This window comes from Novosphingopyxis sp. YJ-S2-01 (assembly GCF_016093175.1).
In the GTDB taxonomy this organism is placed as follows: Bacteria; Pseudomonadota; Alphaproteobacteria; order Sphingomonadales; family Sphingomonadaceae; genus Novosphingopyxis; species Novosphingopyxis iocasae.
On the sequence record NZ_JAEDAI010000001.1, the window covers coordinates 1,729,740 to 1,955,518 of the forward strand.

Below are 225,779 nucleotides of genomic sequence, written 5' to 3' on the forward strand. Positions count from 1 at the left end.
TCGGGCAAGTTCACCTATCAGTCGCCTATTTATATCAAGAACCTGCTCGGTGTTGCCGTGCCGTTCGAGCGGCAACTGATCGGCACCGAAGTCGAATCAAACGGCGATCGTTGGGGCCGCCGCCAGTTCGACTTTGCAGTGACTAAATATATCAGTCTGCCGTTCCTGTACGATGGCGCGAAAGTGCGGCTGCGCGCGGACGTGATCAATGCGTTCAACGATCGCAATTACAGCAGCTTCAATGGAAGTCCGGGCGACAATACTCGCACGCCCAACTCGCCCACCGTGTTCGGTGAGCGCGTCGGCTACGGCGTCAGCAGCCCGCCGCGTACGTTGAAGCTGTCGGCCGGCTTCAGCTTCTGATCGCAGCGAAAGGGCCGGGCGGTTTCATACCGCCCGGCCCCTGTTTTTTTCCAGTAAACGAGGTTCTTCGATGATCGACCGGCGCAGGCTTCTTGGAACCGGCGGTGTTGCCCTAGCAGGCCTGCTGGGCGGTTGCGCACCGATGGCAGGCATCGCCGCTTCGCCCGCGGGCAAGGCCGGTCTGATCGATGACATTCAGGAGCGGACGTTCCGCTTTTTCTGGGAAACCACCGATCCCAAGACCGGCCTAGCACCCGATCGCTGGCCGACGCCCAGCTTTGCCTCAATCGCCGCCGTAGGCTTCGCGCTCACCGCCTATCCGATCGGCGTGACGCGCGGCTGGATCAGCCGGGCGCAGGCGCGCGAACGCACGCTGGCCACGCTCGACTTCTTCGCCAATGCGCCGATGGGCGACGCGGAAACCGGCACGAGCGGCCATAAGGGTTTCTTCTACCACTTCCTGGACATGAAGACCGGGCACCGCTTCCGGAACAGCGAGCTATCGACCATCGATACCACGCTGCTGCTCGGCGGCGTGCTGTTCGCTGCGCAATGGTTCGACGGCGATCACCCGGACGAGGCGCGCATTCGTGCGCTGGCCGATCGGCTCTACAGCGCGGTGGAATGGACCGCCTTCGTTCCAAACGATCCGGTCGTCACCATGGGCTGGCGGCCCGAAAGCGGCTTCATCCCGAGCGATTGGAACCGCTACAATGAGAGCCTGCTGCTCTATGTGCTGGCACTGGGATCGCCGACGCACGCTTTGCCGCCGGAAACCTGGGATCGCTGGACCAGCGCGTTCGAGGCGAACTGGACCACCGAGAACGGCCCGCCGCGCATCGATTTTCCGCCTTTGTTCGGCCACCAGTACAGCCATGTCTGGGTCGATTTTCGCGGCATCCAGGACCGCTTCATGCGCGCCAGGGGCATCGATTACTTCGAAAACAGCCGTCGCGCGACGCTGGCGCAGCAGCTTTACGCGATCGAAAATCCGGAAGGCTGGAGCGGCTATGGCGAAAATGTCTGGGGCCTCACCGCCTGCGACGGCCCAGGCCATTTCAAGCTGACGGTGAACGGGCGCGAGCGAGAGTTTCGCGGCTATTCCGCGCGCGGCCCATATGAGCGCGACGACGGCACCATCGCGCCCACCGCAGCGCTCGGCTCGATCGCCTTCGCGCCGGAGATCGTGGAGGCGGCGGCGCGCGCCATGGTCGATCGCTACGGCAGCGCGCTTTACCAGCGCTACGGCTTTCTCGACAGCTTCAATCCCACGCTGGAAGGCACCAACGCGCCGATCGGCAAGGGGCAGCTGGTGCCCGGCATCGGCTGGGTGGATAACGATTATCTCGGCATCGATCAGGGGCCGATCGTCTGCATGATCGAAAACCGCAAAAGCGGCCTGATCTGGGAGACCATGCGCAAGAGCCCCGCCATCCGCCGCGGCCTAACGCGCGCGGGCTTTACCGGCGGCTGGCTGGCTTGAGACGCCTCGCCCTCTTGCTTGCCTCCGCCGCGCTGATTGCGGCGACGCCGGGCCCACGTCTGCTCGACGGGTTCGAGCCGCTGGCTCCGTGGGAAGCGGCTGCATCAGACGGGGTGCAGGCACGCATCATCAGCGTGCCGGGGCCGAGCGGCGAGGCCTTGGCGCTCGATTACGATTTCGGCGAGGTCGCCGGTTATGCCTATGTGCATCGCAAGCTGCCGATTGCGTTTCCGGACAATTTCGAGATCACGTTGAAAGTGCGCGGCCAGGGCGGCGCGAACGATCTGCAGATCAAGTTCGTCGACGCATCGGGCCAGAATGTCTGGTGGTATCGCCGGAACGATTTCACGCCGTCGGCCGAATGGCAGACCCTGCGCATCCGCAAACGCGATATCGAATTCGCTTGGGGGCCGACCGAGGACAAGAGCCTGCCCGATACCGCATCAATGGAGATGGTGATCGTGCGCGGGCGCGATGGCGGGGCGGGGCAGATCGCGTTCGACGATCTCGTGTTGACGCCGAAAGCTCCCGTAGCAGAGCCGGGCACAGCGGTGGCGAGCGACCCGCGCGCTATGGACGGCAATCCGGACACCGCCTGGACCGGTCAAGGCGCACAGGCGCTTACCGTCGACCTTGGCGGGCAGAGGCTGCTCGGCGGCGCGGTGCTCGACTGGGCATCGGGGCAGGGGGCGCCGAACTATAGCGTAGAACTGTCCGACAACGGTGAGACTTGGCGCACCGCTTACGTCACCGCCGATGGGGATGGCGGGCGCGATCCCGTGCCGCTGCCAGATAGCGAAGCGGCCTGGCTGCGCGTCTTGCTGCCGGAAGGGGCCCCGCGCGCGACACTGACCGAAATCGCGATCCAGCCCGCCGACTGGGCGCCCGATCTCAACGGTTTCATCGGCTCTCTCGCTAAAGACGCGCCGCGCGGCACGTTCCCGCGCGGTTTCACCGAGCAGCCTTATTGGACGCTGGTGGGCACCGATGGCGGCGCGAACAGCGGGCTGATCGATGAGGACGGCAGCATCGAGGTGGGCAAGGGTGCCTTCTCGATCGTGCCCTATGTCGTCGCGGACGGTGAAACGCATGATTGGGCCGATGTCGCCGAAAGTCAGTCGCTTCTGGACGGCTATCTGCCGATGCCCGGCGTGACTTGGCTGGGCGCGGATTGGCATCTGGAAACGCGGCTGGTGGCGGACGAGACGAGCGCGCGCCTGCTCGCGCGCTGGCGGTTGGTGAACGATGCACGCGAGCGGCGGACGCTGAAGCTGGTGCTCGGCGTGCGGCCCTTTCAGGTGAATCCGCCCGCGCAATTCCTCAGCCAACAAGGCGGGATATCGAAGATTTCGGCGATCGACTGGCAGGATGGCCGACTGAGCGTGACCAACCAGCGCGACGATGGCGCGGATGTGCGCATGCTGCTTCCGCTCGAGCCGCCGGAAGCTGTCGCTACCGCTGCGTTCGCTCAGGGTGCGCTCGGCAATCCGGCGGCACTCGCCGGCGGTGCTTCCTTGCGTGATCCGCACAGTCTCGCGTCCGCCATGTTGGTTTGGGAAGCCGATCTGGCGCCGGGCGAGGCGATCGATGTGCCGATGGCGATCCCTTTCGATGGCAACGCCGCGCCCGTAACCCGCGCCGCATTCGATGCCGCCGTCGCCGCAACGGCTGCCGAGTGGAAGGAAAAGCTCGATCGCATCACGATCGCCGTGCCGCCCGAAAAGCAGCCGATCGCCGATACGGTGCGCACGGCGCTCGCCCATGTGCTGATGAGCCGGGACGGGCCGCAGCTGAAGCCGGGCACCCGCTCCTACAATCGCAGCTGGATCCGTGACGGTGCGATGATGGGCGATACACTCCTGCGCCTCGGAGTCATTGAGCCCGTCCGCGAATTTGCCGACTGGTACGCGACCAAGCTCTTCGACAATGGCAAGGTGCCGTGCTGCGTCGATTATCGCGGGCCCGATCCGGTGCCGGAAAACGATGCGCAGGGCGAGTTCATCCATCTGCTCGTCCAGCTTTACCGCTATACCGGGGACCGCGCGATGCTGGAACGCGCATGGCCGAAGATCGAGGCCGCACTGGGTTACATGGAGCAGCAGCGCCAGTCCGAGCGCACGCCGGAAAACTTGATTGGCGATAATCGCGTGAAATATGGCCTGATGCCGCCTTCGATCAGCCATGAAGGGTATAGCTCCGCGCCGCAATACAGCCTGTGGGACGATTTCTGGGCGCTCACCGGATACAAGGATGCCGCTTACGCCGCGCGCGTGCTCGGCAAGCCGCAGGCTGCGACCATCGCGGCGCAGCGCGAGGAGTTCGCCGTCGACATCCAGAAGGCGATCAGCGCGGCGGCGGCGCGCTTCGACATCGATTTCATTCCCGGCGCGACCAGCCTGGGCGATTTCGATGCCACCTCCACCACCATGGCACTGGACCCCGCGGGCGAACTGGAGGCGCTGGACCCTAAGCTTCTTTCGCGCACATTCGACAAGCAGTTTGAGCGGGTGATGTTCCGCGATGATCCGGACGCGGACTGGGCGGACTATACGCCCTACGAGCTTCGCAACGTCTCCGCTTTCGTGCGTCTCGGGCGGCGCGCGCAGGCCAATGCGCTGCTCGACTTCTACATGGACGACCGCCGTCCCGCCGCGTGGAATGGCTGGGCCGAAGTGGTGGGTCGGAACCCACGCGAAATCCGCTTCATCGGCGATATGCCGCATGCCTGGGTGGCGTCCGACTTCATTCGGGCCGCGCTCGATCTGTTCGCCTATGAGCGAGGGCGCGACGGCGCGTTGGTGCTGGGCGGCGGCATGACGCGCGACTGGCTGGAAGGTGAGGGCGTGGACGTAAAGGGCCTGAACAGCAGCGTCGGCACGATCGACCTCGCGATGAAGCTGGACGGGGGGCGTCTGCTAGCCACTATTGGCGGCAGCGCCCGGCCCGCTGCCGGTTACATTCTGACCTGGCCGCTGGACGTTCCGCCCGGCCATACTACCGTGAACGGAAAGCCTGCCGACTGGATCGATGGCGAACTGGCGATCCAATCGACAGGACAGCCGATCCGCATCATCGCCGATATGGGAGCCATCCAGTGATCCGCCCGCTATTGTCCCTGTTCGCGCTGTTGTTGGCGTGTGTCGTCATGGCCTCCACCGCTTTCGCCGCACCCGCCTGCACCATCGGGACGGCGGGGCAGACGCAGCGGATTTCCGTCGGGGAAACCGGTCGCTCGATGCTGATCCATATCCCGGCGGGCTTCGATGGCACCGATCCTGCGCCGCTCCTATTCCTTCTCCATGGCAGCACGGCGACCGGCGCCGCCATGCTGCGCGATTCCAGGCTGGAAGCCACCTCGGATGCGCATGGCTTCATCCTGGCCGCGCCCGATGCGGGCATTCCGGCAGGCGAGGGGTTCGTCTGGAACATTCCGGGCGTGCCCACCGTCACCGGCGACATTCCGGGGCCGGAGGATGCCGACGACGTCGCTTTCTTTCGCGCGGCGATCGACTGGCTGGCCGCCCAGCACTGCGCCGACCCCGCCCGAGTCTACGCCACCGGACTATCGGGCGGCGGGCGGATGACGAGCTGGCTCGGCTGCGTGGCCTCGGACAAATTCGCCGCAATTGCGCCCGTGGTCGGCCTGCGCGCGGGCAATCCGGATCCCGATGAGCCGCAGCGGCCCGATCCGAAGACCTGTCGTCCGGACAAGCCATTGCCGGTGATCGCGTTCGCCGGAGCGAAGGACAATACGAACCCCATCACCGGCGGCGGCGCAGGCTATTGGCAATATGATATGCACGCCGCCGAGATGCGTTGGGCCGCGCTCAACCGTTGCCGCGCCGCGCCGGTCACCCGCTGGGTGGCGCCGGGCGTCTATGAGGAACGTTATTCCGATTGCAGGAACGGCGCGGATGTGGTCGGTCGGATCACCGTGGACGGGGGCCATAGCTGGGTGGTGGACAGTGAGGAACTTTGGCGGTTCCTTTCGGCGCATCGACGTGGCAAATGAACGTTCACAATAATAAGTGAGAGGGAGCTTCAATGGCACTGGCACCGGACGTTTCGTCCAGCACCGATCCGAGCAAGAAGGAATTGCCGGGAGAACACATCCACGCGCCGGGCCTGCAGGGGTTCGTCTTCGCGCTGTTCCTGATCTTCGGTGGCATCACGTCCTTGAACGACGTGATCATCCCCAAGCTGAAAGAGCTTTTCACGCTCAACTATACGCAGGCGATGCTGGTGCAGTTCTGCTTTTTCACGGCCTATCTGGTGATCGGTATTCCCGGCGCGAAGCTGGTAAAGATGATCGGTTATATGCGCGGCGCGGTGGCGGGTCTGCTCACTATGCTGGTGGGCTGTCTGCTGTTCATCCCCGCCTCTCAAACGGCAACCTATGCGCTGTTCCTCTTTGCGCTGTTCGTCCTCGCCAGCGGCGTCGTGATCGTCCAGGTGGTGGCGAACCCTCTCATCTCGCTGCTCGGCCCGCCAGAGACGGCGCATAGCCGCCTTACCTTTGCGCAGGCATTCAACTCGCTCGGCACCACGATCTTCCCGATCGCCGGTGCAGCGCTGATCCTGGGCAGCTTGGCCGATGTCAGCGCGGCCGATCTGACCGGCCCCGCGCTCGATGCCTATCGCAGTTCCGAAAGCCAGGCGATCGTCGGCGGCTATCTCGCCATTGCCGTGATGCTTGCCGTAGTTGCCTTCGTAGTTTGGATGTTCCGCAACAAGCTGAAGGGCGAGAAGCATGAAGCAAGCGCTGGGCTGGCAGGCTTCGATCTTCTGAAGCGCAAACGCTTCGGTTTCGGGGCGCTGTGCATCTTCCTTTATGTAGGCGCGGAGGTTTCGATCGGGTCGCTGATCGTCAGCTATCTGGAGCAGCCCGGCGTGATGGCGCTAAGCCAGGAGAAGGCCGGTTCGCTGATCGCGCTTTACTGGGGCGGCGCGATGGTCGGGCGATTCATCGGCTCGGCCATCCTGCGGGTGCTCAGCCCCGGCAAGGTGCTGGCCTTCGTCGCGATTGGCGCGATCACGCTGCTCCTTATCTCGACCAACACGACTGGCGCGGTATCGGGTTACAGCCTGCTGGCGATCGGTCTGATGAACTCGATCATGTTCCCGACGATCTTCAGCCTGGCGTGCGAGAAGCTCGGCAGCCGCGCGGCGGACGGTTCGGGCATCATCAACGTCGCCATCTTCGGCGGCGCGGTTGTGCCCCTGCTGACGGGCGTGGTCGCCGATACGCTCGGCAGTTTGTATATCGCGCTGGTGATCCCGGCGATTTGCTACGCGATCATCGCTTGCTTCGGCTGGTATGCGCGAAGGCCCGCGGTCGCCTGACGGCCAGAGACCAAATTTCATCAAAAAAGGGGCGGCTTCCCATTATGGAAGCCGCCCCTTTTTACATGCGCCGTAAAGGCGGCGTCGAATTACTGTGCTTCTGCGTCCGCGGGCGCGGTTTCGCCATCGACGGCGTCACCCATCTGGCTGGCGGTGGTGGCCATGTCATTACCCATTTCGGTGGCACTACTTTCCATGCTGGTGCTCATGTCGGAAACGCTATCCTGCAGGTCATTGCCCATGGCGTTGGCCTTGGCCGTCGCCTCTTCATCGGTGCCATTCTGGGCGCAGGCGCCAAGCGCGGGCAGGACCGCCAGAAAGGCGGCGGAGGCGGCGATTTTGGTGAAAGCTTTCATCATGGTCCCCATGTCTGTTCGGGTTCGAAGATGCGAAGGCTTAGCCGGGCGTAATCGAATTACAAGCGCCCCCGCGAAGGAGTATTGAGCGGTATCCGCTCTCCACCCCGCGCACCTTCCCCCATTGCCGGGCGGCGGTGTATCCCAGATAACCTGTGCCGAAGAGTGCGTAGAGCGGCTCCGGCAGGGCGGCGAGATAGCCGGTCATTCCCTGACCGATCGCCTGAGCGGCATCGGGCCGTACGGCCGCGATCAGGCCCATCGGGATCGCCCAGAGAAACAAGAGATACATGACGTACAGAAAGCTCGGCCGCGCGCGACTGGTCCAGGGATCGGGCGACTGCGCTTCTGCAATGATAGCGGACATGCGCACGCGGATCGCTTCCAATTCCTGCCCGCCCTCAAGACGTAGAAGTTCAAGTTTTGCCTTTTCGCGTGCCTGCTTGTCGGGGATCAGCTTATCCAGCAGGCTGGCGACGGGACCAATCAGCGTATCGAAAACGGGCATAACGAAATCCTCCGTGTGGAAGCTTCGCTCTAACCTATATGGTACATTGTAGGACAGGATCATTTTTCTCGCCGCAATGGCGCGTAAAGGCATATCGATACTGGCTGGGGCCCACCCAATTTGAGCTTACTTCAAATTAACCAACGGCAGGCAGATAGCGGCAGATGACGACGCACTGGAACTCCGGCGAATTTCAAGCGCCCTCGCTTTGGGGTGAGACGGCGGAAGGGCTTGTCGCGCTGCTGCGTTCCGATGCGCTCGACGCGCTGATGGGGCTCGCCAGAGAAAGTTTTCAATGTCTTGCGGCCTCAGTCTCGATCCTGGGCGAGCGACAATGGTTCCTGTCGAGCGCTGGGCATGAGATGGTGAGCAACGGTCGCCAGGATTCGATTTGCACGCGCACTATTGCCGATAATAAACTTACCATCATTCCTGATCTGCGCGAAGATTCCGAGTTTCAGAACAATCCGTTCGTCGCCACCAAGGACGGTATCCGTTTCTACGCCGGTCTTCCGCTGGACCTTGAGACCGACTTCTACTCCGCTCCGGTTGAAGCCGCCTTCTGTCTGGTGGATGACAAGCCGCGGGATTTGAGCGAGCAGGAAATCGAGCGCTTGCGGCAATTTTCGGCGATCGCTTCGAAAATGGTCGAAAGCAGTGTTCGCCTGGCTGGATCGCGCGGGCGTGCGGAGATGCAGGAAAAGCTCGTCGGCAATCTGGTGCGCAAGCAGGTGCAGTTTCGCCAGGCGGAGCAGATGGCACAGATGGGCCATTGGCGGCTCGATCTGTCGACAGAACTCGTCCATTGGTCGGACGGCATTTTCGAAATCCATGACCTTCCCGTGGCCAATACCCCACAGTTGGAACTGGCCCTCAGTTTTTACACGCCCTCCTCACGCACCAAATTGGAAGGGTTGATGGCCCGGGCGATCGAGGAGGGTGAACCTTATGAGGCCGATCTGGAGATCGTAACGCCCGAAGGGCATCATAAGCGCGTGCGCACGCGCGGTGAGGTAGAATATCAGGACGGCCAAGCGGTGGCCTTGATCGGCGTATTCCGCGATGTGACCGACCGTTACGAACTGGAGCGAAAATTGCGCCGCGCCGCGCAGACCGACACGTTGACGGGGCTCGGCAACCGCGATGCCATGCGCGCCTTCGTCGCCAACCGATCGCAGGACGAAAAGCTTGCCGTCCTGCTGCTGGACCTGGATGGATTCAAGCAGGTGAACGATCGCCTCGGCCATCTTACCGGTGACGATGTGATCAAGGCGATGGCCACCACCTTGCGTGCCACGGTGCCGCCGCCGCACTTCGTGGGCCGGTTTGGCGGCGACGAATTTGTGGTCATCCTGATGGAAGACGCGTTGACGATGCCCGCCGAGGATCTGTTCCGGCGCTTGGAACTGGCGATGGTGTACAATGTGGAAGGGCAGGATGATCGCGGCAACGTCACGCTGACCGTTTCGGCCAGTATCGGCATGCACCGCGCGGCGCCCGGCGACTCGCTTGAAGAAGCGCTCGCGGTGGCGGATGCGGCCTTGTACGCATCCAAGCGCCGCCGCAAGACCAAGGCCGCCGCCGCTTAATCGCATCGACACTCTGGCGCGCGCCCCGCCCAGGGCTTATCGCACTCGGGCAGTAGAGGTGCGGAGAGGCGGGTATCGCTATCAGCAGACAGTCTGACGCGGATGGACGTGCGCAATCGCTGCGCTTTCTGCTGCTTTATGCGCTGGCCAATGCCGGCGGCGCGGTGGCCTATGTCCCGCTACTCACCATCCTCCTGCCCCTTCGCGTCAATCTGCTGGCGGGTGAGGACAGTCTCGGCTGGTTGGCCGCGATCAGCTTCGGCGGCGCGATCGCGGCCAGCTTGTCCAATATCTTGTTCGGCTTTCTGAGCGATCGGACCGGCAATCGCACGCTCTGGATCGGCGCGGGCCTTGTCTGTTCCACCGCGCTTCTGCTGGCGATCGGTGCGGTTACGCAGCTAGCGGTGCTGATCGCGCTGGTGATGGCCTGGCAGGTGGTGCTCAACATGATGCTGGCGCCGCTCACCGCTTGGGCGGGGGACTGTGTGCCGGACCGGCAGAAGGGGCTCTTGGGCGGCTTGCTCTCGTTCACGCCGGCGCTCGGCGCGCTGACCGGGGCGTTGATCACGGTTCCGGGTTTTGCGGATGCTGAGGACCGGTTGCTGCTGGTTGCCACAACGGTCATCATCGCCATCGCACCGGTTCTGTTGTTCGGTCGTCCACGCGCGATGCCGCAATTGATGGAAGAGAGCCGAGCGGGGGACCAGCGAGAGGAAGCACAGGCTCCGTTGAAAAGACGGCCGGCGGTCGTGCGGATGTGGACCAGCCGGCTGCTGCTTCAGATCGCAGAAGCGGCACTGTTTGCCTTTCTCTATTTCTGGTTTCTGTCGATCGATTCGCGCATCGACGAAAATGTGCCGGCCACGCTGTTCACGATCGTGCTGTGCGTGGCGATCCCCTTAACGCTGATGGTCGGTCGCTGGTCGGACCGGCAGGACCGGCCAATCGTGCCGTTGACCGTTGCCGCCGGATTTACGGTCGTCGGCCTGGCTGCGATGGCGTCCGCGGATGGGCTATACCCGGCCATGGCAGGCTATGCCCTGTTCGGGCTTTCCGCCTCCGTCTTCATGGCGCTGCATTCCAGCCAGACGCTGCGGGTCCTACCACGCCCGCGTAATCGCGGCAGGGATCTGGGCATCTTCAACCTAGCCAACACGGTGCCGTCGCTGATTATGCCCTGGCTGACGCTGGCGCTGGTCCCGAGCTTCGGCTTTTCCGGCCTGTTCAACGTTCTTGCAGCGCTCGTCCTTGTGGCGGTGGCGCTGCTTGCCTCGATCCAGCGGCAGGCAGCGCGATCGGACTGAGCGATCGGACTGGCCCGGTTTTCAGTCGACCACCAGCACGACGAAGAGCAGCGCCGAGATGAAGCTGGCAAGCGTCGCGCCCAGAACCGGGATGAACGCACGCCAGCCAAGGCGCGCGATCAGATCGGTGCGTGAGCGTAGCGCAGTTGCCGTGACGGCGAGCACGAGAAGAACCTTGGCCGCCGATTCCGCACCATTGGATGCGATCTCCGGCAGCGACACCGCGCTGTTCACGGCCACTGCGATCACGAAGCCGGTAACGAACCAGGGCGGCATCAGCCCGCGGATGGACAGTCTCTTGCCGGACGCCTTGCCTTCTTCACCCGGCTTACCGATCCAAAGAGAGACCAGTAGGACCACCGGCGCCAGCAGGGCAACGCGCGCCAGCTTCACGATGGTCGCCTCGGCACCGGCGGCGTTGGAATAGGAATAACCGCCGCCGATTGCCTGTGCGACATCGTGAATGGACGCGCCGATCAGGAAGCCGGCTGCCCGGTCGCTAAGGCCAAGCTGCGCGGCCAAAATGGGATAACTCGCCATTGCAAGCGCACTCGCCAGGGCGACGCCCACCAAAGTGAGGGCGAACTGCGCCTGCGGCAGCCGATCGCGCCCGATCACGCCGTAGAGCGCCAGCGCAGCGCTCGCGCCGCAGATCGCCGTCGCGCCGCCCGCGAGAATTCCTGCGAAACGGGATTGGCCGGAAAGACGTGCGCCCAGCATGCCGCCCGAAAAGGCGACGGCGGCAATGCAGAGCAGCGCCAGAAAAGGGACAAGGCCGATGCCTGCGATCTGCCCCAGCGTGACCTGAAATCCGATGAGCACGATGCCGATCCGCAAGCCTTCACGGCCGACCAGATCGAGCCCGCGATGCGTGCGCGGATCGACTGCGGCAAAGTTCAGCGCGAGACCCAATAAAAGCGCGATCAGGATGGTAGGCGGCCCGTAATGATCGCTCATCCAGGCCGCGGCAATGGCGAGCGTGGCGCACAGAAGCAGGCCGGGAACGATATTCGTCAGAACCTTCCGCAAGGAGCGGGGTTCATCCCGCTCCGCCTCGGCCAGTTCCATTTCCCCATAGAGATCACCGGCATAATAGCGGTGCCAGTCGGATCGATCCGATGGATCATTCTGGACGTGATCTGACACGTCGCCCCCTCCCTTGGTGGAATTCATCGCTGCTTCCTTCGCGACGGCTTGCTATTCTGTCCATCGTTGTCATACTGATAGTCAACCGACAAACGGGATGCAACCGCCGGAAACATGGCGGTGCCAAGGGAGGATGAGATGCAGGCTACGGGTGAAATCTTCGACACGCATGCCGCCGGCAGGAAAATTCGCATCCTGCTGGTCGGCCTGATTTTCTTCGCGACAGCGCTGAACTATGTCGACCGGCAGGTACTGGCCCTGTTGAAGCCGACGCTGGAGCTGGAGTTCGGGTGGAGCGATCAGGAATTCGCGCATCTCGGCTCGACCTTCCAATTGGCCGCGGCCATCGCGCTTTTGGGCGTCGGATGGTTTGTGGACCGGTTCGGCGTGCGATTCGCTTACGGCTTTGCCGTCGTCATCTGGAGCGTCGCGGGAATGGCGCATGCACTTGCGGCCAGCGTGCAGCAATTCGTCGCGGCCCGGGTAGTCCTGGCAGCTGCGGAAGCGGTCAACACACCGGCTGCGATGAAGGCCGCCGCGGTGTATATCCCGCTGCGCGAACGCTCCCTCGCGATCGGCGCCATCAACACCGCGCCCAATCTAGGCGCGATCATAACACCGCTTCTGATCCCGCCCTTTGCCGTCGCCTTTGGATGGCGCGCGGCTTTCATCGTTACCGGCGCGCTCGGTTTTATCTGGCTGATTTTCTGGATCCCGGCGATGCGCAAGCTGAAGCCGGTGGCCAAGGTGCCGGAACGCGCGCCCGTCAATTGGGGCGCGCTGCTGAGTGATCGGCGCACCTGGGCGGTGGCCGGCGCCAAATTCCTGACCGACTGCGTCTGGTGGTTCGTGCTCTTCTGGATGCCCGATTTCTTCAACCGGGAATTCGGCATGGGACAGGGGGAACTCGGCTGGCCGGTGGCGATCATCTTCACGCTGGCGGCGATCGGCGCGATCACATCGGGCGCGCTCTATCCCATCCTGCTGAGCCGCGGCTTTTCCATCAACGGCGCGCGCAAGCTGTCCATGCTGGTGTTCGCGCTCGTGGTGCTGATCATGCCGTTCGCACTGATTACCGGAAGCCCGTGGCTGGCCGCGATCTTCATCGGGGCAGGGTTGTTCGCCCATCAGGGCTTCTCGACCAATATCTTTGGCCTGACCACCGATGTCGTGCCCGCAATCCGCGTGGGCAGCGTGATCGCGGTGGGTGCCATCGCCGGCAATCTTTCGGGCACGGGCATGATCGAATTTGCCGGTTGGTCGCTGACGAACGGTCATGGCTATGCGCCGATGTTCGTGATTTGCGGAGGCGCTTATCTTGCGGCCCTCGGTCTGGTGCAGCTGATTCTGCCCCGTCTCGAACTGGCCGACGAAGAGGTTTGAAGGGCAGGGCGGGCGCGCCGATACCGGGCGCGCCTCCCAGTAGCTTTTCAAATGTTTTGAGACGCGCTTGTCGCTGCCTGAGGTCCCGATAGAAAAAGCCGGCTGGTCCCAGATCCGCCGGCTTTTCTGTCTTTAGGAGCAGGCACGCAGAGAGAGCGGGCCCGGCCTGAAAGGCGAGACTCGCCCGCATTGGCTGGCTAAAATATCGCCGGGACCGCATCTACCGTTGAGGTTCTGCGCCTCGCCAAAGCTGTTTCCGTGGCTCGTGCGATCCTTGCTGGCAACCTTGGAACGAACGCTCGGGCGAGCGGCCTGCCGCGGCTCTGGCAGGAGCGCCTTTCAACCTGACAGTAGACGCAAAAAAGCCCCCGGCGTGAACCGGGGGCTTTCCGCTTGTCGCCTTGGGAGAGGCTAGGGGATCAGTTGAAGCGGGCCCGCAGGCTGACGCCGAAATACCGGTCCGCGTCGCGCGGGATCTGGAGGCGGGACGCGGCGCCCACGTTCAGCAGCACATAGCTATCGTCCAGAATGTTGCGCGCATGGAAGGTCAGCCGATACTGGTCGGCCGGGTCCGAAAAGCCGATCGAGGCATTCCATAGCCCATAGGCATCGATCAGCCCTTGCTCGCCAAGATCGGAATATTGGCTGCTGGTGTGGCGGTAATTGGTGTTGAAATAACCGATGAAGCTGCCGAGGTCCGCTTCATAATCTGCGCCCAGCGTATAGGTGAACTCGGGCGCCAGCGGCAGCCGGGTGCCGTTGCGGGCGTCGGGCGCGTTGGTGAGCGGATTGGGATTGAACTTCCTCACCCGCGCATCGGCATAGGCCGCATTGGCATTCAAGGTCAGCCCGTCGACGGGCACGAAGAGCAGATCGGCTTCGAAACCCTGGCTTTTCACCGAACCGGCATTGGTCAGGTTGGTGATGATCGTGCCGTTCAGATTGACGAAGTTGTTGGCTTGGAAACCGTCATAGATCACCGAGAAGGCGGCGAGGTTGGCCTGCACCATATTGTTTAAGAAACGGGACTTCAGACCGATTTCATAGGCGTTGGACGTCTCTTCCGAAACCGGCACCGCATTGGCGGGTGCGGTATGGTTGAAGAACACATTGTACGCGGGGCCTTTGTAGCCGCGCGTATAGCTGCCGTAGAGCAGGATGTCATCGGTCGGCTCGAACGTGACGACCGCCTTGCCCGACAGATTGCCGTTGTTCTGCGATCCACTGGAAGTGTTGGTCCCGTTGCCACCGGACGCGATTGTACCGCCTGCCGGATTGCCGCTCACGCCGGGGCCGGTTGCGGGGCGGCCCGTCCGCGCATCGACGCCGGGCGCACGGATATGCGTGAAGGACAGCTCATCCCAGGTGTAGCGAAGTCCGCCGATCAAGCCGAGCGCATCGGTGATCTGCCAGGTGGCCTGACCGAAAATCGCATAGTTGCTGGAGTTGACGTCGCTGTTCGATGTGGCCGTGGGGTAGGCGGTGTTCACCGGATCGGACAGGTTGCACGGCCGCCCGCCCGTCAGCGGATCGATCGGCAGCGTCGATGTTCCACAGGTGATGTCCCTGCGGGTGAAATCCTGCGTGTTGTTCGAGTGCCAGAGGAAGGCGCCGACCTGATAGAAGAACGGCGCCCGTGGGTCCGAAGCCACGCGAGCTTCGAATGACATCTGCTCGGTCGTCACCTCGCCGAAGTCGTGCAGCTGGAACTGCGAGACCAGGGGCCTCGGTGTGAAGTCGCCCTCGCGGATTTCCTCGTTGGCCCAGTTGCGATAGCCCGTCACCACGCTGAGCGTATGCTTGTCGTCCAGCTCGACATCGCCGGACAGCGTGAGGCTCCACTGCGTATCAAGCGTGCGAGTGATGAGGTTGTGATTTACGAAACGCTGGTCCTCGCCAAGCGCCACGCCTTCGGGCAGGCCGAGCTCGGCATCGATCACCGGCCCCGCGCTCACGCCGCGCACATCCGCGCAGCAATCGTCGTCTGCCTTGAAATAATCGGCGATGAACCGAAGATTGGCAATCTGGCCGCGATAATCGACGATGCCGCGCGCACCATAATGTTCGTAGCCGTTCACCTTCTCGTCGTAGAAGACGTTGGTGATGTTGCCGTCATAGGTGCCGTAAAAGCCCGTTAGACGCGCGCTGAGATCGGGCGCCAGCGGGCCGGCCACGGTGCCCCGGAAGCGATATTCTTCGTCGGTGAACGCTTCCGCGCGCACCTCGCCCTCGAAAGTGTCGCTGCCGCCGCGCGAGACGATGTTGACGAGGCCGGCGGACGCGTTCTTGCCGAACAAAGTGCCCTGCGGACCGCGAAGCACCTCGAGCCGCTCCAGATCGACCAGATCCATGAAGGCCTGCCCAGAGCGGGACAGCACGATGCCGTCCACGACGGTCGACACGCTCGGCTCGGCCGCGATGGAGAAGCTGATCGTGCCCACGCCGCGCATCACAATGGCGCTGTTGGCGCTGGTGGTGCCCTTGCGGAAGCTGACCGACGGCGCGATTACGGCCAGGTCTTCTATGCTGTCGACGCCCTTGGCCTGCAGCTGTTCGCCGGTGAAGGCGGAAATTGCGATGGGCACGTCCTGGACGTCTTGTTCCACCTTCTGCGCCGTGACGACGATGGTGTCGATGCCCGCGGGCGTTTCGATCACTTCCTCTTCCGCTTCCTGCGGATATTCGACGGCCTGGGCATAGGCAGCGCCGGAAAAGCTGAGGGCAATCGCGCTGGCGGTCCAGCGCAGAGCGCGCATACGAGTAAGGTGTAAAGTCCCCATATCCATCTCCCATGTCATCACGCCGGGAAACGGAATGCGTTTGTCGCACTTCTCCACGCCCGGGCAGTCCCTTTTGATGCGAGGCTCAATCATTTATGTCAAGCGTTGTCATAACGGGCTTGCCTAATGTAGTCGGAATAGGCACTATTCGTGTCAGGGAGTGGATTTTTGGACACAGAATTGCAGTTTCATGCCGTTCCGGACGGCTTCGAGGTCCGCATTGGCGCGAAGATCGTGCTGCGACACAGGCGGGACTGTCCTGCGGTGGTCATCGCGCGCGGCAAACCCGACATTTCTATGTATCGCGGTAATTTCCGCATCGACGATGCGCCGTTTGATCCGATCGAGCCGACCGAGTTCGCGATGCAGAACGACTCGGTCGAGCTACTCGTCGATGGCCAGTCTCATGTTCGGATATCCGTCTCCGGCAATAGCCTGACTATTGCGTCGCTCGATCCCGCCTTCGATCGCATCCATGTGCGCTTTTTCGCCGAACCCGAGGAATTCGTTTGGGGCGGGGGTGAGCAGATGAGCTATCTCGCGCTCAATGGGCGGCGTTTCCCGATGTGGACCAGCGAGCCGGGCGTGGGCCGTGACAAGAGCACGGAATTGACGCGCCTGATGGACGAGGAAATGGCCGGGGGCGATTATTGGAACACCAATTATCCGCAGCCGACTTTTCTGACGTCACGCTGGCTTGCCGTGCATTGCGCCGAAAGCTGCTACAGCGTGCTCGATTTCAGCGACCCGGCGCATCATGCTGTCGAGCTTTGGCGCGGCTCGGCGCGGTTCGAGATTTTTGCGGCGGATGAGCCTCGCGCGCTGGTATCGCGTCTTTCTACTCGCTTTGGCCGCCAGCCGCCGCTGCCTGACTGGGCGATCGGCGGTGCGATTGTCGGACTGAAAGGCGGTGATCAGAGCTTCGAGCGGCTCGAGCAGTTTATCGATGCGGGCGCTGCGGTAGCCGGTTTGTGGTGTGAGGATTGGGCCGGCATCCGCGAGACGAGCTTCGGACGGCGTTTGTTCTGGGACTGGCAGCTGGGTAGGCGGAGCGAGGAGCGCTTTCCGGCCCTCAAGGCGCGGATCGCCAAGCTTGCCGCGCGCGACATCCGCTTCCTTGCCTATGTGAATCCCTATCTGTCCGTCGACGGAGAGCTGTTCGCAGAAGCGAAAGCGGGAGGCCATTTCTGTCTGTCCTTGGACAGCGACGAGCCGCATCTCGTCGATTTCGGCGAATTCGATTGCGGCGTCCTGGATTTCACGCGCGAGGAAACGAAAGCTTGGTTCGCCGAACGCATCATCGGCCGGGAGATGCTCGACAACGGGATCATGGGCTGGATGGCCGATTTCGGCGAATATCTTCCCACCGATCTGCATTTGGCCGACGGTTCTGACCCGATGGAGGCGCATAATCGCTACCCCGTGCTCTGGGGCGAGGTGAATGCGCACGCAGTCGCCAGCCGCGGCAAAACCGGCGACGCCCTGTTCTTCATGCGCGCGGGCTTCAGCGGCATTCAGGCGCATTGTCAGCTGCTCTGGGCCGGCGATCAGTCGGTTGATTTCACGCGGCATGACGGCATCGGCACGGTCATCACCGCCGCGCTGTCGGCAGGACTTGTCGGCAATGCCTACAGCCATTCCGATTGCGGCGGTTATACGTCGCTGCACGGCAATATCCGTAGTGAAGAGTTGATGCAGCGCTGGTGCGAACTGGCCGCTTTCGCGCCGGTCATGCGCACGCATGAGGGCAATCGACCGGACGATAATCTGCAATATGATTCTACGCCGGAACTGCTGCAATGCTTTGCACGCTGGAGTCGCATGCACGCCCATCTTGCCCCTTATGTCCGGGAATTGTGCCGCGAGGCGCAATCCACCGGCCTACCCGCACAGCGCCCGCTGTTTCTGCATCATCCGGACGACCGGTCGCTCTATGATGTGCAGGACCAATATCTTTACGGGGAGGACCTGCTCGTCGCGCCCGTGATCGAAGAAGGCGCGGACGCGCGAAGCGTCGTCTTTCCCGGAAGCACAGCGTGGATTTGCTGCTGGACCGGCGAAGAACATGCGCCCGGCACGCGGCAGGTCTCCGCACCGATTGGCCGGCCGCCGGTATTTTACCGCCGCGAAAGCCAATTTGCCGATCTGTTCGCAGACATGGCCGGGACGCTGGCCGCATGAGCGAGCGAGCCAATATCAAGGACGTGGCCGAGCGGGCGGGTGTGGCGGTGAAGACCGTCAGCCGGGTGCTCAACGACCACCCTTATGTTCGCGACGAAACCCGCGCGAAGGTTGAGCGGGCGATGAAGGAACTGAACTTCCGCCCCAGTGTGGCCGCGCGGATCTTGTCCGGTGCGAAATCGAACCAGATCGCGCTGATCTACGACAATCACAGTCCCTATTATATGTTTCAGATCCAGTCCGGATGCTGGAATTTCTGCAAGGAAAACGGCATCCGTCTGCTCGCCCAGCCGGTGGACGTGGACGATCCGGCAGTGGGTCAGCAGGTGCGCGGGCTGATCACCGAAACGCAGGTCGACGGCATCGTGCTTTCGTCTCCGGTAACGGACTGCGAGGCGGTGCTGAACGTGCTCGACAAGCTCGACATTCCATTCGTGCGTATTTCGCCCGGCACCAATCACGCGCTGACCAGCTCGGTCTTCATGGACGATGCGCAGGCAGCGGATGACATCACCACACATCTCATCAATTACGGCCACCGCCGGATCGGCTTCATCAAGGGCCATCCGAACCATATGGCGAGCGAAGACCGGCTGTTCGGCTATCGCCGCGCGTTGGACCGGGCGGGGATCGCCTTCGAACCGAGTCTGATCGAAAATGGCGAGTTCGATGTGGAAAGCGGCATCGCCGCCGGGCGCAAATTGCTGGGTCGCCGCGATCCACCCACCGCTATCTTTGCTTCCAATGACGACATGGCCGCTGGAGTGCTGAGCGTGGCGCATGAGCGCGAGATCAAGGTGCCGGATCAGCTGTCCGTTGCCGGGTTCGACGATACGCCTCTGGCCCGCACCGTCTGGCCGCCGCTGACCAGTATCCATCAGCCGATGGCCGAACTGGCCCGCGCCGCGACCGAAATTCTGATTTCCGGGGGCGATATTACCCATCGGCGCCTTCCGCATGATCTGATCGAGCGCGGCTCCGTCGCGCCGCCTTTTTCAAAGGACCATGAATGACTGACCTGACCCCTCCCGCAGCCGAGCGGCATCTCGGCACCAGCGACATCGCCATCTCTCCCATCGCCTGGGGCATGTGGCGGCTGGCCGATAATGGCCGTAGCGCCGGCGAAGCCGCGCGGCTGGTGCATGCCGCGCTCGACGCCGGTATCACCTTGCTGGATACCGCCGACATTTACGGTTTCGACGGGGAAGGCGGCTTCGGCGACGCCGAGAGCCTGCTCGGCGAGGTGCTTACGGCAGAGCCGGGACTGCGTGGCCGGATGGTGCTCGCCACCAAGGGCGGTATTCGCCCGCCTCTGCCTTATGATCAGTCGCCAGCCTATCTGGCCGAGGCGATCGATGCCTCGCTGCGCCGCCTGAAGGTGGAGACGATCGATCTGTATCAGATCCATCGCCCCGATATTCTCGCACATCCCCAGGAAGTCGCCCGCGCGCTGGAGGATGCCGTGGCCTCCGGCAAGATCCGTGCGCTGGGCGTGTCCAATTTCACGCAAAGCCAGATCGAGGCGCTGGTCCATTTTCTGGATCCGCCGCTCGTGACCACGCAGCCGGAGATCAGCCCGCTGCGGATCGATTGCTTTGAAAATGGCGAGCTTGATCAGGCGATGCGGCTCGGTTTGACGCCGATGGCCTGGTCACCGCTGGGCGGCGGACGCCTGCTCAATGCTGAGAGTGAGCGCGACAAACAGGTCGTCGCTGCGCTGGATTTGGTCGCGAATGCGCAGGGCGTCAGCCGCGCGGTCGCCGCCTATAGCTGGCTGATGGCGCATCCCGCCGGGATTGTGCCGATCATCGGATCGCAAAGCGCGGAACGGATCGCCGAAGGTGCCGAAGCGCTCGGCGTCCGCTGGACGCGCCAGGATTGGTATGCGGTGCTCGTCGCCGCGAGAGGAGAGGATTTGCCATGACAAGCCAAGACAAGCACCAGTGCGAGATCGCCTGGTTTTCCGCGCTGTGCGATGACGATTATGAATTTCTGGGCGTGCCCGATGCGCAGCTCGCCTCCAGCTGGGAGCATTGCCGCAATCTCGTGCTGCGCGCAGAAGAAGGCGGGTTCGATAATATCCTTCTGCCGTCGGGTTATCAGCTGGGCGTCGACACCACGATCTTCGCGGCTGCGGTCGCGCCCTATCTGGAGCGGATGAAGCTGCTCTGGGCCACGCGCATGGGGGAAGACTGGCCGCCGCAGCTTGCCCGCCGCATCGCCACGCTCGACCGTATTCTGGGCTGGAACGCGGACAAGACCGCGGGCCGCCTGAACGTCAACATCATCTCCTCCGACATGCCGGGGCAGAAGATGGAAAGCGAACCGCGTTACGCCCGCGGCACGGAGATCATGAAGATCGTGCGCACGCTGCTGAACGGCGAGCATCTCGATTTCAAAGGCGAGTTCTACCAGATGGAGCTTGAGCCGCCGCGGATCACCACGCTTTCGGGGAAATGTCCGCCTTTCTATTTCGGCGGACTGAGCCATCCGGCACGCGAATGCGCGGCCGAGGCTTGCGACGTCTACCTGATGTGGCCCGACACCATGGATAAGGTGCGCGAAAACATCGCCGATCTGACCGAGCGCGCGGCGAAATATGGCCGCACCCTCAAATTCGGCTATCGCGCCCATGTCATCGTGCGCGAAACCGAGGAGGAGGCGCGCGCCTATGCCGATCGGCTGCTGTCCAAGCTTGACGATGAGCAGGGCAGGGCGATCCGCGAAAAATCGCTCGATGCCAAGAATTACGGCGTCCAGCGCCAGCAGGAACTGCGCGGCGCGGCGGGTGGCGACGGCTTTGTCGAGGACAATCTCTGGACCGGTATCGGGCGGGCGCGCTCGGGCTGCGGCGCGGCAATTGTGGGCAATCCCGACCAGGTGCTGGCCAAGCTGCGCGCTTATCAGGATGAGGGGATCGAAGCGTTCATCCTGTCGGGCTATCCGCACGCAGCGGAAGCCGACCTGTTCGCGCGCCACGTTCTGCCTGAGATCGAACATGGTCCGTTGAAGTTCTAGGCCGGACCAGTTTCCACGATGCCTGAAGCCGCCCCGCAAACCGCTATCGACGACGAGGACGTCTACGACATCATCGTCGTCGGTGGAGGCATCAACGGATGCGGGATCGCGCGTGACGCCGCCGGGCGCGGCGCGCGGGTGCTGCTGCTCGAAGCGCGGGATCTGGCCAGCGGCACGTCTTCGGCCTCCTCCAAGCTGATCCATGGTGGCCTGCGCTATCTGGAACATCGCGAATTCGGGCTGGTGCGCGAGGCATTGAACGAGCGCGAGAGGCTGTGGGGCATCGCGCCGCACATCATCCGCCCGATGCGCTTCGTCCTGCCGCACGTAAAGGGCCTACGTCCGCGCTGGCTCCTGCGCCTTGGCCTGTTCCTCTATGACCATATCGGCGGGCGCAAGAAGCTTGCCGCGACCGAGACGATTGATCTGCGCGATCACGCCGCAGGCGCACCGCTGAAGGCCGAGTTTTCCGATGCCTTCGTCTATTCGGATTGTTGGGCAGATGACGCACGGCTCGTCGTCCTGAACGCGCGCGATGCTGCCGATCGGGGCGCGGACGTGCGCACGCGGTGCCGCGTCAACGGGTTTCGCCGCGAGGAAGAGCTCTGGCGCGCCGACACCGAACAGGGCAGTTTTCGCGGCCGCATACTCGTCAACGCCGCCGGGCCGGGCGCGCTCGATCTGCTGGCGGCGGGCGGGGTAAACGAAAAGCGCGGCATGCGCCTCGTGCGCGGATCGCACATCGTGGTGCCGAGCCTGTTCGATCACGACTTTTCCTATTTTTTCCAGCTGCCGGACGGGCGCATTTTCTTCGCCATTCCTTATGAGGATGATTTCACGCTGATCGGCACCACCGATGCGGATCACACCGGCACGCTGGATCAGGTCGCCGCGAGCGAGGAGGAGATCGCCTATATCTGCGAGGGTGCGAACCGCTTCTTCGCGCGATCCCTCGCTCCGTCCGATGTCGTGTGGAGCTATGCCGGCGTCCGCCCGTTACTCGACAACAGCGCGGACAAGCCCGAAGCGGCAACGCGCGGCTACAGCCTGGAGCTTTCCACCGAACAGGACGGCGCGCCGCTTCTCAATGTGTTCGGCGGCAAGCTGACCGTTTATCGCCACCTCGCGGAGGACGCCGTCAACCAGCTGGCCGAACGGCTTTCCCTGCCCAACCCCAAGTCCTGGACGGGAACCAAGCCCTTACCGGGCGGTGAGTTCGGGGCTGGAGAAATAGACCGCATTATCGGCGAGCTGGGTGCCCGCTATCCGTTCTTGGATACGTTCACCTGTCGGCGCATGGCACGGGCCTATGGCACCGATGCCTTTACTATCTTAGGGGAGGCGGCAACGCTGCAGGATTGCGGCATCGATTTCGGCCACGGCCTGACCCAGCGCGAGGTAGACCATCTGGTATCGCGGGAATGGGCACGCACGGTCGAAGATATCATCTGGCGGCGCACCAAGCTCGGTCTCCGTCTGACCGACAACGGCCGGGAAAAGCTACAAAACTATCTGGAAGAGCGGAGAGCAGCATGAGCGTTAGAATCGTGGCCATAGGGGGGACGGTGTCCAGTCCCAGCTCGACCGAAATGGCCCTGCGCGCCGCCACCCAGCCTGCAATCGAGGCGGGCGCTCACGTCGATGTCTTCGGCGGGGAATATCTCAGCGATCTGCCTTTTTATCGCGGGCCGGGCCATGCGAAGGACACGGGCCGGGAGATGGTGGAGGCGGTTCGCCAGGCCGACGCCCTGATCCTGGCGGCGCCGGGTTATCACGGCACGGTGTCGGGGCTCGTCAAAAACGCGCTCGATTATCTGGAGGATCTGGCCAAGGATTCGCGGCCCTATCTGCACGGCCGCTCTGTCGGTCTGATCGCCACGGCCTATGGCGACCAGGCATCGATGAGCACGCTGCTCACCATGCGCAGCATCGTGCATGCCCTTCGCGGCTGGCCGACGCCGATGGGTGCCACCGTGCGGACCTATCCCGGCCTGTTTTCCCCGGAAGGCGAGTGCCTGGACGATCGCGCCCGCATGCAGCTGCGATTGGTGGGCGAGCAGTCCTTGAATGGTGCCAAGTCCCTTCAGGGTTTTCCGGAGCAGATGTGATGGGCGATCTTCAAACAGCCCTGGACGCACTGGGCCGCGGAGACATCATCGTCATCACCGGCGACAGACTTCGCGGCGGCGATATCGACTTCTGCACGCCCGCCAGCATGATTACGCCGGACAAGATCAACTTCATGGCCCGCTACGGCCGCGGGCTGATCTGCCTTACGATGACATCGGAGCGCGCCGTCAGTCTCGGCATAGCGCTGATGAATCCGACGGCACACAACCAGACCGGACGCCCGTTCGGAAATTCAATCGAAGCGACCGACGGCATCACGACCGGCATTTCCGCCGCGGACCGCGCGCGCACTGTGGAAATGGCCGTAAAGCCTGGTGCAACCGCCGGCGATCTGGTGAGCCCGGGCCATGTTTTCCCGCTGATCGCCCGAACCGAGGGTACCAGTGTGCGCATGTCTGCTGTGGAAGGCTCCATCGAACTGTGCCGCCTGGCCGGGGTGGGCGATGCAGCAGTGATCTGCTCGATCATGCGGGACGACGGCGAAATGGCGCGACTCAACGATATCGAGGAAATGATCGACGAGCATGGCCTCACGGTCGCGAATATCGGGGACATCACAACCTAGGCCATGATCAGACGAAGGGCGAGGCGCTGCCGCAGCTATTGCTCCAGCGGCCACGCCTCCGCGTCGGCATGCATGGCATCGGCAGAAGTGATGCCGTCACCCATGCGGCGCAGCGTATCGATCAGAAGGCTACTACGATCGCGCATGGCGCTCATCGAACCGTGCACGTCTCCAAAAATCGCTGCCATCGGCTGGTCGTCGATCGGTATGCGAAGCAAGACCGCGCCCATTCAGGAGACAGCCGCGCGTCCGCAAGCCGGGCGGGCGGGGAACGTTCATGCTGTGAGAAGGCTAAGCGGCGCTGACGGGTCGCCGAAAAAATGGTCGGGACGATAGGATTCGAACCTACGACCCCCACACCCCCAGTGTGATGCGCTACCAGACTGCGCTACGTCCCGACCGAGCGGCGGCCTATAGGGCGGACGAAATGCTTGTGCAAGCCTTCCGCGTAGGATCTTGCATTGCCGCCGCGGGTTTTCGATCGGCGTTGCGCGGCGGGGCTTGGAGTGATAATCGCCCGCCCGATCCTATATGCGGCACGCGCGGTCGCCAAAAACCGCTGCCCGCTTATCTTTCCTAAAGGGAAATTCGATGACTTCCATGCTTGTCAACGCCCAGGCCGCTTCCGGCGGTGCCGGTGCGATCATGCAGATCCTGCCGCTCGTTCTGATTTTCATCGTGTTCTACTGGTTCCTGATCCGGCCCCAGCAGAAGCGCGCCAAAGAGCATGCCGCCAAGGTTGCCAGCGTGGTTCGCGGTGATGAAGTGGTTACTGGTGGCGGCCTGATGGGCAGAGTGACCAAGGTGTCCGAAGACCATGTCGAGATCGAACTGGCCAAGGGCATGACGGTGCGCGCGGTGAAGTCCACCTTGGCCGATGTGGTGCCGAAGAACCCGGGCAAGCCGGCGAACGACTGAGTCGCCGCCTTTCCGGTCCCTTCGCGCGCCCACTTCTGATCAGGCCACCCATCCATGCTCGAATTCACCCAACCCAAGCGTATCTTCATCACGCTGCTGCTGATCATAGGCGTCATTCTGGCGCTGCCCAGCCTGCTGCCCGCCAAAACGGTGGCCGCGCTTCCGGACTTTCTGCCCAAGCAGACCATCAATTTCGGGCTCGATCTGGCCGGTGGTAGCCATCTCTTGCTGGAGGCGGACCCCGTGCAGGTGCGCGAGCAGCAGCTGGAGAAGATGGAAGAGAATGTCCGCGCCGCGCTGAAGGATGCAAATGGCGTCGATTATGGTGAAATCTCGCGCACCGGCGGTCAGCTCAGCTTCACCGTGGCGGACCAGAGCCAGGTCGATGCCGCGCGCGAAGCGGTGCAGGGCCTCACCACCGGGGCGGGCCTGACCGGCCAGCGCGACTGGACGATCCGCGTGCTCGACGGAACGCGTTTCGTCATGACGCCGTCCGATGCGGGCATTTCGCGCAATCTGAATGATGCGATGGACACCGCCACCGACGTGATCCGCCGCCGTATCGATGAACTGGGCACGCGCGAGCCCACGATCATCCGGCAGGGCGATGATCGCATCGTCGTGCAGGTGCCGGGGCTCGACAATCCGCAGGCGCTGAAGGACCTGCTCGGCCAGACTGCCAAGCTCGAATTCAAGATGGTGGATTATCAGAACCCGCCGGAAGATACGCAGGTCGGCAAGGCGCGCATTGGCAGCCAGGCCTTCCCGCTGGAAGACGGCAGCGGCTATGTCGCCGTGCGGCGCCTGGGCGGCATTTCGGGCGACAGCCTGACGGGCGCGCAGCAGAGCTATAATCAGGACAACCAGCCCGTCGTCACCATCCAGTTCGACACGACGGGCGGCCGGAAGTTCGCGCAGCTGACGCAGGCCAATGTTGGCAAGCAGTTCGCGATCATCCTGGATAACAAGGTGCTCAGCGCGCCGGTGATCCAGGAACCGATCCTGGGCGGCACGTCGCAAATCTCCGGCAACTTCACGGTGGAGAGCGCCAACAACCTCGCCATCGCGCTGCGCTCCGGCGCGCTGCCGATCGATCTGAAGATTGTGGAGGAACGCACCGTCGGCCCAGATCTGGGTGCTGATTCCATTCGCTCCGGCGGCATTGCCGCAGCGGTTGCGACCTTCGCAGTGCTCGCCTTCATGGCGCTGACCTATGGTCGTTTCGGGCTCTATGCCAACGCCGCGCTGATCATCAACCTGCTGCTGATCCTGGGGATCATGAGCCTGTTCGGCGCCACGTTGACGCTGCCGGGCATCGCCGGCTTCGTCCTCACCGTCGGATCGGCGGTGGACGCAAACGTGCTGATCAACGAGCGCATCCGCGAGGAGCAGCGAAGGGGCCGCCGCGTCATCCAGGCGATCGAGGTGGGCTACCGCGAGGCGAGCCGCGCGATCTTCGACGCGAACCTCACCAACGTCATCGCCGCGGTGCTGCTGTTCCTGTTCGGTAGCGGGCCGATCCGCGGCTTTGCCGTCGTGCTCGTTATCGGCATCGTCACCTCGGTGTTCACCGCCGTCACCGTCACGCGCATGTGGGTCGCCGGCTGGGTCCGCCGCAACCGCCCCACCGAACTGCACATCTGAGGATCGAAACCCATGCGACTGCTGAAACTCGTTCCGGACGATACCAATATCGATTTCATGAAGTGGCGCTACATCGCCACCGGCCTGTCCGTGCTGCTGATGATCATCTCGATCGTCCTGGTGGCGACGCGCGGGCTGAACTTCGGGGTCGATTTCGTGGGCGGCCAGATGATCCGCGTCACCTTCACCGAAACCGCCGAAGCCCCCGTGTCCGAATTGCGCGATACGGTCGGCTCGCTCGGCTATGGATCGCCCTCAATCCAGCGCTTCGGCGCGCCCAACGAAGTCTCGATCCGCATGCGCCTGCCGCAGGAAGCGGAGGGCAAGACGGGCGCGGCCAACGCCATGACCAACGCCATCGTCGGCGCGATCCAGAAGGATTATCCCGGCGCCCGCGTGGACGGCGTGGACAGCGTGTCCGGCAAGGTATCGGACGAATTGTTCCAGAAGGGATCGATCGCGCTGCTTGCCGCGATGGTCGCCATCGCGATCTACATCTGGGTGCGATTCGAATGGCAATTCGGCGTTGGGGGGCTGGCTGCGCTGGCGCATGACGTGACGCTGACCTTCGGGTTCTTCGCGCTCACCCAGCTGGAGTTTGATCTCAACATCATCGCCGCGCTGCTGACCATTATCGGCTATTCGCTGAACGATACCATCGTGGTGTATGACCGTATCCGTGAGAACTTGAAGAAATACCGAAAGATGGAGATCGGGGAGCTGCTAAATCTCTCGGTCAACGAAACGCTGTCGCGCACGGTGATGACCAGCTTGACGATGGTGATCGTGCTGGTCGCGATGCTGCTGCTCGGCCCCGAAACCATCTTCGGCTTCACCGCGGCGATGACGCTGGGCATCGTGGTCGGCACCTACAGCTCCATCTATTGGGGCGCGCCGATCCTGGTGTGGCTGAAGGTCGGCCCGGACAGCTTCGTGCCGGTGGGCGACAAGCCCGGCGCCGTGCCGAAGGACCGCGAGGGATATACCCGCTGATATGGTCGAGATGCGTCAGGAACAGGGCGCGGGGCCGCAGGTCACCGGCTTTTCGGGCACCGGCTTCAAGGTGCGCGATGCCGTCTTCCCGGACGGTGTGATCCTGACTCAGGAAGAGGCGCGCACCTGGACGCCGCCGGCGATCGATGCGCTGGCGGTGGCCGATCTGGGTGATGCGCTGGAGAGCGAACCCAGGCCCGAGTTCCTGCTGCTCGGCACGGGCGTCAAGCTCGTCCAGCCGCCTGCCGCCTTTCGCCGCGCGATGGAAGAGCGCGGCATCGGGATCGAGGCGATGGACAGCCGCGCCGCCGCCCGCACGCTCGCGCTGCTGCGCGCCGAAGAACGCTGGGTGGTCGCGGCGCTGTATCCACTGGGCTGAGGACCGACTGTTTGCCGATGAATCCGTAGCCCTGAGCTTGTCGAAGGGCGCTTCTCGTCGAAGCCAAACGTCCGTCGACCCTTCGACCAGCTCAGGGCTCAGGACTTACGGATACAGAGCAAGCGCCCGCCTGAAAAACCCCTCCAATTCCTCGCCATTCCGGTCCCAGCTGAACCGCTCCACCGTCGCACGCACCGCCGCGCGATCCGGCTTGTCCGCAAGCAACTCGCGCACCGCCGCAGCGATCGCGGCGGGCTCCTGCGCCGTCACGCGGCCCGCCACCGCACTCGACACCAGTTCACGCGCGCCGCCCGCTTCGCTCACCACCACCGGCGTGCCGCAGGCAAGCGCCTCGACCCAGGCATTGGCCAGCCCTTCGCTATCTGATGGTGAGACCAGCACGTCCGCCGCTGAAAGCCATTCAGGCAGATCGTCATGCGGCACCGCCCCGACGAAATGCACCCGGTCCGCCACCCCGCGCGCCTGCGCCAGCGCGCGATAGGCTGCTTCCCGCTCACCCTTGCCGATCAGAAGCAGCGTGACGCCGGGCAGCGCGGCAAGCGCCTCGATCACCAGATCCTGCCGCTTGCGCTCGATCAGCGCACCAAGCGTGGCGATCACCGGCCCGTCGATGCTGAGCCGCGCGCGCAGGCCGGTGCCGTCGACAGGCCGGAAACGCGTCTGATCGCAGCCGGTATAATGCACCGTGATGCCGTCAGAAGGCATGCCGAGCGCGGCCATATCGTCCTTCAGCGCCCCGCACACCGCCAGCAGCCCCGTCGCGCCCCGCGCCGCCTCCAGCACCGCCTCGCGCGATCCCTCGCGCCGGCCCCAATGGTGGATATCGGCGCCGCGCGCCTTCACCGTATAGGGAAGGTGCAAAGCCCCCGCGATCGCCTGCGCCGCGGGGCCGTCGGGATAGAAAAACTCCGCATCGATCAGATCGAACGGACGCTTTGCATTTAGGTCGCGCACCAGCGGCAGCACCGCGCGGGCGATGGCCGCAGGGTTGCGGTCCGGCAAGCCCGGCAGCAGGCGGAAGCGCGGGCGATGCACATACAGATCCCGCCACCGCTCATGCCGCGGCAATCCACGCAATGCCCGGTAACGCGGATGGCGATCGAGCGGGAAGGGCGGGAGGCCGATGGGGTTCACCACCGTCACCTCCATCCCCTCCCGCGCGGCCAGCGCCGCCGTTTGCCGTTCGACGAAGATGCCGAAATTGCGCGCGGCAGCATTCGGGAACAGCGAGGCAAGGGTGAGGATGCGGAGGGTCATAACGTGTTTTCTAAAACCTTCCTCAAGACGCCGTAATCTCGGTTTATGAAGATCAGTTAGCGGGCAACCCCGCTCCCCGTTCGCCCTGAGCTTGTCGAAGGGCCGTACTTCCCGCGATCTCTCTCAGGACTGGAAAAACAGGACGGGGCTTCGACAAGCTCAGCCTGAACGGATCGGATAAAAGCGGCGCTGACCTACAATCCCCGCACCAGCTTCGTCGCCACGCCGATCCATGGCGGATCGGCCACCACCTGTTGTCGCCCGCCTGCGCCAAGCGGGAGCAGGTGCAGCTTGCCGTCTTCGCGGCCGATCAGGCGGCCGAAGAGGAAGCGGCCGGCGGGGCGGGGGAGGAGGACGTCGCGGTTGAGCGCGCGGCCATAAGATTCGGGCGCCAGCGTCTCGATCCAGATTTCATCGCCCGCGCGATAATCGCCGATGCCGGTTTCCACCACCACCGCCTGGGTCGATCCGCCGGGTGCGGGCGGAGCGAGGGTGGCGGTTTGAGTCAGCGCGCGGGCGCCTTCGGCGGTAAGGCGCGCGGCGACGGGAATGTCGGTGCGATCGGGCAGCTCCACCAGTTCGCTGGATTCGACGCCGAGCGCCTCTGCAATCCGGTTGAGCCAGTCCAGCGACAGCGTGCGGGTGCCGGTTTCCAGCCGCCCGATGGTCTGCGCGGTGGTGGGCGGCATACAGGCGCGGGCAACCTCGTCCAGCGTCAGGCCCTTGGCCTTGCGAACCTCACGGATGCGGTGAAGCATAAAAATAATCTCCTGTCCGGTTCCTTTTCCGCTGTCCTACATCGACGGACCCATGGCAAGCCAGAAATAGAACCAAATGGGAGAATATCATGCCGCGGAAACAGCCGAAGCTACATGACGATCCGCGCCCGCTGGCCGAACGCGGCCTGCCGGGCGGGCGGCGGCTTGCTTCCGGTCGCCCCGCTCGCAGCGTGACCGTCAACCAGGCGGAGTCCCCGCTCGCCTGGCTACACGCTCGCGGGCATCTAACCGATCGACAGTTCGATGCGGGTGAAAAGCTGCGCTTCGACTATGAAAGCGCCTCGCTTGGGCCCCGCGTCACGATGGGCTGGAACCCGGAGCCGCGCGGCAAGGGGCGGCGCGGGCCCGCCGATCATCTGGAGCCCGGCGAACGCCAACTGGCCGCCAAGCAGCGCTTCGACGGCGCGCTGGCGGCGCTCGGCGGCGAACTGTCTGACATCGCCTGGCGCGTGGTGTGCGATGGACAGAGCATGGGGCCGGCGGAACGCGGCTTGGGCTGGCCCGCGCGTTCGGGCAAGCTGGTGCTGCGCATCGCGCTCGACCGGTTGGCGACGTTCTACCGGCTGCCGGGGTGAGTATCGACGTCATTGCGAGGAGCGAAGCGACGCGGCAATCCAAGGCCGTTGCGGCGCTGCATACGCTCTGGATTGCTTCGTTGCCCTTCGGGCGCCTCGCAATGACGGCATGCTTGGCGGGAACCGCTCGAAGCGCCCGCGCGCTTGGTTTGCACGAACCACAAACGGAGCATCCCCCCATGAAACTCTATTACTCCCCCGGCGCCTGCAGCCTCGCCAGCCACATCGCCCTCGTCGAAAGCGGTGAGGATTATCAGAAGGAAAAGGTCGATCTTTCCGAACATAAGACCGAAAGCGGCAAGGACTTCTATGAAATCAGCCCGCGCGGTTATGTGCCCGCGATCGAGACCGAGGACGGTTTTCTGACCGAAAATCCGGCGGTGCTGACGCTGCTCGCCGATCGCTTCGGCACCGCGCCGGATGGACGCGCGCGGTACAAGATGCTGGAATGGATCGGCTTCATCGGCACTGAAATCCACGGCGCTTACGGTCCGCTGTTCGGCGGCGCGGAGGGCAGCGAAAAGGAAGCGGCCAAGCAGACCGTCGAAGAGAAGTTCAAGCTGGCCGAGAAACTAATGGACGGCGGCGACTGGCTGGTCGGCGACAAACCGACGCCGGCGGACAATTACCTCTTCGTCACAACGCTTTGGGCGGACAAGTTCGGCGTGAATCTGCCGCGCACCCTGCAGGATTATCGCGCCCGGCACAAGGAACGCCCGGCCGTGCAGCAGGCGATGAAGGAAGAGGGGCTGGCTTGAGGAGAAAAAGCCTCTCTGGACTGTGTGAAGCAGTGTGAAGCTAGCCGTCGAGCGCTTCGGCCTCGGCGGCCAGCTCCAGCCAGTGTTCCTCCGCCGCGTCCTTCTCAGCGCGCTTGGCGTCGAGCGCGTTGGTCAGCCGCTGGAACAGGCCCGGATCGCGCGTGTAGAGGTCCGGATCGGACAGCGCCGTCTCACCGGCCGCGATGTCGGCCTCCATCGTCTCGATCAGCCCGGGCAGCCGGTCGAGGTCGCGTTGGTCCTTGTAGCTGAGCTTGCGCGCCTTGGGCGGCGGCGGAGCAGGCGGCGGCGGGGCGGCCTTGGCGGCGGACGCAGGAGCGGTGCGCGGACGACGCTTCGCCTCCCAGTCGGCATAGCCGCCCGCCACGATGTCGACATGGCCCGATCCGTCGAGGCCGAGCGTGAGGTTCACCGTGCGGTCCAGGAAGTCGCGGTCATGGCTGACGAGCAACACGGTGCCCTCATAGTCGGCGATCACCTCCTGCAGGAGGTCGAGCGTCTCGAGGTCGAGGTCGTTGGTCGGCTCGTCGAGGACGAGGAGGTTGGAGGCGCGGGCGAACTCGCGGGCCAAGAGCAGGCGGCTCTTCTCCCCGCCAGAGAGGATGCCGACCTTGGTCTCGATCACGCCCGGATCGAACAGGAAGTCCTTGAGGTAGCCCTGCACATGCTTGCGAACGCCGCGTACGTCGATCCAGTCGCTGCCGTCGGCCAGCACGTCGCGCACGCGCTTGTCCGGCTGCATCAGGCTGCGCTGCTGATCGATGACGACGCCCGAGAGCGTAGGTGACAGCGTGATCGAGCCCTCATCCGGTTCCAGCTCTCCGGTGAGCAGCTTGATCAGGGTGGTCTTGCCCGCGCCGTTCGATCCGACGATGCCGATCCGGTCGCCGCGCTGTACCCGCAAGCTGAAGTCGCGGATGATGGTCCGGTCCTCGAACCGTTTCGTCACCCCCTCGGCGACGATCACCGACTTGGTGCGGCTGTCATCGGTGGCGATGGCGAGCTTGGCGGGACCGGTCGGCCCCAGCATTGCGGCACGCTGCGCGCGCATCTCGTAGAGCTTCGACAGCCGCCCCTGGTTGCGCTTGCGCCGCGCGGTGACGCCGCGTTCCAGCCAGTGCGCTTCGAGCTTCAGCTTGGCGTCCAGCTTCTCGGCAGCGCGCGCGTCTTCGGCGGCGATCTGCTCCATCCACGCCTCGTAGCCGCCGAAGCCGACGTCCTTGCGCCGCAGAGCCCCGCGGTCGAGCCACAGCGTGGCGCGCGTCAGCCGCGTCAGGAAGGTCCGGTCGTGACTGATGACGAGGAAGGCGCCCTTGAAGCGGTTCAACCAGTCCTCCAGCCACTCGATCGCGGCGAGATCGAGATGGTTGGTGGGCTCGTCGAGCAGCAGCAGATCGGGTTCGCTGCCCAGCGCGCGGCAAAGCGCGGCACGGCGCCGCTCGCCCCCGCTGGCTCTCGCCGCCTCGCGGCCGAGGTCGATGCCGAGCTGGTCGGCGATGGCGAGCACGGCATGCTCGGGCGGGCCGTCGGCCCCGTGGACCGCGAAGTCGAGCAGCGTATCGAACGGGCCGAAGTCCGGGTTCTGCTCCAGGAAGACCACATTGGTGCCCGGCACCACGGTGCGCTTGCCCCGGTCCGCCTCGATCCGATCGTCGAGCAGCTTCAGAAGCGTGGTCTTGCCCGCGCCGTTGCGGCCGATCAGCGCCAGCCGGTCGCGCGGGCCGATGTGGATGTCGAGATCCTGGAACAGCCAGCCGGCGCCTTGCACCAGGCCAAGGCCTTCATAGGAGAGGATAGGAGGTTCGGCCATGTTCGCGGGGAGGTAGGCCGATCCCGGCGGCGCTTCAAGCTGGTCTTCCGCCTTCGGAGCGGCAATAGCGAAGCCCATGACCCCGCGCGAACTGATTGACACCGCGCCCATACCGGGCGGCAATGAGCTGAAACTCTATCGGCGCGGGGGCGATCATATCATCGTGCTCGATCGCAACGAGCTGATGAACAGCCGGATGAGCGGCAGCGAGGAGGCGCTGGCGAGCCTGGCGGCGGAGCGGCTGGCGGGGCGCAAGAGCCAGCGCTGGCTGATCGGCGGTTACGGCATGGGCTTCACGTTGCGCCGGGCGCTCGGGCTTGTGGAACAAGATGCGAAAGTCGACCTGGTCGAACTGGTACCTCAGATCGTCGAGTGGGCGCGCGGGCCGATGGCGGAGTTGACGGGCGCGTGCCTGGACGATACGCGCCTGTCCTTGCGCCTCGGTGATGTCGGCGAAACGATCCGTGGCGCACAGGAATGCTATGATGCAATCCTGCTGGATGTCGACAACGGCCCCGACGGGCTGGTGCGTGCCGGCAATGATGGACTATATGGTGCGGCGGGAATCGCTGCCGCAGGGCGCGCGCTCAAGCCGGGAGGGTTGGTGGCCTATTGGTCCGCCGCGCCGGACACGGCATTCACCAAGCGGTTGAATGCCAGCGGCCTTGCGGTGGAGGAGCAGATGGTACGCGCCAGAAGCAACGGCAAAGGTCCGCGTCACACCATCTGGCTGGCGAGCCGTTCGAAGGCACGGTGACGGCCTGAGCGCGTCCGCGCAGCAAAGTGGCCGCGTATCGTTCAGACTTCTCCCGGAGCTGCTGGTTTAACCGGCGACGCCTTGCCATTGCTGAAGGTAAGCAGCGCCCGGCTGGCCGCGGAAGACTGCGCCGAACGAAGGACATGCGCGTATGATCGATCCTAAACATGTTATGACGGAACTGACGAGGAAGCTGCTTGGCGCGAACCCGGCTGACCCTGAAGAGCAGCGCGTGGTCGATCATATCGAACGCCGCGCCCCCATCAGCCGGGACGTTGGCGACCTGGCCGATGCGCAGGACAGCTTTTGGGATCGCCTGGCCGATTCCGTCGCGCGTATTGGCGGCTCCTGGCCGTTTATCGGCATGTTCTTCCTGTTCCTTCTGGCCTGGACCGGAACGAACAGCTTTCTTCTGGCCAAAGGCAGCGCCTTCGATCCCTATCCGTACATTTTCCTTAACCTCATGCTGTCGATGCTGGCCGCGATCCAGGCACCGATCATCATGATGAGCCAGAACCGGCAGGCCGAAAAGGACCGGATCGCCGCCGCCCATGATTATGAGGTGAACCTTCGATCAGAAATCGAGATCCTGGGCATGCAGGAAAAACTCGATCGCCTGCGCGGCGAGCAGCACGAAAGAATTTTCGAACGCCAGGAGTTGATTCTGAAACAGCTCGAGCGGATCGAAAAGCGGCTGCCGTAACCGAATGTGCGGCCAGCTCAGCCGCTACGACCGGAACATGGAAAAGGTGGTGAGCCCTGCTGGGTTCGAACCAGCGACCTACTGATTAAAAGTCAGTTGCTCTACCGACTGAGCTAAGGGCCCCACCGCCGCGTCCCCTATAAAGTGCGTGGGGCTCGGTCAAGCGGCTTGGGGTGATTGTGGCGCAAGAGCAACTGGCGGACCGACAGGCCAGTAGCCGGATCACGCCATTCAGCCGCGATCTGGGCAGCGGGTTTCAGGACGAAAGAGCGAATGCGGAAGGCCGGATGAGGGATCATGAGCGCAGCGTTCCGGTACGCACCGCCTGACCACATAATGATGTCGAGGTCGATCACGCGCTCACCCCAGCGGCGGCCCCGTCGCCGGCCGAAATACCGCTCGATGGCTTTCAGTTCGGCGAGCAGCCTGGGTGGATCAAGGTCGCAGCGCAGGAGGATCGCCGCGTTGGCGAAACGACGGCGCGAGGGGCCAAGGGGTTCGGTTTCGACGATATCCGACGCGCGCTCCAGCGATCCGAGGCGTTGAAGAGCCAGCATTGCCGCCCGCACGTTGGCGCGTGGATCACCATGCTCGGCGCTCATCCGGTTCGACCCGAGCGCGATGCAATAAAATTCAGCACCTTGAAAATCAGCGGATTGCAGCTGTCGGCTCACTTTCGCTCCTGCGTCGGTTCTGGAGGCTGGCATGGTGGCGGCGTGGGCGGTAGGCAAGTCTGCATGACACGAAACGCACCTGTCGATATCCCGCTCGCCGCGACTGAACCGGACCGCGACTGTCCGCTCTGCCCCCGGCTGGTGGCGCTGCGTGAGGAACTGCGCGCCGAGCACCCGGACTGGTGGAATGCGCCCGTTCCGGCTTGGGGCGATCCTGCCGCATGGCTCGCCATCATTGGCTTGGCACCCGGAAAGCATGGTGCGAATCGAACCGGGAGACCGTTTACGGGCGATTATGCGGGTGACCTTCTGTTCGAGACACTGTCGAAGATGGGACTAGCCCGCGGGAGTTATGGGTCTGCGGCGGATGACGGGTTCGAGTTGGACGGGGCCATCATCATCAATGCGGTGAAATGTCTGCCGCCCCAGAACAAGCCGACTTCCGCGGAAATCAACCAATGCCGGCAATTTCTTTCCCGGCAGGAGGAAGAGCTGCCCAAGGCCCGCATATTCATCGCGCTCGGGCGGATCGCGCATGATAGCTTCGTGCGGCACTGTGGCGGGCGGCTGGCGGATTTTCCCTTTGGTCACAACCGCAGTCATACGCTGCCTGACGGGCGCATCCTGATCGATAGTTATCACTGCTCGCGATACAATACGAATACCGGCCGGCTGACGCCCGAGATGTTCGAGGCGGTCTTCGAGCAGGCGAAGGACTTGCGCAGAACGTAACGCATTGTGCGAAAGCGGGGCGGATCCGTGTGCGGTGCCGGCCTCTGTTTTTGCAGGTGAAACGACTAAGCTACTGAATCTTCACGATAGCGTCTGTTTCTTGGGCGAAGAAGCCGTGACAGTAATGAAACAATTCGACGCTTTTCGCTTGCAACTGGCCGACCACATAGCGAAGTTGCGCGCCGATCGAGCGGCGCATGCCGCGATCAACTAGGGAGATTAAAATGCGTAAATTGGTTCTGGCCACCGCTCTGCTGAGCTCGGCCACGTTGATCACTGCTTGCCAGAGCAAGGAAGCTGATGCCGTCGAAGACAACGCCGAGGCACAGGCCGACGCGATCGACGAGCAGGCCGACATGGCGACCAACGAAGTCACCGAAGATGCGCTCGAGAACAAGGCCGACAAGGTCGAGGAAATGGGCGAAGAAAAAGCGAACGCCATGGATGACAACGGCGAAATCGCTCCCAGCGAAACCGGCGTTGGCGACACGCAGAACTAAGCTGCAAAGCCAGTTTGAAGAGCGGCCTCGGAGCGATCCGGGGCCGTTTTTCTTTGGGCATCGCTCCGGGAAGCCGCGTCTGGCCGGGTTGATCGTCCTTCCGGCGCCTCAGCGATCCTCACTAAGGCGGCCGTAGAGATCGGGGCGGCGATCACGGAAGAAGCCCATGCCAGCGCGGTGCTTGGCGGCCAGCGCGAGATCGACCGTGCTCACCAGGACGCCGGTTTCCCCGCCATCGAAGCGCTCTACCAGTTCGCCCCACTCATCCGTTATGAAGCTGTGGCCGTAGAAGGCTTGCCCGTCTTCCACGCCGATCCGGTTGGCGGCAATTACCGGCATGCAGTTGGAAACCGAATGACCCTGCATAGCACGCCGCCACATATGGCGCGTGTCCAGCGTGGCGTCATAAGGTTCCGAGCCGATGGCGGTGGGATAGAACAACAGCTGCGCGCCCATCAGCGCCATCGCCCGCGCGCATTCGGGATACCATTGGTCCCAACAGATGCCGACGCCGATGCGCGTCCCGTACAGGTCCCACGTCTTGAAGCCGGTGTTGCCGGGGCGGAAATAGTATTTTTCCTCATAACCGGGACCGTCCGGGATGTGCGACTTGCGGTAGACGCCCATCAGTTCGCCCTCCGGGCCGATCATGGCGAGGCTGTTATAATATTGCTGCCCGTCTTGTTCGAAAAAGCTGGTCGGGATCGCCACCTTGAGCGAGGCCGCCAGTTTCTGCATCGCGAGCACGCAAGGATGCTCGTAAACGGGGCGGGCGGTGGCAAAGAGCGCCTCTTCTTCCACCTTGCAGAAATAGGGCCCTTCGAACAGTTCGGGCGGCAGGATCACCTGCGCGCCGCGGCCCGCGGCCTCTTCCACCAGATCGGAAACGGCGCCGATATTGGTTTCGATATCGGCATTCAGGGCGAGTTGCAGGGCGGCGACGGTCAGCTTGGTCATGGGCGCCTTATTTGCCGCCCTTCAGCGCGAAGTCCACACTCACCGTCACCGTGCTCGTCGTCGTACCAGGCTGCAACGCCACCGATGCCTGCTCGGCAACCGGTGAGGCAGGGCGCACAATCGGCGGCGGTGCATAGGGCACCGGCCCGTCCTGCAGCGCGCTGTCGCGGATCGCGAGCACCCGTGAGATCTTGAGGCCCGCCGCACCGGCATAAGCCTCCGCCCGCGCCCGCGCTGCCTTGTACGCGTTGGTATAGGCGCTCATGCTTGCCGCCTCTGGATCGGACAGGCGCAAATCAGGACCGGACAGTAGGTTCGCCCCTGCACCAGTGGCTGCCGTTACCACTCGGGCGGCCCGGGCAATATCGCGCACGCGTACTTCTACGCTGTTATTCGCTTCATATTGCCCCTCCTGCTTGCCGTAACCGATGCGGTTTACGCTGATCGTCTGCGTCCGCAGGTCCTTGTCCGCCACACCCTGAGCCTTCAGCGCGGCGATCAGCTTCCCCATGCCCTCCGCATTGGCTTGATTCGCGGCGGCGGCGCTGGGGCGGATCGTCTGGATGCCTGCGGTGAAGCGCGCTTCGTCCGGCTGGTTTTCGGCGCGGCCGGTAGCCGAGACGGTCAGCAGCGTTTCGTCATGGTCTACACCGCGTGCATCGGGCACGCGCTCCGCGCAGGCCGATAGGCTGCCAAGCAGCGCAATCGCGGCGAGGGGTGCCAGCTTCCCACATTCCCGAGTGACCAAAGATTGAGATATTCGCCGCCGCGCTACTGCGAGGACCTGAACCGGGCGGTGCGAGTCGAAAGCTTTGGAAAATTTCATGACCGACCCGATCCTCAGGAACGCAGCGCAGAACGCACGCAGCAGTTCAGCATGATACACGGTTTCATTGTCGTCAATCCGCGTCGCTCAACCGGATCCTCAGCGCAAAACTCGCCTTCAGCTTTTCCTCTTCGGCCACGGACCCATTCTGCTGCAAAAACGTTACACTCGCGTCATCATCAATAGGGGCGCCTATGCGCAACCTAATTTCTCTTGCATCGTCCGGCTTCACCGCCACCGTCTCTAAGCGCGGAGCGGAGTTGCAGTCGCTGGTCGATGGGGAGGGGCGGGATCTCCTGTGGCATGGAGATCCTCGTTACTGGAAAGGCAGAGCGCCGATCTTGTTCCCGGTAATCGGGACGCTCCACAATGGTGGTTATCGGTTGGACGGTCGGCATTATGACATGCCGAAACATGGATTCGCGCGCGACAGGCTGTTTGAGGTTGCACAGCACCAGCCCGGTGCCGCCACCTTTACCTTGCGTGACGATTCAGAAACCCGCGCACTCTATCCGTTCGCCTTCGTGCTGGAAGTACATTTCGTCCTTCAAGATTCGGAGCTGTCGATTACCGCAACGGTGAGAAATACGGGAGAGGATGCCATGCCCTTCTCCTTCGGTTTTCACCCTGCTTTTCGCTGGCCGCTGCCTTTCAATGCGCCGCGCAGTGCCCACCGGATCCGTTTCGGAAAGGGGGAGATTGTCCCGTTGCGCCGCATCGATGCGGAAGGTTTTCTGCGTCCCGAAGCTCTGCCAACCCCTATCGCTGATAATATCTTGGCCCCGGATGATCGCCAGTTTGAAGAGGATGCGATGATCTTCAGCGGCATCGAAAGCCGCTTTGTACGCTATGGCGCGCCGGGCCAGCCTGCGCTGGATATAGCCTTTCCGGACATGGATGTTCTCGGCATCTGGACAAAACCGGGTGCGCCGTTCCTGTGTATCGAGCCTTGGTCCGGAATTTCCGAGCCGCAGAATTGGGAAGGTGATTTCCGAGAGAAGCCGGCCAGCCGGTTGCTCGCGCCGGGAGAGGATCGCCGTTTTACAATGAGCATTGCCCAGCAGGACGATTTCGACGCCGACTGAACGTCAGGCGTCTGTAGCGTCGACCCGGTTCGGCAGAAAGCAAGATCGTTCAGGCCGCGGCAGGCAGCCAGATCGCTGGTTTTCGGGTTTGACGGTCTGATAGATTGAAACGCGGTCGCGACCCTGCTTCTTGCTGCGATAAAGAGCATCATCGGCCTCGGCCAGCACCTGCTGGACACTGGTTCCACTCCTAATTGGCGCGATGCCAAAGCTGGCGCTGACAGCGCCTGCTTCGGGCAGGTCGGAGCGAATAGCGATCCGGAATGCCATTCGCGCTGCCTCGGCGGAATGCAGGGCATCGCCCATGGTAGCGCCGGGCAAAAGCAGTGCAAATTCCTCTCCACCAATGCGGGCGGCAGGGCCGCGCTGGCTGGCCAGGATTTGCGAGAGACGACAAATGACCCTGTCTCCGACTGGGTGCCCGAAATTGTCGTTGATCGATTTGAAATGATCGATGTCGCACAGGATAAGTGCGCCGTCCTGGCACGCTTCCAAATGTTCATTGAAGGCAACGCGATTGAGCAAGCCGGTAAGGTCGTCGCGCTCGGCGCGGCTGCGATAACTGGATACCATTCCGCCGACCACTTTGGCGATCAGCAGCGCAACGGATATCGGGCCGAGGATCGCCCAGGCGGTCAGCATATCGCTCAGAAGCGCATCCTGCGTGGCCGTAGAGAAGTGGGAATGTCCGCCGAGGATCGGTGACAGGATCGGGACGCGCAGCAAGAGCATCAGCGCGACACAGATTTGTGTGACCACGATCGCGCCGTCGAGAAACGAGCTGCGCCGCTGCGCGATGCAGCGCGCTCCGTCGCACACTGTGATCACCGCCGCAATCTGAAAGGGCAGGGTCTGCCAGAAGGCGTCGGCCCCGGCTGCCAACATTGCCAGCGACAGGCCGATCAATGCGGCAATCGCGCCGTTCAACCACCTGCTCGACAGCCCGGCGTTCACCGTCGCACGCAGAGCCTGGGCGAAACACCAATGCGCAATCGGTACGGTAAAGGTGATTATGGCGACGATGACGGCGCCATAATCAATAATTTTCATCGCCTGCATTTCAGCGGCGCCGATCACCAGCGACGCGGCCAACCAAGCCAAGGCCCAGCGACCCCGCATCACGGCGAAGCATATGCAGGCGAGCACCGCGAGCGCGGCAATCAGCGCCGTCATGACATCGAAGAAACTAACCGTCAGGGCCAAGGGCCGCTCCCCATGAAACAGGCCCTCGGAGCTAACCCTGATTGGTTAATATGATTTTATCGTGGGCGTCAGGGCCGCTTGCGGAAGAGCAAAGTCATGCGATCGCTTTCGCCGATCCCTTCATATTTCGCGCGATCCTGATCCTTCAGGGCGAGGCTAGGGGGCAGCGTCCAGACGCCGTTTTCCCAGTCCGCGCTATCCGCGGGATTGGCATTGGCCTCGCTCTTGCCGACCAGTTCGAAGCCTTGCGACTGGACGAAATCGATCACGTCCTGTTCGCGCAGATAGCCCTTGGTGCCGTTCGCATAGTCTGCGCTGGCATCGGGTTTGGCACGGTGCTGGACGATGCCGAGCATGCCGCCCGGCTTCAGCACGCGGCGCCATTCGGCGAGTTCGCGGTCGGCGACGCCCCAACGCATCAGATTGTGCATCATGCGGATGACGAGAACGCGGTCCACCGTATCGTCGAGGCTTTCGGGCAGATCGCCGCCGACATAGGACGGGATACCTTGGGCGGAGAGGCCGGTGCGCTCCGCCAGTTTGCCCGGGAAAGCAGCGGCGCCCGCAGCGGCGTTCTTCCGATAGCCCTCCGGCACGCCATCGGCATCGGGAAGCTGCACTGCGATAAAGCGGCCCTTTTCCGCCAAATAGGGCGCCAGGATGTCGCTGTACCAGCCGCCGCCCGGGGCGTATTCCACCACGGTCATGTCGGGTTCGACATCGAAAAAGGCTAGCGTTTCAGCCGGGTGGCGATAGACGTCGCGCGCGCTGTCCTTGCTCCGCCATTCGCCGCGCAGTACCTGATCGAGCTGATCGCGCGCTTCGGCGGACATGGTGGGGGTGACGGCGTCCTGCGCCTGCGCCCCGGCTAGCGGGATGGCGGCGAGCGCCGCGGCGATGATCCAGTTCTTCATGGGCTTTCCTCTCAACTGTCCTTTTCCGCCCGTGGCTATAGCGCGGGAACTTGCTGGCTGCAGCAGTGAAAGGAGCCGCCGCCGCGAATGACGCCCTGTGCGTCCACGCCGACGGCTTCGCGGTCCGGAAACAGCGCGCCGATCGCGCGGACCGCGGCATCGTCATTGGGGCGGCCATAGGTGGGGACGACCACGGCGGCATTGCCGATGTAGAAGTTCATGTAACTGGCAGGCACGATCTCCCCGTCGTGTTCGAACCGGCCGGGCGAGGGCAGGGTGGTCACCTCCACGCCGAAGGCGCGGGCGCGGCGGGCGGCATCGGCATAAACGTCCCGGTTGGGATCGGAGCTGCCCGCGGGCTCGGGAATGGCGAGCACGCCAGGCGCCACGAAGCGCGCGAGATTGTCGACATGCCCGTCGGTATGATCGTTCATGAGGCCCTGGCCGAGCCAGAGGAGGCGATCGATGCCGAGGTCGCTCGCCAGCCAGCGCTCGATATCCTCCTGCAGCACACCGGAATTGCGGTTGGGGTGGAGGAGGCACTGCGCGGTGGTGACGGCAAGGCCGGTGCCGTCGCCGTCGATGGCGCCGCCTTCGAGGATCCAGTCGTTCGCGTCGAACGGAAGGCCGGCGCGTTCGCTGAGCGTTTCGGGCACGATCTCGTCGCCCGCCATCACATATTTGCCGCCCCAGCCGTTGAAGCCGAAGCCGCGCGCGCGAAGGCTCGTGCCGTCGCTCACCACGATCGGCCCGGTATCGCGCAGCCAGATATCGCCGAAGGGGATGACGGAGACGTTCACGCCCGGGCCGACGAGCTTTTGCGCGGTTTCGGCATCGGCATCGCTGCGCGCGATCAGCTCCACCCGCTCGCCCTTGCCGCCCGCATGGACGGCATCGGCAAAGGCCGCGACGTTTCTCTGCGCTTCCGCCAGCTCTGCGGGCCATTCTTCGGGATTGCCGGGAAAGCCGATCCAGACGGCGTCATGCGGGGCCCATTCGGCGGGGGGGAGGAAGGTGGAGGTCATAGTCAGATTGGGTCTCTACTTACTGTTCGCACGCCCGAACGGCGCCGAGGGTCGTTATTTTCGCTGGTCCGCCGTCTCGTCGCGGGTGGCGCGGAATTCGTCTCCCGGAACCCAGTTCGGCCAGTCGCTCGTCATCGCCAGTTCGCGGCCGATGCGGTAATAGAGGCGCAGGTCCGCCATCACGCCCGCCCAGTTCCAGTTGGGATTATATTCGTCCTTGGGCCCATGATAGCGGTTTTCGACATAATCGGTGGCCGCCGCCGCGCCGGCTGCGCGGCCGCCGTTCACTAGATCCTCGCCGCCCTCGAAATAGACCATCGGCACGCCTTTTTTGGCGAGGCTGAAATGGTCCGATCGGTAGTAATAGCCCTTCTCCGGCGTCGGCTCCGCTTCGGGCGTGCGGCCCTCGGCCTGCGCGGCGGCGTTCAGATAGCGATCGAGATCGCTCTTGCCCATGCCGATAACTGTGAGGTTTTTCGCCGGGCCAGCCATGGAGAAGGCGTCCATGTTTACGCCGCCCACTGTCTTCGCCAGCGGATAGATCGGGTGATCGGCATAATATTGCGAACCGAGCAGGCCCGATTCCTCGGCGGTGACGGCCAGAAAGACGATCGAGCGGTCCGGGTGACCGGCCTTCGCCTGCGCCTCGGCCAGCGCGACCAGCGCGGCGGTGCCGGTGGCGTTGTCGACCGCGCCATTGCAGATATCGTCGCCATCGGGTGCGGGCTTGCAGATGCCGAGATGATCCCAGTGCGCGGTGTAGAGCACATATTCGTCGGGCCGCGTGGCACCGGGCAGGATGCCGACGATGTTGTTGGACAGGGTGCGCTCGATATCGTTCTCGAACGACAGCGAAGCGCGTTCTCCCAGCGGCACCGCCTGGAAGCCCTTTTGCCGTGCGGCCTGCATCATCTGCCCCAGATCCTTGCCCGCATTGGCAAAGATTTTTTCAGCCGCCGCTTTCTGGATCCAGCCGTTCACCTTGGTCTGGTCTGCCCCGCCATCGTCCGACTGGGCGAGATATTGCGGGCCCGTCCAGCTGGATTCCACCACGTTCCAGCCATAGGCCGCGGGCGCGGTATCGTGGATGATCAGCGCCGCCGCCGCACCCTGATGCGCCGCCTCTTCGAACTTGTAGGTCCAGCGGCCATAATAGGTCATCGCCCGCCCGCCGAAGGGGCCGTCCAGGCTCTCCGTGCCGAAATCCGCATCGTTGATGAGGATCACCGCCGTCTTGCCGGTCATGTCGATCCCGGCATAATCATTCCAGCCGCGCTCCGGCGCGTTGATGCCATATCCGACGAACACCAGCTCGCTATCGTTCAGATCGATCTGCGGCTTCTCCCGATAGGTGACGGCCACGAAATCGCTGCCCTGTTGGAAGCTGAGCGGCTGCTTGCCGCCGGTAACGGTGAGCGGGGAGAACTGCTTGGCGGCGATCTCCACCAGCGGCACTTCCTGAAACCAGCTGCCATCGTTGCCCGGCTGCAGACCGGCTTGCCGGAAGCGCTTCACCAGCAGCGCCTTGGTCTTTTCTTCGCCGATCGTGCCCGGCGCGCGGCCCTGATATTCATCCGAGGATAGCTCGCGCGTCACATCCTTCATCGTCTGTTCGGACAGTTGCGGCGGCGCAATGGTGCCTGCATCCGCAACCTCCATATCGCCGCCCATCGGGGTGCGGCCGGTAAGCTGATCGAGGCTGGCGGTGGCGGCATCGGGCACATGGGTGCAGGCGGCAAGCGTCGTGACGGCGGCGGCGGCAAGCAGATGGGCTTTCATGAATTTCCTCTCAGGAGCGATAGCGCTTTGCGCCCAATCTGGCAGAGGGCGGGAAGGGGAGCAAGGCGCGCGCGCCGGGCTTAAGTCGTTCGGCACACCGCCGCACGCCGCCGCGCATCTGCTCAAACGAAAAAGGGCGGCCCAAGCGGACCGCCCTTTGTAATCTCGGTGTGGAGCTGATCAGCGCGAGTAGAACTCGACGACCAGGTTCGGTTCCATCTTCACGGGGTAGGGCACCTCGTCCAGCGTGGGGACGCGAACGAAGCTGACCTTGTCGTTGCCGCTGGCCGAAACATAGTCCGGCACGTCGCGCTCGGCGAGGCCCTGCGCTTCGATGACCAGTGCCATTTCCTTGGCCTTGTCACCCAGGCTGATCTCGTCACCGACGGCGATCTGACGGCTGGCGATGTTGCACTTCACGCCATTCACGCGGATGTGGCCGTGGCTAACGAGCTGACGGGCGGCGAAGATGGTGGGGGCGAACTTGGCGCGGTACACCACCATGTCGAGGCGACGCTCGAGCAGGCCGATCAGGTTCTGGCCGGTATCGCCCTTCATGTTGCTCGCATCGGTATAGGCGCGCTTGAACTGCTTCTCGGTCACGTCGCCATAATAGCCCTTGAGCTTCTGCTTGGCGCGCAGCTGGATGCCGAAGTCGCTCAGCTTGCCCTTGCGGCGCTGACCGTGCTGGCCGGGGCCATATTCGCGGCGGTTGACCGGGGACTTCGGACGGCCCCAGATGTTCTCGCCCATACGGCGATCGAGTTTATACTTCGAAGATTTGCGCTTCGACATAATGCATCTCCAATATGCTTTGACGTTGGTCCCGGTATCGCACCGCCCTGCCAGAAACAGAGCGCGGCCGCCGCTTCACCGGGGTGCGGAGCCCATTGCGAAGGCGCGCGGATAAAGCGCGCGCGCACAGAAGTCAACGGCAGGCCTGAACGAGATGCAGTTCGATATGGCGTGTCAGGGCGTAGGATAGACTTCGGTGCGATATTGGAGCCTGGGGTAATCCCGAACGCTGGGCCCAGTTTCGTCCATGTTTTGATCGACAGCCTTCCATTCATCACGGGTGAGGCAAATCCGAATAGCCGATTTCCCGAAGCGTCGATGCTTCGGCCGCCCCTGGTAACACAGCGCCTCGACGTCGGAGCTCTCATTGATGATGGCCGCTCTCGCCGCGGGCGAAACAACAAGACGATAATCTGAACCTTCTTCGATTGCGTCAGGCGTAGCGGGCATTTGGACCATTCCTGCACCTGCGAGCAAAATAAGCGACATTAGCATGAGCATCATCCTCCTAGTACCAGGAAGACAGTACGTATTCGGGCTATGAAGGTCAATTTACTTGCTCCGCTCTCCCTCGACATCGCCTGCTGCGATGCTAGAGGAATGCCCATGACCTTGACCGAATTAACGATCGATCCTGCGGACTGCACCACCATGGTGGAGGTACGCGAAGGCGTGGATGCGGTGGACCGCGCGCTGGTGGACCTGCTCGTCCGGCGCTTCGGTTATATGGATGCCGCGGCTCGCATCAAGCCGGAGCGCGGCGCGGTACGAGACGAACCGCGCAAGGCGGCGGTCATCGACGCGGCAGCGGAGCGTGCGGCGGCTGCGGGTTTGCCTGAAGACGTGATCCGCGCGCTGTGGGATCAACTGGTCGAAAGCTCGATCGCTTATGAATTGAAGCGTTTCGACGCGCGTTAGTCGCTCTCGATCGGGCGGCGCTCCAGCCTGCTGAGCACGCCGCGCATGGAGCGTACCTGGCCGCTGTTCCAGCACGGCTGAGTCAGCAACGTGCGTAGCATGCGCCGCGTGGCGGGCGCGCGGTCGATCGGCTGGAAATAGCCGCGTTCCTCCAGTAAACCGTCGAGATGGGCGATCAGGCCTTCTAGTTCCTCCTGCGGGGCAGGGGGCTCATCCTCCACGCGCGTGGGCTGCGCCAGCGACGCGTCGTGCTTGGACCATTCATAGGCCGTCAGGATCACCGCCTGCGCCAAATTGAGCGATCCGAACTCCGGATTGATCGGCACCGTCACGATCGCGCGGGCGAGCGCAAGATCCTCGGTCTCCAGGCCGGAACGTTCGGGGCCGAACAGGATCGCGCTGCCGCCGCTGGCACCAATCCATTCCTTCGCCGCCGCCTCGGGCGTCAGCACGGGCTTGGTGACGCCGCGCTTGCGCACAGTGGTAGCGTAGACATGCGCGCAGTCGCCTACCGCTTCGGCCACCGTGTCGAAGACTTGCGCGCGTTCCAGCACCACATCGGCCCCGCTCGCCGCCGGGCCGGCGGACGGGTTCGGCCAGCCGTCGCGCGGCGCGACCAGCCGCATGTCGGTAAGGCCGAAATTCAGCATGGCCCGCGCCGCCTTGCCGATATTCTCGCCCAGCTGTGGGCGGACGAGAACGATGGCAGGCGGCGCTGGGCGGTTCGGGCGAGGCGTATCGGTCATTCGCGCGCTATGGCGCAAAGCTGCCGATCAACCAACAACCATTGCGGCGGGCGTCACAGCTGCCCGCGGATCGCGCCGTTGGGATAGTCCGCGGTGTGCACATTGACATAGTACATGGACGGATCGGCGATGATCGATGCCGCCACAGCCTTGTCCACCTTTAGGCACCCGCTTGAGGCGCCATTGGTGGGCGCATCGAGCGTCAGCACGGGCGGGCCTGAAACACCGCGTGCGCCCTTGTGGATATGCGCAGCCGTTGGGCGGCTGATGTTCTGAACGGTCAGATCGTAGCAGACCTGGTTCAGCGTCGCGTCCGCCGTCACCTTCGCGGTGCCGGTGCCGTCCGGATCGCCGGGGCCGGGCACCTCCTGCTGGCCGACGAGCGCGGTGTTGTAGCTCTCGCCCACCGTATCGGCCAGCGTGGCGCAGCCGCCAAGGGCTGTCGCCGCGCCCAGGATGCCGAGCGCCAGGGCGCCCTTTGTCGTGATCGTCATCTTGCTATCTCCCGCTTGGGTGGCCCGCAAAGGGGCCGGTGGTTACGGATCGGCAACGGCCCGCCCGCACCACCGGTTCCCGCGCGCCGCTCAGGCGTCTTCGGGCACGCCCACTGCAAAGCCGTTCAGCGTCATCGAGACCATGCAGTAGAGCCCGACGAGATAGACCATCTCGTTCGCTCCATGCTGGCCGAACAGGTTCACCGCCTGGTCCCAGGCCGGGCGGGGCAGGGTGCCGCCGTTCACCAGCGCGAAGGCAACGTCGTATCCCGCGCTTTCCTCCTTGCTGAGATCGCCGGGCTTGATGCCGCTGCACAGGCTGGCGAGCCGCGCGTCCTCCATGCCCACCTTTTCGGCGACGGCGATGTGGGCATAGAGCTCATACGCCGCATCGAAATGCGCGCCGACCACCAGAATGACGACCTGCCGCACCGGTTCCGGCAGGCTGGCCTCCGCCGTCATCGCCTCGGTCAGGTCCCAGATCGCGCGGCCGATGCGCGGTTCGTGCAGCCAGGGGTTCCACGGGCCGATCAGCGCGCCCTCGTTCGGCCCGTCCTGCACCATCGTCTGGAAGGCGGCGAAGTCACTGGAGATGCCCTTCTTCATGTCCTCATAGAGCGGCTTCTGCTCCTCGCTGAGCTGGGCCGGGGGGATGAGGGGAAGGCGTACATTGGTGTCGGTCATGGGGAGAGGCTCCTTTGGGTGGATGCCCGTCTTCAACGCGTGGGCTACCCGGACGGCTCCCGCCCGCTTCACACGGCTTCACACTGTCCAGAGGCGCTTTTTCATGAGGCCCATCCCCGCCCGCCTCGGCCCCGTCCAGCCCGAAGGCGGCGCGGCGCTGCGCCTCGGCCCGCGCGAGGCGCTCGTCCGCCGCCTCCTCGTCGCCGATCGCTTCCAGCTCTTCCTCGCTTAAAGAACGGCTGTAATCCTCATCGCCGTAACAGCCCTGTTCATAGCCGTCGAAGTCCGGCGGCGGGGGATAGTCGGTCCACCATTCCCCGTCCTGCTCCCAAATCAAATGCGGGTCCTCTTCCTCGGCAGCCGCGCCAACGCCACTCCCTGCCGCAACCCCGGCCCCGGCGGAGCGCGCGTCCGCCTCGGGCGCCTCCAGCAGCGCGCCCGCATCCTCGCCCGCGCCAATCGCATGCAGCAGATCGTCGAACCGCTCCGCACCCAGCGCCGCCGCCCGGCTTTCCGCGCGCTTGTCGAGCCGGCCGAGCAGCGCCAGCAACAGCCGCCCGTCGAACCGCGTGCGCGTGTCTACCACCTCGCCATGATAGGAAAGCTGTTCGACGATGCCGTTCAGCGCCTTGTCCTGCAGCACGTCCTCGGCCAGCTCGCGCGCCTGCACCAGCGCCCCTTCCCAGGCGAGCGCGAACGCCCGGTCCCGCCGCCGAAGCTGATACGCCCCCTCCCGGCTCATCGAGACGAAGGCGGCCGCATTGCGCACATTCCCGCACCGCGCGAGCGCCTCCAGAAACATCCGCTTCGATTGCGGCGTCCACCCCGTCAGCCGCATCTCGCGGGGGGTTCGGTCCAAAGTGGTACTTTGGCCCGGTTGGGTAGCGGGGAGCGGGTGGAGCGTCGATCCGGCGCCACCGCGATCCGCCCCAAGCGAACCACCCGGCGGCAGCGCGTCCGAGCCGGCGGCAGCATCGGCGATGACAGGAAATGACGGCATGATTGGTCCTCCGGAAGCTCAGGGGACCGACCATATATTACGGTATTTGGTCTGTAGGACAGAGGAAAATTGTTGGCGGGCGGCCGATGCCCGACTAGTTATTTGGGCATATCAGTTGGGGGGAAAAATGGACAAGACCAATGTGTTGCCGGCAAATTTTTTGTCGGAAGAGAACTCGATGAGGTATAAATCCCTCCTGTCGGTACTTGATGAAATTATCACGCAGGGTGAAACCGATACTACGAAAAAAATTTATGCTGAGGCATTCTATAGTATCACTAATCTCGTCAGAGCCAGATCAGTCGCTTACATCCATAGTTATTTGAGCGCTGTTAAAGGCATACTATCCTTCAATGATAGAGAGGCTTTGATCACCGACGGTCCTGGTGATGGAGGCGTCGATGGATATTTCATCGACCACGAGCAAAAGTATGTCGAGTTTATCCAGTCAAAGTTTGGTGCAAACTCCGATAACTTTGAAGAAAAATCGATCGGATTGGATGATATCGCAAAGATGCATATCGACCGGATTTCCGAAGGTCACCAGACAGACACCTTTGGCCAAGAGTTTAATGGAAAAATAAAGGGACTCATTCGAAATATTTGCAATATAGAGCACTTAGCAGAGTATAGTTTCAAAGTTGTAATTCTTGCAAATGTTAGAGAGCGTCATAGAGAGGCCATAGAGGCTCTGTTCAAGCCATTTGAGGTAAGCATTTTCACCTTCGAGCATGCTTATCAACTAATTGTTCTCCCAACTTTGACGGCTGAGCAGCACTACAGTTCTACGATAACTTTCGAGTTAACCCTCTCGGATATCGCTCAACAAACTGCTCTGCTAAGGACCGTAACTACAGAATTTGGAAATTGTAACATACTGTTAGCGCTCGTGCCTACTGCTCAGGTAGCAAAGCTGGTGGCTAACCAAAAGAATGCAATACTAAGATACAATCCAAGATCTTATTTAGAATACCAGCAGCAACGGACTAACGAGGGCATCCGTGACTCCATCCTCTCAAGCAGGTTCGGAGAGTTCGCGTTACTGAACAACGGTATCACTATGATAGCTCGCTCTAGTTCGTTCACAGACCGCATAGGGAAGGTTGGAAAGGGGAAAATCACTATTTCCTCACCGCAAATTGTGAACGGAGGTCAAACAGCATTCACGCTTGCGCAGATATATAGTTCGATCGAGGAGAAAGAAGTTAACTCCGCTTTTGCCGGAAAGGAGGTCCTACTCAAGGTTATCGATCTAAAAAATATAGACCTTTCGAATCATCATGATCTTATAAAGAAGATATCGGTCGCTACGAACACGCAAACTAGCGTTATTCGAGCAGATCGAGAAGCCGACATGAACATTCAACGCGAGATAATGTCGAGAGTATTTTTGCGAACGGGTCTGCTTTACGAATACAGGACCGGCCAATTTACCGTTCCCGAAAAAGAAGGTCTTATAGACCCGATGCAAATTATCGATAGGGCGCTTTTTAGAAGACTGGCATTGCTAGCGGATGGAAACTTAGCTAAAGCTACGGATAAATCAGTTACGAAAAAGGGAAAAAACCAATTTTCGGAAGTGATCTCGGACTATACCATCGATAGGATTGCGTTGTTGTGGAACTTGATAATTGCGGCCAGCGGGGGGTTTTCCAAATCTGTGATCGCGAATCGACCTGAACTATTTGCAAAATGTCTATTTGGGATAACACTTTGGGATATCAGGAACAAGCCAAAGACAACTGAATCTTGGAAGAGCATCGTTAACGCAGCGCAAGAAGAATGGGCTCATTTTATTGAATGGGCGAAGGGCGGCAACGTTCCCTATTTTAATCTTGAAATGGGTGACGAGGTGGGGAACTACCGCTCAGCTTATTTAGAAAGTCAATGGTTTAAAAGTGGTCGGTTTGAACAGGACGTTAAACGGTACTGGTCGTTTAAGGAAGCAGCATGATCAGACTGAGTAGAGTGGAGTTTAACTGGCGATATTGTTAGATAGTTAATATTTCCACTGGCTGCGCGGGCGCCTGCCGGAGGAGGTGTTCGCGGTTTGCCGAATGGAGTGCGCGTAAAGCTCCATCCGTTGACTATGCTTGGTGCCTGCCTTAGCGTTTCACTTCATGGAACTGGCACAACCTTCCAAGTCGACCATCGCTGGCACTTCCTTTTCCTTGGAACGCTCGGCGCGTGGTGAGCGGCTGCGGATACCGGCGCGGTTGCTGGCTCGGCAGACGGTTCTGACATCGCTGGTTGTGCTTCTCGCTTTGGTGACAGGTTTGATGCAATTGTGGCCGGGCGAGCCGGACGGGCTCGATATGGCTCGGTTCGCGATGTTCATCGTGCCGCTGTCGCTCGGCCTGATCTTCGCGGCGCTATGGCGCATGGGCGGGTCGGTCACGCTGGAGGTGGCGGACGGGCGGCTGCGCGTCACGCGGTGGCTGTTCGGGCTGCACCATGTCACCGATCATGCCGTGGACGCGATTTCCGACATGGCGAGCAAGATCGGCCCCGACGAGGCGGGCGTGCGCGATGTACGCGCGCAAGAAGGCTTCTACTCCCGGCCCGATCAAGGCGCGGTGCAGTTCGAATATCGCGGCAAGACCATCTCCCTCGCGCCCGGCTATGGCGAAGCGGAGGGCGCGGCTATCGTCCACTGGCTGCGCGGGCGGCTGCCGAAGGGGGCGTTCGCGGTTTAGGGGGCGCGCTGCGGGCGGTGATCCGCGCTTGCTTCGCGCGCCGTTCTACTTCCCGAGCATGTGTTCCAGATACGCGCCCGTAAAGCTGCCTTCTTCCGTCGCCACCTGTTCGGGCGTGCCTTCGGCGACCACCTCGCCGCCGTTGACGCCGCCCAGGGGGCCCATGTCGATGATCCAGTCGGCGGTCTTGATGACGTCCAGATTGTGCTCGATCACCACCACGCTGTTGCCCTGTTCCACCAAGCGGTGGAGCACTTCGAGCAGTTTGCGCACATCCTCGAAATGCAGGCCGGTGGTCGGCTCGTCCAGGATATACAGCGTCTGCCCGGTGGAGCGTCGGGCGAGTTCCTTGGCGAGCTTCACGCGCTGCGCCTCGCCGCCCGAAAGCGTGGTCGCCTGCTGGCCCACCTTGATATAGCCCAGGCCCACTTCGTACAGCATCGCCATCCGGTCCCGGATCGGCGGCACGGCCTTGAAGAACTCGACCGCGTCTTCCACCGTCATGTCCAGCACATCGGCGATGGAGTGGCCCTTGAACTTCACCTCCAGCGTTTCGCGGTTGTAGCGTTTGCCGTTGCACACCTCGCATTCGACATAGACGTCCGGCAGGAAGTGCATCTCGATCTTGATGACGCCGTCGCCCTTGCACGCCTCGCACCGGCCGCCCTTGACGTTGAAGCTGAAGCGCCCCGGCGTATAGCCGCGCGCCTTGCTCTCCGGCAGGCCGGCGAACCAATCGCGGATGGTGGTGAACGCGCCGGTATAGGTGGCGGGGTTGGAGCGCGGGGTGCGGCCGATGGGGGACTGATCGATGTCGATCACCTTGTCGCAATACTGCAGACCGGTGACCTTCCGGTGCGGCCCCGCGATCACGCGCGCGCCGTTCAGCGTGCGCGCGGCGGCGGCGTAGAGCGTATCGATCGTGAAGCTGGACTTGCCCGAACCTGAAACGCCGGTAATGCAACAGAAGGTGCCCAGCGGAACGGAGGCGGTGACGTCCTTCAGATTGTTGGCGGTGGCGCCGTGGACGGTGAGTTTTTTCCCGTTGCCCTTGCGGCGCGTCTCCGGGACGGCGATTTCGCGCTTGCCGGTCAGATAATCGGCGGTGAGCGAACCCTTTGCCTTCAGGATCTGCTTCAGCGTCCCCTCGGCCACCACCGCGCCGCCGTGGACGCCGGCGCCGGGGCCCATGTCCACAATATAATCGGCTGCGCGGATCGCGTCCTCGTCATGCTCCACCACGATCACGGTATTGCCGAGATCGCGCAGGCGTTTGAGCGTTTCGAGCAGCCGATCGTTATCGCGCTGGTGCAGGCCGATGCTGGGCTCGTCCAGCACGTAGAGCACGCCGGAAAGGCCGCTGCCGATCTGCGAGGCGAGGCGGATGCGCTGGCTTTCCCCGCCCGACAGCGTGCCGCTGGTGCGGTCCAGGTTCAGATAGTCGAGGCCGACATTGTTGAGGAATCCGAGCCGCTCGACGATCTCCTTCAGGATGGCCTTGGCGATCTGGTTCTGCTGATCGGTCAGATGCTCGGGCAGGCCTTCGAACCATTGCAGTGCGTCGACCACGCTGCGGCGCGTGCTGATCGAGATATCCTCGCCCGCGATCTTCACCGCCAACGGCTCGGGCCGCAGGCGCGCGCCGTGGCAGGTTTCGCAGGGCTGCGCGGTCTGGAACTTCGACAGTTCCTCGCGCATCCAGGCACTTTCGGTCTGGATCAGGCGGCGCTGGAGATTGCCGATCACGCCTTCGAACGGCTTGTCGACGCTGTAGCTCTTGCGCCCGTCCTTGAAGGTGAGCTTCACCTTCTTGCCCTTGGTGCCGTGCAGGATCACCTGCTGCTGTTCATGGCTGAGATCCTGCCAGGGTGTCTCCAGATCGAAATCATAGGCTTTGGCGAGACTGCCGAGCACCTGCATATAATAAGGGCTGGGCGGGTTGGACTTGGCCCAAGGCACCACCGCGCCCTTTTTCAGCGTCAGTAGCTCATTGGGCACCACGAGCTGCGGATCGAACTCCTGCCGCTCGCCCAGCCCGTCGCAGGCCGGGCAGGCACCTTGCGGTGCATTGAAGGAGAACAGCCGCGGCTCGATTTCCGGAATGGTGAAGCCGGAGACGGGGCAGGCAAACTTTTCGGAGAAGACGATGCGGTTATCCGGCACGCCGGCGCCTTTCATCGCACCGCCCTTTGTCTGCGCTGCCTCTGTATCTGCATCCGGGCCCGCGCTTTGCTCTAGAGCCTCCGCCACCGTGCCATCCGCCAGATCGACATAGGCCAGCCCCTCGGCCAGCCTTAGCGCTGTCTCGAAGCTATCCGCCAGCCGCGTTTCCTGCCCCTCGCGCACCACAAGCCGGTCGATCACCACCTCGATGTCGTGCTTGTATTTCTTGTCGAGGCTCGGCGCGTCCTCAATGTCGTAAAATTCGCCGTCCACGCGCACGCGGGTAAAGCCGGCCTTGCGCCACTCGGCCATTTCCTTGCGATATTCGCCCTTGCGCCCGCGCACCACGGGGGCGAGCAAATAGAAGCGGGTGCCATCCTTCAACGCCATCACCCGGTCGACCATCTGGCTGACTGTCTGCGCGGTGATCGGCTCGCCGGTCGCCGGGCTGTAGGGCACACCCACGCGCGCCCAGAGCAGGCGCATATAATCGTAAATCTCGGTTACCGTCGCGACGGTGGAGCGCGGGTTGCGGCTCGTCGTCTTCTGCTCGATCGAGATGGCGGGGGAGAGACCCTCGATATGCTCCACATCCGGCTTCTGCATCATCTCCAGAAACTGGCGCGCATAAGCGGAAAGGCTCTCCACATAGCGCCGCTGCCCTTCGGCATAAATGGTGTCGAACGCCAGGCTGGATTTGCCAGAACCGGACAGGCCGGTGATGACGATCAGGCTGTCGCGCGGAAGATCCACGTCCACGCCCTTGAGGTTATGCTCGCGCGCGCCGCGCACCTGAATTGTGGTAAGTGCCATGGGAGTTGCGTGTTCCGCTTATGTTCGCAAATGTCAACCGGCGGAGCGGGCGCCCGCGCCGATGATGAAGCGCGCAAGATGGGAACGCGTTCCGGTGATCGCTAGGGCGGGGCTGCGCAAGTGGCGAAGCTGGCCGTAGGAGGAACCGGCTAAAGCAGCGGTCCGTTGCAGGCGACATGGCTCGAAATGCATTTACCGCGCTTGCTGTCCTGATCCTCGCCGCCTGTTCGGGTGGCGATGGGGCCGGTGGTTCGGATGGGGCAACGAGCGCTGCGTCTCCGCAGATTCCCGGACCGGTCGCCGCTTCTCCGGATGATCCGGCAAAGCCGGGCGGAGCGGAATTGCCGCCGATGGATCATCGCGTATCTTCGCCCGACACTCCGGTGGCCTTGCCGTCATCCGACAAAAATGACGGCAGCCCGCAAACCGCGGTGACGGTTCCCGAGCGCTTTCGCGGCCTCTATGCGCCCGACCGCAAGGCCTGCGCAGGTGACAACACCTACAATCCCACCTTTCAGAATGTGGAAGTGAAGGCGCACGAGGTTCGCTTTTTCGAAACAGGCGGGCCGGTGACGCATGTAGGGATCGATGGAGATAAGGCCGCCATCACCTTGCAGGAGACAGTCGGCGACCGGGAGGCTGCTCGTGCGATCTTTCTGGCGCTGACGGGGACGGCACCGCACGATATCACTCGGTCCAGGGGCCGGTGCAGACAATGATCCGTTGCGACGCGCCCGATCCGCGCTAGACCGCACTTTTTATCATGACGGGATCGCGATCATGCGGCACGGCCTTCTACTTCTGGCAATTCTGACAGCCTGCCAGCCAGCCGACACCGGGTCCGATCAATCCGCCGATGTCGATACGTCAGGCTCGCCCGATCCGGGTGGGCCGCCGATCGATGAGCCGACGAACGAAGCTGCCGAGGCCGAGCCGGAAGCGCAGCCCGTGCTGCCGGTGCCATTCCTTGGTCGCTGGGCGCATGAGATTGATGATTGCGGCGGCCGGCCGGGCCTGGACCGGATCGTCATCGGCGCATCGGAAATTCAGTTTCCGGATGCCAATGCTGAGCCGCTTTCCGTGCTCCAGCTGAGCGACAATGGCATCATCGTCGATCTGAGGATCACGGCCTGGGGCGGTGCCTCCACGCTGCGGCGGGATCGGCTGGCGGTCGATCCCGACGGCAATTCGATGGTGTATTCGCGCGGCGGCGATGCACGGCGATACGATCGCTGCCCGGTATAATATCTCAGCGTACTGCGCGCATGGCCGGGTCTTTCCAGCTGCCGCTTGCCTGATATTCGGCCTTGATGCGGCTGTCGGGAAGATTCGTGGCGGCAAAGGCCTGTTCGCCGCCACGCGCCTTGGCGGCATCCGAATATTCTGGAGCGGCGAAGCTGCGGGGTTTCAGCGCTTGAGGCTTGAGGGCGCTGCCATTGCCCACGCCTGCCGAAGCAAGGTTGCGGGCCTGGAGTTCGGCTTGTTCCTTGGCGGCGGCAAACTGGCGTTCGTAATCGCGTTGCAGCTCGATAGGATCGGGCAGATCGCTTTCCGGCGTGGGCCGGGGCAGGCGGGCATGCGGACCGGGCAGCGGTTCGCCGCCGACATAGCGGCGCAGGAAGGCGCCCTCGGTGCCGGCCTGGCCGCGGAATCGATAGAAGCGATGCGCGCCGATGGTGCCGATGAAATGCAGGCTCGGCGCCCAATAGGGATGCACCTCGGTGGTGTGATAATGTGTGGCGAGTCCGGCAGGGGCGAAGACCGATCCGTTCAGCGCCTTGGCTGCAACGGCGCGGGCGCGATTCCAGTAGAGCGGCACCCGGCCGCGCGCCATCGATCCGTCGCAGCTATAGCTGAACTGGCAACCGGTCCAGCGCTCTGATCCCTGATAGACGACGCCGCAGACGGTGCCGGGATAGCTGGGATGCCGCACGCGGTTGAGGATGACCTGCGCCACCGCTTCCTGGCCTGCATCGGGTTCCAGCGCCGCTTCATAATAAATCGCGTCCGTCATGCATTGGAGGGCCCGGCTGTAATCGCTGGTGCCCGCCTTGATGGCGAAGGGCTTGGCGGCTCCGGCGGGCAGAACCGGCAGATCGCTTGCGGTGTCTTCGCTCTTGGCCGCGACGGCTTCCTGCCACTGTGCGGCGGAGGGAATGCTGTCCTCATCCATGAAAAAGAAGGCGGAGCCGGGGAAATTGGTTGCTGCCTTTTCCACATCGCCCAGCGGCGGTTGTGCCGGGGCGACCAACGCCTGATCATCCGCGCTCATCTGCGCAAAGCCGGGCACGAAGGCGAGGAGCGAAAAGGCGATGAGCGCGATGATCAACTCGCGTGCGCCGATGGTGGGCTGGCGAGGCCCCACGCCGGCTTTCGTCAGTCTGATTTTCGCTATGCGAATCACGCTTTTCCAACTCACCCAATACTGCTGGATGTTTCTCTAGGCGGCAATTTCGCACCCCGCGCGGGCCATTTTGTTGCTGTGCCAGTGCGGGACGCAGCCGGTGGACCGCGTTAAGATGCCGTCTTCAGGTAGATGCCTTTGATAAAATACCGCTTCCGTCGTCCGCGGCGCTTCAATCTGCGGGCATGGGTCGCTAGGGTCCTGCAAAACGCGCCGAACGGGAAAATTGAAGATGAAGACCAGGTTGTTGATCGCCTTGCCGCTGCTGACGGGCCTGGCAGCATGCAATTTTTCGAGCGAGGACGAGGGCGCGCAGCCTGCCGCCGATGAGCCGACCGCGGCGCAATCCCCCCGTGTTGAGGACAGCATGACCAAGATGGAGGCCGACAATCAGGCGCAGCGTTTCGCCCGTCTGGCGCTCGACTGCGTGAACAAGCAATATCCCAACAAGATCAGCCATGTCCTGAACGGTCCGAATGACGTGCAGTCGCCGCAGCAGCTGCATCCGGCGTTCTTCGGCTGCTATGACTGGCACAGCTCGGTTCACGGTCATTGGCTGCTCGCGCGGCTGTGGGGGCAGGACAAGCTGGGCGCGATGGGGCCGGACGCGGAAGCCGCGCTGGAGCGCAGCCTGACGGCGGAGAATATTCAGGCCGAGGCCAAATATCTGATGGGCGAGGGGCGTAACAGCTTTGAACGGCCCTATGGCATGGCCTGGTTCCTGCAGCTCTATGCCGAGCTTGAGGAGATCGCGGCGCGCGGTGGCCCCAAGGGCGAAAAGGCCGCGCAGCTGGTCCAGAACCTGAAGCCCCTGGAATCCGTCATCCTCAACAAGCTGAAGGACTGGCTGCCGAAGCTGGCCTATCCGATCCGTGAAGGCACGCATAATCAGACCGCGTTCGCCTTCAGCCTGATGCTCGATTACGCGCAGGAGCATGGCGATGCAGGCCTTGCCAAGATGGTCAAGGACAAGGCGATCGAGTTCTACGGCGACGATGAGAATTGCCCGATCGGCTACGAACCCTCAGGCGAGGATTTCCTCTCGCCCTGCCTGGAAGAGGCGGATCTCATGCGCCGCGTGCTGCCGCGCGATAAATATCGCGTATGGCTGACCGCGTTTCTGCCGGGGATCCCGAGCGACGGTTCGACCGACTGGCTGGAAGTGGGCGAGGTGCGCGATCCCACCGACGGGAAGCTGGTGCATCTGGACGGGCTCAACCTCTCGCGCGCCTGGGCGCTGCGCGGCATCGCAAGCGCGCTGCCGCCCGGCGACACGCGCCGTGCGGCCCTGCTGGCGACGGCCAATAAGCATGCCGAGGCCGGCCTGAAGAATGTCAGCGGCAAGAATTATTCTGGCGGCCACTGGCTGGCGAGCTTCGCCACCTATCTCACCACCGGACGCGGCATTCGCGACGGGGCGACCGATGTGGAGAAAACCGGCTCGATCACGCCGGTCGACAAGGCACCGGCCGCGATGCCGAGCGGCAAGCTGGCGCCGGCCGCAAAGGGGAAGGCGCAGTAAGAGGGGCGGGCGCTACCGCCTGCCGGCCGATCGCTTGCGCATCTTTCTGTGATAAAGAAAAGCTATCGCCGGGCGCGCTATGCGTGGGCGCGGGCATGATATAGATTGCAGCCAAAGGCGCGGGGTGACGCGCGAAATAGGGAATGAACGATGACGACGCAGTGGACACCGGACAGCTGGCGCGAGCATGAGGGCATCCAGATGCCCGACTATCGCGACGGCGCAGCGCTCGCTGCGGTCGAAGGCTCGCTGGCCAGCTATCCCCCGCTCGTTTTCACCGGAGAGATCGATGCACTGAAGGCCGATCTGGCGAAGGTGCAGGCAGGCGAGGCGTTCCTGCTGCAGGGCGGCGACTGCGCCGAGAGCTTTGCCGAATTCCACCCGGACAATATCCGCGACAGCTTCCGCGTCATCCTGCAGATGGCGGTGGTGCTCACCTATGCCAGCAAGCTGCCGGTGGTGAAAGTGGGGCGCATGGCGGGCCAATTCGCCAAGCCGCGCTCCGCGCCGACGGAAGTGCAGGGCGATGCCGAGCTGCCGAGCTATCGCGGCGATATCATCAACGCGATCGATTTCGAGCAAGGCGCGCGCGAGCCCGATCCGCAGCGCATGCTATCCGCTTACAGTCAGGCGGCGGCGACGCTCAACCTGCTGCGCGCCTTCGCCGGGGGAGGCTATGCCAATCTCGCCAAGGTGCACCAGTGGACGCTCGACTTCATGGGCCAGGGCAAATGGGCCAAGGCTTATGGCGAAATGGCAGACCGGATCGATGAGGCGCTGGCCTTCATGGCCGCCTGCGGCATCGATCCCGATCGCATTCCGCAGCTGCAATCGACGCCCTTCTACACCAGCCATGAAGCGCTGCTGCTGCCCTATGAGCAGGCGCTGACCCGCGCCGATCAGCGAAGCGGCGCGCATTATGACACCAGCGCGCATTTTCTCTGGATCGGCGACCGGACCCGGTTCGAGGGCTCTGCGCATGTCGAATTCATGCGCGGCCTCTCCAATCCGATCGGCATGAAATGCGGGCCAAGCCTGGAGCCGGACGCGCTCATTCGCCTGCTCGATGTGCTCAATCCGGAGCGTGAAGCGGGGCGCATTACCCTCATCAGCCGGTTCGGTCACGATACGGTGACATCCGGCCTGCCGCCGCTCGTGCGCGCGGTGGAGCGTGAGGGGCATAAGGTGGTGTGGTCCTGCGATCCGATGCACGGCAATGTCGTCAAGAGCCCGAGCGGCCTGAAAACGCGGCCATTCGAACGTATTCTGGGCGAAGTGCGCGGCTTCTTCGACGTCCATCGCGCGGAAGGCACGCATGCCGGCGGCATCCATATCGAGATGACCGGCCAGAACGTGACCGAATGCACGGGCGGCGCAGCCGAGGTGACCGATGCCATGCTGGCGGACCGTTACCGCACCCATTGCGATCCGCGCCTCAACGCCTCCCAATCGCTCGAACTCGCATTCCTGCTCGCAGAAATGCTGAACGAAGAGATGGCGGAGCGGCGCGCTGAGGCAGCCTGACCGGGCTGCCCGGGCGGCGACAGACGGCATTCGCTCAGAGTCTTGTGCGCTGTACGCGGCACGCGCGATTTGCTATAGGTTCTTGCATCGCTAGGAGCGGCGCGCTTCGTTCTAAGGGATTGGCGCGCCGGGGGAATTTGATTTGGCCGAAAAGCAGCGTCTGAAAGCGCTCTACGCGACCGGACTGCTGGAGAGCGGGGCCGAGGAGCGGTTCGATCGGATCGCTCGATTGGCTGCCAACACGCTTGATGTCAAACTCGCCTTCGTGTCGCTGATCGATAGCGACACCCAGCATTTCAAGGCGCGGCACGGCACCGACATTGCGCAGACCAGCCGCGACATCGCCTTTTGCGATCACGCCATCCGCAACCCTAATGACATGATGATCGTGCCCGACGCGCGCGAAGACGAACGGTTCGCGAACAATCCGCTGGTCACCGGAGAAGCGGGACTGCGCTTTTATGCGGGGCAACCGCTGGTGACGGGTGGCGGCCATGCCATCGGCACCTTGTGCGTACTCGACGACAAACCGCGCGCAGGCTTTGGCGAGCGGGAGCGTGCGATCCTGGCCGATCTTGCCGCCTGTGCGATGGTGGAGATAGAGCAGGGCCAGGCGATTGACGATCTGCAAGTCGTCAATGCGGAACTGAAGCACCGCATGGGCAACATGTACGCGCAGATCGCTTCGCTCGTGTCCCTGATCGGGAGGGATGCAAAGGACAAGGATGCGCTGATCCGCAAGCTGCAGGAAAAGATCAGCAGCTTCGGCGCGATGCAACAACTGCTGGCGGATCAGGAGTGGAAGAGCGTTCCGCTGACTGAACTGGTCCAGCGCGTTCTGGCGGGGTATCGCAGCGATCGGCCAAGCCATCGCATCACAGTGCAACAGGACGACGTCCTTCTGCTTTCTCCGCGCGGGGCCTTCATCGTGACGCTGATGATCGGCGAACTTGCGACCAATGCCATCAAGCATGGCGCACTGGGCGCGGATGTGGGCGAGGTGGACTTTACCTGGCACCGCACCGATGATGGGATGCAGGTGTTCGAATGGCGCGAACGGTTCGAACGCGGCGATCGACCCGTGGTCGAAGGGAAGGGCTTCGGCACCGATATTCTCCGCCGCATCGTGCCGATGGACATGCGCGGCACGGCCGACATGGAAATCACCGGCAACGGCATGTGGTACAGCGTCACGGCGCGGCCGGAGCGAATCGCCGACATCTGAGCAGCGCTATTCGCGCGCTTAAGGCATGGCCAACCTTCGAAGCTGGCTTTCCAACCGCTATGGCAATTGCGCAACAGAATGTCCGAAAATCGAGCGGGACTGCGGCTTAGGCTTGTGCCGTCGCCGCTTCATGGCTAGGCGCAGGGAAACATACCGAACGCCTGAATCATGCAGGCGGCGGCTTTACGAAGGAGAGATGCCACCATGCAGACCCGCCCTTATGTCCGTTTGCGCCACGCGCTGACCGTTTCGACCGCTCTGGCAGGCCTCGCCTTGCCGGGTGCCGCTTTCGCTCAGGCTGCACAGACTGCGCCGGCGCAGGATACGGTCACGCAGCGCGCCGATGTTGCGCCGGACGATAACGGCGTTGCCGTAGCGCAGGCCGATGACGGCAGCGTTATCATCGTTCGCGCACAGGGGCGCAGCCAGTCGCTCAACGACGTTCCGATCGCGGTCAATGCCGTGTCGGGCGATCAGCTCGAAAAGTCCGGCGCCAGCGATATCCGCGAACTGAACCAGGTGGCGCCGTCTCTGCTGGTTTCTTCCACCGGTAACGAGGCGAACGGTTCGGCCCGTATTCGTGGTATCGGTACGGTGGGCGACAACCCCGGCCTTGAAAGCTCGGTCGCGGTGTTCGTCGACGGTGTGTATCGGTCACGTTCGGGCAATGCGCTCAGCGAACTCGGCCCGATCGACCGTATCGAAATCCTGCGCGGCCCGCAGGGTACGCTCGGTGGCCGTAACAGCTCGGCCGGTCTCATTTCGATCTATACCGCCCCGCCGGAATTCGATCTGAGCGGCTATGGTGCCTTCACCTACGGCAATTATGACGCGATCCGCGTAGAGGCAGGTCTCAACGTGCCGTTCAGCGATACGCTGGCGGGCCGTGTCGATGGCGTCTATTTCAAGCGCGACGGCTTTTACGAAGATGTCGTCAACGATGTGCGCGTCAACGACCGCGATCGTTATCTCGTTCGCGGCCAGCTCCTGTTCGAACCGAACGAGCTTTTGACTGCGCGCCTCGTGGGCGATTATTCCGAGAAGAACGAAGCCTGCTGCGCCGCCACATTCGTGCAGACCGATTTCGCGCCACTCGCGCGGCTCAGTGATGACCTTCCTGCAACCTCTGCAAATGCTAAGTTCGATAGACCGATGGGCACTCCGCCGCTCACCAGCACGGCGAACCCGATTATCCCAGTGCTGCTCGGCCTCGGGCAGAATCCGGCCGCCCTCAACAACGGCACGTTCGACCGCGACATCTACGTGACGCCCGGTCGCAGTTTCGAGGGGCAGACGAAGGATTACGGCGTTTCGCTCGAGGTGAATTACGATCTCGGCAATGTCGATATGACGTCGATCACGGGTTACCGCGAGTATAACAACTATCAGGGTTCGGACACCGACTACACGCAGGTCGATATCCTCTACCGCGCGCCAACCGAAAATGCCGGCGCCCGCCAGTTCCATACCTTTACCCAAGAACTGCGCTTCCAGGGTTCGCTGTTCGATAACAAGCTCGACTGGCTCGTTGGCGGCTTCTACGCCAATGAAGATCTCGTGGTGCGCGATAATCTGCGCTTCGGCACGCAATATGGTGCATTTGCGCCGTGCCGTATCATCAACGCCATCAACCCGGCACTTGCGGCGCCGGGCAGCAATGCCTGCCTCAGCGCTGGCGGACGTGCGCTTCTCGCCGGTCAGGTTCCCGGGCGCCCCGCTGCCTTTGGTCCCGCAACACCGCTCCTTCTGGCGGGCCTCGACAATCTGGCGCGTGTGAACGATCTCGGCTCGACCGGTGATATCTACAAGCAGAACAGCGAAAGCTTCGCCGCGTTCACACACAATATCATTCACGTCACCGACAAGCTCGATGTGACGCTGGGTCTGCGGTACACCAATGAAACGAAGCGTTTCGATGCGTTGATCGGCAACGACAACACGATCTGTCCGCAGAACCGCGCACTGCTTTCCGGCCTTCTGGGCGTGCCGTCTCTGGCAGGCTTGGCCGGTGGCATCATCTCGCTCACTTGTCAGGGCAACAGCACTTCGGAGCTTAACGGTGCGACGTTCAACGATCGCCGCAACGAAGAGGAACTGACCGGCACTGCCATCGTCAGCTACAAGCCGACGCAGGATCTGCTGCTCTACGGCAGCTATTCGCGCGGCTATAAGGCGGGCGGTTTCAACCTCGATCGTTCGGCGATCAGCGGGACCTTCTACTCGCCCGCCGATACGCTGGGCGCCAGCAACATCTCGGTCATCGTCGGGCCGAATGCGCTGGCCGATGCTTCCAACCTGCAGTTCGCGCAGGAAACGGTGGATGCCTTCGAGATCGGTGCGAAATATGGCACGCGCGAGTTCTCGCTCGGCATCGCCGCGTTCCGCCAGCAATTCTCGAACTTCCAGCTGAACACGTTCAACGGCTCGGTCTTCCTGGTGCAGAACATCAACGCTTGCAGCACCAATCTGGACGGCGCGGACGAAGACGCCTTCGGCCTCACCGGGTCGTGCAGCCCGGACGATGTGAAGTTCGGCGTGCTGGCGCAGGGTGTCGAGCTGGAAAGCACGATCAACCCGAGCCAGTATCTGAACTTCACTGCAGGTCTGACCTACGCCGATACGCGCTATGAGGACAACTTGATCGGCACGGACAGCGGTGCTCCGCTGGATCCGGCCCTCCGCCTGCTGCCCGGCGAGCGTCTGTCCAATGCCCCGGCCATCACTGCCACGGCCTCGGCAAGCTGGACCCCGCCGATCGGCAACAGCGGCTGGAGCGGCCTTGCCTATGCCAACGTCCGCACGGTGAGCGATTACAACACCGGTTCGGATCTTCTGTACGGCAAGGAGCAGGACAGCTTCACCGTCGTGAACGCCCGCATCGGCGTGCGCGCACCCGACAACCAGTATTCGATCGAACTGTGGGCGCAGAACCTATTCAACATTGATTATACGCAGGTGGCGTTCAACACGCCGTTCGTGGCTGAACAGCAGACCTATTCGGCCTATCTCGCCGAGCCGCGGACCTACGGTGTCACGGTGCGCGGCAGCTTCTGATCCGCCACCCAATCGAATGGTAAACAAGGCGCGCCCGGCCATCCGGGCGCGCTTTTTTTTTGGGCTCGGCAAGCGCCGTTAACGATTTCCGGTCTATCGTCCCCGCCTGACACGGCTGCGCTGGCCCGATTGGCAGAATCGTGCCAAACTGTCATAGTATCGGAATGGCCATCATGAGACTTGCCCGGTTCGCGCTTCAGATGCTGATTATCCTGCCGATCCTTTTCGGCGTGACATTCGCGCTGGTCAGCATGACGGGTGATGAAAGCGCCGAAGCGCAGACGCGCGCGGGCCAGGACCGGTTCATTCACGAGACCGCGGGCCAACCCGCACAGCGCCCGCGCCCCGCCAACCGCCAGATCAACGAGCAAGCCGCCGGTGCCGGCGAGCAGCGTCAGCTTCAGGCACCCGCGGCGAAGCCCGCCAAGGCCAAGCCGTCTGCTAACAAGGGCGAGTTTCAACCCACCACCGTGCGCACGCTGCCCGCGCCGCTGAAGTCCGGCGAATGGATCTGGGATGAAGGGCGCGCGCCTGCCGGTCCGCTACGTCTGGTCGTCGATATCGATAGCGAACAGATCTACGCCTATCGCGGCGGATATGAGATTGGCCGCGCGACGATCATTTATGGAGCGGATCATAAACCCACGCCGCTCGGCACCTTTCCGATCCTGGAAAAAGACATCGATCACGTCTCGAACCTGTACGACGCGCCGATGCCCTATATGCTGCGGCTGACCTGGGACGGCGTCGCCGTCCACAGCTCCGAAGTCGATAACCGCTATGCCACCCATGGCTGCGTTGGCGTGCCGGATGGATTTGCCGCCAAGCTATTCGCCAATGCGAAGCTTGGCGACATCGTCACCGTGACGAAGGGGTGGACGGAGCGCTGGGGGTAAACCCGGCGCCCGCCACTATTCCGCCCCGCCTCAGCGCGGCTCATCCAGAAACGGGTAGTCGGTGTAGCCCGTCTCGTCACCGCCATAAAAGGTGTCCGGATCGGGCTCGTTCAGCGCCGCATCGCGCCGGTAACGCTCGGGTAGATCTGGGTTCGCGATGAACGGCCGTCCGAAGGTGACCGCGTCGGCGTTCCAGCCTTCGATTTCCCGAACCGCGCTGTCTGCATCATAGCCGCCATTGGCAATGTACACGCCGTCATATTGTTCGCGCAGCCGCCGGATCAGCGCATGCTGCTCGCTGTCCCCATCGCTGCCCGGAAAAGCCTCGACCACGTGAAGGTAGGCGAGGTCGCGCTCCGACAGCATCTGGTAGACCGCGGAAAACAGCTTTTCGGAATTGCTGTCCGAAATGTCGCTGGCCTGCCCAAGCGGGGACAGCCGCACGCCAATCCGCTCTTTCGGAAATTCGTTCATGACGGCATCGAGCACATCTTCAAGCAGGCGCATGCGGTTCTCGATCGATCCGCCATATTTGTCATCGCGCCGATTGACGCCATCCTGCAAAAACTGATCGAGCAGATAGCCGTTGGCGGCATGCACTTCGATCCCATCGAACCCCGCGCGCGCCGCGCAATGGGCGGCGTTGCGATAATCCTCGATCGTCTGCGCTATGCCCTCGTCGTCCAGCGCGACCGGTTCGCTCACCTGTTCGAAGCCGTTGGCGGTGTAGGTCTGCGCGTCGGCCTGCACCGCGCTGGAGGAAACCGGCTGCTTGCCCTCCGGCAGCAGGGAGACATGGCTGATTCGCCCCACATGCCAAAGCTGACAGAAGATGCGCCCGCCGCCCGCATGCACGGCATCCACGATCTTTTTCCAGCCCTCGACATGCTTGTCGGTGTAGATGCCGGGCGTATCGAGATACCCTTTGCCCATCGCGCTGATCTGCGTGGCTTCGCTGAGGATCAGCCCGGCCGCTGCGCGCTGGCGGTAATAGGTTTCGGCCCATTCCTTGGGCGTGCCGTCGCCAAGAGACCGGTTGCGGGTGAGCGGCGCCATCAGCACGCGGTTGGGCAGGACAAGATCGCCCATGCGAAGCGGTTCGAACAGCAAGCTGCGGTCGGTCATTAAATAGGCCTTTCGAATGTCAGGAGACTTGCCTGTCCAAACAGACGATGCGGTTTCCCGTTCCGCTGCGTTGCAGCGGGGCGCGGCATTTCCCCGGCGATTGCGCGGCAGCACCGGCGTTCCCATATCCGGTGCAGTAACAGGAGGCTGCGATGGCAGGTGGATGGGCGCGCGACGGCGCCGTACAGGATCAGATCGACGATACGGTGAGCGATGCTGTCGCCGAGGCGCGCTCGCGCATGCCCAAGGGCGAAAGCGCAGAATATTGCGATATGTGCGGGGAAGACATTCCGGAAAAGCGCCGCTTAGCGCTGCCCGGGGTGCGCACCTGCGTGGAGTGCCAGGCCAAACGCGACAAGGCGAGGGGGGCCAGCGGCTTCAATCGCCGCGGCAGCAAGGACAGCCAGCTGCGCTAGAGTGCTTCAGGAATATCCCGCCTTCACCCGCATCTCGATCGCGCCCAACTCTACGATCTCCATTCTGACGAGGTCGCCCGCTCTTTTTCAACGAGAAGGGTCAGCTGCCATCCGTGTCGGGTAGCAAGTCGTCGGGCTTAAATTTTATCGAACCCACAGCGTCACGAAATAATCTAAAGCTGCCCTGCTGTAGGCGAAACCGGGTCTCCCAGAAAATGGCGTTGATAAAGGCGAACCCAAATCGTGTAGAAGAAAATGGCGAGTGGTCCCGCGAAGAACAGGCCGAAGGTGCCAAATGCATATCCGGCTCCCAGAATGAGAAACATGTAGATTCCCGGCGGCACGGATACGAGCCGGCTGGTGAGCAGCGGCGTGATGATGTTCGCCTGCACAATCCGGGCAATCAGATAGGTGAGAATTACGCCCAGAAGAGATCCCTGCCCGGCGAACGCCAGCAGAATCGCGGGAATCATTGCGAGAATTGGTCCCACATAAGGGATGAACTCGCTGAGCCCACCCAGAACACCCAGGGCGCTCGCGGCTGGCACTCCGGAGAGGTGAAGTCCGATCGTAAAAATGATTCCCATAATCACCATCGATGCGGATTGGGTCAGCAACCAATAGGAAAGGTTGTGGCTGAGATCTCTTGCCGTTCTCGCAGCTAGCGGCCGGGCGGGGCGTGGAAATAGCGCTATGAAAATATGGCGATAGCGGCGTGGCGCCGCCGCGAAAAATACCCCGCCCGCGATCACGATCAACAGATTGAAAAGGACTGTTACGCTGCCTTCGGCGATGGCGCGGGATTCATTCGTGATAAAAACGATGGTGTTTTGAGATTGTAGTGAGTCCACCAAAACCTTGCCCATGGGATTTTGCGACAGGCTGCGGGACCAGCGTTCCCAAGCCTGGGGCACCTTCTGCCCCAGATCGCCGATCTGCGTCACTACCTCATGCCCGAACAACCAACCAAGACCCCCCAAAAAGGCAATCAGTAGGATCGTGGCCAGCAACACGCCCCATTTGTAAGCGAGGCCAATTCGCTGCCGTAGCTCATTCGCTGTGACGCTTAGGAGCAGGCCAACCAGCATGGCTCCGAACACAAGCAGCAGTAGCTCGAACGTTCGGTAAATCAGCCAGGCCGCCGCAAGAAATAGCAGTACGAACAGAAGGATACGGACAGTGAGCGGTAGCGCGGAATTTGGGTTTTGGTTCTCCACCGGGCCCATCTGCACGCTAATGGGTGTTTCGGCAACAACGGCAACGTGCCTTGTACACATAGATCGCCGGCAGACACCGTGGTCGGCAAGCTGGGGCTGCGACAGGGTGGAAGCTAGATCTGGGGCTAGCGGCCGACGCATTCATTCCGACGCAGCTGGCGCGTTTACGCAATCCACTGAAGTCCCATGAGGCCGAACGAGCCGCATTCTCAGGCAGCCAGGGGCACAAGCCAAATGTTATCAATTAATGAAAAATGGTGGACGCACTAGGGCTCGAACCTAGGACCCGCTGATTAAGAGTCAGCTGCTCTACCAACTGAGCTATGCGTCCCCATGGCCGCGGCGCCTGTTGGGGCGCGCTTGGGAAGGCGGCATTTGGTTCATGGGAGCCGCATTGTCAACGCTTGAATGCGCTGCGGCAGCGAAAAATTTTGAAGGTGCCGGAGAGAGGGTGCCGCTGCGGCCTTTCACGCTACTAGGTCCGCTGCGATTTCCTACGAAAAAGCGCCGCCGCCCCGGCCGGGCTTGCGATCGACTGACATGATGAGGCCGATGCAGATCATGATCGTCAGCATGGAACTGCCGCCATGGCTCAGGAACGGCAGCGGAATGCCCACCACGGGGGCGAGGCCCATCACCATCATCAGGTTGATCGCGACGTAGAAAAAGATGGTGGTGGTCAGCCCTGCGGCGACCAGCTTTCCGTAGCGCGTGTTGGCGCGCAGCGCGACCGCGAAGCCCCAGCGGAACAGCAGCGCAAAGCCGATAAGGATCGCGATGCCGCCCATCAGTCCCCATTCCTCGCTCATCGTGGCGAACACGAAGTCGGTATGGCCTTCGGGCAGATAGTTGAGGTGGCTCTGCGTGCCGTTGAGGAAGCCCTTGCCCCACAGCCCGCCCGATCCGATCGCGATCTTGGACTGGCTGATATGATAGCCCGCGCCCAGTGGATCGGCCGACGGATCGAGGAAGGTTGTCACGCGCCCGCGCTGATAATCGTGCAGCACGAAGAAGAAGGCGAGGGGGGCGATCACTGCGATCGCCGCGCCCGCGCCCACGAACAGGCGCATCGGCAGGCCGGCCATGAAGGCCACGGTGACGCCGCCCGCGACGATGGTGATGGTGGTGCCGAGATCGGGCTGCAGGAGCACGAGCGCGCTGGGCAAACCCATCAGCACCAGCGGCGGCCAGATCGCGTCGAAGGTGTAAAGCTTGCTCGGTGGCAACCGATCGAAGAACAGGGCGACCGCGAGGACGATGGTGGGTTTCATCAGCTCGGACGGTTGCAGCGTGATAACGCCCAGATTCAGCCAGCGCTGGCTGCCGCCGCCGATCTGGCCGAGCAGCTCCACCAGAAGCAGCATGCCCAGCACCGCGCCGTAAATAGGAAAGGTCATGCGCTTCCAGAAATCCGGCGAGAAGCGCGAAATGACGATGGCAAGGCCGAGGGCGACCGTGAAGCGCACGAGATGCGGCGCAGCCCAGGGCATCAGATGGCCACCGGCTGCGCTGTAGAGCACCACGCCGCCGAAACCGGCCAGGCAGAACAGGGTCAGGATAAGCTTCCAGGGAAGCTCCGCAATGGGGGCGGGGACGATGCCGCCGGGGCGCGTGCTCATGTCGTCTGCTCCCCGTCCTTAGTGTCCGATTGCGCTTCACCGCTTTGGCGGGCGCGGAAAAGGGCGAGATCGCGCGCCATGCGCTGTTCGATATCGCCGCCCCACTGCTTTTCCAGCGCGAGGAGCGAATCCATCGCCTTCTGACGGTCATAGAGATACAGCAGAACGTCGCGGGCCACCGGATAGGCCGCGCCGGATCCGCCGCCATGTTCGATCACCGTGGCGCAGGCATAGCGCGGGTTGTCGAACGGCGCGAAGGCGATGAAGAGGCCGTGGTCGCGATATTTCCAGATGGTGTTCTTGCCGTCGCCGCGCGACAGGCTGACCACCTGCGCGGTGCCGGTCTTGCCCGCCAGTTTGACATTGTCGAGCGGCAGGCGCGCACGGCCGGCGGTGCCGGGGCCGTTCACCACGTCCGACATCGCGTTGCGCACGCGAACGATATGGTCTTCGGGGAAACCGAGGCTGGCTGGCGGCGGGGCCTGCTGATCCATGACGAGGTGCGGCATTAGTTTCTTGCCGGTAGCGAGCCGCGCGCACATCACGGCGAGCTGGAGCGGATTGGCAAGATAATAGCCCTGGCCGATGCTGGCGTTCACCGTGTCATAGGTCTGCCAAGGTTTGCCGAACTTCTTCTCCTTCCAGCTTGGGCTGGGCACCGTGCCGTAGAACTGGCTGGTGACGGGCAGGGGGAATTCCTGCCCCATGCCGAGCTGGTCGACGAAGTTCGCGACCTTTTCGAAGCCGACCTTCTGCGCGAAGTGATAGAAATAGCTGTCGCAGCTCTGGTAGATGCCCTTGGCCATATCGACCACGCCATGATTGCCCCAGCAGTGGAAGAAGCGGTTGCCGATGCGTCGTCCGCCGCCGCAGATGATGCTCTCGTCCGGATCGATGCCGTTCTCCATGAACGCCATCGCGTGGCTGGGCTTCACGGTGGAGCCGGGCGGATAGAGGCCCTTTAGCGCCTTGTTGCGCAAGGGAACGTGATCGTCAGCCTGCAGCCACTTATATTCGCTCACGCCGATGCCGTCGGAGAAGCTGTTGGGATCGAAGCTGGGCATGGACGCCATCGTCAGGATGCCGCCGGTTTCGCAGTCAATCACGACCACGCTGCCCGATTCCTGACCCAGGCGCCGCGCGGCATAGTGATGCAGATCGATGTCGAGCGCGAGCTGCACGGGCTTGCCCGGCACGTCGGAGCGGGTGGTGAGTTCCTGCACGATCTTGCCGCTGGCCGTTACCTCGACGCGCTTGGCGCCGGGCTTGCCCTTCAGATCCTGCTCGAAGGCCGATTCCAGCCCGTCCTTGCCGATCTTGAAGCCGGGCGTGATGAGCAAGGGATCCTTGCTCTCGTCATATTCTTCCTTCGACGCGGTGCCGACATAGCCGATCAGATGGCCGACCGCGGCGCCCGCGGGATAGCGGCGCGAGAAGCCCTGGCGCGGCGACACGCCGGGCATGTCCGGCAGACGTACCGAGACGGCGGCATAGCGTTCCCAATCGAGCCCGGAGGCGACCTGGACGGGCTGGAACCCGCTCTTTTCGTCCAGTTCCTTGTTGATCCGGGTCACTTCCTCACCGCTGAGGTTGAGGAGCGTCGCCAGTTCGCGCACGGTGCCTTCCCGGTTGGCAAGGCGCTCGGGAATGATATCGACGCGGAAATCGGCGCGGTTGTCGGCGATCGGCTTGCCATAGCGATCGATGAACCAGCCGCGGCGCGGAGGCAGCAGCGTCAGGTTCACGCGGTTGCTTTCGGAAAGCAGCTTGTAGCGCTCGTTCTCGGCCACGGAGATATACGTCATGCGCGCGGCCAAGGCGAGGCCCAGCACGCCTTGCACGCCGCCGACGAACATCGCCCGGCGGGTGAAGGTGAAGTCCTGCTGCGCGCTGTTGATCGTCTTGGGCGGCTTGGAGCGTTTGCTGGTGCTGCGGCGGCGCCTGCGGAAGGAAATCATGCCGACAAACGCCACCTGTCCAGCGCGGACACAATGCGCGCCACGATCGGAAAACCGAAGATCGAAAGCAGAATTTGCGGCACCAGCGGCTCCAACCCGGCCGGTTCATACACCAGCCCCACTATCAGCATGCCCCCAATGATCGCGAATATAAGGCATAAAGCCGCAACAAGCCAGTCCTGCCAGTAATCGCGCCAGTTGGTGCGATCATTGATCAGGCTGAGCGCGATCACCACGACGGACCACAGGAACGCCGCGCTTCCGATCGGCTGGCCGGAGAACAGATCGTCGAACAGGCCGAGCGGAAAGCCGATCCAGATCGGCCACAGGCCGGGGCGCAGCTGGCGCCAGGCGATCAACATCATGAGGCCGAGCGGCGGGAGCAGCGGCAGCGCGGTAAGGATGGGCAGGGTGGTGACGAGCGAGGCGACCAGCACCGAGATGATCGGCACGGCATTCGCCTTCAGCGGCGAGGCGCGCCGGTTCAGCCTTGATCGGTAACGGCGGCGCTTGGCGACGGGATAGGCATTGGTGACTGTGGAACGGCGCATGGCGGCTTATTCGCCCGCCGCGTCATCCGCCGGCAGATCGGAGGCGGGGGCCTCCGGCGCCTTGGGCGGGGCCACGGGAATGAAGACGCGCTGCACCATCGCATAGCTGGTGTCGGCGGGCTGCGCGAACGGCCGCGCCACCGCGCCGTCCGGCGTCAGGCGCAGCACCTGCGCCACCGGAATGTCGGGCGCATAAAGGCCGCCATTGCCGCTGGTCACCAGCACATCGCCCGCACGGAACGGGTTCTGCCCCGCATTGATCGCGCGAATTTCGACATTGCCGTCGGCAAGGCCGGTGGAAAAAGCGGGCAGGCCGTCGCTTGCGCGGCGCACCGGCACCACGTTCTCCGGATCGGTGATGAGCAGAATGGTCGCGGTGCCTGCGCTGGCGTTCAGGATGCGGCCGACCAGCCCTTTGGGGCTGCGCACCGGCTGACCCGAGCGCACGCCGCGCCGCGTGCCGACCGATAGCGTCGCGAGGCGGCGCGTGGAGGAGGCGCTGGTGCTGATGAGGCGGCCTACTGCGACCCGTTCGGCGGTGTTCTGGACCAGGCCGAGCATCTGATGCAGACGCTCGATCTCGCGCTCCTGCGAGCGGGCCTTGATCAGCTCCGCGCGATAGGCATCGACCTGCCGCTGCAGTTCGGCATTTTTGCGTCCGGCGTTCACATAAGCGGCGATGGTGCTGCCGGCGCCGCCCACGGCGCGGCGGCCGCCGTCCACGCCCTCGGCCACCGGCGCCGTCGCCTCACGCCCGATCGAACGGAGCGCGGCGAACCCGGTTGGGTCGATCAGCGAGATGGCAAGCAGCAGCAGTCCGCCCAGCGCACCGGCCACCGCCAGCACATAGCCGGCGAAAATGCCATATTGCGCCTTGCGGGAAAAACCCGGACGCCGGCTCGGCGGCGTGGCCATGTCGGTCGCTCCCCCCTGATGGACGGCGAATGGTGAACGGGCGGGCTCAGGCGGTCGTCAAAACCCCGCGGAAGATCGGATCTTCCATCGCGCGGCCGGTGCCGATCGCAACGCAGGTGAGCGGATCCTCGGCCACCGTCACGGGCAGGCCAGTCTCGTCGCGAAGCTGCTCGTCGAGGCCCGCCATTAGGGCGCCGCCGCCGGTGAGCACGATGCCCTGATCGACGATGTCCGCGGCCAGTTCCGGCGCGGTGTTTTCCAGCGCGATGCGCACGCCTTCCACGATCGTGCCGATCGGTTCTGACAGCGAATCGGCGATCTGGCCCTGATTGATGGCGATTTCCTTGGGCACGCCGTTCACAAGATCGCGGCCCTTGATGTGGATCGTCTGGCCGATGCCGTCGGCAGGGGCGCGGGCGATGCCATATTCCTTCTTGATCCGCTCCGCCGTGGCTTCGCCGATCAGCAGATTGTGGTGACGACGGACATAGGAGACGATCGCCTCGTCCATCTTGTCGCCGCCGGTGCGCACCGAGGTGGTGTAGGCAAGGCCGCGCAGGGACAGCACGGCGACTTCGGTCGTGCCGCCGCCGATATCCACCACCATGGAGCCGATCGGTTCGGTCACCGGCATATCGGCGCCGATCGCAGCGGCCATCGGCTCTTCGATCAGGAACACTTCCGATGCACCCGCATTGCTGGCGGCATCGCGGATCGCGCGGCGTTCCACGCTGGTGGAGCCCGACGGCACGCAAATGACGATCTCGGGATAGCTGAACATCCGGCGCTTGCCGTGCACCTTGTGGATGAAATGCTTGATCATCTGCTCGGCGACATCGATGTCCGCGATCACGCCGTCGCGAAGCGGGCGGATCGCCTCGATCGAATCGGGCGTCTTGCCCATCATCATCTTGGCGTCGTCGCCCACGGCGCGCACCTTCTTGATGCCCTGCAGCGTCTCGATCGCCACCACCGAAGGCTCGTTCAGGACGATGCCCTGGCCGCGCACATAGACCACCGTGTTCGCGGTGCCGAGGTCGATCGCCATGTCATGCGAGTTGAACTTGAAGAGACGAGAGAAAACCATGACTATTCCTGTGCCTTGGGTGGGGCGGGTCCCTGTTGGCAAATCCTATAGCGGGTTCGAGCCGCCGTTTCGGCAGCGAAACATCCTATCGCGCTATGGGGAGTCGCCTGATGCGTGCGCTTCGGCTAGATCGCCCCCCATGTCAATAAGAAGGCTTCCCGAATCCCTGGTCAATCGCATCGCCGCCGGAGAGGTGGTGGAAAGGCCCGCCAGCGCTCTGAAGGAGATCGTCGAAAACGCGATCGATGCGGGCGCGCAAAGCATTGCGATCCGGCTGGGAAGCGGCGGTCTGGGCCTTATCGAAGTCACCGACGACGGCTGCGGCATGGTGCGTGCGGAGATGGAACTCGCGCTGGAACGGCACGCCACGTCTAAGCTGCCCGAGAGCCTGCTGGGCGAAACCGAAGCGCTGGAACTGGTTGAAACGCTCGGCTTTCGCGGTGAGGCGTTGCCGTCGATCGCCTCGGTCGCGCGGCTCACCATCGAAAGCCGCACGAAGGACGGCGAGGGCTGGTCCCGCACCGTCGACCACGGCCTGCTGGCGGAGGAAGGCCCGGCGGCCATTCCGCCGGGTACGCGGGTGCGTGTGGAGGAGTTGTTCGCCAAGGTGCCCGCGCGGCGCAAATTCCTGCGCAGCGCGCGATCCGAATATGCCGCCGCGCTCGATGCGGTAAAGCGCCTCGCCATGGCGCGGCCCGAAATCGGCTTCACGCTGGACCATGACGGGCGGCGCACGCTCTCGGTGCAGCCGGGCATGACCGGGCCGGAACGGGTCGCCGCGCTCACCACGCCGGGCCTTGTCGAAAACAGCGTCGCGGTGGAGCTGGAGCGCGAGGGCGTAACGCTGGGCGGGGTCGCCAGCCTGCCCACCTTCAACCGCGGCGTGGCCGACCACCAATATCTGTTCGTCAACGGCCGCCCGGTGAAGGATCGGCTGCTGACCGGCGCGGTGCGCGGCGCCTATGCCGACATGCTTGCGCGCGATCGCCATGCCGTGCTGGCGCTGTTCCTCGACGTGCCGCCGGAAGCGGTCGATGTGAACGTCCACCCCGCCAAGACCGAAGTCCGCTTTCGGGAGCCGCAGATGATCCGCGGCATGATCGTCTCGGGGCTGCGGCGTGCGCTGGAGGAGGCGGGCTTTCGCTCTGTCAGCCGCCCGAGCCAGTCGAGCGAGCAGCTCTGGCAGCAGGAACCGGTGCGCGAGCCCGAACGCATGCTGTGGTCGCAAGGCAGCGCGGCGCTGTCCTCCTCCCATATCCAGGAGGGGCTGGAGGTGGGGTCGCCCAATGAATACGCCGCCGCTTCCAGCCTGGGGCATCATCCCATGCCCACCCCGCCGAGCGAGGGAGAGGGGAATAGCTTCCGCGAGGATCCCACCCCCTTCGCCCCCATGGGCCGCGCCGCGCCGGCAATCGAAGCCGTGCCGCAGGCGGCCGATCATCCGCTCGGCGTTGCGCGCGGGCAGGTCGCGAAGACCTATATCGTGGCAGAAGCAGAAGATGGGCTCGTGATCGTCGATCAGCATGCCGCGCATGAACGGCTGGTGCTGGAACGCATGCGCGCCGCGGCGGGCGAGGGGGCTGTGCCAGCACAGCGCCTGCTGATGCCCGAGGTGATCGAGCTGGAAGAAACAGCTTGCGACCGGCTGGAAGCGCGCGCGGACGAACTCGCCGCGTTCGGGCTCGAGCTGGAGCGCTTCGGCGCGGGCGCTATGCTGGTGCGCAGCGTGCCGGCAATGCTGGGCGACGGCAATGTTCTGGGCCTGATCGAAGACCTCGCCGACGAACTCGCTGCCTATGACGAGGCACTGAGCCTGAAAGAACGCATCGACCATGTCGCCGCCACCATGGCCTGCCACGGCTCCGTCCGCGCGGGCCGCGTGCTCAACGTGGCCGAAATGAACCAGCTATTGCGCGACATGGAAGCCACCCCCCGCTCCGGCCAATGCAACCACGGGCGGCCCACCTGGGTGAAACTGGGCCACAAAGATATCGAGAAGCTATTCGGGCGGAAGTGAGCTGATGCGTCGAGCCGTTCTGATGACGTTTTAAGGTTTCGCGGGACCAAAAGCCTGCAGTCGCTAAAGCGCCCCATTGCGATCGTTTATTAATTATCTAACGACGGGGTCCATGGCACTTAGAGACGTACGGGCAATCGCCGCAGCGGCTGTCGCGGCTCCGCTTGCCGGAACGCTCTGGTGGATGCTCTTGGACGAGATATCGTTCACTCAGGCTTTCAGTTCTCCGATCCCGTATTTTTTGACGGCCGTAAGCTGGTTTTTGGCGACTCCTATCTATGTCCTCGCCGAGTCTTGGATAGCTGGACGGCTATCGCGGTTGTTGGTTCTCTCGACGATCGGAGCTGCCCCTTTCGTGATCAGGGCGCTCACCTATTTTTTAACCCCAAGAAACATTTTTGCCTCTGTTCTGATTTTGACAGTTGCGTGGTTGGCGACGGCGACCTTTTTGGCCGTAGAGCAGTTGTTCCGGCGGCGGACTCAAACCTAGACCCCTTGGCTTTCAGGTCCGCGAACGCGTCATCTAATTTGATGAAAGGGGCCTCGTTGCTTGCCAACAGCGTCATTATCCGAAGGGGTAATCGACGGGCGGCGGTCGCTCATGTCAGGTACGGGCAATGGTCACGGTGCCGAGATACTGGATGAAGCAGAAACGGGACATGTCGCCGGAGGCCGTAGCCATCACCATTGCGGGATCGGTCGGCCTCAGCGGAAACGATCTGGCGGTCGGGTTGCTCGAAAAGTCAAAAGACTGCGTCAAGCTGCTAAGCATCGACGGCCATCTGGATTTCATGAACTGCAACGGCCTCCTTGCTTTGGAGATCGACGATACCGCCGATGTGATCGGCCGCCTCTGGTGGGACTTGTGGCCCGAGCCCTCGCGTCCTTTCGTCGAAGCACGGTTCCGTATCGCTGCGCAAGGCGGGGAAGCCGAGTTCGAGGCGGACTGTCCCACGGCGAAGGGCGCACTGCGGCGATGGTCCGTGAACCTGCGGCCGCTATGCGCTGCATCCGGACAGGTGGTTTCCGTCCTGTGCACATCGCGGGACGTAACCCGCTGAAGCTGCACGCCAGACGGCACGGAAAGCCACTTCCGAAAATCGATCGGGCAGTATCGTCGGACCGCAATCGACGCAACCGGGGGCGCAATGCGCCGCAAGAGCATTGAATTGCAGCGCTCCCGCACTTAGCGCATCGCCCCATCGATCCATGCGAATCGAGGGAGATCCCTATGCACCTGCGCCTGTCCGTCGTCCTGAGCTTGACCGCCGCCCTGCCGCTCGCGCTGGCCGCCTGTTCGGACAAGAGCGAGGAAGAGATCGCCAAGGAAAACAACACTTATCTGCCCGCCGATGCGCCGCCGACGGCGAAGGAGCGGCCGATCGTGCTCGATGCGCTGACCCAGGCCGATTATGAGGCGCGGCTTGGCAGCGGCCCGACCTGTCGTTTCACCAGCGCGGACGGGCGCGAGCTGTTCGTGGCTGCCGGTCCGGCAAATGGCGCGGCCAAGGGCAAGGGGCTGTTGAAGCTGGGCGGCGATTTCCGCACGCTGCAGGCGGATACGGCCGGGGGGATCGAGGCGATCCAGAATGGCGGTCGTTTCTCGGACGGCAATGTCATCGCGGTGATCGAGGCCGCGGGAGGTCAGGGCGATATGACGGTGGCGATCGCCGACGGCAACGAGGCGCGCTTCGACGACGGTCTGTGGACCTGCGGCGCCTGAGCCGATTTAGCGCGCCATCGCGCCTTTAAAAACAGGCAGCAACGGGCTATCTCCGCCTGCATGAAAGCCTTTCTGTTTATTGCCGCTGCCCCGATCCTTCTGGCATCTTGCGCCCGTACCGTTCCCGTAGATGAGTTCGAGCCGGATCGCAGCGTAGCCGAACTGGCGCAAACGACGTCCGGCCCATCGCTAGGTGCGTCGCCCTCTCAGGCGGAACCGGCACAGAGCAGCCAGGCCGCACTCAATCTGCAGGCCGTTACCGCCGCCGATTTCGGCGGAGCGATCGATCCCTTGCAGAGCTGTTCGTTCACCTCCGCGGCAGACGAACTGCTGCTGGTGGCAGCCTCCCCGGCGGGCGCGATGGAACGCCCGCGCGCGGTGGTGCGGCTGCCCGGCGGGGTCGTGCGCCTGGATGGCATGCGCGGCGGCGGCTATAACTACCTCACCGAAGGCCCGGCCTTTCAGAATCAGAAGGGCCTGACGATTACGATCGTGCGGGACGATACCGCCTCCGCCCCGGTCACGGTGCCGACTGACGCGGCTAATGGGGAGCCAGTGCCAGGTGCAGTGGAAGCGAATGCGCAGAGCTGGCCGGCGACGCTCACCGTCATTACCGAGCAGGCCGAGCAGCAATATCCGCAAGGTGTGTATACCTGCGGCATCTGACGGCTGCGCGGGAAAGCTGACGACCTGGAAGCCCTGCTTAGACCTGCGAGTGCCGGTCAGTCGTTCGCTTCCGGATCGCGCACGCGGATGAGGCCGTTCGCGATCATCGACAGAACCGGTTCGTCCTTTTGATTGAAGGTGGTCTGCCGCGTTTTCGTAATGCCCATTTCAGGGCGCGAGCCCGAGCGGCGCTTTTCGATCAGTTCGCTTTCCACCCGCAACACATCACCCGGGTAAACCGGGCGCAGCCAACGCAATTCGTCAATGCCTGGTGAGCCGAGCGAGGCCTGCGCCTCATCCTCCCAACTATCGACCATCATCCGCATGGTCATGGCGCAAGTGTGCCAGCCGCTGGCGGAAAGCTTGCCGAAATAGGTTTCGGCCGCCGCCGCATCGTCAAGATGAAAAGGCTGTGGATCATAGGCGGTGGCGAACTGCAGCACCTCCTCGCGTGTGACTTCGTAGCGACCGAATTTGCGCTGCGAACCGACGATCAGGTCTTCGTAAAATTGCATGGCCGCAATCTTCGGTCACGTCCCGGCAGATGGCAAGCGATTAAGACGCCTCACAGGAAGCGGTGAGGCCCGGCCGAACGCCCTTCCTTTTGGCGCCCGCGGTTACTTGCGTGTCAGCGCCTTGGCCAGATTGTCGCTGCCGTCGCTTTTCAGCGGCTCGATACCGATCAGGCGGGCGAGCAGGGGATAGATATCGACATTGTCGAACGTGCCCTTGGCTTCCCCGGTGATGTCCGGGCCGCTGGCGGCGAACAGCGCAAGCATGTCGGGGTCCTGATTGTCATAGCCATGCGCGCCGCCCGAAACCGGGTAGGGCGGATCGCCTGCCAGGATCGTCCAGCCGGGCTCGGCAATGCAGATGATCGCTGCGACGCGCGGGTTCTCACCGTAATCGAGGCGACCCGGCAGGTCCTTTTTGCGCCGGCAATCCATATGGTCGTGCGCCTTCAACAGTGCGTCATAGACAATGTCGTCGGTGCCCGCGGCAGGCTCGATCGCGGCATAGGGCCCGCCTTCGACCATGATGAAGCTGTCGAGCGGCAGCAGATCGGCAAGCTGAACCACCTTCGCCGGGTCCACCGCGCGCATGCCGTGATCGGCGACCACGACGATGTCCGCGTTCACGCCCATGGCGCGCAGGCCTTCGCGCAGATAGCCGATTTCGGCATCGACGTTCTGGATTGCCGCGTTCACTTCCGCGCTGTCCGGACCGTAACGGTGCCCGGCGGTGTCCACCGTATCGAAATACAGCGTTACGAAGCGCGGACGAATATCAGCCGGACGGCGCATCCAATCGAGTACCGCATTCACCCGCTGACGACCGGTTACCGCCTGATCGAAGCGCTGCCAGTCCTGCGGCCGCTGGTCATGGATCGCGACTTCGCTGCCGGGCCAGAACATCGTGGCGGTGCGCACGCCCTGCTTTTCGGCAGTGACCCAGATCGGCTCCGCCTCGTCCCACCAGAAGGGGTCGAGCGACTGCTTGGGATCGCCCAGCGAGAACATCACGCCCGGTCGGCGCGGGTCGATCATCGAGTTGCCGACGATGCCGTTATTGTCGGGCCGCTTGCCGGTGACGAGCGTGTAGTGATTGGGGAAGGTCTTGGTGGGAAAGCTTGGCCGCATCGGCGCGCTGGTGCCCTCCGCCGCGATGGCCGAGATATTCGGGCTGATGCCGCGGTTCAGATAATCGGCGCGAAAACCATCAATGCCGATCAAGATAACAGGGGTGGGCGCATCCTGCGGCGGCGGCGCTTCCTGCGCGAGCGCCGGAGCGGCGATCAGCGCCAGGATCAGCAGAACCAGTTTCTTCATGTTATACTCCGTCACCCGGCGCGGGCATCAGCAATCCAACCGCCTGTGGATTGTAGAGCCGAAATGTTACGGCTGTGCGCCGATCACACGTTGAACTTGAACAGCATCACATCGCCGTCCTGCACCAGATATTCCTTGCCCTCCTGGCGCAGGCGACCGTGTTCGCGTGCGCCGGCTTCGCCCTGATATTCGACATAATCGTCATAGGCGATGGTTTCGGCGCGGATGAAGCCGCGCTGGAAGTCGCTGTGGATTTCGCCCGCCGCTTCGGGGGCCTTGGCGCCCTTGTGCACCGTCCAAGCGCGCGCTTCCTTGGGGCCGCAGGTGAAGAACGTCTGCAGATTGAGCAACTCGTAACCCGCGCGGATGATACGGGCGAGGCCGGTTTCCTCCAGCCCCATTTCGGAGAGAAATTCCATCTTCTCCTCCTGGCTCATGCCGACAAGGTCCGCCTCGATCGCGGCGGAAACGATCACTGCCTCCGCGCCTTCGGCTTTCGCCTTTTCGAACACGCGCGCGCTATATTCATTGCCGTTCGCCGCCGCGTCTTCTTCGACATTGCAGACATAGAGCACGGGCTTCGCGGTGAGCAGCTGCGCCTGCGCGAACAGCCGGGCCTCTTCCTCGTCTGCCGGTTCGGTAAGCCGTGCGGGCTTGCCGTCGCGCAGCAGATCGAGCGCCTTGGAGAGAACCGCGGCGGTGGCCTTGGCTTCCTTGTCGCCGCTGGCCCCGCGCTTCTGCAAATTGGGCACGCGCTTTTCGAGGCTTTCGAGGTCGGCGAGCATCAGCTCGGTCTCCACCGTCTCGGCATCGGCGATGGGATCGACCTTGTTCTCGACATGCTGGATGTCGTCATTCTCGAAGCAGCGCAGCACATGGACGATGGCGTCCACTTCGCGGATATTGCCGAGAAACTGGTTGCCCAGACCCTCGCCGGTGGAGGCGCCGCGCACCAGGCCGGCAATGTCCACGAAGCTGAGCTGCGTCTCGATGATCTTCGCGCTGCCCGCGATGCCGGCGATCTTCTGCAAACGCGGATCGGGCACGGCGACCTGGCCGACATTCGGCTCGATCGTGCAGAAAGGATAATTGGCCGCCTGCGCCGCCTGCGTCTCCGTAAGCGCATTGAACAGCGTGGACTTGCCGACATTCGGCAGCCCGACGATCCCGCATTTGAAACCCATGAGATACTCGTCCTGATGTGATGCCAGCGCATCTAGCGCCGCAAGCGGCAGATTTCCAGTGGCGCGCGGGGGGGCGATGCCGCGTCTGCGCGCGCAGCCCGCTTGAAGGGATGGGGCGTCAGCCCTGCATCCGCAGCGCGACCTCATTCATGAAGCGGGCATCCTCGTCCTTCGCCAGCCACTCTGCTTCCGCACCGATCGCGCCGAGCATGTCCGCAAGATCGTTCATTTCAGTCTTGGCGAAATTGCCGAGGACATGGCCGTTCACGCGCTCCTTGGAGCCGGGGTGGCCGATGCCGATGCGCACGCGGCGGAAGTCCGCGCCGATATGCGCGTCGATGGAGCGCAGGCCGTTATGGCCGGCGTGGCCGCCGCCCGTCTTCACCTTCAGCTTGAATTCCTGGAGGTCGAGCTCGTCATGGAAGACGGTGACGTCGGCGGGCTCCAGATTATAGAAGCGCATCGCCTGGCCGACGCTTTGGCCGCTCTCGTTCATGAACGTCGCGGGCTTCAGGCACAGGATCTTCTCACTGCCGAAGCGCCCTTCGACCAGCCAACCGGAGAACTTCTTCGAAGGCGCGGGAAAATCGTGCAGTTCCGCAATGGCGTCCAGCGCCATGAAGCCCACATTGTGCCGGTGCAGCGCATAGCGCGGGCCCGGATTGCCGAGGCCGACCCAGAGCTGCATGACGGATGCCTCCTGATTGAGTGCGTCTGATGAGAATGCGCGTCAGGGCGCGGCAGGATCGAGACCCTGATCGAGCTGCTGGGTAAAACCATCCACCGAGCTGTAGACGGCGGTGCAATTGGTCAACTGCGCCTCACGTTCGGCCGGCGGCATGACGACCACCACCTGCTTTCCGCGGTTCAGCATGGCGAGCGCGCCTTGGGCGGAAAGCTGGCTGATGCGCCCTTGAAAGAAGGCGATCAGGATGTCGAGTTGGCGGAGGCGTTCGGCCTTCTGGGCCGGCGGGATGCGCTGATTGACCGCGATCGCCTGCGCCTGCGACGTCAGCAGGGCATAGCAGGAAAAATCGCTCTGTGCGGTTGGCTGCTGCTGCGCGGCAGCCGGGGCAAGCATGAAGGGGGCGGCGATGAGCGCCGCCCCGATCAACGTCTTGCGACAGCGTCCGATCATTCGGACGGCTTGTCTTCTTCTTCGCCTTGCTCGCCCATGACGGTCTCGGCATGCTGTTCGGTGACTTCGGTCTCGGTGACCTCGTCTTCGCCGGATTCGCCTTCATCGCGCTTCAGCGCCGACGGAGCGACGATGGTGGCGATGGTGAAATCGCGGTCGGTGATCGCGCTTTCCGAGCCCTCGGGCAGCGTGACCGCCGAGATGTGGATCGAATCGCCGACTTCCAGGCCGGTGACGTCGATTTCGATCTCGCCGGGGATCTTGTCGGAAGCGCAAAGCAGTTCCAGCTCGTGACGCACGACGTTCAGAACGCCGCCGCGCTTAAGGCCGGGCGATGCTTCCTCATTCACGAATACGACGGGGACGTTCACGTCGATCTTCGCGTTCTTGTCGAGACGCAGGAAGTCGACATGCATCGGGCGATCGGTGACCGGATCGAAATGGACGTCCTTGGGCAGCGTGCGCTCGGTAGAGCCGTCCAGCGTCACTTCGACAACGCTGTTCATGAAGTGGCCGGTCATGAGGAGCTTGAACAGCTCCTTTTCGGACACGTGAATGGACGCGGCGTCCTTCTTGTTGCCGTAGATCACGGCGGGAACGCGGCCTTCACGACGCAGTGCACGGGAGGCTCCCTTGCCCGCCCGCTCGCGCGCTTCGGCCGACAGGGTCAGCTGATCGCTCATTGTAATTCTCCAGTTGGTTGTCTCGTCCGGCACCCTCCAGGGATGAATATGCCGCACGAAGGCGCGCGCTATAGGGGGGAAGGGGGATAAAGGCAAGGCCGAGCCATTGGTAGGCGCAGTCCAGTGATCTGTGCTTGCCAAGCGGCAAACTTACTGCACCCGCACCACCTTATATCCCTTGGCCGCGAGAAACTCGCGCACATTGTCCGGACCCACCAGATGCCCGGCACCCACTGCGACGAACGGATGCTCGTTTTTCTTCAGCATTGCATCCAGCCGCTCCGCCCAGGCGCGGTTGCGCGCGACCAGCACCGCTTCGCGAATGCGCGGCGTGTCCATCATGCCGCCCTGCGAAGCCTTGATGAGCCCGGATTCATTGCCGCTCGCCCAGGCCTGGAGCAGCTTTTCGAATTCGGCGCGCGCGTCCGACGTATCCGACACCACATCCTTCAGCATCTGCCGCTGTTCTGTCTCCGGTAGCGTATCGAAGGCGCCGAGCTGTTCTTCCATCGTCTCCAGCCCGCAAATCGGCTTGTCGGCCTTTTTGAAGTGCGCCTCGACCACAGTTTCCACGCCGTCCGCGCGGTCCAGCCCCAGCTTTTCGTGCTGGGCGGACGCCAGTGTCAACGCCGCGGCCCAGCTTTCCATGCCGTCCAGCATCATGCGGGCAAGGCCGATGCCATCCTTCGCCTGTTCCAGCTCCGGTTTCAGATCGGCGGGCAGGCGTTCCTCGACCGGGGGCAGATTAGGGGAGAAGGCGAGCGCCTTGAATGCGCCGGCCAGTTTCTGCGGATCATCCGCGCCCAGCACTTCGATCACCAGCGCATCGGAGCGGTCCATCGCCTTGTCCAGCGCCGGGCTCTGCCACTCCACGCCCTCGGGCAGCAAGTGGACCGTCCCGAAGAGATAGGCTTGAGGGCCGCCGTCCGCGCCTTCCACCGCCCAGAGCGCAGGCTTGGCGGAAGGGCTGACGTCATAGGTCGGCGCGGCGTCGGAGCAACCATAGAGCGCGACGAGCGAGAGCAGGGCGAGGAGGAAGCGCATGGACCAGACCTATGATGCGCCGGGCTTAAGCAAATGCAAAGGGGGCGCATCTTCGCCCAACTTTCCATCGCAATCACATGCGGCTAGCTTGCTCGTTCCTCCAGTTACTCTACCCGTACCGCGTTCAGTCCGTAACGTTTCAGCTGATCCTGCACGCTGTCGGCGCCTGCAAGGTGCCCTGAACCCACAGCCAGAAACACCGTGCCGGGCTGCTCCAGCCGATGATCGATCCACTTGGCCCAGTTCTCGTTACGCTGGGTCAGCATCGCCTTGCGCAGCACCGGATCGTTCATGCCCTCGTTGAGGAGTTCGGCCAGCTTCTCCGGCTCGCCCGCGGCCCAGTCTGACACCATTTCGTCCATCGCCTCGTCCGCATCGGGCAAGGTGTCGACGGTCTCGTTCAGCCATTTCACTTGGCTCGTCATCGGTAGGCTGTCGAGAAAGCCGAGCTGTTCCTCGATGGTTTCCAGCCCGATCATCGGCTTGGCCGCGGCCTTCGCCTTGGCCTGTAGGATGCTTTCGACACCGCTATTGGGATCGAACCCCGCCTTGGCAAAGCCCAGCAGCGACAGATTCATGGTCGCCAGCCACGGCTCGAAGCTGTCGAAGGTGGGGTAGGGGATGCCGAAGCTGGTGAGCGCGGCTTCATACTGGCTGCGGTCCTCGCCCTCCAGCCGATCGCGCAGCTTCACGCCCGTCTGATCGGTTCCGAGCCGCTGAAAAGTGGCCACCGTCGCTGCCTGATCGTCGCCCGGCAGCACCTCGAACACCGCGCTGTCGCTGGCATCCCACGCGGCCTTCACGGGGCCTGCAAACCAGTCGATCCCCGGCTTCAGCATGTGCACTGTGCCGAACAGATAGATCTTGGTGTCGTCATCCTCCACCAGCCACAAGGCTGGATCGGCCTGCACCGTTGCGGGTGCGCTGGCCGGGGCGGCCTCGCCCTGCGCCGCCGCCGCGCCAGGCTGCACGGCCTCCTGCGCATTGGCCGCACCGAAGCCGATCAAGCCAAGGCCAAGGGCGCCGGCCAGGGCGGATTTGCGGAGAGTGGCGAAGGTCATGGAAAAGCTCCTCTGAAAAGGCTTCCGTCAAGATAGGAACCGGCGGTGTCGGTTGCGATATTGCGGAAGCGTTCGGCTCACCGATATTTTTGCCAGATCCATACGCCGCCCACCGTGAATACGGTAATCAGATAGAGCGCAATGCCGTTGACTTCAGGCACCCAGCCGCCGCGCGAGAGCAGCCACCATGTCGGCGCGCCAATCATGTATACGTAGATGCCCGCCAGGGCGCCTTGCTTGTAGGCCTCCATTTCCTGTTCATCGACCGCATAGCGATGCCAGTAATAGGACAGAGCAGGCAGCAGAATCGCGACGATGGCGGCAAGGGCAAGGGCGATGCCGGACGGCAACGGGCCGCCTGCGAAGACCGCATCCGCGCCGCCTGACGCTATGAGCGCGGCAGCGATAAGACCCCCGAGTGCGCCGGATGCGATCAGCACGTTGCGGTTCAGCCGTTCCTTGCGCGTCGCTGGCGCTTCGCCGTTGCCCGGGTTCAGCGAGCGGACGAGCAGCACCACCGCACCGGCAATCAGTACCAGAACGGCCGCCAGCACGGCATATCCTGCCGTGCCGGGAGAGCCGCCACCATGCTCCAAATGTGCCGACAAGAAGCCCGCGCCGATGCCGAGGAGAAAGATCAGCGCCAGGCAACTTGCCAATATCCAGAGGCCCCGTTTCAGCCCGGAGCGGCTGTCCTCCTTATCGATCATCTTCACTCCTCCACCCATCATCGAAAATCTCCTCTATGCTCTGTTCGAAAAGTCGTGCGATCTTGAAGGCCAGCGGCAGCGACGGATCATATTTGCCGGTTTCGATCGCGTTGATCGCCTGGCGCGAAACGTCGAGCTCCTCGCCCAGCCGCGCCTGGCTCCACTCCCGCTCGGCGCGCAGCACCCGCAGTCGGTTCTTCATCGTGCGGTGCGCACGCGCAGGAAGAGGTAGCAAAGGCTCCAACTGCCGAGCAGAGTGGCTAGCCCCTGATTAAGATCTGGAAACTTAAGCCAGTCCACCCGGCCAAACAGTTGTATCCAGAGCGCGATCGCGAAAAACGTGCTCAAATTCCCCGCCAGCGCCGCCTGGCTCATCAGGCGGAAGCTGTAATCTTCCGCAAAACGCCGATCCAGTCCGGTCAGCGCCGTGCCTAGAACACTGGCAGCGATGAGTCCGCCGGCAACGATCAGCGCCGCAGCGCCGAGATGAGCGGTGCCGAGATGGGGCTGGATCAGCACATTAAGAAACGCAGCCGTGGCAATGCCGAAGAAGATATCGAGCCATGGTGCGCGATATATTTTGTACGAGCCCCGGACCATCCGCTCCAAAGTAAACTTCGCCATCATCTGCCTCCCTTATGTCAGCTTTCCCTGACGAACTGTCACGATTCGCTGTCTATGTCAATAAGACCTGACCAACAGTCGCGTAGGGCTGACATGGTGTGCGAGCGGTCTTCGGCCCGGCTTGACCGTTCCGGGGCCATCCGCCAAGGCGGGCGCCGTCATCCATCTCGCGCGTGCGAAAGGAAAACCGTGGCCGCTACGCCGCCCGAAAAGCCGCTGAGTTTTCAGGACATGATCCTGACGCTCCACAATTACTGGAGCGCGCAGGGCTGTCTGATCCTGCAACCCTATGATCTGGAAATGGGCGCGGGCACCTTTCATACCGCGACCACGCTGCGCGCGCTGGGGCCGGACCCGTGGCGTGCCGCGTTCGTGCAGCCCTGCCGCCGCCCGACCGACGGGCGCTATGGCGAGAACCCCAACCGGCTGCAGCATTATTACCAGTATCAGGTGATCCTGAAGCCATCGCCGGAAAATCTGCAGCAGCTCTATCTGGACAGTCTGGTCGCGATCGGCATCGATCCGCTGCTCCATGATATCCGCTTCGTGGAGGATGACTGGGAAAGCCCCACGCTGGGCGCATGGGGCCTGGGCTGGGAAGTCTGGTGCGATGGGATGGAAGTGACGCAGTTCACCTATTTCCAGCAGATGGGCGGCTATGACTGCAAGCCGGTGTCCGGCGAGCTGACCTACGGGCTGGAGCGGCTGGCCATGTACATCCAGGGTGTCGACAGCGTCTACGATCTGGATTTCAACGGCCACGGCGTGACTTACGGCGATGTCTTCCTGGAAAATGAGAAGCAGATGAGCGCCTGGAACTTCGAACATGCCGATACCGAGGCGCTGTTCGATCTGTTCCGCAAGGCGACGGCGGAGAGCGAGAACTGCCTCAACGCCAAGCTGCCGATCCCGGCCTATGAGCAGGCGGTGAAGGCCAGCCATGTGTTCAACCTGTTGCAGGCCCGCGGCGTCATCTCCGTAGCCGAACGCGCCGCCTATATGGGCCGCGTCCGCGATCTCGCGAAGGGCGCGTGCGAAGCGCATATCGAGCGGCACACGCCCGACTGGACGGCGCGCTATCCCGACTGGAGCGTGGCATGACCGATTTCCTGCTCGAACTGCGATCGGAAGAAATTCCGGCGCGCATGCAGAAGGGTGCGCGCGCGGAGCTGGAGAAACTGTTCCGCGCCAAGCTCGGCGAGGCGGGGCTCACCGCATCCGCCATCACCGTCTATTCCACGCCGCGGCGTTTGGCGTTGATTGCCAAGGACTTGGCGGACGAAACGCAGGCGGTTTCCGAAGAGCGCAAGGGCCCGCGCGCCGATGCGCCGGACAAAGCGATCGAGGGCTTTCTGCGCTCCACGGGTCTCACGCGCGATCAACTGGTCGAGCGCGAGGACAAGAAGGGCAACGCCGTCCTGTTTGCGGTGATCGAAACGCCCGGCCGTGCCACGCGCGACGTTCTGGCCGAGGCGATCCCGGCGATCGTCCGCGAATTCTCTTGGCCGAAATCGATGCGCTGGGGCGCTGCCTCGCAGACCACCGAGTCCCTGCGCTGGGTGCGTCCGCTTTCCGGTATCGTCGCGCTGTTCGGCGAGCAGGTCGTCGAGTGTGAGGTCCATGGGGTGACGTCCGGCGCAGTGACGTTGGGACACCGTTTCCATCATCGCGGCGACATCACCATTGGTGACGCGGACGACTATGCGGTGAAGCTGCGTGCAGGCCATGTCATCGTCGATCATGAAGAGCGCGAGGCCATCGTGCGCGACGGCGCGGCGGAGGCGGCGGCGGACGCGGGGCTTTCGCTGGTTGCGGACGAAGGGCTGGTGGTGGAAAATGCCGGCCTCACCGAATGGCCGGTGCCGCTGCTCGGCCGGTTCGACGCAGCGTTTCTGGATGTGCCGCAGGAGGTGATCCAGCTCACCGCCCGCGTGAACCAGAAATATTTCGTCTGCGAGGACGGGGAGGGCCGCCTTGCCAACGCCTTTGTCTGTACCGCGAATATCGAAGCGACGGACGGCGGGGCGGCGCTGGTGGCGGGCAATGAAAAGGTGCTCGCCGCGCGGCTTTCGGACGCGAAGTTCTTCTGGGATCTGGACCGCAAGACGTCGCTCGCTGTGCATGCCGAAAAGCTGAAGGACATCGTCTTCCACGAGAAGCTGGGCACCGTCGCCGACAAGGTGGACCGCGTGGCCAAGCTAGCCCGCTGGCTGGTGGAAGAGGGGATTGTCGGCGACGGCGAGCCGGAAACCGCCGATCTGGCACAGAAGGCTGCCGAGCTTTGCAAGGCCGATCTGGTGACGGAGATGGTCGGCGAATTCCCCGAACTTCAGGGCCTTATGGGCGGTTATTATGCCGCAGCCGAGGGCCTGGACCCACGCGTGGCCGCCGCGATCCGCGATCATTACAAGCCGGTGGGGCAGGGCGACGATGTGCCCATCGCGCCAGTGACGGTGGCGGTGAGTTTGGCGGACAAACTGGATACCTTGATTCAGTTTTTCAGCGAAGATCTGAAACCAACTGGCTCGAAAGACCCCTTCGCCTTGCGGCGGGCGGCCTTAGGGGTAATTCAAATAATCGAAACGTCACACGTTCGATTGCCAGTCTTTGAAACTGCGCTGAGGGGCCTCGATTCAAACTGGAAAATTAAAAGCCCGGTCGATTTTTCAGCCTTTGCCGATGCTGCGCGAACGGCATTCAAAGACCGGCTTACGTCACGGTATGATGGTGACGAAAATCGTTATCTTCAGCGAATTTGGGATTTGCTAGATTTCTTCGCAGATCGCCTGAAAGTTCAGCAGCGCGAAGCAGGCGTCCGCCACGATCTCATCGACGCAGTGTTCGCGCTTGGCGGGGAGGACGATCTCGTCAGGCTGCTCGCCCGGGTGAAGGCGCTGCAGGCGTTCGTCGAGACGCCCGAGGGCACGGACCTTATAGCCGGATATAAGCGCGCGGCCAATATCCTGAAAAAGGAAGGCACTGAAGCGGCGGCGGAACAGCAAAACCTGTCCTACACGCCTGAAGCTGCGGAAAAGGCCCTGATCGATTCGCTGGCCGCAGCCGAGCCGCGCGCCCGCTCCGCTGTCGAGGCGGAGGATTTCGAGGGCGCGATGGCTGCGCTGGCATCACTGCGCGATCCGATCGACCGCTTTTTCGAAGGCGTGACGGTGAACGATGAGGACGAGACCAAGCGCGCCGCGCGCCTCGCTCTGCTGTCGCGTTTCCGGGCTGCCGTGAACCAGGTTGCCGATTTTTCTAAGATCGAAGGGTAAGGTTTTGAAAAAGGGGCGGGCGTCTGTCCGCCCCTTTTCGGCTGTCGCCGGTCTCAGCCCGGCATCTTCACGGATGAAGACAGCCGCGACATGACATCGGCGGCATTGAAATAGGTCTTTCCGCCCGCGCTGTTCGTCAGCCGAATGGTGGCGTGGGCATCGTAATTGTTCACGCTGGTCACATCGACGCTATTGTCCCAATTCGCCGTCGTCCACGGGTTCCATTCATAGGCACCGAACGGCCCGTACAGCGTGTAATAAGGCGAAAAGCCGGGATAGAGCCCACGGCCGATGGCGGGCGTCACGTCCACCATATCGGTATCGTCCGTGGTGGCATTCATGAGGGTGAACCCGGCAAAGCCCTTTTGCTGCGCGAGCTGCGCGGCGCGATAGAGCAGATAATTGTCGACCGTGACCCGGCTGGTCAGATTATTGCCCTTGAAATTGACCTGATAGACATTGTTGCCGACCATCATGTCGCTGTAGCCGTCCGCCATCGCCGATGCGCTGGCCGGCTGATAGGGGGTGGCCGCACAACCACCGAGAAGCGCCACGGGCAAGGTGGCAGCAAGGAAGAGGGTAAGAGTCTTCTTTTTCATTGTTATGACCTTTCATGCCTTGGCTTTGGCCAATTCATGCGTTGGCCGCAGCCGATACAATAAATCTTTATTTCGACTGTTGGTTCCTGTCCGTCAGCGGTCTTTTGTTCTTTCTGGTGCCGCAAATTTGCCAGTCCTTCCGGCACTGGCTAGGCCGGGAATTTGCCAGTGCCCCCGACACTGGCTAGGGCTGTCCACCGGGCAGTGGACAGGGGGGCAAAAAACCTGTCCTACACGCCCGTAAATGCGGCAGAAGATCAGGCTGATTCGATTGCCGCGGACGCGTCGCGCGCGCGTTGGCGCTGCCGTGGGGAATGCGAGGAGATGACGGTGAACGATAAGGATGCAGACCGGCGCACCGCGCGCGTCGCCCTTTTCCCGCCGCCCGCCCTCGGCACAGGCCCCATTGGCGCAATGCGGCGCCCGTTTATGAGCGCCAGGTTTCTCCCTCAGGCCAGATTTCTCCCTCAGGACAGTGTGAAGCGTGTGAAGCTGCGTTGCACCGGCCCGACCAACCCGAACTCCCAAAGCACAGACTCCAAAGGAGCCGACCGATGACCGACCAGAACTCTCCCCAGCGCTATGTGTACCGCTTCGGAGGCGGCGTGGCCGAGGGCGGCACGGGCGACAAGGCGCTGCTGGGCGGCAAGGGCGCGAACCTGGCGGAGATGGCCTCGATCGGCCTGCCGGTGCCCCCGGGCTTCACCATCAGCACGGACATGTGCGCGCGCTTCTACGATGAGGGCGAGACGCTGCCCGATAGCCTGCTGTCAGAGGTGGCGAACGGCATCGCGCATATCGAGGGCGTGACGGGCAAGGGCTTCGGCGATGCGGCCAACCCGCTTCTCGTCTCGGTCCGCTCCGGCGCGCGCATCTCGATGCCCGGCATGATGGACACGGTGCTGAACCTGGGCCTGAACGACGAGACGGTGGAAGGCCTCGCCGCGATCTCGGAAGACGAGCGCTTCGCCTGGGACAGCTACCGCCGGTTCATCCAGATGTACTCCGACGTGGTCCTGGGCCTCGACCACGGCCTGTTCGAGGAAGCACTGGAGATCGCCAAGGAAGACAAGGGCTACTTCAACGACACCGAGATGACCGCGGCCGACTGGCGCGCGCTGGTGGCGCAGTTCAAGAGCATCGTGGCGCAGGAGCATGACCAGCCCTTCCCGACGGACGTGAACGATCAGCTGAACGGCGCAATCGCCGCGGTGTTCGGCAGCTGGAACGTGGAGCGCGCGCGCGTCTATCGCCGCATCAACGACATCCCGCATGACATCGGCACGGCGGTGAACGTGCAGGCAATGGTGTTCGGCAACATGGGCGAGACGAGCGCCACCGGCGTCGCCTTCACCCGCGATCCCTCGACCGGAGAGCACGCCTATTACGGCGAGTATCTGATCAACGCGCAGGGCGAAGACGTGGTCGCGGGCATCCGCACGCCGCAGTACCTGACCAAGGCCGCGCGCGAGGAGGCGGGCGCCAAGCCGCTGAGCCTGGAAGAGGCGATGCCGGAGACGTTCGAGGAGCTGACCGCCGTGTTCGAGACGCTGGAGCAGCACTATAAGGACATGCAGGACATCGAGTTCACGGTGGAGCGCGGGCAGCTGTGGATGCTGCAGACGCGCACCGGCAAGCGCACGGCCAAGGCGGCGCTCAAGATCGCGGTCGACATGGCCGCCGAAGGGCTGGTGGACCGCAAGGCGGCGATCGCGCGGATCGATCCGATGCAGCTCGACCAGCTGCTCCACCCGACACTCGATCCCGATGCGCCGCGCGATGTGGTGGCGCGGGGCCTTCCCGCGTCGCCCGGTGCGGCGTCCGGCACGATCTGCTTCGATGCCGATACGGCGGAGCGGCGTGCGGCCAATGGCGAAAGCGTGATCCTGGTGCGCGTCGAGACGAGCCCTGAAGACATTCACGGCATGCACGCGGCGGCAGGCATCCTTACGGCGCGCGGCGGCATGACCAGCCACGCTGCGGTGGTGGCGCGGGGCATGGGCCGCCCCTGCGTCTCCGGCGCGGGCGAGCTGCGGATCGACGCCAAGGCGCGCACGCTGACGGTGGCGGGACGTACCTTCGATGAGGATGATGTGATCACCATCGACGGCGGCAACGGGCAGGTGATGGCGGGGCAGGTGCCCACGCTGCAGCCCGAACTGGCCGGCGACTTCGCAACCCTTATGGAATGGGCGGACGATCTGCGCGGCCTGAAGGTGCGGGCGAATGCGGAAACGCCGCTCGATGCCAAGACCGCGCGCGAATTCGGAGCGGAGGGCATCGGCCTTTGCCGGACCGAGCACATGTTCTTCGATGCCGGCCGCATCAGCGCGGTGCGCCAGATGATCCTGGCCGACAAGGAAGAAGGTCGGCGCACGGCGCTGGCCAAGCTGCTGCCCGAACAGCGCAGCGACTTCGCGGCGATCTTCACCGAGATGGCGGGCCTGCCGGTCACGATCCGTCTGCTCGACCCGCCGTTGCACGAGTTCCTGCCGCGCGAGGATACCGAGTTCGAAGGACTGGCGAGCGAGCTGGACGTGTCGGTCGATACGCTCAAGCGCCGTGCGGACGAGCTGCACGAGTTCAACCCGATGCTGGGCCATCGCGGCTGCCGCCTGGGCATTACCTATCCCGAAATCTACGAGATGCAGGCGCGCGCCATCTTCGAGGCAGCCTGCGACGTGGAGGCATCTTCGGGCGAAGCGCCGCTGCCCGAGGTCATGATCCCGCTGGTCGGCACCCGCCGCGAGCTGGAGATCACGCGCGAGATCGTCGATCGCACCGCCAAGGCGGTGTTCGAGGAGAAGGGGCGCGAGGTTGCGTACCTCGTCGGCACCATGATCGAACTGCCGCGCGCCGCGCTGATGGCGGGCGAGATCGCCGAAGTGGGCGAGTTCTTCAGCTTCGGCACCAACGATCTGACGCAGACCGCTTTGGGCGTCAGCCGCGACGATGCGAGCCGCTTCCTCGGCGACTATGTGGAGAAGGGGATTTACGAGCGCGATCCGTTCGTCAGCCTGGACCTCGCGGGCGTAGGCCAGCTGATCGAGATCGCGGTGGAGCGTGGCCGCAAGGCGCGCTCGGGCATTAAGCTGGGCATCTGCGGCGAGCATGGCGGCGATCCGGCGAGCATCGCCTTCTGCGCCAAAGCCGGCCTCGATTACGTCTCCGCATCGCCTTACCGCGTACCGATTGCGCGGTTGGCGGCCGCTCAGGCGGCGTTGAAGGGGAGCCAGGGCGGCTAGGAGCGATCGCCGCCTTTGATCCCGCCGCCGCTTCGTTATAGAGAGCGGTGATGCGCCCCACCGCAGCTCCTAACCGGATCGCCGCATGAAACCGATCACCCGCAACCGTGCCCGCGCTATGATGCGCGCGCATGGGCCCCAATCGCTGGTCTTCCGCCGCCGCGTCGCGATCGGTGCCGGTGCGATCGCGATCGGCGTGGTGGCGCTGCTGTTTGCCGATGTAAGCGACTGGGTGGCGGGCCGGTTCACCGCGTTTCACGAAGCCTACCCCTATGTACCGCTGGTCACGACCCCCTTGGGCTTCATCGTTCTGGTCTGGGCCACCAACCGTTTCGCACCGATGGCGCGCGGATCGGGCATTCCGCAGGTAATCGCGGCGAAGTCCGCCAGCTCCGGCACCATTGCGGCGCTGGTCTCCATGAAAACCGCTATCCTCAAGGCGCTGCTGACGCTCGGCGCGCTGCTGTGCGGGGGGTCCATCGGCCGGGAAGGGCCAACGGTACAGCTCGCCGCAGCGGTGATGGCGCAGTGCCACAAGATCATGCGGATACCGATGCGCACCTCGATGTACATCGCAGGCGGCGCGGCGGGGGTGGCCGCGGCGTTCAACACCCCGCTTGCCGGAATAGCCTTCGCGATCGAGGAACTGGCCGCCGCTTACGAACAGCGCGTGACGCTGCTCGTGATGACCGCGATCCTGATCTCCGGTATGGTCGCGCAGGGGCTTTCGGGGGACTATATCTATTTTGGCGTCAACGGAGCAGCGCTTTCTTTCAAGAGCGCGCTCATCGTCGCACCGCTGGCCGGCGCATTGGGCGGGGTCACGGGCGGCTGCTTTTCGCGGCTCCTGATTGCCGCGTCGCAGAGCACCAGCCGCCTGGGATCCCAGATCGCAAAGCGTCCGCTTCTGGCCGCCGGCATTTGCGGGGTCATCGTGGCGGTGCTGGGCGTGGTCACACAGCTGACCTGGGGCACAGGCTATGATCCCGCGCGCGCCATGATCGAGGGGCGCAGTCTGCCTTTGTGGTTCGGTTTCGCCAAATTTGCGGCGACCTTGGCCACAGCGGTTGCGGGGCTGCCGGGGGGCATCTTCTCGCCCAGCCTCTCGACGGGTGCAGGCTTCGGCAACATGCTGCGCTTCATGTTCCCGGGCGAACCCGCAAGCGCGGTCGTGCTCCTCGGCATGGTCGCCTATTTCACCGGCGTTGTGCGCGCACCGCTGACGGCCGTGATCATTCTTGCTGAAACCACCGTCAGCCGCGGCCTGATGATGCCCATGCTGGCGGCGGCACTGATCGCGAACCAGACCAGCCAGCTTGTCTGTCCGGACAAGCTTTACGAGACGCTGGCCCGCGGCTTCACCGGGCGATCGGAAAACTAATGCAAAAAGGTTGGAATTAGTCCTTGCAAGGATGGCATCTGGACCGTATCAGCCGCCCTTCCAAGCGCCCGTAGCTCAGCTGGATAGAGCACCAGACTACGAATCTGGGGGCCGGAGGTTCGAATCCTTCCGGGCGCGCCACTTTCCTGACAACGATCCAGTATAGCGCGCCGGCCAGATCGATCGGCACATCGCGGATCGTTGCACCTTATCGAGGCCCATGCCCTTCAACGATATCGCCGCCCCGCTTGCCGAGGCGCTTGCCGCGCGCGGCTATGACAACCCCACCGCCGTGCAGGCCGCCGTTCTGGAAGACGAGGCTGCCGGGCGTGACCTGGTCGTTTCGGCGCAGACCGGCTCGGGCAAAACCATCGCTTTCGGCCTCGCCATGGCCGCCGAGCTGATGGGTGAGGACAATCGTCTGGGCGTTGCTGCCGCTCCGCTAGCACTCGTGATCGCGCCGACCCGTGAGCTGGCTTTGCAGGTAAGCCGCGAACTTGGCTGGCTTTACGAAAAGGCCGGCGCCGTCATCGCTACCTGCGTCGGCGGCATGGACCCGGTCAAGGAACGCCGCGTACTGCGACAGGGCGCCCATATTGTCGTCGGCACGCCGGGCCGTCTGCGCGATCATTTCGAACGCAACGGTCTCGATCTGTCCGATCTTCGCACCGCCGTCCTCGATGAGGCCGACGAGATGCTCGATATGGGCTTTCGCGACGATCTTGAGGAAATTCTCGACGGAACGCCGGATCAGCGCCGCACGCTGCTCTTCTCGGCTACCATGCCCAAGCCCATCGTGGCGCTGGCCAAGCGTTATCAGCGCGATGCCCTGCGCATCTCGACGGTGGGCGAGGATCGCGGCCACGGCGATATCGCCTATCAGGCGGTGACAGTCGCGCCCCACGAAATCGAGCATGCGGTGGTGAACCTGCTGCGTTTTCACGACGCCGAGACGGCCATCGTCTTCTGCGCCACACGCGAGAGCGTGCGCCGGATGCACGCCAGCCTTCAGGAACGCGGCTTTGCAGTCGTGGCGCTGTCGGGCGAGCATTCGCAATCCGAACGCAATCACGCCATGCAGGCGCTGCGTGACGGGCGTGCGCGCGTCTGTGTGGCCACCGATGTCGCGGCGCGTGGCATCGATCTGCCCGCGCTTAGCTTGGTGATCCATGCGGAGATTCCGCGCGATGCGGAGACGCTGCAGCACCGTTCCGGCCGCACCGGGCGTGCGGGCAATAAAGGCACCGCGGTGCTCGTGGTGCCCTATCCGCGCCGCCGCCGCGTCGAATCGATGCTGCGCGGTGCCAAGGTGCAGGCGGACTGGATCGATGCCCCCACGCCGGAGGCGATCCGGGCGCAGGACCAGGAACGCCTGCTCACGGCTTTGCTGGAGCCGGCCGATTATGATGAGGAAGAGCTCCGCCTGGCAGATCGACTGCTGGCCGAGCGCAGCCCGCGCGATATCGCGGCGGCACTAGTCCAGATCCACCGTGCGAAAATGCCAGCACCAGAAGAACTGATCGAAAACTCGCCCGAGGCGCGCAAGGAGGCGCAGAAAGAGCGCCACCGTCCCGGCTTCGAGGACATCATCTGGTTCCGCATGGATGCGGGGCGGCGGCAGAATGCCGATCCGCGCTGGATCCTGCCGCTTCTGTGCCGCCGCGGTCACATCACAAAGAAAGACGTCGGTGCCATCCGTATCGGACCGGACGAAACCTTCTTTCAAATTCCGCGCGCGGTCAGCGGCGATTTCGAGGCGGCGCTTCGCCGTACTGCCAATTCGGACGAGCAGGGCGATCCGCGCGACGACATTACGATCACCCAATCGCCCGAAGGTCCGGCAGAGCGGACCCGCCCCGGTCGCAAACCGAAGCATGAGGGCAAGCCCGCAAACGCAGGGCGCCCCAAGCTGCACCGGAAAGAGGGCGGGGGAGATTCGCAGAACCAGCCCTCGGGCAAGGCGTTCAAGCCGAAATTCGCCAAGGGGAAGGGCGGCGCAGGCAAACCCTTCGACAAAGGCAAGTTCGATAAAGGCAAACGCGGCGGCGCTCCCAAAGGCGGTGCGAAGCCGTTCGCCAAAAAAGACCGGTAGGGCTTCACCGGCAGGTCAAGGCGCTGGCGGGCTGACAGCTCAAAGCCCGTTCGGGCTGCGCAAGCCCTTGCCCGACCGAGACTGGCGCGATAGCGCTGCGGGTCGGAAAAGGAGCGTGAAATGAGCGAATTCGATCATGCGGTAGACGGCGATCTGGTGCGTGCGCCGGACGGCAAGATAGCGGTGCCGCAGGATGTTCAGGACGCGATCCGAACGCTCATCCGCTGGACCGGCGACGACCCGGATCGCGAGGGTCTGCTCGATACGCCAAAACGCGTTGGACGTGCTTGGAAAGAATATTGCCAGGGTTATGAGGAAGACCCGGGCGTGCATCTCTCGCGCACGTTCGAGGAAGTGGGCGGCTATGACGAACTTGTCCTGCTGAAGGACATTCCGTTCCAGTCGCACTGCGAACACCACATGGCCCCGATTATCGGCAAGGCGCACATCGCCTATATGCCCACGGACCGAGTGGTCGGTATCTCCAAGCTAGCGCGCGTGCTGCACGGCTATGCCCGTCGTTTGCAGGTGCAGGAGCGCCTGACGGCCGAAGTGGCGCAGTGCATTCAGGATCAACTGAACCCGAGCGGTGTCGCAGTGGTGATCGAGGCAAGCCACGCCTGCATGACGGCGCGCGGTGTCCGGACGCCTGGCGTGTCGATGGTCACCAGTCGGCTGCTGGGCGTGTTTCTGGACGATCAGCGCAGCCGCAAGGAAGTCATGAGCTTGATGGGCTATTGATCCGCTGCGTTTGGGGTTCACGCAAGGCGCGAGCCTTAGCGAAAAGTTAACGTGGGCCGGGAACCTTAGCGACTTCGCTTCCGTTCATCGCACGTCAAGCAAATGACTTGCGCACGAGAGAACAGGAAATGCTGAAGAATATTCTCCCCCTTATCATGTCCGGCGGTACGCTGCTCGCCGTTGTCGCCGCGATGGCAGCGACAGTCTAGAGCGCGTTCAAACCCGCCCGGAAGGCCCGGAAGGGCCACGTGAAAAGGCGCGAGAACCGGTGGGTTCCCGCGCCTTTTCTGTAACTTGTAACGGGGGCATTGCAGCCCCCGTCGCTTATGCGTTGGCGTCGGACGGCGGGCTGGTGCCCTCGTCGCGCGGTGCGGTGCCGTCTTCGGCCTGTTCGACCGAAGCTTCCTCGAACACCTCGGCAGCGTCGGCTGCGCTCGGCACGCCTTCGTCGCCAGCGTCGCCGTCGCCGGTGACTTCGGCGGCAAGCTCGCGCAGCTCGGCCTGATCGTCCTCGAACATCTTGGCGATGACGTCGACGCCGCTGCGCTGCAGCTCGGCTTCGTCTTCGGAGCGGGCGACGTTGACCTTTACGATCGAAACCACCTCGGGGTGCAGCATGACGCGCACGTCATACATGCCGATCGACTTGATCGGGCGTTCCAGCACGATCATCGACTTGGTGATCTCGGCGCCCTGTTCGTTGAGGCCGTTCTCGATGTCGCGCACCGAGGCTGAACCGTAGAGCTGCCCGGTATTGGAGGCGGCGCGGATCAGCGTTACTTCCAGACCGTCGACGTCCTTGGACTTGGTCTCGGCGTCGCTGCGCTTCGAGGCGTTCTCGGCCTCGATACGCTCACGATTGGCTTCGAACACCTCACGGTTCGCCTTGTTGGCGCGCAGGGCCTTCTTGTTGGGAAGGAGGAAGTTGCGCGCATAGCCGTCCTTCACGGTGACGACGTCACCGATCGTGCCCAGCTTCTCGACGCGTTCCAGCAGAATGATATCCATGATCTGGCTCTCCTTACTTCACGACATAAGGGAGCAGGCCGATGTGGCGTGCACGCTTGATCGCACGCGAAAGCTCGCGCTGCTTTTTGGCGGAAACCGCCGTGATCCGGCTAGGGACGATCTTGCCGCGCTCGGAAATATATCCCTGCAGCAGCTTGGTGTCCTTGAAGTCGATCTTCGGCGCATCGGGCCCGCTGAAGGGGCAGGTCTTGCGGCGACGGAAAAAGGGTCGTGCCATGGCTTAGTTCCTTTCGTCCCGGTCGCGGCCGCGGCCGCCATCGCGTCCACCGTCACGGCCGCCCTTGCGGTCGCTGCGCTCGTTCTTGCGCATCTGCACCGACGGCTCGCTCTCCAGCTCATCCACGCGGATGGTGAGATAGCGGATCACGTCTTCGTTGACGCGGGTCTGGCGCTCCAGCTCTGCGATCACGCCTGCGGGCGCATCGATGTTAAGCATGACGTAATGCGCCTTGCGGTTCTTCTGAATCTTGTAGGCGAGGGACTTCAGGCCCCAGGTCTCGGTCTTGGTGACCTTGCCTTCATTGTCCTCGATGATCTTGGTAGCGTTCTGGGCGAGCGTATCGACCTGAGCCTGGCTCAGATCCTGGCGCGCCAGGAACACATGCTCGTACAACGGCATGAGTCATATCCTTTTCTTACCGATCGCTGACGCCGCACCGTGCGAACGCCCCTCCGGCCTTCTTCTGTCTCCCGCGGGGCGAACCCCCGGCGGAAGCGGCGCTCTTAGGCGAGCGGGCGGAAGAAGGCAAGGGCAGGTGAGCGAGAAAGGCCGGGAGAGCGGATTGGGCAGGCTTCAGGCGATATCCGGAAAGTCGCACCGATCCGCAGACACCCCCCTCTCAATTCGGACGAACCGAGTGGTACCGCCGACGAGTGGAGGGCGGTTTTCCGGTGAGGAGAGCGCGATCCTGCATCATGTCCGATGTAGCAGATCGCCCATGCTGTAGGGAAGGTCGCAGGCGTTGCGCGCTATCCGGCATGCAAGCGAATGCGACATTCCACACCCTCCCGGCGGAACAGCAGGTCGGCTGCGTCGTCGCCCGAAAGCGATTTCGAGATGAGCGTCGATCCAAAACCGGGTTCGGGCGCTTCTTCCACCGGCGGGCCGCCGCTTTCCTTCCAGATCAATTCCACGACGTCGGCCTCGCGGTCGATAGTGACGTCGACCCGTCCACTCTCATTGGAAAGCGCTCCATATTTGAGGGCGTTCGTCAGAAGCTCGTGAAGAACTAGGGCAAGACCCTGCGCCGGGGTCGCTCCCAGCCGGATTTCATCCACCACGGAAATGCGCACCTGGCTGGTGGTCCCGTCGAAAGCGGAAAGTTCCGCCTTGAGGATCTTGCTGGGCAACATCGTCTCGGTTGCGCCTTCCACCAGCAATTGGTGCGTGCGGGCGAGGGCGGCAACCCGGCGTTCCAGCGCCTTGGCGAAGCTCGGCAGGTCGGCCGCCCCTTTGGCCGATAGCCGCACCATCGACTGGATCATGCCGAGCATGTTGCGCACGCGATGGTTCAGCTCGTTGGTGAGCAATCTGAGCATGGCTTCGGACCGTTTGTTTTCGGTCACGTCGATGACATTGCCGATCAGCTTGACCGTCTTGCCGTCCTGATCCTGCACCGGACGACCGGCTGCCTGAATCCATCTTTCCTGGCCGCCCGCCGTCGTGATGCGGCATTCGAAATTCCAGTCACGATTTTCCGCGATGGCGCTTTTCTGCAGCTGATCGACGCGCCCCCGATCCGCCTCCACGACATGGTCCAGGAACAAGTCGTAATCCCATCTGTCCAAGCTGCCGGAGTAACCGAAGATTTCGTCATGGACTTCGTTTCTGACAGCCGCGCCGGAGTGGAGATCGAGCTCCCAAATTCCGATCTGGCCCGTCCGCAGCACGAGGCGGAGATGGTCCGCACTCTGTTCATCGAAAGGTTTCAAATCGGGCATGTCGAACCTGTGTTTGGCCTGTGCTTGGGGCGCGAACGTTATTTACGCTTGCATGAGATATGAGGCCTCGCCCGGCAGCCTTCAACGAACGGCCCTGACCCCAAGCCTTACCATCAACCGGTGACAGTGCAGCGTCAATCGCGAGCTTCAATCCGCCGGATCAGGTCTTGCGCGAAGTCGATCAGCGTATCGTCGCGCGCGCCCATGATGACGATGCGATCTCCATTCTCGGCCAATTGCACCAGCCGCTCACCCACCTCTTGGCGCTCGGCAACATAGTCTGCAGTCCCGCCCGCTTCCTCGATCCTCCCGACAATCTCTACGCTACTGACGCTGCGATCCGTGGTGCCGCCGAAATAAACCGGATCGCACAGAAAAAGCCGGTCGTCTGCGTGCAGTTCCGTGGCGAACATGGCGGCGAGATCATCACCCATGACGCGCAAGGGCCCGTAGCCATGGGGCTGGAAGAAGACGAGGAGCCGTCCAGGAAAAGCCTTCAGCGTGCGCAGCGTGGCAAGGATCTTTTCCGGATTATGCCCGAAATCGTCGATCACCGTCACGCCGCCCGCGGTGCCGACCACGTCGAAGCGGCGGCGCAGGCCTTCGAAGCGACCGATGGCAGCAACCGCGTCTTCGATCGGCACGCCGGCTGCTTCCGCGGCGGCGAGTGCGGCGAGCGCGTTGGCGATATTATGGCGGCCGGGCACCTGCAGCGTGACCGGATAGCGCTTGCCGCGCGCATCCAAGGTGAACCGGCTGCCGAGCGGCTGCTCCTCCACCTCGACCGCGCGGAAATTGGCACCGTCCGAAAAGCCGAAGCCGGTAACGCCGGTGATTTGTAGTCCGTCGATCAGCGCCGCGCTTTCGCGGTCGTCGGCATTCGAGATGACATGGGTCGCGCGCCGCGCGAATTCGCCGAACAAATCGCGCAGCTCGTCCATTGATTTATGATCGAGGCTGATATTGGTGAGCACGGCGATGTAGGGATCGAACAGCGCGATCGATCCATCGCTTTCATCCACCTCGCTCACAAAGGGGGCCCCGGCTCCCACACGGGCACTGGCGAAACCACCTTCCTCGCCTAGAAAATTCTTCATCACCGCGCCGTTCATCACGGTGGGATCGCGGTCGCAATCGGCCAGAATCCAGCCGGTCATGCCGGTGACGGTGGACTTGCCGCTGGTGCCGCCGACGGCGATCGGCAGTTCTGCCGCGTTGAACAGCCGTGCAAGCAGCTGCGCGCGCGTAAGCCGTTCGCAGCCGAGGCGCTTGGCCGCAGCGATGTCGGGCACCGTGTCCTCGATCGCGGCGGACGCGATCAGCGTCTGGCCTTCCGCCAGACCGCTACCGTCCTGAGCAAACAGCGTGATGCCGCGCGCGCGCAGCCATTCGAACTTGTCTTCGCTGCGGCCCTGATCGAGCGCACGATCCGATCCGGCGACGTTCGCGCCCTTAGCCCGCAGGATGGTGGCGAGCGGCAGCATGCCGCTGCCCCCGATGCCGCAAAAGAAATAGGAATTGTCCTTGGTCATCTGCGCTGGCTATGCGTGGCTGCAGGCTTTGGCAATGCGGGAATGGACGGAACCATGCGGATCGGAATTTGCGCCCCGGCAACGCCGTTGAGCCGCGAGCAGGCAGGCGAGGTCTGGTCGCTGGCCAAGCAATATTATCCCGATGCGGATTTGGTGTTTGATCCGCAATGCTTTGAAGAGGACGGCCATTTCGCCGGTAGCGATACGGACCGCGAGGCCGCATTCGTGCGGATGGCGAACGATTCGACGCTGGAGGCGGTCTGGTTTGCCAAGGGCGGCTATGGGTCGTGCCGCATCGCGCAGGCGGCAGTGGCGCAGCTGGGCGATGCGGCGAAGACCAAGCAGTATCTCGGATATAGCGATATGGGCTATCTGCTCGGCGCGCTCTACCGGGCCGGGATCGGCCAAGTCACGCACGGGCCGATGCCCACCGATATATCGCGCGAGGGCGGCAGCGCGGCGGTGGCCCGGGCGCTCGGCTGGCTGGTGCGGCGCGATGCATTGGCTTTGGCGCCCTCGCTGCAGGCAGGGCAGCGCTATGCCTGTTTCAACCTGATCACGCTGGCGATGATGACGGGCACGCCGCTGATGCCGGACCTGTCCGGCCATGTGCTAATCTTGGAGGAGACCGGCGAATATCTCTACGCGATCGACCGGCTGTTCTTCCATGTGACCAGCGTTCTGAAAGACGCGGGCCTTACCGGCATCGCGTTGGGCGAGGTCACGGCGGTGCCCGAGAACGATCGCCCCTTCGGGGCCACTGCCGAGGAGATTGCGCAGGACTGGTGCGGGCGGGCCGGCATTCCCTATCTGGGAAGGGCCGAGGTTGGCCACTCGATCACCAATCATGTGGTGCCGTTCGGGCTGTTCCAGCCGCTCGAAGCCTGACCCTGCATCGCAGGATCGGGCTTCGGGAAGACGCTACGCCTTGGCGGGCACCGGGATATTGGCTTCGGCCTTTTTGAAAGCCTCTTCCCAGCCGGTGAGATTGTTCTTGGCCTCGCGCACGAAGGGGCTGGCGCGAACATAGGCCATGATCGCTTTGGACAGCCAACTGCCCGGCGCGCGCATCGGGCGGGCGACCTGGCAGAGCAGAATGATCCGCGTCTCGTCCGTGTTGTTCCACACCTCATGTTCGTAGGTGTCGTCAAAGACCACCCATTCGCCTTCGCCCCATTGCACGCGCTGGTCTTCGACCTCCATCGTGCAGTTTTTTGCATCGCTGGGCACTTTCAGGCCCAGATGCGCGGTGATGAACGCCTTCGTCACGCCGCGATGGCGCGGGATGACGGTGCCAGGAGCGAGGATGGAGAAAAACGCGCTATTGAGACCGGGAATTTTCTCGGCAAGCGCGGTGGTGCGCGGTGCCCGGGCGATATTTTCGTGGATACGCTCGCCATAGCCGATCAGGAAGAAGCTGCGCCAGCTATCGTCCGTGGCGATACCGGCATGGTCGGGCGATAAGTCCTTGAGCGGCGGGATCGCGTTATGGTGGCGGTAGATCGCCATCGCTTCCTCGCGGATCACGTCGGCATGCTCCGCCAACGCCGCGGTCCAATCGAAATCTCCGGCATCGAGCACCGGCGTGTTCGGAATGCGCGAAAAGCCCGCCAGCCAATCGTTGATGCCGTGGCGGTGCTTCTGGAAGAATTTGAACAGGAAGGAGCGCTTGGGTTCTGCCGCGCCCGCGTGCGCCTTTGGCTGAAAGCTGCTGCGATCGGTCAGGGTTTTGGACATTGCTATCTCTTCAATTCGTCACACCGAGTCCCCACCCGCTTGGACAAGCTGGGACCCAAATGTGGCGAATTTTCGAACGAAGCATGGCGCGGGTTACGGCATTAACCGCCTTATTTCCTTGCTTTTACTCTTCGGGCAGGAAGTCGGGCACCGAGAGGTACCGCTCGCCGGTATCATAGTTGAATCCGAGCACGCGGGCGCCAGCAGGCAGGTCCTTCACCTTCTGCGCAATGGCAGCAAGCGTGGCACCGGAAGAGATGCCCACCAATATGCCTTCTTCCGAAGCGGACTTGCGTGCCCATTCCTTCGCGTCGGCTGGATCGACCTGAATGGCCCCGTCGATCGACTGGGTGTGCAGATTGTCCGGAATGAAGCCCGCGCCGATACCCTGAATGGGGTGCGGACCGGGTTTGCCGCCGGAGATGACGGGAGAGCCCGCGGGCTCCACTGCATAGGCCTTGAACTCAGGCCAGGCGTCCTTGAGTACTTCCGCGCAGCCGGTGATGTGGCCGCCGGTACCGACGCCGGTGATCATTACGTCGATCGGGCTATCTTCGAAATCCTTCAATATTTCATGCGCCGTAGTGAGCTTGTGGATCTCGAAATTGGCGGGATTGTCGAACTGCTGCGGCATCCAGGCGCCGTCGGTCTGTTCGACCAGTTCCTTCGCGCGGCTGATCGCGCCGCCCATGCCGCCCTCCTTGGGCGTCAGATCAAAGGTGGCGCCGTAAGCGAGCATCAGGCGGCGGCGTTCGATCGACATGCTTTCGGGCATGACGAGGATGAGTTTGTAGCCCTTCACTGCGGCCACCATCGCAAGGCCCACTCCGGTGTTGCCGGATGTGGGTTCGATGATCGTGCCGCCCGGCTTCAGATGGCCGTCCTTTTCCGCCTTTTCGATCATGGCGAGGGCGATGCGATCCTTGATCGATCCGCCAGGGTTCGATTTTTCGGACTTCACCCAGACTTCGTGGTCGGGAAACAGCTTGGACAGACGGATATGCGGCGTGTTTCCGATGGTCTGGAGGATGGTGTCGGCTTTCATTAAGGCGTCCCTTCGGCTTTGCTTTTCGTTTCCTGTTCAACCTTTGGTCCCGCCCCTCGTTCCATCGCGTCCGGCTCGGAGGCCAGAACCTCGTCCGACGGATCAAACGTCTTGGCCCCGGCCAGTTGCGGGAACAGGCGAATCCAGACGGCGGTGATCGCCATCGCGCCGATGCCGCCCGCCACCACCGCCCAGACCGGCCCGATCAACGCGGCGAGGAAGCCGGATTCGGCCTCGCCTAGTTCGTTGGAAGCGCTGATGGTAAGCTGCGACACCGCGCCAACCCGCCCGCGCTTGTCGTCCGGTGTGTTCAGCTGGATCAGCGACTGGCGGATATAGACGCTGAACATGTCCGACGCGCCGACGACGAACAGGCACAGCATCGAGAACCAGAGCAGGGTCGAGAAACCAAAGGCGATCGTCGCGCCGCCGAACACGAACACGGCGACGAGCATTTTGACGCCCACATTGGATTTCAGCGGCACGATACTGAAAATCGCAGCCACTACGGCGGCGCCCACCGCGGGCGATGCGGCCAGGAGCGACAAGGCGTGCTCCGGGCTGCCGCGCACCCAGTCCCCGACGGGGCCACCGATCAGGTCCGCGGACCAATCCAGATCGATGATGTCGCGCGCGAAGACCGGGATCAGCGCGGTTGCGCCGGCAAGCAGCACGGCAAACAGATCGAGCGTGATCGCGCCGAACACCAGCTTGTTGCGCCACACATAGCGGGCGCCCTCGACGATCTGCTCGATCGGTCCGGTGCGCTTGGGCGCGCTGCGCGGCACATCGCCTACAAAGAACATGCAGATTGCCGAAGCGGCGTAGAGGATGGCGGACAAGGTGTAGGGCAGATGCGGCGCGATGCCGTAAAGCGGACCGGCGATGCCCGGGCCCACCAGCGCGCCGAATTGCCACGCGATGGTGCTGAGCGCGATGGCCTGTGGCAGCACCTCCTTCGGCACCAAATTGGGGGCGAGGGCGCCCTGCGCCGGCCCCAGAAATGCTCGCGCCGTGCCCAGTAGGACAGCCATGAAATATAGCAGAGCGAGCGTCATGGACTGGCTGTAGGTGAGCAGCGCCAGCGTGCCCGCGATGGCCGCGAGCGCGGTCAACACGATCCGCACCACCCAGCGCCGGTCCATATGATCGGCGACCCAGCCGGTGACCGGTGTCAGGCAGAACAGGGGAATGAACTGGAGGAGCCCGATCAGCCCCAGCCGTGCCGAAGCCCCGGCGATGCCCATCGTCTCACGCGCCAGATTATAGGCCTGCCACGCGACGATCAGCATCATCGCATAGACCGCGAGCATGCTGAACAGGCGCGTGAACCAGTAGAAGCGGTAATTCGCGATGCGGAAGGGGTGGGGGGCGGCGCTCATCGCCGCACGCTATGGGGACGGCGGCGGGGCAGGGCAATATGGCGTGCGATTGGGCGCGGGATAGCCGCGCTATTTTCCGGGGCGCAAGCATCGCTTGGTCTCCGCCCGTCCCTGTGCCAGTCTCCGGTCATCAACAGGAGAAGAGTCCATGAACCTGCCCCGTCTGCCCCGGCTTCGCCATATCGCCGCGCTCGCCGCTTCCACCGCTGCGCTCGCCGCCTGTCAGACGGCGAGCACGGCGCCCCCCGCAAACAGCGCGGCGGCGTCCACCGGCACCACCCTTGATCAAGGCAAATGGGCCAATTTCCGCGATGCCTTCCTCACCGGCTATTTCAACCAATACCCCAATTTCGCGGTTTATCAGGGCAAGCATCAATATGACGGCATGCTGCCAGACTGGAGCCCGGCTGGACTTGCCGCGCAACAAGCCTTTCTGAAGACGACGATCCGCGACGCGAAGGCGATGACCGGCCTGACCGAGAAGGAACGGTTCGAGCGGGATTATCTGGTGCATGTAGCACAAGGCCAGCTGTTCTTTCTGGAAGATGCGGACTTCCCGCACAAGAACCCGGCTTTCTACGTCGGCGGGCTCGATCCCAATGTCTATATCGCGCGGCCCTATGCGGACGAGAAAACGCGCATGAAGGCATTCATCAAATATGCCGAAAACGTTCCGGCCGCCGCGGCGCAGATCAAGAACAATCTGAAACTGCCGCTGCCCGAAACCTTCGTCAAATATGGCCAGGCCGGGTTCGGCGGGTTTGCGGATTATTATACCGGCGATGCCAAGGAAGCCTTCGCCAGCGTGAAGGACCCCGCTTTGCAGGCGCAGTTCGATGCGGCGACCGCCAAGGCTGCTGCGGCGATGCGCGATCTGAGCGACTATGTCGGATCGCAGCCTGCCACGAAAGGCGGCTTCGCCATCGGCGCGCGGAACTTTTCGAAGATGATCCTGACCAATGAAGGCGTCGATACGCCGCTCAATCAATTGGAAGCGATCGGCGAGGCAGATCTGGCGCGCAATCAGGCCGCGCTACGCGAGGCCTGCGGCCAGTTCGCGCCGGGCGCGAGCATTCCCGATTGCATCGCCAAAATGTCCGCCGACAAGCCGGAAGGCGGACCGGTGGCCGAGGCGCGTCGCCAGCTGCCGATGCTGCGCCAGTTCATCATTGAGAACGATATCGTGACGATCCCCGGCACCGAGCAGGCGAAAGTCGAGGAATCGCCGCCCTATAACCGACAGAACAGCGCCTATATCGATATTCCCGGGCCCTATGAGACCGGCTTGCCCAGCGTCTATTACATCTCGCCGCCCGATCCCAACTGGGATGCGGCAACGCGCGCGGCCTATATTCCGGGCGTAAAGGATTTGCTGTTCACGTCGGTGCACGAGGTGTGGCCCGGCCACTTCCTCAACTTCCTGCACTCCAATCGATCGGACAGCATCTTCGGCCAGCTGTTCGTCGGCTATGCCTTTGCGGAGGGCTGGGCGCATTATACCGAAGAGATGATGTACGATGCGGGCCTCAACGATTTCGATCCGGAGACGCATATTGGGCAGCTCTCCAACGCGCTGCTGCGCGATTGCCGCTTCCTCTCCGCCATCCGTCTGCATACGGGCCGGATGACGGTGGAGCAAAGCTACGACCTGTTCCGCAACGAATGCTATCAGGACGAAGGCAATGCACGGCAGCAGGCGGCGCGCGGCACCTATGATCCGCAATATCTCAACTACACCATGGGCAAGCTGATGATCCGCAAGCTGCGCGAGGACTGGACCAAGGGCGATCGTTCGAAGTGGAAGGCCTTCCACGACGAGTTTCTGAGCTATGGCGGCCCGCCGATCCCGATGGTGCGCGCAGCCATGCTGAATGAGCCGACAGCGCGCGCGGTGTTCTGAACCGCGCGTAGTTGAAATACCCCCCAAGGGTATGCATGTAGCGGTCTGAAGTTTCGAGGACCGCTTCTTATGCCGATCACCCTGTCGCGCCGCCAGCTTATCGGCGGCACCACTCTGGGCGCTGCCGCAATGGCGGCGCCTGCCTGGGCGCGTGGCGGCGATCTGGCTCATAACGGATTGCTGCGGGCGGGCTTCGACGAGGTGCACGGGCGGGAGATTGACCTCACCATCGGGGAGGGCCACCGCATCGTGCAGGGCCGTCGCGGCCACGCCGTTGCGGTAAACGGCAGCGTGCCCGGGCCACTCGTTCGCCTGAAAGAGGGCGAGCCGGTGCGTATCAACGTCACCAACATGTTGGACACCGGCAGCTCGATCCACTGGCACGGCCTGTTGCTGCCCTTTCAATATGACGGCGTGCCTGGCGTCAGCTTTCCCGGCATTGGCCCGGGCGAAACATTCACTTACGACATTCCGGCACTGCGTCAGAACGGCACCTATTGGTGGCACAGCCATTCCGGCCTGCAGGAGCAGACGGGCCATTATGGGCCGATCGTGGTGGATCCGAAGGGCAGCGATCCGGTATTGGCAGACCGCGATTATGTGCTGCTGCTGAGCGAATTTACGCCCCGCCATCCGCATGAGATCATGGCCAAGCTGAAAAAGGGCGAGGGCTATTTCAATTATCAGCAGACGACCGCTACCGACGATTACCCGCTGAGCGGCGCGGACCGGCGGATGTGGGCGCGCATGCGGATGATGGCGACCGATATTCTGGACGTGACCGGATCGACCTACACCTACCTCCTCAATGGTCGCGGCCCGAAGGAAGGCATGGAATTTGCGTTCCAGCCGGGCGAACGGGTGCGGCTGCGCGTGATCAACGGATCGGCGATGAGCTTTTTCAACCTGCGCATTCCCGGACTTCCGCTGACGGTAGTGGCCGCAGACGGACAGAATGTGCAGCCCGTGGAGGTGGACGAGTTGCAGATCGGGGTGGCGGAAACCTATGACGTGCTGGTGGAGCCCGGCCGGCTTGCGGCCTATACCATCGTCGCCGAGGCGATGGACCGGTCCGGTATGGCCGTTGCGACGCTCGCTTCCACGCCCGGTGCGCGTGCCGCCATTCCGCCGCTGCGCGATCCTCCGCTGCTCACGATGGCGGACATGGGCATGAACCACGGTGCCATGGGCGGCGGCGATGGCATGGCGGGCATGGATCACGGCGCAATGGACCACAATTCGATGGGGCATGGCGCGATGAACCATGGCGGCATGGATCATGGGGCCGCCTCGTCCAAAGATGGCGCCATGGCGGGTATGGACGGAATGGACATGTCGGGCATGGCGATGCGCGACACCGCGGTGCTGCCCGATGACGTCAAGGTCGGCCCCGGGATCGACATGGTTTCGATGAACCCGGTCGATAAAATGGGCGATCCGGGGATTGGTTTGGACAAGGTGGACCACCGCGTCCTGAACTATCGCAAGCTGCGCGCGCTTTCGCCCAATCCGGACAGGCGCACGCCCTCGCGCTTCATGGAAATCCACCTCACCGGCAATATGGAGCGCTATATGTGGTCCTTCGACGGCCGGAAGTTCACCGCTGTCAGCGACGATCCGATCCGCTTCGCCTATAATGAGCGGGTGCGGGTGAAGCTGGTGAACGACACCATGATGGCGCACCCGATCCATCTGCACGGCCATTTTTTCGAGCTGGTGAATGGTGCCGACAGCGCGCACCAGCCGCTGAAACACACCGTGATCGTCCAGCCTGGCGGCAGCGCGCAGTTCGATCTGACCGCGAACGAGCCCGGCGATTGGGCCTTTCACTGCCACCTGCTCTATCACATGCACGCAGGGATGTTTCAGATCGTCAGCGTCGCAGCGCCGGAGACGGCGGCGTGACGCGTGCGATCGCTCTGCTGTTCGCACTCGCCGCCAGTCCTGTCGCGGCCCAGCATGCAGGCCATGGCGGCCATGCTGGTATGCAGCAGGCCGAGCCGGAAAAGGCCCCCGCTTCCGGGGCCGACCCTGCCGACGGGAAAGCGACCGCCAAGGAAAATGCCGCTTCGGGCCATTCCGGCATGGATCACGGGACGATGAATCACGGCTCCATGAACCATGACGCCATGAACCACGGCTCGATGGATCACAGCTCCATGAGCCAAGGGACCATGGACCACGGCACCATGGACCACAGCGGCATGGATCATGGCAGAATGAATCACGGCGCGGTGGACCAAAGCCGGATGACGCCGCAGGCCGCCGACAACGTCGCGCCCGCCCCCGGCGCCGCCGGCGCTGGTGGCGCTCCGTCCACCGGCACCGTCCCCACCTCCGAAGCCCCACCGCCCGCTGCCGCCGGTAGCGGTCCCGCCCGCGCCGCCGACGCCATCTGGGGCGCCGATGCGATGCGGGCTTCCCGCCAGCAGTTGAAAACCGAAAATGGCGGACAGCGTTTTTTCTGGTTCATGGCCGACCGCGCCGAATATCGCGCCCGCGATGGGCGCGACGGCTATCTATGGGATCTGCAAGGCTTCTACGGCGGAGATATCGACAAGTTCTTCTACAAGAGCGAGGGCGAGGGCAGCTTCGGCGAGCGCCCCGAAAGCGCGGAAGTGCAGGCGCTTTGGAGCCACGCCATCGGCCCGTGGTTCGACCTGCAGGCCGGGGTGCGGCAGGATTTCGCACCACGTGATCGCACCTACGCCGTGATCGGCGTTCAGGGGCTGGCCCCTTACCGCTTCGAAGTCGATACCGCTTTGTTCCTTTCGGACACTGGCGATCTGACCGCTCGTGCCGAGGCGGAGCTGGACCAGCGCATCACCCAGCGCCTGATCCTGCAACCGCGCGCTGAGTTCAACTTGGCGGCGCAGGACGTGCCGGAACTGGGCATCGGTGCAGGGCTCGACCGCGCAGAGCTGGGCTTGCGCCTGCGTTACGAAATCGCCCGCGAGTTCGCGCCATATATGGGCATCGAACAGGAATGGCGTGTAGGTCGCAGCGCCGACTTTGCCCGCGCGGAAGGCGAGCGTCCGTCGGCGACCAACTTTGTCGCCGGGGTGCGCTTGTGGTTCTGATCCCGACCGGGATCAGAACTCCACGCTGGCTCTCGCATAGAGAAAACGCCCGTTGAAGCCGGATGGCGAGAACGAGCTGTAGGGCAGAAAATAGCCGTTCAGGCCGTAATTCTCACCGCCATCCAGTCCGAAGCGGACCCGATCGGGATAGGAATCGAACAGATTGTTCGCGCCGACCGCGAACTCGAACGGTGCTGGCTTCACGCGCAGTTCCAGATCGGCCACCCATTGCCGCCCCAGCGTCTGATCACGCGCCTCCGTCGGGCCCGGGATCAGCACCGTGCCGAACTGGTTCGCGCGCGCGGTCAGGCCGAAGATACCATAATCATAGTCGACGCCAAGATTGAGCTTGGTGCGCGGTTGGCCACGCGTCAGCCGCAGCGATTCCTGCCGGCCGAACAGGGTCAGTCCCGGCAGCGTCGCAAGGGCAGCCTGATCGATAATCTTCGTTTCATTATAGCTGTAGCCGCCGGTCAGGGAGATTGATCCGGAACCGAAATCGGGAAGGCGATAGGTACCCACAATCTCCACGCCCTGGGTGCGCGTATCGATCCCGTTGACGAAGAAACGCGCCGACGTGATCGAATTGAAGCCGGCGGAACGCAGTAGGCTGACGACCTGTGGTCCTTGCAGGTTTTCCGTCACCACGATGCGATCATCGATGCGGATATTGTAATAGTCCGCGGTAAGGTTGAACCCTCGCAGCGCCGAGAAGGTGATGCCGCCTGACAGGTTGGTCGACTTTTCCGGGCGAAGTTGAGTCGCACCCAGTGCGACCGCCACGGGACTGGAAACCGGGAAGGTGCCGATTTCAACCAGAGTGCCGTTGACATTGTTGGTCGATGTCGTGGCGTAGAATTGCTGCTGCAACGAAGGGGCGCGGAAGCCGGTGGACGCCGAACCGCGCAGCGCAATGCCGCTGATCGGCTCGAACCGAAGCGCCACCTTGCCGTTCGTGGTGTCGCCGAAATCGCTGTAATTCTCGTACCGCCCGGCAAGTTGCACGGTTAGCATATCGAAGAACTTGGTCTCCAGTTCCCCATAAACCGCTTTGGAATCGCGGCTGGCGTCCACTTCGTTCGCCGGACGGAAGCCGGGGAAAACCTGCGCGCCTGCTGGCCCGTTGAACGGTGCGGAGGCGAACGGCCCGGCGGCATAGCTCTGCACGTCGCCAGAGAAGATGCGGAAATTCTCTTTGCGATACTCACCGCCGAAGGCGACGGAGAGGCCGTCGCCAATGCCCAGATCGAACGTCTTCTGAAGATCCAGATTGGCGGTGGTCTGGCCGAACGCCAGCTTGCCCGCATCGAACCGGCGTTGGCTGGCCTGTCCGAACGAGGTGTTGAAGCTGTTCTCCACATAGAAATGGAAGAAATTCTCACCGTGGACGACAGAAAGGTCATAGTTCAGCCCGTCGACATCGCCGCGTACACCCACCGCGCCGGACAGATCGCGGATGGTGGAGACGATCAGCGGTAGAAAGCCATCGGGGTAGAAGGGCACGAAGCTCGTCTGGCTGGCGCTGAAATCCCGGTTCCGCGAGTCGAGCGCGCGGCGATAAAAACCGGCACTTTCTGCATCGCGAATGCCGAACATTCCGAACGCATAAAGCTGCGCCGAGGGCGCCAGATCATAGCCCGCGTTCAGGAAGAAGTTGAGGTCCGACGTCGAAGCGTCGCCATAACGGTGGTTGTAGCGATCGAAAGTCAGCTCCCGCGGGTCAATCCGACCGCCGATCAGGGGATATTGCTGACGCGGATCGGCAGCGGCGCGATTGGTGAAGTCACGATCCTGATACTGCGCAGTGAGGTTAAGGAAACCGCCCGCCCCGACGGGAAGCCCGATATTGTAGGCGAGGGTCAGCGTGTCGCCGTCCCGGCGTTTACGTTCCTCGCCAGTGTCATTCAGCTGATAGACGCCGCCGGTGCCGGCTTTGGGATCGAGCACAGGCTGACCATTGGCGTTCACCACGGGTCCGGATTGCTGCAGCACGCCGTCCATCGTGGTCACATATTTGCCGAACGTCGCCTGCGCGCGGCCTCCCTCCGCTGTGCGCAACTGAATGTTGATGACGCCCGCAATCGCGTCCGAACCATATTGGGAGGAGGCGCCATCGCGCAGCACCTCGATACGCTGAATTGCCAGCGGCGGGATCGCGTTGAGATCGACCGCTGCCGATCCTCGTCCGACCGACCCGTTGAGGTTGAGCAGCGCCGAGGTGTGGCGGCGCTTGCCGTTCACAAGCACCAATGTCTGATCAGGCGAAAGACCGCGCAGGGTGGCGGGGCGCAGGGCGTCGGTACCATCCGTGATGGAGGGCTGCGGGAAATTGAAGGATGGGACCAACTGATTGAGGATCTTGTTGGTCTCGGTGTAACCGGTGTTGTTCAGTTCGTCAGCGGAAATGATGTCGATCGGGACGGGACTGTCGGCCAGGGTGCGGTCCTGTCTCCGCGACCCGATGACAACGATCTGATCCTGAGGCGCAGCCTCACCTCCCGCGATATCCTCGGGAAGATTTTGCGGATTTATCTCAGACTGGGCGGAAGCGGAGCTTGCGGCGGCAGTGGCAGCGGCAAGAGCGAGACCGGAAACGGAAATGCGGCGAACAAAACATCCAAAAAACATATCGTTGTCCCCTGTATGACAGCGGTGTTTCAATATTATTCTGATGAGTGTCACGCTATCGTAAAATTACGCGGAATATGTTTTTGCGGGGCGTGGCGAAAAGTGCGCTTCCCGTGCAACAGTCGGCTGTCGGTGGGGTCTGTCGCGTCAGTGCAGCTGATGCTTGTTACGCGTGGTGACGCGCGAACCTTCGGGATCTAAGTACGTGCCTGCCCATGCAAACATATTCCTGTCGGAGGGCTTGGGCGGCTTCGGACTCGCTGCCTTCCTGATGAACACGGTGTTACGTCCTGCTGATTTGGCATCGTAGAGGGCCAGATCCGATCGCCTGCTGAGATCCGAAAGCTGCTCGCCTGGCTGATACTGGGTCACGCCGAGGGAGGCGGTTACTGGCTCGATACTATCGCTGCGCACGCGCAGCTTTCGGGAAATGAGGCTGCGAATATTCTCGGCAGTCACGCCCGCCTGATCGGATGTTCGGCCCGGCAGGAGGATGGCAAACTCCTCACCACCCACGCGCGCGACGATATCCTTGTCGTCCACCGCATCTGCCAGAAGCTGACCCAGGTCGACGATGACCTCGTCGCCTGCCGCATGCCCAAAGCGATCGTTGATGGATTTGAACCGATCCAGATCCAGCGTGATGAACGATACCGCTGTCCGCTTGCGCTGCGCCAGTTCGATCAGCCGTGCGGCCTGTCGTTCGAAACCGCGGCGGTTGAGGGCGCCGGACAGCGGATCGGTTTCCGATCGCACCATCATCTCCAGCATCGTATCGCGCATGATCACGAGCAGCAGAATGAGAGCGAGCGCAATTAGCGTCACTGAACCCATGGTCTGGGAAACGGCGGCATATTGCGAAGCCATATAACCTTGCGGGCCGGTCGCAGTACCGGTCTGCCAAGCAATCGCAGGTTTGAAGAGGCAGGAAAGCGCGGCCAACCCACTTACCACCATGAGAAGCCGATCGAGGGCCTTTCGTCGGCCCGATCGAAACACGACCCAGATCATCAGGACCTGCAGCGCTGCATAGGGCAATTGATAGAGCAGGAGGCGCGGAGTCGAGCCGTAAGGCAGCGTCAATATGATCGGCAGAGCCCCCAGGGCCATCGCCCAGATCAAGCTCAGTAGTCGGCGCGGCGAGCGCACCTTGTAATGGCTGGCAACGCCGAGAACACCGAAGCTCAGCGCTGCCAAATAGGTTATGTAGATGCCGACGACAGCGATATTCGGATGGACGAGCCAGGGGAGGCAGAACTCCAGGGCAACGTCGACCACTCCGATGCCATAGGCTGCTGCAAGCCAGCGCGCACCGCGAATGGATGGGTTAGTTGCCGCAACCACCGCGAACGCCGTCGCAAAAAGCGCCGCGACGAACATGTTGATGCTGAGGAGAAAGGCGGCTGTCATGCTTCTCACTTGGAAGTGGTGGCAGGACGCTAGGATCGAAGTGCAAATCTTTGCTTAACAGCGTTTAACATACGCCGCAGTAGATCAGCAAAATCGTCCGACTTATAAATGTATTCTGGCATACACGCGCTGTCGTGCGTAGAAACAAGTGCCTCGACCAAGAAGCTTAACTCCGTCGCCTATAATAGCTCCAGCAAGGATTTCTCCAAAACCTGCGTCCTGCTGCTCAAGCTACCTCCACAAAGGTATCCATCACGCGCTTGCGGCCGGACTGTTCGAATTCGATCTCCAGCTTGTTGCCTTCGATCTCCTCCACTTTGCCGTAGCCGAATTTCTGGTGGAAGACGCGCATGCCCACGCTTACGTCGTCGCGCCCCTGGCCGCCCAAGCTGACCGCGCTGCGGTGATTTTCGGGGAGTTTGCCGTCGGCCCCGCCGCTGCCGCCTGCCGCCACCGCCCGCTTCCAGCCGGGGCCGCGACCGGTCCCGCGGGACACGTTCGCAAAAGGATCGGCCTCCGCGCTCCAATTGGCGCGCCACAGGCTTTCGCCGCCGGCCATGGTCTTTTCTTCCTCGATATGCTCAGCTGGCAATTCATCGATGAAGCGGGAGGGGATGGAGCTGGTCCACTGGCCATAGATGCGGCGGTTGGCGGCATGGAGGATGGTGCAGGTCTCGCGCGCCCGCGTGATCGCGACATAGGCAAGGCGCCGCTCTTCCTCCAGGCTCGCAAGCCCGCCTTCGTCAAGCGCCCGCTGGGATGGAAACACCCCGTCCTCCCATCCGGCGAGGAACAGATGCGCGAACTCCAGACCCTTGGCGGCGTGGATCGTCATGATGGTGACCTTGGGCGAATCGGCCCCGGCGTCGCTGTCCATCACCAGGCTGACATGCTCCAGGAATTCTCCGAGGTTGCCATATTCCTCCATCGCGCGGGCGAGTTCGACCAGGTTTTCCTTGCGCCCCGCGGCCTCGGGCGTGCGATCGGCATCCAGCATGGCGTTGTAGCCGCTTTCGTCCATGATTTGCCGGACCAGTTCCGCCGGGGAAAGCTCGGTCGAAGCCTTGCGCCAGCGCGCGATATCACCCGTGAGCGCGGCGACGCTGTTTCGGGCCCGGCCCGTCAGCTCGTCGGTATCGGCAAGGCGCGCCGCGCCAATCGATAGCGGCACATTTTCGGCGCGGGCGGCGCGATGGATGGTCTCGACCGCCTTCTGGCCGAGTCCGCGCTTGGGCGTGTTGACGATGCGCTCAAATGCCAGATCGTCCGCTTCCTGATTGACGATGCGCAAGTAAGCGATGGCATCGCGGATTTCGGCGCGCTCATAAAAGCGAAAGCCGCCGACGATGCGGTAATCGAGGCCGATCTGGATGAACCGATCCTCGAACTCGCGGGTCTGGAAGCCGGCGCGCACCAGAATGGCAACTTCGTCCAGCGAAACGCCGTCGCGCATCCGGTCCTCGATCGCAGAGCCGATATGGCGAGCCTCTTCCGGCCCGTCCCATACGCCGACGACCTTCACCTTCGGGCCCTCTTCGCCCTCCGTCCACAAGGTCTTGCCCAGGCGGCCGCTGTTCGCGCCGATCAGCCCAGACGCGGCGGCCAGAATCTGCGGGGTGGAGCGATAGTTCTGCTCCAACTTCACCACCTTGGCGCCGGGAAAATCCTTTTCAAACCGCAGGATATTGGCGACTTCTGCTCCGCGCCATGAATAGATCGACTGATCGTCATCACCAACCACGCAGATGTTCTTGCGGGCTTGGGCAAGCAGCCGCAGCCAGAGATACTGGACGGCGTTGGTGTCCTGATATTCGTCGACCAGGATATATTTGAAGCGGCGCTGATAGCCCTCCAGCACATCGCGATGCGTCTTCAGGATGACGAGATTGTGGAGCAGCAGATCGCCGAAATCGCAGGCGTTCAATGCCTTCAGCCGGTCCTGATAGGTGCGGTACATCATGCGGCCCTTGCCGTTGGCAAAGGCCTCATTCTCTCCCTCGTCCAGATCGGACGGGGAGAGGCCCTTGTTTTTCCAGCGATCAAGCAGCGAAGCGAGGCTGCGCGCGGGCCAGCGCTTTTCATCAAGATTGGCTTCGCGGATCAGCGTCTTCAGAAGCCGCAGCTGATCGTCGGTATCGATGATCGTGAAATTGGATTTAAGGCCCACGAGCTCGGCATGGCGGCGCAGCATCTTGGCACCGATGGCGTGAAAGGTGCCCAGCCAGGGCATGCCCTCGACCGTATCGCCCAGCATACGCCCAACACGCTCGCGCATCTCGCGCGCGGCCTTGTTGGTAAAGGTAACCGCCAAGATCTCGCCTGGCCAGGCAAGGCGGGAGTGGATAATATGCGCAAGCCGCGCGGTCAGCGCAGCGGTTTTGCCCGTGCCAGCGCCCGCCAGCATGAGAAGCGGCCCCTCGGTCGTCAGCACTGCCTCTCGCTGCGGAGCGTTCAGCTTGGCAGCATAAGGGGGCAGGGGGGCGGTATCGATGGCGGGCGCTTCGGACATAAGCGAACAGGTAGGGAACGTGCGCGCATGCGGCAAGCGCGTCGTGCGCGTGAAAGGCGTTGCGGATGAGTTGTGCAGCGCTTGCGGCAAGGCGTTCGAGTCGATGGTCCAATCAGGCCGGATCGGCAGGGAGGCGGAGGAACTTCGTTTCGCTTCCGTTGGTTGTTGCGGCGGAGTTGGAAGAAATCAGACGTCATAGACGGAGAGATATTATGAGAAAGATCCTACTGACGAGCGCCGCTATTCTGGCCTTCGGTTCGACGGCCGCTTACGCGCAGATGCAGAACGACGATATGTCCAGCGGGCAGATGGAAGCGCAGGGCAATATGGCCATGCAGCAGCAGTCGCCCACCATGAACCCGCAGCAGCAGGCCATCTACAACGGCCTGACAGCGGAGCAAAAAGCCAGCTTCGATAGCTGGGATCTGCAGCAGAAGGGCCTGTATTTCGCGCTAAACGCAGAACAGCGTTCGCAGCTTTGGGCTCTGCCGCAGGCGCAGCGCGACCAGGCCTGGATGCAGATTCGCAAGGCTGCCGGCCTGCCCGCGACGCCCCCGGCGCAGAGCGCAACCGGTGCGACCGCGAGCACCCGCGGAACCACCGGCGCGATGGCCGGTCAGGGCAACAATATGAACAGTTCCATGCGCAAGCCGGCCGGAAGCATGGGTTCGGGCACCAATAGGGAAGCCATGAGCGGCGCCGCTGCGAAGCCGCCAGCGTCCGCCATGAACAAGGACTATCCCACCTGCAGCCGCACGGTGACCGACAATTGCGTCAATCCGGGCCGCAAGTAATTTTTACATCGATCCGGTAAACGGCCGGATCAACTGTCGGAGGGCGGCGGGCGCAGCAGCGTCAGCCGCCCTTTTCCTATTGTGCGTTCACTTTCGACTATGAAACCGGGCGCATTCGCGGCTTCCGTCTTCGCCGTTTCCAGAGCGATCCAGGCGGATGGGGCGATCCAGCCTTGCCGGTTTAACTTATCCAGCGCCACGCCCCCCGCGCCGCTTCCATAAGGCGGATCCAGCAGTACAATATCGTAAGCGCGCCGGGCCTGCCCCAAGGCCAAGACGGATCCGGCGCGAACCTCCGCATTCTTTGCGCCCAATGCCGCGATGTTAGCCTTCAGCGCGTCGAGGGCGGCGCGGTCCTGCTCCACGAACAGGCAGGAGGCTGCGCCGCGTGAAAGCGCCTCCAGCCCCAGCGCGCCCGATCCCGAAAACAGGTCTAGCACCGCCAACTCATCGAAGCTGCCGAGGCGGCTCGTGAGCATGGAAAATAGCGAATCGCGCGTACGATCGGCGGTGGGGCGTGTGGCATCGCCCTTGGGAGCGGCGAGTTTGCGACCGCGATACTGTCCGGAAATGATCCTCATGGCTTTGCCGCTAATCTTCTGTGGATAGCCGCGCAAGCTTGGGCGGCTGTTAACCTTTGCGCTGCCATGCAGTTGCTCATGGGAGCGAGGCGATGAACGCGCACAGCAAGGATTTTCCGCACGGACAAGCTGCGGCCGAGGCTGATGCCTTATTGCGCCGGATCGCTGAGGCGCTGCGCGAGGCCGTACCGGAACAGGAAGCTGAAACGCCTGAGCCGCTGGAGGTGGACGTCGAAGCCGCCATGAAGGCAATCGCCAGGGCGATGCAGCGCGGACGCAGTTAAAGCCGGTCTCTTCCGTTCGCGCTCAGCCTAGGTCTTTTACGAACCGTTCCAGATCGCCGCGTTTGATTTCGCTGACGTCGCCGGGCTGTAGATCGCCGATCGTGAACGGGCCGTAGCGCGTGCGGATGAGGCGGGAGACCTGCAGGCCGAGATGTTCGAGTACCTTGCGAACTTCGCGGTTCTTGCCTTCGGTCAGCGTCATTTCGATCCACTGGTTACGGCCGGTGCGCCGTTCCAGATTGGCGTCGATCTTGCCGTAGCGCATGCCGTCAACCTCGACCCCGTCGATCAGATCTTCGAGCTGTTCCTGGCTGATGTCGCCGAAGGCGCGCGCGCGGTAGGTACGCTCAATCCCGGTCTTGGGCAGCTCCATCAAGCGCTTCAACTCGCCATCGTTGGTGAGCAGCAAAAGCCCCTCGGTGTTGAGATCGAGGCGGCCGACCGGCATCACGCGCGGCAGATTGGGGGGCAAGCGATCGTAGATGGTCGGGCGCCCGCCCGGATCGCGCGCGGCGGTGAGCAGGCCGGAAGGTTTGTGATAGGCAAATAACCGTGCGACCTCCGGCTCACCCACCGGTTTGCCGTCGACTGTCACCCCGTCGAGATTTTTCAGAAGCGTAGCGGGCGTTTCCAGAAGCTGGCCGTTCAGAGCAACGCGTCCGTCGGCGATCATACGCTCGACTTCGCGGCGGGAGGCCACTCCCGCGCGGGCCATCAGCTTGGCGATACGCTGTTCGTCCTTGGCCTTATCCAGCGGGCCGCCGGCTCCGCCAAGCGGAGACCATTCGGCCTTTTCACGTGGCCCCAGCTGAACCGCAGCCTTCTGCGCCGCCTTACCGCTAGCCTTGGTGCCGCGCTTGGGAGATCGCCGGGGCGCGTCCTTGCCATCCCGCTTTGCTGGCCCGCGCGGTCCATCGCCGCTATTTCGCTTGCGTCCGTCGTTCATGCTCGCGCAATGGACGAGGGGAGACGAACGGACAAGAGGCGGTAGACCTCGCCAAGCCATCGAAGGGGACGCGTACATGACCGAAACGGTGGAATATACAGGCTGGCGGCGCAGTCTGCCCGAAGGCGTGCGGCCCTATACCGAGGGTGCCCCGATCGCCGCTTTGTTCCTCGGCATCTCGTCCGGCTTCCCCTTCGCCATGATCGGCGCGACGCTGACCACGCGGCTGGCGCAGGACAATATCGAAAAATCGGCGGTCACCGCCTTTGCGCTGACATTCCTCGCCTATAATCTGAAATGGGCCTGGGCGCCGGCGGTGGATCGCTTCCGCATTCCGCTGCTGGGGCGGATCGGCCAGCGGCGCAGCTGGATGCTGCTGATCGGCCTGCTCGTGATGGCTGCAGTGGCTTTTTTGGGCAATATCGATCCCACGGGATCGCTGCCTTTGGTCGCGCTGGCCGCCATCATGGTCGGCGTGGCCGGCGCCACCTTCGATATCGTGATCGATGGATATAGGATCGAACTGCTCGAGCCGCGGCAACTCGGCGTCGGATCGGGCATGAGCCAATATGGCTGGCGGATCGGTGCGGCGGTGGCCGGATCTCTGGCGCTGGTGATCGCCGCGCGGATGGGCTGGGGCGCGGCCTATGCCGCTTGTGCGCTGCTCGCGCTGCCCGCCGTCGTGACCGCGCTGGTGATGGGCGAGCCGACCCGCAAGGTCGATCGCTTCTGGCCGCAATATATGGACCGCTGGCCCTATGCGCTGTTCATCCTGAGCTTTCCGGTCGCTTATGGCTTGGCGCTGCTGCTCGACCGGGTGCTCGACGTCGAAATTCTCAGCCTGATGGTGATCGTCGGCTATCTGTTTCCCTTTTTCGATCTGACCGCGCGGCGCGCACGTGACATAGGGCGATCGGGCCATATCAACTGGACGCTGTTGCCCGGGCTCGCCGCGCTGCTTGCGGTGCTGCTTTGGGGTTGGTCACCGCTGACCGAAACAGGCGGGCAGACACTGGGCCTGATCGCCATCGCGGCGATGGCGCTGGGCGCGGCGATCCTGATCTGGCTGATGGCGTCGAGCGGAAAGAAGGCGGCGAGCGGGGAGAGCATGCTGGCCGACTCCAAAGTGGTCGGTCCGCTGGTCGAGTTCTTCTCGCGCCACGGCGCCTGGACCGTGTTGATCTTCGTGCTGCTGCACAAGATCGGCGACACGCTCGCCAACCTTACCTTCCGCCTGCTGTTCGACGATCTTGGCTACAGCAATGACGAGATCGCGCTCTACGATGTCGGTCTGGGATTCTGGGCGCTGCTCGCGGGCGTGTTCGTCGGAGGGTTTCTATACGCCAAGATGGGCATGAAACGCTCCGTCCTGCTCAGCCTGGTGCTGATGGCGGGGTCCAACTTCAGCTTCGCCGGCCTTGCCGCCCTCGGCCACAGCAATTGGGGCATGGCCGGCGCGATCGGGTTCGAGAATTTCGCCAGCGGTATCGGCGGGGTCTGCGTCGTCGCCTATCTCTCGGCGCTGTGTGATCTTAAATTCACCGCCACCCATTTCGCTTTGCTGTCGGCCGCCGCCAGCATCCTGGGCCGCTTCCTGACCGGGACGACCGCGGGCGCGCTGATCGAGGGTCTGGGATATGTGAATTTCTACCTGCTCACCACGCTCGCCGCTCTGCCCGGCGTGTTCCTGTTCTGGTGGATGATCCGCACCGGGCTTGTTGACAGGTCGCTCGGCACCGCCGGCGCGGAGGAAAGCGACCAGATCGTGCAGGAGGCCGAAGCGCAAAGCTAGGCGCGCGCTCCAGCGAGCTGATGCGTCAGACATTCGGCGATCTGCTGGGCGTGCGCTGCATCCGCGCCGCCCAGCAGCGCCGTCAGCTGCGGCGCTGACGTTTCAGGGTCGTCCAGCACGGCCAGGATTGCCGCCTCGTCCGCCGTCATACACGGCGTGCAGCAATGCGCGATGGTGATGTTGCGTTCGCCTTTCTGCGCCAGCTCCAGCACGAAGGCGCGTAGGAGAATGAGCGGCGCGCGGAAATGCGCACCGAAGTGGCCCAGCATCCTCTCCGCCGCGACGGCATCGCGCAGGCCATGCTGCGCCATGCGCCGAAACGCGAACAGGAGCATGCGGGTGGTTTCGTGCGCCGGTGCAGGGTGCGGAAGCATGCGGCAGTGGCGCGGTGTGTGCCCCTTCGGGCCATCAGCATGGCTGCGGTTCGCTTGAACGGATTTCGGGCGTGGGCGGTCGGTCATGAGGCCTCCTTGCGTTGGAAGCTCCTTGAACCATCATTCGCTATTGCAAGTCAATCGCAATTATTGGGAGTTCAGCTTGGCGCCTGCTCGTTTTGCCGCAGCACGTCGCCGGCAAGATATAGCGATCCCGCGATAAGCAGTTCTTTCGGAGGATCGGCTATGAAGAGCCGCAGCGCGGATTCGATGTCCGCCGCTTGGGTGACCGGAACCGGATATCCGCCGAATGCGGAAGCCGGATGCGACTCGTGCCCCGGAACGGGCAGCGCAACGATCCCCGTCGGCTTTAGATGCGGGAGCAGCGCGTCCGGATTCTTGTTGGCGAGCATGCCGATCACGATGGGCATGGGTGCGCTCCGCGTATTGAAAAAATCGCCCAACGCTTCGCCCGCATTGATATTATGGCCGCCATCGAGCCAGATGCGCGTATCCGGCAGGAGATTGGCGAGTGGACCTTGCTGGAGTCGCTGCAGCCGCGCGGGCCACTGTGCCGCTGTGATCCCACGCGCGATTGCGGTGTCCGCGATGGTTATCGATCGCTGATGCCGCAGCATGGCGGCGGCGAGCGTGGCATTCTCCGCCTGATGGCCACCGGGCAAGTTGGGGAGTGGCAGGTCCAGCACCCCTGCCGCATCACGATAGCGCAACCGGCCTTCCTGAACCTCGGCGGTCCAGTCAGCGCCGCGCCGGAAAAGCGGGGTGCCGGTGCGTTCTGCCACTGTACCGATGGCTTCGATCATATCCGGCGCGTAGAGCTGTGTGACCAGCGGTGTGCCCGTCTTGGCGATGCCCGCTTTTTCCCAGGCGATGCGGGTCATCGGATCGGGCGGGCTCCCCGGTTCTTCGGAAAGCAGAAACGCTTCGTGATCGATGCCCAGCGCGGCGATGCCGCAGACGGCGGGGGCAGGGATGACGTTGGTGGCATCGAGCCGGCCGCCCAGACCGACTTCGATCACACAGGCCTCGGCGGGGGTTCGGGAGAATGCCAGGAAGGCCGCGGCGGTGGTGACTTCAAAGAAGCTGGCACCCAGATCGCCAGCCTGATCGAGCACCTCCTCCAGCAATTCGGTAAGAAGCGCGTCCTCGATCAGCGAGCCACCCAGCCTTATGCGCTCGTTGAAGCGCACGAGATGCGGGCTGGTGTACACATGAACGCGCTTGCCGTCCGCCTCCAGCATTGCGCGCAGAAACGCGGCGGTGGAGCCTTTGCCGTTGGTGCCGGCGATATGCAGGACGGGAGGCAAGGCCTTCTCGGGATGGCCAAGCCGCTCCATCAGAACGCGCATTGCATCCAGTCCGATGCGACCCTGCGGCAGGGATAGCGCGTTCAGCCGGTCGAGCTGGCGCTGGACTGCGGCATCGGAGGAGATGGCACCGTCGAGATTAGCCAACCTTTCCAACCTCCGTTCGGGCTAAGCTTGTCGCAGCCCTGCTTTTTCATGCGACGAAGAAGTAAGGCCCTTCGACAAACTCAAGGGCGAACGGACTTGGTGAGACCTACCGAGCGGGTTACGCCGCCTTGTCCTGCCGGTTCGCCATCAAATAGCCGATCAGCGTGGACATTCGTTCGCGCAGATCATGGCGGTCCACGATCATGTCGACCATTCCGTGATCGAGCAGATATTCGCTGGTCTGGAAATCGTCAGGCAGCTTTTCGCGGATCGTGTTTTCGATCACGCGGCGGCCCGTAAAGGCCAAGGTGGCGCCGGGTTCTGCCAGATGCAGATCGCCCAGCAGCGCATAGCTGGCCATCACGCCGCCCGATGTGGGATCGGTCAGCACGACGATATAGGGGAGGCCCGCTGCCTTCAGCCGCTCCACGCCCACCGTCATCTTGGGCATCTGCATCAGCGACAGGATCCCCTCCTGCATCCGGGCGCCGCCACTGGCGGTGAAGATGATATAGGGGCAATTGTTTTCGATCGCCGCCTTGGTGCCCAGGATGAACGCTTCGCCAACGCCAAGACCCATGGACCCGCCCATGAAGGCGAAATCCTGCACCCCGATCACGGCCTTCTGTTTCTCGATCTCGCCGATCGCGTTGATCAGCGCGTCGCTTTCACCGGTGGCCTGCCGTGCCTGCTTCAGGCGATCCACATAGCGTTTGGAATCGCGGAATTTCAGCGGGTCTTCGCGCACCATCGGGGTGGGCAGTGTTTTCCAGCTACCCTTGTCGAACAGCGCCTCGAACCTCGGTTCGGGACGAATTCGCCCGTGATGCCCGCATTTGGGGCAGACATTCTGATTGTCCTCATATTCCTTGAGGAACACCATTTCGCCGCAGCCCTTGCACTTGTGCCAGAGATGTTCGGACGTCTCGCGCTTGGCGACGAAGGGAATGGCGTTGCGAACGCGGTTGAGCCAGCTCATGGGCGGATTCCTGCGGCTGAAAAATTAGGCTTGGGCGGAGCGTATAGCTTCGGAGAGGCTGCGGACATAGTCCTTAACCTTTGCCGGGGCGTGGTCGCCATGTTCGGCGATCAAATCGACGATGGCGGAACCGACGACAACGCCGTCCGCATGGCGCGCCACTTCGGCGGCCTGATCGGGCGTGCGGATGCCGAAGCCGACCGCGATGGGAAGATCCGTGGCCGCCTTCAGCTTTGCTACCGCTTCGTTGATGCTGCCGCCGGTCGCCTGCTGCTTACCGGTGACCCCGGCGACGGAGACATAATAGAGGAAGCCGCTGGCGCCATCGAGCACGGTGGGCAGACGACGTTCGTCAGTGGTGGGCGTGGCGAGGCGGATTGGTGCGATGCCCTTTTCGCGCAGCGCGGGGCCAAGTTCGGCGTCCTCTTCAGGCGCCAGATCGACGCATATCACGCCATCGACGCCCGCTTCGGACGCTGCCTCGGCAAACCATTCGGGTCCGCGACGTGCCATCGGATTGGCGTAACCCATCAGGATCAGCGGCACCTCGGGATGACGCTGCCGGAAAGCGCGTGCGATGTTCAGGATGTCTGCGGTGGTGGTGCCCTTGGACAGGCTGCGCAGGTTCGCCGCCTGGATCGCGGGACCATCGGCCATCGGATCGGTGAACGGCATGCCCAGCTCGATCACGTCCGCGCCGCCTTCGACGAGCGCATCGAGGTTCGCGGCGGTATCGCCATCGCCCGCCGTAACGAAGCAGACGAGCGCGGCGTGGGTCTTGGCGAAGGCGTCGGAGATGCGGGTCATATTGCCACACCCAGCGCGTCTGCCACCGTGAAGATGTCCTTGTCACCGCGGCCGCAGAGATTGGCGAGGACGATCCGGTCCTCATCCATGTCGCGCGCGGCTTCGATCACCTTGGCGATGGCGTGGGCGGGCTCCAGTGCAGGGATAATGCCCTCGGTCTTGCACAGAAGCTGGAACGCGCAGAGCGCTTCCTCGTCGGTGGCGGACACATAATCTACGCGGCCCGAATCCTTCAGCCAGCTATGTTCCGGGCCGATACCGGGATAATCGAGGCCGGCGCTGATCGAGTGCGCCTCGGCAATCTGGCCGTCTTCATCCTGCAAGAGATAGGTCTTGTTGCCGTGGAGGATGCCGGGCGCGCCGCCTGCGAGGCTGGCGGCGTGCTTTTTCTCCAGGCCTTCGCCCGCTGCTTCCACGCCGAGCATCTTCACATCGGGATCGTCGAGAAACGGATGGAAGAGGCCGATAGCGTTGCTGCCGCCTCCGATCGCGGCGACCAGCAGATCGGGCAGGCGGCCGGTGCGCGCCTGCAGCTGCGCCTTGGCTTCGGTACCGATCACGCTCTGAAAATCGCGCACCAGTTCCGGATAGGGATGCGGACCCGCCGCGGTGCCGATGATGTAGAAGGTGTCGTGGACGTTCGCGACCCAATCGCGCAGCGCCTCGTTCATTGCATCCTTGAGCGTGCGCGCGCCGCTCTCGACGCCGATGACCTCTGCCCCGAGCAGCTTCATGCGGAAGACATTGGGCGCCTGCCGCTCCATGTCGCGCGCGCCCATATAGATGACGCAGGGCAGGCCGAAGCGCGCGGCGACGGTGGCGGTGGCGACGCCATGCTGGCCCGCGCCAGTTTCCGCGATGATACGCGTCTTGCCCATGCGGCGTGCGAGCAGGATCTGGCCGACGCAATTGTTGATTTTGTGTGCGCCGGTATGGTTCAGCTCATCACGCTTGAACCAGATTTGTGCGCCCTTGCCGGCAGGGGCGCTCTCGCGAACATGTTCCGTCAGCCGCTCGGCATAATAAAGCGGGGAGGGGCGGCCGACATAATGTTCGAGCAGATCGTCGAACTCGGCCTTGAAAGCAGCATCCTCTTTGGCGGCGCGATATTCGCGCTCCAAATCCAGGATCAGCGGCATCAGCGTTTCGGCGACATAACGGCCGCCATAGGCGCCGAAATGACCGCGCTCGTCCGGGCCGGAGCGGAAGCTGTTGGGGAGAGGAGTCTCGGTCATATCACCATCTTGTTCGTTCGCTTTAATATTCGAACGATCCTAATTTCGCGGGGCGTCGAACGCGCGGACCGCTTCGCAGAAGCGCCGGATCAAGTCTATATCCTTGACGCCGGGCGCACTTTCCACGCCGGAAGACACGTCGACCAGCGGCGCGCCTGTTGCAGCCATCGCCTCGACGACGTTTTCGGGATCAAGACCGCCGGCAAGCCCCCAGGGCAGATGATGATCGTGATTGGCAACGATCGACCAGTCGAACCCCTCGCCGTTGCCGCCCGGCAGCTTCTTGGCGGGCGCATCATACAGCATGCGGTCCGCGGCCTGATCGAACTGATAGGCGTTGGCGATCTGCTCGGCATCGCGCACGCCGAAGGCCTTCCAGATTTCCATCGGCAGCTTGCCGCGCAGTGCGGCGAGCCATTGCGGTGCCTCCCGCCCGTGGAACTGGATCACATCCGGCTGCACTTCCTGCACCGCCTTTGCAGTCGCCATCGGATCGGCGTTGACGAGCAGCAGCACCACCTTGACCTCGCTCGGCGCGCGGCGGCGCAGCTTGACCGCGTCTTCCAGCGAGACGTGGCGTGGGCTTGGCTCGAAATGGACAAGGCCTACGTGCGTCGCGCCGGCGTCTACCGCGGCATCGAGGGTTTCGGGCGTGGAAAGGCCGCAGATTTTAATGTCGGTCATGAACTCATCTCGCAAACTTTATGTCCCCGACAGAAGCGGGGTCGGTCACGCGTTCCCATGTAGGACCACGCGTAAGATTGCAAAGGTGGCGCGGGTTACGCGCAGCGCCCTAAACGGGAGCTACAGCGTGCCAGAGATGGCGCGCGCGGCGGCGGCAGGGTCATCGGCCTTGGTAATCGGCCTGCCGACGACTAGTACGGAAGCGCCCGCGTCGCGCGCGGCGCGCGGCGTTACGGTGCGCTTCTGATCGCCTTCATCGCCGTTGGCCGGACGCAGGCCGGGAACCACGAAAAAGCCGTCCTTCCACGCCTGATGCGCGGCCTTCACCTCATGGCCCGAACACACGATTCCGTCGAGCCCGGCCTCTGCCGCCAGATCGGCGAGGCGGCGGACCTGATCGTGAGGCGATCCGCCGATGCCGGTAGACGCCATGTCTTCTTCATCGAGGCTGGTGAGCAGCGTCACCGCCACCACCTTCGTGGAAACGCCGGCGGCGGCCTTCGCATCCTCCATCATTGCGCGGCCGCCCGAGGCGTGAACGGTGACGATGGCCGGCTCCAGCACATGAATAGCCTGCATCGCCTTGGCGACGGTGTTGGGGATATCATGCAGCTTGAGGTCGAGAAAAATCGGCATGCCGAAATGGGCGATCTCATGCACGCCATGGTGGCCGTTGGCGCAGAAAAATTCGAGGCCCAGCTTCAGGCCGCCGACCTGGCCTTTCAGTTTTCTGGCCAGATCGCAGGCATGATCCAGATAAGGCGTGTCGATCGCGGCGTAGAGCGGGTTGGTCATATTGCGGCAGGCCCCCGCTGGATATCCGTCTCCCGGTCGATGGTCGATGCGGGCCTTGCCGGTTCGCTGACGGGAGCGGTCTCGTGCTCATAATGCGTCGTGACCGGGCGGTTTGCGGCCTCAAGCGTCGCGATACGGCGGCGCATCCGCCAGAGCATGGTGCGATAGACAAGGTAGAGAGGCAGGAAACCGACCAGAAACGCGCCGATCACCAGCACGGGCAGCTTGGTATCCATGCGCAGGCCACCCCACAGCCCGATCGACACCGGCTCCCAATTATTGGCCGAGAACACCACCAGCGCCACTGCCAGCGCCACCCAAAAAAGGGTCTTCAGAAACTGCATTCCATCTGCCTCCGCACATTCGACGCCGCGAGCATAGGAAAGCGCAGATCAAAGCGCCAGTGCTAGGTCGGGGGGCTATTGAGAATGGCTCGCAAGTCGTTGCCGCGCCGGAACAAACGGCTGGCTCTCTCATTGACCGGACGACAGTTCAGTCTCGACACGAAAACGGAGAATTCCCCATGGCTTTCACGCTTCCCGATCTTCCCTATGCGAAGACCGCCTTCGGCGACACGATCAGCGAAGACACCTTCGATTATCATCATGGCAAGCACCACAAGGCGTATGTCGACAAAACCAATGCCGCGATCGAGAAGACCGGCCTGTCCAGCCCGAAGCTGAGCGAAGTAATCCTTCACGCCAAGAGCCAGGGCGACAACGGCCTGTTCAACAACAGCGCGCAGGTTTGGAACCACAGCTTCTACTGGGAATGCCTGGCACCGGAAGGCGGCAAACCGTCTGGTGAGCTGAAGGACGCGCTGGAGCGCGATTTCGGTTCGGTCGAAGACTTCAAGAAGAAGTTCAAGGAAGAGGCGACCGGTCACTTCGCCAGCGGCTGGGCATGGCTCGTGCTGGATGGCGACAAGCTGGAAATCACCAGCTTCCATGACGCCGACACCCCCATCGCGCATCAGGGCAAAAAGCCGGTGTTCACGCTCGATGTGTGGGAGCATGCTTATTATCTCGACTATCAGAACGCGCGCCCCGACTATGTCGACGCACTGTTGGACGTCGTCAATTGGGATTTCGTCGGGAAGAATCTCGACGGCAAGGGCATCGAGCGGGCCGACCAGAGCGCCTGAGCCTTACCCTAGTAAAGCAGGAAGGGCCGTCCCGCGGGGCGGCCCTTTTTCTATCAACAGGCTCGGTCAGCTCCGTTCAGGTCGAACTTGTTGAAGCGTCGTCCTCTTACTCCCCGCAGCGAGAAGGGAGAGCAAAGGCGGTCCTTCGCAATAAGCCGGGCAAACAGAATATCGTACCGAGGTCAGGTTCACCCCTGCGGCGGGACTTCGACCGCTTCCTCCTCGTCATCCACTTTCAGGCCGTGGCGCATCAGCATGGGGACGTTGGCTACCGCAAAGATCAACGTAAGCGCCGTGACGCCCCAGACCTTCAGGGTCAGCCAGGTGTCGAAATCGAACAGCGCGATGATCGCCTCATTTGCGATGGCGAGGAACAGGAAAAACAGCGCCCAGTTGCGAGACAGCTTCATCCAGCCTTCGTGCGACAGTCCTTCGAAGGCATATTCCAGCAAATAGCGGATGGCCGGTTTGCCCCGAAGCAGCCCGATGAAGATGGTGATAGCAAAGAGCGCGTAGATGCCTGTCGGCTTGTGCTGGATGAACGCAGGATCGCCGAAATAGATAGTGAGGCCGCCAAAGCCGATGACGAGGATCGCCGAGAGCCAGAGCATCGGCGATATCTTGCCCAAAAGCACCCATGACAAGATTAGCGCGACGACGATCGCGAGCATGAACACCCCGGTCGAATAGACCGCGGCGGACACCGGATTGTCGCCCGGATCGAAAAGGCGATAGGACAGAAAGAACAAGAGCAACGGCCCGAAATCGAGCGCGAAGCTGAGAAGGCCGTTCTTCTTCCTCGGCGGCGCGGCGTCGGTTGCCGCGGCGGGGCCGTGCGCGTCGGTCACTGCGTGTCCCCGGCGATTGCAGCCGCCAGTTCGTCCGGATCAAAGGGTTTCAGGTCGTCCAGCGTCTCGCCAACGCCGATCGCGTGGATCGGCAGACCCTGCGTTTTGGCTGCCGCCACCAGCACGCCGCCACGCGCAGTGCCGTCCAGCTTGGTCATGACAAGGCCGGTGACGTCCGCCACTTCCTTGAACGTCTCGATCTGATTGATCGCGTTCTGCCCGGTGGTGGCGTCCAACACGAGCACGACATCATGCGGTGCTTCCGGGTTAAGACGGCCCAGCACACGGCGGATCTTGGCCAGTTCGTCCATCAGCTCGCGCTTGTTCTGCAGGCGTCCGGCGGTGTCGACGATCAGCACGTCGATGCCCGTCGCGGTTGCTTCTTTTACAGCGTCGTAGACGATGCCGGCCGCATCGCCGCCTTCCTTGCCGCTGATGATGGGAATGCCGATCCGGTCCGCCCAGATCTTCAGCTGGCCGATCGCGGCTGCACGGAACGTGTCGCCCGCCGCCAGCATGACGCCATAATCCTGCTCCACAAAATTATGCGCGAGCTTGGCGATGGTGGTGGTTTTGCCCGATCCGTTGACGCCAATGACCAGGATGACCTGCGGACGAGGAAAGGCGTCGATCTCCAGCGGCTCGGCCACGGGGCGCAGAATGGCGGCGATCTCTCGCTCCACCACCTGCATGACGGCATATTCGGTCACGCCGCCTTCGAAGCGTTCGGCGGCCAATTTGTCGCGGATCTGCGCGGCGGTTTCGGGGCCAAGATCGGACATGATCAGCGCGTCCTCGATCTGGTCGAGATCGTGCGGCTCCAGCCGCCCGGCACCGACAATGCCGGCGAGGTTGCCGCTAAGGCGCTGGCTGGTGCCCTTCAGACCACCGAACAGCCGGTCGCGCCAGCTTGGCTTGCTGCTCATGCTGCTTCTCCGATGAGGGTTTCGTTATCGATGTCGGTGACGCGCAGCGGCACGATGCTGCCGATCCGCGATTGTTTATCTTTAGGAACGCGCAGCCTGGCGAAATTGGGCGCGTGCCCGTGCCCGTCCTTCTCCACCACCACAGGCTGAACGCTGCCGATCAGCGAGCCCAGCCATGTCGCGCGGCGGCACTCCACCGCCTGGCGCAGCTGCGCGGCGCGCTGTTTGATTGCGGTTCCGTTCACCTGTGGCATGCGTGCGGCAGGGGTGCCGGTGCGCGCCGAATAAGGAAAGATATGGCCGTGGACGATCTCACACTCTTCCACGATCCGCAGGCTGTTTTGGAACATCGCCTCGGTTTCCGTGGGGAAGCCTGCGATGATGTCCGCGCCGACCGCGATCTCGGGCCGCGCCGCTTTGAGGCGCTGGACGAGGTCGATCGCCTGCGCGCGGCTGTGGCGGCGCTTCATGCGCTTCAGGATCATGTCGTCGCCCGCCTGCAGCGAGAGATGGATGTGCGGCATCACGCGCGGTTCCTGGGTCAGCAGCGCAAACAGCCGGTCGTCGACCTCGATACCGTCGAGCGATGACAGGCGCAGACGAGGCAGTTTGGGGACGGCGGCGAGGATACGCTCGACAAGCTGGCCGAGATTTTGCGTGCCGGGCAAATCGGCACCGAAGCTGGTAACATCCACGCCGGTCAGCACGATCTCGGCAAAGCCGTCGTCCACCAGCGCTTTGACGCGGTCTACGACCGCTCCCGCGGGCACCGATCGGCTGTTTCCGCGACCATAGGGGATGATGCAGAAGGTACAGCGATGGTCGCATCCATTTTGCACTTCGACGAAGGCGCGGGCGCGGTCCGAGAAGCTGGCCGCCAGATGCGGCGCGGTCTCTCGTACAGCCATGATGTCGCTTACGCGGATCTTGGCTTCGGTCTCCAAACTCAGAGCCGTAAGTCCTGAGCCTGTCGAAGGGCGGTGCTCGGCAGCTGAAAAGTCCCCGCCCGATGCACGTCCTTCGACAAGCTCAGGACTAGCGGATGCTGGGCGAGGGTAAAGGCTGGCATCTGCCTTCTCCGCATTGCCGATCACGCGCGTGACTTCCGGCATTTCCGCAAAATGTTGCGGCGCGATCTGTGCGGCGCAGCCGGTCACGACAATCCGCGCATCCGGGCGGCGCTTATGGGCGCGCCGGATGGCTTGCCGGGTGCGGCGCACGGCATCGTTCGTGACCGCGCAGCTGTTCACCACGATCAGATCGTCGCGCGTGCCGAGCGATGCGGCAATCGCGTCGCTTTCCGCGATGTTGAGCCGGCAGCCGAGCGAAATCGTCTCGGTCATGCGAAGCGGCTCCAGTCGGTGCGCCCGTCATAGACATAGGTGGCGGGGCCGCTCATCCGCACCGCTTCGCCCTCGGCCCAGGAAATGGTAAGGACGCCGCCGGGCAGATGGACCGCGACGGGGCTTTGCACCTTCTTCTGCCGGATCGCCGCGACGCCCGTGGCGCAGGCGCCCGAGCCGCAGGCGAGCGTCAGCCCCGCACCCCGCTCCCACACCCGCAGGTCGATGCCCCCATCGGCGCGGATAGCGGCGACGTTCACATTAACGCGCGCCGGGAACAGCGGGTCATGCTCGATCTCCGGACCAAGAGCTGAGAGGTCGACCGCGTTGACATCATCGACAAAGAATATGGCGTGGGGGTTGCCGATATTCACCGCCATCGGGTGCTCCAGCGGGCCGTAGCCGACGGGCATCGCGGCGGTATCGACGGCATAGGCCAGCGGAATGTCTTCCCAGCCGAAACGCGGAACGCCCATCGCCACGTCCGGCAGATCACCGGTTGTTCCTTGAAGCGTTCCGGCACTGGTTTCGATTTCGATGTCGCGCCCGATCAGCGCCACCACGCAGCGCGTGGCGTTACCGCAGGCCTCTGCCTCGCTGCCGTCCGCATTGTAGATGCGCATGCGCAGGTCTGCCTGCTCGCTCTGTTCCAGCACGATAAGCTGGTCGCAGCCGATGCCCTGATGCCGATCGGCGATGGCGGCGGCCATGGCGGGGGAGGGTGCGAGATCCTCTTCGCGCGCATCGACGATGACAAAGTCGTTGCCGAGCCCGTGCATCTTGTGAAAGCGGCCATTGTGCATGGCCCGCGCTTTAGGTTCGCGGGGCTCTCAAGTCCAGCGGTGCCGGGGCATCAGGTCAACCGGCGGCGCGGCGCTCGTCATCTTCCCTGAGAGCCGCGGTCTCGCGCTGCGCATCGGTGATGATGGGCATGCCGTAATCGCCCAGCAGGCGGCGTGCGCCTTCGATGCCGACGGGGCGGCTGTAATGATAGCCCTGGCCGATCTCCGCTCCCATCTCGCGCATTCGCTGCGCCGTATCAGCATCTTCGATACCCTCCGCCGTGACGGGTAGACCCAGACTATCGCCAAGCCCCACCACCGCCTTCACGATCGCGCGGCTGTCGGCGCTTTCGGCCATCGAGAGCACGAAGCTCTTGTCGATCTTGATCCGGTCGAACGGCAATGCGCGAAGATGGGACAGCGAGCTGTAGCCCGTTCCGAAATCGTCCAGCGCCACGCGGATTCCCTGATTTTTCATGCTTGTGACGATCGTCTGCGCCAGCTCCAGATTCTGGAACAGGGAGCTTTCGGTGATTTCCACCACCAGCCGCCGTGCGGGAAAGCCGGTTTCAGTCAGCAACTTCACGATCTTCTGCGCCATCCATGGATCTCGCAGCTGGACGGGCGAAATATTCACCGACAGCGAGATATGGTCCGGCCACCCGCGCGCCTCGATCATCGCCTGTTCCATAATCGCGAGGGAGAGGCTTTCGATCAACGAGGTATCTTCGGCGATGGCGATGAAGGTGTCCGGCTCTACCAGCATGCCGTCATGCATCCATCGCGCCAGCATCTCGAACCCGATCAACTGCCCGCTGGCAAGATCGATCTGCGGTTCGAAATAGGGCATGAATTCGCCGAGCGGGATGCCGCGGCGCATGGCCAGCTCGACATCATTGCGAGCATGGAGCTCGTCCTCCATGCCCGGCTCGAACCAGGCAAAGCGATCTTTGCCCAGCCGCTTGGCGGCATACATCGCGATATCCGCGCGCCGCATCAGGATCTCGACGCTTTCCGCGCCGCTCTTGCTGCTGCTGATGCCGATCGAGGTGGTGATATCGAAGGCGTTCTTTTCATGGACGACGGGGCGCGCGATGCTCTCAACCAGATTCGACGCCATCGTCTCAACCGTTTCGGGGGCATCCGCATCATAGAGGATGACGCAGCCGAATTCATCACCGCCAAGCCTTGCCAGCAGCGCTTCAGGCGGCGTCACCTCACGCATGCGCGCAGAAATCGCGCTGAGAACGGCGTCGCCCGCTTCGTGCCCGTAAAGATCATTAATCCGTTTGAAATCATCAAGATCAAGCATGAGGAAAGCAAGCTGCCGTTGGGATTTGCGGGCTTGCATGAACAGTTCCGCGGCATCTTCTGCGACCCCGCGGCGATTGGCGAGGCCGGTCAGCGGATCGGTAACAGCAAGCTTATTCGCCCGGTCTTCCGCCGCGATCCGCTCGCCCATTTCACTCATCAGCTCACGGTAGCGGCGCCAGCCAAATATGATGAGCGCAATATTCAGCAATAACGCGGTGACCATCAGGTTGTCGGTTTCGCCCACACCCTGCAGCTGACGCACCACGGCGGAGACGACCGACCCGCCGGTTCCCACGAACAGGATGATGGCGGCAAACAGGATTCCACCGGCGATGACGTCGCGCTGAGCGCCTCGCGTGGCGCGGAGTCCGCTGTTGCTGTTACTTTGATTCATGGGCGTCCCCCCGACGGTGAGAGCCCTCCTTGCCGGAAACGTCCGAAGATAAGGTTAATAGAACTTAACGTCAGACTGCGTTGACAGCTTACAGACGCGTCGCTCGCGTAACGGCGTTGCAATTGCCCGCGCACCACGCTAAACGCGTATCGCTAGGCAGCCTTTCGGGGCAGCCATCAAGCTATCCGGTTGTCATACGCAATCGCGCTGGTCGGCGAGTTCTCGCCCACCGGCGATTTTTGCGTTTGGCGCTGGGCTGAAAGGTTTTTGGGTTATGTTCGAGAAGCTGAGCGACAGGCTCTCCGGCACGTTCGACCGCTTGAAGGGCCGGGGCGCGCTGTCCGAAGCGGACGTGCGCGCGGCGCTGCGCGAGGTGCGTATCGCGCTGCTCGAAGCGGACGTGGCGCTGCCGGTGGTGCGCGAGTTCGTCGAGTCGATTACGGATGAGGCGATCGGCCAGTCGGTCCTGAAATCGGTGACGCCGGGTCAGATGGTCGTGAAGATCGTCAATGACGGCCTCGTCCGCATGCTCGGTTCCGAAGCGTCCGATCTGGAAATCGCGGTCACGCCGCCCGCCGTCATCATGATGGTCGGCCTGCAAGGCTCGGGCAAGACGACGACGACCGCCAAGATCGCCAAGCGGCTGAAGGACAAGGATCGCAAGAAGGTCCTGATGGCCTCGCTCGACGTCAACCGTCCGGCGGCGCAGGAACAGCTGGCGACGCTCGGCACGCAGGTTGACGTGGCGACGTTGCCCATCGTGGCCGGGCAGCAGCCGGTCGATATCGCTAAGCGCGCGATGCAGGCGGCCAAGCTGCAGGGTTTCGACGTCCTGATGCTCGACACCGCGGGCCGCCTGCACGTCGATCAGCAGTTGATGGACGAGATGCGCGCGGTGTCCGATACCGCGCAGCCCGCCGAAACGCTGCTCGTGGTCGACGCGCTGACCGGCCAGGATGCCGTCAACGTCGCGCAGAGCTTTACCAATCAGGTGCCGCTGACGGGCGTGGTGCTGACCCGCATGGACGGCGATGCGCGTGGCGGCGCGGCGCTTTCGATGCGCGCCGTCACCGGCCGCCCGATCAAGTTCGTCGGTACGGGAGAGAAGCCCGAAGCGCTGGAGCAGTTCCACCCTGAACGCGTGGCTGGTCGCATTCTCGGCATGGGCGATGTCGTGGGTCTGGTGGAGCGGGCCGCCGCCTCGGTCGAGGCGGATGAGGCCGAAGCGCTCGCCAAGAAAATGGCCAAGGGCGAGTTCGATCTGGACGATCTGCGCTCCCAGCTGCGGCAGATGACCAAGATGGGCGGCCTCGGCGCGCTCGCGGGCATGATGCCGGGCATGAAAAAGGCCAAAGCGGCGATGGCCGCCAGCGGCGCGGACGACAAGATGCTGGTGCATATGGACGCGATCATCTGTTCGATGACGCGCGAGGAGCGCAAGAAGCCCGGCCTGATGAACGCCAAGCGCAAGCGCCGCGTGGCGATCGGATCGGGCACCACGGTCCAGGACGTCAACAAGCTCCTGAAGATGCATCAGGAAATGGCGCGCGCGATGAAGCGCATCCGCAAGATGGGCGGATTGAAAGGGCTGGCCGAGATGTTCGGCAAGTCCGGCAATCTGGAAGAGGCGATGGGCGCCATTGGCGGCCCCGGCGCGGGCGGCATGCCCGGAATGGGCGGGGGCGGTTTGCCGCCCGAGCTCGCCAATCTCATGAACAAGAAACGCAAATAACTCAAACAAACGACTGACGAAGAAGGAATATATCAATGGCAGTAGCAATGCGTCTTTCGCGCGGTGGCTCCAAGAAGCGCCCTTATTACAAGATCGTGGTGGCGGATTCGCGCGCCGCGCGTGACGGCAAGTTCATCGAGCGGATCGGCAGCTACAACCCGCTGCTCCCCAAGGACAGCGAAGATCGCGTGAAGCTCGACGTCGAGCGCGCGAAGCACTGGATCGCCGCCGGTGCGCAGCCTTCCGATCGCGTGATGCGCTTCCTGGATGCCGCCGGCGTTGTCGAGCGCAAGGCTCGCAACAATCCGAAGAAGGCCGAGCCGGGCGAAAAGGCCAAGGAACGCGCCGAGGAGCGCGAGGAAAAGGCTGCCGCCGCCAAGGCCGCCGAGGAAGAAGCGAAGAACGCGCCTGCTTCCGACGAAGCCAAGGAAGAGACCACCGAAGAGGTGGTTGCCGAGGCTATCGAAGGCGAAGAGAAGGCTGAGGGCTGATCGCCGTCTCCCCTCCTGCTTGCGGGAGGGGCAGATGTCCGGGTTTCGGATGGCCCTCAACGGGGAGGGGAGCCGCGCTCTCCTCCCCGTCTGATGCCTGCACTGCCAGAAGTCTGCGCTCACACATCTCATGAACCCGTCCGACAAGCCCGTCACTCTGGCCGTCGTCACCGGCGCGCATGGCGTGCAGGGAGAGGTGCGGCTGAAGCTGTTCACCGAGGACCTGGCGGGCCTGAAGCGTCACAAGAGTTTCAATGGCGGCAAGCTGACGCCATCGGGCATACGCCCTAACAAGGGCGGCGCCATTGCGCGCTTTGCTGAAATTCCTGATCGCAACGCCGCCGAGGCGCTGCGTGGCACCGAACTTACCGTCCCCCGCTCAGCGCTGCCGGCGCTGGAAGAGGGCGAATATTATCATGTCGACCTGATCGGGCGGCCCTGCACCACGCCGGACGGCAAAACCATCGGCACCGTTCTCGCGGTGGAGGACTTCGGCGCCGGCGATCTGATCGAGATCGATCTGATCGAAGGCAAGACGCTGCTCGTCCCTGTCGCGCAGACCGAAGAGTCCGCGGAGGCGATCGTCATTCCGTCGGCGTGGCTCGACGACGAGGCGTGACCTTCGCCGCGCAAATCCTGACGCTGTATCCGGAGATGTTTCCCGGGCCGCTGGGCATCAGTCTGGCGGGACGGGCGCTGGCGGACGGGCGCTGGTCTTGCTCGCCCATCCAGATCCGCGATTTTGCCGAGGACAAGCACAAGTCCGTCGATGACACGCCCGCAGGCGGCGGCGCGGGCATGGTGCTGCGCGCCGATGTGCTGTCACGCGCCGTCGATCATGCGCTGGAGGCGCAGCCCAATGCTCCGCTGCTCGCTATGACACCGCGTGGACGCCCGTTGTCGCAGACGCGAGTGCGCGATCTGGCGGCGGGGCCGGGCGTCTCCATCCTGTGCGGGCGGTTCGAGGGGTTCGATCAGCGCCTGTTCGATGCGCGGCCGATCGAGGAAGTGTCGATCGGCGATTATGTGCTCTCGGGTGGCGAAATCGGCGCATTTGCGCTACTGGACGCTTGCATCCGGCTGCTTCCCGGCGTAATGGGCGCGGCTTCCAGCGGTGAGGAGGAGTCCTTCGAAGACGGCCTCCTTGAATATCCGCATTACACCCGACCTCAAATATGGGAAGGGCGCACGATCCCTGAAGTGCTGCGATCGGGGGATCATGCGAAAATCGCTGCCTGGCGCAAGGCCAAGGCGGAAGAGATCACACGGTCACGGCGGCCGGATCTATGGGAACGCCACAGGGGTGTTCCGGATCGGTCGCCCTCTGGCGCGCGGCGCGAAACGAAAGAGGATTGATGCCATGAACATCATTCAGACACTTGAAGCCGAAGCGATCGAAGCACTCGGCAAGGATATTCCGGAATTCCGCGCGGGCGACACGCTGCGCGTCGGCGTGAAGGTGGTTGAGGGCGAGCGTAGCCGCGTCCAGAACTTCGAGGGCATGTGCATCGCGCGCTCGAACCGCGGCATGGGCTCCAACTTCACCGTTCGCAAGATGAGCTTCGGTGAGGGCGTCGAGCGCGTTTTCCCGCTCTACTCGCCGAACATCGATTCGATCGAAGTGGTTCGCCGCGGCGTCGTGCGTCGTGCGAAGCTCTATTATCTGCGCGGCCGCACCGGCAAGCGCGCACGTATTGCCGAGCGTCGCGATCCTCGTCCTGCCAAGGGCGCATAAGAACCAAGCCAGCCTTGCGCGGCAACGCGCGGCTGCTAGCATGAAGGGCGTACGGAGCGATCCGTGCGCCCTTTTCCTTTGTCTCCGGGACCGTTCATGAAGCGCACCGCCGTTCTGGCACTTCTTGCTGCCACCAGCCTTACCGTCTCCATCCCTGCCACCGCCCAGACCACGGATACCCAGCCGATGCCGCAAGTCTCCGTTCAGCAGCAGCCGCTGACGCTGGAGCGCATCTTCGGCAGTCCGTCGCTCAGCGGGCCGATGCCGCGCGGCCTCAAGCTGGCGCCCGACGGATCCATGGTGACGCTGCTGAAGAACCGCGAGGATGAGAAGGAACGTTACGATCTGTGGGCCATCGACCTGGATACGGGCGAGAGCCGCATGCTGGTCGACAGTGAAAAGGTCGGCTCCGGCGCGGCGCTGAGCGAGGCCGAAAAGATGCAGCGCGAACGTGCGCGCATCGGCAGCCTGAAGGGCATCGTGTCCTACGAGTGGTCGCCCGACGCACAGTCGATCCTGGTGCCGCTCGACGGCGATCTTTACCTCGCGGGCCGCGACGGCGAGGTGCGCCGCCTGACCGATACGCCGGAGGGCGAGCTCAACCCGACGCTGAGCCCCGGCGGCGGCTATCTCAGCTTCGTGCGGGACGGGCGGTTGATGGTGCAGCCGATGGACGCGAGCACTGCTAACGCCATCACGCCGGAAGAACCAGCCGATGTCGAATGGGGCGTCGCCGAGTTCGTGGCGCAGGAGGAAATGGACCGCGACACCGGCCAGTGGTGGGCGCCGAACGACAACCGGATCGCGGTGGCGCGGGTCGATAACCGCCCCGTCGGAGTGGTTACCCGCGCGGCCATCGGCGCGGACGGGACCGAGGTGTATGATCAGCGCTATCCGGCCGCCGGCACACCCAATGCGATCGTCGATCTTTACGTCATGAACCCGGACGGCAGCGACCGTGTGAAGGTCGACATGGGGGCCAATTCCGACATCTATCTGGCGCGCGTAAACTGGGCGCCGGATGGCAAGACGCTGTATGTGCAGCGCCAGAACCGGCCGCAAACCGAGATCGATCTGCTGAAAGTGGACCCGGCGACGGGCGCCAGCGAGGTGCTGTTTTCCGAGGAGCAGCCGCGCTTCACCAACCTCTCGAGCAATTTCCGTGCGCTGAAGGACGGCAGCCTGCTGTGGTCTTCGGAGCGAACCGGCTACAACCATCTCTACCGTTGGAAAGACGGCAAGTGGACGCAGCTGACGAGCGGCGATTGGGTGGTCGGTTCGGTCATCGGGCTGGATGAGGACAAGGGCCTCGTCTGGTTCACCGGCAATCGCGAAACGCCGTTGGAAAACCATGTCTATCGCACGCGCCTCGACGGCAAGGGCAAGGTGGAACGCCTGACCGAAGAAGGCTGGTGGAACGGCGCGAACATGGACGGCAAGGCCCGCGCCATGCTGGTGACGCGTTCCAGCCCCACCCAGCCGCCGCAAACCTATCTGGCGGATGCCGATGGCAAGCGCAGCTTCTGGATCAGCGAGAACAAGCTGGATGCCTCGCACCCTTACGCGCCTTACCTCGCCAGCCACGTCGTGCCCGAATTCGGCACGCTGAAGGCAGAGGACGGCAGCACGCTCTATTACAAGATGATGAGCCCCAAGCGCGAGCCTGGGAAGAAATATCCCGTGTTCGTGCAGCATTATAACGGCCCCGGCGCGGGACGGCAGGTCAAGCGGGACTGGGTAAGTCCCTTGCAGGAATATCTGGTCGATCAGGGATGGATTGTGTTCTCGATCGACGGGCGCGGTTCGCCGGACCGCGGCAAGGCGTTCGAGGACCAGCTCTACAAGAAGATGGGCACAGTGGAGGTGGAAGACCAGCTGACGGGCGCGCGCTGGCTGAAGGAACAGCCCTTCGTCGATCCCGAGCGCGTCTCGATCTACGGCTGGTCCTATGGCGGCTATTTGACGTTGAAGCTGCTCGAGGCCGCGCCCGGTTTCTACGCCGCGGGCGTATCCGGGGCGCCGGTGACCGATTGGACGCTATACGACACGCATTATACCGAACGCTATATGGGCATGCCGAGCGAGGGCGATAATTATGAGCGCGCCGGAGCGCTGGCCAATGCGGAAAAGATCGGCGATCCGCTCCTGCTCATCCACGGCATGGCGGACGATAATGTCGTGTTCCAGAACGCCACCCAGCTCGCTGCGAAGTTGCAGGGCAGCGACACGCCGTTCGAGATGATGTTCTATCCCGGCCAGACGCACAGCGTCGGCGGACCGAAGATCAGCCCGCATGTGTGGCACACGATCCTGAACTTCCTCGATCGCCGCGGGGTTGGACCGAAGGAAGAGGGCGCGGCGCAATAGCGACGCACGAATTCGGCTCTGAAGCTAAATCCCGGCGGCGCTGCCCGGCACCGCCGACCGGGAATATACCCCAACGCGGAATGAAGGGCGAACCAACGCGCCGCATGGTTGTTTAACATATCCCAGCTTAACCGATGATCGGCAATGCTGCGCAAGGACGGAGCGTGAGCCGATGGCATCTGAAAGCGACAGCAAGCCTCATAAGCTCAGCCTGAACGCCTCCTGGTCGATGGCAGTGGGCGGCATGATCGGTGGGGGCATCTTCTCCACCCTCGGCGTGGTCATTGCCGTTGCTGGTTCATGGGCCTGGGCGAGCTTTCTGATCGGCGGTCTGATCGCACTCGCCACCGCGCATAGCTATGGCAGGCTTACCCGCCATCATGGCAGCGCGGGCGGGGCGTTTGCCTATTTGCATGAGCGCGACCATCAGAGCGCGGCGAAGGTTGCCGTGTGGATGCTCTTTATCGGTTATACGCTGACGGTTGCGGTCTATGCCTACACTTTCGGCGCCTATCTCGCCGATGCGCTGGGTGGGCCGGAGTGGCTGAAGCCAGCCTCCGCCGTCGCCGCCATCGCGATCCTGGCGGGCGTCAATCTGATCGGCGTGAAGGAAAGCGCGGGCGTGGAGATTTTCGCGGTTTGGGCGAAACTCGCCATCCTGCTGGCGCTCGCAGGGATCGGCCTTTTACAGTGGGCGCCGGACCAGTTGGCCGCCAGTGCGGGGGCGGCGTCGCATCAGTCGCATATCCTCGGTGCGGTTGTCGGAGCGGCCAGTGTGTTTATGGCCTATGAGGGCTTTCAGCTTCTCGCCTATGATTATGACGAGATGGAAGATCCCGATCGGAACGTGGAACGGGCGATGATCTGGGCGGTCGCTTCGGTGATCCTGGTTTACATTCTGGTCGCGCTCGGCACGGCGATGCTGATCGGCGCGGATGCCATCATCAAGAACAAGGAAATCTCGCTCGCCATTGCGGGCCGCGCGGCGGCGGGAACGCCGGGCTTCATCGCCGTAACGATTGCCGCAGTGCTCTCGACCGCGTCCGCCATCAATGCGACCATTTTCTCGACCGCACGGCTCGGCAAGCGCGCGGCGGAGGAGGGCGGCATGCCCGGCGTCTTCAACAAAACGCTTGCCGATGGCGTGCCCTGGTTCGCGACGGTGCTTATCGCCGGAGTGGCGGCGCTGCTGGCGCTATTCGGCGGGCTCGATCCGCTGGTAAAGGCGGCGAGCTTCGTTTTTCTGACGGTGTTTGCGCTGGTCAACATACTCGCGGTGCGGCGCGGTGCGGGTGAGACCTGGATATCGATAGCAGGTGCGGCGGGCGCGATCCTTGCCGCGCTGGTGCTTGCGGCGCATCTCGCCGGTTTGGTCTGATCGCTTAGCGCAGCATCCGTTTGCCAAAGCGTTGCTTTTGGCCGTGCACGTACCACTTTGTTGCTATGCAGCAGGTTCTCCGGCATGCGCTCGCCGGACGAGAAGGAGATGAAAAGTGGGTTATCGGGTGGCCGTGGTCGGCGCGACGGGAAATGTCGGCCGGGAAATGATGAACATTCTGGCCGAGCGGGAATTCCCGATCGACGAGATCGCCGCCGTCGCCAGCTCGCGCTCGGTGGGCAGCGAGGTCGAGTTCGGCGAAACCGGCAAGATGCTGAAGGTGAAGAATATCGAGCATTTCGATTTCGCCGGATGGGACATCGCCCTCTTCTCTGCTGGATCGGGCGCCTCCAAGACCTATGCGCCGAAGGCTGCCGCCGCCGGCTGCGTCGTGATCGACAACAGCTCGCTCTATCGCATGGACCCGGACGTGCCGCTGATCGTGCCGGAAGTGAATGGCGACGCGATCGACGGGTACAAGGCGCGCAATATCATCGCCAACCCAAATTGCTCGACCGCGCAGCTCGTGGTGGCGTTGAAGCCGCTGCACGATGCCGCGAAGATCAAGCGCGTGGTGGTGGCGACCTATCAGTCGGTTTCCGGTGCGGGCAAGGCGGGCATGGACGAGCTGTTCGAACAGACCCGCGCGATTTTCGTCAATGACGAGAAGAGCCAGAACGTCTTCACCAAGCAGATCGCTTTCAACGTCATTCCGCATATCGACGTCTTCCTGGAAGACGGCTCGACCAAGGAAGAGTGGAAGATGGTGGTCGAGACCAAGAAGATTCTCGATCCCAAAATCAAGATGAGCGCAACTTGCGTGCGCGTGCCCGTGTTCGTCGGCCATTCCGAGGCGGTGAACATTGAGTTCGAGGATGAGATTACGGCGGAGCAAGCACGCGATATCCTGCGTGAGGCGCCGGGCATCATGCTCGTCGATAAGCAGGAAGACGGCGGCTATGTCACGCCGGTGGAATGCGTGGGCGACGGCGCGACCTATATCAGCCGTGTCCGCGAGGACTCGACCGTGGATAATGGCCTGTCGCTGTGGTGCGTCTCCGACAATCTGCGAAAAGGCGCCGCGCTGAACGCGGTCCAGATCGCCGAACTGCTCGGTCAGAAGCACCTGCAAAAGGCCTGAGACTGGGGCAGCTCGGTCACGCCGAGGGCAGCCACAGCCAAAAGACGCACTTTTCCAGCGGCGCGGTGGATTTCATCGCCGCCGCTGGTTAGGTCTTCTGGCATGACCAAGACCGCCACCAAAGAAACCGTGCCCTCCTTCGACGGCACCGAGCTTGCCGTCCATATCATGGGGGAGGGGCGGCCGGTTATGCTGTTGCACGGCCTGTTCTCTGAAGCGCAGACCAACTGGATTCGCTTCGGCCATGCCGAAAAGGTGGCGGCCGAAGGTTTCCGCGTGATCATGCCGGACTTTCGCGCCCATGGCGAAAGCGCCGCGCCACCCGAAGCGGAAGCCTATCCCGAAGACGTGCTGGTGCGCGATACCGAGCATCTGATTGCGCATTACGGCCTCGAAGACTTCGATCTCGGCGGTTTCTCGCTTGGCGCGCGCACGACGGCGCGGTTGCTCGGCAAGGGATTGAAGCCGGGCAAGGCCATTCTCTCGGGCATGGGCATGGAAGGCCTTTCGGGCTGGGGCAAGCGGCGCACCTTTTTCGTGGACGCGCTGGCAGCCTATGAGACAGCCAAGCGCGGCGATCCGCACTGGATGGCGATCCAGTTCATGAAGACCCAGAAGATCGATCGCGGTGCGATGGGGCATCTTCTCGCCTCGATTCCTGAGGCTGCGATCGAAGACTTCAGCAATATCGACACGCCGGTGCAGGTACTGTGCGGCCGCGATGATCGCGACAACGGCTCGCCCGAGGCGCTGGCCGAGCAGTTGCCCAATGCCACGCTCGACTGGATTCCCGGAACGCATATGTCCTGCGTAACCAAGCCGGAGCTTGGCGAGGCGATGGCGCGCTTTCTGGCGGCTTGACGGCCCAACCGGCAGGCGGCACGGTCCGGCGCATCGAAGACAGCGCAGCCAATGCGCCATCCAGGAGAGTATTTCCCGTGACCAGATTTCATCGCAGCATTTCGTTCGTAGCGCTGGCCGCCGCCAGCCTGGCCGCGGCAGCCCCGGCTTATGCGCAGGCCGTGGGCCGCGGCGGCAATAATGGATCGACCACCAGCGAGGCCCCTGCGCCGGATGCAGATGCTGTCGTGCCGAGCAAGGCCGAGGCGGAGGCGTTCGTGGAAACGGCGGAAACGAAGCTTGCCGAATTCTCGCTTCCGGCAGCGCAGGCCGCCTGGACCAACGCGACCTATATCACGGACGACACCGATGCGCTGGCGGCCTATTTCGGCACCATCGGGACCGAAATGTCGGTCGGCTTCGCGAACGACGCTGCGCGCTTTGCCGATGTGCCGGGCCTCGATTACGATACCAAGCGCAAGCTCGATACGCTGCGTGGCGGCATCGTACTTCCGGCGCCGACCACGCCGGGTGCAGCGGCGGAGTTGAATACCATCTCTACATCGCTCCAGTCCCAATATGGCAAAGGCAAGGGCACGCTGAACGGTGAGCCGATTAACGGTAGCGACATCGAAGCGGCTATGGGGACCAACCGCAACCCTGCCGATCTGAAAGAGATGTGGACCAGCTGGAACACCAATGTGGGTGCGCCGATGCGCGACGATTACATCCGCATGGTTGCCATCGCCAATCAGGGCGCGACGGAACTGGGCTATAGCGATGTCGGATCGATGTGGCGCTCTGCTTATGACATGCCGCCGGAAGACTTTACCGCGCTGACCGACAAGATGTGGAATGACGTAAAGCCGCTTTATGACGAGCTGCATTGTTATGTCCGCACCAAGCTGAACGAGAAATATGGCGACGAGGTGCAGCCCGCCACCGGCCCGATCCGGTCCGACCTGCTCGGCAATATGTGGGCGCAGGAATGGGGCAATATCTACGACGTCGTGGCGCCCGAAGGTGCTGGCGATCTTGGCTATGATGTCACCGAACTGCTCGAGGCGAAGGATTACGATGCGCTGAAGATGGTGAAGACCGGCGAGGGCTTTTTCACCTCGCTCGGCTTTGAGCCGCTGCCGCAAACTTTCTGGGACCGTTCGCTGTTCACCAAGCCGCGCGACCGCGAAGTGGTGTGCCATGCTTCGGCATGGGATCTCGACAATGTCGACGACCTGCGAATCAAGATGTGCATCAAGGTGAACGCGGATGACTTCGTCACCATCCACCATGAGCTGGGCCATAACTTCTACCAGCGCGCCTACAACAAGCAGCCCTTCCTCTATCTCAACGGCGCGAACGATGGCTTTCATGAAGCGATCGGGGACATGATCGCGCTGTCGATTACGCCGGAGTATCTGACCCAGATCGGCCTGCTCGACAAATCGCAGGTGCCGAGCGCGGACAAGGATATAGGCCTGCTGCTGCGTCAGGCGATGGACAAGGTGGCGTTCCTGCCCTTCGGCCTGCTGGTCGATAAATGGCGCTGGGGCGTGTTCGACGGTTCGATCCCCAGCGATGGCCTGCAAAAGGGCTGGGATGATCTGCGCTTGGAATATCAGGGCGTCACCCCGCCGGTGCAGCGGACCGAGGCGGATTTCGATCCGGGCGCGAAATATCACATCCCGGCGACTACACCCTATATGCGTTACTTCCTGGCGCGCATCCTGCAGTTCCAGTTCTACAAGGCTGCTTGCGACGCCGCCGGATGGAAGGGGCCGCTCCACCGTTGCAGCTTCTACGGCAACAAGGAAGTCGGCGAGAAGCTGAACGCAATGCTGGAAATGGGCGCCTCGCGCCCTTGGCCCGATGCGCTGGAGAAATTCACGGGCAGCCGTGAAATGTCCGGCAAGGCAATGCTGGAATATTTCGCGCCGCTTCAGTCCTGGCTGAAAAAACAGAACAAGGGCCGTAGCTGCGGTTGGTGAACCGCGCGCCGTTACACGCTCAATTTTCAGTCACCGAACAAAAAAGGGCGCCGTCGCGGCGCCCTTTTTCTTTATAAGATCGGTCGATCACTTTTTGTCGTGATTGACCTTGGTCGAGCCGCTGCGCATTTCCGGCATGCCGACCTTGTCGACCTCGGCGCGCGCGGCGTCCTTCTTTTTCTTGTCCTTGTAGACCTTCGTACCGACCACTGCCGCCGCAGCTGCCGCTGCCACGCCGCCTACGACGGCTGCGGTCTTGCCGGGGTTGGCCTTCACGGTTTCGCTCGTCTTCTGAGCGCCGGCCTTGACCGACTCCGATGCCGACTTTGCCGACTCGCCGACCTTCTTACCGGCCGCCTTGCTGCTGTCGGACACTTTCTTGCCAGCAGACTTGATGCCGTCGCTCGCCTTCTCGGTGGTCGACTTCTTGGCCGGGGGAGTGGTCGTGGTGCTCTTCGCGTCTACCATATTTGGTCTCCTGTTCGTTCAATCTCGCTCAATCAATGCACGAGCGCGCGACTTGTTTCCAAACGACAACAAGTCGATGACGCACCTGCGAAAAAGTGGCGAGATTGCCCGAGACCCTAGCGGAACGGCGGCTCGTTGAAGGCACGCAGCTTACGGCTGTGCAGCTGCGCTCCGGTTGCGCGCAGCTTGTCGCAGGTTGCAATCCCGATCTGGAGATGGGCCGAAACCGACTCTTCGTAGAAGCGGTTGGCTTGGCCCGGCAGCTTGATTTCGCCGTGCAGCGGCTTGTCCGAAACGCATAGCAGCGTGCCATAGGGTACGCGGAAGCGATATCCCTGCGCGGCGATGGTGGCCGATTCCATGTCGATCGCGACCGCGCGGCTCTGCGAAAAACGCAATGCACTGGCCGAGAAGCGCAGCTCCCAGTTGCGGTCATCGGTGGTCACGACAGTGCCGGTGCGCATCCGGCGCTTCAACTGGTCCCGGTCAATCTCCAGCGTTTCCTCTGCCGCCTCAGCCAGTGCCTGTTGCACCTCGGCAATGGCCGGGATCGGAATTTCGGTGGGCAGCACATCGTCCAGAATATGGTCATCACGCAGATAGGCGTGGGCCAGCACGAAGTCACCGATCCGCTGCGAGGGACGCAGGCCGCCGCAATGGCCGATCATGAGGAATGCCTCGGGCCGCAGAACGGCCAGATGATCGGTAATCGTCTTCGCGTTGGACGGGCCGACGCCGATATTGACCAGGCTGATGCCGCTGCGGTCTTCCCCGATCAGGTGGTAGGCGGGCATCTGGTGCTTGCGCCAGGTGCTGTCGGCAACAAGATCGCCCGGTGCATCATGCGACTGGTCGATCAACAGCCCGCCAGCACCCGCCAGCGCGCTGAACCGTCCCTTACCGACCTGCTCACAGCCCCAGCTGACGAATTCGTCGATATAGCGGTGATAGTTCGTGAACAGCACGTAACGCTGGAAATGTTCCGGCGCGGTGCCCGTATAGTGGCGCAGACGCGCGAGCGAGAAGTCGGTGCGCAGGGCATCGAACAATGCGAGCGGCGACGGTTTGCCAAGCGCTGCCACAAAGAGGCCGTCTGCGGCTTCATCTCCGATATCGGCAAGATCCGTGGTCGGAAAATGGCGCGCCAGTTCCAGCGACGCAACGCCGCCCAGTTCCAGCCCGCTGCCTGCGTCCAGCACATAGGGATAGGGAATTTCTTGAGAGCTAACGCCGATATCGGCTTCGATCTCATATTGCGCATCGAGCAGTTTCAGCTGCTCGGTCAGATAATCCTCGAACAGATCGGGCCGGGTTATGCTGCTGGCATAGCTACCTGCGCTCACCAGCCGCCCGAAGGATGTGGTGCGATGTCGATCCCGCTTTTCACCTTCATAGCGGATGGTGAGCTCGGGATAGGCGTAACGCCCCTCGGCCCGTGCAGAAGGTGAGGGCGCGGTACCGTCCTTGATATAGGCGATCAGGTCGGCGCGCAGGTTCGCGACGGCGCTTTCATAGCGCCGTCGCAATTCCTCGATGATCTTTTCCGGAGTAATGGCTCGAACCTCCCTCGCTTATAGCTGCTCGAGCATGTGATCGGCAGAGCTGACGCGGAAATCGCCGGGCTGCTCGACATTCAGTTTTGTCACGACACCGTCGTCCACGATCATGGAGAAACGCTGGCCACGCGTGCCCATGCCATAGCCGGTGCCGTCCATCGTAAGATCCAGCGCCTTCACGAACTCGCCATTGCCGTCGGCGAGCGGTGTGATGTCCTTGGCATCTTCGGTCCACTTGCCGAGCACAAAGGCGTCGTTCACGGCAGTGACGGCAATTTCATCGATGCCCTTGGCCTTCAGCTCGTCCGCCTTGTCGACGAAGCCGGGCAGATGACGCGCCGAGCAGGTGGGCGTGTAGGCGCCGGGCACGGAGAAGAGCGCGACCTTGCGGCCCTTGAAGAACTGATCGAAATCGACCGGCTGCGGGCCGTCATCGGTCATGGTGATGAACTGGGTCTTGGGGAGGGTATCGCCTTCCTTGATGGACATGCCTGTTTCCTTTCTCGGGACTCTAGGGAGCGTTGCATATGGTCCTTGGCGCGAAACTTTCATCCCCGCAATGCCCGCCGCAAGCTGGACGCTTGCGCTACGGCCCCTATGTTGAACTGCTATGACTCAACCCATCTACTTCACTGGCCGCTGCCTGCTTGCCATGCCGGGCATGGGCGATCCGCGCTTTGAACGCGCGGTGATCGCCATGTGCATGCACGATGAAGAGGGGGCGCTCGGAATCGATCTGGGCCGCACGGTGGATGGCGTGAGCGCCGCCGAAGTGTTTCGCCAGCTCGATCTGGAGGCCGCCGGGCCGGCAGAAGGGCAGCCACTGCTACAAGGCGGGCCGGTACAGACCGAACGCGGCTTCGTGATCCACAGCCTGGATTATCAGCGCAGCGATACAGTGGATGTTGCTGGCCGTTGGGGCCTGACGTCCAGTCTCAGCATTCTTACGGACATTGCAGAGGGCAGGGGACCGGAAAACTGGCGTCTCGCTTTAGGCTATAGCGGCTGGGATGCCGGGCAGCTGGAGGAGGAGATGACCCGGCCCGGTTGGCTGCTTGCCGATTGCGATACTGATGTGCTCTTCGGCGAAGGGCCCGAGCATGTCTGGAGCGCGGCCTATCGGAGCGCGGGCATTGACCCCGCCATGCTGTCGAGCGGCTTCGGCGCGGCCTGATCGGGCCGCCGCTCACCCACATATAAAGTTTTCTTTATATTTGCCTGCACAGCCGTTATGGAGCGCACCATATCGGCTGTGCGCGCCCCGCACGGCCGCGAATCACGCCTCTCCAGGAGACATATCATGGCAACCGCCGCTCAGGATTATATCGTCGCAGATCTTTCGCAGGCCGATTACGGCCGCAAGGAAATCGCCATCGCCGAAACCGAAATGCCCGGCCTGATGGCTTTGCGTGAGCGTTACGGATCGGACAAGCCGCTGAAGGGCGCGAAGATCGCCGGTTCGCTGCACATGACGATCCAGACCGCCGTTCTGATCGAGACGCTGGTCGCGCTCGGCGCGGATGTGCGCTGGACCACCTGTAACATCTATTCCACGCAGGACCACGCCGCCGCCGCGATCGCCGATCAGGGTATCCCCGTGTTCGCTGTAAAGGGCGAAACACTCGGCGAATATTGGGACTATGTCGCACGTATTTTCGATTGGGGCGATGAGCCCTGCAACATGATCCTGGACGATGGCGGCGATGCCACGATGTTCGCGCTGTGGGGCGCGCGCATGGAAGCGGGCGAGAGCATGGACGCGCCGGAAAATAAGGAAGAGCGTGAAATGCAGCGCGCCCTCAAGGAATTCATCGAGAAAAAGCCGGGCTATCTCACCAAGACGGTCGAGGCGATCCGCGGCGTTTCCGAAGAGACCACCACGGGCGTCCACCGCCTTTATGAGCTGTCAAAGGCAGGAAAGCTGCCTTTCCCGGCCATCAACGTGAACGATTCCGTCACCAAGTCGAAGTTCGACAATAAATATGGCTGCAAGGAATCGCTGGTCGACGGCATCCGCCGCGGTACCGACGTGATGATGGCCGGCAAGCTGGCTTGCGTCGCGGGTTACGGCGATGTCGGCAAGGGCTCTGCTGCCTCTCTGCGCGGCGCCGGCGCCCGCGTGCTCGTGACCGAGATCGATCCGATCTGCGCCCTGCAGGCGGCGATGGACGGTTTCGAGGTCGTCACCATGGAAGAAGGCGTGAAGCGCGCTGACATCTTCGTCACGACGACGGGCAACAAGGACGTCATCACTATCGAGCACATGCGCGGCATGAAGGACATGGCGATCGTCGGAAACATCGGCCACTTCGATAACGAAATCCAGGTCGGTGCCCTGGAAAACATGAAGTGGACCGAGATCAAGCCGCAGGTCGACATGGTCGAATTCCCGGACGGCAAGCGGATCATTCTTCTGTCCAAGGGTCGCCTACTCAACCTCGGCAACGCGACCGGCCACCCCAGCTTCGTGATGAGCGCGAGCTTCACCAACCAGGTGCTGGCGCAGATCGAGCTGTTCACCAAGCACAAGACCGGCGAATATGAGAACGACGTCTATGTGCTACCGAAGCATCTCGACGAGGAAGTGGCCGCGCTGCACCTTGAGAAGCTGAACGTGAACCTCACCAAGCTGACCGAGGCGCAGGCGAAATATATCGGCGTCGAGCAGGAAGGCCCGTTCAAGCCCGAGCATTACCGCTACTGATCGGACGATCCTCGCCGTATCTTGCGGCGAGATTTGCCGAGCGAACATGAGGAGCCGCAGGCCCATCGCCTGCGGCTCTTTCGCGTTTGGGCTGCGCATCAAGAAACCGGTTTAGGAGCTTGAGCGGGTGCAATGCCTGCGCATCCCTCTTGACCTGCGCAGCGCTTCGCCTAGCCCGGCAAGGATGAGCGATGCATTCTCGATGGCGGCGGTCGGCATCGTCCTGGGGGCGTGGTTGCTCGGCGGTGCCTGGGCTGTGTGGACCGGCATGGCCATGCGGCGGCGCGCCGAAGAAAGCCTGCGCCAGACCGCACGGCTGGGCCGCCTGATCGAGACCGCACCCGCCATTCCGCTGATCGTTCGCCTGGACGGCAAGGTCGATACGCCGGATCGGCTGCTCGGATGGCTCGGGATCGAGAGAAAGATCGGCCATCTTTCCGACCTTTCGACCGAAGCTGGTCCCGGCGGCTTCGCGCCCGAGGATGTCGAGCGACTGTCCAAGCAGGTCGGCCTCGTCCAGCGCACCGGCAAATCCTTCGAGGCAAGCTTCGCGGTAGAAGGCAGCGACCGGGCGCTGGGAATCAAGGGAGCGCTCGCCGACAGTCAGATCTATCCGAATGGCGCAGCGCTTCTGTGGTTTTTCGACCGTTCCGAATCCCATCGCGATCAGGCGCGGCTAGCCGCCGAAGCGGACGCTGCCCGGCGTGCATTCCATGCTCTGTCCGGCCTGATCGAGGCGGCGCCGCTGCCGATGTGGCACCGCGCGCCGGACGGCTCGCTGATGCTGGTGAACGATGCATTCGTGCAGGCTGTCGGGGGGGCGTCCGCCGAAGATGTAGTGGCGGCCAGCGCCGAACTGATCGAGACGGTGGAAGGGCGTTCGCCCGCCGCAGTCGCGCAGGAAGCCATGGACAAGGGCAACACCATTACGCGCGAGCTCGCGGTCACGATCGAGGGCGATCGGCGCCACATGATGGTGGTCGACGTGCCGATCGGCGATGTCGGCGTGGCAGGCTATGCGATCGAAATGCAGGAGCTTGCCGAAGCGCGGGCCAAGCATCGCAGTTTCGTTTCCGCGCAGCGCGACATGCTGGACGCCATGAGCTCCGGCGTCGTCCAGTTCGACGGCGACGGCAGCGCGGTGTTCGCCAATCTGCCGTTCCGACGGATGTTCGGCATGGATGAGGAATGGCTGGCCGACCAGCCTGATTTCGCCCGCGTGCTGGACAGAATGCGTGATGCCGGACGTTCTCCCGAGGTCCGCGATTTCGGAGCCTGGCGCAGCGAGCGGCAAAGCTGGTTCCAGTCGGCCGAGCCGGTGCAGGAAAACTGGCTGTTGCCGGACAACACACATCTGCGCGTGCTCGCCCAGCCCACGCCCGACGCCGGGCTGTTGCTTATTTTTGAGGACCGTACCGAACAGGCGCGGCTCGCCAGCTCGCGCGATACGCTGCTGCGGGTGCGTACGGCAACGCTCAACAATCTGTTCGAAGGCATCGCCGTGTTCGGGTCCGATGGAAGCCTCAATCTTTGGAATGAGCGCTTTGCCGAGATATGGGAGACGGACGAAAAGGCGCTCGCCGGGCATCCGCATATCGACAAGCTGATCGCTTCGCTGGCACGCCGCCTGGTCGATCCGTCGAAGGCCGCGGTGATGCGCGAGACGGTTCGCGCGGCGACCGAGCGGCGGGCGCGGCGGGATGGCGCGCTGGAGTTTTCCGACGGACGCTATTTCCGCTTTTCGACGCTGCCGCTGCCGGACGGCAACGCGCTTTTCGCGATGCTCGACATTTCGGACAGCCATCGCATCGAGCGGGCGCTGCGCGAACGCAACGAGGCGCTGACCGAGGCGGATGCGATCAAGGGGCGTTTCCTTGCCAATATGAGCTATGAATTCCGCACGCCGCTCACGTCGATCCAGGGGTTCGCTGAGATGCTCGCCGCCGGTCTTGCGGGCGAATTGGGCGAGCAGGCAAAGGAATATGTCGGCGCGATCCTGCAGTCGGTCGAGCGGTTGTCGGGCCAGATCAACACCGTGCTGGACCTCAGCCAGGGCGAGGCCGGGGCGCTGCCGATCGACAAGCGGCCGTTGAAAATCGCGGACCTGCTCGGTGCGCTGACGAAGGACCATCGCGCCGATGCGCTGGCGGCAGGGATCGATCTGCGGCTGGATATCCGGGGCAGTGCAGGCACGGTGCCGGCCGATCAGCGCCGCCTGCGTCAGGCGCTCGATCACGTTCTGGGCAACGCGCTCGCTTATGCTGGCACCGATGCCGCCGTGCTCGTTTTCGCGGACGGCAGCCAGCACAGTGCGCGCATCGTCATTTCGGACAACGGACCGGGCATGGATGCCAAAGCGCAGGCGCGTGCGCTCAACCGGCTGGAGGCAGACGCCGCCGCCGGTTCGGGCGGGCTCGGCCTGCCCTTTGCACGGCAGCTGGTGGAGGCGCATGGCGGAACGCTGGAGCTGATATCGCAGGAAGGCGAGGGCACCATGATCACCATCGAACTGCCACGCTTGTGACCAGGAAGATGAACATTTCGGACGAGGCGGAAATGCTCATGCTGGGACGCAGCCTGGCAGGTCAGCTTCGGCGGGGAGACCTCATCGCGCTGTCCGGCGATCTGGGGGCGGGCAAGACGGTTCTTGCACGCGGTATCCTGCAGGGGCTCGGTCATCATGGCGAAGTGGCCAGCCCCAGCTACGCGCTGGTTCACCCTTATGACCCGCCTGCGGTGCGCCTGCCCATATCGCATGTCGATCTCTATCGGCTAGACGATCCTGCGGCACTGGAAGAGCTCGGCCTGGATGAAGCGCGCTCCTACGGCGCGCTGATCGTGGAATGGCCTGAGCGTGCGGACCCGCGCTTTGTTGCCGATGCGCTCCACATCCGCATCGATCGTGATGGCAGCGCTGCTCGGCGGTTGACAGTGGACGCGGCGCGTAGTTGGGAAGGCCGATGGCCACCGCGATGACCCCGCCCGCAGGCGCTCCGCATTTCCTCAGCTCTGCCGGCTGGACCGGCGCTCGCATCGAACCGCTAGCCGGCGATGCCAGCTTCCGGCGCTATTTCCGTGTGGAGGACGAAGCAGGCAACCGCGGCGTCCTGATGGACGCGCCTCCGCCGCACGAGGATCCGGCGCCGTTCGTTGCCATCGCCGATTATCTTACAGGCCACGGTTTTCGCGCGCCAAAGATTATCGCCAGCGATCTGACACGCGGCCTCGTCCTGCTGGAGGACCTGGGCAATCGCCGGATGCGCGAGCATCTTGCCTATCATCCCGAGGAAGAGGCGGCCATTTACGAGCAGGCAATCGACGAATTGATTGCCCTGCGCGATGTGCCGCCCGCCAATGTGCCGGCCTATGACGAAGCCAAATATCTGGAAGAGACTGCGCTTCTGCCGGAATGGTTCGCGCCCGCCGCTCATTTGAAGGTGGACCGGGAAGGCTATGATGCGCTGTGGCGTCAGCTGCTGGCGCCGGTAATTGCCGCGCAGGAAAAGCCGGTGACGGTGCTGCGTGATTATCATGCCGAAAACATCATGTTGATCGGTGAGGATCGGCTGGGGCTTCTGGATTTCCAGGATGCGCTCGCTGGTCATCCGGCCTATGACCTCGTCTCGTTGCTGCAGGATGCGCGCCGCGATGTTTCCGAGGAGCTGGAGGCGCGCATGTTGGATCGCTATTGCGAGCTGACGGGCGAGGGCGAGGATTTCCGCACGCATTACGCCCTGCTCGGTGCGCAGCGTAACGCCAAGATCATCGGGATTTTCACGCGTTTATGGCGCCGCGACGGCAAACCGCGCTATCTCGGCTTTTTGCCGCGCATGTGGAAACTGTTGGAGCGCGATCTCGCGCATCCCGCGCTGGATCCGATGCGCCAGTGGTTCGACGATAATGTGCCCGAAGACCGCCGCTCCGAACTGGTCGCCGCCGGATCGGAAAGCTGAGATGGCAAGCGAAGCCTCCAAAAAGGTAACGGGCGCGATGGTGATGGCTGCGGGGCTGGGCAAGCGCATGCGCCCGCTTACCGCCAGCACGCCGAAACCGCTGGTGCGCGTCGCCGGGCGGCCGCTGATCGATCATACGCTGGAGCATCTGGCCAGGGCAGGCGTCTCGCATGTGGTGGTCAACGTCCATTATCTCGCCGACGCGCTGGAGGGCCATGTCCAGACGGCTCCGTTCGGTATGGACTATACGGTCTCGGACGAACGAGAGAAGCTATTGGAAACCGGCGGCGGCCTCGTAAAGGCCCTGCCGCAGATCGCGTCCGATCCTTTTTACTGCGTGAACAGCGACAATATCTGGGTCGATGGGCCGCGCTCGGCGCTCGTTCAGCTGGCCGAGGAATGGGACGGTGAGCGCATGGACGCGCTGCTGTTGCTGGTGCCGCATGCTCGGGCGCATCATCATGGCGGCAGCGGCGACTTCCACCTGGATGGCGCGGGCCGCATTTCGCGGCGTATGGAGCGCAAGGTCGCGCCGTTCATCTTCACCGGCGTGCAGTTGATGGCAAAATCTCTGGTCGAAGGCCCGGACGGCGAGGCATTCAGCACCAACCGCTTCTGGGACAGGGCGATCGAGGCGGGCCGTCTTTACGGCAGCATCTTTGACGGCGAGTGGTTCGACATCGGCACGCCCGCCGCCATCAAACCGACCGAAGCCTGGTTTGCCAATGGCTGAGCGGGGCTGATCGAAGGGCCGATGGGCAGTAGGGCCAAGCCAGCCGTTTACACCATTCCGGCGCATCGCGGTTTCGCCGACGCCTTGGCGGCCGGAATGCTGGACCGTTTCGCCGAGGCAGAGCGCGGGCTTTCGGGCGGCATGGTGCTGGTGCCCAACAACCGCGCCGCGCGGGCGATTACCGATGCGTTCGTTCGCCGCGCCGCGCCTGGCCTGCTGCTGCCGCGTATGGTGCCGGTGGGGGACCTCGATATCGGGGAATCGCTGGGGCTGGCGCTGGATCCGGTCGGCGCAGATGTGCCGCCCGCGGTCGATCCGCTGACACGCAAGCTGGCCGTCGCGCGCATCGTCCAGCGGCGCATGCGCATCGACGATGAGCGAGTGAGCGCGCCTGAAGCGCTGCGTCTTGCGGATCAATTCGCCCGCGCGCTCGATCAGCTGATGATCGAGCGCAAGGACGCAGCTGCGCTGGATGCCCTGCCGCTCGCCGAAGAGTTGGCCGATCATTACCGCCGCTCGCTGAAGCTGTTCGCCGATGTGGCAGGCGATTGGCAGAGGCATCTTAGCTCCATCGGGCGCATCGACGTTGCCGACCGGCGTAATCGCCTGCTGGACGGTGTCGCCGCACGCTGGCGCGAAAGCCCGCCGCCCGGCTTCGTGGTTGCTGCAGGCGTCACCACTGCGGCTCCGGCTGTCGCAGGGCTTCTTCGCGCGGTGGCCGAGCTGGAGCGCGGGCAGGTGGTGCTGCCCGATCTTGATATCGCGATGCCGGATGAGGAATGGGCCGAAATCGGCCCCCACGCCCCGCGTGAGGAAGGGCTGACACCCGAACCTTCGCTGGAAACCCATCCACAATTCCACCTGAAACTTCTGCTCGATCGCATGGGTATCGCCCGCGATGAGGTGATGCGCTGGGTCCGCTCGGGCGAAAGCGATGCGTCGCCGCGCCGTGCCCACGCCATCAGCAACGCCTTTGCGCCCCCTGAAGCGACCGGGAAATGGCGCGATCTGCCATCCGAGCGTCGTAGCCTGGCGGGTGTACGCGTGCTCGAAGCGCCCGACAGTGCGGCCGAAGCGCAGGCGATAGCGATCCTGATCCGCGAAGCGCTGGAAGAACCGGGCAAGCGGGCAGCGCTCGCCACGCCCGATCGCGAACTTGCACGGCGGGTCGCAGCCCATCTCAAGCGTTGGGGGATCGAGGCGGACGATAGCGCCGGGCGGCCCTTGTCCGAACAACCGGTGGGAACGCTAATGCTGGCGCTCGCTGAGGCGGCTGCGCAGGATTCCGCGCCCGTGGCGCTGCTCACGCTGCTGAAGCATCCGCTCGTCCGTAATGCGGACGAGGCGCAGCGGCTCGCCTGGCTGGACCGGGTCCGGACGCTCGATTTGCTGCTGCGCGGCCCGCGATCGGCGGGCGGTCTTGGCGGCATCGCTGAACGGATCGACCGGCGGATAGCGGATGATGAAGAGCGTGGGCTGGATACGGGGAAGTGGAAACAGCTGAAAGGCTGGTGGTCCGAACTGGCGCCGCAGCTCGCTCCTCTGCGGCAGGCGGGTCGCTCGGTAAACGCGGCCCTGGAAGCCTTGCGCACGGTGGGCGAAGCACTCGCGGGAGATCGCGTGTGGCGCGGCCGAGAGGGCCGGATGCTGGCCGAACTTTGGACCGATCTGGAAACCGGTGCCGCGTTCGGTCCTGATCTTGCCGAGGCCGAAGAATTGCCGGCCTGGATCGAAACCCTGCTGGCCGACATTGCGGTGCGCCCGGCCTATGGTGGCCATCCGCGCGTTGCCATCTACGGTTTGTTGGAAGCGCGTTTGCAGCAGGCGGACCTCGTCATCTGCGGCGGATTGAACGAGGGCACTTGGCCCACGCTGCCGCAGCCCGACCCATGGCTTGCCCCGCGGATCCGGCGCGAACTGGGCCTGCCCGCGTTGGAACGCTCGATCGGGCTGGCCGCGCATGATCTTGCCGGCTTGATGGGCGCGCCCGAAGTCGTGCTGAGCCGCGCGCGGCGGGATCGGGGCGGGCCGGGCGTCGCCTCGCGCTTCCTGCTCCGATTGCAGGCGATGGCGGGCAGCAATCTGCGATCGGATGAGCGGGCCTTGGCGCTCGCCGCGTCGATCGATCAGCCGGAAAATGTTACACCAACTGAACGTCCCGAACCGCGCCCGTCTGCCGACCAGCGGCGCGTCCCGCTCAACATCACCGATCTTGACCGACTGAAGGCGGACCCGTTCGCTTTCTACGCGGGCCGCATTCTGGGGCTGCGACGCCTTGATCCGGTCGATGCAGACCCGACGCCCGCCTGGCGCGGCACGGCGGTGCATGACATCCTGGAGCTGTGGGCCAAGGAGGATGGCTGCGATCCTGCCAAGCTGCACGAACGCGCCGTCGCGCTACTCGGCAGTCAGGGGGCTCATCCGCTGATGCGGGCTTTGTGGGAGCCGCGTCTGCTGCAGGCCATCGACTGGATAGCCGAAGAAACCGTGCGGCTGCGCGACAATGAGGGCCGCGCGATCGCCGCGATCGAGAAACAGGGGCGTATCGATTATGAAGGCGTGACGCTGAAGGGGCGGGTTGACCGGATCGATCGCTGCGCCGACGGATCGCTGGTGATCGTCGATTACAAGACCGGGAAACCACCCGGCAAATCGCAGGTGCGCGCGGGCTATGCGCTGCAACTGGGCCTGACCGGCCTGATCGTCGAGCGCGGCGGAGTGGAGGGCCTGTCCAGCCATGCAGGCGGCTTTGAATATTGGTCGCTCGGCAAAGCACCGAGCGGCGCGCGCAAGGGCGAGCTCGGCTATATCGAGACGCCAATCGGCGGACGCGGCGACGATGCGATCACGGCCGATGATTTCGTCGCACATGCCGCGCATCATCTGCGCGAGGCGGTCGAAACCTGGCTCACGGGAGATGCGCCCTTTACCGCGATGCTGCACCCGGAATATTCGCCTTATGGCGATTACGACCATCTGATGCGTCTCGACGAATGGTATGGAAGGGGCGCTTCGTGACGGACGGCCTTCTCCATCCGCTGCGCGGCAATCAGCGCGAGGCGGTGGCACCGGACCGCGATGTCTGGCTGAGCGCATCGGCGGGCACCGGCAAGACGCAGGTGCTCACCGCGCGCGTGTTCCGACTGCTGCTGGCAGGATCTGCTCCCGAAAACCTGCTCTGCCTCACCTTTACTAAGGCGGGTGCAGCGGAGATGGCGAACCGCATCAATGCGCGCCTTGCCGCGTGGGTGCGGATGAAGCCCGAGCCGCTCGCCGCGGACCTCAAAGCCATTGGCGCCCCCTTCGGGCCGGAGGATCAAGAGCGGGCGCGGCGACTGTTCGCCAAGGTGCTCGACGCGCCGGGCGGGGGCCTGCGTATCCAGACGATCCACAGCTTCTGCCAGACCCTGCTCGCCGCCTTCCCGGCAGAGGCCGGTCTGGTGCCGGGCTTCGCACCGCTGGAAGAACGCGATCAGTTGCAGCTGCGCCGTCAGGTGCTGGCCGATCTGGTGTCCGATGCGGCGGGTGAGGGGCGCGCCTGGCTGATCGATGCGATCCAGCAGCTGAGCCTACGTCTTGGTGAACAGGGGGCGGAGAGCTTCCTCATCCGCTGTGCATCCGCGCCCGATGCGATGGCGCTGGTTCCTTACAGCCTGGAGGGCGCGGAAGTCTTTGCGCGCCGCATCGCGGGGGTCGAGATCGAGGGCGATCCGGAAGCCTGGCTTGCCAACCAATGTGCCGCCGTCGATCAGAATTTGCTGCGCAGCATTCGTGCGCACAATGCGGATTGGAAGGCAAAGACGGGCGCGGAGAATGTCGCCAAAATCGATGCCTGGATGGCACTTGACGCTGCCGACCGCGCGGCCAGACTGGCCGATCTCAACAGCGTATGGGCCACCCAGAAAGGCGAACTGACGAAGCGCGCGCCCAAGGCGGACGGTTATGCCGAAGACGCGCAGGCGATGCTGGACTGGTGCGCGCATTTGCACGCGCAGGTCGGCCTTGCCCGCTTTGCCGCCCTTTACGCTGGCGCGCTCGCGGCGGGGCGGGCCTATTCGGATGCCTATGCGCTGGCCAAGCGTCGCCGCGCCGTCGTCGATTTTGACGATCTCATTCGCCGCGCGGCACGCCTGCTCGCCCAGCCCGGCATCGGCGAATGGATCCGCTTCAAACTGGATGCGCGCATCGATCATGTGCTGGTGGACGAGGCGCAGGACACTAACCGCGCCCAGTGGGACATCATCGAAGCGGTAACCGAGGATTTCTTTACCGGCGTCGGCGCGCAGGGCGGTCGGCTCCGCACGGTGTTTACCGTTGGCGATTTCAAGCAGGCGATCTTCGGTTTTCAGGGCACCGATCCGGAGCAATATCGCGACGCGCGCGAGCGGCTTCATCAACGGATCGAGCAGCTTGCCACTGATCCCAATCGCGACGAGCCGCGCGAGCTGGCGCGGCTGGACCTAGCCACTAGCTTCCGTTCGACCGAGCCGATCCTGAAACTGGTCGATGCACTGGTTGGTGAGCGCGGGCATCAAGCCTTTGGTCTGGAGTCGCCGGTCGCTCCGCATATCGGGGTGAAGCCGGATGTGGGGGAGGTTCTGTTGCTGCGGCCCGTCCGCCCCGTCGACGATGGGCAGTCCGAGGAGGATGAGGAGAGCTGGCTGGCCGAAGAAAAGCTGGCTTATGCGCGCAAGCTGGCGGCGCAGATCAAGCAGTGGTTGAAAGAGGAACCGGTTCTCGCCACCACCGGCAAGAAGCTGGCGCCCGGCGATATCATGATTTTGGTGCGGCGGCGCTCCGAGCTGGCGTCTCTCCTGGTCGCCCGGCTCTATGCGGAGGGTGTACCGGTGGCGGGCGTCGATCGCCTGCGCCTTGGTCAGCCACTGGCGGTGAAAGACCTGCTTGCGGCAATCCGTTTCGCTGTGCAGCCGGAAGACGATCTCAACCTCGCCGAATTGCTGGTATCGCCGCTGATCGGCTGGAGCCAGGACGATCTGCTCCGTTATGGTTGGCGTGGGCCGGGCGCGCGGGGCCGCACGCTCTGGCGCCATCTGCGCGAGCAGGAGGAGCTGACGGACAGGATCGCGCCGCTACGCGATCTTCTGGCGCGGGCGGATTTCGGAACGCCGCACGAGTTTCTCGAGAACATTCTGTCCGGCCCGATCGATGGTCGCCGCCGCCTCGTTGCTCGCCTGGGGCGCGAGGCGCTCGATCCGATCGGGGAGCTGATCAACGCCGCCTTCCTGTTCGAGGCGAACCATCACGCTTCTATTCAGGGCTTCCTCGATTGGTTCGATCGCGGCGATGTCGATGTGAAGCGCGAGCAAGCCGGGGTGAGCGGTGAGGTTCGCGTGATGACGGTACATGGCTCCAAGGGACTGCAGGCGCCGCTTGTGATCCTGGCGGATACGACCGCGGATCCCACGAAGACACCCGATCGCAGTTTTGACCTTCGGCTCGACGATGCCGACCTGCCGGTTCTGGCGCTGCGAAAGGAGGAGCGGGCAGGGCGGCTCGCGGAAGCGGCTGCGATGGCCGAAGCGCGTGACCTGGAGGAGCATTGGCGGCTTCTTTACGTGGCGCTGACGCGGGCGGAGGAGCGGCTGGTGCTTGCCGGTTCGCTGGGGGTGCGCGCCAAAGACGTGCCCGAGCATAGCTGGTACGCCGCGCTCGACCGCGCGATGGACGGCATGGGGCTGGAATGGGAAGAGGATGCCGATTGGGGTGCGGTACGGCGCTTCGCGGGTAGCGATGTCGCCAAGGAGAAAGGGCCGTCTGCAACGGACGATCTGCCGCCCACGCCCTTGCCCGCCTGGCTGCATAGTCCTGCACCGGAAGAAAGCCGTCCGCCGCGCCCGCTTGCGCCATCTGGCAGCGGAGAGGACGATGCCGCCGCCGCGCCGCCCGATCCGAAGCGCCGGGCTGCGGCAGAGCGCGGGCGGTTGCTGCACGGACTGTTCGAGCATCTTCCCAGCGCCGATCCTGACCGGCGCCATGAACTGGCGCTGGCCTGGCTCGCCCGCCGCGCGCCGGAGCTGGCAGAGAGACAGCGCAGCGAGATTTACGAAAGCGCGGCCCGCGTGCTGGACGATCCGCGCTGGTCCGCCATCTTTGCACCCACCGCACTGGCCGAAGCGCCGATCGCCGCGGTTGTCGGCGAAAGCGTGATCGCGGGTACGGTGGACCGGCTTCTTATCGAGCCGGAGCGCATTGTGGTGATCGATTTCAAGACTGGCGCTGCAATTCCGGGAAGCGTGGATGCGGTGCCCGCGGCCTATAAGCGGCAGATGGCCCGCTATGCCGCCGCGCTGGGCACCATTTTCCCCGATCGCCCAGTGGAAACGGCATTGCTTTACTCGCACGGGCCAACCTTGATCGAGCTGAGTCCGGCGCAGCTTGCCGAACACAGCCCGGCTTGAGCCTGCCCAAGCTTTCATATCGCCAGCGAAACTTGTGCGGACCGCTGCGCGTTTCTACCTTCGAAACAACCCATTCAAGGAGTAATGATCATGGCCACCAAGGCAGTTGGCGACGACAATTTCGAACAGGACGTCTTGAAGGCTGACGGGCCCGTGCTCGTCGATTTCTGGGCCGAATGGTGCGGACCGTGCAAGATGATCGGCCCTTCGCTTGAAGAGATCAGCGAAGAGCTGGACGGCGTTACGATCGCCAAGCTCAACATCGACGATCACCCCAACACGCCCGGCAAATATGGCGTTCGCGGCATCCCGACGATGATCCTTTTCAAGGATGGTCAGCCAGTGGAAACAAAGGTTGGTGCTGCGCCCAAGGCGCAGATCAAGAGCTGGCTTGAAGGCGCGCTCTAAGCGCCACGTCTCTTGGAGACCGTAAGTCCTGAGCCTGTCGAAGGACGTTTCTCGGCTGGGCGCTAGTGCGCTTTCGAGAGGCGGGCTTCGACAGGCTCAGCCCTTTCGGCCTTGGGTATTGAAACGCGCGCTTAGCGACGCTCCCTTGGAGGCGCTACAGTAGGACGCGCACTGCCTCATCCCACAGATCCGGCGTTGCGGCGGCAAGCATGCCGGTCATCTCCGTCTGATCGGGCCGGTAAGCCGTGCCATCGAAACGTGCGACCTTGCCGCCCGCCTCGCTCAGAAACAGCGCACCAGCGGCATGATCCCAGGGAAGCGAGCGGCGATAGATCGTGATGTCGTGCTGGCCGGTGGCGAGCATCGGATATTGCTCGGCCGCGCACATCGGCGGGGGCACGATCTCGAAATGGGCCGCCGCCGCGGCGTCGACGCGAATGCGTTCTTCGCCTTCCATGAAGCTGGTGTAAAGCGCGATGACGGGCTTGTCCTTGCCGCTTCCTTTCGAATGCAGCGGATCGCCGTTGATCCATGCGCCGGCCCCGCGATGGGCATGGCACAGGCGCTTCGATACCGGATCATAGATCCACCCGGCTTCCGTCTCTCCGCCGCGCACCAGCGCGATCAGGATGCCGAAGGGCGATCGGCCCGCGGCGAAATTCCCGGTGCCGTCGATCGGATCGATCACCCAGCAGACCGGCTCATGAATGCGGTCCATCACCGAAGGATCCGCCGCCGTCGCCTCTTCACCCAAAATGGCGGCGTCCGGCAAAAGCTCGCTTAGCCTGTTGGTGAGGAAGCGCTCGCTCTCGCGGTCCGCCACGGTGACGAGATCGCCGGGGCTCTTTTCCTCGATCTGGTCTTCGGAGAGATCGCGGAAGCGGGCCAGGATGATGGTTTCGCCGCACTCGCGCATGATGGCGGCGACGGGTTCGTAAAGGTCGTGCATGCCGCTTGTCCTCATCAGCTCCGGTAATCGGCGTTGATGCTGATATAGCCGTGAGTCAGATCGCAGGTCCACACGGTGGCGCTGCCTTCGCCAAGGCCGATATCGACGCCGATGGCGACTTCCTGGCCCTTCAGATGTTCCGCCACCGGTGCCTCGTCATAGCCTTGGACGACCATGCCCTTGGCGGCCACCTCGGTCGCGCCGAAGCGGATGGAGAGCAGATCGCGCTCGGCAGGCTCGCCCGCTTTGCCGACCGCCATGACCACGCGGCCCCAATTGGCATCTTCACCCGCGATCGCCGTCTTGACGAGCGGTGAGTTGGCGATCGACAGACCGATGCGCCGCGCGCTTTCATCGCTTTCCGCGCCGGTCACCGTTATTTCGATGAATTTTTGCGCGCCCTCGCCATCGCGCACGACCTGATGGGCCAGGCTGCGGCAGACCTCTTCCAGCGCGGCGTAGAAAGCGTCCGCGCCGTCATCGTCCCAATCCGACAGCACCGGGCCACCCGTCTGTCCGGTTGCGAAAACGAGGACGGTGTCGCTGGTGGAAGTATCGCCGTCCACGGTGATGGCGTTGAATGTGCGCGCGTTCGACCGGTCGAGCATTTCCTTCAGAAAGGGGGCCTCGATCGCCGCGTCGGTAAAGATATAGCCCAGCATCGTTGCCATATCGGGCGCGATCATGCCCGATCCCTTCACGATCCCGGCAAGCTGTACAGTGGCATCGCCGATCACCGCCGATGCGCTTGCGCCCTTGGGAAAGGTGTCGGTGGTGCCGATTGCAGTTGCCGCGTCTTCCCAACCGCAGGGCTGGGCGGTGAACACCTCTGCAAGCCCCGCCTCCGCCTTGTCGATCGGCAGCGGAACACCGATGACGCCGGTGGAGGAGACGAACACATCCGACGGCTGGCAGCCGAGATGATGGGCCACGCGCGCGATGATCGTTTCCACCGCTTCACGGCCGCTCAGTCCCGTAAAAGCGTTGCTGTTACCCGCATTCACGATCAGTGCCCGCGCATGGCCGAGCAGCGCGGTCTCCTTGCCCAGTTGCACTTCGTAGGACGGGCAGCGGCTTTTCGTGAACACACCGGCGACGGTCGTGCCTTTGCTCAGTTCCGCATAGGTCATGTCGAAACGCTGTCGGCGAGTATAGCCGGCACGAGCCGTGCGTAGTGTCACGCCGGCGATGGCGGGCAGTTCGGGAAAGCTTGAAGGGGCAAGGGGGGAAGGGGGGAGCGCCAAGGGCCAGTTGCCTTTCGGTCTGTTTTTGATAGGAGACGCCCAAGGAACGTTCCCGCGCGGGTCTATCGATGAAGTTTACCTTTGCAAGTCTGATGCTGCTACTGGCGCACGCCATGATGGGTGTGCCGCTGGACGCGCAGACCTTGCGGGCGGCTGCTTCTGCCGAGGCGGACAGCGGCGATGTTGCAGCCGAAAGCCGCGCCTGCAACGTCCTGACCGCTCTTTCTGCCGAGCGGATCGGCGCATCCGCCATTCCCGCTTCGGTCGCCGAACATACGGATGATGTTCGCGGCGGCTTCTCCCTCACGCGAAGCTTCGGTTACGCGGCTGCGCTTCCTTTGCGCTGGGGCGCGGGCGATCGCCACGCCCATTTTACGGGCAAGCCCTGACGCGCTGACCTGCCTGACGGGTGCACCCGTCCCGGCGCATCCGGTTGCGATGCGCGTATTTCTTACCATCTTTTGCCGTAAAGCCCGGTGCCGATGCGCCGGGCCGGCCATCATAGCTCAACGGGATCATCCTATGCTCGGCGCCATTGCCAAATCGATTTTCGGTTCGTCCAACGAACGCTACATCAAGTCCATCTATAAGATCGTCGACAAGATTAACGGTTTCGAACCGGATATCATGAGCCTCTCCGACGAGGATCTGAAAGCGCAGACCGCTCGCTTCAAGGAGCGGCTGGAGGCCGGTGAAACGCTGGACGACATCCTTCCCGAAGCCTTTGCCACGGTGCGTGAGGCATCGAAGCGCGTCTTCGGCATGCGGCATTTCGATGTGCAGATGGTCGGCGGCGTGGTGCTTCACCGCGGCGAGATTGCCGAGATGCGCACCGGTGAGGGCAAGACGCTGGTCGCGACGCTGGCCGCCTATCTCAACGCCCTGCACGGCAAGGGCGTCCATGTGGTCACGGTGAACGATTATCTCGCCCGCCGCGACGCGGAGTGGATGGGGCAGCTATACGGCTTCCTAGGTCTTTCGACCGGCATCATCGTCCCCGATCTGGATCAGCAACAGCGCCGCGACGCCTATAATAGCGACATCACTTACGCGACGAACAACGAGCTCGGCTTCGATTATCTGCGCGATAATATGAAATATGACCGCGCGGACATGGTCCAGCGGCCGTTCAATTTCGCGATCGTCGACGAGGTCGATTCGATCCTGATCGACGAGGCGCGGACCCCGCTGATCATCTCCGGCCCCACCGACGACCGGTCCGAACTTTATGCCGCCGTCAACGCGATCATCCCGCGGCTGGACGAGGAAGATTACGAGAAGGACGAAAAGTCCAAGAAGGTGCTGCTGACCGAAGACGGCACGGAGAAGGTCGAGCGCCTGCTGGAGGAGGCTGGTCTTCTCGAGGGTACGAACCTGTATGATTTCGAGAACACGCTGGTGGTCCACCATCTCGAAAACGCCATGCGCGCGCATCTGATGTTCAAGCGCGATACCGACTATATCGTCAAGGACGGCAAGGTCGTCATTATCGACGAATTTACGGGGCGCATGATGGATGGGCGCCGCTGGTCCGACGGTCTGCACCAAGCGGTGGAGGCCAAGGAGGGCGTCGACGTGAAGCCCGAAAACCAGACGATGGCGACCATCACCTTCCAGAACTATTTCCGGATGTATCCGAAGCTTTCCGGTATGACGGGTACAGCGGCTACCGAGGCGGCGGAATTTTACGAGATTTATAAACTCAACGTCGCTGAGATGCCGACCAACCTGCCGGTCCAGCGGATCGATGAGGACGACCAGTTCTACAAGAACACGAACGACAAGTTCGCTGCCATCGCGGCGGCGATCAAAGAGAAATATGATACCGGCCAGCCGGTGCTGGTGGGCACGGTATCGATCGAGAAGTCCGAGCTGCTCAGCGAGTTCCTGAAGCGCGAGGGGGTGAAGCACAACGTGCTGAACGCGCGCATGCACGAGAGCGAGGCCCATATCGTGGCCCAGGCCGGGCGGCTCGGCGCGGTTACCATCGCCACCAACATGGCCGGGCGCGGCACCGATATTCAGCTTGGCGGCAACCTGGAATTCCGCGTCGAGGAAGAGCTTGCGGACATCGAGGAAGGCCCGCGCCGCGACGAAGAGATCGCCCGCATCAAGCAGGAAATCGCCGCGGAAAAGGCAAAGGTGCTGGAAGCGGGCGGCCTGTTCGTGCTCGGCACGGAGCGTCACGAAAGCCGCCGCATCGACAACCAGCTGCGCGGGCGCTCCGGCCGTCAGGGCGACCCAGGCCTGTCGCGCTTCTACCTCTGCCTGGAAGACGATCTGCTGCGTATCTTCGGCAGCGAATCGCTGTTCGCACGGATGATGAATTCCAGCCTGGAAGATGGCGAGGCGATCGGCGGCAAGTGGCTGTCGAAAGCGATCGAGACCGCGCAGAAGAAGGTCGAAGCGCGTAACTACGAAGCGCGCAAGCAGGTCGTCGAGTATGACAACGTCATGAACGATCAGCGCAAGGTGATCTACGAACAGCGCGCGGACATCATGGATTCCGACACCGTCGAAGAGGTGGTGGAGCATATGCGCGTGGACGCGATCCACGCGATCGTGAACGATCACTGCCCGCCTGGCACCTATCCCGAGCAATGGGACATTCCGGGCCTAAAGGAGAAGACCGCGCAGCTTCTGGGTGAGGAACCGCCGATCGACGCCTGGCTGGAAGAAGATGCGATCGAGCCGGAGATGGTGGCCGACCGGCTGGTCGAGCGTACCGTCCAGAAGATCGAGGAGAAGATCCAGGGCATCGACGAATCGATGTGGCGCGATGTGGAAAAGAGCATTCTCCTGCAATCGCTCGACCATCACTGGAAGGAACATCTCTCCACACTCGATGCGCTGCGCCAGGTGGTATTCCTGCGCGCCTACGCCCAAAAGACGCCGCTGAACGAGTATAAGCAGGAGAGCTTCGCGCTGTTCCAACGCATGCTCGATCAAATCCGCGAAGATGTGACCCGCACCCTTGCGACCAGCGAATTCCGCGCCCAGGCACCGATGCCCATGGCCGAATTGCCGGACCTGCCGGACTTTTTGACCACGCATATCGATCCGCTGACCGGTATGGACGACACCAACGATACCGATGCAGGCACGCGCGGTCTGGTGGACACGCTGCCGCCACAGCAAACGGCTGAAGCGGATATGGAGGGGCTGACCAACAATCCCAATATCAGCCGCAACGCGCCGTGCCCTTGCGGTTCTGGCCGCAAGTACAAGCATTGCCACGGGCAGCTTTAGGGCCGCACGGCAGGCCGGGAAGAACGTGAAACGGATGGGGCCCAATGCCGCGAACGATTGCGACATGGGGCCCCAGGCTGCATTTGTGAGCCGTCTCCGCGGACGATTACAGCCTTATCGGATCGCGGGAAAAAAATAGCGCGACACAAGGCTTGCCATTCCCAAAAAGCCGCTGCTATAGGCGCGGCCTGCCCCGGGGGACCGGGGCTGCTCCCCGATAGCTCAGCGGTAGAGCTCTCGACTGTTAATCGAGCGGCCGTTGGTTCGAATCCAACTCGGGGAGCCATTCACCATTCCCAACCAGTTCCAGACAGGTCCAAAAGCCTTGCAATAGCTCGGCATTGGGGAGAATGGCGTTCCCATGCGGTTCCGCGCCATCCTGCCTAAGCCTGACATTTTTGGGGGTATTTTCGGGGCATCGTGCTTCCAGGATGGGGGCATCGAATGCTGACCGACGCTCAGTGTCGAAAGGCCGGGCCGCGGGAGAAAGCTTACAAGCTTTCGGACGGCAAAGGTCTTTTTCTGTTCGTGACGCCGACGGGCTTCAAGTCTTGGCGTTGGAAGTACCGATTCGAGGGCAAGGAAAAGCAACTCGTCATCGGACCCTATCCGGAGTTCTCGCTGAAGCGAGCCCGCGAACTCAGGGAGGATGCCAACCGTCGCCGACTGGAAGGCGAGGATCCTGCAAGGACGAAGCAGACAAGCGGCGAGGAGACGACTGCCACGTTCGAGACATTTGGTCGGCGCTGGCACGAAAACCAGAAACGTCTCTGGTCGAAAAAACATGCCGCAAATGTGTTGGCGGGTCTGGAGAACGAGGTTTTCCCGACGATCGGCGCAAAGCCTATCGACAGCATTTCATCCGCCGATATCCGGAAATTGTTGCTCGCCATCCAAGACCGGGGTGCGGTGGAGACTGCGCATCGGCTTCGGGGAAGGATATCGTCAGTTTTCAAGGTCGCCATGGCCTCAGACGCAGTCCAGAACGATCCTTCAGCGGGAATTGTGGCCGCACTCGCCCCGGTAAAGAAGGGGCGGCATCCGGCGGCAACGAAGCTGAAAGGGGCAAGGGCCGTTTTGCAGGCGGTCGAAAATCTGCCGGCACACCCCGTTACTCGATTAGCATCTCGATTTTTAGCGCTCACGGCCGCCCGTCCTGGGATGGTGCGCTGGGCCGAGCACGCCGAGATCGAGGGGATAGACACGCACGAACCATTGTGGCGCGTACCCGCCGAAAAGATGAAACTTGTATTGAAAGAAAAAGAGCTCGGCGAGGCGATGGAATTTGTAATTCCGCTTGCACCAGCGGCCATCGATGTGGTGCGCGTTGCCCGCACATTAAGCGGCAGCGCCAGCTATCTCTTCCCTTCTGTCAGACATTCCAATCGCCCAGGCAGCGAGAACGCACTCAACAGCTTCTATCGCCGTGCTCCGGAGGCGCATGGATACCATGTGCCTCACGGATGGCGATCGAGCTTTTCGACCATCATGAACGAGCGCGCGATGGATATGGACCGGCCAGGCGATCGAGCAGTCATCGATCTAATGCTGGCCCACCAAACTCCAGGCGTCGAAGGGCGCTACAACAGGGCAGCTTATATGACCAGAAGGCGACAGATCGCCGAAGAGTGGGCGGAGCTTTTGCTGGAGGGCTTCCCGCCTGCTTCCGCCTTACTGGAAGGTCCGCGCCGCTAAAATTGACCGGAGGTGCGGCATGACCGGCCTCGCGATTGGAGCAGCTCTCGGCTTCACGCAGCACAAGCGCTCGCGCAGTATCGATCCGAACACTGGCGCTTCATTCAAGATTTGGCGGGAGAGCTTTAACGAAGGTGAGCGCGAGCACACGGTTTGGAAACCGATCGCGGAGGGTGACACGCGAAAGGCGCGGCGATGGTGTCGCAAGCTTCTTCGCTGCGCGCGCGAGATGGAGGTGAAGACGCGCTCCGAACGGCAGGCCGTGAGCCCGAAAGCTCGCAATGGTATGCTTGGAGGGGCAATCGGGTTGGACGTGCTCGAATATCTCCTCCTTGAGGCGGTGCGGTACAGTAGCGGCAAGCTAGAGCCTGCGGTCGCAACGATTGCGGCCGCGCTGGGCTATTCCTATTCCGCCACACACAGAGCGCTGTCGTTACTACGCGAGGCAGGGTTCATCCGATGGATTCGGCGAACACGGCCGACCGGTTCGAGAGAAGGCCCGCAGATCGAACAGATCCCTAACGCATATGAACTGCTGGTGCCGGCCGAAGCCACGGCCATCGTCAAGGCCTACACAGAAGGTACGATGGAGCGGGACGCGCACGCCAACTGGTACAGCTGGCTGAAGACGCTCGTCTATACAGCCCCAAAGCCCGCCCGCCTCTCGGCCAAAAGCTCATTGGAGCAGGCCTTGGCACGCCTCGGTTCTTCGCTAGAGCGCGAATCTTCGACACGGAGAGAATGCTGACCATCTCTTCGAGATAGACATAAAAGGAGTGCCTTCGGCACGCGTGGCTAGAACTGAACCTTGTGGATAACTTCCAACTCCAACCACCCCGGCGCATTCACGCACTGGAGGACGGAGCGGCTTGCGCCGCTCCGGGGCCTGGCGATGGCCAAGGGGCAAGGATAATGCCAGTTCGCGGCCTTCGAGTGCAAGGAAGGAACGGAGCGCGTCTACGGGGCTATTTCGGCAAGCTCATTGCATTCGTGAGTAAACAGCGCACGGAGGCTTTTTCCTGCATCGGAATGCGTCATCATGTTCGCGCGCCATTTCATTCGTTCGACAAGTACGGGCTTTTCCCAACAGCCGTCAGGCCCGCGCGTCAAAAGCGACAAATTTGGCCCGCGGGCGGGGTGGGGAGTTCAGCGCGCGGCGCGGGTGGCAAACGCAATGGCTTCCGCGTGTTCCCATTATGTTCCATATCCGCAGGATGGACGGCGGCGATGATTCGAGATTGATGCGAATGGCACTCAACGCGCTCGAAGAGGCGGTTCGGGCGGCGGAAGATCGACCGGTCCGCCGCAGCTGGTCCATCCGGTTGGCGCTAGCCTACCTCGCATCACGCAAGGATTGCGAGCGCTGGCCGTTCACCGCCTTCTGGCGCAGCCTGGAAATCAAGGACGACAAGGCGCGCCGCGTGGTTCTGAACTCCAACCTCAACGGTATCTACCGGCAGGTCGGCGTGCTGCGCGGCAACGAGCCGACCGCCGCCGTCCCCTATGAGCGTGACACCCGCAAGCGACAGAGCCGGCACGGCCCGGACGATCGAGGCGAGCGTAACTGGGGCGGCGACGTCGGCCGCGGTTGATCGTCAGGCGGGGGAAATCAAAAGCTCACCGAACAGCTTGGATTTGTCCATGCCCGCCAGTGTGTAGCGTGCCTTCATCGTCTCGATCGAGAATCCCCCGAAGATCCGGCGCACCTCCGGATGGTCGTTGATCGAAAGCAGGAAGCGGCCCTTCCTCGCTCTCAGCAGAGCCGCCATCTCCTCGAACTCGCACCGGTCGAACATCGCGCTCCCATAGTCGTCCTCGCTGCCGAAATAGGGCGGATCGAGATAGAACAGCGCGCCGTCGCGGTCGTACCGACGAATAAAGTCCGCCCACGGCATCCGCTCCACCGTTACCCGCGCCAGTCGCTCGTGCACCGCCTCAATCATCGGCGCCAGCTTGGTCACATCGAACCGCGCCGCGCCCGCCGACACTCCGAAGTTGCGGCCCTCGACCTTCCCACCGAACGCAAGCCGCTGCAGGTACAGAAACCGCGCCGATCGCTGCAGGTCGGTCAAGCAAGATGGCTCCAGCGCCGCCAGCTTTTCGAAATTCGCGCGCGAGCTGATCTGGAAGCGCAACATGTCCAGGAACGCGACATAGTGATGCTGCACCACGCGGAAGAACGTCGCCACATCCTCGCTCCAGTCGTTGATCGCCTCGGCTTTCGGGCACTTGTCGCGCCGCAGGAAAATGCCGCCCATGCCGACGAACGGTTCGGCATAGGAACTGTGCGGGATAGCGCCGATCCGCGCCACTATGCGCTTCGCCAGCAGGCGCTTGCCGCCGATATACGGCGCCGGCGGCCGCACTGGCCGAACGGAATTCAGGGTGAGGGGAGAGATTGCATTCATGGGCGTTTGACTCCTGTCACTTGTTCTCTAAACGTTCCGCCGCCCCGTGCGGGTTGGGCGGGACGAAAGCCGGCGCAGGCCGGTCGGTTTTCGTGGCAGGAGTCACTGCCGGTGGGGCCTGTTGGCGCAGGCCCGCCCCCGCCCATGTCGGGCGCCGGACGTGATACTTCAGCTGGTTTGGCGTTCGGCAAAATCGACGACGGTGGCGCCTAACGCGTCGTTCAGGTCCATCAGTTGGTCCTGCAACGGCAGAATCTCGAGCTGGATGAAGGCGTCCACCGCCTTGCTCGTATCGCCATAACCACCGGTCACGCCCGGCACGACGCCGATCAGCTGATGCGGCACCCGGTGCGCGGCCAGCACGTCGTCGCGGGTCACGTTCTTGATCCCAAGGAATTCGTCCTTCGCCGCCACCTCGGCAATCGGGATCAGCTTCACCTTCTCCTTGTTCGTGCCCTCGCCGTTGGAAACGAGCAGCATGTTGCGGAAATTGCCAACCCCGCGCGATCCCTTCAGCGCATCGCGCACCCCGTCCACGGACTTTTCCTCGAATTGCCCGTCGAGGTGAAGGATGAAGCCGGCATGGCTGCCGTTCAGATAGTAGCGCCGCCGGAACAGCGTCGCGTTTTCGTTCAGGAAGGCGGATTGCAGCGCGGCCAGATATTCCGGGATGCCGTAGATTTCCTGATCCAGGCAAGGCATCTTCACATGCGCAATGCTGCCCGGTGTGAATTCATGCTCCAGCTGCCAACCACGCACCTGGAAGAAGCTCCCTTCGGCGCCGATCCGCATATATTTGCCCAGCGTGTGCTCGAACCGCGCGGCGCCGCCGATGCGGTTCGGCAACTCTTCGAGATAACCATTGCCCAGCACGAGAAAATCCAGCGCCAGTGCCGAAAAGGCGCGCCGGGAGAGCAGGCGAGTAGGACGAAAGCTGCTGGTGAGCAGGTTGCGCTTCAGCCGTAGTGCGCTTTCGTGATGTGGGCTGGCGTGGAAGGCGCGGGTGAGCCCGTCGAGCGGCACCGGCGGATTGAACCAGCGCCCCTGCCAGCGACATTCCAGCATATCCATGATCGCCGCGCGCCGGTTCAGCACACTTTCCGGCTCGCCGAACTCTACCGCCATCAGCTTTGATTGCGCGGGCGGTTCCACCCGCTGCAGCTGCACTTCAGCGCCGCCGTCGCCTTCCGCCTCGAACATCGGCAGCTCGTTCGTCTTACCGGCCATCGTCGCCTCCCAAAATCTCGATCGTGCTGCGCGCCTTCGGCTTTCCGTCCAGCGGTTCGTTGTCCAGGATGTGCATGATCGACCAGGCGACGTCGGCATGGCCGGTCTCCTTCGATCGATCCGCTTTGTAGGTCAGTTGCCCGCCGCGCGGCGTCAGCACCTTCTTGATCGCGAGGAAGCTCTGCGCGATGTCGGTCCAGCCCGCGTCCCACTGAATGCGTCCGGTGCGGATCACATTCTGCGCCTTCATTACCAGGCGCTGCTTCGCCTCCAGCGAATATTCGATCTTCGTGACCCTCGGGAACCAGTCGCGCACCAGCTGATAAACCGCGGCGCCCACGCCGGTGGCGTCGATCCCGAAATAGGTGACGTTGTACTTTGCGAAGACCCCCTTGATGAAGGCGCTTTGCTGTTGGAAGTCGAAGCCGCGCAGCTGGTGCCGTTCGATCACGCGGAACTTGCCACCCGGTGCCTCGGGAGGCAGCGCGATCACCAGCGCGGCATTGTCGCCTTGCTCGCTCTCCTGCGGATCGTAACCAGCCCACACCGCGCGGTTGCCGACGGGACGATCCTTGAGCGGCTCGAAGCCATCCCACTCGACCCAGCTGTCGCAGTGGCAGCGCACCAACTGGTTGAAGCTGAAGGCGGACAGGCTGTCGTCGACGAACTGGCATAGCAGCAGGTTGGCATATTCGTCGGGCGCATAGTCGTCGCGCAGCTCGTCGATGTCGAACAGGTCGCAGCCGCCCGCCTCGGCATCATCGATCGTGACGATCTGCCGCCACACCTTGTCCTCGCACAGCCGTCCCGCCTGCAGCGCCTCGTGGCTGACATCGATCGACAGGCGATCGGCCTTCTTGCGGTTCCGGTTCTTCCGTTCCCCAGTCCAGTAGGGATAGGCTTCGTGCCCCACCGTGCTGGGCGTTGACATGTAGGTGCGGCGATATTTCTTCTGCATCGCCATGCCGCTGGCCACCTTGTTCAGCTGCTCGAAGCCGAACACCCAGAAAAATTCGTCGAAATAGAAATCACCGTGATAGCCCTGCGCGGTGCGCGCGTTGGTGCCTAGGAAGTGCAGCTCGATGCCGGTCTTGCCTTCATCCACCAACTCGGATGTGACGATCATCGGATCGCCCTTCAACGCCACGCCCACCTTCGCACCGAACTGCGCGATGTAGTTTTTGAAGATGTGCGCCTGCGCCTTGGAGGCGGAGAGGAAGATCTGGTTGTTGCCGGTCTCCAGCGCCGTCACCAGCGCTTCCAGCGCGAAGAAATAGGTCGCGCCGATCTGGCGAGACTTTAGGATCATCCGCGTCCGGCGGCTGCGGTTTTCCCACCAGCGCAGCTGATATTCGAAGGCTAGGTCTTCCAGCAGCGCGCGCAGTTCGGCCACCTGCGCTTCGTTGAAATGGTTCGCCTTCAGCTTCGCCCGCGCGGCCTTGTTCCGCTTGGAAACCTCCGGGTTCAGATGACCCTCGTGCCCGCCCGGCTGCTCGAACCGTCGGATGCGCGCAAGCCGCTCCGCCTGGCGACCGAGCAGATCGATCTCCTTGATGTCGCCGCCAGTCTTTTTGTCCTTCTCGACCAGCGTGCAGAAGCGCGCCTGTAGCGATTCCTCCATCCAGCGGATCGCGGGCGCCTCGTGCCATTTATGCCGGTCTCGCCAGCTCTGGACGCTGCTGCGCTTCAGACCCAGTTCGCGCGCGATCTGCGTTACGCGCCACCCGCGCCAGTACAGGCTGCGCGCCTCGCGATAGTAATCGTCGCGCAGCGCTTCGGCGTCGCCTTCGGCTTCCGGCGAACTGGGCAGGGTGGCGGTCTCGCTCATCGCGGCAGACCTAAGCCGCTGCCGCTCCGCCTTTCGATGCGGGGCAGCGCGGAAATCGGATTTCCGCGCGGCGCTTGCTTGAAAATAGCCGGCATTCGGTGGCCCTTGGCCGCGATAAGCCGGGATCGCGATGCGCGCCGGCCAACTGGAAACTGGAGCCCGAACCCCATGACCAATCCCGTGACCGACTGGACCCGCGTCGCCATCGAGGGCGAGACCATCGACGGCCGCCGCATCAGCCGGCAGGAGATCATCGACTGCGCAGAAACCTTCAGCGTCGAGACGCTGAAGCCGCGACTGTTCGTCGAACATTTGCGCGGCGTGACGCTGGACAGCGCGTTCAACGCCCTCGGCGACATGGTCGATGCCAAATGGCAGGAAGACGAGGTCCAGATCGGCGGCAGTCCTAAAAAGGTCGCCGCGCTCTACGCCCGCATCGAGGCGCTGCCGCCGCTCATCGAAGCGAACAAGCAGGGCAAGAAGCTCTACACCTCGATCGAGATCAAGGCGAACCTCGGTGGCAGCGGCCGCTCCGGCCTGATCGGTCTCGGCGTCACCGATAGCCCCGCCGTGCTCTGTAATCAGGCTATGCGCTTCTCGGCGCTCTACCCGAAAGACGTCAGCATCGCTGCGCCGCACGAGATGCAGTTCAGCATCGCAGAACCAGCACCCACCGCGGACCAGCAGGAAATCACCGGCATGCTGGGCGAGATGAAGAAGTTCTTTTCCACGCTCGCCGGCGGCAAGTCCGATGATCCGGCGCCGGTAGCAACTCCGCCCGCGCCCACGCCGCGCCCGTCTCCTGCACCTGCATCGCCACCCACTGCGCCGGGGCAGCCGAGCACGCCCGAAACCGAGGCTTTCTCGGCCGCGATGACCGGCATGGGCGGTGTGATGGAAAAGGCGTTCAGCGCCATCACCGCGCAGCTCGAAAAGTCCGATGCCCGCATGGCCGCGCTGGAGCAGCGCCTCGAACGCGAACCGGACGAGAAGAAGTTCAGCCGGCGCCCGCTTTCCACCGGCGGCCGCGCAGGCGGCGACTTCGTCTACTAACGCCCGTCCTCAGACAGCCGCGCGCCCGCGCCGTTTCCTCTTCTCCTGGAGCCACCCGCATGAACATCCGTCCCGAAACCGAAGATCGCTTTTCCCGCTATGTGGAAGCGGTGCTGGAAGCCAATGGCCGTGATCCCGGTGCCGATCCGCTCACCGTCGCCGCGCGGTCCTTCGCCGTCGATCCGACCGTGCAGCAGCAGCTGCTTGATCGCATCCAGCAGAGCGATCTCGGCCTCTTCGCCAAGTTCAACAACATCCTGGTGAACGAGATCAAGGGCGAGAAGATCTTCATGGGCACGAGCGGCAAGGTCGTCGCCTCGACCACCGATACCGATGTGAATGAACGCAAGCCGGTCAGTCCGATCGAGCTGGCCGACGACCAGTACGAATGCACCGTCACCGACTGGGACACGATCATCAAGTTCGCCTTCCTGGACAGCTGGGCCAAGTTCCCGGATTTCGAGGCGCGCATCGGCCGCTGGCTGGTCCGCGCGCAGGTGGAGGATCGGCTGAAGATTGCCTTCAACGGCACCCATCGCGCTGCCACCAGCAACCGCGACGCGAACCCGCTCGGCCAGGACGTTAACAAGGGCTGGCTGCAGCACATCCGCGAACAGGCGCCCGCCCAGAACATCACCGAGATTCAGGGCGGCTCGGGCAAGGTCACCTACGGGGCCGGCGGCGACTATCGCTCGATCGATCAGCTGGTGCTGGAAGCCTATCACGACGTGATCAGCCAGCCTTACCGGGCCAGCGGCAATATCGTCTGCTTCATCTCCGAAGGCCTGCTCAGCGATCGCCATTTCAAGCTGGTCGATCAGGACAAGCCAAGCGAGGAAATCGCGGCGGACCAGATCATCCAGACCGCGCGCGTCGGCACCCGGCCCGTAGAGATCGTGCCCTGGTTTCCCGAAGGCACTATCCTGCTCACCAGCCATGAAAACCTGTCGCGCTACGAGCAGGAGGGCTCCCGCCGCCGCAAGATCGAGCAGGCGCCGCAGCGCCGCGGCTTCGTCAACTGGGAAAGCTTCAATGAGGCGTTTGTCGTCGAGGAGTACGGCAAGGCCGCGCTCATCGAGAACATTGCGCCTTTCGAGGCACCGGAAGCCTGATCGCTCCCCCCCCCTGAACCCGTCTCACGCTCGCGCCAGCCAGGACCAAAGTTATGAAGTCAAAACTTCGCCAGATTCGCGAACGTAAGCTCGCCGAAGCAGCCATCGCCAATGCGCCGATGCCCATCGCGGCAACGCCGGCGCGGCGCGATCCCGCGCAGGCGGCTGCGGATCTGAAGCTGGTCCAGCTGACCGAGGATCTAAAGCGGTTGAAGACGATCGAATCGATCGAGAAGAAGATCGATCTGAAACGCGAGCTGCTGCCTGCTTACACCGATTGGGTCTTCGGCCTAGCCGCGCATCCCGACAGGCTGCCGCAGGGTGAGAAGAACGACGTCTTAACCAACATCCTGATGTGGGCGATCGATACCGGCGCTTGGGAAACCGCGCTGCCGCTCGCCGATGTAGTGGTCACCCGCCGCATCCCGCTGCCGCTGCGCTTCGATCGCAGCGCGCCCTGCGCGATTGCCGAGGAAATCGCCGAGGCCGCGCTGGTGGCCCTGCGCGATGGAAAGGCGTTCGATGCCGACATCGTCGACACGGTGCAGGACCTGGTGGCGGAAGAGGACATGCCGGACGAGGTCCGCGCCAAGCTCTACAAAGCAGAGGCGCAGCTCAGCGCCCGCCGGGCTGCCGAGTTGGAAGGCGAGGGCGGTGTTTCTGCCGACGGCGTGGCCGGCGCCTATCGCATGTTCCTCGAAAGCGCTCGTGCCGCCGCCCAGCGCGCGCTGGAGCTCGATTCCAACTGCGGTGCCAAAACGCTGCGCCGGGATCTCGACCGCAAGATCGAGAAACTGCTGCCGAAGACCGAACGCGAAACCGAACCCGCTGCCGATACCGGCAGCTGAGCGAGCTGCGCTCCCCAGCGCCGGGGGGCGGATGGCAGGCCGGGAACATCTCTCTCCCCCTCGGCCGTGCCTTCCCCACCCCCCGAACCACCTAAGCGGCGCGTGCCGCGACCACGAACGGAAGAGGGACGAACAGCGATATGCCTTCCTCGCCGATCTCCGTCATCGCACCGCCGCTTGCCGATCGCGCCGTCGATCCGGCTGAAGACGCCGTCACCTGCGGCCCGTTCTGGCCCGCGCTATCGATCGCCGCTTTCCGCAAGGTCCAGCGACTCGATGATGCAATTACGCCCGAACGCGCCCGAGCGGCGCTGCAGGGCGCGATGCAGACCGCGCTTCTCGATCTCGCCGAATTCGCGCTCGCCGCCGTCGCGATGAACCAGCTGACGCTGGCCGAGATCCCGGCAGCCGAAATCGACGGTCAGAGCTTCCTCGTCCTAGCCTGGCAGCGCGCGATCCATGCCTTTGCAAAGGCGGAGCTGATCGAGAGCCACCGCGATTATGATGCCACGGGCAGGGGCGGCGTGGATCCGGAAGTCGCCGATCGGCAGGTCGCTCGCCTGCGTGCCGACGGCAAACTTGCCGTCCGCGACATCCTCGGTCGTCCGCGCCTTCGTGCGGAGCTGATCTGATGGCAGACGTTACTCTCATGGCGCTGGACGGCGATACGCTCGATGCGCTGATCTGGCGTGAAGCGGCGCTCGGCCCCGCTGCCTTGCAGCCAGTGCTCGCCGCCAATCCGGGGCTGTCGACCAACGTGGAACTCGCCGCCGGCGCGCCAGTGCGCTTACCCGCTACGGCGGACACCCCGCCCGTTCGAACCATCCGACAGATTTGGGACTGACTGCCGCGATGTTGCCTACCGAAACCAACGCGCTGGTGGCGCTGTTCCTGGCCGCGCTCGGCATTGCCGCGCCACTGCCGGACTTGACCGGCGGGCTCTTCCTTTCGCTCGCCTGCGCCTATCTCGTCATGGCGCTGACGCCGCCGGAGCGACGTCTGGCCTTCTGGCTGACGCTTGCGTGCTGTCTGATTGCATCGACCATCACGGCGGCGATCTGGACCCGCATCGTGCCGGACTGGTCGCTGCAACTGCTGATGGCTGCCGCAGGCGCCCTGTCGCGCCATCTGGCGATGGGAGCGATCGAATTCGGCAATGCGCTGCAGGATCAGATGGGCAAGCTGCCTTTGGAGCTGAAGGATCGCCTGCTGGCAAAGTTGGGCAGGGGTACCTCGAAGGACGACCGCGATGATTGATTTCATCGAACCTCTTCACAGCCGCGTGATCGGCATTGCCTATCTGCTGCTTGCTTTCGGCTTCCTCCATTTCGCGCTGCCCGCGGTGATAAAGTCGGGCCGCTGGCACATCGTAAAATTCTGGTGCTTCGCGATTGCGCTGGGCACCTTCGGGCTAGGTCGTTTGTTCGGCCCGATCTACCTGGAAGCGAATGCCTGGATTTACGCGCTCGGCCATTATGGCCTGTTGACCTACGCCACCTTGCGCCTCGGCCATATCATGCTGAGGCACAAATGCGACTGGTGGAACACGCCGTGACTTTCCCGCAACCGAACAAAGGAGTGAGCGGATGAAGCTCTCCGAACATTTCACCCTCGCCGAGATGACCGCATCGCAGGTCGCCGCTCGGCAGGGCATCGACAATTCGGCCGGGCCGGACGAGATCGCGGCGTTGCGCCGCCTTTGTGAGCGCGTGCTCGAACCCGTGCGTCGCCATTTCGATCGTCCGGTGATTATCTCTTCCGGATATCGTTCGCCCGCGCTGAACCGGGCCATCGGCGGTTCGGCAGCCTCGCAGCACAGCTTGGGCGAAGCGGCGGACTTTACCATCCCCGGCGTTCCGAACATCGAGGTCGCGCGCTGGATGGAGACCCATCTGAATTATGATCAGCTGATCTACGAATTTGGCCCGGCAGGCTGGATCCATGTCAGCTATCGCCAGCCTTTCCGAAATCAGGAGCTCAGCGCTGTCCGCCGCCGCCGCTTCGGCCGTTTAGGTACGCTCTATCTGCCGGGCCTGGTGGCATGATCGAAGTCGCCGGTTTCGGTGTGAAGCTTGCGGGCGCGCGATCCGCGCTGATTGCGATTGCCTGCACCGCCGCGCTCTGCCTGCCCACTGCCTACTGCAAGGGGCGGGATGACGGTGCGGCGAAAGCCGAAGCTGCCCGGGCCGTTGCGAACGTCGAGGCGCTCGAAGCCGACGCGGTCGCAGCCGGTGCGGCGGCCGAAGAACGGTTGGCCGATGCCCTGCGGATTGACGACAAGGAAGAGGAACTGATCGATGCGATTGCCGAACTGCCGGACGCGGCTCCCGATCCTGTGCGCGTGCGCCTTGGCTGTGAGCGCCTGCGCGCCCAGGGAACGCCTGAAGCCGATCTTTCCGCCCTCTGCGGATCTTGAGGCGGCGACCGAACCCAAGCCGATCGCGCCGGTCGCCATCCTTACCAGCGCAAAGGCCGCGGCCGAGTACGACATCGCGGTCGAAAACTGGGGCGAGCGCCTGAACGCCGCCGGCGGCCGCATTTGCCGCTGGGCCGTACGCAACGGCGCGGCGCTGCCCTTCACCTGTCCACAACAGCTCTCCGCCCCCGAAAGGACCGAACCGAAATGAACGATCGCAAGACGCTCCACATGCTGCGCCATGGCCGCGATTTTCCCGCACAGTTCCTCGACGCGGCTGAGACGCGTGCGCTGGAACTGGCAGACGGTAGCGCTGCCGAAAAGAAATTGGGCAGCGATATCGCCGCCGCACTGGCCGATGCGCGCCCGCCTGCAGCCGCAAAGTCGCGCGCCCCGAACGATGAGGCTGCGGTCGAGGCCTGATGCGCAAGGCCGATTCCTTGCGGGACTGGCTGCTCCGTTCGGTCACTGGCCTGTCCGGCAGTCCGGAGCGGCTTCACGTTTTCGTCTCCGACGGGGCAATCGACTTCGCGCGCGGCTCCAGCCTGTCCTTCGGCTATCGCTACCGGCTGACGATTGTCATCCGTGATTTCGCGCAAGGCCTCGATCAGCTGATGGTGCCGCTGGTCATCTGGTGCGCCGAGAACGAACCCGCTTTGATCGATCAGAGCCAAAATCTCGGCTTCGACTGCGACATCGTCGACGACAGCCGCAGCGACATCGAGATCCGCCTCGAACTGCGCGAGCCGGTGGTGGTCCGGTCCGATCCCGAAAATCCCGATGGCTTCATCGCCGAACATCCCGATCCGCAACCCTTCCCGGATCGGTTCGAAGGCGTAGGGGAGGCGTTGCTTTCCGATCTCTGGTTGGACGAGTTCGGCACCGATCGCTTCCTCGCGGCCACCCGCCGGGCGTCATGAGCGATAATCTGGACGCCGAACTGGCGCGCATGGAGCGCTGGATCGGCGGGCTGATCGCCGCGCTCGGTTCCGGCCCCCGCCGAAAGGCAGCCGGCAAGATCGCCAACGCCATCCGCGGCAGCCAGGCAAAGCGCATCGCCGCGCAGCGCAATACGGACGGCACGCCCTTCGCACCGCGCCGGAAGGCGGCAGGCCCGCCCGTCGTCAACCGCGCCGTCAGTTTCCTCTATCCCGAAGGCGGCAGCGGCAAACCGCGCAAGGTGACTATGAAAAGCTGGAAGAAGGACGGCGGCCTAATGACCGGGTACGATATCGAAGCGGGCGGCATCCGCAGCTTCGAACGCGTCGCGATCATCCGCTTCCTTCCCGTCGACCAGGCAACCGCAAACCGCAGCGCCCCGCGCCCCAGCGGCCGCGCCACCGTACGCCAACGCCAAATGTTCAGGGGCCTGCGCACATACCGCCTGCTGCACCGCAAATGGAGCGCCGAGGATGTCGAGATCGGCTTCGACGGTGCATCAGGCCGCATCGCCAGCATCCACCAAGACGGTCTGTTCGAAAAATCAACGCCTAGTTCGCCAGCGGTTCGCTACCCAACTCGGCAGCTTTTGGGCCTAACCGGTTTGGACGAAGCTAGAATTAGCGAGATCATGTTCGATATGCTGGTCGGGAGTGCCACCCTCTAAAGTCAAGTCAGATCACTCGATGGTGAGTAGAAAGACCGAGATCTAGTGTGAACAGTAATTTTGGATCTAGACGTCCAGTCTTATGGCTGGCATTCAGCTTGCGTGGACATTACAGAGCTTTCAAATCGCAACTTATCCAGTTGGGATGCCGCCTCACTTTTTAGGCCGCGTCCGCCAGCGGGCACGCGAGAGATTACCATACCGTCCAATGGCGGCAGTGTTGCGATATGGGTGCCTGATAGATTTCGGGCCCGACTTCGTGGTCAATTGTTGAGCGAATCACGCTCCATCTTGCTCAAGGCTAGGAAAGTAGCAAACAAAGTTACGTTAGCGTACACGCTTGGCGGGTCAATTGGCGGCACAATTGCGACGGGTGGACTTGTAGCGATTGCTACAGGGGCTGGACCTGTTAGTTTAGTAGGGATCGCAATAACAGGTATCGGTGCCATTGTTACTGGTTCGGGCTTGTGGGTTGGGCATCGGCTTAATGACATTCGCGCCGAGTACGACTATGAGATTGAACTGCTTCGGGACGCCGTGGAGGAGTTGAGGTGATTTTCAGCCTTACGCAAACTGAATTCGCTGCTCTTATATTGGGCGTCGTAATTTTCATTGCAGCTACTGTCTTGGCAATACTCTACAGTGTTTGGCGCCGAGCAGTATACGACTTCAAGAAGACACGGAGAGATCGCGCTGAGCAAACCGCCGAAATGTGGGCAGCAATGAACCTGCCTTGGGATTAGGTTACTTCCTACATATCTCTATTTGGCGCGCCGGTGTGCGTTAGTCAGTCAATTCATGATAAGCCTGTCTGTTAGTTCTCCCGGCAATTTCTGCTTTTTGCCCGCAAGTTCGGCAAGTGAGAACGATGTCTTCGTTTAGGGTTTAATGTTCTCGCGCCTACTATCCGACGTGTAAGCGGACTAAATGCTTTTTGACCCGCGCAAGTTGAGGTGAACAAGCATATCGATCTGCGCGTGCCGTTGGCGGTTCGGTCCGATCCAGAAAATACCGATGCCTTCATTGCCGAACATCCCAATCCGCAACCCTTCCCGGATCGGTTCGAAGGGGTAGGGGGGCGTTGCTTTCCGATCTCTGGCTGGACGATTTCGTCACCGATCTCTTCCTCGCTGCCCCCCCGCCGGGCGCCATGAGCGACGATCTCGGCGCCGAACTGGCGTGTATGGAGCGCTGGATCGGCGGGTTGATGGCTGCGCTAGGCCGCGGTCCCCGCCGAAAGGCAGCTGGCCGTATCGCCAGCGTCTACCAGGACGGCCTGATAGAAAAACCGGCGCCTAGTTCCCGCCCGGTCCGCTACCCGGCCCGCCAACTTCTGGGCCTGACCGATCTGAATGAAGCTGAGATAAGCGAGATCATGTTCGATATGCGAGCCCAATGTGCTGGCGCCAATCGGACAGCGTGGCCAACTGTCGAATACGACCACATCGAAACCCGTGCCGGTAAAGATCGCTTCAGATCAGCTGCCAGGGACCAGATCGGCGGCCTGAAAGGCATCGATTAGCGGCTGGGTATCATCGAATTCGGTTTCATAGCTAAGTGCAGTTGCCAGCGTGGCCCATGGCAGCGCCGATCGAGTGAATATTTCACCTACCGGCCGTACCCATTTGTGGTTGTCCAAGGTGGTAGGCCGCAGGATGATGATTTCGCTGGAGCCTTCGGCAAGCGTGTGGGTCCAGCCAGCGCAATTGGGGCAGCTATACTGATGGCTGGGCTTGCCGCTGTCAGCAATCTTGGTCCAAATCCGCGGCTCACCTTTGGTCACTTCAAAACTGTCTCGCGGCACCGTCAAGCCCAACGAAAACGCGCCGGAGGTCAGCTGCTGGCAATCGGTGCAATGACAGGCAAAGGAAAATAATGGAGCGGAGCGCGCAACATATCTGATCTCCCCGCAGCGGCAGCCTCCCTTCAATGCTGGTTGCTTGGTTTTTGCAATTGGCATGGCAGCCTCTTTCGAAAGGGTTCTAAGTGTCGAAAAATAGTGTGTGCTTTAGAAGGATAAGACCGCTAGTCGCTCGTTAGCGCCGCCGATGCCTCTCTATTTCGAGTGATGTTCCGAATAAGGCCAACCTGGCTTGCCCCCATCGTCCCATTCGGTAAGCACATTGCCAACCGCCGGAATACCGCCCGCCTCCTTCAGCATCTTGGCCATATGCATCAGATTGAATGCCATGAAGGTGGTGTTGCGCTGCGTAAAAGCATTGTCGAAGCCGACGCGGCCTGCGCCATCTTCCTGCTTGTCACCATAGGATGGTCCGGGCCCAATTTCGCCGAGCCAGCCGCTGTCGGCTTGCGGCGGGATGGTGAGGCCGACATGTTGCATCGAATAGAGCACGCTCATACCGACATGCTTCACACCATCCTCGTTGCCGGTAACAAGGCAACCGCCAACCTTGCCGTAAAACCGGTACTGTCCTGCATCGTTAACCTGCCCGCTGTGGGCGTATAGCTTTTCGATGAAATTTTGCGCCACAGAGCTTGCCTGCCCCAGCCAGATCGGCGTGCCGAGCACGATGATATCCGATGCAAAAACCTTGTCGGCCAAGGCGGGCCAGTCATCCGTGGGCCACCCATGTTCGGTCATATCCGGATAAACGCCGGGCGGCAGATTATACTCCGTAAGGCGAACGCGATTTACCTCAACTCCTTGATTGCGAAAAATTTTGTCTACCGCATCGAGGAGCGTATCGGTATGCGAAGGCTGCGAGGGATGCTTTAGCGTGGCGTTGAACAACATGGCCTTGAGGCCCTGAAAACTGTCGTTTCCACTGTTACTAATTTGCTTCTGAGTGTCGTCTGGCATGGTTTTTCCTGTTCGCTTGCGGCTTGTCGGAAGCGTCAGATAAAAGACGCCTATCGTGCTTGATCGATCCGTCGATTGCATCAAGTAAGTGCAATCATGTCTCGGCCAGGATCGGTTTGCTCGTCCCTTTCGCAGGATACGCGCCCTCAACCCGCTGCGCTTTGCCGCATGACCAGCAGCTATTCCCGGCGGCCCAGCTCATGATCCTCGTCCTCCATCCTGAGGCAGCACGAGGATCTGCGCGAGGACTTGAACCTGCGGATCGGTAGAACCGTCGGCAGTCAACGGTGTCTCGCAGCGTTCTGAACCAGTCCACCTTTCGTCCGGTTTCAGGCCTTTTTACACATGACCAAAATGTCCGGCTTTGGGGCGCAAAGCTGCCATCGGCGGTTGATCATGAAGGGTGATTCTCCCGCCTGACACAGCCGCCACTGTCCTCTAAAGAAACCGAATGAAATTTATCCTCGCCATTTCCGCTCTGGGTTTGCTCAGCCCGTCTTCCGCTTACGCCTGGGGCCAGAACGGCCACCGCATCATCGGCCAGATCGCGCAGGACAATATCGACGGTCGGGCCCGCGCGGCGATTGTGAAGATTATCGGCGATGAAGATCTGGCCACGCTGTCCACCGTCCCCGACGAAGAGCGTTCGAACCCCGCGCCGTTCTGGCAGAAGACGGCCTCGCCCTGGCACTATGTCACTATCCCGGAAGGCGAAGCCTATGCCGATGTCGGCGCGCCGCCCGAAGGAGACGCCTACAGCGCTCTCGAACGCTTCTCGGCCGTGCTGCGCAATCCCGCCGCGTCGCAAGAGGACAAGCGTACCGCGCTGGCTTTCGTCGTTCACCTGGTCGCCGATCTTCACCAACCCATGCACGTCGGTGATGGCACCGATCGGGGAGGGAACGACGTCCGCGTCACCTTCTTCGGCGATCGCACGAATCTGCACAGCGTGTGGGACACTGCTCTGATCGAGGGGCAGAACCTCAGCTACACCGAATATACCAACCGTCTCGAAAACGAGATGACGCCACAGGACGTCATCGACTGGTGGACGCCCGATCCAATGGTCTGGATCGCCGAAAGCGTTGAAGTTAGGAAGCAGGCCTACCCACCCGCCAACGCAGACGGAAAGGCGCCGTCCCTCAGCTACGATTACCAGTATCGGCAGCTGCCCTTTGCCGAACGGCGTCTGAAGCAAGGCGGCATCCGGCTTGCGGCATATCTCGAGTGGTTGCTCGCTGTTGACGAGCGATAATTGTCACTTCTCCGGTCGCGGGATCAATGCCGGTTCGCCTGTAATCGAATTTACTGGATCCAAACCGTGGTAAAACTCTATTGCAAGACTTCTTCCACTAGTCCTTTTGACAAAAGTAGAACCTAATGCAGCGGATCGTGAGAATATAAGGGCTAATTAACTTACCTCATCCCTACTCACTTGAAGTCAATGGTGCATCTTTCGGCCAATCATTTAAAGCAAAAGCAGCTAACACCTCGCCAGCAATTTCTCGCGTCATTGCAGCCAATTGCCCAGCTTGCCACGGCAAAGAGCCATCATCAGTACTGTATTGCTGTCCAGTCTGTTCGTCTTGCATCACGAAGCCGCCCCAGCTCGAAGGGCTGTCAATCTCATCAAGGATGGCCGGAAATTCCTCTAGGCTATGTGCCCCCCTATGGTTGCGTAGGAACTGGATTACTTGACGACGATTTAATCTCTCTCTGTCAGCATAGGGAACGCTAGGACTTCCGTTGACTGGGATCATCCCAGGGGGCGTTCCAGGCAAGGCTGCAGAGGCTCGGAATACAACCTCGTTCCACCAAACACTAAACTTCAGCCGCCTCCACGATGTGGATGACATTTCTATTACCGGCTTAAAAGAGCCCAGGAGCGGTTCGTTTTGAAGCCTGATCGCTGTCAGCGGAAAGTATGCCGACAAGATCTTCGGATTATCTTTATCTTCAGGCGAGGGGAAGGTTACCTTGCCACGCAACTCGACAGCCCTTCGACCCTCTGTGAGAATGTTCTGCACTTCCGTTGCGATCAGAAACACATATTCAATCCTGCCTTGATCATAATCTTCGCACAGACTTTTCAAGGTTTGCAGTTTCGCGTTGTGATCGGCGACAGCTTGCTCGTCGGTTCTTCTGCGCATAAGGCCTTGATAGCCTTTGCCTTTCCTAGCCATTCTTTCTCACTCCTCCAGCCACGGGATCATCACCAGCTTGTCCACCTCGATGCCCCACGGCTCGAGGTCTTTCGTATCGATCGGCTCACCTCTGCACATCCGCTCCAGAAGCTGGCCCAATCCGCGGCTTCGCGCCTTGCGCACACGTTCGGGATCGAAAGCGATCGTCCTGATTTCTTCGGGCATATTTAGCTAACCCATCCCCAGATGGTGCTGCCCAAAATGATAAGCAGAATTGCGGCGCAAATCACGGTCGGCAGCAAATCCGGAAACCGGATTGTTCTTTTTCGCGGACGATCGGCAATGCGATCGGACCATTCCCTCAGCATCCCGTTGCCCCTCAGTTGTCTTCACAGATTTCGCAAAGCGAAACCTCATCGGTGATCAAGCCTTCGCCAAGGCCGAAAGGGCGACCGCAATGAACGCACTCCGTTATAGGCCGGGCGTTGAAACTCGGAGCAATCAAGCCGGTCTCAGCTTCCCGCCGGCGTTTGTTTTCACGCCAGGCACGCCTTTCTCCTTCAGTGAACGCCATGGTTCCATCCCCCCATCCACGGCCGCGACGTTGTCCTGATGGGATTTCGAAGCTGCACCGGTCCTTGCGAATATGCCGTAAATCGCACGTCGGTCAAAGCGCGGAAATCGCATTTCCGCGCAGGGCTTCGTTGCTTTGAACCCGGCCATCCGCGTCATTGGCGCGCATGGCGATCTCCGGTGAAAAGTTTGATGGCGTGGATCTCTCGCGCTTGCCCGCGCCACGGGTTGCTGAAGCTGTCGGCTATGACGCCGTGCGCGCCGCGATCATCGCCGATATCGCCGCGCTGTTCCCGGAGTTCAGCTCACTCAGCCCCGCCGATCCGGCGGTCAAGCTCGCCGAATATTTTGCCTATCGCGAACTGCTGATCCGGTCCCGCATCGACGAAGCAGGGCTCGCCGTGATGCCCGCCTTCGCTTCCGGCCCGGACCTCGATCATATCGGCGCGCTCTACGGCGTGGAGCGCCAGATCATCATCCCTGCAGATCGCGCGCGCGGCGTTCCCGCCGTGCTGGAGAATGATGAGGATCTGCGCGCCCGCATCGTCCGCGCGCCGGAAGCCTTCACCGCCGCCGGTTCAGTCGGCGCCTATGTTTCGCTCGCAACCGAGGCAGACGCCCGCGTACGCCGTGCCAGTTGCATCAGCCCGGCACCCGGCGAAGTGCTGGTGACCGTTCAGTCACGCCAGGGTGACGGCAGCGCATCGGCCGATCTCGTTTCCGCCGTCGCAGCGTTTCTCTCTGCTGAGGAACGGCGTCCGCTAACCGACCGGCTCACCGTACAATCCGCCAAGATCCGCCCCTACGTCGTCACTGCGTCGATCCGGACCTATGCCGGTCCCGATTCCGGGCTGTTGATCGAAACCGCGCGGGAACGGCTGAGCGCCTGGCAGGCCGCCAACCAGCTACTGGGCCGGGACATCACCCTCGACGGCATTCTCGCCCAGCTGCGCGTCGAAGGTATCAGCCGCGTTACGCTGCATGGCTGGAAGGATGTCATCTGCGAAGAGACCGAGGCTGCGTTCTGTACCGGTATCGCGGTCCATGCGGAAGGCATTGGCGAATGAGCCTGCTGCCGCCTTCCAGCACACCGCTTGAACGTGCGATCGAGGCCGCGCTCACACGCCGCATGGACGCGGTCGAGGTGCCGATCCGGGACCTCTGGAAGCCGGACACCTGTCCCGCGCACCTGCTCCCCTGGCTCGCATGGGCGCTGTCCGTGGATCTGTGGGATGATGGGTGGAGCGAGGCACGCAAGCGCCGCGTCGTTGCCGATGCGTTCTTCGTGCACCGGCACAAGGGAACGATCGGCGCCGTCCGCACCGCGCTAAAAGCGCTCGATATCGGTCTCGACATCGTCGAGTGGTTCGAAAGCGGGGACGCGCCGCACACCTTTCGGATCACGGCATTTGCGGAGAGCATCTTCGCCGCGGGCTTGGGCATCGATGAACGGCTGCTCGCGATGATCGCCGCGCAGATCGACTATGTAAAACCCACCCGCTCGCATTACAGCTTGCGCATAGGCGAGCATTTCGATGTCGCCCTGCACCTTCGCACTGGTGTCCGCCGCAGTCACCGCCAAGCCGGCATGCTCGTGCCGCAGCCGGAGGCGCAGGGCGTCACCGCTTCGGCATCGGTCCGGTGCGGCTTCCGGCACCGTCAAATAGACCGAGCCGTGCAGATCTTCGCGGAGGCTGCGTAATGCCCACCGCGCTGATCACCGACATCGGACTTACCAAAATTCGCACGGCCGCGGGCTCGGCGGGGCAGGTGGCCATCTCCCATGTCGCTCTCGGCGACGGACTCGGCGCGGTCTACAGTCCATCCGCAGCGCAGCAGACCCTGAGGCGGGAGCTCGCTCGCGTGCCGATCACCAAGCGCCAGCCTCTCGGACGGAGCAGTTGGCGCGTCATCGCCGAATTTCTCTCCGACACGCCGGCATTCGATGTTCGGGAAATGGGCTTCTTCGATACCGACGGCGCGCTCGTTTCGATTTGGGCAGGGCTGGACATCGCGCCGCGTCGCACCGGTGCGATCGATTACATCGTCGAGCACGTGCTCGATTTCAGCCGTGCGGCGGAAGGCCTCGTCATCGTCGATGCGCCAGATGACGAGCTCTACGCCTTCGCCGTCCAAAGCCTTCGCGCCGAGGCGATCACCGCCAACGAACTGCACGCGCAGCGCCTTGCCATCACGGCGCTGCGGAAAGGAAACTGATCCATGAGCGTCGAAGACATCACCCTCGCGGCGCAGGCCATGAACAATCTGCGCGAACAGTTCGGAGGCTTCTACACCGCCGCCGATGCGCAAATCGCGCAGCGTCGCGGTGCCTATGATGCGCTCGCGGCGGACCTTCGCGGCGTTGTTGCGCAGCAGTTGAACTTCACCGCCACCTGGGATCCGACTGCCGCCGAACCCACCAATGTGCGTGGCGGTGTCTTCACCAGCCTGGCCGCGCTGATTGGTGCTGCGCCTAAGGGCGCTCTGGTCACCGCATACGTCACTGCAGGAAGAACTCTCCACCTCACCGAAAATATTACCTTGGGCGGTCGCAGGCTGCGTTTGGAAGCGCAGGGTGCCGGTGCGAAGCCGCGCATTACCGTGGACACCCGCATCACCGGAGGCACTAACCTGCATTATTACATCGTCGCCGGCGCGCTCGGCGATGGGCTGGAAATTGTCGGCTGCGTGCTGGACATCGCCGGCAAGGTAGACGCCGGGCTTCCTTGGAACGGGTACGACAGCGTTGTCGCGCCCGTTTCGAACGGCAACGCGCCGATGATTTTTCGGGGCAATCGCGTCGATTTCGTTGCGACGGACACGGCCGTTCTTATCGATCCGGCTTTGGGATCAACGGTCATTTTCAACACTGAATATTGCACCGCGAGCGGGCCGATCACGCTTGTGAAGAACGCGGCGAGCAACGTGATCCTTTCCGCGCATCAGGCCCTCACACTCTCCAACGGTGCCGTGAAGCACAACGGCGGCACCTCCGCCGGCAACATCCTGACCATTTGAACGGGGACGATCGATGCGTTTCGATATTGAATTTGAAGGTCGCCAGACGATCAACGTCTCGCGCGGGGAAGCGGCGGATCTCGGTTATCCGGAAGAAGCAATCGACGCTGCCGAGCAGGCAGCCCACGCGGCGGCCGATCGTTCAAAGCTGCGCGAGCGGATCATAGCCGGGGCAGGGGATACCGATTCACTTCTTGGCACGGTGGCGGACGTTTCGACCTTAATGCTGGCCCAGTTGGCGCAGCTCGCCGCTGCCCTGTCGACGGCGCAATCCCTCGCCGAAATGCGAGCCGCTGCACAGCCTCTGGCCGACCTCACCAATGATTTGCGCGCGCGCATCGATTCCGGAGAAATCCATTTCCCGCACCAGGCCAAGGGCGCCGATGCGGTCATCGGAGAAGCTGGCACGCGCTTTACCGCGATTGCCGTTCTGATGGACGAAGCGGAAGAGGCTGGCTGAATGGCGCGCACCGACGCCAGCGACCTGATCCGGATCGGAACCGTGTTCGAGCGCGATCTCGATGCCGCAACCGTGCGCGTCAGGGTCGGTAGCGTGGAAACGCAGGCCATCCCTTGGAATTGCATGCGCGCAGGATCCTTGCGCATCTGGTCGCCGCCTTCGATTGGCGAGCAAGTCGTGATCGTCTGCCCGGACGGAGACTGGTCTGCCGCTTTCCTGCTCAGCGCGCTTTTCTCCGCGCAGCGGCCCGCACCTGATGCCAGGGATCAAACCTTGCTCCAGTTCGATGACGGCGCAGTCTTCGCCTACGATCATGAAGCGCACCGTTGTACCGTTGATTTGTCTACGGCGGGTGGCGCGGTTGCGCTCGTCGCTCCCGGCGGCGTTTCGATCTCTGCCGATGTCACCATCGTGGGGACTGTAACCGTCACGGAAGACGTGATCGCAAGCGACATCAGCCTCGTGCATCACATGCACGGGGGGGTTGCTGCCGGCGCCGCCAAGTCCGGATTGCCTGAATGACGGCCCGGCTCGCCACGATTTCGGGCATGGATCGCAGGAACGGTCGAACGATCGCGGGACTCGCGCATGTCCGGCAGTCGATCGAGGATATCCTGTCGACGCCCATCGGCAGCCGCCTCTGCAACCGGAACTATGGCTCGCACCTGCCGGACCTGGTCGATGCGCCGCTGAACGATGCCGGACGCCAGGCCATCTTTGCCGCCACCGCGCTTGCCATCGCCGCTTTCTATCCCGCGCTCGTGCTCACCGCCATTGCCATCGAGCAACCGGGCCCTGGCACCATTGCCGTGCAGCTGACCGGCCATGAAGCCGCCAGCGCGCCGAGCGCCGAGACCGTTACTCTGTCGATCCCGCTCACCCAGAAATCCAGCTGAAAGGACCGCCCATGCCGCTCCACCACGGCGTCAAGCTAGTCGAAGCCACCGAGGGCGCTCGCCCGCTGCGCACTGTTTCCACCGCCGTGATTGGTCTGGTGGCCACCGCGGACGACGCCGATGCGCAGGTCTTCCCCCTGAACGTGCCGGTTCAGTTCACGGATCTCGCTCCCGCCATCGCCGCTGCGGGTACCACCGGTACGCTGCGCGCGACGCTCGAGGCGATTGCCGATCAGGTCCGAACCATCGTGCAGATCGTTCGCGTGGCCGAAGGCGCCGATAGCGCGTCCACCAGCGCTAACGCGGTGGGTACGGTCGACGGTGACGGCAGACGCACCGGCGTCCAGGCGCTACGCGATGCCGAAAGCCTGCTCGGCGTCCGCCCACGCATTCTTGGTGCGCCTGGTCTCGACGATCAGGCGGTAACGGCCGCGCTCGTTTCGGTCGCCCAGGAACTGCACGGCTTCGTCTATGCAGAGGCACCCGGACCGGCGAGCGCCGATGCCATCGGGTACCGCGCCAATTTCGGCCAGCGCGAGTTGATGCTTATCGCCCCGCGCGTAAAGGTACTGGGCAGGGAAGGGGCCATCGCAGATGCGCCCGCCACCGCCTACGCGCTCGGCCTTCGGGCGAAGATCGATCAGGAGGTTGGCTGGCACAAGACGCTGTCCAATGTCGCCATCAACGGCGTCCTCGGGACGTCCCGTCCGATCGGTTTCGATCTGCAGTCCTCCGCTACCGATGCCGGCATCCTGAACGATGCGGACATTACCACCGTCATCCGCCGCGATGGCTTCCGCTTCTGGGGCAATCGCACTTGCTCGGAAGAGCCGCTGTTCGCTTTCGAAAGCGCTGTCCGCACGGCGCAGGTGCTGCGCGATACCATCGCCGACGGCCTGATGTGGGCGATCGACAAGCCGCTGCGCCCCGGGCTGGTGAAGGACATTCTCTCCACCATCAATCACAAGGTTGGCCAGATGAAAGCCCAGGGCCTGCTGATCGGCGGCGAGGCACGGTACGATCCCGCGAAGAACGACAGCGCCTCCCTGTCCGCAGGCCAGCTCTTCATCGATTATGATTTCACGCCGGTCCCTCCGGCGGAGAGCATCCACCTCACCCAGACCATCACCGACACCTACTTCGCCGACTTCGGGAAGCTGGCGCAGGCGGCCTGATCGCCGCTTGCCGCCTGCCCTGCATCGCCAACTGAAAGGACCGCCCCATGTCGCTGCCCACCGATCTGAAGGATTTCGCCCTGTTCGCCGACGGACGTTTCGTAGGCGAGGCGACGATGAGCCGTGCGCCCAAACTCAGCAGGAAAATGGAGGAGTGGATCGCCGGCGGGATGGCCGCGCCAATCGAGGTCAACCAGCATCTGGAGAAGATCGATTGCGAGTACGAAACCCGTGGCTTCTCGATCGCCAGCTTCGAACAGTTCGGCATCACCGGTCTGGGCGATCTCGGCCTGCGCTTCGTCGGAGCCTATCAGCAGGGCAATGACGGCGCCGTGACGCAGGTCGAGCACGTCATCCGCGGCAACCACAAGGAACTTGAGGCGGGCGAGCATAAGCGCGGCGAGAACGGCAGCACCAAGGTCTCCTGCGCGATCACGGTCTACACGCTGCTCGTGGACGATCGCGAAGTGATCCATGTCGACAAGCTTGCCGGGATCGAGCGCTACAACGGCACCGACGTTCGCGCCCCGATCCGCGCCGCGCTTGGCCTCTGATTGCCGCGCCGCCCATTCACTGAGCAATGAGGAAAGAACACCACATGGACAGCCAGAAGAAGGCGGAGATCGCCGCCGCCAGCGATCGTCCGCAGCCCGTCACGGTCACGCTCGATTATCCGTTCGTGCGCGGCGAAAGGCAGATCGATCAGGTGGTCCTGACGCCGCCAGCCGGCGCCGCACTGAAGGGGCTTTCTCTGTCGCGCCTCATCAACGAAGCGGACAGCGATGAGCATGCCAAGCTGCTGCCGCGGATCTCCAGCCCGGTGATCAATCGGGCGGACATCGATGCGGGCAACCTGGCCCCGTCTGATTTCATGCAGATCGTGGGTGAGGTCGTCGGTTTTTTTATTCCGAAGGCGAAGCGGGCGGAGATTGCGTCGAACGGGTAGAGGACGCGATGGCCGACATAGCGGCTGTCTTCCACTGGCCCCTGTCCGATCTGGAGCCGCTCTCCTTATCCGAATTGATGAACTGGCGCGCGCTGGCGATCGATCGCTTTAGGGCGATGCAACCGCGCGAGGCCGATTGAGGAGCAGACCGTGGACCGCGAACTGAAACTGCGCATGATTTTCTCCGCCGTCGAAAAGGCGACGGGGCCGATGCGCGCGGTGCAGGAGGGCGGCCGTGCCATGGGCAAGGAGCTGAAATCTTCGCGCGATGCCTTTCGCAAGCTCGAGCAAACCCAGAACGCGCTCGGTTCCTTCCGCAAGGTGAAGCGGGACAGCATCGAAACCGGGCGCGCTTTGGCCGATGCACGGTCCGAGGTGACGCGCCTAGCCAGCGAGGTGGATGCGGCGGACAAGCCCACGCGCGAAATGATCCGCGCGTTCGAGAAAGCGAAGCGGGAAGCGTCCAATCTGGGCAACGAATTCGACGACCAACGGAGGGAGCTGCATCAGCTGCGCGGTACGCTCGGCGAAGCCGGTATCTCGACGCTGGATCTCGGCGACGGGCAGCGCCGCCTGAAGCGCGACATGGAAGCCGCTAGCCGCTCGATCGACGATCAGGAGCAGGCGCTGGAAAGCCTCGCCAACCGGCAGAAGCGCATGGACGGCGCCCGCGCCCGCATGGACGCTGCGCGTGATCGCGGATCGAGACTGACGGGCGCTGGCGCTGCCACGCTTGGTGCCGGCGTCGCGGTCGCTGCGCCCACCTTCGCGGCGTCCAAGACCGCGATGGATTTTCAGGGTCAGATGGTCGACGTGAAGAAAGTCCTGAATGACGTTTCGCCCGCCGGGCTGAAGGCGATCGAGGATGGCCTCATCGAGATCGGTGCGCGCGTGCCGGTGCCGATCGAAGGCCTAGGTCAGATCGCAGCCGAGGGCGCACGCGCCGGCGTTGCCGCAAAAGATCTGCTCCCCTTTGTGGACAACAGCGCGAAGATGGCCGCCGCGTTCGATATCACTGCTGATAAAGCCGGATCGATGATGGCTACCTGGCGCAAGGGGCTGGGCCTCACATTGCCGCAGACTGTCGAGCTGGGCGACAAGGTGAACGCGCTCACCAATACCTTCGGCGGCGCCGCGCCGGAGATTGCCGCGATGGTGACGGAGGTTGGTCCGCTCGGCAAGATTATGGGCGTGGCGAGCGGCGAGGTCGCCTCGATGGCGCAGTTGATGAATGCCATCGGCGTGGAAAGCAGCGTCGGCTCCACTGGCATCAAGAATTTCATGCTCACCATGGCGGCGGGCGAAAGTGTCACGAAAACGCAGGGAGCCGCTTTCCAGGCGCTGGGTCTCGATGCTTCGAACATGGCGCAGCGGATGCAGACCGATGCGCGCGGTGCCATTCTGGAGGTGCTGGACGCCATCGCAAAGCTGCCGAAGGATCGCCAATCCGGGATGCTCACCAACCTGTTCGGTCGCGAATCCGTCGCCGCGATCGCGCCGCTGCTGGCCAACCTCGAAGATCTGAAGGCGAACTTCGCCCTCGTCGGAGATGCGCAGAACTACGCAGGCTCGATGGGGCAGGAGTTCGAGACGGCTATGTCCAAGACGTCGAACAAGCTCGAAACCGCAACTAATGGCGTCATCGCTATGGGCATCAGCTTCGGCAAGCAGCTGCTGCCGGTGATCGATCGGGGCGCCGCGCTGATCTCCACCGTCGCCGGCAACATCGCGGCTTGGGCGCGCGAGAACCCGGCTCTGGCTAAAACCATCGCCGTCGCCGCTGCAATTCTTGGCGGACTGCTCGTCGGCGTGGGAGCCCTGGCGATCGTCATCGGCACCGTCATGGGGCCGCTCGCTATGGCGCGGTTAGCGCTGTTCGGCCTGAAGGAGGGCGGCATCGCCGCTGGCGGTGGACTGGCGATGGTGAAGAAGGGCTTCATCGGGGTCGGCAAGGCGATCTTCACAGCGGGGCGGTTCTTGCTGATGAACCCGATCGGGCTCGCCATCACCGCCATCGCGATCGGCGCCTTCCTGATCATCAAATATTGGGACAAGGTCGCCCCCTTCTTCGCTGCACTTTGGAGCGGCGTGGAGGCGGTCTTCTCCGGCGCCTTCACCGTGCTGAAGGCATTGCTGATGACGTTCACCCCGCTCGGCTTCGTCGTGAAGCACTGGCAGGGCATCAGCGCCTTCTTCGCCGGCATCTGGGACTCGGTCGTGGCGGTGCTTTCAAGCGCGCTCGACATCGCAAAGACGCTCTTCGTGAATTTCACGCCGCTCGGCCTGATTTTCCGGCACTGGGATGTCGTCAAACCCTATTTCGCAGCGTTGTGGGAAGGAGTGAAGGATCTGTTCGTCGGCGTCTGGGACTTCATCCAGGGGGCGGCAGATGGTCGCTACAATCCGGCAAACATCCTCTACGAAAAGTGGAGCCGTATCACTGGCTTCTTCGCCGGTCTCTGGAATGGCGTGAAGGGCGTATTCTCGGCGGGATGGGCGGCGATCGTCGCGCTCGCCACAAGCTGGCCCGCCCGCATGCTGACGATCGGCGGCCAGATCATCGCGGGTCTCGTCCGCGGTATCCGCGCCGCGCCCGGCGCGGTCTGGAACGCGCTGAAGGACGTTGTGCTGGGCGGCGTAAACGGCGTGAAGAAGCTGCTCGGCATCCGCAGCCCAAGCCGTGTGTTCGCTGCCATCGGCGGCCACGTCACCGACGGTCTGACGCTGGGCATTCGCCGCGGCACCGGCGATGTGCTGGGCGAGATGGGTGGCCTCGCCAACCGCCTCACCGCAGCGGCTGCTTTTGGCTCACTGTCCTTCGCGCCGCTTTCCGCCGCTTCGGTTCCCCGGCTCGGTTCGGTCGAGATCGCGCGGGAACCGGCGCCGTCCGCTCTGCCGCAATTCGAGATGCCGGCTCGGAAACCAAGCGCGTTCCGCCCGGCAATCCGGCACGCCGATCCTGCGCCGCCCGCGTTCGGTCGCCCGCCGCGCGAACGCCGCGATCCGCAGCCCTCCGCAAGCTATCATTTCACGATCAACGGCAGCGATCCGCAGGAGATTGCCCGCCGCGTCCGCCAGATCATCGAGCAGATAGAGCGCGAGCGCGCCGCAGATCGCCGCTCCGAATATGAGGATGACTGATCGATGCTGATGAGCCTCGGCCTCTATTTTTTCTCGATCTCCTCGCTGGCTCATCAGGACATCGTCCACCGCCGCTCGGTCCGCTTCGCCCGCAACGAACGCATCGGCGCGCCGGATGCGTGGCAGTTCCTCGGTCCGGGGCCGGAGGTCATTACTCTGTCCGGTACCACCGCCTTCGGCGTCGGCGCGCCGGAGGGCGGGCTCGCCACCTTGAACCGCATGATGCAGGAAGGCGCGGCGCAGCCTCTGGTGGACGGGCTGGGCAACGTATTCGGCCGCTACGCCATCCTCGCCCTCGATACCAAGAAAACGGTGCTCGACCGCTTTGGCCAGGCCCGGCGCAACGAATGGGCCATGGATCTCGAACGCGTGGACGATCCCGGCGCGGCCATCGGCAACTTGCTCTTCGATAAGCTGGCAGGCGCCGCGCCGGGCTTGGCCTCGCTCAAGGGCGATGCACTCAGCATCGCTCGCATCGCAAAGGGGCTGTTCTGATGCAGCCCATCGCGCGCCCCGCGTGGCGCATCGCCCTCGATGGCCGCGATCTGTCAGACCGCTTGCGTCCCTATTTGATGTCGATCGCACTTCAGGAGCGGCGCGAGGACGCGGCAGACCAGCTCACCGTAGACCTCGACGATAGCGCAGGCGATCTCGCGCTGCCGCCGGTTGGTGCCACCATACAGGTGCAGCTGGGCTTTGAAGGGCAGGACGGCGGCGTTGCGGCGGGCCTGTTCGACAAGGGGCTTTTTACTGTGGACGAGGTTACTCATTCCGGACCGCCGGATCGGATCACGCTTCGCGCCCGCAGCGCGGACTTCACATCGTCCTGGCGCATGCGGCGGGATCAGAGTTGGCAGGATGTGACGCTCGGTGCGGTGCTGCAGGAACTGGCCGGTCGCCAGGAAATAAAAGCCCGCATTGCGGCGGCGCTGGCCTCGCGCCAGTTCGCAACGCTGGTGCAGAGCCGGGAGAGCGATCTCGCCTTCCTGCGGCGCTTGGGCAAGGAAAACGATGCCGTCGCCACCGTGAAGAACGGCACGCTCCTCTTTTTACCCCTGGCTGGCGGCCAGACTGCCGGCGGAGAGAGCCTGCCTCCCGTCCGCATTGCGTACCGGGATGGCGATGGTCATGATTATCGGATCGCCGCGCGCGAGGAGTATTCCGGCGTCACCGCCAAATGGCACGACAAGCAGGCGGCCAAAGAGAAAACGGTCAAAGCACGCGCAGCGAAGGCGAAGGCGGAGCCTGAAGAAGCCCCATCCGTCACCACCGGCGATGCCGAAAACCCCAAGGTGCTGCACAAGATCTTCGCTAGCGAAGAGGAGGCACAGCGCGCTGCCGATGCCGAATGGGCCCGCATCCGCCGCGCCCCGCGCTCGCTATCTGTGAACCTTGCCTTCGGGCGGCCCGAAATCGGTGCCGAACAGCCGGTCACGCTCACCGGCTTTCGCGCGGAGATCACAGCCGAGAATTGGATCGTCGCGAGCGTCGCCCACAATCTAGATCCGCGCAGCGGCCTCACCACTAGGCTGGAATGTGAGGTGCCGATTGCAGGCGCTGGATCGATCGGTTAGCAGGAAGACGGCGGGAACTTTAGGGGAACAAGGGATGGGAGTATTTGTAAGATGGCCGGAAAATCCTCGGACCCCAAGATCGCTTGCCCGGTCTGCGAAAGTGCCGCGCGCGTCGTACGCGGCCGCAACATTACGCCGCTCTACCGCGAGGTAACTTATGACTGCACGAACGAAGCATGCGGCGTCCGCTTCGTCTGTTCTGTCGAACCCCGCCGCATCATCGGGCAGCCGGCGAATGTTGGTGACTGTGGTCTGCCGGTGGTTGCACCGGGTTCAGGCGACGCCATCAACTTTCTATGTCCGATGGCTGCCTGATGATCGCACGAGCGAAGCATGTGCCGCATTACGCTTAACCATAAAGGATTAAATCGCTTAAGCGATCACTGGTATCCCTACGCAGTGCGGCGCCAGACCGTCAGTTCTGTAACGAACCAAACCCTTCAGATTGACTGAAACTTCAGCCGAATTTTTCTTTTTAGAGAACCATTCTTGCACAGCTGCAACCATCTGATGGAGGAACGTTTTAATATCTAGTTGTAGTGCAGTTTCATCCGAGCCTCCATTACCTTGACAAACGAGCTCATGGATTAACGCCGGTGACGGCAGCGTAAAAATGATCCGATCGTACTTTGCTTCTCTATTTCCATGCAGCTTTCCATTGTGAAGAACGCTGCCGCGCAGGGCCCAGCAATCGACGGGGTCGAATGTCGAAAACTTCGGCTGAAGATAAATTTCACACCAGCGTTTGTAACGGGGCCCTATGGGGCTGTTCTTTTTCGCAGCGCTGAGTTCAAGCGAAGAGCATATATCGGGAAGAGACAGCGAAAGGGCCAACGCCGCATAATAGAATTTGAACCCAAAAAGGCGGTCAATTTCGTTGATGATCGGATCCAAAGCCGAGTCGGTAAACTTCAAGACCTGAAAATCTTGAAACGTCGCTCCCGGCGGAGGATTGAGAGGATCTTCCACGATCAGCACGCCCCTGCCTGCTCAGCCCCGTACCGCGCTTCACTGTTCGTATATTTCTCGCCAGCGCTAGAGGAGAGCTGCTCGATCAACCCACTACAAGAAAAGCCGGTGAGATCGAGATACTGCTTGGCGGATCGCACGGCCTGCTCGTTCCAGTCGACATTCAAGCTATCGACTGCGACCGTGGCGTCCGCCTCGTCATACCCTTCCCCAGCATCGGAAGAAAGCTGGTTGATCAAACCAGCGCGCGAAAAACCGGTCAATGCCAGATAGCTATTCGCGCTACGCACCGCGTTGCGCTGTGGTCCGGTCAGGCTCGGCTCTGCTGGTTCGATGGTGGCCGCCGGTTCTGCTATATCCTCATTGTTATCGGTGCTGGCAGCGGGAGCCGCCATGGTTTCAGCTTCGATGTTTGCCAAGTCAGCGGTTGCCTCATCTGGATCGGGGCTAGCAAATAGACCTATGACAAACAGTAGAACGAAAATGCTAAGGCAGCCCAACCCCAACTTTTTGGCTTTGGATCCACTCTTCTTCGGTTCGGCGACGGTCCCGCTCGCGAAAGTCGCGCCGCAGTTGGAGCAGACTTCCGCGTCCCGTGGGTTTGCGGTCCCGCATTCCCGGCACAGTTTCGTACCGTTTGCCATGTAATCCCCCCCCCCTCGGTCTGTTCAGCCGAACACTTTTTCGTTGATGAATTGCGCTACTTTCGAAACGTCGACGCCCTTCGTGAACATCAGTTCACAGACGCCCCAACCCGAACCGCAGATCTTCAACTCGGCATCAAGGTCGAACGTGCCACTGTTTTCCAGGGAGAAGGCCGTGATCGCCTTCCAGGGAAAGCTGCTTACGGAGACTTTTTTGCCCCGCAGCCCCTGGGGATCGATCACGAGCATACGCCGGTCGGTGAAAACGGCCGCGTCACGCAACCCTTTGAACTCCATCTGCACTTGCTCGCCGGCCATCAGAAAGTTCTCGTACCGGTCAGCCGACGTGCCAATCGAAGTCGGATTACCGACAAACTTTTTCGATAGAAACGGATGTACTAAATCAGCCATATTTTCCCCCTCATTCCTCTCCGGCCAGCTCGTCCGCTGGCAAGTCGAGAGAGACCAGCTTCCAGCCAAGGCCGTCTCTTTCGAATAGGAGTGCCGCACCGGTTTTGTCGCCATCGGGGCGCGCTCGGAAACGGTCGAACCCATTTCGATCGATCTTCCAGTTCACCGGCGATGCATCCTCGGTGCTCACCTCCGATGCGCCAGCGCTGTCCTTCTTTTCGGCTTTACCCTTCTCGATCATGGCTGCCATGAATTCTGGCGTGACCAAGCCGTCGATCATCGGACCGACCATGCCCATGGCTAGCGCACCACCCAAGGCTGCAAACCCGTCGCTGGGTTCTTCGGCCATCTTGCGTGCCATCATAGCAGACATCTGAGCTTTCATGGATTCGCGTACAGCCGGGAAATCGATCCGGTCACGCAATTCCTCGGGATCGCCTTCTTCGGCGGCGTCCTTCAGCTGCATCATCGCATAGCTGGGCGACGCGAAATACCATGCTCCAAAAAGCACTGCGGCCAGCACGGCCGCCCCAATCATCCACTTCTTCATAATCTCCCCCCGGATATAGCTACAACTTCGCCACCCTAGCGACCACACGGCCGATCAGATGCAGTTCGTCATCTACCGCACGGTCTTCCGGCACGGATGGATTGTCGGAAAGGATGGCCACGCTGCCGTCCGGGCGCGGACGCAAACGCTTGATCATACCCACTCCGCCGAAGCTGAACGCCCAGATTTGATCGGCCATGCGCAGATGATTGTCGCTCTGGTCGATCAGCACCAGATCATTGGTACCGATCGTTGGGGCCATGCTGTCGCCGATACCTTCCGCGAACACGATATGTTCCGGACCGGCCTTGGTGTAGCGGCGGATGAAAGAGGTCGAGAACGGCTCGTGGCGCACTTCCGGATCGTCGTCCTCCAGGAACGTGCCGCCCATGCCATAGGCAAGATCGAGCATCGGCACTTCGATGATGTCGTCGCGCTCTGGAAGAATTGGTGGTGCGCCAGCGGTAGGATCATCGATATCGCCAGTCAGGTATTCCGGCGAAGTCCGAAGCTCGCGCGCAATCCGGTGAAGATGGATCGAACCACGAGCCTCTCCCCGAATTAATTTTCCGATAGTCTGGGGTGTGACGTTGACACGGCGCGCCAGTTCAGATTGCGATAAATCCGCGCTTTTCATCCGCTCAGCGAGGCGCTCACCCAAACCCATTGGCACTACCTACAACCTAGGTGACAAGTTGGAATAGTATTTTGGTGCTTGACTTGTAACCACCAAGGTTGCAGTCCTAGCACCATGGTTGCAACGCTTTCCTTTCAGGCTCTTATGCGTGCAGTGGAACTGGCCGGTTCAAACAGCGCGCTCGCAACAGCGATCGGTTGCTCGGCGACGGCCGTCTGGAAAATGGTGAACAAGGCCCACCGCCTCTCCGTCGATTACGTCCTGACGGTCGAGAAGCTTTACGGCATCTCACGTCACGATCTCCGCCCGGATATCTATCCGCGCGAACCTCAAACTCCCGCCCACCCCCCAGGTGTCTCGAAGCCGGTTACGCATTCTGGCGACGGGACAGGCGCTGGCGTCGCTCAAGCGAAGGCGCTGGCGCACGGGAGCGGTTCCGGATTCCCCTCCGGGACAGGCGAACCGGGCGGAGGGGCCAACCCGCCCTCCGTCCGGGGAGCCATCCAGTTCGATCAACCAAGGGAAGGGGCGGCGCGATGATCCCGTTCGTCCGTTCATGGGCGCAATCTGCCGGGAACCGGCAGGCCTGTCAGGGCATCATACTCGCTGTCTTTTTCCCCATGCGAAGCAGGGGAGGGGCCGATGCGTGAACTCGAAGGCAGCTTGCCGGCGGAAGAGCAGCGCCAGGCGCGCGCCGTCCGTCAGGCGATCGAGGCCGCAGGGGGCTTCACTCCATGCGCGCAGGATACCGGAAAGAGCGAGAGCCTCCTCTCCCGCGCCGCCTCGCCCAACTATCATCACAGCCTCACCATCCGCGATGTCGAGATCATCGAGAGCGCGGGCCACGGCAAGGCTGGCCACCCGCACATCACGCGGCACCTCTGCCGCGCCAATGGCGGGCTTTTCGTGCCGCTGCCCGATGCGGCGGGCGGGGAGGAGGCTCTCCTGAAAGGCGTTACCGCCATCGCCGCCGAGTTCGGTGACGTCAGCCGCGCGGTGTCCGAAGGCTTGGCCGACGACGACTTCTGCGCGGCCGACGCGCGGCGCGCTCTGATCGAGCTGGATGAAGTCGACGTCGCATCCGCCAGTCTGCGCTTGGTGCTGAAAGGCATTGCGGAAGGATCGGCATGATCGGCCCTTCGCTCACCGAGGTTCAGCCGGCCGCCCCCTGATCGGCCCGCCCCGCGGCCTCCCCCCATCAAAGTCCGAAATTCAAACCGCTTCGGTTCGCGCACCCGCGCTTTCCGAAACGGCTCCCTGCTGCCCGAACGGAGCACCCGACATGAACATGATGAGCACAATGGAAGCGCCGTCGCTGGATGGGTTCGCCCAGCCCGATATCGCCGCGCCGGTCACCACCGCGATGTCACCCGGCACCTATCTGCGCAAACGGCGCGAGGCGGCAGACAGGACGCTCGAAGACGTCGCCCGAACGCTGCGCCCGAAATGGGGCGTCGCGCAGATCAACTGGATGGTTTCCCATCTCGCCGAACTGGAGAATGATGAGGCCTACGTTACCGGCGTCGTCGTCAGAAACATCGCAGCGACGTTCCCGATGGACGCGAACGTCTACAACGCTCTCGTCGCGATCCGCTGCGGCGTCGAGCTCGATGAACCGCAGCTCTGCCGCGAATGCGCCTGCAGCGCGCACGATGCGTGCATAGACGCGCTTGGGCATGGCTGCAGCTGGGTGGAGGGAGATCCCACGCTCTGCACCAACTGCCGCGAACCTGAACCGGTGGAAGGTGCCAATGCGATCGAAGGCCGGGCTCGTGCGGCATGAACCGGCAACCCCCTTCGCGCAGCGGCAACGGCACCAGAACGACGGGTGCCACACTCTTCGCAGGACGTCGCATCCGCGCCTCGATCGCGCCGTTCGCCGCGCCTGCATTGCAGTCGGATCAATCGCGTTCGCGGCCCTCCCGGGTCGCGCTCTGCTCGGTCTCTTCGGAATCGGAGTTTGAAGGAATGCTTTACTTTCATCCCCATCACTGCCGCTGCCCCCGATGCCGCCCCCACGGCCCGGGCGCCCGCCGCCCACTCCGCGGCTTCGCCATCGTGCTGGCCCTGCTCGTCCTGACCGGCCTTTGCGCCGAGGCCTACGCGCTGCTCACCGGAGGCAGACCATGAGCGGCCCCGGTCACAATAGCGGCGACCGCGCTCAAGCAGTCGAAGACGATAGCGCGGAAGAGAACGCCACCACCACCGACCAACAGCTCCGCCTCTTCATCGAGCGCGTCGAACTCTTGGAGGAAGAAAAGAAGGGCACCGGCGACGATATCCGCGATGTCTACTCGGAGGCGAAGAGCCAAGGTTACGACGTCAAGATCATGCGCCAGATCGTGCGCCTCCGGAAACTGAAGCCGGAAGAGCGCAAGGAAATGGAGCTACTCATCGAAACCTATAAAGCCGCGCTGGGGATCGGCTGATGACGGCGTTCGATAGGTTCGAAGACATCACCCCGGTGAGCTACGGCATGATCCTAGCCGATCCGCCTTGGTCGTTCGCCTTGCGCAGTGCGCGAGGGGAAGCGAAGTCACCCGCGGCACACTACGGCACCATGTCGTTCGAAGATCTGCAGGCGCTGGATGTCGCCCGACTGGGGCAGGGCGATTGCCTGCTCTTCATGTGGGCATGTTGGCCGTCGCTTCCGCAGGCGCTCGAAACGATGAAGGCGTGGGGCTTCCGCTATGTGACCGGCGGCAGCTGGCACAAGCTGACGCGCCACGGAAAGTCCGCCTTCGGCACAGGCTATGTCATGCGCTCGGCAACCGAACCGTTCCTGATCGGCACGCTCGGCTCGCCTACCACGGCGCGGGATGTCCGCAACGTGATCGTCTCGGCAATCGACGGCGCCGGCATCGACGCCGAACGCCGCGAACACAGCCGCAAGCCGGATAGCCAGTACGAGATCTGCGAGCGCCTGGTTCCCACCGCCGCCCGCCGCCTCGAACTCTTCGCCCGCACCCGCCGCAAAGGCTGGGACTGCTGGGGCGATGAAACCGAAAAATTCAGATCTGAGCAGGTGACAGCATGAGTGCTTTATCAAGCGAACAGCCCATTTCCCAGCAAATGGTCCAGCGCCAATTCTTGCAGCGCGTCGCTGACGATCCCCTGCTGACCCGTCTGCAGGTCGAGGCTGAGACTGGCCTGAGCAAGACGACGCTATATCGAAAGATGGAAGAGGGCTCCTTCCCCCGTCCGCGGAGAATCGGACCAAACTCAGTCCGATGGCCTCTCTCCACCATACGCGATTGGAAAGCTGACCAGCCCCAAACCTAAGTCTCCCCCAACCCCGCCAAGCAACGCTTCGGCGGGGTCATAAATGGGGGCATCGAACCAAGGCAAATCACAAAAACCAACGCAAAAAGGGGCGTTAGAAGATATGTTCGACAGCAACTCGGGGAGCCACTTTTCAGCACTGATATCAGTGCATGCCGTCCCAGAACGGTGCTTTCGCTCAAACCTGACCAATTCGGCTCGGCCATCCTTGACCTGCCGTCTGCCCTTGCCAATAGTGGCTTGTGGTGACAGGCCTGCTGGGAGGGGAAGTGCCATGAAAGTCAAACGTTTGGAGGAAGGCGAGCGGGCGCTGGAGGCCGAGGCTCGTATTCGGTTGATCCCTATCGGACCAAACCGGTTTGGATGGAACTGTGAACTGATTCACGGCCTCCTTTCCGTTTGCGCGCGGCATCGCGGCGAATATGTGAACGACGTTACGGCGGAAGCCGCAGCCTTGCGCTGGGCTGAAGGGCAAGGCGCCTTGTCGGCCATCGTCGAGATTGCTGACTCGCCGCGAAACTATCCTGCCGCGCGCGATGGCATGGCTATCGATGCCAAGGACAAGGGGCGTGACGGATTTGACGGCCTTGCCCCACCGACTATTCAGCTTGACGGAAAGGGCGACCGCCGCGGGCTTTAACAGGGTGTACGCCGCCGTTCAGGTGGCGAACTGTTCCATCGCGATCCGCTCATCAAGCGCATGTTCCGGATCGAACAGTAGCGTAAGCTGCCGGCTGCGATCGATTTCGATATCCACGCGGGTAATATCCCGCACTTCACGTTGATCCGCAACGGCGGATACCGGGCGCTTGTCGGCATTCAGGATACGGAAACTGATGCGGCTGCGGTCCGGCAGGATGGCCCCTTTCCATCGGCGCGGACGGAACGGGCTGATCGGCGTCAGGGCCAGCATGGCGGAGCCTAGCGGCAGGATCGGGCCGTTCGCCGACATATTATAGGCGGTCGATCCCGCCGGCGTCGCAACCAGCACACCATCACACACCATCTCGTCAATCGTCACGCGGTCATCGATGCGCACTTCGATCTTGGCAGTCTGGCGCGTCTCGCGAAGCAGCGACACTTCGTTGATGGCGGGCAGAATACGGGTTTCGCCGCTGGCACTCGTCACGCTCATCCGTAGTGGCGCGACGGAGAAGCTTTTTGCTTTCGCCAGTCGGTCGGACAGGTCATCCGAGCGCCAGCTGTTGAGCAGGAAACCCACTGTGCCGCGGTTCATGCCGAACACCGGTTTCAGGCGGCCATTTTCGAGCATCTGGTGCAGCACCTGCAGCATATAGCCGTCTCCGCCCAGCACCACGACGCGCGCGGCATCTTCCAGGTCCACGAATTCGTAGCGGCCGAGCAGTTCTTCGCGCGCCTCGCGGGCCATCCGGGTGGGGCTGGCGAGCAGCGCGGTGCCTTCGATCATGCCGATGCCTCAAGAAAAACGTTCATTGCAGCGCCAGACCCTCAAGGTCGAGATGACAGGAATTTAACGGTCCCGCGCTTAGGGAACCGTGCTAGGGGGCGCGATGGTGCGGGGCAAGGGTTGAACGCGATGAACGACAGGCGCGAACATAAGGCAGCGCGCGACGATGAGCGGGACTGGATCACCGGTCTGGCGACCGGCAAGGCCGCGCGCTTGCGGCTGGAGGATGCCGTTCTGCCGGGCGCGATGCTGCTGATCGGACTGGCCGGCTTTCGCAACGTCAACGTCTCCCATGGCCGGGACGGCGGCGACCGCGCATTGGCTGACGTAGGCGAGCGTATTCGCCGCTTCCTCCGCGTGATCGAGGGGCGCCCGCCCTTTGCCGCGCGCACCGGCGGCGCGGAGTTTCTCATCGCGCTGGATGCCGCCGCGTCCGCGCCGCTTGTCGCCCGCCAGCTGGTGGCCGAGCTCCACCGCCCCGTCGAAATCGAAGGCAGTGCGATCCACTTGAGCCCCCGCATCGGCATTGCGGAGAAGCATGACGCGGAAGATGGCGCTGCCTATATGCGACGTGCCCGCATGGCGCTGGAAGAAGCGATGCGGGCCGATACCCGCACCATCGTCCAATCCGAGGCAGGGCGCCTTGATGAAGCGCTGATGGACGAGACGCTGGGCCGCCACATGCGCCATGCACTGGACCGGGGCGAGATCGCTATCCTGTTTCAGCCGCAATTCGCGCTGCACGACGGGCGCATGACAGGTGCGGAGGCCTTGGCGCGCTGGCAGCATCCGGAGTTCGGCACGCTTGGGGGTGAAGCGCTGTTCGCCGCCGCCGCCCGCAGCGATTTCGTTCTGGCGCTGTCGCGGCACATCCAGGAGCGAGCAATCGATCTGGCGGCAAGCTGGGGCGGGGCGCTTCAGGACCTGCGGTTGTCGATCAATGTCACCGCGCAGGATCTGGCAAGTCCGGACATGGCGGATCGGCTGCTGGGATATCTGGCAGACCATGGTTTTCGCAAGGACTGCCTGACCGTCGAGATTACCGAAAGTGCACTGATCGACGATCTGGAAGCGGCAGGGCAGCAGTTCGGACGTCTGCGTGCCGAGGGGCTGCGGATCGCGCTTGACGATTTCGGCACCGGGTACAGCTCGCTCGCCTATCTCAGCGCGCTTCCGCTCGATTATCTGAAGCTCGACAAACGCATGACAGGGGAGCTTCAGGGCTCTGAGCGGGACAGGATCGTTGTGCGCGCCATCATTGCGATGGCAAAGGCGCTCGGGCTCGAAGTGATCGCGGAAGGGATCGAGAGCGAAGGCCAGCGCGATCTGATCGCTGACGAAGGATGCGATTACTGGCAAGGCTTCCTCCGCGCAGGCGCTCTGGAGCCTGACGCCTTTCGCGAATTTGCGCTGGCCGCGAACCGCTAACGGCTCGCTAAGCCTTCGCTAGGCGTTGAGCCGATCGGCCTTCGCTCTCAGCACTGCCTAGCGCGGAGAAAAGCGCCCGACGCGATCAGCCCGAACAGCTCTGGCTGCGACGGATCAGCCTTTGCCTTGCGCCATTTTGGCAAGGCCGCGTGACAGCTGCAGCGCGCCGTGGAGGCGGCTCTTGGGATCGCGCCATACGCGGTTGATGACGAGCTTGCTGTCGGGCCGCAGCTTCGCCACCTCGCCCAGCCGCTCCACATAGCGCATCAGCGCCGGCACGTCCGGCGGGTTGTCGTTGTGGAAGCTGACCAGCGCGCCGCGCGGACCGATTTCGATCTTCGCGACCTGGGCCGTCAGCGCATTCAGCTTCACCCGCATCAGTGTGAGCAGGTTCTCCGTTGCATCTGGGAGATCGCCGAAGCGGTCGATCAGTTCGGCGGCGAAGCCTTCGATGGCGTCCACCTGATCGATCTCGTTGATCCGGCGATAGAGGCCCATGCGTAAGGAAAGGTCCGGCACGTAGAAATCTGGAATGGAGATTGGCGCATCGACGGTGATCTGCGGGCTGAACTTCTCGGACGGAGCATCCATACCCATGTCGCCGGCCTTTGCGGCGATGATCGCCTCCTCGAGCATCGACTGGTAGAGCTCGAAGCCAACTTCCTTGATGTGGCCGGACTGCTCATCGCCAACGAGATTGCCCGCGCCGCGAATGTCGAGATCGTGGCTGGCGAGCTGGAAGCCCGCACCCAGGCTATCGAGGTCTGACAGGACCTTGAGGCGCTTTTCCGCCGTCTCGGTCAGCACCCGGCCTTCAGGCGTGGTGAGATAGGCATAAGCGCGCGTTTTGGAACGACCGACGCGGCCGCGAAGCTGATAGAGCTGGGCAAGGCCGAAGCGGTCCGCCCGGTGGACGATGAGCGTGTTGGCGCTGGGGATATCAAGCCCGCTCTCGACGATCGTGGTGGACAGCAGCACGTCGTAACGCTTGTCGTAGAAGGCGGTCATCCGCTCCTCGACATCGCCAGCGGACATCTGCCCATGCGCGACGACGGCCTTCACCTCGGGCACCTCCTCGCGCAAAAATTCCTCGATATCTGTGAGGTCCGCGATGCGCGGGACAACGAAGAAGCTCTGGCCGCCGCGATAATGTTCGCGCAGCAGAGCCTCGCGCATCACCACCGGGTCCCAAGGCATCACATAGGTGCGCACTGCCAGACGATCGACCGGCGGGGTCTGGATCACCGACAGTTCGCGCAGGCCTGACATCGCCATCTGCAGCGTGCGCGGGATCGGCGTCGCGGTGAGCGTCAGCATATGGACGTCGGTTTTCAGAGCCTTCAGCCGCTCCTTGTGGGTCACGCCGAAACGCTGTTCTTCATCGACGATAACGAGACCGAGACGCTTGAAATCCACCGACTTGGCAAGGATCGCATGGGTGCCGATGACGACGTCGATCGTGCCGTCTTTCAGCCCTTCGCGTGTTTTCGTGGCCTCGGCCGATGGTACAAGGCGCGAGAGGCGGCCGACTTCCAGCGGGAAACCGCGGAAACGTTCGACGAAATTGGTGTAGTGCTGGCGTGCGAGCAGCGTGGTCGGTGCCACGACGGCCACCTGCATCCCGCTCATCGCCGCGACGAAGGCGGCGCGCATCGCCACCTCGGTCTTGCCGAAGCCGACATCGCCGCAGACGAGGCGATCCATCGGCTTACCTGCCTGAAGATCTTCGATAACCTCGCCGATCACGCGGTCCTGATCTTCGGTTTCCTCATAAGGAAAACGATCGACGAAGCTGGCGTAGCTGCTGTCTTCCACCTCGGCGACTTCGCCGGGCTTCAGAGCGCGGGCTGCAGCGGTTTTCATAAGCTCACCCGCAATCTCGCGGATGCGCTCCTTCATCCGCGCCTTGCGCCGCTGCCACGCCTCGCCGCCCAGCTTGTCGAGCGAGGCACCTTCATGATCGGCGCCGTAGCGCGCAAGTACGTCGATATTCTCGACCGGCACGAACAGCTTGTCGCCGCCCGAATAGGCCAGCGAAACGCAGTCATGCGCGCTCTTGCCGACCTCGATCTGGGTCAGTCCCTCATAGCGCCCGATACCATGATCGGCGTGAACGATGAGGTCACCCACCGCCAGCGCCTGGATTTCGGCAAGGAAAGCATCCGCGCTCTTGCGCTTCTTGCGCCGCCGGACCAGCCGGTCGCCGAGCATGTCCTGTTCGGTAATGACCGCGATGTCAGGGCCCGTGAACCCGCTGTCGAGCGGCAGGATGGTGAGCGCGGCGCTGCCATCTGCTGCCGCTCCCTGTGCCTCCTGCCAGTTTTTGGCGGCCTTGGACTTCTTGAGGCCGTGGTCCTTCATCAGACCGGTGAGCCGCTCCCGCGCGCCGCGCGAATAGCTGGCCAGAATCACGCGCTTGCCGTCCTTCCGCAGCGCATCGATATGCTTCACCGCCGCTTCGTAGACATTGGCGTTCTGGGCACGCTCGGGCGCAAAATCGCGCGATCCGGCGACGCCGAAGTCAAGCACGCGGTCGCTCTCCGGCTCGGCAAATCCACTGAGTTGGTGGACGGGCCGCTCTTCTTGTTCCTGCGTCCATTGATCGGGCGTCAGATAGAGCGCATCGGCGGGCAAGGGACGATAGCTGCCCGGCTCGCTCGATTGTGCGCGCTGCCGGTTCTGCTGGTAATCCTGAATTGCATCGAAGCGCTGCTGCGCCGCGGCGGGCGCACCGGCATCGGCAACGATCAGATCCTGCGGCTGAAGATGGTCGAAAAGCGGGACAAGCCGTTCTTCCAGCATCGGCAGCCAATGATCCATGCCGGCCAAGCGGCGGCCCTCGCTGATCGCTTGATAAAGCGGATCGCCGGTCGCGGTGGCCCCAAAACGCTCGCGATAACGGCTACGAAAGCGCTTGATCGATCCCTCGTCCAAGAGAGCCTCAGCGGCGGGGAGCAGGTCGAAGTGATCCACCCGTCCTACCGAGCGCTGGTCCGCCGGATCGAACTCGCGAACCGATTCGATCTCGTCCCCGAAAAAATCGAGCCGCAGCGCGAGCTCGCGGCCCGCCGGGAACAGATCCACGATCGATCCGCGCACCGCATATTCGCCCGCATCGGCCACGGTTTCCGTGCGCTCATATCCGTTGGCTGTAAGCAGTTCGGACAGCTTCTCGCGCTCGATGACCGCGCCAGGCTGCAATCTTGCGCCCAGTTCGCGCAGGCGGAAGGGTGTCAGCGTGCGCTGCGTGACGGCATTGACCGTGGTCACCAGAAGCTGCGCCGATTTGGGCTTGGCCTGTAGGGCAGCCAGCGTCGCCATGCGGCGCGAGGTTACGGGAAGCGAGGGTGATGCGCGGTCATAGGGAAGGCAATCCCACGCCGGAAATTCCAGCACCTCCAGCTCGGGCGCGAAATATTGCGCGGCCTCGGCCACCGCGCGCATTTCCGTTTCTTCCGGCGCGATGTAGACCGCGCGGCCCTTCGCAGCGCGCGCCAGATCGGCCAGCAGCCACGGCAGAAAGCCGACTGGAACCGAACTGAGCGTGAGCGGGCGCTTAGCCTGCGTTATCCTGGAAAGATCGGGCATCAGACTGTTCGAAAAACTCCGTTCGCCCCGAGCTTGTCGAAGGGCCGGTCTTCTTAGGGGGCGTTGCGGATAGGGGCAGTGCTTCGACAGGCTCAGCACAAACGGTGGAAGAGAAGGTAACGGACCGATCAGCGCGGGATGTCGATGAAGTCGAGCTTCCGGAACTTGTCCATCAGCGGGCCATCGAACGCGCTGGGCACGGCCTGCGTTCCGATGCCCCAGGCCATGATATCGACATCCTGTTCTTCCAGCAGCCGTTCGAACCACTCGAAGTCGGCTTCGGAGAAGCTTTCATGATGGCGATCGAAAAAGCCGCCGATCATATAATCAGCCTCGCGCGTGCCGCGGTGCCAGGCGCGGAATTTCGTGCGGCGGACGCGGGCGTCGCGGTCGAGAGGCATGGCTTGGTTTCCTGCTGGCGGATGAGACGCGGACCGGGTCTACTCAGCCCGGACATGTTCGGTTAGGAGGCCAGATAATCATGCGGCCCGATATTCTCAATCCACTGTTCGCCGAATTGACCAGCCTGAAGGGCATCGGTGCCGCGCTGGCAAAGCCGCTCGCGCGCCTGAAGCTGGAGCGGGTGAAGGACCTGCTGTTTCATTTTCCAAGCTATTTCGTGCATCGGCGCGCGATCGAAGGATTGGACGACGCGCAGATCGGCGAGACCGTCATCGTCACCATCGACGTGCTCGACCACCGCAGCGGTGGCAGCGCGCGCAGCCCCTTGCGCATTCACGCGGCGGACACGCGCGGGGACGTCATCAGCCTGGTCTTTTTCGGTCGCAATTCGGGTTGGGCGAAAAAACAGCTTCCGGTCGGCGAGACGCGGCGGATCACCGGCAAGCTGGAAGCCTATGGCCAGGAACGCCAGATCATTCATCCGGAGGTTCTGGAAGAGGGTGGGGCGGTGCCGCTGGTGGAGCCGGTCTATCCGCTGGCCGATGGCATATCGAACCGGCGCATGGGCGATCTGGTGGCAAATGCGATGCAGCGCGCCCCCCAGGTGCCCGAATGGATTGAGCCCAGCCTGAAAGCAAAGTTCGATTGGCCGGACTGGCGCCTTGCGCTGACAGCCGCTCATGGCCCGGATGGCGAGGCTGGCAGACAGCGGCTCGCCTATGACGAGCTGTTTGCCAATCAGCTGGCCTATCTGTTGGTCCGTGCAGCCAGCGACCGGCGGAAGACCTATCCCATCCGGGGCGACGGGCGCCTGGTCGATGCGCTGAAAATGCCGTTTGCGTTGACCGGTGCGCAGGCGCGCTCGGTGCGGGAGATCGAGGGCGATCTGGCGCAGGAACGCCCGATGCTGCGGCTGCTGCAGGGAGATGTCGGCTCGGGCAAGACGGCGGTGGCGCTGATCGCGATGCTCCGCGCGGTTGAGGCGGGGCGACAGGCCGCGCTGCTCGCGCCGACGGAAATTCTTGCGCGTCAGCATCTGGAAAGCCTGCGGGAGCTGGCAGGATCGCTGCCGGTACAGATCGAAATTCTGACCGGTCGCGATAAAGGGCGCGTGCGCGAATCCACTCTGATGGCGCTTGCCGACGGATCGATCGATATCCTGGTCGGCACGCATGCAATCTTTCAGGAGGCGGTGCGCTACAAGGCGCTCGGCCTCATCGTGATCGACGAGCAGCACCGCTTCGGCGTGTCGCAGCGATTACTGCTGGCGCAGAAGGCCGAGCGGCCGCCGCATTTGCTGGCGATGACGGCTACGCCGATTCCCCGCACCCTCACGCTCGCGCTTTATGGTGAGATGGAGGTGTCGCTGCTCGACGAACTGCCGCCGGGGCGGACTCCCGTTGAGACGGTGGTGGTTTCGGACGAGCGCCTGCCGCAGGTGGTGGACGGTATCGGTCGTCATATCCAAAGCGGCGGTCAGGCCTATTGGGTCTGCCCGCTGGTCGAGGAGAGCGATGCAAGCGATCTCGCAGCGGCCGAGGAGCGGGCGGCTATGCTGCGGCTGCGCTTCGGCGATAAGGTCGGCCTAGTCCATGGGCGCATGAAAGGCCCGGAAAAAGACGCGGTGATGGAGCGCTTCGCCAGCGGCGTGCTCTCGCTGCTGGTGGCGACCACGGTGATCGAGGTGGGGGTTAACGTGCCCAACGCGTCGCTGATGATCGTTGAGGCCGCGGACCGCTTCGGCCTGGCGCAGCTCCATCAGCTACGCGGACGGGTCGGGAGGGGGAGCGCCAAATCCACCTGCCTGCTGCTGCGCACCGGGCAACTCAGCGAGACATCGCGCGCGCGGCTGGCACTGATGCGTGAGACCAATGACGGCTTTCGTATCGCGGAAGAGGATCTGAAGCTGCGCGGCGCAGGAGAACTGATGGGCACGCGCCAGTCCGGCGAGGAAGGCTTTTCCGTAGCGAGCGAGGAGCAGGTGCGCGAATTGATCGGCTACGCCCGCGATGATGCGCGCATGCTGATCGAACGCGACGGCGGACTGGAAGGCGCGCGGGGAGAAGCGGCGCGAATTGCTCTCTATCTGTTCGAGCGGGACAGCGCAGTCAGGACCCTGCGCTCAGGTTGATGATGGCCAGATGAACGCCTCAGCGGGGGTTCTGAAGGTCGTCCAGCATCGCGATGAAATCCGGCATGCGGATAATGCGCTCCAGCTGAAAACCCGCGCGCGTATCGACCGCCCAGACGCAATGCGCTTCGATGCGTCCAATGACCGGAAGCCGTACCGAAACCCTGTCGCCCCGGCTCAAATCCTCGGCATCGTCGATCATGAACCCGTTGGCCGAGATATTGCAGATATGCGAGAAATGCTCGCGCCCCGCGGTCCTCTCCATAATCGTCTTGAAATCCGCACGGTGGCGCGCGGCCTGTCGGAGATCGAAATTGTCGAGGGCGGCATTCGGCATGGATGGTGTCTTTCAGTCGAGGCGCTCATCGGAGCTTCGACTGTGTAACGGCCTGGTAAAGCCGCGTTTAAGCGTTTTAGCGAACAGAGTCTTACCGCCGCCGCCGTGCCGCCGCCGTCAGCCTTTCGTCACGAGTCCGTGCTTTTTCTTCCCCGCCGACAGCCGCCGAGGCTCATCACCAGGCTCGATCATGAGGTTCACATCATCGACCGGTTCGCCATCCAGTCGCGCGCCGCCGCCGTCGATCAGCCGCCGGGCTTCCTTCTTCGAGGCAACGAGACCGAGCTCCAGATAAGCGTGCAGAATGCTGATCGGATCGGTGATCGCGATGGTGGGGAGGTCTTCGCCAGCGCCGCCGCCTTCGAACGTCGCCTGCGCGGTGGCCGCCGCCGCCTCGGCAGCGTCTTGTCCATGTGCCATGGCGGTGGCCGCGTCGGCCAGGCGCTTCTTGGCCTCGTTCAGCTCTGCGCCCTCCAGCGCTTCCAGACGCGCAATCTCGTCCAGCGGAAGGTCCGTGAACAAACGCAGGAAGCGGCCGATATCGGCATCCTGCGTGTTGCGCCAGAACTGCCAGTAATCATAAGGGCTCAGCATGTCGGAGCGTAGCCAGACGGCGCCGCTCGCCGTCTTGCCCATCTTGCGGCCATCTGCGGTGGTGATGAGCGGCGTCGTCAGCCCGAACAGCTGCGTCCCATCGATCCGGCGCGTCAGCTCCATGCCGTTGACGATATTGCCCCACTGGTCCGATCCGCCCATTTGCAGGCGGCAGCCATGGCGGCGCGACAGCTCAAGGAAATCAAAGGCCTGGAGGATCATGTAGTTGAATTCGAGGAAGGTGAGCGGCTGTTCCCGGTCTAGCCGAAGCTTTACGCTATCGAAGGTGAGCATGCGGTTGACGGTGAAGTGCGGTCCGACATCGCGCAGCAATTCGATATAGCCGAGCTGACCCAGCCAATCGTCATTGTTGATCATCACGGCATCGGTGGGGCCGTCACCGAAAGTGAGGAAGCGTTCGAAAATCTGGCGGATCGAGGCGATGTTGGTCGAAATCTGATCATCCGAGAGCATTTGCCTGCTCTCGTCCTTGCCGGAGGGGTCGCCCACCTTGGTGGTCCCGCCGCCCATGATCACGATGGGCTTGTGTCCGGCTTGTTGAAGCTGGCGCAGCATCATGATGGAGACCAAGTGGCCGACATGGAGCGACGGACCGGTCGCATCGAAGCCGATATAGCCCGGCACAATCTCCTTGCTCGCCAGCGCGTCGAGCCCTTCGGCATCGGTCAGCTGGTGGATGTAGCCGCGCTCATCAAGCGTGCGAAGAAGATCGGACGAATAGTTCATGGGCGAACGGTTACATCGGCGGCGCGGTGGGGCCAAGAGGGATCGGGCCACGCTAAGGCAGGAAAAATCTTTGCATGGCGCGCTCACCGAACGGCTTCGACAGCCGGACGGGAAAGCTCTATGACGTGAGGATGACCCAATCCTTCACTCCGTCTGAGCCTCACGAGACCCTGGCGTTGTCGCCCCATCCCAATGGGCCTGTTCCGAACGACATCAGCCTGGACGTCGCGATCGAGCGCACAACCAGCGGCCTTAAGCTGCGCTATCATCTCGAGATCGCCGAGGAGCGGCTGGCGCTGCCGGACCCGGCCGAGGCGGCGCGCGCGGATGATCTCTGGCAGACCACCTGTTTCGAACTGTTCCTGCGCCGTCCGGGCGAGAGCGCCTATGAGGAGTTCAATTTCTCGCCGTCTTATCGCTGGGCGGCCTATCGCTTCATGGATGTGCGCGAGGCGATGACGCCGCTGGAATTACCGGCACCGCCCGTGATCGGCCTTGATGCTTCGGCGAGCCATTTTGCACTGGAGGCGGAACTGGTGCTTCCCTTTGAATGGCGGGTCAAGGCGCTCGAAGCGGCGGTTTCGGCGGTAATCGAGACGGTGGACGGCGATAAAAGCTACTGGGCGCTCGCCCATCCCGGGGCGCAGCCGGATTTCCATGATCCGGGCAGTTTCGTGCTCAAGCTGCCGGCCTGAGTCGCCGCCCTTGCAATCACTGGTCTGCGGCGGATCGCCGGAGCGATGGAGTATATTGGTTTGAGCGAGATCAAATTCGGCGTCGACCGCCTTCTGAGTGAACCCGAACTGCGCGCGCCGCTGAAAGGCAAACGCGTGGCGCTGGTGGCGCATCCGGCATCCGTGACCACGGACCTGACGCATTCGCTGGACGCGCTGGCGGGGTGTGAGGACATCAATCTGACCGCTGCCTTCGGCCCGCAACATGGGCTGAAGGGCGATAAGCAGGACAATATGGTCGAGACGCCGGACGAGACCGACCGCGTCCACGGCATCCCGGTATTCAGCCTCTACGGCGACGTTCGCCGCCCGACCGGCCAGTCAATGAGCACCTTCGATGTGGTCCTGATCGATCTTCAGGATCTCGGCTGCCGCATCTACACTTTCGTCACGACGCTGCTCTACATGATCGAAGCCTGCGCCGAGCATGGCAAGGAAATCTGGGTGCTGGACCGGCCCAATCCGGCGGGTCGCCCGGTCGAGGGGTTGACGCTGCGTCCCGGCTACGAAAGTTTCGTCGGCGCCGCGCCCATGCCGATGCGTCACGGATTGACGCTGGGTGAAATGGGGCGCTGGTTCATCGATCATTTCGGGATCGAGGTGGATTATCGCGTCGTCGAGATGCAGGGTTGGCAGCCGGATGACGCACCGGGTTTCGGCTGGCCGGAAAGCCGCATCTGGATCAACCCCAGCCCCAATGCGCCGAACCTGTCCATGGCCCGCAGCTACGCTGGAACGGTGATGCTGGAGGGCGCGACGCTGAGCGAGGGCAGGGGGACGACCCGCCCGCTCGAGATCTTCGGCGCACCGGATATCGATGCGCGCGCCGTGATCGATGTGATGCGCACGGCCGCATCGGAATGGCTGGAAGGCTGCGCACTGCGGGAAATCTGGTTCGAGCCGACGTTCCACAAGCATGCCGGACAACTGTGCCACGGGGTTCACATTCACCCGGAAGCGCGCTTCTACGATCATGCCGCGTTCCGGCCCTGGCGCCTCCAGGCCCTCGCCTTCAAGGCGATCCGGCGGCTCTACCCGGACTATCCGCTGTGGCGTGGTATGGACTTCAAATATGAATATACCGAGGGCCATCTCGCCATCGACATCATCAATGGCGGACCCGCTTTGCGCGAATGGGTCGACGACCCACAATCCACGCCGAGCGATCTTGACGCGCTGACACATGGCGATGAGGCGGCATGGTGCGCGGCTAGACACGACTTTCTTGTCTATTGAGGCGCTTAATGGCCGATGATGAATATGTTTATGACGAAGACAGCGGCGAGTGGATGCCGGCGTCTGAGTTCGCCGCGAAACAGGCCGCAAGCGCAGCGGAGGATACTACATCCGTGGAGGTGCGCGATGCCGTCGGCAATCTATTGAACGATGGCGATCAGGTGACGTTGATCAAGGACCTCGACGTCAAGGGTGCGGGCCAGACGCTGAAGCAGGGCACTGTGATTAAAAGCATCCGCCTGACCGGCGATGCACAGGAGATCGACTGCAAATATCCCGGCATCAAGGGCCTCGTCCTGCGTGCGGAGTTCGTTAGGAAACGCTAAGCCGAAGGCGCTATAAGGAAGTTTGTCGGAAGCGGCGGTCTGGGATATCGATCGCTGCGCTGAGACTATTGCCCCTGCTTGCGGCTCAGTTCGCGCATCGCATCGTCAAGACCATCCAGCGTCAACGGATACATGCGGCCGTCCACCAGATCGCGGATCATCTTCACGCTCTGCGAATAGCCCCATTGCCGCTCGGGTACCGGGTTGATCCAGGCGGTGGCGGGATAGGTATTGGTCAGGCGGTGCAGCCAGACGGCGCCGGCTTCCTCATTGAAATGCTCGACGCTGCCGCCTGGATGGCTGATCTCATAGGGACTCATCGACGCATCGCCGACGATGATCACCTTATAGTCATGGCCATATTTGTGCAGGATATCCCAGGTCGGTGTGCGTTCGGTGAAGCGGCGGCGGTTGTCCTTCCATACACCTTCGTAAAGGCAGTTGTGGAAGTAGAAGAACTCCAGATTCTTGAACTCGCTCGTCGCCGCGCTGAACAGCTCTTCGGTGAGCTTCACGAAGGGATCCATCGATCCGCCGACGTCCAGAAACAGCAGCAGCTTCACCGCATTATGCCGTTCGGGCCGCATGTGGATGTCGAGCCAGCCCTGCTTGGCGGTGCCGCGAATGGTCGCGTCGATATCCAGCTCTTCCGCCGCGCCTTCGCGCGCAAACCGACGCAGCCGGCGTAGCGCCACCTTGATGTTGCGGGTGCCCAGCTCCCGCGTGTTGTCGAGATTTTTGAACTCGCGCTTGTCCCAGACCTTCACCGCCTTTTTGTGACGTGACTCTCCGCCGATGCGCACGCCTTCCGGATTGTAGCCCGAGTTTCCATAAGGGCTGGTGCCGCCGGTGCCGATCCACTTGTTGCCGCCCTGGTGGCGCTCCTCCTGCTCCTCCAGGCGCTTCTTGAGCGTCTCCATCAGCTCGTCCCAGTCGCCGATCTTTTCGATCTCCGCCATTTCTTCCGGAGACAGATATTTTTCCGCGACAGCTTTCAACCAATCCAGCGGAATATCCTGCTGCTCGGTCCCATAGTTTGTCTCCAGACCCTTGAATACCTTGGAGAATACCTGATCGAAGCGATCCAGCTTGCCTTCGTCTTTCACCAGGGTGGCGCGTGCAAGATAATAGAACTCCTCGGGCCGTCGCTCGATCACCTCGCTCTCCAGCGCCTCAAGCAGCATCAGATGTTCTTTCAACGTCACCCCGATCCCGGCGGTGCGCAGTTCGTCCATGAAGGCGAAGAACATTGTTCGGAATTCCTATTCTGCGTTTACGCGGCGCTAACCATCTGGAGGCTAGCAGTCGTCGGGAGTACAAGGGGAACGTTACCAGTGAAGCATGAGATCATCCAGACCTCCGCTAGCGAAGCGCTTGCGCAGATTCCGGCAAGTTGCGGCGAGGTCACGGTTGGTTGCAGCGATGTCGCCGGTATCGTTCAAACCGTTATTGCATCATCGGAGCGGCTGCGGCGCGAGCATGGAGCGCTGATCGATACGGTCGGTGCGCTTGAGGCAGACCAGCGGCAGGTGGTCGATGCCAGCGACGAGGCACGGTTGCTTTCCGAGCGCGCGCGTGAGCGTCTTGCGGAAGGGGCACAGCTCATTCGCGGGTCACTCGAACATATCGAAGGGCTGTTGGAACTCGTTTCGGCGCTGGGTGATCACGTATCCGGCTTCGCCTCGGCCATGGATCAGGTCAAACGCAGCTCCCAGACGATCGATGAAATTGCGCGCACCACGAACATGTTGGCGCTGAATGCCGCCATCGAAGCGGAAAAAGCCGGTGAGGCAGGACGCACTTTTGCGGTCGTAGCCAGCGAAGTGAAGGAACTGGCCCGCGGAACTCGCGAGGCGACAGACGATATTTCGCACACGATCGAATCGCTCGGCAGCGAAGCAGAGCAGGTGATCGCCAAGATCGAGCGCGGAACGAAGTCGAGCGACACCGTTCAGAAATCGATCGGCCGTATCGAGGGAACGCTGTCGAGCGTTACCGATCTGGTGCTGGAAGTTGATCGGCAGAACGACGATATCGTGCAGGCGACAAGTACCATCAGCAGCCACGTCGAAAAACTTCGCAACGTACTGGGTGCCTTCGACACCGCGGTATCCGACAATAATGACAAGCTGGCGGACGCCTATGAACGCGTCGGACGGCTGGAGATGACTGCGAACGAGATGTTCGATAGCATCGTGAAAGCAGATCTGGCGCCCGAGGACAGTGAGCTTGTGACCCGAGCCTGGGATGTCGCGCAGAAGATCGCGGCGCTTACCGAAGAGGCCCTTGCGAACGGCAAACTGGCACGATCAGACCTGTTCGATACGGATTACAAACCGATCGTAAACAGCAAGCCACAGCGCTACCGGACGGGCTTGTGCGACTGGGCCGATATACACTGGCGGCCCATTCTCGACGATGTGTCAGCCTCGGATCCTAGGATTTTGGCTTGCGCCTGTACCGACCGCAATGGATATTTGCCGACGCATCTCAGCCGACATTCGCGCGCGCCCACGGGTGATCTCACCCATGACACCGAATATTGCCGTAACGGGCGCATCATTATGTATCCGATTGACCGAAAAGCCAAGGCGAGCACCGCGCCCTATATGATGGCGGTTTATCGGCAGGAGGGAGATGGCCGGGAATATCTGGTTGTGCGCAATGTGTACATGCCGCTCATCATCGATGGCACGCGCTGGGGAGACTTCGAAATCGGTTACAAAATCGACGCGCACCATTCTTCGCCCACGCTGATTGCCAGCGGATTGAGGCACGACGCCTGAACCGGTTGCGCTAAATCAGCCGCCTTGACGACGCGCCATGAAGGCGAGCCGTTCGAACAGCATGATGTCCTGTTCGTTTTTCAGCAAAGCGCCGTGGAGCGGGGGGATCGCCTTGGTCGAGTCCTTCGATTGCAGAACGTCGAGCGGCATGTCTTCGGCCAGCAGCAGCTTGAGCCAATCCAGCAGCTCACTGGTCGACGGCTTCTTCTTCAGGCCGGGCACGTCGCGCACCTCGTAAAAGATATCCATTGCTTTGCGCACAAGGATTTTCTGGATGTCGGGGAAGTGCACGTCGATGATCGCCTGCATCGTCTCCCGGTCCGGAAATTTGATATAGTGGAAGAAACAGCGCCGCAGGAACGCATCGGGCAGTTCCTTCTCGTTGTTCGACGTGATGATAACAATGGGCCGCTCGGCCGCCTTCACCGTTTCGCCGGTTTCGTAGACGTGAAATTCCATCCGATCGAGTTCCTGCAGCAGGTCGTTCGGAAATTCGATATCCGCCTTGTCGATCTCATCGATGAGAAGCACCGGCATTTCAGGGGAGGTGAACGCTTCCCACAGCTTGCCGCGCTTGATGTAATTCGAAATATCGTGGACGCGTTCGTCGCCAAGCTGGCCGTCGCGTAGCCGAGCCACGGCATCATATTCATATAGGCCCTGATGCGCTTTGGTGGTGGATTTGATATTCCACTCGATCAGCGGCGCGCCCATGGACTTGGCCACTTCCGCGGCAAGCACAGTCTTGCCTGTCCCCGGCTCTCCCTTGATCAAAAGCGGGCGCCGCAGCGTGGCCGCGGCGTTAACGGCCACCTTCAAATCATCGGTGGCGACATAGTCCTGGGTGCCCTCGAAACGCATATAGTCCGTCCTTGATCGGTATCGTTTGAGGACGGGTTAAGGTGCGCGTTCCTTGCATGCAAGCGGGCTCGGGCAAGAACCTTATTGCGCGCGCAGTCTGGCCCGGGCCGCTAGAAGACGCCAAGCACCGCGCTGAAGCTGAAATAGCTGATCCGCGCCGAACATCATCGCGCGCGAAACGGCCGGTGTGGCGGAAAGGCTTTCGGCCAAATCGCGCACTTCCCTTTCTCTCGGCAGCGCGCACAGCGGCGGATCGATGCCCAGGCGACGAGCGAGCGGATCGAGTATGGCGCGCAGATCCGGCCAGTCGAGCGCGAACGCCAGCGCCGCGCCAACGGCGCAGCCCCGCCTTTCTGAGCGGGAGAGCAACTGGAAGGAACCGCGCAGCTCCACAGCGGCTGCCTCGCTATGATCGTCTTCGGATACGCCCGTCACCGGCCCCGCATCGACGGTAAGCCGGGTGATATAGAGCCGCTCCTTCATGAAGGCGTCGGCTGCATCGTCAAGCCAGGCGCGCTCGTCGCCCGTTGCAGTGCTGGCGGCGTGATCGATAACGCCCGGCCTGCGCCCGTGAAGCAGGCACAGAAAGTGAACGAGGTCTGCCAGTTCGGGTGGCTGCGCGTTCGCGAGCAGCGCTTGATAATGCGCGGCCGAGGCGTGCCCCTCGCTCTGCTTCAGGGCGATAAGCCGGTCACCCGCCCCGATCGGGGCATCGAATTGCTGCTGTGCTGTCACGAGCGGTCCCGTCCCTCCAGACCAACCGGCGGCAAAAAGCTGCCGCCGGGGCCACGGCAAAACTACGCCGCAATGCTAAAGAGGCAGTTACCAACGCGTCTCAGCCAGTGGGCAACTGGTGGATAGCCTGTGGATTACTGGTCCAGGAAGCTGCGCATCTTACGGCTGCGGCTCGGATGCTTGAGCTTGCGCAAAGCTTTCGCCTCAATCTGGCGAATACGTTCTCGGGTCACGCTGAACTGCTGGCCCACTTCCTCCAGCGTATGATCGGTATTCATGCCGATGCCGAAGCGCATACGCAGCACGCGCTCTTCACGCGGGGTGAGGCTGGCAAGGACGCGGGTGACCGTTTCCTTGAGATTCGACTGGATCGCCGCGTCCACCGGAATGATCGCGTTCTTGTCCTCGATGAAATCGCCGAGATGCGAATCCTCCTCGTCGCCGATCGGCGTTTCGAGGCTGATCGGTTCCTTGGCGATTTTCATCACCTTGCGAACCTTTTCCAGCGGCATGGAAAGGCGCTCAGCCATTTCCTCCGGGGTAGGCTCGCGGCCTTGCTCGTGCAGGAACTGGCGGCTGGTGCGCACCAGCTTGTTGATCGTCTCGATCATGTGGACCGGGATACGGATCGTGCGCGCCTGATCGGCGATCGAGCGGGTAATCGCCTGCCGGATCCACCACGTCGCGTAGGTGCTGAATTTATAGCCGCGACGATATTCGAATTTGTCCACCGCCTTCATCAGGCCGATATTGCCTTCCTGGATAAGGTCCAAGAACTGCAGGCCGCGGTTGGTATATTTCTTGGCAATGGAGATCACGAGGCGCAGGTTCGCCTCCACCATTTCCTTCTTGGCGATGCGTGCCTCGCGCTCGCCCTTCTGCACCATATTCACGATGCGGCGGAATTCGCCCAAGGACATGCCGGTGGCCGACGCGATATCGCCGATCTCGGTACGGATACGGTCAACCGCATCGGCTTCGTTATCGACGAATTTCTTCCACTTACGGTCGATACCAGAGACCGTTTCGAGCCAGTTCTCATCCAGCTCATGGCCGACATACTGCTCCAGGAACTGGCCGCGCGGCACCTTGTGGCGCTCGGCAAGGCGCAGCATCTGGCCGCCCAGCGTGGTAAGGCGCCGGTTAAATGCATAAAGCTGGTCGACCAGATATTCGATCTTGGTCGCGTGGAACTGTACCGATTCCACCTCGGCGGTCAGATCTTCGCGCAGCTGGTGGTACTTCTTCTCCTGCGCGGCGCTCAGATCATTACCGACGCCAAGCGCGTTCATGCGCGTTTCCTGCAGCTTGGAGAATTTGCGGAAGAGGTCTTCGATCCGCGCGAAGCGCTCCAGCGCGCCCGGCTTCAGCGTCTCTTCCATTTGCGCTAGGCTGAGGGTGTTGTCCTCTTCGTCCTCTTCATCCTCACGCTTCTTGCGTGCGGAAGCGCCGTCTTCATCCTCGTCGTCGCCTTCGTCCGAATTATCTTCCTCGTCCTCTTCATCCTTATAGGACGGTCCGGCAGTCTTCTCACTGATCTCGCCGTCGTCGTCCTCGTCTTCTTCCATATTCTCCGGAGCAGGCTCCTTGGAAAGCATGGCGTCGAGATCGAGAATCTCACGAAGCTGCATCTCGCCTTCATTGAGGGCGGCGGACCATTCGATGATGGCGTGAAAGGT

The 225,779-nt window shown here is 62.9% G+C and carries 214 protein-coding genes, 5 tRNA genes and 1 pseudogene (2 of these 220 cut by a window edge); 123 read left to right on the forward strand and 97 right to left on the reverse strand.

What is annotated here, in order from left to right:
• The 5 genes from I6A82_RS08475 to I6A82_RS08495 all read left to right on the forward strand — a co-directional run.
• Positions 1–363: the final stretch of a TonB-dependent receptor gene (locus I6A82_RS08475; RefSeq protein WP_198094505.1), read on the forward strand. The gene continues 2,760 nt to the left of window position 1, outside the view; the window shows 363 of its 3,123 coding nt (coding positions 2,761–3,123); the start codon falls outside the window, past its left edge; the stop codon is at positions 361–363.
• Positions 364–433: 70 nt separating this feature from the next.
• Positions 434–1,846: a glucoamylase family protein gene (locus I6A82_RS08480; protein WP_198094506.1), complete on the forward strand. Its 1,413-nt coding sequence runs from the start codon at positions 434–436 to the stop codon at positions 1,844–1,846.
• Entirely contained in the window at positions 1,843–4,944 is a 3,102-nt protein-coding gene (locus I6A82_RS08485) for a discoidin domain-containing protein (RefSeq protein WP_232343370.1), read from the forward strand. The genes I6A82_RS08480 and I6A82_RS08485 overlap by 4 nt, the downstream gene beginning before the upstream one ends.
• Positions 4,945–4,991: 47 nt before the next feature.
• Positions 4,992–5,858 carry an alpha/beta hydrolase family esterase gene (locus tag I6A82_RS08490; RefSeq protein WP_198094507.1) on the forward strand — a complete coding sequence of 289 codons (867 nt, stop codon included), beginning with the start codon at positions 4,992–4,994 and terminating at the stop codon, positions 5,856–5,858.
• A 32-nt stretch (positions 5,859–5,890) separates the two neighbouring features.
• A complete protein-coding gene (locus I6A82_RS08495; protein WP_198094508.1) occupies positions 5,891–7,189 on the forward strand; it encodes a sugar MFS transporter in 1,299 nt (432 codons plus the stop codon).
• 89 nt (positions 7,190–7,278) lie between these two features.
• On the opposite strand, the gene I6A82_RS08500 is transcribed toward I6A82_RS08495, so the two are convergent.
• Together I6A82_RS08500 and I6A82_RS08505 are read right to left on the reverse strand one after the other, a co-directional pair.
• A complete protein-coding gene (locus tag I6A82_RS08500) occupies positions 7,279–7,548 on the reverse strand; it encodes a hypothetical protein (RefSeq protein ID WP_198094509.1) in 270 nt (89 codons plus the stop codon).
• Between the two features lie 37 nt (positions 7,549–7,585).
• A complete protein-coding gene (locus I6A82_RS08505; protein ID WP_198094510.1) occupies positions 7,586–8,053 on the reverse strand; it encodes a holin family protein in 468 nt (155 codons plus the stop codon).
• A gap of 164 nt (positions 8,054–8,217) precedes the next feature.
• Between I6A82_RS08505 and I6A82_RS08510 the strand changes: the two genes are divergently transcribed.
• Positions 8,218–9,642 (forward strand): sensor domain-containing diguanylate cyclase, encoded by a 1,425-nt coding sequence (locus I6A82_RS08510; RefSeq protein ID WP_198094511.1) that lies wholly within the window; start codon positions 8,218–8,220, stop codon positions 9,640–9,642.
• A gap of 164 nt (positions 9,643–9,806) precedes the next feature.
• Positions 9,807–10,946 carry an MFS transporter gene (locus I6A82_RS08515; protein WP_332310951.1) on the forward strand — a complete coding sequence of 380 codons (1,140 nt, stop codon included), beginning with the start codon at positions 9,807–9,809 and terminating at the stop codon, positions 10,944–10,946.
• 21 nt (positions 10,947–10,967) lie between these two features.
• Here I6A82_RS08515 and I6A82_RS08520 read toward each other — a convergent pair whose 3' ends face one another.
• On the reverse strand, positions 10,968–12,119 hold the full coding sequence (locus I6A82_RS08520; protein WP_198094512.1) for a YeiH family protein: 1,152 nt from the start codon (positions 12,117–12,119) through the stop codon (positions 10,968–10,970).
• A gap of 111 nt (positions 12,120–12,230) precedes the next feature.
• Here I6A82_RS08520 and I6A82_RS08525 point away from each other — a divergent pair, with 111 nt between their 5' ends.
• Complete coding sequence (locus I6A82_RS08525) at positions 12,231–13,475, forward strand: MFS transporter (protein WP_187335930.1); 1,245 nt, start codon at positions 12,231–12,233, stop codon at positions 13,473–13,475.
• 419 nt (positions 13,476–13,894) lie between these two features.
• Here I6A82_RS08525 and I6A82_RS08530 read toward each other — a convergent pair whose 3' ends face one another.
• Positions 13,895–16,255 (reverse strand): TonB-dependent receptor, encoded by a 2,361-nt coding sequence (locus I6A82_RS08530; RefSeq protein ID WP_198095557.1) that lies wholly within the window; start codon positions 16,253–16,255, stop codon positions 13,895–13,897.
• 168 nt (positions 16,256–16,423) lie between these two features.
• Here I6A82_RS08530 and I6A82_RS08535 point away from each other — a divergent pair, with 168 nt between their 5' ends.
• From I6A82_RS08535 to I6A82_RS08565, 7 genes are read left to right on the forward strand one after another with little or no spacing between them, the layout of a single operon-like run.
• Complete coding sequence (locus tag I6A82_RS08535) at positions 16,424–18,436, forward strand: alpha-glucosidase (protein WP_198094513.1); 2,013 nt, start codon at positions 16,424–16,426, stop codon at positions 18,434–18,436.
• The gene (locus tag I6A82_RS08540; protein WP_187335932.1) at positions 18,433–19,449 is read left to right on the forward strand and encodes a LacI family DNA-binding transcriptional regulator; all 1,017 of its coding nucleotides are present in this window, start codon (positions 18,433–18,435) and stop codon (positions 19,447–19,449) included. Before I6A82_RS08535 ends, I6A82_RS08540 begins: the two co-directional genes overlap by 4 nt.
• Positions 19,446–20,360, forward strand: a complete 915-nt coding sequence (locus I6A82_RS08545; protein WP_198094514.1) for an aldo/keto reductase — start codon at positions 19,446–19,448, stop codon at positions 20,358–20,360. Before I6A82_RS08540 ends, I6A82_RS08545 begins: the two co-directional genes overlap by 4 nt.
• Complete coding sequence (locus I6A82_RS08550; protein ID WP_198094515.1) at positions 20,357–21,454, forward strand: LLM class flavin-dependent oxidoreductase; 1,098 nt, start codon at positions 20,357–20,359, stop codon at positions 21,452–21,454. Before I6A82_RS08545 ends, I6A82_RS08550 begins: the two co-directional genes overlap by 4 nt.
• A gap of 18 nt (positions 21,455–21,472) precedes the next feature.
• Positions 21,473–22,990 carry a glycerol-3-phosphate dehydrogenase gene (locus tag I6A82_RS08555; protein ID WP_198094516.1) on the forward strand — a complete coding sequence of 506 codons (1,518 nt, stop codon included), beginning with the start codon at positions 21,473–21,475 and terminating at the stop codon, positions 22,988–22,990.
• Positions 22,987–23,562, forward strand: a complete 576-nt coding sequence (locus I6A82_RS08560) for an NADPH-dependent FMN reductase (protein ID WP_198094517.1) — start codon at positions 22,987–22,989, stop codon at positions 23,560–23,562. Before I6A82_RS08555 ends, I6A82_RS08560 begins: the two co-directional genes overlap by 4 nt.
• The gene (locus I6A82_RS08565) at positions 23,562–24,149 is read left to right on the forward strand and encodes a 3,4-dihydroxy-2-butanone-4-phosphate synthase (RefSeq protein ID WP_198094518.1); all 588 of its coding nucleotides are present in this window, start codon (positions 23,562–23,564) and stop codon (positions 24,147–24,149) included. The genes I6A82_RS08560 and I6A82_RS08565 overlap by 1 nt, the downstream gene beginning before the upstream one ends.
• 35 nt (positions 24,150–24,184) lie before the next feature.
• Here I6A82_RS08565 and I6A82_RS08570 read toward each other — a convergent pair whose 3' ends face one another.
• Positions 24,185–24,337: a hypothetical protein gene (locus I6A82_RS08570; RefSeq protein WP_198094519.1), complete on the reverse strand. Its 153-nt coding sequence runs from the start codon at positions 24,335–24,337 to the stop codon at positions 24,185–24,187.
• A gap of 133 nt (positions 24,338–24,470) precedes the next feature.
• A tRNA-Pro gene (locus tag I6A82_RS08575) sits at positions 24,471–24,547 on the reverse strand.
• 193 nt (positions 24,548–24,740) lie between these two features.
• Here I6A82_RS08575 and yajC point away from each other — a divergent pair.
• Genes yajC through I6A82_RS08595 form a run of 4 tightly spaced genes read left to right on the forward strand, consistent with a single transcriptional unit; the run spans position 24,741 to position 28,083 of the window.
• A complete protein-coding gene (yajC, locus tag I6A82_RS08580) occupies positions 24,741–25,067 on the forward strand; it encodes a preprotein translocase subunit YajC (protein WP_442945074.1) in 327 nt (108 codons plus the stop codon).
• 54 nt (positions 25,068–25,121) lie between these two features.
• A complete protein-coding gene (gene secD / locus I6A82_RS08585; RefSeq protein ID WP_198094520.1) occupies positions 25,122–26,711 on the forward strand; it encodes a protein translocase subunit SecD in 1,590 nt (529 codons plus the stop codon).
• A 12-nt stretch (positions 26,712–26,723) separates the two neighbouring features.
• Positions 26,724–27,704 carry a protein translocase subunit SecF gene (gene secF, locus I6A82_RS08590; RefSeq protein ID WP_187335939.1) on the forward strand — a complete coding sequence of 327 codons (981 nt, stop codon included), beginning with the start codon at positions 26,724–26,726 and terminating at the stop codon, positions 27,702–27,704.
• Between the two features lie 10 nt (positions 27,705–27,714).
• Positions 27,715–28,083, forward strand: coding sequence for an Mth938-like domain-containing protein (locus I6A82_RS08595; protein WP_232343591.1), 369 nt, complete (start codon positions 27,715–27,717; stop codon positions 28,081–28,083).
• 105 nt (positions 28,084–28,188) lie between these two features.
• On the opposite strand, the gene I6A82_RS08600 is transcribed toward I6A82_RS08595, so the two are convergent.
• Complete coding sequence (locus I6A82_RS08600; protein WP_198094522.1) at positions 28,189–29,361, reverse strand: glycosyltransferase; 1,173 nt, start codon at positions 29,359–29,361, stop codon at positions 28,189–28,191.
• 194 nt (positions 29,362–29,555) lie between these two features.
• Entirely contained in the window at positions 29,556–30,119 is a 564-nt protein-coding gene (locus I6A82_RS08605) for a helix-turn-helix domain-containing protein (protein WP_198094523.1), read from the reverse strand.
• 89 nt (positions 30,120–30,208) lie between these two features.
• On the opposite strand from I6A82_RS08605, the gene I6A82_RS08610 reads away from it, so the two are divergent.
• Positions 30,209–30,715, forward strand: coding sequence for a DUF6456 domain-containing protein (locus tag I6A82_RS08610; RefSeq protein ID WP_232343372.1), 507 nt, complete (start codon positions 30,209–30,211; stop codon positions 30,713–30,715).
• A gap of 179 nt (positions 30,716–30,894) precedes the next feature.
• Positions 30,895–31,473 carry a glutathione binding-like protein gene (locus I6A82_RS08615; RefSeq protein WP_198094524.1) on the forward strand — a complete coding sequence of 193 codons (579 nt, stop codon included), beginning with the start codon at positions 30,895–30,897 and terminating at the stop codon, positions 31,471–31,473.
• 40 nt (positions 31,474–31,513) lie between these two features.
• Here I6A82_RS08615 and I6A82_RS08620 read toward each other — a convergent pair whose 3' ends face one another.
• Positions 31,514–33,301, reverse strand: a complete 1,788-nt coding sequence (locus I6A82_RS08620) for an ABC-F family ATP-binding cassette domain-containing protein (protein ID WP_198095560.1) — start codon at positions 33,299–33,301, stop codon at positions 31,514–31,516.
• Positions 33,302–33,377: 76 nt separating this feature from the next.
• Here I6A82_RS08620 and I6A82_RS08625 point away from each other — a divergent pair, with 76 nt between their 5' ends.
• Together I6A82_RS08625 and I6A82_RS08630 are read left to right on the forward strand one after the other, a co-directional pair.
• Positions 33,378–34,058, forward strand: coding sequence for a spermidine synthase (locus I6A82_RS08625; RefSeq protein ID WP_198094525.1), 681 nt, complete (start codon positions 33,378–33,380; stop codon positions 34,056–34,058).
• Positions 34,059–34,209: 151 nt separating this feature from the next.
• Positions 34,210–34,761: a DUF1003 domain-containing protein gene (locus I6A82_RS08630; protein ID WP_187335946.1), complete on the forward strand. Its 552-nt coding sequence runs from the start codon at positions 34,210–34,212 to the stop codon at positions 34,759–34,761.
• Between the two features lie 47 nt (positions 34,762–34,808).
• On the opposite strand, the gene I6A82_RS08635 is transcribed toward I6A82_RS08630, so the two are convergent.
• A tRNA-Lys gene (locus tag I6A82_RS08635) sits at positions 34,809–34,884 on the reverse strand.
• Positions 34,885–34,898: 14 nt separating this feature from the next.
• A complete protein-coding gene (folK, locus tag I6A82_RS08640) occupies positions 34,899–35,435 on the reverse strand; it encodes a 2-amino-4-hydroxy-6-hydroxymethyldihydropteridine diphosphokinase (protein WP_332310952.1) in 537 nt (178 codons plus the stop codon).
• 63 nt (positions 35,436–35,498) lie between these two features.
• On the opposite strand from folK, the gene I6A82_RS08645 reads away from it, so the two are divergent.
• Positions 35,499–36,167, forward strand: a complete 669-nt coding sequence (locus tag I6A82_RS08645) for a uracil-DNA glycosylase (RefSeq protein WP_198094527.1) — start codon at positions 35,499–35,501, stop codon at positions 36,165–36,167.
• Positions 36,168–36,237: 70 nt separating this feature from the next.
• Here I6A82_RS08645 and I6A82_RS14645 read toward each other — a convergent pair whose 3' ends face one another.
• A complete protein-coding gene (locus I6A82_RS14645) occupies positions 36,238–36,366 on the reverse strand; it encodes a hypothetical protein (RefSeq protein WP_269750375.1) in 129 nt (42 codons plus the stop codon).
• A 25-nt stretch (positions 36,367–36,391) separates the two neighbouring features.
• On the opposite strand from I6A82_RS14645, the gene I6A82_RS08650 reads away from it, so the two are divergent.
• Positions 36,392–36,667, forward strand: a complete 276-nt coding sequence (locus I6A82_RS08650) for a hypothetical protein (protein WP_198094528.1) — start codon at positions 36,392–36,394, stop codon at positions 36,665–36,667.
• 108 nt (positions 36,668–36,775) lie between these two features.
• On the opposite strand, the gene aguB is transcribed toward I6A82_RS08650, so the two are convergent.
• On the reverse strand, positions 36,776–37,624 hold the full coding sequence (gene aguB / locus I6A82_RS08655; RefSeq protein WP_198094529.1) for an N-carbamoylputrescine amidase: 849 nt from the start codon (positions 37,622–37,624) through the stop codon (positions 36,776–36,778).
• A 7-nt stretch (positions 37,625–37,631) separates the two neighbouring features.
• On the reverse strand, positions 37,632–38,450 hold the full coding sequence (locus tag I6A82_RS08660; RefSeq protein WP_198094530.1) for an SIMPL domain-containing protein: 819 nt from the start codon (positions 38,448–38,450) through the stop codon (positions 37,632–37,634).
• A 194-nt stretch (positions 38,451–38,644) separates the two neighbouring features.
• Between I6A82_RS08660 and I6A82_RS08665 the strand changes: the two genes are divergently transcribed.
• On the forward strand, positions 38,645–39,535 hold the full coding sequence (locus I6A82_RS08665) for an aldose 1-epimerase family protein (protein ID WP_198094531.1): 891 nt from the start codon (positions 38,645–38,647) through the stop codon (positions 39,533–39,535).
• A gap of 3 nt (positions 39,536–39,538) precedes the next feature.
• Here the strand turns inward: I6A82_RS08665 and I6A82_RS08670 are convergent, their stop codons facing one another.
• The 5 genes from I6A82_RS08670 to rpsD all read right to left on the reverse strand — a co-directional run bounded on the left by I6A82_RS08670 (position 39,539) and on the right by rpsD (position 45,251).
• Complete coding sequence (locus tag I6A82_RS08670; protein ID WP_198094532.1) at positions 39,539–40,708, reverse strand: GGDEF domain-containing protein; 1,170 nt, start codon at positions 40,706–40,708, stop codon at positions 39,539–39,541.
• Positions 40,709–40,806: 98 nt separating this feature from the next.
• The gene (locus I6A82_RS08675; RefSeq protein WP_198094533.1) at positions 40,807–41,652 is read right to left on the reverse strand and encodes a class I SAM-dependent methyltransferase; all 846 of its coding nucleotides are present in this window, start codon (positions 41,650–41,652) and stop codon (positions 40,807–40,809) included.
• 35 nt (positions 41,653–41,687) lie between these two features.
• On the reverse strand, positions 41,688–42,677 hold the full coding sequence (locus I6A82_RS08680; RefSeq protein ID WP_198094534.1) for an agmatine deiminase family protein: 990 nt from the start codon (positions 42,675–42,677) through the stop codon (positions 41,688–41,690).
• Positions 42,678–42,731: 54 nt separating this feature from the next.
• Positions 42,732–44,456, reverse strand: coding sequence for a M28 family metallopeptidase (locus I6A82_RS08685; RefSeq protein ID WP_198094535.1), 1,725 nt, complete (start codon positions 44,454–44,456; stop codon positions 42,732–42,734).
• A gap of 180 nt (positions 44,457–44,636) precedes the next feature.
• Positions 44,637–45,251: a 30S ribosomal protein S4 gene (rpsD, locus tag I6A82_RS08690; RefSeq protein ID WP_198094536.1), complete on the reverse strand. Its 615-nt coding sequence runs from the start codon at positions 45,249–45,251 to the stop codon at positions 44,637–44,639.
• Between the two features lie 606 nt (positions 45,252–45,857).
• On the opposite strand from rpsD, the gene I6A82_RS08695 reads away from it, so the two are divergent.
• The gene (locus I6A82_RS08695; protein ID WP_198094537.1) at positions 45,858–46,169 is read left to right on the forward strand and encodes a chorismate mutase; all 312 of its coding nucleotides are present in this window, start codon (positions 45,858–45,860) and stop codon (positions 46,167–46,169) included.
• Here I6A82_RS08695 and I6A82_RS08700 read toward each other — a convergent pair.
• The 4 genes from I6A82_RS08700 to I6A82_RS08715 all read right to left on the reverse strand — a co-directional run bounded on the left by I6A82_RS08700 (position 46,166) and on the right by I6A82_RS08715 (position 49,093).
• Positions 46,166–46,915: an RNA methyltransferase gene (locus I6A82_RS08700; protein ID WP_198094538.1), complete on the reverse strand. Its 750-nt coding sequence runs from the start codon at positions 46,913–46,915 to the stop codon at positions 46,166–46,168. The two genes, I6A82_RS08695 and I6A82_RS08700, sit on opposite strands and share 4 nt — an antisense overlap.
• 53 nt (positions 46,916–46,968) lie before the next feature.
• Positions 46,969–47,409, reverse strand: a complete 441-nt coding sequence (locus I6A82_RS08705) for a CHRD domain-containing protein (RefSeq protein WP_187335960.1) — start codon at positions 47,407–47,409, stop codon at positions 46,969–46,971.
• Between the two features lie 90 nt (positions 47,410–47,499).
• Positions 47,500–48,093 carry a carboxymuconolactone decarboxylase family protein gene (locus I6A82_RS08710; protein WP_198094539.1) on the reverse strand — a complete coding sequence of 198 codons (594 nt, stop codon included), beginning with the start codon at positions 48,091–48,093 and terminating at the stop codon, positions 47,500–47,502.
• Positions 48,020–49,093 (reverse strand): hypothetical protein, encoded by a 1,074-nt coding sequence (locus I6A82_RS08715; protein ID WP_198094540.1) that lies wholly within the window; start codon positions 49,091–49,093, stop codon positions 48,020–48,022. The genes I6A82_RS08710 and I6A82_RS08715 overlap by 74 nt, the downstream gene beginning before the upstream one ends.
• 127 nt (positions 49,094–49,220) lie before the next feature.
• Here I6A82_RS08715 and I6A82_RS08720 point away from each other — a divergent pair, with 127 nt between their 5' ends.
• A complete protein-coding gene (locus I6A82_RS08720; RefSeq protein WP_198094541.1) occupies positions 49,221–51,047 on the forward strand; it encodes an AIPR family protein in 1,827 nt (608 codons plus the stop codon).
• A 166-nt stretch (positions 51,048–51,213) separates the two neighbouring features.
• Positions 51,214–51,789: a hypothetical protein gene (locus tag I6A82_RS08725; RefSeq protein WP_198094542.1), complete on the forward strand. Its 576-nt coding sequence runs from the start codon at positions 51,214–51,216 to the stop codon at positions 51,787–51,789.
• Between the two features lie 45 nt (positions 51,790–51,834).
• Here the strand turns inward: I6A82_RS08725 and uvrA are convergent, their stop codons facing one another.
• Positions 51,835–54,765: an excinuclease ABC subunit UvrA gene (uvrA, locus tag I6A82_RS08730; RefSeq protein WP_198094543.1), complete on the reverse strand. Its 2,931-nt coding sequence runs from the start codon at positions 54,763–54,765 to the stop codon at positions 51,835–51,837.
• Positions 54,766–54,941: 176 nt separating this feature from the next.
• Here uvrA and I6A82_RS08735 point away from each other — a divergent pair, with 176 nt between their 5' ends.
• Together I6A82_RS08735 and I6A82_RS08740 are read left to right on the forward strand one after the other, a co-directional pair.
• Entirely contained in the window at positions 54,942–55,484 is a 543-nt protein-coding gene (locus I6A82_RS08735; RefSeq protein WP_198094544.1) for a hypothetical protein, read from the forward strand.
• Between the two features lie 61 nt (positions 55,485–55,545).
• Complete coding sequence (locus tag I6A82_RS08740) at positions 55,546–56,010, forward strand: hypothetical protein (protein ID WP_198094545.1); 465 nt, start codon at positions 55,546–55,548, stop codon at positions 56,008–56,010.
• Positions 56,011–56,014: 4 nt separating this feature from the next.
• Here I6A82_RS08740 and I6A82_RS08745 read toward each other — a convergent pair whose 3' ends face one another.
• Positions 56,015–57,130, reverse strand: a complete 1,116-nt coding sequence (locus tag I6A82_RS08745; protein WP_332310953.1) for a cell wall hydrolase — start codon at positions 57,128–57,130, stop codon at positions 56,015–56,017.
• Between the two features lie 271 nt (positions 57,131–57,401).
• Between I6A82_RS08745 and I6A82_RS08750 the strand changes: the two genes are divergently transcribed.
• The 5 genes from I6A82_RS08750 to I6A82_RS08770 all read left to right on the forward strand — a co-directional run bounded on the left by I6A82_RS08750 (position 57,402) and on the right by I6A82_RS08770 (position 65,390).
• Positions 57,402–58,691: a DUF2891 domain-containing protein gene (locus tag I6A82_RS08750; protein ID WP_232343374.1), complete on the forward strand. Its 1,290-nt coding sequence runs from the start codon at positions 57,402–57,404 to the stop codon at positions 58,689–58,691.
• A gap of 150 nt (positions 58,692–58,841) precedes the next feature.
• Positions 58,842–60,215: a class II 3-deoxy-7-phosphoheptulonate synthase gene (locus tag I6A82_RS08755; RefSeq protein ID WP_198094546.1), complete on the forward strand. Its 1,374-nt coding sequence runs from the start codon at positions 58,842–58,844 to the stop codon at positions 60,213–60,215.
• Between the two features lie 142 nt (positions 60,216–60,357).
• Positions 60,358–61,440 (forward strand): sensor histidine kinase, encoded by a 1,083-nt coding sequence (locus I6A82_RS08760; protein ID WP_198094547.1) that lies wholly within the window; start codon positions 60,358–60,360, stop codon positions 61,438–61,440.
• A gap of 204 nt (positions 61,441–61,644) precedes the next feature.
• The gene (locus I6A82_RS08765) at positions 61,645–64,494 is read left to right on the forward strand and encodes a TonB-dependent receptor (RefSeq protein WP_198094548.1); all 2,850 of its coding nucleotides are present in this window, start codon (positions 61,645–61,647) and stop codon (positions 64,492–64,494) included.
• A gap of 173 nt (positions 64,495–64,667) precedes the next feature.
• Positions 64,668–65,390 (forward strand): L,D-transpeptidase family protein, encoded by a 723-nt coding sequence (locus tag I6A82_RS08770; protein ID WP_232343375.1) that lies wholly within the window; start codon positions 64,668–64,670, stop codon positions 65,388–65,390.
• A gap of 30 nt (positions 65,391–65,420) precedes the next feature.
• Here the strand turns inward: I6A82_RS08770 and I6A82_RS08775 are convergent, their stop codons facing one another.
• Positions 65,421–66,515, reverse strand: a complete 1,095-nt coding sequence (locus I6A82_RS08775) for an alkene reductase (RefSeq protein ID WP_198094549.1) — start codon at positions 66,513–66,515, stop codon at positions 65,421–65,423.
• Positions 66,516–66,667: 152 nt separating this feature from the next.
• Between I6A82_RS08775 and I6A82_RS08780 the strand changes: the two genes are divergently transcribed.
• Positions 66,668–66,931, forward strand: a complete 264-nt coding sequence (locus tag I6A82_RS08780; RefSeq protein WP_198094550.1) for a DksA/TraR family C4-type zinc finger protein — start codon at positions 66,668–66,670, stop codon at positions 66,929–66,931.
• A gap of 173 nt (positions 66,932–67,104) precedes the next feature.
• On the opposite strand, the gene I6A82_RS08785 is transcribed toward I6A82_RS08780, so the two are convergent.
• The 7 genes from I6A82_RS08785 to I6A82_RS08815 form a co-directional block, all read right to left on the reverse strand.
• A complete protein-coding gene (locus I6A82_RS08785; RefSeq protein ID WP_232343595.1) occupies positions 67,105–68,157 on the reverse strand; it encodes an AI-2E family transporter in 1,053 nt (350 codons plus the stop codon).
• 246 nt (positions 68,158–68,403) lie between these two features.
• Positions 68,404–68,479 (reverse strand) — tRNA-Lys (locus I6A82_RS08790).
• Between the two features lie 163 nt (positions 68,480–68,642).
• Positions 68,643–69,767 (reverse strand): rod shape-determining protein RodA, encoded by a 1,125-nt coding sequence (rodA, locus tag I6A82_RS08795; RefSeq protein ID WP_198094552.1) that lies wholly within the window; start codon positions 69,765–69,767, stop codon positions 68,643–68,645.
• Positions 69,764–71,725, reverse strand: a complete 1,962-nt coding sequence (gene mrdA, locus I6A82_RS08800; protein WP_198094553.1) for a penicillin-binding protein 2 — start codon at positions 71,723–71,725, stop codon at positions 69,764–69,766. The genes rodA and mrdA overlap by 4 nt, the downstream gene beginning before the upstream one ends.
• A complete protein-coding gene (gene mreD, locus I6A82_RS08805; RefSeq protein WP_198094554.1) occupies positions 71,722–72,276 on the reverse strand; it encodes a rod shape-determining protein MreD in 555 nt (184 codons plus the stop codon). Before mreD ends, mrdA begins: the two co-directional genes overlap by 4 nt.
• Positions 72,277–72,282: 6 nt before the next feature.
• Positions 72,283–73,191 carry a rod shape-determining protein MreC gene (gene mreC, locus I6A82_RS08810; RefSeq protein WP_198094555.1) on the reverse strand — a complete coding sequence of 303 codons (909 nt, stop codon included), beginning with the start codon at positions 73,189–73,191 and terminating at the stop codon, positions 72,283–72,285.
• A 46-nt stretch (positions 73,192–73,237) separates the two neighbouring features.
• Positions 73,238–74,278 (reverse strand): rod shape-determining protein, encoded by a 1,041-nt coding sequence (locus I6A82_RS08815; RefSeq protein WP_187335997.1) that lies wholly within the window; start codon positions 74,276–74,278, stop codon positions 73,238–73,240.
• Between the two features lie 139 nt (positions 74,279–74,417).
• Here I6A82_RS08815 and mutL point away from each other — a divergent pair, with 139 nt between their 5' ends.
• From mutL to I6A82_RS08835, 4 genes are all read left to right on the forward strand, one after another.
• Entirely contained in the window at positions 74,418–76,295 is a 1,878-nt protein-coding gene (gene mutL, locus I6A82_RS08820) for a DNA mismatch repair endonuclease MutL (RefSeq protein WP_198094556.1), read from the forward strand.
• A 641-nt stretch (positions 76,296–76,936) separates the two neighbouring features.
• Positions 76,937–77,356: a PAS domain-containing protein gene (locus I6A82_RS08825; protein ID WP_232343377.1), complete on the forward strand. Its 420-nt coding sequence runs from the start codon at positions 76,937–76,939 to the stop codon at positions 77,354–77,356.
• Between the two features lie 170 nt (positions 77,357–77,526).
• Complete coding sequence (locus I6A82_RS08830) at positions 77,527–78,018, forward strand: hypothetical protein (protein WP_198094558.1); 492 nt, start codon at positions 77,527–77,529, stop codon at positions 78,016–78,018.
• Between the two features lie 60 nt (positions 78,019–78,078).
• Positions 78,079–78,684 carry a hypothetical protein gene (locus I6A82_RS08835; RefSeq protein ID WP_198094559.1) on the forward strand — a complete coding sequence of 202 codons (606 nt, stop codon included), beginning with the start codon at positions 78,079–78,081 and terminating at the stop codon, positions 78,682–78,684.
• 56 nt (positions 78,685–78,740) lie between these two features.
• Here the strand turns inward: I6A82_RS08835 and I6A82_RS08840 are convergent, their stop codons facing one another.
• The 11 genes from I6A82_RS08840 to I6A82_RS08890 form a co-directional block, all read right to left on the reverse strand.
• The gene (locus I6A82_RS08840) at positions 78,741–79,199 is read right to left on the reverse strand and encodes a MaoC family dehydratase (protein ID WP_198094560.1); all 459 of its coding nucleotides are present in this window, start codon (positions 79,197–79,199) and stop codon (positions 78,741–78,743) included.
• 102 nt (positions 79,200–79,301) lie between these two features.
• Complete coding sequence (locus I6A82_RS08845) at positions 79,302–80,513, reverse strand: alkaline phosphatase family protein (RefSeq protein ID WP_198094561.1); 1,212 nt, start codon at positions 80,511–80,513, stop codon at positions 79,302–79,304.
• A gap of 83 nt (positions 80,514–80,596) precedes the next feature.
• Complete coding sequence (gene ychF / locus I6A82_RS08850) at positions 80,597–81,697, reverse strand: redox-regulated ATPase YchF (protein ID WP_198094562.1); 1,101 nt, start codon at positions 81,695–81,697, stop codon at positions 80,597–80,599.
• A 118-nt stretch (positions 81,698–81,815) separates the two neighbouring features.
• Positions 81,816–82,385: an aminoacyl-tRNA hydrolase gene (gene pth, locus I6A82_RS08855; RefSeq protein WP_198094563.1), complete on the reverse strand. Its 570-nt coding sequence runs from the start codon at positions 82,383–82,385 to the stop codon at positions 81,816–81,818.
• A gap of 42 nt (positions 82,386–82,427) precedes the next feature.
• Positions 82,428–82,835 (reverse strand): hypothetical protein, encoded by a 408-nt coding sequence (locus I6A82_RS08860; protein WP_198094564.1) that lies wholly within the window; start codon positions 82,833–82,835, stop codon positions 82,428–82,430.
• The gene (locus I6A82_RS08865; RefSeq protein WP_187336007.1) at positions 82,832–83,518 is read right to left on the reverse strand and encodes a 50S ribosomal protein L25/general stress protein Ctc; all 687 of its coding nucleotides are present in this window, start codon (positions 83,516–83,518) and stop codon (positions 82,832–82,834) included. The genes I6A82_RS08860 and I6A82_RS08865 overlap by 4 nt, the downstream gene beginning before the upstream one ends.
• Before the next feature lie 150 nt (positions 83,519–83,668).
• On the reverse strand, positions 83,669–84,562 hold the full coding sequence (locus I6A82_RS08870) for a TraB/GumN family protein (protein WP_198094565.1): 894 nt from the start codon (positions 84,560–84,562) through the stop codon (positions 83,669–83,671).
• A 104-nt stretch (positions 84,563–84,666) separates the two neighbouring features.
• Entirely contained in the window at positions 84,667–85,623 is a 957-nt protein-coding gene (locus I6A82_RS08875) for a TraB/GumN family protein (protein ID WP_198094566.1), read from the reverse strand.
• A gap of 77 nt (positions 85,624–85,700) precedes the next feature.
• Complete coding sequence (locus tag I6A82_RS08880) at positions 85,701–86,333, reverse strand: hypothetical protein (RefSeq protein ID WP_198094567.1); 633 nt, start codon at positions 86,331–86,333, stop codon at positions 85,701–85,703.
• Entirely contained in the window at positions 86,323–86,535 is a 213-nt protein-coding gene (locus I6A82_RS08885; protein ID WP_198094568.1) for a helix-turn-helix transcriptional regulator, read from the reverse strand. The genes I6A82_RS08880 and I6A82_RS08885 overlap by 11 nt, the downstream gene beginning before the upstream one ends.
• The gene (locus tag I6A82_RS08890) at positions 86,532–86,960 is read right to left on the reverse strand and encodes a hypothetical protein (protein ID WP_198094569.1); all 429 of its coding nucleotides are present in this window, start codon (positions 86,958–86,960) and stop codon (positions 86,532–86,534) included. The genes I6A82_RS08885 and I6A82_RS08890 overlap by 4 nt, the downstream gene beginning before the upstream one ends.
• A 228-nt stretch (positions 86,961–87,188) precedes the next feature.
• On the opposite strand from I6A82_RS08890, the gene I6A82_RS08895 reads away from it, so the two are divergent.
• Both I6A82_RS08895 and glyS read left to right on the forward strand, forming a co-directional pair.
• Entirely contained in the window at positions 87,189–88,058 is an 870-nt protein-coding gene (locus I6A82_RS08895; RefSeq protein ID WP_232343597.1) for a glycine--tRNA ligase subunit alpha, read from the forward strand.
• Entirely contained in the window at positions 88,055–90,229 is a 2,175-nt protein-coding gene (gene glyS, locus I6A82_RS08900) for a glycine--tRNA ligase subunit beta (protein WP_198094571.1), read from the forward strand. The genes I6A82_RS08895 and glyS overlap by 4 nt, the downstream gene beginning before the upstream one ends.
• Before the next feature lie 53 nt (positions 90,230–90,282).
• On the opposite strand, the gene I6A82_RS08905 is transcribed toward glyS, so the two are convergent.
• A complete protein-coding gene (locus I6A82_RS08905) occupies positions 90,283–90,828 on the reverse strand; it encodes a CC0125/CC1285 family lipoprotein (protein WP_198094572.1) in 546 nt (181 codons plus the stop codon).
• Between the two features lie 554 nt (positions 90,829–91,382).
• Here I6A82_RS08905 and ppdK point away from each other — a divergent pair.
• From ppdK to folE, 5 genes are all read left to right on the forward strand, one after another.
• Entirely contained in the window at positions 91,383–94,073 is a 2,691-nt protein-coding gene (gene ppdK, locus I6A82_RS08910) for a pyruvate, phosphate dikinase (RefSeq protein ID WP_198094573.1), read from the forward strand.
• 85 nt (positions 94,074–94,158) lie between these two features.
• The gene (locus I6A82_RS08915; protein WP_187336013.1) at positions 94,159–95,454 is read left to right on the forward strand and encodes a chloride channel protein; all 1,296 of its coding nucleotides are present in this window, start codon (positions 94,159–94,161) and stop codon (positions 95,452–95,454) included.
• Between the two features lie 64 nt (positions 95,455–95,518).
• A tRNA-Arg gene (locus I6A82_RS08920) sits at positions 95,519–95,595 on the forward strand.
• A gap of 79 nt (positions 95,596–95,674) precedes the next feature.
• Positions 95,675–97,546: a DEAD/DEAH box helicase gene (locus I6A82_RS08925; protein WP_198094574.1), complete on the forward strand. Its 1,872-nt coding sequence runs from the start codon at positions 95,675–95,677 to the stop codon at positions 97,544–97,546.
• A 120-nt stretch (positions 97,547–97,666) separates the two neighbouring features.
• A complete protein-coding gene (folE, locus tag I6A82_RS08930) occupies positions 97,667–98,287 on the forward strand; it encodes a GTP cyclohydrolase I FolE (RefSeq protein WP_187336015.1) in 621 nt (206 codons plus the stop codon).
• A gap of 324 nt (positions 98,288–98,611) precedes the next feature.
• Here folE and rplI read toward each other — a convergent pair whose 3' ends face one another.
• From rplI to I6A82_RS08955, 5 genes are all read right to left on the reverse strand, one after another.
• Positions 98,612–99,295 carry a 50S ribosomal protein L9 gene (gene rplI, locus I6A82_RS08935; RefSeq protein WP_198094575.1) on the reverse strand — a complete coding sequence of 228 codons (684 nt, stop codon included), beginning with the start codon at positions 99,293–99,295 and terminating at the stop codon, positions 98,612–98,614.
• Positions 99,296–99,308: 13 nt separating this feature from the next.
• Positions 99,309–99,533, reverse strand: a complete 225-nt coding sequence (gene rpsR / locus I6A82_RS08940; protein ID WP_187336017.1) for a 30S ribosomal protein S18 — start codon at positions 99,531–99,533, stop codon at positions 99,309–99,311.
• Between the two features lie 3 nt (positions 99,534–99,536).
• Positions 99,537–99,935, reverse strand: a complete 399-nt coding sequence (rpsF, locus tag I6A82_RS08945; RefSeq protein WP_187336018.1) for a 30S ribosomal protein S6 — start codon at positions 99,933–99,935, stop codon at positions 99,537–99,539.
• 350 nt (positions 99,936–100,285) lie between these two features.
• Positions 100,286–101,257, reverse strand: coding sequence for an HWE histidine kinase domain-containing protein (locus I6A82_RS08950; RefSeq protein WP_198094576.1), 972 nt, complete (start codon positions 101,255–101,257; stop codon positions 100,286–100,288).
• 134 nt (positions 101,258–101,391) lie between these two features.
• A complete protein-coding gene (locus I6A82_RS08955; protein WP_198094577.1) occupies positions 101,392–102,789 on the reverse strand; it encodes a UDP-N-acetylmuramate--L-alanine ligase in 1,398 nt (465 codons plus the stop codon).
• Positions 102,790–102,831: 42 nt separating this feature from the next.
• Between I6A82_RS08955 and I6A82_RS08960 the strand changes: the two genes are divergently transcribed.
• The gene (locus tag I6A82_RS08960; RefSeq protein WP_232343378.1) at positions 102,832–103,677 is read left to right on the forward strand and encodes an LD-carboxypeptidase; all 846 of its coding nucleotides are present in this window, start codon (positions 102,832–102,834) and stop codon (positions 103,675–103,677) included.
• 33 nt (positions 103,678–103,710) lie between these two features.
• Here I6A82_RS08960 and I6A82_RS08965 read toward each other — a convergent pair whose 3' ends face one another.
• The 3 genes from I6A82_RS08965 to I6A82_RS08975 form a co-directional block, all read right to left on the reverse strand.
• A complete protein-coding gene (locus I6A82_RS08965) occupies positions 103,711–104,526 on the reverse strand; it encodes an aspartyl/asparaginyl beta-hydroxylase domain-containing protein (protein ID WP_198094578.1) in 816 nt (271 codons plus the stop codon).
• Positions 104,527–104,650: 124 nt separating this feature from the next.
• Entirely contained in the window at positions 104,651–105,571 is a 921-nt protein-coding gene (cysK, locus tag I6A82_RS08970; protein WP_198094579.1) for a cysteine synthase A, read from the reverse strand.
• On the reverse strand, positions 105,571–106,953 hold the full coding sequence (locus I6A82_RS08975) for an MFS transporter (RefSeq protein WP_198094580.1): 1,383 nt from the start codon (positions 106,951–106,953) through the stop codon (positions 105,571–105,573). The genes cysK and I6A82_RS08975 overlap by 1 nt, the downstream gene beginning before the upstream one ends.
• 148 nt (positions 106,954–107,101) lie before the next feature.
• Between I6A82_RS08975 and I6A82_RS08980 the strand changes: the two genes are divergently transcribed.
• The 3 genes from I6A82_RS08980 (at position 107,102) to I6A82_RS08990 (ending at position 111,933) form a co-directional block, all read left to right on the forward strand.
• Entirely contained in the window at positions 107,102–108,853 is a 1,752-nt protein-coding gene (locus I6A82_RS08980) for a DUF885 domain-containing protein (RefSeq protein ID WP_198094581.1), read from the forward strand.
• 69 nt (positions 108,854–108,922) lie between these two features.
• A complete protein-coding gene (locus tag I6A82_RS08985) occupies positions 108,923–110,758 on the forward strand; it encodes a copper resistance system multicopper oxidase (RefSeq protein WP_198094582.1) in 1,836 nt (611 codons plus the stop codon).
• On the forward strand, positions 110,755–111,933 hold the full coding sequence (locus tag I6A82_RS08990; RefSeq protein WP_198094583.1) for a copper resistance protein B: 1,179 nt from the start codon (positions 110,755–110,757) through the stop codon (positions 111,931–111,933). Before I6A82_RS08985 ends, I6A82_RS08990 begins: the two co-directional genes overlap by 4 nt.
• A 12-nt stretch (positions 111,934–111,945) precedes the next feature.
• Here the strand turns inward: I6A82_RS08990 and I6A82_RS08995 are convergent, their stop codons facing one another.
• The 3 genes from I6A82_RS08995 to I6A82_RS09005 form a co-directional block, all read right to left on the reverse strand.
• Entirely contained in the window at positions 111,946–114,561 is a 2,616-nt protein-coding gene (locus I6A82_RS08995) for a TonB-dependent receptor plug domain-containing protein (RefSeq protein ID WP_198094584.1), read from the reverse strand.
• 147 nt (positions 114,562–114,708) lie between these two features.
• Positions 114,709–115,971 carry a GGDEF domain-containing protein gene (locus I6A82_RS09000; RefSeq protein WP_198094585.1) on the reverse strand — a complete coding sequence of 421 codons (1,263 nt, stop codon included), beginning with the start codon at positions 115,969–115,971 and terminating at the stop codon, positions 114,709–114,711.
• A 226-nt stretch (positions 115,972–116,197) separates the two neighbouring features.
• Complete coding sequence (locus I6A82_RS09005) at positions 116,198–118,480, reverse strand: ATP-dependent helicase (RefSeq protein ID WP_198094586.1); 2,283 nt, start codon at positions 118,478–118,480, stop codon at positions 116,198–116,200.
• Positions 118,481–118,692: 212 nt separating this feature from the next.
• Here I6A82_RS09005 and I6A82_RS09010 point away from each other — a divergent pair, with 212 nt between their 5' ends.
• Entirely contained in the window at positions 118,693–119,274 is a 582-nt protein-coding gene (locus I6A82_RS09010; RefSeq protein ID WP_198094587.1) for a hypothetical protein, read from the forward strand.
• A 29-nt stretch (positions 119,275–119,303) separates the two neighbouring features.
• On the opposite strand, the gene rsmD is transcribed toward I6A82_RS09010, so the two are convergent.
• Entirely contained in the window at positions 119,304–119,855 is a 552-nt protein-coding gene (rsmD, locus tag I6A82_RS09015; RefSeq protein ID WP_198094588.1) for a 16S rRNA (guanine(966)-N(2))-methyltransferase RsmD, read from the reverse strand.
• A 92-nt stretch (positions 119,856–119,947) separates the two neighbouring features.
• On the opposite strand from rsmD, the gene I6A82_RS09020 reads away from it, so the two are divergent.
• The gene (locus I6A82_RS09020; protein ID WP_198094589.1) at positions 119,948–120,139 is read left to right on the forward strand and encodes a hypothetical protein; all 192 of its coding nucleotides are present in this window, start codon (positions 119,948–119,950) and stop codon (positions 120,137–120,139) included.
• 22 nt (positions 120,140–120,161) lie between these two features.
• Here the strand turns inward: I6A82_RS09020 and I6A82_RS09025 are convergent, their stop codons facing one another.
• Positions 120,162–121,085, reverse strand: coding sequence for a pseudouridine synthase (locus I6A82_RS09025; RefSeq protein WP_198094590.1), 924 nt, complete (start codon positions 121,083–121,085; stop codon positions 120,162–120,164).
• A gap of 76 nt (positions 121,086–121,161) precedes the next feature.
• On the opposite strand from I6A82_RS09025, the gene I6A82_RS09030 reads away from it, so the two are divergent.
• The gene (locus I6A82_RS09030; RefSeq protein WP_198094591.1) at positions 121,162–122,877 is read left to right on the forward strand and encodes an AmpG family muropeptide MFS transporter; all 1,716 of its coding nucleotides are present in this window, start codon (positions 121,162–121,164) and stop codon (positions 122,875–122,877) included.
• On the opposite strand, the gene I6A82_RS09035 is transcribed toward I6A82_RS09030, so the two are convergent.
• The 8 genes from I6A82_RS09035 to I6A82_RS09070 form a co-directional block, all read right to left on the reverse strand.
• Complete coding sequence (locus I6A82_RS09035) at positions 122,874–123,338, reverse strand: DUF6628 family protein (protein ID WP_198094592.1); 465 nt, start codon at positions 123,336–123,338, stop codon at positions 122,874–122,876. The two genes, I6A82_RS09030 and I6A82_RS09035, sit on opposite strands and share 4 nt — an antisense overlap.
• A gap of 71 nt (positions 123,339–123,409) precedes the next feature.
• Positions 123,410–124,726: a bifunctional folylpolyglutamate synthase/dihydrofolate synthase gene (locus I6A82_RS09040; RefSeq protein ID WP_198094593.1), complete on the reverse strand. Its 1,317-nt coding sequence runs from the start codon at positions 124,724–124,726 to the stop codon at positions 123,410–123,412.
• Positions 124,727–124,844: 118 nt separating this feature from the next.
• Complete coding sequence (gene accD, locus I6A82_RS09045; RefSeq protein WP_198094594.1) at positions 124,845–125,705, reverse strand: acetyl-CoA carboxylase, carboxyltransferase subunit beta; 861 nt, start codon at positions 125,703–125,705, stop codon at positions 124,845–124,847.
• A 24-nt stretch (positions 125,706–125,729) separates the two neighbouring features.
• Positions 125,730–126,512, reverse strand: coding sequence for a tryptophan synthase subunit alpha (gene trpA / locus I6A82_RS09050; RefSeq protein WP_198094595.1), 783 nt, complete (start codon positions 126,510–126,512; stop codon positions 125,730–125,732).
• Positions 126,509–127,747: a tryptophan synthase subunit beta gene (gene trpB, locus I6A82_RS09055; RefSeq protein WP_198094596.1), complete on the reverse strand. Its 1,239-nt coding sequence runs from the start codon at positions 127,745–127,747 to the stop codon at positions 126,509–126,511. Before trpB ends, trpA begins: the two co-directional genes overlap by 4 nt.
• A 39-nt stretch (positions 127,748–127,786) precedes the next feature.
• Entirely contained in the window at positions 127,787–128,431 is a 645-nt protein-coding gene (locus I6A82_RS09060) for a phosphoribosylanthranilate isomerase (RefSeq protein WP_198094597.1), read from the reverse strand.
• A 120-nt stretch (positions 128,432–128,551) separates the two neighbouring features.
• Positions 128,552–129,226, reverse strand: coding sequence for an orotidine-5'-phosphate decarboxylase (pyrF, locus tag I6A82_RS09065; protein ID WP_198094598.1), 675 nt, complete (start codon positions 129,224–129,226; stop codon positions 128,552–128,554).
• Entirely contained in the window at positions 129,223–129,570 is a 348-nt protein-coding gene (locus I6A82_RS09070) for a LapA family protein (protein ID WP_198094599.1), read from the reverse strand. Before I6A82_RS09070 ends, pyrF begins: the two co-directional genes overlap by 4 nt.
• 179 nt (positions 129,571–129,749) lie before the next feature.
• Here I6A82_RS09070 and I6A82_RS09075 point away from each other — a divergent pair, with 179 nt between their 5' ends.
• Entirely contained in the window at positions 129,750–130,370 is a 621-nt protein-coding gene (locus I6A82_RS09075; RefSeq protein WP_187336041.1) for a superoxide dismutase, read from the forward strand.
• Positions 130,371–130,558: 188 nt separating this feature from the next.
• Here the strand turns inward: I6A82_RS09075 and ispZ are convergent, their stop codons facing one another.
• From ispZ to I6A82_RS09100, 5 genes are read right to left on the reverse strand one after another with little or no spacing between them, the layout of a single operon-like run.
• Complete coding sequence (ispZ, locus tag I6A82_RS09080; protein ID WP_198094600.1) at positions 130,559–131,218, reverse strand: septation protein IspZ; 660 nt, start codon at positions 131,216–131,218, stop codon at positions 130,559–130,561.
• Positions 131,215–132,144: a signal recognition particle-docking protein FtsY gene (ftsY, locus tag I6A82_RS09085; RefSeq protein ID WP_198094601.1), complete on the reverse strand. Its 930-nt coding sequence runs from the start codon at positions 132,142–132,144 to the stop codon at positions 131,215–131,217. The genes ispZ and ftsY overlap by 4 nt, the downstream gene beginning before the upstream one ends.
• Entirely contained in the window at positions 132,141–133,487 is a 1,347-nt protein-coding gene (gene mtaB, locus I6A82_RS09090) for a tRNA (N(6)-L-threonylcarbamoyladenosine(37)-C(2))-methylthiotransferase MtaB (RefSeq protein WP_198094602.1), read from the reverse strand. The genes ftsY and mtaB overlap by 4 nt, the downstream gene beginning before the upstream one ends.
• Complete coding sequence (dapF, locus tag I6A82_RS09095; protein ID WP_198094603.1) at positions 133,484–134,290, reverse strand: diaminopimelate epimerase; 807 nt, start codon at positions 134,288–134,290, stop codon at positions 133,484–133,486. The genes mtaB and dapF overlap by 4 nt, the downstream gene beginning before the upstream one ends.
• 55 nt (positions 134,291–134,345) lie before the next feature.
• Complete coding sequence (locus I6A82_RS09100; protein ID WP_198094604.1) at positions 134,346–135,977, reverse strand: putative bifunctional diguanylate cyclase/phosphodiesterase; 1,632 nt, start codon at positions 135,975–135,977, stop codon at positions 134,346–134,348.
• Positions 135,978–136,251: 274 nt separating this feature from the next.
• Here I6A82_RS09100 and ffh point away from each other — a divergent pair, with 274 nt between their 5' ends.
• The 10 genes from ffh to I6A82_RS09150 all read left to right on the forward strand — a co-directional run bounded on the left by ffh (position 136,252) and on the right by I6A82_RS09150 (position 147,649).
• Positions 136,252–137,709: a signal recognition particle protein gene (gene ffh, locus I6A82_RS09105; RefSeq protein ID WP_198094605.1), complete on the forward strand. Its 1,458-nt coding sequence runs from the start codon at positions 136,252–136,254 to the stop codon at positions 137,707–137,709.
• Between the two features lie 35 nt (positions 137,710–137,744).
• Complete coding sequence (gene rpsP / locus I6A82_RS09110; RefSeq protein ID WP_198094606.1) at positions 137,745–138,200, forward strand: 30S ribosomal protein S16; 456 nt, start codon at positions 137,745–137,747, stop codon at positions 138,198–138,200.
• A 130-nt stretch (positions 138,201–138,330) separates the two neighbouring features.
• Positions 138,331–138,819: a ribosome maturation factor RimM gene (gene rimM, locus I6A82_RS09115; RefSeq protein ID WP_198094607.1), complete on the forward strand. Its 489-nt coding sequence runs from the start codon at positions 138,331–138,333 to the stop codon at positions 138,817–138,819.
• Positions 138,816–139,556: a tRNA (guanosine(37)-N1)-methyltransferase TrmD gene (gene trmD / locus I6A82_RS09120; protein WP_198094608.1), complete on the forward strand. Its 741-nt coding sequence runs from the start codon at positions 138,816–138,818 to the stop codon at positions 139,554–139,556. The genes rimM and trmD overlap by 4 nt, the downstream gene beginning before the upstream one ends.
• Before the next feature lie 4 nt (positions 139,557–139,560).
• Positions 139,561–139,935 carry a 50S ribosomal protein L19 gene (gene rplS, locus I6A82_RS09125; protein ID WP_187336051.1) on the forward strand — a complete coding sequence of 125 codons (375 nt, stop codon included), beginning with the start codon at positions 139,561–139,563 and terminating at the stop codon, positions 139,933–139,935.
• A gap of 96 nt (positions 139,936–140,031) precedes the next feature.
• The gene (locus I6A82_RS09130) at positions 140,032–142,302 is read left to right on the forward strand and encodes a S9 family peptidase (protein ID WP_198094609.1); all 2,271 of its coding nucleotides are present in this window, start codon (positions 140,032–140,034) and stop codon (positions 142,300–142,302) included.
• Between the two features lie 172 nt (positions 142,303–142,474).
• Entirely contained in the window at positions 142,475–143,680 is a 1,206-nt protein-coding gene (locus I6A82_RS09135) for an APC family permease (RefSeq protein ID WP_198094610.1), read from the forward strand.
• A 115-nt stretch (positions 143,681–143,795) separates the two neighbouring features.
• Positions 143,796–144,821 (forward strand): aspartate-semialdehyde dehydrogenase, encoded by a 1,026-nt coding sequence (locus tag I6A82_RS09140; protein ID WP_198094611.1) that lies wholly within the window; start codon positions 143,796–143,798, stop codon positions 144,819–144,821.
• Between the two features lie 102 nt (positions 144,822–144,923).
• Positions 144,924–145,682, forward strand: a complete 759-nt coding sequence (locus I6A82_RS09145; RefSeq protein WP_198094612.1) for an alpha/beta fold hydrolase — start codon at positions 144,924–144,926, stop codon at positions 145,680–145,682.
• A 77-nt stretch (positions 145,683–145,759) separates the two neighbouring features.
• Positions 145,760–147,649, forward strand: a complete 1,890-nt coding sequence (locus I6A82_RS09150; RefSeq protein ID WP_332310954.1) for a M2 family metallopeptidase — start codon at positions 145,760–145,762, stop codon at positions 147,647–147,649.
• Positions 147,650–147,736: 87 nt separating this feature from the next.
• On the opposite strand, the gene I6A82_RS09155 is transcribed toward I6A82_RS09150, so the two are convergent.
• The 3 genes from I6A82_RS09155 to I6A82_RS09165 form a co-directional block, all read right to left on the reverse strand.
• Positions 147,737–148,117: a hypothetical protein gene (locus I6A82_RS09155; protein WP_198094613.1), complete on the reverse strand. Its 381-nt coding sequence runs from the start codon at positions 148,115–148,117 to the stop codon at positions 147,737–147,739.
• A gap of 116 nt (positions 148,118–148,233) precedes the next feature.
• The gene (locus I6A82_RS09160) at positions 148,234–149,670 is read right to left on the reverse strand and encodes an AMP nucleosidase (RefSeq protein WP_198095567.1); all 1,437 of its coding nucleotides are present in this window, start codon (positions 149,668–149,670) and stop codon (positions 148,234–148,236) included.
• Between the two features lie 18 nt (positions 149,671–149,688).
• The gene (locus I6A82_RS09165) at positions 149,689–150,162 is read right to left on the reverse strand and encodes a peroxiredoxin (RefSeq protein WP_198094614.1); all 474 of its coding nucleotides are present in this window, start codon (positions 150,160–150,162) and stop codon (positions 149,689–149,691) included.
• A gap of 121 nt (positions 150,163–150,283) precedes the next feature.
• Here I6A82_RS09165 and I6A82_RS09170 point away from each other — a divergent pair, with 121 nt between their 5' ends.
• From I6A82_RS09170 to trxA, 9 genes are all read left to right on the forward strand, one after another.
• Entirely contained in the window at positions 150,284–150,847 is a 564-nt protein-coding gene (locus I6A82_RS09170; protein WP_198094615.1) for a YqgE/AlgH family protein, read from the forward strand.
• A 126-nt stretch (positions 150,848–150,973) separates the two neighbouring features.
• A complete protein-coding gene (gene ahcY / locus I6A82_RS09175; protein ID WP_198094616.1) occupies positions 150,974–152,377 on the forward strand; it encodes an adenosylhomocysteinase in 1,404 nt (467 codons plus the stop codon).
• 184 nt (positions 152,378–152,561) lie between these two features.
• Positions 152,562–154,901 (forward strand): sensor histidine kinase, encoded by a 2,340-nt coding sequence (locus I6A82_RS09180; RefSeq protein ID WP_198094617.1) that lies wholly within the window; start codon positions 152,562–152,564, stop codon positions 154,899–154,901.
• An 8-nt stretch (positions 154,902–154,909) separates the two neighbouring features.
• On the forward strand, positions 154,910–155,353 hold the full coding sequence (gene tsaE, locus I6A82_RS09185; protein WP_198095568.1) for a tRNA (adenosine(37)-N6)-threonylcarbamoyltransferase complex ATPase subunit type 1 TsaE: 444 nt from the start codon (positions 154,910–154,912) through the stop codon (positions 155,351–155,353).
• Positions 155,350–156,330, forward strand: coding sequence for an aminoglycoside phosphotransferase family protein (locus I6A82_RS09190; RefSeq protein ID WP_198095569.1), 981 nt, complete (start codon positions 155,350–155,352; stop codon positions 156,328–156,330). Before tsaE ends, I6A82_RS09190 begins: the two co-directional genes overlap by 4 nt.
• Before the next feature lies 1 nt (position 156,331).
• Entirely contained in the window at positions 156,332–157,063 is a 732-nt protein-coding gene (locus tag I6A82_RS09195) for a nucleotidyltransferase family protein (RefSeq protein WP_232343383.1), read from the forward strand.
• 21 nt (positions 157,064–157,084) lie between these two features.
• Positions 157,085–160,081, forward strand: coding sequence for a double-strand break repair protein AddB (addB, locus tag I6A82_RS09200; protein ID WP_198094618.1), 2,997 nt, complete (start codon positions 157,085–157,087; stop codon positions 160,079–160,081).
• Entirely contained in the window at positions 160,078–163,482 is a 3,405-nt protein-coding gene (addA, locus tag I6A82_RS09205) for a double-strand break repair helicase AddA (protein WP_332310955.1), read from the forward strand. The genes addB and addA overlap by 4 nt, the downstream gene beginning before the upstream one ends.
• A gap of 90 nt (positions 163,483–163,572) precedes the next feature.
• Positions 163,573–163,890, forward strand: a complete 318-nt coding sequence (trxA, locus tag I6A82_RS09210) for a thioredoxin (RefSeq protein ID WP_187336064.1) — start codon at positions 163,573–163,575, stop codon at positions 163,888–163,890.
• 154 nt (positions 163,891–164,044) lie between these two features.
• On the opposite strand, the gene I6A82_RS09215 is transcribed toward trxA, so the two are convergent.
• Positions 164,045–164,839: an inositol monophosphatase family protein gene (locus I6A82_RS09215; protein WP_198094620.1), complete on the reverse strand. Its 795-nt coding sequence runs from the start codon at positions 164,837–164,839 to the stop codon at positions 164,045–164,047.
• A gap of 14 nt (positions 164,840–164,853) precedes the next feature.
• On the reverse strand, positions 164,854–166,083 hold the full coding sequence (argJ, locus tag I6A82_RS09220; protein WP_198094621.1) for a bifunctional glutamate N-acetyltransferase/amino-acid acetyltransferase ArgJ: 1,230 nt from the start codon (positions 166,081–166,083) through the stop codon (positions 164,854–164,856).
• Between the two features lie 68 nt (positions 166,084–166,151).
• On the opposite strand from argJ, the gene I6A82_RS09225 reads away from it, so the two are divergent.
• The 6 genes from I6A82_RS09225 to I6A82_RS09250 all read left to right on the forward strand — a co-directional run bounded on the left by I6A82_RS09225 (position 166,152) and on the right by I6A82_RS09250 (position 172,619).
• Positions 166,152–166,472, forward strand: coding sequence for a hypothetical protein (locus I6A82_RS09225; RefSeq protein ID WP_198094622.1), 321 nt, complete (start codon positions 166,152–166,154; stop codon positions 166,470–166,472).
• Positions 166,473–166,605: 133 nt separating this feature from the next.
• The gene (gene secA / locus I6A82_RS09230) at positions 166,606–169,332 is read left to right on the forward strand and encodes a preprotein translocase subunit SecA (RefSeq protein ID WP_198094623.1); all 2,727 of its coding nucleotides are present in this window, start codon (positions 166,606–166,608) and stop codon (positions 169,330–169,332) included.
• Positions 169,333–169,543: 211 nt separating this feature from the next.
• Positions 169,544–169,618, forward strand: a tRNA-Asn gene (locus I6A82_RS09235).
• A gap of 158 nt (positions 169,619–169,776) precedes the next feature.
• Positions 169,777–171,027, forward strand: a complete 1,251-nt coding sequence (locus tag I6A82_RS09240; protein ID WP_198094624.1) for a tyrosine-type recombinase/integrase — start codon at positions 169,777–169,779, stop codon at positions 171,025–171,027.
• A 19-nt stretch (positions 171,028–171,046) separates the two neighbouring features.
• Entirely contained in the window at positions 171,047–171,775 is a 729-nt protein-coding gene (locus I6A82_RS09245; protein ID WP_198094625.1) for a hypothetical protein, read from the forward strand.
• A 499-nt stretch (positions 171,776–172,274) separates the two neighbouring features.
• Positions 172,275–172,619 (forward strand): hypothetical protein, encoded by a 345-nt coding sequence (locus I6A82_RS09250; protein WP_198094626.1) that lies wholly within the window; start codon positions 172,275–172,277, stop codon positions 172,617–172,619.
• A 3-nt stretch (positions 172,620–172,622) separates the two neighbouring features.
• On the opposite strand, the gene I6A82_RS09255 is transcribed toward I6A82_RS09250, so the two are convergent.
• The 3 genes from I6A82_RS09255 to I6A82_RS09265 form a co-directional block, all read right to left on the reverse strand.
• On the reverse strand, positions 172,623–173,435 hold the full coding sequence (locus I6A82_RS09255; protein WP_198094627.1) for a DNA adenine methylase: 813 nt from the start codon (positions 173,433–173,435) through the stop codon (positions 172,623–172,625).
• Between the two features lie 168 nt (positions 173,436–173,603).
• The gene (locus tag I6A82_RS09260; RefSeq protein ID WP_232343384.1) at positions 173,604–174,662 is read right to left on the reverse strand and encodes a phage portal protein; all 1,059 of its coding nucleotides are present in this window, start codon (positions 174,660–174,662) and stop codon (positions 173,604–173,606) included.
• Entirely contained in the window at positions 174,652–176,490 is a 1,839-nt protein-coding gene (locus tag I6A82_RS09265) for a terminase large subunit domain-containing protein (RefSeq protein WP_198094628.1), read from the reverse strand. Before I6A82_RS09265 ends, I6A82_RS09260 begins: the two co-directional genes overlap by 11 nt.
• Before the next feature lie 168 nt (positions 176,491–176,658).
• Between I6A82_RS09265 and I6A82_RS09270 the strand changes: the two genes are divergently transcribed.
• From I6A82_RS09270 to I6A82_RS09330, 13 genes are all read left to right on the forward strand, one after another.
• Positions 176,659–177,543: a GPO family capsid scaffolding protein gene (locus I6A82_RS09270; protein WP_198094629.1), complete on the forward strand. Its 885-nt coding sequence runs from the start codon at positions 176,659–176,661 to the stop codon at positions 177,541–177,543.
• 59 nt (positions 177,544–177,602) lie between these two features.
• Complete coding sequence (locus I6A82_RS09275; protein WP_198094630.1) at positions 177,603–178,655, forward strand: phage major capsid protein, P2 family; 1,053 nt, start codon at positions 177,603–177,605, stop codon at positions 178,653–178,655.
• A 53-nt stretch (positions 178,656–178,708) separates the two neighbouring features.
• Positions 178,709–179,503 (forward strand): phage terminase small subunit, encoded by a 795-nt coding sequence (gpM, locus tag I6A82_RS09280; protein ID WP_198094631.1) that lies wholly within the window; start codon positions 178,709–178,711, stop codon positions 179,501–179,503.
• A gap of 140 nt (positions 179,504–179,643) precedes the next feature.
• The gene (locus I6A82_RS09285; protein ID WP_198094632.1) at positions 179,644–180,135 is read left to right on the forward strand and encodes a head completion/stabilization protein; all 492 of its coding nucleotides are present in this window, start codon (positions 179,644–179,646) and stop codon (positions 180,133–180,135) included.
• Positions 180,135–180,347, forward strand: coding sequence for a tail protein X (locus I6A82_RS09290; protein WP_198094633.1), 213 nt, complete (start codon positions 180,135–180,137; stop codon positions 180,345–180,347). Before I6A82_RS09285 ends, I6A82_RS09290 begins: the two co-directional genes overlap by 1 nt.
• A gap of 8 nt (positions 180,348–180,355) precedes the next feature.
• A complete protein-coding gene (locus I6A82_RS09295) occupies positions 180,356–180,760 on the forward strand; it encodes a hypothetical protein (RefSeq protein WP_198094634.1) in 405 nt (134 codons plus the stop codon).
• The gene (locus I6A82_RS09300; RefSeq protein ID WP_198094635.1) at positions 180,753–181,058 is read left to right on the forward strand and encodes a hypothetical protein; all 306 of its coding nucleotides are present in this window, start codon (positions 180,753–180,755) and stop codon (positions 181,056–181,058) included. The genes I6A82_RS09295 and I6A82_RS09300 overlap by 8 nt, the downstream gene beginning before the upstream one ends.
• A 31-nt stretch (positions 181,059–181,089) precedes the next feature.
• Positions 181,090–181,548, forward strand: coding sequence for a D-Ala-D-Ala carboxypeptidase family metallohydrolase (locus tag I6A82_RS09305; RefSeq protein WP_198094636.1), 459 nt, complete (start codon positions 181,090–181,092; stop codon positions 181,546–181,548).
• Positions 181,545–181,919 carry a hypothetical protein gene (locus I6A82_RS09310; protein ID WP_198094637.1) on the forward strand — a complete coding sequence of 125 codons (375 nt, stop codon included), beginning with the start codon at positions 181,545–181,547 and terminating at the stop codon, positions 181,917–181,919. The genes I6A82_RS09305 and I6A82_RS09310 overlap by 4 nt, the downstream gene beginning before the upstream one ends.
• A gap of 207 nt (positions 181,920–182,126) precedes the next feature.
• Entirely contained in the window at positions 182,127–182,342 is a 216-nt protein-coding gene (locus tag I6A82_RS09315; RefSeq protein ID WP_198094638.1) for a hypothetical protein, read from the forward strand.
• Entirely contained in the window at positions 182,342–182,839 is a 498-nt protein-coding gene (locus I6A82_RS09320; RefSeq protein WP_198094639.1) for a phage tail protein, read from the forward strand. Before I6A82_RS09315 ends, I6A82_RS09320 begins: the two co-directional genes overlap by 1 nt.
• A complete protein-coding gene (locus tag I6A82_RS09325) occupies positions 182,836–183,525 on the forward strand; it encodes a phage virion morphogenesis protein (protein WP_198094640.1) in 690 nt (229 codons plus the stop codon). Before I6A82_RS09320 ends, I6A82_RS09325 begins: the two co-directional genes overlap by 4 nt.
• Before the next feature lie 1,081 nt (positions 183,526–184,606).
• Entirely contained in the window at positions 184,607–185,047 is a 441-nt protein-coding gene (locus I6A82_RS09330) for a phage virion morphogenesis protein (RefSeq protein WP_198094641.1), read from the forward strand.
• Here I6A82_RS09330 and I6A82_RS09335 read toward each other — a convergent pair.
• Positions 185,003–185,485, reverse strand: coding sequence for a GFA family protein (locus tag I6A82_RS09335; RefSeq protein ID WP_198094642.1), 483 nt, complete (start codon positions 185,483–185,485; stop codon positions 185,003–185,005). The two genes, I6A82_RS09330 and I6A82_RS09335, sit on opposite strands and share 45 nt — an antisense overlap.
• 96 nt (positions 185,486–185,581) lie before the next feature.
• Positions 185,582–186,427 (reverse strand): flavodoxin family protein, encoded by an 846-nt coding sequence (locus I6A82_RS09340; RefSeq protein ID WP_232343606.1) that lies wholly within the window; start codon positions 186,425–186,427, stop codon positions 185,582–185,584.
• A gap of 370 nt (positions 186,428–186,797) precedes the next feature.
• Between I6A82_RS09340 and I6A82_RS09345 the strand changes: the two genes are divergently transcribed.
• On the forward strand, positions 186,798–187,601 hold the full coding sequence (locus I6A82_RS09345; protein WP_198094643.1) for a S1/P1 nuclease: 804 nt from the start codon (positions 186,798–186,800) through the stop codon (positions 187,599–187,601).
• 172 nt (positions 187,602–187,773) lie between these two features.
• Here I6A82_RS09345 and I6A82_RS09350 read toward each other — a convergent pair whose 3' ends face one another.
• Both I6A82_RS09350 and I6A82_RS09355 read right to left on the reverse strand, forming a co-directional pair.
• Entirely contained in the window at positions 187,774–188,529 is a 756-nt protein-coding gene (locus I6A82_RS09350) for a hypothetical protein (RefSeq protein WP_198094644.1), read from the reverse strand.
• Between the two features lie 6 nt (positions 188,530–188,535).
• Positions 188,536–188,715, reverse strand: a complete 180-nt coding sequence (locus I6A82_RS09355) for a hypothetical protein (protein WP_198094645.1) — start codon at positions 188,713–188,715, stop codon at positions 188,536–188,538.
• 515 nt (positions 188,716–189,230) lie between these two features.
• Between I6A82_RS09355 and I6A82_RS09360 the strand changes: the two genes are divergently transcribed.
• From I6A82_RS09360 to I6A82_RS09430, 15 genes are read left to right on the forward strand one after another with little or no spacing between them, the layout of a single operon-like run.
• A complete protein-coding gene (locus I6A82_RS09360) occupies positions 189,231–190,130 on the forward strand; it encodes a baseplate assembly protein (protein ID WP_198094646.1) in 900 nt (299 codons plus the stop codon).
• Positions 190,127–190,765: a phage tail protein I gene (locus tag I6A82_RS09365; RefSeq protein ID WP_198094647.1), complete on the forward strand. Its 639-nt coding sequence runs from the start codon at positions 190,127–190,129 to the stop codon at positions 190,763–190,765. The genes I6A82_RS09360 and I6A82_RS09365 overlap by 4 nt, the downstream gene beginning before the upstream one ends.
• The gene (locus I6A82_RS09370; RefSeq protein ID WP_198094648.1) at positions 190,765–191,280 is read left to right on the forward strand and encodes a phage tail-collar fiber domain-containing protein; all 516 of its coding nucleotides are present in this window, start codon (positions 190,765–190,767) and stop codon (positions 191,278–191,280) included. Before I6A82_RS09365 ends, I6A82_RS09370 begins: the two co-directional genes overlap by 1 nt.
• 3 nt (positions 191,281–191,283) lie before the next feature.
• On the forward strand, positions 191,284–192,081 hold the full coding sequence (locus I6A82_RS09375; RefSeq protein ID WP_198094649.1) for a hypothetical protein: 798 nt from the start codon (positions 191,284–191,286) through the stop codon (positions 192,079–192,081).
• Positions 192,082–192,094: 13 nt separating this feature from the next.
• Entirely contained in the window at positions 192,095–192,541 is a 447-nt protein-coding gene (locus tag I6A82_RS09380; protein WP_198094650.1) for a hypothetical protein, read from the forward strand.
• Positions 192,542–193,063 (forward strand): phage baseplate assembly protein V, encoded by a 522-nt coding sequence (locus I6A82_RS09385; protein WP_198094651.1) that lies wholly within the window; start codon positions 192,542–192,544, stop codon positions 193,061–193,063.
• Positions 193,060–193,437, forward strand: coding sequence for a GPW/gp25 family protein (locus tag I6A82_RS09390; RefSeq protein ID WP_198094652.1), 378 nt, complete (start codon positions 193,060–193,062; stop codon positions 193,435–193,437). Before I6A82_RS09385 ends, I6A82_RS09390 begins: the two co-directional genes overlap by 4 nt.
• Positions 193,438–193,448: 11 nt before the next feature.
• Complete coding sequence (locus tag I6A82_RS09395) at positions 193,449–194,612, forward strand: phage tail sheath subtilisin-like domain-containing protein (protein WP_198094653.1); 1,164 nt, start codon at positions 193,449–193,451, stop codon at positions 194,610–194,612.
• A gap of 47 nt (positions 194,613–194,659) precedes the next feature.
• On the forward strand, positions 194,660–195,166 hold the full coding sequence (locus I6A82_RS09400; RefSeq protein ID WP_198094654.1) for a phage major tail tube protein: 507 nt from the start codon (positions 194,660–194,662) through the stop codon (positions 195,164–195,166).
• 44 nt (positions 195,167–195,210) lie between these two features.
• The gene (locus tag I6A82_RS09405; protein ID WP_198094655.1) at positions 195,211–195,558 is read left to right on the forward strand and encodes a phage tail assembly protein; all 348 of its coding nucleotides are present in this window, start codon (positions 195,211–195,213) and stop codon (positions 195,556–195,558) included.
• A gap of 8 nt (positions 195,559–195,566) precedes the next feature.
• The gene (locus tag I6A82_RS09410) at positions 195,567–195,698 is read left to right on the forward strand and encodes a GpE family phage tail protein (RefSeq protein WP_198094656.1); all 132 of its coding nucleotides are present in this window, start codon (positions 195,567–195,569) and stop codon (positions 195,696–195,698) included.
• A 10-nt stretch (positions 195,699–195,708) separates the two neighbouring features.
• The gene (locus I6A82_RS09415) at positions 195,709–198,699 is read left to right on the forward strand and encodes a phage tail tape measure protein (RefSeq protein WP_198094657.1); all 2,991 of its coding nucleotides are present in this window, start codon (positions 195,709–195,711) and stop codon (positions 198,697–198,699) included.
• 3 nt (positions 198,700–198,702) lie between these two features.
• The gene (locus tag I6A82_RS09420; RefSeq protein ID WP_198094658.1) at positions 198,703–199,194 is read left to right on the forward strand and encodes a phage tail protein; all 492 of its coding nucleotides are present in this window, start codon (positions 198,703–198,705) and stop codon (positions 199,192–199,194) included.
• On the forward strand, positions 199,194–200,273 hold the full coding sequence (locus I6A82_RS09425; RefSeq protein ID WP_198094659.1) for a contractile injection system protein, VgrG/Pvc8 family: 1,080 nt from the start codon (positions 199,194–199,196) through the stop codon (positions 200,271–200,273). The genes I6A82_RS09420 and I6A82_RS09425 overlap by 1 nt, the downstream gene beginning before the upstream one ends.
• Positions 200,274–200,324: 51 nt before the next feature.
• On the forward strand, positions 200,325–200,588 hold the full coding sequence (locus I6A82_RS09430; RefSeq protein ID WP_198094660.1) for an ogr/Delta-like zinc finger family protein: 264 nt from the start codon (positions 200,325–200,327) through the stop codon (positions 200,586–200,588).
• 57 nt (positions 200,589–200,645) lie between these two features.
• Here I6A82_RS09430 and I6A82_RS09435 read toward each other — a convergent pair whose 3' ends face one another.
• Genes I6A82_RS09435 through I6A82_RS09455 form a run of 5 tightly spaced genes read right to left on the reverse strand, consistent with a single transcriptional unit; the run spans position 200,646 to position 203,514 of the window.
• On the reverse strand, positions 200,646–201,251 hold the full coding sequence (locus I6A82_RS09435) for a hypothetical protein (protein WP_198094661.1): 606 nt from the start codon (positions 201,249–201,251) through the stop codon (positions 200,646–200,648).
• Positions 201,245–201,886 (reverse strand): Ltp family lipoprotein, encoded by a 642-nt coding sequence (locus I6A82_RS09440; protein WP_198094662.1) that lies wholly within the window; start codon positions 201,884–201,886, stop codon positions 201,245–201,247. Before I6A82_RS09440 ends, I6A82_RS09435 begins: the two co-directional genes overlap by 7 nt.
• A gap of 24 nt (positions 201,887–201,910) precedes the next feature.
• The gene (locus I6A82_RS09445; protein ID WP_198094663.1) at positions 201,911–202,297 is read right to left on the reverse strand and encodes a PH domain-containing protein; all 387 of its coding nucleotides are present in this window, start codon (positions 202,295–202,297) and stop codon (positions 201,911–201,913) included.
• A gap of 10 nt (positions 202,298–202,307) precedes the next feature.
• Positions 202,308–202,847, reverse strand: coding sequence for a DUF2939 domain-containing protein (locus I6A82_RS09450; protein ID WP_198094664.1), 540 nt, complete (start codon positions 202,845–202,847; stop codon positions 202,308–202,310).
• 19 nt (positions 202,848–202,866) lie between these two features.
• A complete protein-coding gene (locus I6A82_RS09455; RefSeq protein WP_198094665.1) occupies positions 202,867–203,514 on the reverse strand; it encodes an XRE family transcriptional regulator in 648 nt (215 codons plus the stop codon).
• Positions 203,515–203,628: 114 nt separating this feature from the next.
• Here I6A82_RS09455 and I6A82_RS14735 point away from each other — a divergent pair, with 114 nt between their 5' ends.
• The 7 genes and pseudogenes from I6A82_RS14735 (at position 203,629) to I6A82_RS09490 (ending at position 207,406) form a co-directional block, all read left to right on the forward strand.
• Entirely contained in the window at positions 203,629–204,024 is a 396-nt protein-coding gene (locus tag I6A82_RS14735) for a transcriptional regulator (protein WP_442945122.1), read from the forward strand.
• 102 nt (positions 204,025–204,126) lie between these two features.
• Positions 204,127–204,615, forward strand: a complete 489-nt coding sequence (locus I6A82_RS09465; RefSeq protein ID WP_198094667.1) for a phage regulatory CII family protein — start codon at positions 204,127–204,129, stop codon at positions 204,613–204,615.
• Positions 204,616–204,766: 151 nt separating this feature from the next.
• Positions 204,767–205,267: a helix-turn-helix domain-containing protein gene (locus tag I6A82_RS09470; RefSeq protein WP_198094668.1), complete on the forward strand. Its 501-nt coding sequence runs from the start codon at positions 204,767–204,769 to the stop codon at positions 205,265–205,267.
• A 412-nt stretch (positions 205,268–205,679) separates the two neighbouring features.
• Positions 205,680–205,913 (forward strand): annotated as a pseudogene (locus I6A82_RS14565) (DUF2312 domain-containing protein); the annotation flags it as partial.
• Positions 205,913–206,521: an MT-A70 family methyltransferase gene (locus I6A82_RS09480; protein WP_198094670.1), complete on the forward strand. Its 609-nt coding sequence runs from the start codon at positions 205,913–205,915 to the stop codon at positions 206,519–206,521. The pseudogene I6A82_RS14565 and the gene I6A82_RS09480, both read left to right, overlap by 1 nt.
• A gap of 35 nt (positions 206,522–206,556) precedes the next feature.
• Positions 206,557–206,766: a helix-turn-helix transcriptional regulator gene (locus tag I6A82_RS14650; protein WP_198095573.1), complete on the forward strand. Its 210-nt coding sequence runs from the start codon at positions 206,557–206,559 to the stop codon at positions 206,764–206,766.
• 43 nt (positions 206,767–206,809) lie between these two features.
• Positions 206,810–207,406: a hypothetical protein gene (locus I6A82_RS09490; protein ID WP_198094671.1), complete on the forward strand. Its 597-nt coding sequence runs from the start codon at positions 206,810–206,812 to the stop codon at positions 207,404–207,406.
• 18 nt (positions 207,407–207,424) lie between these two features.
• On the opposite strand, the gene I6A82_RS09495 is transcribed toward I6A82_RS09490, so the two are convergent.
• Positions 207,425–208,195 (reverse strand): NAD kinase, encoded by a 771-nt coding sequence (locus I6A82_RS09495; protein WP_198094672.1) that lies wholly within the window; start codon positions 208,193–208,195, stop codon positions 207,425–207,427.
• A gap of 129 nt (positions 208,196–208,324) precedes the next feature.
• Here I6A82_RS09495 and I6A82_RS09500 point away from each other — a divergent pair, with 129 nt between their 5' ends.
• Positions 208,325–209,623, forward strand: a complete 1,299-nt coding sequence (locus I6A82_RS09500) for a putative bifunctional diguanylate cyclase/phosphodiesterase (RefSeq protein WP_198094673.1) — start codon at positions 208,325–208,327, stop codon at positions 209,621–209,623.
• Between the two features lie 114 nt (positions 209,624–209,737).
• On the opposite strand, the gene mfd is transcribed toward I6A82_RS09500, so the two are convergent.
• Positions 209,738–213,211, reverse strand: coding sequence for a transcription-repair coupling factor (gene mfd / locus I6A82_RS09505; protein ID WP_198094674.1), 3,474 nt, complete (start codon positions 213,209–213,211; stop codon positions 209,738–209,740).
• Between the two features lie 128 nt (positions 213,212–213,339).
• The gene (locus I6A82_RS09510; RefSeq protein WP_198094675.1) at positions 213,340–213,612 is read right to left on the reverse strand and encodes an FAD assembly factor SdhE; all 273 of its coding nucleotides are present in this window, start codon (positions 213,610–213,612) and stop codon (positions 213,340–213,342) included.
• 80 nt (positions 213,613–213,692) lie between these two features.
• Between I6A82_RS09510 and recG the strand changes: the two genes are divergently transcribed.
• Positions 213,693–215,744: an ATP-dependent DNA helicase RecG gene (gene recG / locus I6A82_RS09515; RefSeq protein WP_198094676.1), complete on the forward strand. Its 2,052-nt coding sequence runs from the start codon at positions 213,693–213,695 to the stop codon at positions 215,742–215,744.
• 19 nt (positions 215,745–215,763) lie between these two features.
• On the opposite strand, the gene I6A82_RS09520 is transcribed toward recG, so the two are convergent.
• Together I6A82_RS09520 and tyrS are read right to left on the reverse strand one after the other, a co-directional pair.
• The gene (locus tag I6A82_RS09520) at positions 215,764–216,081 is read right to left on the reverse strand and encodes a PilZ domain-containing protein (RefSeq protein WP_187336075.1); all 318 of its coding nucleotides are present in this window, start codon (positions 216,079–216,081) and stop codon (positions 215,764–215,766) included.
• Positions 216,082–216,198: 117 nt separating this feature from the next.
• A complete protein-coding gene (gene tyrS / locus I6A82_RS09525) occupies positions 216,199–217,422 on the reverse strand; it encodes a tyrosine--tRNA ligase (RefSeq protein ID WP_198094677.1) in 1,224 nt (407 codons plus the stop codon).
• 74 nt (positions 217,423–217,496) lie between these two features.
• Between tyrS and I6A82_RS09530 the strand changes: the two genes are divergently transcribed.
• From I6A82_RS09530 to I6A82_RS09540, 3 genes are all read left to right on the forward strand, one after another.
• Positions 217,497–218,117: a DOMON-like domain-containing protein gene (locus I6A82_RS09530; protein WP_198094678.1), complete on the forward strand. Its 621-nt coding sequence runs from the start codon at positions 217,497–217,499 to the stop codon at positions 218,115–218,117.
• 69 nt (positions 218,118–218,186) lie between these two features.
• Positions 218,187–219,392 (forward strand): exo-beta-N-acetylmuramidase NamZ family protein, encoded by a 1,206-nt coding sequence (locus I6A82_RS09535; protein WP_198095574.1) that lies wholly within the window; start codon positions 218,187–218,189, stop codon positions 219,390–219,392.
• An 8-nt stretch (positions 219,393–219,400) separates the two neighbouring features.
• Complete coding sequence (locus tag I6A82_RS09540; protein ID WP_198094679.1) at positions 219,401–219,718, forward strand: alkylphosphonate utilization protein; 318 nt, start codon at positions 219,401–219,403, stop codon at positions 219,716–219,718.
• A gap of 65 nt (positions 219,719–219,783) precedes the next feature.
• Here I6A82_RS09540 and I6A82_RS09545 read toward each other — a convergent pair whose 3' ends face one another.
• Entirely contained in the window at positions 219,784–220,968 is a 1,185-nt protein-coding gene (locus I6A82_RS09545; RefSeq protein ID WP_198094680.1) for a vWA domain-containing protein, read from the reverse strand.
• 84 nt (positions 220,969–221,052) lie between these two features.
• Here I6A82_RS09545 and I6A82_RS09550 point away from each other — a divergent pair, with 84 nt between their 5' ends.
• A complete protein-coding gene (locus I6A82_RS09550; protein ID WP_332310956.1) occupies positions 221,053–222,504 on the forward strand; it encodes a methyl-accepting chemotaxis protein in 1,452 nt (483 codons plus the stop codon).
• A gap of 15 nt (positions 222,505–222,519) precedes the next feature.
• Here the strand turns inward: I6A82_RS09550 and I6A82_RS09555 are convergent, their stop codons facing one another.
• The 3 genes from I6A82_RS09555 to rpoD all read right to left on the reverse strand — a co-directional run.
• A complete protein-coding gene (locus I6A82_RS09555; RefSeq protein ID WP_198094682.1) occupies positions 222,520–223,365 on the reverse strand; it encodes an AAA family ATPase in 846 nt (281 codons plus the stop codon).
• A gap of 81 nt (positions 223,366–223,446) precedes the next feature.
• On the reverse strand, positions 223,447–224,100 hold the full coding sequence (locus I6A82_RS09560) for a DUF6975 family protein (protein ID WP_198094683.1): 654 nt from the start codon (positions 224,098–224,100) through the stop codon (positions 223,447–223,449).
• 134 nt (positions 224,101–224,234) lie between these two features.
• Positions 224,235–225,779 carry the 3' portion of an RNA polymerase sigma factor RpoD gene (gene rpoD / locus I6A82_RS09565; RefSeq protein ID WP_187336085.1) on the reverse strand. It continues 492 nt past the right edge of the window, so the window shows 1,545 of its 2,037 coding nt (coding positions 493–2,037); the start codon falls outside the window, past its right edge; its stop codon occupies positions 224,235–224,237.

Bases quoted from the DNA above. Each gene is read 5' to 3' on its own strand.
- I6A82_RS08480 (WP_198094506.1), top strand. From the start codon at position 434: ATGATCGACCGGCGCAGGCTTCTTGGAACCGGCGGTGTTGCCCTAGCA.
- I6A82_RS08490 (WP_198094507.1), top strand. From the start codon at position 4,992: ATGGCCTCCACCGCTTTCGCCGCACCCGCCTGCACCATCGGGACGGCG.
- I6A82_RS08495 (WP_198094508.1), top strand. From the start codon at position 5,891: ATGGCACTGGCACCGGACGTTTCGTCCAGCACCGATCCGAGCAAGAAG.
- I6A82_RS08500 (WP_198094509.1), bottom strand. From the start codon at position 7,548: ATGATGAAAGCTTTCACCAAAATCGCCGCCTCCGCCGCCTTTCTGGCG.
- I6A82_RS08505 (WP_198094510.1), bottom strand. From the start codon at position 8,053: ATGCCCGTTTTCGATACGCTGATTGGTCCCGTCGCCAGCCTGCTGGAT.
- I6A82_RS08510 (WP_198094511.1), top strand. From the start codon at position 8,218: ATGACGACGCACTGGAACTCCGGCGAATTTCAAGCGCCCTCGCTTTGG.
- I6A82_RS08520 (WP_198094512.1), bottom strand. From the start codon at position 12,119: ATGAATTCCACCAAGGGAGGGGGCGACGTGTCAGATCACGTCCAGAAT.
- I6A82_RS08525 (WP_187335930.1), top strand. From the start codon at position 12,231: ATGCAGGCTACGGGTGAAATCTTCGACACGCATGCCGCCGGCAGGAAA.
- I6A82_RS08530 (WP_198095557.1), bottom strand. From the start codon at position 16,255: ATGGGGACTTTACACCTTACTCGTATGCGCGCTCTGCGCTGGACCGCC.
- I6A82_RS08540 (WP_187335932.1), top strand. From the start codon at position 18,433: ATGAGCGAGCGAGCCAATATCAAGGACGTGGCCGAGCGGGCGGGTGTG.
- I6A82_RS08545 (WP_198094514.1), top strand. From the start codon at position 19,446: ATGACTGACCTGACCCCTCCCGCAGCCGAGCGGCATCTCGGCACCAGC.
- I6A82_RS08550 (WP_198094515.1), top strand. From the start codon at position 20,357: ATGACAAGCCAAGACAAGCACCAGTGCGAGATCGCCTGGTTTTCCGCG.
- I6A82_RS08555 (WP_198094516.1), top strand. From the start codon at position 21,473: ATGCCTGAAGCCGCCCCGCAAACCGCTATCGACGACGAGGACGTCTAC.
- I6A82_RS08560 (WP_198094517.1), top strand. From the start codon at position 22,987: ATGAGCGTTAGAATCGTGGCCATAGGGGGGACGGTGTCCAGTCCCAGC.
- I6A82_RS08565 (WP_198094518.1), top strand. From the start codon at position 23,562: ATGGGCGATCTTCAAACAGCCCTGGACGCACTGGGCCGCGGAGACATC.
- I6A82_RS08570 (WP_198094519.1), bottom strand. From the start codon at position 24,337: ATGGCAGCGATTTTTGGAGACGTGCACGGTTCGATGAGCGCCATGCGC.
- yajC (WP_442945074.1), top strand. From the start codon at position 24,741: ATGACTTCCATGCTTGTCAACGCCCAGGCCGCTTCCGGCGGTGCCGGT.
- secD (WP_198094520.1), top strand. From the start codon at position 25,122: ATGCTCGAATTCACCCAACCCAAGCGTATCTTCATCACGCTGCTGCTG.
- secF (WP_187335939.1), top strand. From the start codon at position 26,724: ATGCGACTGCTGAAACTCGTTCCGGACGATACCAATATCGATTTCATG.
- I6A82_RS08595 (WP_232343591.1), top strand. From the start codon at position 27,715: ATGCGTCAGGAACAGGGCGCGGGGCCGCAGGTCACCGGCTTTTCGGGC.
- I6A82_RS08600 (WP_198094522.1), bottom strand. From the start codon at position 29,361: ATGACCCTCCGCATCCTCACCCTTGCCTCGCTGTTCCCGAATGCTGCC.
- I6A82_RS08605 (WP_198094523.1), bottom strand. From the start codon at position 30,119: ATGCTTCACCGCATCCGTGAGGTTCGCAAGGCCAAGGGCCTGACGCTG.
- I6A82_RS08610 (WP_232343372.1), top strand. From the start codon at position 30,209: ATGCCGCGGAAACAGCCGAAGCTACATGACGATCCGCGCCCGCTGGCC.
- I6A82_RS08615 (WP_198094524.1), top strand. From the start codon at position 30,895: ATGAAACTCTATTACTCCCCCGGCGCCTGCAGCCTCGCCAGCCACATC.
- I6A82_RS08620 (WP_198095560.1), bottom strand. From the start codon at position 33,301: ATGGCCGAACCTCCTATCCTCTCCTATGAAGGCCTTGGCCTGGTGCAA.
- I6A82_RS08625 (WP_198094525.1), top strand. From the start codon at position 33,378: ATGACCCCGCGCGAACTGATTGACACCGCGCCCATACCGGGCGGCAAT.
- I6A82_RS08630 (WP_187335946.1), top strand. From the start codon at position 34,210: ATGATCGATCCTAAACATGTTATGACGGAACTGACGAGGAAGCTGCTT.
- I6A82_RS08645 (WP_198094527.1), top strand. From the start codon at position 35,499: ATGACACGAAACGCACCTGTCGATATCCCGCTCGCCGCGACTGAACCG.
- I6A82_RS14645 (WP_269750375.1), bottom strand. From the start codon at position 36,366: ATGCGCCGCTCGATCGGCGCGCAACTTCGCTATGTGGTCGGCCAGTTG.
- I6A82_RS08650 (WP_198094528.1), top strand. From the start codon at position 36,392: ATGCGTAAATTGGTTCTGGCCACCGCTCTGCTGAGCTCGGCCACGTTG.
- aguB (WP_198094529.1), bottom strand. From the start codon at position 37,624: ATGACCAAGCTGACCGTCGCCGCCCTGCAACTCGCCCTGAATGCCGAT.
- I6A82_RS08660 (WP_198094530.1), bottom strand. From the start codon at position 38,450: ATGAAATTTTCCAAAGCTTTCGACTCGCACCGCCCGGTTCAGGTCCTC.
- I6A82_RS08665 (WP_198094531.1), top strand. From the start codon at position 38,645: ATGCGCAACCTAATTTCTCTTGCATCGTCCGGCTTCACCGCCACCGTC.
- I6A82_RS08670 (WP_198094532.1), bottom strand. From the start codon at position 40,708: ATGACGGCGCTGATTGCCGCGCTCGCGGTGCTCGCCTGCATATGCTTC.
- I6A82_RS08675 (WP_198094533.1), bottom strand. From the start codon at position 41,652: ATGAAGAACTGGATCATCGCCGCGGCGCTCGCCGCCATCCCGCTAGCC.
- I6A82_RS08680 (WP_198094534.1), bottom strand. From the start codon at position 42,677: ATGACCTCCACCTTCCTCCCCCCCGCCGAATGGGCCCCGCATGACGCC.
- I6A82_RS08685 (WP_198094535.1), bottom strand. From the start codon at position 44,456: ATGAAAGCCCATCTGCTTGCCGCCGCCGCCGTCACGACGCTTGCCGCC.
- rpsD (WP_198094536.1), bottom strand. From the start codon at position 45,251: ATGTCGAAGCGCAAATCTTCGAAGTATAAACTCGATCGCCGTATGGGC.
- I6A82_RS08695 (WP_198094537.1), top strand. From the start codon at position 45,858: ATGACCTTGACCGAATTAACGATCGATCCTGCGGACTGCACCACCATG.
- I6A82_RS08700 (WP_198094538.1), bottom strand. From the start codon at position 46,915: ATGACCGATACGCCTCGCCCGAACCGCCCAGCGCCGCCTGCCATCGTT.
- I6A82_RS08705 (WP_187335960.1), bottom strand. From the start codon at position 47,409: ATGACGATCACGACAAAGGGCGCCCTGGCGCTCGGCATCCTGGGCGCG.
- I6A82_RS08710 (WP_198094539.1), bottom strand. From the start codon at position 48,093: ATGACCGACACCAATGTACGCCTTCCCCTCATCCCCCCGGCCCAGCTC.
- I6A82_RS08715 (WP_198094540.1), bottom strand. From the start codon at position 49,093: ATGCCGTCATTTCCTGTCATCGCCGATGCTGCCGCCGGCTCGGACGCG.
- I6A82_RS08720 (WP_198094541.1), top strand. From the start codon at position 49,221: ATGGACAAGACCAATGTGTTGCCGGCAAATTTTTTGTCGGAAGAGAAC.
- I6A82_RS08725 (WP_198094542.1), top strand. From the start codon at position 51,214: ATGGAACTGGCACAACCTTCCAAGTCGACCATCGCTGGCACTTCCTTT.
- uvrA (WP_198094543.1), bottom strand. From the start codon at position 54,765: ATGGCACTTACCACAATTCAGGTGCGCGGCGCGCGCGAGCATAACCTC.
- I6A82_RS08735 (WP_198094544.1), top strand. From the start codon at position 54,942: ATGGCTCGAAATGCATTTACCGCGCTTGCTGTCCTGATCCTCGCCGCC.
- I6A82_RS08740 (WP_198094545.1), top strand. From the start codon at position 55,546: ATGCGGCACGGCCTTCTACTTCTGGCAATTCTGACAGCCTGCCAGCCA.
- I6A82_RS08750 (WP_232343374.1), top strand. From the start codon at position 57,402: ATGAAGACCAGGTTGTTGATCGCCTTGCCGCTGCTGACGGGCCTGGCA.
- I6A82_RS08755 (WP_198094546.1), top strand. From the start codon at position 58,842: ATGACGACGCAGTGGACACCGGACAGCTGGCGCGAGCATGAGGGCATC.
- I6A82_RS08765 (WP_198094548.1), top strand. From the start codon at position 61,645: ATGCAGACCCGCCCTTATGTCCGTTTGCGCCACGCGCTGACCGTTTCG.
- I6A82_RS08770 (WP_232343375.1), top strand. From the start codon at position 64,668: ATGAGACTTGCCCGGTTCGCGCTTCAGATGCTGATTATCCTGCCGATC.
- I6A82_RS08775 (WP_198094549.1), bottom strand. From the start codon at position 66,515: ATGACCGACCGCAGCTTGCTGTTCGAACCGCTTCGCATGGGCGATCTT.
- I6A82_RS08780 (WP_198094550.1), top strand. From the start codon at position 66,668: ATGGCAGGTGGATGGGCGCGCGACGGCGCCGTACAGGATCAGATCGAC.
- I6A82_RS08785 (WP_232343595.1), bottom strand. From the start codon at position 68,157: ATGGGCCCGGTGGAGAACCAAAACCCAAATTCCGCGCTACCGCTCACT.
- rodA (WP_198094552.1), bottom strand. From the start codon at position 69,767: ATGAGCACGCGCCCCGGCGGCATCGTCCCCGCCCCCATTGCGGAGCTT.
- mrdA (WP_198094553.1), bottom strand. From the start codon at position 71,725: ATGATTTCCTTCCGCAGGCGCCGCCGCAGCACCAGCAAACGCTCCAAG.
- mreD (WP_198094554.1), bottom strand. From the start codon at position 72,276: ATGCGCCGTTCCACAGTCACCAATGCCTATCCCGTCGCCAAGCGCCGC.
- mreC (WP_198094555.1), bottom strand. From the start codon at position 73,191: ATGGCCACGCCGCCGAGCCGGCGTCCGGGTTTTTCCCGCAAGGCGCAA.
- I6A82_RS08815 (WP_187335997.1), bottom strand. From the start codon at position 74,278: ATGGTTTTCTCTCGTCTCTTCAAGTTCAACTCGCATGACATGGCGATC.
- mutL (WP_198094556.1), top strand. From the start codon at position 74,418: ATGTCAATAAGAAGGCTTCCCGAATCCCTGGTCAATCGCATCGCCGCC.
- I6A82_RS08825 (WP_232343377.1), top strand. From the start codon at position 76,937: ATGAAGCAGAAACGGGACATGTCGCCGGAGGCCGTAGCCATCACCATT.
- I6A82_RS08830 (WP_198094558.1), top strand. From the start codon at position 77,527: ATGCACCTGCGCCTGTCCGTCGTCCTGAGCTTGACCGCCGCCCTGCCG.
- I6A82_RS08835 (WP_198094559.1), top strand. From the start codon at position 78,079: ATGAAAGCCTTTCTGTTTATTGCCGCTGCCCCGATCCTTCTGGCATCT.
- I6A82_RS08840 (WP_198094560.1), bottom strand. From the start codon at position 79,199: ATGCAATTTTACGAAGACCTGATCGTCGGTTCGCAGCGCAAATTCGGT.
- I6A82_RS08845 (WP_198094561.1), bottom strand. From the start codon at position 80,513: ATGAAGAAACTGGTTCTGCTGATCCTGGCGCTGATCGCCGCTCCGGCG.
- ychF (WP_198094562.1), bottom strand. From the start codon at position 81,697: ATGGGTTTCAAATGCGGGATCGTCGGGCTGCCGAATGTCGGCAAGTCC.
- pth (WP_198094563.1), bottom strand. From the start codon at position 82,385: ATGCAGCTCTGGGTCGGCCTCGGCAATCCGGGCCCGCGCTATGCGCTG.
- I6A82_RS08860 (WP_198094564.1), bottom strand. From the start codon at position 82,835: ATGATCGGACGCTGTCGCAAGACGTTGATCGGGGCGGCGCTCATCGCC.
- I6A82_RS08865 (WP_187336007.1), bottom strand. From the start codon at position 83,518: ATGAGCGATCAGCTGACCCTGTCGGCCGAAGCGCGCGAGCGGGCGGGC.
- I6A82_RS08870 (WP_198094565.1), bottom strand. From the start codon at position 84,562: ATGCGCTTCCTCCTCGCCCTGCTCTCGCTCGTCGCGCTCTATGGTTGC.
- I6A82_RS08875 (WP_198094566.1), bottom strand. From the start codon at position 85,623: ATGACCTTCGCCACTCTCCGCAAATCCGCCCTGGCCGGCGCCCTTGGC.
- I6A82_RS08880 (WP_198094567.1), bottom strand. From the start codon at position 86,333: ATGATCGATAAGGAGGACAGCCGCTCCGGGCTGAAACGGGGCCTCTGG.
- I6A82_RS08885 (WP_198094568.1), bottom strand. From the start codon at position 86,535: ATGAAGAACCGACTGCGGGTGCTGCGCGCCGAGCGGGAGTGGAGCCAG.
- I6A82_RS08890 (WP_198094569.1), bottom strand. From the start codon at position 86,960: ATGATGGCGAAGTTTACTTTGGAGCGGATGGTCCGGGGCTCGTACAAA.
- I6A82_RS08895 (WP_232343597.1), top strand. From the start codon at position 87,189: ATGATCCTGACGCTCCACAATTACTGGAGCGCGCAGGGCTGTCTGATC.
- glyS (WP_198094571.1), top strand. From the start codon at position 88,055: ATGACCGATTTCCTGCTCGAACTGCGATCGGAAGAAATTCCGGCGCGC.
- I6A82_RS08905 (WP_198094572.1), bottom strand. From the start codon at position 90,828: ATGAAAAAGAAGACTCTTACCCTCTTCCTTGCTGCCACCTTGCCCGTG.
- ppdK (WP_198094573.1), top strand. From the start codon at position 91,383: ATGACCGACCAGAACTCTCCCCAGCGCTATGTGTACCGCTTCGGAGGC.
- I6A82_RS08915 (WP_187336013.1), top strand. From the start codon at position 94,159: ATGAAACCGATCACCCGCAACCGTGCCCGCGCTATGATGCGCGCGCAT.
- I6A82_RS08925 (WP_198094574.1), top strand. From the start codon at position 95,675: ATGCCCTTCAACGATATCGCCGCCCCGCTTGCCGAGGCGCTTGCCGCG.
- folE (WP_187336015.1), top strand. From the start codon at position 97,667: ATGAGCGAATTCGATCATGCGGTAGACGGCGATCTGGTGCGTGCGCCG.
- rplI (WP_198094575.1), bottom strand. From the start codon at position 99,295: ATGGATATCATTCTGCTGGAACGCGTCGAGAAGCTGGGCACGATCGGT.
- rpsR (WP_187336017.1), bottom strand. From the start codon at position 99,533: ATGGCACGACCCTTTTTCCGTCGCCGCAAGACCTGCCCCTTCAGCGGG.
- rpsF (WP_187336018.1), bottom strand. From the start codon at position 99,935: ATGCCGTTGTACGAGCATGTGTTCCTGGCGCGCCAGGATCTGAGCCAG.
- I6A82_RS08950 (WP_198094576.1), bottom strand. From the start codon at position 101,257: ATGCCCGATTTGAAACCTTTCGATGAACAGAGTGCGGACCATCTCCGC.
- I6A82_RS08955 (WP_198094577.1), bottom strand. From the start codon at position 102,789: ATGACCAAGGACAATTCCTATTTCTTTTGCGGCATCGGGGGCAGCGGC.
- I6A82_RS08960 (WP_232343378.1), top strand. From the start codon at position 102,832: ATGGACGGAACCATGCGGATCGGAATTTGCGCCCCGGCAACGCCGTTG.
- I6A82_RS08965 (WP_198094578.1), bottom strand. From the start codon at position 104,526: ATGTCCAAAACCCTGACCGATCGCAGCAGCTTTCAGCCAAAGGCGCAC.
- cysK (WP_198094579.1), bottom strand. From the start codon at position 105,571: ATGAAAGCCGACACCATCCTCCAGACCATCGGAAACACGCCGCATATC.
- I6A82_RS08975 (WP_198094580.1), bottom strand. From the start codon at position 106,953: ATGAGCGCCGCCCCCCACCCCTTCCGCATCGCGAATTACCGCTTCTAC.
- I6A82_RS08980 (WP_198094581.1), top strand. From the start codon at position 107,102: ATGAACCTGCCCCGTCTGCCCCGGCTTCGCCATATCGCCGCGCTCGCC.
- I6A82_RS08985 (WP_198094582.1), top strand. From the start codon at position 108,923: ATGCCGATCACCCTGTCGCGCCGCCAGCTTATCGGCGGCACCACTCTG.
- I6A82_RS08995 (WP_198094584.1), bottom strand. From the start codon at position 114,561: ATGTTTTTTGGATGTTTTGTTCGCCGCATTTCCGTTTCCGGTCTCGCT.
- I6A82_RS09000 (WP_198094585.1), bottom strand. From the start codon at position 115,971: ATGACAGCCGCCTTTCTCCTCAGCATCAACATGTTCGTCGCGGCGCTT.
- I6A82_RS09005 (WP_198094586.1), bottom strand. From the start codon at position 118,480: ATGTCCGAAGCGCCCGCCATCGATACCGCCCCCCTGCCCCCTTATGCT.
- I6A82_RS09010 (WP_198094587.1), top strand. From the start codon at position 118,693: ATGAGAAAGATCCTACTGACGAGCGCCGCTATTCTGGCCTTCGGTTCG.
- rsmD (WP_198094588.1), bottom strand. From the start codon at position 119,855: ATGAGGATCATTTCCGGACAGTATCGCGGTCGCAAACTCGCCGCTCCC.
- I6A82_RS09020 (WP_198094589.1), top strand. From the start codon at position 119,948: ATGAACGCGCACAGCAAGGATTTTCCGCACGGACAAGCTGCGGCCGAG.
- I6A82_RS09025 (WP_198094590.1), bottom strand. From the start codon at position 121,085: ATGAACGACGGACGCAAGCGAAATAGCGGCGATGGACCGCGCGGGCCA.
- I6A82_RS09030 (WP_198094591.1), top strand. From the start codon at position 121,162: ATGACCGAAACGGTGGAATATACAGGCTGGCGGCGCAGTCTGCCCGAA.
- I6A82_RS09035 (WP_198094592.1), bottom strand. From the start codon at position 123,338: ATGACCGACCGCCCACGCCCGAAATCCGTTCAAGCGAACCGCAGCCAT.
- accD (WP_198094594.1), bottom strand. From the start codon at position 125,705: ATGAGCTGGCTCAACCGCGTTCGCAACGCCATTCCCTTCGTCGCCAAG.
- trpA (WP_198094595.1), bottom strand. From the start codon at position 126,512: ATGACCCGCATCTCCGACGCCTTCGCCAAGACCCACGCCGCGCTCGTC.
- trpB (WP_198094596.1), bottom strand. From the start codon at position 127,747: ATGACCGAGACTCCTCTCCCCAACAGCTTCCGCTCCGGCCCGGACGAG.
- I6A82_RS09060 (WP_198094597.1), bottom strand. From the start codon at position 128,431: ATGACCGACATTAAAATCTGCGGCCTTTCCACGCCCGAAACCCTCGAT.
- pyrF (WP_198094598.1), bottom strand. From the start codon at position 129,226: ATGACCAACCCGCTCTACGCCGCGATCGACACGCCTTATCTGGATCAT.
- I6A82_RS09070 (WP_198094599.1), bottom strand. From the start codon at position 129,570: ATGCAGTTTCTGAAGACCCTTTTTTGGGTGGCGCTGGCAGTGGCGCTG.
- I6A82_RS09075 (WP_187336041.1), top strand. From the start codon at position 129,750: ATGGCTTTCACGCTTCCCGATCTTCCCTATGCGAAGACCGCCTTCGGC.
- ftsY (WP_198094601.1), bottom strand. From the start codon at position 132,144: ATGAGCAGCAAGCCAAGCTGGCGCGACCGGCTGTTCGGTGGTCTGAAG.
- mtaB (WP_198094602.1), bottom strand. From the start codon at position 133,487: ATGACCGAGACGATTTCGCTCGGCTGCCGGCTCAACATCGCGGAAAGC.
- dapF (WP_198094603.1), bottom strand. From the start codon at position 134,290: ATGCACAATGGCCGCTTTCACAAGATGCACGGGCTCGGCAACGACTTT.
- I6A82_RS09100 (WP_198094604.1), bottom strand. From the start codon at position 135,977: ATGAATCAAAGTAACAGCAACAGCGGACTCCGCGCCACGCGAGGCGCT.
- ffh (WP_198094605.1), top strand. From the start codon at position 136,252: ATGTTCGAGAAGCTGAGCGACAGGCTCTCCGGCACGTTCGACCGCTTG.
- rpsP (WP_198094606.1), top strand. From the start codon at position 137,745: ATGGCAGTAGCAATGCGTCTTTCGCGCGGTGGCTCCAAGAAGCGCCCT.
- rimM (WP_198094607.1), top strand. From the start codon at position 138,331: ATGAACCCGTCCGACAAGCCCGTCACTCTGGCCGTCGTCACCGGCGCG.
- rplS (WP_187336051.1), top strand. From the start codon at position 139,561: ATGAACATCATTCAGACACTTGAAGCCGAAGCGATCGAAGCACTCGGC.
- I6A82_RS09130 (WP_198094609.1), top strand. From the start codon at position 140,032: ATGAAGCGCACCGCCGTTCTGGCACTTCTTGCTGCCACCAGCCTTACC.
- I6A82_RS09135 (WP_198094610.1), top strand. From the start codon at position 142,475: ATGGCATCTGAAAGCGACAGCAAGCCTCATAAGCTCAGCCTGAACGCC.
- I6A82_RS09145 (WP_198094612.1), top strand. From the start codon at position 144,924: ATGACCAAGACCGCCACCAAAGAAACCGTGCCCTCCTTCGACGGCACC.
- I6A82_RS09155 (WP_198094613.1), bottom strand. From the start codon at position 148,117: ATGGTAGACGCGAAGAGCACCACGACCACTCCCCCGGCCAAGAAGTCG.
- I6A82_RS09165 (WP_198094614.1), bottom strand. From the start codon at position 150,162: ATGTCCATCAAGGAAGGCGATACCCTCCCCAAGACCCAGTTCATCACC.
- I6A82_RS09170 (WP_198094615.1), top strand. From the start codon at position 150,284: ATGACTCAACCCATCTACTTCACTGGCCGCTGCCTGCTTGCCATGCCG.
- ahcY (WP_198094616.1), top strand. From the start codon at position 150,974: ATGGCAACCGCCGCTCAGGATTATATCGTCGCAGATCTTTCGCAGGCC.
- I6A82_RS09180 (WP_198094617.1), top strand. From the start codon at position 152,562: ATGAGCGATGCATTCTCGATGGCGGCGGTCGGCATCGTCCTGGGGGCG.
- tsaE (WP_198095568.1), top strand. From the start codon at position 154,910: ATGAACATTTCGGACGAGGCGGAAATGCTCATGCTGGGACGCAGCCTG.
- I6A82_RS09190 (WP_198095569.1), top strand. From the start codon at position 155,350: ATGACCCCGCCCGCAGGCGCTCCGCATTTCCTCAGCTCTGCCGGCTGG.
- I6A82_RS09195 (WP_232343383.1), top strand. From the start codon at position 156,332: ATGGCAAGCGAAGCCTCCAAAAAGGTAACGGGCGCGATGGTGATGGCT.
- addB (WP_198094618.1), top strand. From the start codon at position 157,085: ATGGGCAGTAGGGCCAAGCCAGCCGTTTACACCATTCCGGCGCATCGC.
- trxA (WP_187336064.1), top strand. From the start codon at position 163,573: ATGGCCACCAAGGCAGTTGGCGACGACAATTTCGAACAGGACGTCTTG.
- I6A82_RS09215 (WP_198094620.1), bottom strand. From the start codon at position 164,839: ATGCACGACCTTTACGAACCCGTCGCCGCCATCATGCGCGAGTGCGGC.
- I6A82_RS09225 (WP_198094622.1), top strand. From the start codon at position 166,152: ATGAAGTTTACCTTTGCAAGTCTGATGCTGCTACTGGCGCACGCCATG.
- secA (WP_198094623.1), top strand. From the start codon at position 166,606: ATGCTCGGCGCCATTGCCAAATCGATTTTCGGTTCGTCCAACGAACGC.
- I6A82_RS09240 (WP_198094624.1), top strand. From the start codon at position 169,777: ATGCTGACCGACGCTCAGTGTCGAAAGGCCGGGCCGCGGGAGAAAGCT.
- I6A82_RS09245 (WP_198094625.1), top strand. From the start codon at position 171,047: ATGACCGGCCTCGCGATTGGAGCAGCTCTCGGCTTCACGCAGCACAAG.
- I6A82_RS09250 (WP_198094626.1), top strand. From the start codon at position 172,275: ATGGCACTCAACGCGCTCGAAGAGGCGGTTCGGGCGGCGGAAGATCGA.
- I6A82_RS09255 (WP_198094627.1), bottom strand. From the start codon at position 173,435: ATGAATGCAATCTCTCCCCTCACCCTGAATTCCGTTCGGCCAGTGCGG.
- I6A82_RS09260 (WP_232343384.1), bottom strand. From the start codon at position 174,662: ATGGCCGGTAAGACGAACGAGCTGCCGATGTTCGAGGCGGAAGGCGAC.
- I6A82_RS09265 (WP_198094628.1), bottom strand. From the start codon at position 176,490: ATGAGCGAGACCGCCACCCTGCCCAGTTCGCCGGAAGCCGAAGGCGAC.
- I6A82_RS09270 (WP_198094629.1), top strand. From the start codon at position 176,659: ATGACCAATCCCGTGACCGACTGGACCCGCGTCGCCATCGAGGGCGAG.
- I6A82_RS09275 (WP_198094630.1), top strand. From the start codon at position 177,603: ATGAACATCCGTCCCGAAACCGAAGATCGCTTTTCCCGCTATGTGGAA.
- gpM (WP_198094631.1), top strand. From the start codon at position 178,709: ATGAAGTCAAAACTTCGCCAGATTCGCGAACGTAAGCTCGCCGAAGCA.
- I6A82_RS09285 (WP_198094632.1), top strand. From the start codon at position 179,644: ATGCCTTCCTCGCCGATCTCCGTCATCGCACCGCCGCTTGCCGATCGC.
- I6A82_RS09290 (WP_198094633.1), top strand. From the start codon at position 180,135: ATGGCAGACGTTACTCTCATGGCGCTGGACGGCGATACGCTCGATGCG.
- I6A82_RS09295 (WP_198094634.1), top strand. From the start codon at position 180,356: ATGTTGCCTACCGAAACCAACGCGCTGGTGGCGCTGTTCCTGGCCGCG.
- I6A82_RS09300 (WP_198094635.1), top strand. From the start codon at position 180,753: ATGATTGATTTCATCGAACCTCTTCACAGCCGCGTGATCGGCATTGCC.
- I6A82_RS09305 (WP_198094636.1), top strand. From the start codon at position 181,090: ATGAAGCTCTCCGAACATTTCACCCTCGCCGAGATGACCGCATCGCAG.
- I6A82_RS09310 (WP_198094637.1), top strand. From the start codon at position 181,545: ATGATCGAAGTCGCCGGTTTCGGTGTGAAGCTTGCGGGCGCGCGATCC.
- I6A82_RS09315 (WP_198094638.1), top strand. From the start codon at position 182,127: ATGAACGATCGCAAGACGCTCCACATGCTGCGCCATGGCCGCGATTTT.
- I6A82_RS09320 (WP_198094639.1), top strand. From the start codon at position 182,342: ATGCGCAAGGCCGATTCCTTGCGGGACTGGCTGCTCCGTTCGGTCACT.
- I6A82_RS09325 (WP_198094640.1), top strand. From the start codon at position 182,836: ATGAGCGATAATCTGGACGCCGAACTGGCGCGCATGGAGCGCTGGATC.
- I6A82_RS09335 (WP_198094642.1), bottom strand. From the start codon at position 185,485: ATGCCAATTGCAAAAACCAAGCAACCAGCATTGAAGGGAGGCTGCCGC.
- I6A82_RS09340 (WP_232343606.1), bottom strand. From the start codon at position 186,427: ATGCAATCGACGGATCGATCAAGCACGATAGGCGTCTTTTATCTGACG.
- I6A82_RS09345 (WP_198094643.1), top strand. From the start codon at position 186,798: ATGAAATTTATCCTCGCCATTTCCGCTCTGGGTTTGCTCAGCCCGTCT.
- I6A82_RS09350 (WP_198094644.1), bottom strand. From the start codon at position 188,529: ATGGCTAGGAAAGGCAAAGGCTATCAAGGCCTTATGCGCAGAAGAACC.
- I6A82_RS09355 (WP_198094645.1), bottom strand. From the start codon at position 188,715: ATGCCCGAAGAAATCAGGACGATCGCTTTCGATCCCGAACGTGTGCGC.
- I6A82_RS09360 (WP_198094646.1), top strand. From the start codon at position 189,231: ATGGCGATCTCCGGTGAAAAGTTTGATGGCGTGGATCTCTCGCGCTTG.
- I6A82_RS09365 (WP_198094647.1), top strand. From the start codon at position 190,127: ATGAGCCTGCTGCCGCCTTCCAGCACACCGCTTGAACGTGCGATCGAG.
- I6A82_RS09370 (WP_198094648.1), top strand. From the start codon at position 190,765: ATGCCCACCGCGCTGATCACCGACATCGGACTTACCAAAATTCGCACG.
- I6A82_RS09375 (WP_198094649.1), top strand. From the start codon at position 191,284: ATGAGCGTCGAAGACATCACCCTCGCGGCGCAGGCCATGAACAATCTG.
- I6A82_RS09380 (WP_198094650.1), top strand. From the start codon at position 192,095: ATGCGTTTCGATATTGAATTTGAAGGTCGCCAGACGATCAACGTCTCG.
- I6A82_RS09385 (WP_198094651.1), top strand. From the start codon at position 192,542: ATGGCGCGCACCGACGCCAGCGACCTGATCCGGATCGGAACCGTGTTC.
- I6A82_RS09390 (WP_198094652.1), top strand. From the start codon at position 193,060: ATGACGGCCCGGCTCGCCACGATTTCGGGCATGGATCGCAGGAACGGT.
- I6A82_RS09395 (WP_198094653.1), top strand. From the start codon at position 193,449: ATGCCGCTCCACCACGGCGTCAAGCTAGTCGAAGCCACCGAGGGCGCT.
- I6A82_RS09400 (WP_198094654.1), top strand. From the start codon at position 194,660: ATGTCGCTGCCCACCGATCTGAAGGATTTCGCCCTGTTCGCCGACGGA.
- I6A82_RS09405 (WP_198094655.1), top strand. From the start codon at position 195,211: ATGGACAGCCAGAAGAAGGCGGAGATCGCCGCCGCCAGCGATCGTCCG.
- I6A82_RS09410 (WP_198094656.1), top strand. From the start codon at position 195,567: ATGGCCGACATAGCGGCTGTCTTCCACTGGCCCCTGTCCGATCTGGAG.
- I6A82_RS09420 (WP_198094658.1), top strand. From the start codon at position 198,703: ATGCTGATGAGCCTCGGCCTCTATTTTTTCTCGATCTCCTCGCTGGCT.
- I6A82_RS09425 (WP_198094659.1), top strand. From the start codon at position 199,194: ATGCAGCCCATCGCGCGCCCCGCGTGGCGCATCGCCCTCGATGGCCGC.
- I6A82_RS09430 (WP_198094660.1), top strand. From the start codon at position 200,325: ATGGCCGGAAAATCCTCGGACCCCAAGATCGCTTGCCCGGTCTGCGAA.
- I6A82_RS09440 (WP_198094662.1), bottom strand. From the start codon at position 201,886: ATGGCAAACGGTACGAAACTGTGCCGGGAATGCGGGACCGCAAACCCA.
- I6A82_RS09445 (WP_198094663.1), bottom strand. From the start codon at position 202,297: ATGGCTGATTTAGTACATCCGTTTCTATCGAAAAAGTTTGTCGGTAAT.
- I6A82_RS09450 (WP_198094664.1), bottom strand. From the start codon at position 202,847: ATGAAGAAGTGGATGATTGGGGCGGCCGTGCTGGCCGCAGTGCTTTTT.
- I6A82_RS09455 (WP_198094665.1), bottom strand. From the start codon at position 203,514: ATGGGTTTGGGTGAGCGCCTCGCTGAGCGGATGAAAAGCGCGGATTTA.
- I6A82_RS14735 (WP_442945122.1), top strand. From the start codon at position 203,629: ATGCGTGCAGTGGAACTGGCCGGTTCAAACAGCGCGCTCGCAACAGCG.
- I6A82_RS09465 (WP_198094667.1), top strand. From the start codon at position 204,127: ATGCGTGAACTCGAAGGCAGCTTGCCGGCGGAAGAGCAGCGCCAGGCG.
- I6A82_RS09470 (WP_198094668.1), top strand. From the start codon at position 204,767: ATGAACATGATGAGCACAATGGAAGCGCCGTCGCTGGATGGGTTCGCC.
- I6A82_RS09480 (WP_198094670.1), top strand. From the start codon at position 205,913: ATGACGGCGTTCGATAGGTTCGAAGACATCACCCCGGTGAGCTACGGC.
- I6A82_RS14650 (WP_198095573.1), top strand. From the start codon at position 206,557: ATGGTCCAGCGCCAATTCTTGCAGCGCGTCGCTGACGATCCCCTGCTG.
- I6A82_RS09490 (WP_198094671.1), top strand. From the start codon at position 206,810: ATGGGGGCATCGAACCAAGGCAAATCACAAAAACCAACGCAAAAAGGG.
- I6A82_RS09495 (WP_198094672.1), bottom strand. From the start codon at position 208,195: ATGATCGAAGGCACCGCGCTGCTCGCCAGCCCCACCCGGATGGCCCGC.
- I6A82_RS09500 (WP_198094673.1), top strand. From the start codon at position 208,325: ATGAACGACAGGCGCGAACATAAGGCAGCGCGCGACGATGAGCGGGAC.
- mfd (WP_198094674.1), bottom strand. From the start codon at position 213,211: ATGCCCGATCTTTCCAGGATAACGCAGGCTAAGCGCCCGCTCACGCTC.
- I6A82_RS09510 (WP_198094675.1), bottom strand. From the start codon at position 213,612: ATGCCTCTCGACCGCGACGCCCGCGTCCGCCGCACGAAATTCCGCGCC.
- recG (WP_198094676.1), top strand. From the start codon at position 213,693: ATGCGGCCCGATATTCTCAATCCACTGTTCGCCGAATTGACCAGCCTG.
- I6A82_RS09520 (WP_187336075.1), bottom strand. From the start codon at position 216,081: ATGCCGAATGCCGCCCTCGACAATTTCGATCTCCGACAGGCCGCGCGC.
- tyrS (WP_198094677.1), bottom strand. From the start codon at position 217,422: ATGAACTATTCGTCCGATCTTCTTCGCACGCTTGATGAGCGCGGCTAC.
- I6A82_RS09530 (WP_198094678.1), top strand. From the start codon at position 217,497: ATGGCGCGCTCACCGAACGGCTTCGACAGCCGGACGGGAAAGCTCTAT.
- I6A82_RS09540 (WP_198094679.1), top strand. From the start codon at position 219,401: ATGGCCGATGATGAATATGTTTATGACGAAGACAGCGGCGAGTGGATG.
- I6A82_RS09545 (WP_198094680.1), bottom strand. From the start codon at position 220,968: ATGTTCTTCGCCTTCATGGACGAACTGCGCACCGCCGGGATCGGGGTG.
- I6A82_RS09555 (WP_198094682.1), bottom strand. From the start codon at position 223,365: ATGCGTTTCGAGGGCACCCAGGACTATGTCGCCACCGATGATTTGAAG.